The sequence below is a fragment of the Haloarchaeobius sp. HME9146 genome (assembly GCF_025399835.1).
In the GTDB taxonomy this organism is placed as follows: domain Archaea; phylum Halobacteriota; class Halobacteria; order Halobacteriales; family Natrialbaceae; genus Haloarchaeobius.
Genome location: NZ_JAODVR010000001.1, coordinates 443,949 through 662,842 on the forward strand (window position 1 = coordinate 443,949; position 218,894 = coordinate 662,842).

The 218,894-nt window shown below is 66.4% G+C and carries 238 protein-coding genes, 1 tRNA gene and 2 pseudogenes (2 of these 241 cut by a window edge); 111 read left to right on the plus strand and 130 right to left on the minus strand.

Translation table 11 applies throughout. The features are described 5' to 3' along the window. Nucleotides 1–840: the 5' portion of a PQQ-binding-like beta-propeller repeat protein gene (locus N6C22_RS02260; protein WP_261649098.1), read on the minus strand. It extends 333 nt beyond the left edge of the window; the window shows 840 of its 1,173 coding nt (coding positions 1–840); it begins with the start codon at nucleotides 838–840; its stop codon lies beyond the left edge, outside the window. A 54-nt stretch (nucleotides 841–894) separates the two neighbouring features. Then, nucleotides 895–2,022, minus strand: a complete 1,128-nt coding sequence (locus N6C22_RS02265; RefSeq protein ID WP_261649099.1) for a methyltransferase — start codon at nucleotides 2,020–2,022, stop codon at nucleotides 895–897. 495 nt (nucleotides 2,023–2,517) lie between these two features. On the opposite strand from N6C22_RS02265, the gene N6C22_RS02270 reads away from it, so the two are divergent. The 5 genes from N6C22_RS02270 to N6C22_RS02290 all read left to right on the plus strand — a co-directional run bounded on the left by N6C22_RS02270 (nucleotide 2,518) and on the right by N6C22_RS02290 (nucleotide 3,794). Next, nucleotides 2,518–2,724, plus strand: a complete 207-nt coding sequence (locus tag N6C22_RS02270) for a hypothetical protein (RefSeq protein ID WP_261649100.1) — start codon at nucleotides 2,518–2,520, stop codon at nucleotides 2,722–2,724. A 57-nt stretch (nucleotides 2,725–2,781) separates the two neighbouring features. After that, nucleotides 2,782–2,925 carry a hypothetical protein gene (locus tag N6C22_RS02275; protein ID WP_261649101.1) on the plus strand — a complete coding sequence of 48 codons (144 nt, stop codon included), beginning with the start codon at nucleotides 2,782–2,784 and terminating at the stop codon, nucleotides 2,923–2,925. 80 nt (nucleotides 2,926–3,005) lie between these two features. Then, entirely contained in the window at nucleotides 3,006–3,194 is a 189-nt protein-coding gene (locus tag N6C22_RS02280) for a hypothetical protein (protein ID WP_261649103.1), read from the plus strand. A gap of 38 nt (nucleotides 3,195–3,232) precedes the next feature. Next, the gene (locus tag N6C22_RS02285) at nucleotides 3,233–3,403 is read left to right on the plus strand and encodes a hypothetical protein (protein WP_261649105.1); all 171 of its coding nucleotides are present in this window, start codon (nucleotides 3,233–3,235) and stop codon (nucleotides 3,401–3,403) included. A gap of 16 nt (nucleotides 3,404–3,419) precedes the next feature. After that, entirely contained in the window at nucleotides 3,420–3,794 is a 375-nt protein-coding gene (locus tag N6C22_RS02290; protein ID WP_261649106.1) for a hypothetical protein, read from the plus strand. A 5-nt stretch (nucleotides 3,795–3,799) separates the two neighbouring features. On the opposite strand, the gene N6C22_RS02295 is transcribed toward N6C22_RS02290, so the two are convergent. After that, a complete protein-coding gene (locus N6C22_RS02295; RefSeq protein ID WP_261649107.1) occupies nucleotides 3,800–4,561 on the minus strand; it encodes a hypothetical protein in 762 nt (253 codons plus the stop codon). 152 nt (nucleotides 4,562–4,713) lie between these two features. Here N6C22_RS02295 and N6C22_RS02300 point away from each other — a divergent pair, with 152 nt between their 5' ends. Both N6C22_RS02300 and N6C22_RS02305 read left to right on the plus strand, forming a co-directional pair. Beyond that, nucleotides 4,714–5,388, plus strand: coding sequence for a DUF2306 domain-containing protein (locus N6C22_RS02300; RefSeq protein WP_261649109.1), 675 nt, complete (start codon nucleotides 4,714–4,716; stop codon nucleotides 5,386–5,388). Nucleotides 5,389–5,481: 93 nt separating this feature from the next. Continuing rightward, nucleotides 5,482–6,063 carry an IMP cyclohydrolase gene (locus tag N6C22_RS02305; RefSeq protein ID WP_261649110.1) on the plus strand — a complete coding sequence of 194 codons (582 nt, stop codon included), beginning with the start codon at nucleotides 5,482–5,484 and terminating at the stop codon, nucleotides 6,061–6,063. Between the two features lies 1 nt (nucleotide 6,064). Here the strand turns inward: N6C22_RS02305 and N6C22_RS02310 are convergent, their stop codons facing one another. Next, nucleotides 6,065–7,024 carry a patatin-like phospholipase family protein gene (locus tag N6C22_RS02310; RefSeq protein WP_261649111.1) on the minus strand — a complete coding sequence of 320 codons (960 nt, stop codon included), beginning with the start codon at nucleotides 7,022–7,024 and terminating at the stop codon, nucleotides 6,065–6,067. Further along, nucleotides 7,024–7,878, minus strand: coding sequence for an SDR family NAD(P)-dependent oxidoreductase (locus N6C22_RS02315; RefSeq protein WP_261649112.1), 855 nt, complete (start codon nucleotides 7,876–7,878; stop codon nucleotides 7,024–7,026). Before N6C22_RS02315 ends, N6C22_RS02310 begins: the two co-directional genes overlap by 1 nt. Before the next feature lie 86 nt (nucleotides 7,879–7,964). Between N6C22_RS02315 and N6C22_RS02320 the strand changes: the two genes are divergently transcribed. After that, on the plus strand, nucleotides 7,965–8,624 hold the full coding sequence (locus N6C22_RS02320) for a metallophosphoesterase (RefSeq protein ID WP_261649113.1): 660 nt from the start codon (nucleotides 7,965–7,967) through the stop codon (nucleotides 8,622–8,624). A 259-nt stretch (nucleotides 8,625–8,883) separates the two neighbouring features. Here the strand turns inward: N6C22_RS02320 and N6C22_RS02325 are convergent, their stop codons facing one another. From N6C22_RS02325 to N6C22_RS02335, 3 genes are all read right to left on the minus strand, one after another. After that, a complete protein-coding gene (locus N6C22_RS02325) occupies nucleotides 8,884–9,528 on the minus strand; it encodes a DUF2268 domain-containing protein (protein ID WP_261649114.1) in 645 nt (214 codons plus the stop codon). 89 nt (nucleotides 9,529–9,617) lie between these two features. After that, nucleotides 9,618–10,961 (minus strand): tryptophanase, encoded by a 1,344-nt coding sequence (locus N6C22_RS02330; RefSeq protein WP_261649116.1) that lies wholly within the window; start codon nucleotides 10,959–10,961, stop codon nucleotides 9,618–9,620. A gap of 144 nt (nucleotides 10,962–11,105) precedes the next feature. Beyond that, nucleotides 11,106–11,885, minus strand: coding sequence for a PHP domain-containing protein (locus N6C22_RS02335; RefSeq protein ID WP_261649117.1), 780 nt, complete (start codon nucleotides 11,883–11,885; stop codon nucleotides 11,106–11,108). Between the two features lie 166 nt (nucleotides 11,886–12,051). Here N6C22_RS02335 and N6C22_RS02340 point away from each other — a divergent pair, with 166 nt between their 5' ends. Next, complete coding sequence (locus N6C22_RS02340; protein WP_261649118.1) at nucleotides 12,052–13,071, plus strand: NADP-dependent oxidoreductase; 1,020 nt, start codon at nucleotides 12,052–12,054, stop codon at nucleotides 13,069–13,071. Between the two features lie 60 nt (nucleotides 13,072–13,131). On the opposite strand, the gene N6C22_RS02345 is transcribed toward N6C22_RS02340, so the two are convergent. Both N6C22_RS02345 and N6C22_RS02350 read right to left on the minus strand, forming a co-directional pair. Continuing rightward, a complete protein-coding gene (locus tag N6C22_RS02345; RefSeq protein WP_261649119.1) occupies nucleotides 13,132–14,160 on the minus strand; it encodes an LLM class flavin-dependent oxidoreductase in 1,029 nt (342 codons plus the stop codon). A gap of 114 nt (nucleotides 14,161–14,274) precedes the next feature. Further along, on the minus strand, nucleotides 14,275–15,453 hold the full coding sequence (locus N6C22_RS02350; protein ID WP_261649120.1) for an aspartate kinase: 1,179 nt from the start codon (nucleotides 15,451–15,453) through the stop codon (nucleotides 14,275–14,277). 163 nt (nucleotides 15,454–15,616) lie between these two features. Here N6C22_RS02350 and N6C22_RS02355 point away from each other — a divergent pair, with 163 nt between their 5' ends. Continuing rightward, nucleotides 15,617–16,054, plus strand: a complete 438-nt coding sequence (locus N6C22_RS02355; RefSeq protein ID WP_261649121.1) for a hypothetical protein — start codon at nucleotides 15,617–15,619, stop codon at nucleotides 16,052–16,054. Nucleotides 16,055–16,093: 39 nt separating this feature from the next. Here N6C22_RS02355 and N6C22_RS02360 read toward each other — a convergent pair whose 3' ends face one another. Beyond that, entirely contained in the window at nucleotides 16,094–17,659 is a 1,566-nt protein-coding gene (locus tag N6C22_RS02360) for a DNA-directed DNA polymerase II small subunit (protein WP_261649122.1), read from the minus strand. A gap of 120 nt (nucleotides 17,660–17,779) precedes the next feature. Between N6C22_RS02360 and N6C22_RS02365 the strand changes: the two genes are divergently transcribed. Then, nucleotides 17,780–18,784: a S26 family signal peptidase gene (locus N6C22_RS02365; protein ID WP_261649123.1), complete on the plus strand. Its 1,005-nt coding sequence runs from the start codon at nucleotides 17,780–17,782 to the stop codon at nucleotides 18,782–18,784. A 370-nt stretch (nucleotides 18,785–19,154) separates the two neighbouring features. On the opposite strand, the gene N6C22_RS02370 is transcribed toward N6C22_RS02365, so the two are convergent. After that, a complete protein-coding gene (locus tag N6C22_RS02370; protein ID WP_261649125.1) occupies nucleotides 19,155–20,711 on the minus strand; it encodes a Cdc6/Cdc18 family protein in 1,557 nt (518 codons plus the stop codon). Between the two features lie 1,696 nt (nucleotides 20,712–22,407). On the opposite strand from N6C22_RS02370, the gene N6C22_RS02375 reads away from it, so the two are divergent. The 4 genes from N6C22_RS02375 (at nucleotide 22,408) to N6C22_RS02390 (ending at nucleotide 25,809) form a co-directional block, all read left to right on the plus strand. After that, complete coding sequence (locus tag N6C22_RS02375) at nucleotides 22,408–23,055, plus strand: Era-like GTP-binding protein (protein WP_261649126.1); 648 nt, start codon at nucleotides 22,408–22,410, stop codon at nucleotides 23,053–23,055. Nucleotides 23,056–23,058: 3 nt separating this feature from the next. Next, the gene (locus N6C22_RS02380; protein WP_261649127.1) at nucleotides 23,059–23,445 is read left to right on the plus strand and encodes a DUF2073 domain-containing protein; all 387 of its coding nucleotides are present in this window, start codon (nucleotides 23,059–23,061) and stop codon (nucleotides 23,443–23,445) included. Then, nucleotides 23,445–24,455, plus strand: a complete 1,011-nt coding sequence (locus N6C22_RS02385; RefSeq protein WP_261649129.1) for a Zn-ribbon containing protein — start codon at nucleotides 23,445–23,447, stop codon at nucleotides 24,453–24,455. Before N6C22_RS02380 ends, N6C22_RS02385 begins: the two co-directional genes overlap by 1 nt. Before the next feature lie 574 nt (nucleotides 24,456–25,029). After that, complete coding sequence (locus N6C22_RS02390) at nucleotides 25,030–25,809, plus strand: hypothetical protein (protein ID WP_261649131.1); 780 nt, start codon at nucleotides 25,030–25,032, stop codon at nucleotides 25,807–25,809. An 18-nt stretch (nucleotides 25,810–25,827) separates the two neighbouring features. Here the strand turns inward: N6C22_RS02390 and N6C22_RS02395 are convergent, their stop codons facing one another. From N6C22_RS02395 to N6C22_RS02405, 3 genes are all read right to left on the minus strand, one after another. Then, nucleotides 25,828–26,157 carry a nucleoside triphosphate pyrophosphohydrolase gene (locus tag N6C22_RS02395; RefSeq protein WP_261649133.1) on the minus strand — a complete coding sequence of 110 codons (330 nt, stop codon included), beginning with the start codon at nucleotides 26,155–26,157 and terminating at the stop codon, nucleotides 25,828–25,830. 21 nt (nucleotides 26,158–26,178) lie between these two features. After that, nucleotides 26,179–26,757, minus strand: coding sequence for a hypothetical protein (locus N6C22_RS02400; RefSeq protein WP_261649134.1), 579 nt, complete (start codon nucleotides 26,755–26,757; stop codon nucleotides 26,179–26,181). Nucleotides 26,758–26,867: 110 nt separating this feature from the next. After that, a complete protein-coding gene (locus N6C22_RS02405; RefSeq protein ID WP_261649135.1) occupies nucleotides 26,868–27,332 on the minus strand; it encodes a DUF2391 family protein in 465 nt (154 codons plus the stop codon). Between the two features lie 103 nt (nucleotides 27,333–27,435). Here N6C22_RS02405 and N6C22_RS02410 point away from each other — a divergent pair, with 103 nt between their 5' ends. Continuing rightward, entirely contained in the window at nucleotides 27,436–28,116 is a 681-nt protein-coding gene (locus N6C22_RS02410) for a class I SAM-dependent methyltransferase (protein WP_261649136.1), read from the plus strand. Further along, a complete protein-coding gene (locus N6C22_RS02415) occupies nucleotides 28,113–28,334 on the plus strand; it encodes a hypothetical protein (RefSeq protein ID WP_261649137.1) in 222 nt (73 codons plus the stop codon). The genes N6C22_RS02410 and N6C22_RS02415 overlap by 4 nt, the downstream gene beginning before the upstream one ends. Before the next feature lie 76 nt (nucleotides 28,335–28,410). Here the strand turns inward: N6C22_RS02415 and N6C22_RS02420 are convergent, their stop codons facing one another. After that, the gene (locus N6C22_RS02420; protein ID WP_261649139.1) at nucleotides 28,411–28,965 is read right to left on the minus strand and encodes a DUF1684 domain-containing protein; all 555 of its coding nucleotides are present in this window, start codon (nucleotides 28,963–28,965) and stop codon (nucleotides 28,411–28,413) included. Between the two features lie 509 nt (nucleotides 28,966–29,474). Between N6C22_RS02420 and N6C22_RS02425 the strand changes: the two genes are divergently transcribed. Continuing rightward, the gene (locus N6C22_RS02425) at nucleotides 29,475–31,829 is read left to right on the plus strand and encodes an ATP-dependent DNA helicase (protein WP_369684429.1); all 2,355 of its coding nucleotides are present in this window, start codon (nucleotides 29,475–29,477) and stop codon (nucleotides 31,827–31,829) included. A 230-nt stretch (nucleotides 31,830–32,059) separates the two neighbouring features. On the opposite strand, the gene N6C22_RS02430 is transcribed toward N6C22_RS02425, so the two are convergent. From N6C22_RS02430 to N6C22_RS02445, 4 genes are all read right to left on the minus strand, one after another. Next, nucleotides 32,060–33,076, minus strand: a complete 1,017-nt coding sequence (locus N6C22_RS02430) for an ABC transporter ATP-binding protein (protein ID WP_261649143.1) — start codon at nucleotides 33,074–33,076, stop codon at nucleotides 32,060–32,062. Next, on the minus strand, nucleotides 33,073–34,968 hold the full coding sequence (locus N6C22_RS02435; RefSeq protein WP_261649144.1) for an iron ABC transporter permease: 1,896 nt from the start codon (nucleotides 34,966–34,968) through the stop codon (nucleotides 33,073–33,075). The genes N6C22_RS02430 and N6C22_RS02435 overlap by 4 nt, the downstream gene beginning before the upstream one ends. Further along, on the minus strand, nucleotides 34,969–36,117 hold the full coding sequence (locus N6C22_RS02440) for a thiamine ABC transporter substrate binding subunit (RefSeq protein WP_261649145.1): 1,149 nt from the start codon (nucleotides 36,115–36,117) through the stop codon (nucleotides 34,969–34,971). It lies immediately after the preceding gene. A gap of 85 nt (nucleotides 36,118–36,202) precedes the next feature. After that, nucleotides 36,203–36,751, minus strand: coding sequence for an NUDIX hydrolase (locus tag N6C22_RS02445; protein WP_261649146.1), 549 nt, complete (start codon nucleotides 36,749–36,751; stop codon nucleotides 36,203–36,205). 101 nt (nucleotides 36,752–36,852) lie between these two features. Between N6C22_RS02445 and N6C22_RS02450 the strand changes: the two genes are divergently transcribed. Next, nucleotides 36,853–38,001, plus strand: coding sequence for an AI-2E family transporter (locus N6C22_RS02450; RefSeq protein WP_261649147.1), 1,149 nt, complete (start codon nucleotides 36,853–36,855; stop codon nucleotides 37,999–38,001). Between the two features lie 37 nt (nucleotides 38,002–38,038). On the opposite strand, the gene N6C22_RS02455 is transcribed toward N6C22_RS02450, so the two are convergent. After that, entirely contained in the window at nucleotides 38,039–38,821 is a 783-nt protein-coding gene (locus N6C22_RS02455; RefSeq protein WP_261649148.1) for a sulfurtransferase, read from the minus strand. A 279-nt stretch (nucleotides 38,822–39,100) separates the two neighbouring features. Between N6C22_RS02455 and N6C22_RS02460 the strand changes: the two genes are divergently transcribed. Then, nucleotides 39,101–39,955 carry a sulfurtransferase gene (locus N6C22_RS02460; protein WP_261649150.1) on the plus strand — a complete coding sequence of 285 codons (855 nt, stop codon included), beginning with the start codon at nucleotides 39,101–39,103 and terminating at the stop codon, nucleotides 39,953–39,955. Between the two features lie 138 nt (nucleotides 39,956–40,093). Next, nucleotides 40,094–40,699, plus strand: a complete 606-nt coding sequence (locus tag N6C22_RS02465; protein WP_261649151.1) for a rubrerythrin family protein — start codon at nucleotides 40,094–40,096, stop codon at nucleotides 40,697–40,699. 12 nt (nucleotides 40,700–40,711) lie between these two features. Here the strand turns inward: N6C22_RS02465 and N6C22_RS02470 are convergent, their stop codons facing one another. The 4 genes from N6C22_RS02470 to N6C22_RS02485 all read right to left on the minus strand — a co-directional run bounded on the left by N6C22_RS02470 (nucleotide 40,712) and on the right by N6C22_RS02485 (nucleotide 44,493). Beyond that, on the minus strand, nucleotides 40,712–40,981 hold the full coding sequence (locus N6C22_RS02470; RefSeq protein WP_261649152.1) for a hypothetical protein: 270 nt from the start codon (nucleotides 40,979–40,981) through the stop codon (nucleotides 40,712–40,714). Nucleotides 40,982–41,368: 387 nt separating this feature from the next. Continuing rightward, a complete protein-coding gene (locus tag N6C22_RS02475) occupies nucleotides 41,369–42,721 on the minus strand; it encodes a twin-arginine translocation signal domain-containing protein (RefSeq protein WP_261649153.1) in 1,353 nt (450 codons plus the stop codon). A gap of 170 nt (nucleotides 42,722–42,891) precedes the next feature. Then, nucleotides 42,892–43,038 carry a hypothetical protein gene (locus N6C22_RS02480; protein WP_261649154.1) on the minus strand — a complete coding sequence of 49 codons (147 nt, stop codon included), beginning with the start codon at nucleotides 43,036–43,038 and terminating at the stop codon, nucleotides 42,892–42,894. A 78-nt stretch (nucleotides 43,039–43,116) separates the two neighbouring features. After that, complete coding sequence (locus tag N6C22_RS02485; protein ID WP_261649155.1) at nucleotides 43,117–44,493, minus strand: hypothetical protein; 1,377 nt, start codon at nucleotides 44,491–44,493, stop codon at nucleotides 43,117–43,119. A gap of 325 nt (nucleotides 44,494–44,818) precedes the next feature. On the opposite strand from N6C22_RS02485, the gene N6C22_RS02490 reads away from it, so the two are divergent. The 3 genes from N6C22_RS02490 (at nucleotide 44,819) to N6C22_RS02500 (ending at nucleotide 48,536) form a co-directional block, all read left to right on the plus strand. Beyond that, nucleotides 44,819–45,637, plus strand: a complete 819-nt coding sequence (locus N6C22_RS02490; RefSeq protein WP_261649157.1) for a winged helix-turn-helix domain-containing protein — start codon at nucleotides 44,819–44,821, stop codon at nucleotides 45,635–45,637. 79 nt (nucleotides 45,638–45,716) lie between these two features. Continuing rightward, entirely contained in the window at nucleotides 45,717–47,783 is a 2,067-nt protein-coding gene (uvrB, locus tag N6C22_RS02495; RefSeq protein ID WP_261649159.1) for an excinuclease ABC subunit UvrB, read from the plus strand. A 45-nt stretch (nucleotides 47,784–47,828) separates the two neighbouring features. Next, a complete protein-coding gene (locus tag N6C22_RS02500; RefSeq protein ID WP_261649160.1) occupies nucleotides 47,829–48,536 on the plus strand; it encodes a DUF4013 domain-containing protein in 708 nt (235 codons plus the stop codon). A gap of 35 nt (nucleotides 48,537–48,571) precedes the next feature. Here N6C22_RS02500 and N6C22_RS02505 read toward each other — a convergent pair whose 3' ends face one another. The 4 genes from N6C22_RS02505 to N6C22_RS02520 all read right to left on the minus strand — a co-directional run bounded on the left by N6C22_RS02505 (nucleotide 48,572) and on the right by N6C22_RS02520 (nucleotide 51,050). Further along, nucleotides 48,572–48,790: a hypothetical protein gene (locus tag N6C22_RS02505; RefSeq protein WP_261649161.1), complete on the minus strand. Its 219-nt coding sequence runs from the start codon at nucleotides 48,788–48,790 to the stop codon at nucleotides 48,572–48,574. 122 nt (nucleotides 48,791–48,912) lie between these two features. After that, nucleotides 48,913–49,128, minus strand: coding sequence for a hypothetical protein (locus N6C22_RS02510; protein ID WP_261649162.1), 216 nt, complete (start codon nucleotides 49,126–49,128; stop codon nucleotides 48,913–48,915). Between the two features lie 329 nt (nucleotides 49,129–49,457). Further along, a complete protein-coding gene (locus tag N6C22_RS02515; RefSeq protein WP_261649163.1) occupies nucleotides 49,458–49,895 on the minus strand; it encodes a universal stress protein in 438 nt (145 codons plus the stop codon). A gap of 39 nt (nucleotides 49,896–49,934) precedes the next feature. Then, nucleotides 49,935–51,050 carry a sulfite exporter TauE/SafE family protein gene (locus N6C22_RS02520; RefSeq protein WP_261649164.1) on the minus strand — a complete coding sequence of 372 codons (1,116 nt, stop codon included), beginning with the start codon at nucleotides 51,048–51,050 and terminating at the stop codon, nucleotides 49,935–49,937. A 290-nt stretch (nucleotides 51,051–51,340) separates the two neighbouring features. Between N6C22_RS02520 and N6C22_RS02525 the strand changes: the two genes are divergently transcribed. Next, nucleotides 51,341–51,472, plus strand: coding sequence for a hypothetical protein (locus tag N6C22_RS02525; RefSeq protein WP_261649165.1), 132 nt, complete (start codon nucleotides 51,341–51,343; stop codon nucleotides 51,470–51,472). Nucleotides 51,473–51,482: 10 nt separating this feature from the next. Here N6C22_RS02525 and N6C22_RS02530 read toward each other — a convergent pair whose 3' ends face one another. After that, nucleotides 51,483–51,965 carry an acyl-CoA thioesterase gene (locus tag N6C22_RS02530; protein WP_261649166.1) on the minus strand — a complete coding sequence of 161 codons (483 nt, stop codon included), beginning with the start codon at nucleotides 51,963–51,965 and terminating at the stop codon, nucleotides 51,483–51,485. Between the two features lie 201 nt (nucleotides 51,966–52,166). Here N6C22_RS02530 and nhaC point away from each other — a divergent pair, with 201 nt between their 5' ends. Beyond that, nucleotides 52,167–53,627: a Na+/H+ antiporter NhaC gene (gene nhaC, locus N6C22_RS02535; protein WP_261649168.1), complete on the plus strand. Its 1,461-nt coding sequence runs from the start codon at nucleotides 52,167–52,169 to the stop codon at nucleotides 53,625–53,627. Nucleotides 53,628–53,650: 23 nt separating this feature from the next. Here the strand turns inward: nhaC and N6C22_RS02540 are convergent, their stop codons facing one another. Together N6C22_RS02540 and N6C22_RS02545 are read right to left on the minus strand one after the other, a co-directional pair. Continuing rightward, nucleotides 53,651–54,883, minus strand: coding sequence for a putative manganese transporter (locus tag N6C22_RS02540; protein WP_261649169.1), 1,233 nt, complete (start codon nucleotides 54,881–54,883; stop codon nucleotides 53,651–53,653). Nucleotides 54,884–55,040: 157 nt separating this feature from the next. Then, complete coding sequence (locus tag N6C22_RS02545; RefSeq protein ID WP_261649171.1) at nucleotides 55,041–56,810, minus strand: excinuclease ABC subunit C; 1,770 nt, start codon at nucleotides 56,808–56,810, stop codon at nucleotides 55,041–55,043. A 117-nt stretch (nucleotides 56,811–56,927) separates the two neighbouring features. On the opposite strand from N6C22_RS02545, the gene N6C22_RS02550 reads away from it, so the two are divergent. From N6C22_RS02550 to N6C22_RS02585, 8 genes are all read left to right on the plus strand, one after another. After that, on the plus strand, nucleotides 56,928–57,233 hold the full coding sequence (locus N6C22_RS02550) for a hypothetical protein (protein WP_261649172.1): 306 nt from the start codon (nucleotides 56,928–56,930) through the stop codon (nucleotides 57,231–57,233). A 54-nt stretch (nucleotides 57,234–57,287) separates the two neighbouring features. After that, nucleotides 57,288–57,551, plus strand: coding sequence for a hypothetical protein (locus tag N6C22_RS02555; protein ID WP_261649173.1), 264 nt, complete (start codon nucleotides 57,288–57,290; stop codon nucleotides 57,549–57,551). 104 nt (nucleotides 57,552–57,655) lie between these two features. After that, entirely contained in the window at nucleotides 57,656–58,621 is a 966-nt protein-coding gene (locus tag N6C22_RS02560; RefSeq protein ID WP_261649174.1) for an ABC transporter ATP-binding protein, read from the plus strand. After that, entirely contained in the window at nucleotides 58,618–59,451 is an 834-nt protein-coding gene (locus N6C22_RS02565; RefSeq protein ID WP_261649175.1) for an ABC transporter permease, read from the plus strand. Before N6C22_RS02560 ends, N6C22_RS02565 begins: the two co-directional genes overlap by 4 nt. Nucleotides 59,452–59,529: 78 nt before the next feature. Next, nucleotides 59,530–60,444 carry an ABC transporter ATP-binding protein gene (locus N6C22_RS02570; protein WP_261649176.1) on the plus strand — a complete coding sequence of 305 codons (915 nt, stop codon included), beginning with the start codon at nucleotides 59,530–59,532 and terminating at the stop codon, nucleotides 60,442–60,444. Beyond that, complete coding sequence (locus N6C22_RS02575) at nucleotides 60,441–61,307, plus strand: ABC transporter permease (protein ID WP_261649177.1); 867 nt, start codon at nucleotides 60,441–60,443, stop codon at nucleotides 61,305–61,307. Before N6C22_RS02570 ends, N6C22_RS02575 begins: the two co-directional genes overlap by 4 nt. A 66-nt stretch (nucleotides 61,308–61,373) precedes the next feature. Further along, nucleotides 61,374–62,324, plus strand: a complete 951-nt coding sequence (locus N6C22_RS02580; protein ID WP_261649178.1) for an ABC transporter ATP-binding protein — start codon at nucleotides 61,374–61,376, stop codon at nucleotides 62,322–62,324. Further along, nucleotides 62,321–63,157 carry an ABC transporter permease gene (locus N6C22_RS02585; RefSeq protein ID WP_261649179.1) on the plus strand — a complete coding sequence of 279 codons (837 nt, stop codon included), beginning with the start codon at nucleotides 62,321–62,323 and terminating at the stop codon, nucleotides 63,155–63,157. The genes N6C22_RS02580 and N6C22_RS02585 overlap by 4 nt, the downstream gene beginning before the upstream one ends. A 75-nt stretch (nucleotides 63,158–63,232) precedes the next feature. Here N6C22_RS02585 and N6C22_RS02590 read toward each other — a convergent pair whose 3' ends face one another. Beyond that, on the minus strand, nucleotides 63,233–63,895 hold the full coding sequence (locus N6C22_RS02590) for an HAD-IA family hydrolase (RefSeq protein ID WP_261649182.1): 663 nt from the start codon (nucleotides 63,893–63,895) through the stop codon (nucleotides 63,233–63,235). A gap of 95 nt (nucleotides 63,896–63,990) precedes the next feature. On the opposite strand from N6C22_RS02590, the gene N6C22_RS02595 reads away from it, so the two are divergent. Both N6C22_RS02595 and N6C22_RS02600 read left to right on the plus strand, forming a co-directional pair. After that, entirely contained in the window at nucleotides 63,991–64,668 is a 678-nt protein-coding gene (locus N6C22_RS02595; protein WP_261649183.1) for a helix-turn-helix domain-containing protein, read from the plus strand. Between the two features lie 38 nt (nucleotides 64,669–64,706). Continuing rightward, entirely contained in the window at nucleotides 64,707–65,477 is a 771-nt protein-coding gene (locus N6C22_RS02600) for an SDR family oxidoreductase (protein WP_261649185.1), read from the plus strand. 68 nt (nucleotides 65,478–65,545) lie between these two features. On the opposite strand, the gene ligA is transcribed toward N6C22_RS02600, so the two are convergent. Together ligA and N6C22_RS02610 are read right to left on the minus strand one after the other, a co-directional pair. After that, nucleotides 65,546–67,633 carry an NAD-dependent DNA ligase LigA gene (gene ligA, locus N6C22_RS02605; protein WP_261649187.1) on the minus strand — a complete coding sequence of 696 codons (2,088 nt, stop codon included), beginning with the start codon at nucleotides 67,631–67,633 and terminating at the stop codon, nucleotides 65,546–65,548. 52 nt (nucleotides 67,634–67,685) lie between these two features. Next, nucleotides 67,686–68,237 carry a hypothetical protein gene (locus tag N6C22_RS02610; protein ID WP_261649188.1) on the minus strand — a complete coding sequence of 184 codons (552 nt, stop codon included), beginning with the start codon at nucleotides 68,235–68,237 and terminating at the stop codon, nucleotides 67,686–67,688. Between the two features lie 313 nt (nucleotides 68,238–68,550). Here N6C22_RS02610 and N6C22_RS02615 point away from each other — a divergent pair, with 313 nt between their 5' ends. Further along, on the plus strand, nucleotides 68,551–70,002 hold the full coding sequence (locus N6C22_RS02615) for an aldehyde dehydrogenase (protein WP_261649189.1): 1,452 nt from the start codon (nucleotides 68,551–68,553) through the stop codon (nucleotides 70,000–70,002). 1 nt (nucleotide 70,003) lies between these two features. On the opposite strand, the gene N6C22_RS02620 is transcribed toward N6C22_RS02615, so the two are convergent. Further along, nucleotides 70,004–70,441 carry an SRPBCC domain-containing protein gene (locus N6C22_RS02620; RefSeq protein WP_261649190.1) on the minus strand — a complete coding sequence of 146 codons (438 nt, stop codon included), beginning with the start codon at nucleotides 70,439–70,441 and terminating at the stop codon, nucleotides 70,004–70,006. A 368-nt stretch (nucleotides 70,442–70,809) separates the two neighbouring features. On the opposite strand from N6C22_RS02620, the gene N6C22_RS02625 reads away from it, so the two are divergent. Further along, on the plus strand, nucleotides 70,810–72,096 hold the full coding sequence (locus tag N6C22_RS02625; protein ID WP_261649191.1) for an O-acetylhomoserine aminocarboxypropyltransferase/cysteine synthase family protein: 1,287 nt from the start codon (nucleotides 70,810–70,812) through the stop codon (nucleotides 72,094–72,096). Continuing rightward, a complete protein-coding gene (gene metX, locus N6C22_RS02630; protein WP_261649192.1) occupies nucleotides 72,093–73,298 on the plus strand; it encodes a homoserine O-acetyltransferase in 1,206 nt (401 codons plus the stop codon). Before N6C22_RS02625 ends, metX begins: the two co-directional genes overlap by 4 nt. Here metX and serB read toward each other — a convergent pair whose 3' ends face one another. Both serB and N6C22_RS02640 read right to left on the minus strand, forming a co-directional pair. Further along, a complete protein-coding gene (serB, locus tag N6C22_RS02635) occupies nucleotides 73,299–73,934 on the minus strand; it encodes a phosphoserine phosphatase SerB (protein ID WP_261652528.1) in 636 nt (211 codons plus the stop codon). It lies immediately after the preceding gene. Between the two features lie 60 nt (nucleotides 73,935–73,994). Next, a complete protein-coding gene (locus N6C22_RS02640) occupies nucleotides 73,995–74,639 on the minus strand; it encodes a recombinase RecA (protein ID WP_261649193.1) in 645 nt (214 codons plus the stop codon). 149 nt (nucleotides 74,640–74,788) lie between these two features. On the opposite strand from N6C22_RS02640, the gene N6C22_RS02645 reads away from it, so the two are divergent. Further along, complete coding sequence (locus N6C22_RS02645) at nucleotides 74,789–75,877, plus strand: PrsW family intramembrane metalloprotease (protein WP_261649194.1); 1,089 nt, start codon at nucleotides 74,789–74,791, stop codon at nucleotides 75,875–75,877. Here N6C22_RS02645 and N6C22_RS02650 read toward each other — a convergent pair. Beyond that, nucleotides 75,874–76,536 carry a hypothetical protein gene (locus N6C22_RS02650; protein WP_261649195.1) on the minus strand — a complete coding sequence of 221 codons (663 nt, stop codon included), beginning with the start codon at nucleotides 76,534–76,536 and terminating at the stop codon, nucleotides 75,874–75,876. The genes N6C22_RS02645 and N6C22_RS02650 overlap by 4 nt on opposite strands. 193 nt (nucleotides 76,537–76,729) lie before the next feature. Here N6C22_RS02650 and serA point away from each other — a divergent pair, with 193 nt between their 5' ends. Continuing rightward, nucleotides 76,730–78,316, plus strand: coding sequence for a phosphoglycerate dehydrogenase (gene serA, locus N6C22_RS02655; RefSeq protein ID WP_261649196.1), 1,587 nt, complete (start codon nucleotides 76,730–76,732; stop codon nucleotides 78,314–78,316). Between the two features lie 42 nt (nucleotides 78,317–78,358). Here serA and N6C22_RS02660 read toward each other — a convergent pair whose 3' ends face one another. The 4 genes from N6C22_RS02660 to N6C22_RS02675 all read right to left on the minus strand — a co-directional run bounded on the left by N6C22_RS02660 (nucleotide 78,359) and on the right by N6C22_RS02675 (nucleotide 80,683). Then, nucleotides 78,359–78,616 carry a hypothetical protein gene (locus tag N6C22_RS02660; RefSeq protein ID WP_261649197.1) on the minus strand — a complete coding sequence of 86 codons (258 nt, stop codon included), beginning with the start codon at nucleotides 78,614–78,616 and terminating at the stop codon, nucleotides 78,359–78,361. A gap of 72 nt (nucleotides 78,617–78,688) precedes the next feature. Further along, a complete protein-coding gene (thrC, locus tag N6C22_RS02665) occupies nucleotides 78,689–79,948 on the minus strand; it encodes a threonine synthase (protein ID WP_261649198.1) in 1,260 nt (419 codons plus the stop codon). Nucleotides 79,949–80,016: 68 nt separating this feature from the next. Beyond that, on the minus strand, nucleotides 80,017–80,403 hold the full coding sequence (locus tag N6C22_RS02670) for a helix-turn-helix domain-containing protein (RefSeq protein WP_261649199.1): 387 nt from the start codon (nucleotides 80,401–80,403) through the stop codon (nucleotides 80,017–80,019). Between the two features lie 31 nt (nucleotides 80,404–80,434). Then, a complete protein-coding gene (locus N6C22_RS02675) occupies nucleotides 80,435–80,683 on the minus strand; it encodes a hypothetical protein (protein WP_261649200.1) in 249 nt (82 codons plus the stop codon). Between the two features lie 191 nt (nucleotides 80,684–80,874). Between N6C22_RS02675 and N6C22_RS02680 the strand changes: the two genes are divergently transcribed. Together N6C22_RS02680 and N6C22_RS02685 are read left to right on the plus strand one after the other, a co-directional pair. Next, on the plus strand, nucleotides 80,875–81,339 hold the full coding sequence (locus tag N6C22_RS02680) for a DUF6789 family protein (protein WP_261649201.1): 465 nt from the start codon (nucleotides 80,875–80,877) through the stop codon (nucleotides 81,337–81,339). An 82-nt stretch (nucleotides 81,340–81,421) separates the two neighbouring features. After that, nucleotides 81,422–81,907 (plus strand): hypothetical protein, encoded by a 486-nt coding sequence (locus N6C22_RS02685; RefSeq protein WP_261649202.1) that lies wholly within the window; start codon nucleotides 81,422–81,424, stop codon nucleotides 81,905–81,907. On the opposite strand, the gene argF is transcribed toward N6C22_RS02685, so the two are convergent. The 9 genes from argF to N6C22_RS02730 all read right to left on the minus strand — a co-directional run bounded on the left by argF (nucleotide 81,885) and on the right by N6C22_RS02730 (nucleotide 90,929). Further along, nucleotides 81,885–82,835: an ornithine carbamoyltransferase gene (gene argF, locus N6C22_RS02690; protein ID WP_261649203.1), complete on the minus strand. Its 951-nt coding sequence runs from the start codon at nucleotides 82,833–82,835 to the stop codon at nucleotides 81,885–81,887. The two genes, N6C22_RS02685 and argF, sit on opposite strands and share 23 nt — an antisense overlap. Further along, a complete protein-coding gene (locus N6C22_RS02695) occupies nucleotides 82,832–83,887 on the minus strand; it encodes a [LysW]-lysine hydrolase (protein WP_369684384.1) in 1,056 nt (351 codons plus the stop codon). The genes argF and N6C22_RS02695 overlap by 4 nt, the downstream gene beginning before the upstream one ends. Next, complete coding sequence (locus N6C22_RS02700; RefSeq protein ID WP_261649205.1) at nucleotides 83,884–85,020, minus strand: aspartate aminotransferase family protein; 1,137 nt, start codon at nucleotides 85,018–85,020, stop codon at nucleotides 83,884–83,886. Before N6C22_RS02700 ends, N6C22_RS02695 begins: the two co-directional genes overlap by 4 nt. Continuing rightward, nucleotides 85,021–85,899 carry an acetylglutamate/acetylaminoadipate kinase gene (locus N6C22_RS02705; RefSeq protein WP_261649206.1) on the minus strand — a complete coding sequence of 293 codons (879 nt, stop codon included), beginning with the start codon at nucleotides 85,897–85,899 and terminating at the stop codon, nucleotides 85,021–85,023. A 1-nt stretch (nucleotide 85,900) separates the two neighbouring features. Beyond that, on the minus strand, nucleotides 85,901–86,968 hold the full coding sequence (gene argC / locus N6C22_RS02710; RefSeq protein ID WP_261649207.1) for an N-acetyl-gamma-glutamyl-phosphate reductase: 1,068 nt from the start codon (nucleotides 86,966–86,968) through the stop codon (nucleotides 85,901–85,903). Continuing rightward, the gene (gene lysX, locus N6C22_RS02715; RefSeq protein ID WP_261649208.1) at nucleotides 86,968–87,852 is read right to left on the minus strand and encodes a lysine biosynthesis protein LysX; all 885 of its coding nucleotides are present in this window, start codon (nucleotides 87,850–87,852) and stop codon (nucleotides 86,968–86,970) included. The genes argC and lysX overlap by 1 nt, the downstream gene beginning before the upstream one ends. A gap of 4 nt (nucleotides 87,853–87,856) precedes the next feature. Then, nucleotides 87,857–88,021, minus strand: coding sequence for a lysine biosynthesis protein LysW (gene lysW / locus N6C22_RS02720; protein ID WP_261649209.1), 165 nt, complete (start codon nucleotides 88,019–88,021; stop codon nucleotides 87,857–87,859). 197 nt (nucleotides 88,022–88,218) lie between these two features. Continuing rightward, nucleotides 88,219–89,676 carry an argininosuccinate lyase gene (gene argH, locus N6C22_RS02725; protein WP_261649210.1) on the minus strand — a complete coding sequence of 486 codons (1,458 nt, stop codon included), beginning with the start codon at nucleotides 89,674–89,676 and terminating at the stop codon, nucleotides 88,219–88,221. 5 nt (nucleotides 89,677–89,681) lie between these two features. After that, nucleotides 89,682–90,929: an argininosuccinate synthase gene (locus tag N6C22_RS02730; protein ID WP_261649212.1), complete on the minus strand. Its 1,248-nt coding sequence runs from the start codon at nucleotides 90,927–90,929 to the stop codon at nucleotides 89,682–89,684. A 302-nt stretch (nucleotides 90,930–91,231) separates the two neighbouring features. Between N6C22_RS02730 and N6C22_RS02735 the strand changes: the two genes are divergently transcribed. Beyond that, entirely contained in the window at nucleotides 91,232–91,426 is a 195-nt protein-coding gene (locus tag N6C22_RS02735; RefSeq protein ID WP_261649213.1) for a hypothetical protein, read from the plus strand. Between the two features lie 43 nt (nucleotides 91,427–91,469). Then, nucleotides 91,470–91,970, plus strand: a complete 501-nt coding sequence (locus N6C22_RS02740) for a 2'-5' RNA ligase family protein (RefSeq protein WP_261649214.1) — start codon at nucleotides 91,470–91,472, stop codon at nucleotides 91,968–91,970. A 271-nt stretch (nucleotides 91,971–92,241) separates the two neighbouring features. On the opposite strand, the gene N6C22_RS02745 is transcribed toward N6C22_RS02740, so the two are convergent. Continuing rightward, nucleotides 92,242–94,428 carry an ATP-dependent DNA helicase gene (locus N6C22_RS02745; protein WP_369684385.1) on the minus strand — a complete coding sequence of 729 codons (2,187 nt, stop codon included), beginning with the start codon at nucleotides 94,426–94,428 and terminating at the stop codon, nucleotides 92,242–92,244. 118 nt (nucleotides 94,429–94,546) lie between these two features. Here N6C22_RS02745 and N6C22_RS02750 point away from each other — a divergent pair, with 118 nt between their 5' ends. Next, nucleotides 94,547–94,726, plus strand: a complete 180-nt coding sequence (locus tag N6C22_RS02750; protein ID WP_261649215.1) for a hypothetical protein — start codon at nucleotides 94,547–94,549, stop codon at nucleotides 94,724–94,726. 19 nt (nucleotides 94,727–94,745) lie between these two features. On the opposite strand, the gene N6C22_RS02755 is transcribed toward N6C22_RS02750, so the two are convergent. The 3 genes and pseudogenes from N6C22_RS02755 to N6C22_RS02765 form a co-directional block, all read right to left on the minus strand. Further along, entirely contained in the window at nucleotides 94,746–96,026 is a 1,281-nt protein-coding gene (locus N6C22_RS02755; protein WP_261649216.1) for a S8 family serine peptidase, read from the minus strand. A gap of 174 nt (nucleotides 96,027–96,200) precedes the next feature. Continuing rightward, nucleotides 96,201–97,159 (minus strand): annotated as a pseudogene (locus N6C22_RS02760) (cation diffusion facilitator family transporter). Nucleotides 97,160–97,202: 43 nt separating this feature from the next. Beyond that, entirely contained in the window at nucleotides 97,203–97,760 is a 558-nt protein-coding gene (locus N6C22_RS02765; protein WP_261649217.1) for a hypothetical protein, read from the minus strand. An 80-nt stretch (nucleotides 97,761–97,840) separates the two neighbouring features. Between N6C22_RS02765 and N6C22_RS02770 the strand changes: the two genes are divergently transcribed. Next, nucleotides 97,841–98,374, plus strand: coding sequence for a metallophosphoesterase (locus tag N6C22_RS02770; RefSeq protein WP_261649218.1), 534 nt, complete (start codon nucleotides 97,841–97,843; stop codon nucleotides 98,372–98,374). Between the two features lie 184 nt (nucleotides 98,375–98,558). Here the strand turns inward: N6C22_RS02770 and N6C22_RS02775 are convergent, their stop codons facing one another. After that, complete coding sequence (locus N6C22_RS02775; RefSeq protein WP_261649219.1) at nucleotides 98,559–99,251, minus strand: helix-turn-helix domain-containing protein; 693 nt, start codon at nucleotides 99,249–99,251, stop codon at nucleotides 98,559–98,561. Between the two features lie 97 nt (nucleotides 99,252–99,348). Here N6C22_RS02775 and N6C22_RS02780 point away from each other — a divergent pair, with 97 nt between their 5' ends. Next, on the plus strand, nucleotides 99,349–99,516 hold the full coding sequence (locus N6C22_RS02780) for a hypothetical protein (protein WP_261649220.1): 168 nt from the start codon (nucleotides 99,349–99,351) through the stop codon (nucleotides 99,514–99,516). Between the two features lie 23 nt (nucleotides 99,517–99,539). Here the strand turns inward: N6C22_RS02780 and N6C22_RS02785 are convergent, their stop codons facing one another. From N6C22_RS02785 to N6C22_RS02795, 3 genes are all read right to left on the minus strand, one after another. Further along, a complete protein-coding gene (locus N6C22_RS02785) occupies nucleotides 99,540–100,415 on the minus strand; it encodes a VOC family protein (protein WP_261649221.1) in 876 nt (291 codons plus the stop codon). 87 nt (nucleotides 100,416–100,502) lie between these two features. Beyond that, nucleotides 100,503–101,519 (minus strand): low specificity L-threonine aldolase, encoded by a 1,017-nt coding sequence (locus N6C22_RS02790; protein WP_261649222.1) that lies wholly within the window; start codon nucleotides 101,517–101,519, stop codon nucleotides 100,503–100,505. 59 nt (nucleotides 101,520–101,578) lie between these two features. Continuing rightward, nucleotides 101,579–101,989 (minus strand): GNAT family N-acetyltransferase, encoded by a 411-nt coding sequence (locus tag N6C22_RS02795; protein WP_261649223.1) that lies wholly within the window; start codon nucleotides 101,987–101,989, stop codon nucleotides 101,579–101,581. A 392-nt stretch (nucleotides 101,990–102,381) separates the two neighbouring features. On the opposite strand from N6C22_RS02795, the gene N6C22_RS02800 reads away from it, so the two are divergent. Next, nucleotides 102,382–103,479, plus strand: coding sequence for an aminopeptidase (locus N6C22_RS02800; RefSeq protein ID WP_261649224.1), 1,098 nt, complete (start codon nucleotides 102,382–102,384; stop codon nucleotides 103,477–103,479). A gap of 30 nt (nucleotides 103,480–103,509) precedes the next feature. Here N6C22_RS02800 and N6C22_RS02805 read toward each other — a convergent pair whose 3' ends face one another. The 5 genes from N6C22_RS02805 to N6C22_RS02825 form a co-directional block, all read right to left on the minus strand. Then, nucleotides 103,510–103,992, minus strand: coding sequence for a DUF6069 family protein (locus tag N6C22_RS02805; RefSeq protein ID WP_261649225.1), 483 nt, complete (start codon nucleotides 103,990–103,992; stop codon nucleotides 103,510–103,512). 144 nt (nucleotides 103,993–104,136) lie between these two features. Next, nucleotides 104,137–104,574, minus strand: coding sequence for a MaoC family dehydratase (locus N6C22_RS02810; RefSeq protein ID WP_261649226.1), 438 nt, complete (start codon nucleotides 104,572–104,574; stop codon nucleotides 104,137–104,139). A 52-nt stretch (nucleotides 104,575–104,626) separates the two neighbouring features. Beyond that, nucleotides 104,627–105,052: an EamA family transporter gene (locus N6C22_RS02815; RefSeq protein ID WP_261649227.1), complete on the minus strand. Its 426-nt coding sequence runs from the start codon at nucleotides 105,050–105,052 to the stop codon at nucleotides 104,627–104,629. Between the two features lie 195 nt (nucleotides 105,053–105,247). After that, nucleotides 105,248–105,353: transfer RNA gene (locus tag N6C22_RS02820), tRNA-Arg, on the minus strand. A gap of 115 nt (nucleotides 105,354–105,468) precedes the next feature. Continuing rightward, nucleotides 105,469–105,846 (minus strand): YccF domain-containing protein, encoded by a 378-nt coding sequence (locus N6C22_RS02825; RefSeq protein WP_261649228.1) that lies wholly within the window; start codon nucleotides 105,844–105,846, stop codon nucleotides 105,469–105,471. A gap of 114 nt (nucleotides 105,847–105,960) precedes the next feature. Here N6C22_RS02825 and N6C22_RS02830 point away from each other — a divergent pair, with 114 nt between their 5' ends. The 3 genes from N6C22_RS02830 to N6C22_RS02840 all read left to right on the plus strand — a co-directional run bounded on the left by N6C22_RS02830 (nucleotide 105,961) and on the right by N6C22_RS02840 (nucleotide 107,957). Next, nucleotides 105,961–106,533, plus strand: coding sequence for an AAA family ATPase (locus tag N6C22_RS02830; protein WP_261649229.1), 573 nt, complete (start codon nucleotides 105,961–105,963; stop codon nucleotides 106,531–106,533). Next, a complete protein-coding gene (locus N6C22_RS02835; protein ID WP_261649230.1) occupies nucleotides 106,530–106,952 on the plus strand; it encodes an RNA-binding domain-containing protein in 423 nt (140 codons plus the stop codon). The genes N6C22_RS02830 and N6C22_RS02835 overlap by 4 nt, the downstream gene beginning before the upstream one ends. Before the next feature lie 360 nt (nucleotides 106,953–107,312). Beyond that, entirely contained in the window at nucleotides 107,313–107,957 is a 645-nt protein-coding gene (locus tag N6C22_RS02840; protein WP_261649231.1) for an HAD family hydrolase, read from the plus strand. A gap of 10 nt (nucleotides 107,958–107,967) precedes the next feature. Here the strand turns inward: N6C22_RS02840 and N6C22_RS02845 are convergent, their stop codons facing one another. From N6C22_RS02845 to N6C22_RS02865, 5 genes are all read right to left on the minus strand, one after another. Beyond that, nucleotides 107,968–109,026 carry a molybdopterin-dependent oxidoreductase gene (locus tag N6C22_RS02845; protein WP_261649232.1) on the minus strand — a complete coding sequence of 353 codons (1,059 nt, stop codon included), beginning with the start codon at nucleotides 109,024–109,026 and terminating at the stop codon, nucleotides 107,968–107,970. Nucleotides 109,027–109,299: 273 nt separating this feature from the next. Beyond that, complete coding sequence (locus N6C22_RS02850; RefSeq protein ID WP_261649233.1) at nucleotides 109,300–110,268, minus strand: hypothetical protein; 969 nt, start codon at nucleotides 110,266–110,268, stop codon at nucleotides 109,300–109,302. A gap of 50 nt (nucleotides 110,269–110,318) precedes the next feature. Further along, complete coding sequence (locus N6C22_RS02855; RefSeq protein WP_261649234.1) at nucleotides 110,319–111,371, minus strand: hypothetical protein; 1,053 nt, start codon at nucleotides 111,369–111,371, stop codon at nucleotides 110,319–110,321. Nucleotides 111,372–111,415: 44 nt separating this feature from the next. Continuing rightward, complete coding sequence (locus N6C22_RS02860; protein ID WP_261649235.1) at nucleotides 111,416–111,973, minus strand: magnesium transporter; 558 nt, start codon at nucleotides 111,971–111,973, stop codon at nucleotides 111,416–111,418. Continuing rightward, nucleotides 111,974–112,552, minus strand: coding sequence for a magnesium transporter (locus N6C22_RS02865; protein WP_261649236.1), 579 nt, complete (start codon nucleotides 112,550–112,552; stop codon nucleotides 111,974–111,976). Between the two features lie 126 nt (nucleotides 112,553–112,678). On the opposite strand from N6C22_RS02865, the gene N6C22_RS02870 reads away from it, so the two are divergent. Further along, nucleotides 112,679–113,260 (plus strand): NUDIX domain-containing protein, encoded by a 582-nt coding sequence (locus N6C22_RS02870; protein WP_261649237.1) that lies wholly within the window; start codon nucleotides 112,679–112,681, stop codon nucleotides 113,258–113,260. 30 nt (nucleotides 113,261–113,290) lie between these two features. Here N6C22_RS02870 and N6C22_RS02875 read toward each other — a convergent pair whose 3' ends face one another. Further along, nucleotides 113,291–113,518 (minus strand): hypothetical protein, encoded by a 228-nt coding sequence (locus tag N6C22_RS02875; protein WP_261649238.1) that lies wholly within the window; start codon nucleotides 113,516–113,518, stop codon nucleotides 113,291–113,293. Nucleotides 113,519–113,630: 112 nt separating this feature from the next. On the opposite strand from N6C22_RS02875, the gene surE reads away from it, so the two are divergent. From surE to N6C22_RS02905, 6 genes are all read left to right on the plus strand, one after another. Continuing rightward, nucleotides 113,631–114,482 (plus strand): 5'/3'-nucleotidase SurE, encoded by an 852-nt coding sequence (surE, locus tag N6C22_RS02880; RefSeq protein WP_261649239.1) that lies wholly within the window; start codon nucleotides 113,631–113,633, stop codon nucleotides 114,480–114,482. A gap of 142 nt (nucleotides 114,483–114,624) precedes the next feature. Further along, entirely contained in the window at nucleotides 114,625–115,896 is a 1,272-nt protein-coding gene (locus N6C22_RS02885) for an ABC transporter substrate-binding protein (protein WP_261649240.1), read from the plus strand. Between the two features lie 3 nt (nucleotides 115,897–115,899). Next, nucleotides 115,900–116,814 carry a branched-chain amino acid ABC transporter permease gene (locus tag N6C22_RS02890; protein ID WP_261649241.1) on the plus strand — a complete coding sequence of 305 codons (915 nt, stop codon included), beginning with the start codon at nucleotides 115,900–115,902 and terminating at the stop codon, nucleotides 116,812–116,814. After that, nucleotides 116,811–117,854 (plus strand): branched-chain amino acid ABC transporter permease, encoded by a 1,044-nt coding sequence (locus tag N6C22_RS02895; RefSeq protein ID WP_261649242.1) that lies wholly within the window; start codon nucleotides 116,811–116,813, stop codon nucleotides 117,852–117,854. Before N6C22_RS02890 ends, N6C22_RS02895 begins: the two co-directional genes overlap by 4 nt. Continuing rightward, nucleotides 117,851–118,606, plus strand: a complete 756-nt coding sequence (locus N6C22_RS02900; RefSeq protein WP_261649243.1) for an ABC transporter ATP-binding protein — start codon at nucleotides 117,851–117,853, stop codon at nucleotides 118,604–118,606. The genes N6C22_RS02895 and N6C22_RS02900 overlap by 4 nt, the downstream gene beginning before the upstream one ends. 2 nt (nucleotides 118,607–118,608) lie before the next feature. Then, nucleotides 118,609–119,370, plus strand: a complete 762-nt coding sequence (locus tag N6C22_RS02905; RefSeq protein WP_261649244.1) for an ABC transporter ATP-binding protein — start codon at nucleotides 118,609–118,611, stop codon at nucleotides 119,368–119,370. Between the two features lie 63 nt (nucleotides 119,371–119,433). Here N6C22_RS02905 and N6C22_RS02910 read toward each other — a convergent pair whose 3' ends face one another. From N6C22_RS02910 to N6C22_RS02955, 10 genes are all read right to left on the minus strand, one after another. Then, nucleotides 119,434–120,408, minus strand: coding sequence for an ornithine cyclodeaminase family protein (locus N6C22_RS02910; RefSeq protein ID WP_261649245.1), 975 nt, complete (start codon nucleotides 120,406–120,408; stop codon nucleotides 119,434–119,436). Nucleotides 120,409–120,452: 44 nt separating this feature from the next. Further along, nucleotides 120,453–121,172, minus strand: coding sequence for a class I SAM-dependent methyltransferase (locus tag N6C22_RS02915; RefSeq protein WP_261649246.1), 720 nt, complete (start codon nucleotides 121,170–121,172; stop codon nucleotides 120,453–120,455). 101 nt (nucleotides 121,173–121,273) lie between these two features. Further along, nucleotides 121,274–122,467: an MFS transporter gene (locus tag N6C22_RS02920; RefSeq protein ID WP_261649247.1), complete on the minus strand. Its 1,194-nt coding sequence runs from the start codon at nucleotides 122,465–122,467 to the stop codon at nucleotides 121,274–121,276. A 1-nt stretch (nucleotide 122,468) separates the two neighbouring features. Further along, nucleotides 122,469–123,875 (minus strand): signal recognition particle protein Srp54, encoded by a 1,407-nt coding sequence (locus N6C22_RS02925; RefSeq protein WP_261649248.1) that lies wholly within the window; start codon nucleotides 123,873–123,875, stop codon nucleotides 122,469–122,471. A gap of 326 nt (nucleotides 123,876–124,201) precedes the next feature. Next, nucleotides 124,202–125,410 carry a signal recognition particle-docking protein FtsY gene (ftsY, locus tag N6C22_RS02930; RefSeq protein ID WP_261649249.1) on the minus strand — a complete coding sequence of 403 codons (1,209 nt, stop codon included), beginning with the start codon at nucleotides 125,408–125,410 and terminating at the stop codon, nucleotides 124,202–124,204. 9 nt (nucleotides 125,411–125,419) lie between these two features. Beyond that, nucleotides 125,420–125,887: a prefoldin subunit alpha gene (gene pfdA, locus N6C22_RS02935; protein ID WP_261649250.1), complete on the minus strand. Its 468-nt coding sequence runs from the start codon at nucleotides 125,885–125,887 to the stop codon at nucleotides 125,420–125,422. Further along, on the minus strand, nucleotides 125,884–126,060 hold the full coding sequence (gene rpl18a, locus N6C22_RS02940) for a 50S ribosomal protein L18Ae (protein ID WP_261649251.1): 177 nt from the start codon (nucleotides 126,058–126,060) through the stop codon (nucleotides 125,884–125,886). Before rpl18a ends, pfdA begins: the two co-directional genes overlap by 4 nt. Before the next feature lie 132 nt (nucleotides 126,061–126,192). Further along, nucleotides 126,193–126,858: a translation initiation factor IF-6 gene (locus tag N6C22_RS02945; RefSeq protein ID WP_261649252.1), complete on the minus strand. Its 666-nt coding sequence runs from the start codon at nucleotides 126,856–126,858 to the stop codon at nucleotides 126,193–126,195. Nucleotides 126,859–126,860: 2 nt separating this feature from the next. Continuing rightward, nucleotides 126,861–127,139 carry a 50S ribosomal protein L31e gene (locus tag N6C22_RS02950; RefSeq protein ID WP_261649253.1) on the minus strand — a complete coding sequence of 93 codons (279 nt, stop codon included), beginning with the start codon at nucleotides 127,137–127,139 and terminating at the stop codon, nucleotides 126,861–126,863. After that, nucleotides 127,139–127,291: a 50S ribosomal protein L39e gene (locus N6C22_RS02955; RefSeq protein WP_261649254.1), complete on the minus strand. Its 153-nt coding sequence runs from the start codon at nucleotides 127,289–127,291 to the stop codon at nucleotides 127,139–127,141. The genes N6C22_RS02950 and N6C22_RS02955 overlap by 1 nt, the downstream gene beginning before the upstream one ends. Before the next feature lie 120 nt (nucleotides 127,292–127,411). Here N6C22_RS02955 and N6C22_RS02960 point away from each other — a divergent pair, with 120 nt between their 5' ends. Then, nucleotides 127,412–128,056 carry a hypothetical protein gene (locus N6C22_RS02960; protein WP_261649255.1) on the plus strand — a complete coding sequence of 215 codons (645 nt, stop codon included), beginning with the start codon at nucleotides 127,412–127,414 and terminating at the stop codon, nucleotides 128,054–128,056. Here N6C22_RS02960 and thpR read toward each other — a convergent pair. Next, nucleotides 128,053–128,607: an RNA 2',3'-cyclic phosphodiesterase gene (gene thpR, locus N6C22_RS02965; RefSeq protein ID WP_261649256.1), complete on the minus strand. Its 555-nt coding sequence runs from the start codon at nucleotides 128,605–128,607 to the stop codon at nucleotides 128,053–128,055. The genes N6C22_RS02960 and thpR overlap by 4 nt on opposite strands. 181 nt (nucleotides 128,608–128,788) lie before the next feature. Here thpR and N6C22_RS02970 point away from each other — a divergent pair. Next, a pseudogene (locus tag N6C22_RS02970) lies at nucleotides 128,789–129,520 on the plus strand (tetratricopeptide repeat protein); the annotation flags it as partial. Then, nucleotides 129,513–129,806 carry a DUF424 domain-containing protein gene (locus N6C22_RS02975; RefSeq protein WP_261649258.1) on the plus strand — a complete coding sequence of 98 codons (294 nt, stop codon included), beginning with the start codon at nucleotides 129,513–129,515 and terminating at the stop codon, nucleotides 129,804–129,806. The pseudogene N6C22_RS02970 and the gene N6C22_RS02975, both read left to right, overlap by 8 nt. A 21-nt stretch (nucleotides 129,807–129,827) precedes the next feature. Here N6C22_RS02975 and N6C22_RS02980 read toward each other — a convergent pair whose 3' ends face one another. Then, nucleotides 129,828–130,028: a hypothetical protein gene (locus tag N6C22_RS02980; RefSeq protein WP_261649259.1), complete on the minus strand. Its 201-nt coding sequence runs from the start codon at nucleotides 130,026–130,028 to the stop codon at nucleotides 129,828–129,830. 135 nt (nucleotides 130,029–130,163) lie between these two features. Here N6C22_RS02980 and N6C22_RS02985 point away from each other — a divergent pair, with 135 nt between their 5' ends. The 5 genes from N6C22_RS02985 to sufU all read left to right on the plus strand — a co-directional run bounded on the left by N6C22_RS02985 (nucleotide 130,164) and on the right by sufU (nucleotide 133,856). After that, on the plus strand, nucleotides 130,164–131,411 hold the full coding sequence (locus tag N6C22_RS02985; RefSeq protein WP_261649260.1) for an aminotransferase class V-fold PLP-dependent enzyme: 1,248 nt from the start codon (nucleotides 130,164–130,166) through the stop codon (nucleotides 131,409–131,411). Between the two features lie 43 nt (nucleotides 131,412–131,454). After that, nucleotides 131,455–132,090 (plus strand): HD domain-containing protein, encoded by a 636-nt coding sequence (locus N6C22_RS02990; RefSeq protein ID WP_261649261.1) that lies wholly within the window; start codon nucleotides 131,455–131,457, stop codon nucleotides 132,088–132,090. 49 nt (nucleotides 132,091–132,139) lie between these two features. Next, entirely contained in the window at nucleotides 132,140–132,748 is a 609-nt protein-coding gene (locus N6C22_RS02995; protein WP_261649262.1) for a hypothetical protein, read from the plus strand. 71 nt (nucleotides 132,749–132,819) lie between these two features. Then, nucleotides 132,820–133,302 (plus strand): hypothetical protein, encoded by a 483-nt coding sequence (locus tag N6C22_RS03000; protein ID WP_261649263.1) that lies wholly within the window; start codon nucleotides 132,820–132,822, stop codon nucleotides 133,300–133,302. Between the two features lie 125 nt (nucleotides 133,303–133,427). Further along, the gene (sufU, locus tag N6C22_RS03005; RefSeq protein WP_261649264.1) at nucleotides 133,428–133,856 is read left to right on the plus strand and encodes a Fe-S cluster assembly sulfur transfer protein SufU; all 429 of its coding nucleotides are present in this window, start codon (nucleotides 133,428–133,430) and stop codon (nucleotides 133,854–133,856) included. Between the two features lie 256 nt (nucleotides 133,857–134,112). Here the strand turns inward: sufU and N6C22_RS03010 are convergent, their stop codons facing one another. The 9 genes from N6C22_RS03010 to htpX all read right to left on the minus strand — a co-directional run bounded on the left by N6C22_RS03010 (nucleotide 134,113) and on the right by htpX (nucleotide 140,420). Further along, nucleotides 134,113–134,721, minus strand: coding sequence for a DUF1641 domain-containing protein (locus N6C22_RS03010; protein WP_261649265.1), 609 nt, complete (start codon nucleotides 134,719–134,721; stop codon nucleotides 134,113–134,115). Nucleotides 134,722–134,731: 10 nt separating this feature from the next. Then, nucleotides 134,732–135,874, minus strand: coding sequence for an NAD(P)/FAD-dependent oxidoreductase (locus N6C22_RS03015; protein ID WP_261649267.1), 1,143 nt, complete (start codon nucleotides 135,872–135,874; stop codon nucleotides 134,732–134,734). Between the two features lie 3 nt (nucleotides 135,875–135,877). Then, the gene (locus N6C22_RS03020; protein WP_261649269.1) at nucleotides 135,878–136,117 is read right to left on the minus strand and encodes a sulfurtransferase TusA family protein; all 240 of its coding nucleotides are present in this window, start codon (nucleotides 136,115–136,117) and stop codon (nucleotides 135,878–135,880) included. 70 nt (nucleotides 136,118–136,187) lie between these two features. Further along, entirely contained in the window at nucleotides 136,188–136,586 is a 399-nt protein-coding gene (locus N6C22_RS03025; protein WP_261649271.1) for a DsrE family protein, read from the minus strand. 210 nt (nucleotides 136,587–136,796) lie between these two features. Next, nucleotides 136,797–137,174: a hypothetical protein gene (locus tag N6C22_RS03030; RefSeq protein WP_261649273.1), complete on the minus strand. Its 378-nt coding sequence runs from the start codon at nucleotides 137,172–137,174 to the stop codon at nucleotides 136,797–136,799. A 124-nt stretch (nucleotides 137,175–137,298) separates the two neighbouring features. Further along, nucleotides 137,299–138,330 carry a DNA repair and recombination protein RadA gene (radA, locus tag N6C22_RS03035; protein WP_261649275.1) on the minus strand — a complete coding sequence of 344 codons (1,032 nt, stop codon included), beginning with the start codon at nucleotides 138,328–138,330 and terminating at the stop codon, nucleotides 137,299–137,301. Nucleotides 138,331–138,453: 123 nt separating this feature from the next. Continuing rightward, entirely contained in the window at nucleotides 138,454–139,062 is a 609-nt protein-coding gene (locus tag N6C22_RS03040; protein ID WP_261649276.1) for a hypothetical protein, read from the minus strand. Nucleotides 139,063–139,087: 25 nt separating this feature from the next. After that, nucleotides 139,088–139,525, minus strand: a complete 438-nt coding sequence (locus tag N6C22_RS03045; RefSeq protein ID WP_261649277.1) for a hypothetical protein — start codon at nucleotides 139,523–139,525, stop codon at nucleotides 139,088–139,090. 22 nt (nucleotides 139,526–139,547) lie between these two features. Continuing rightward, nucleotides 139,548–140,420, minus strand: coding sequence for a zinc metalloprotease HtpX (htpX, locus tag N6C22_RS03050; protein ID WP_261649278.1), 873 nt, complete (start codon nucleotides 140,418–140,420; stop codon nucleotides 139,548–139,550). A gap of 95 nt (nucleotides 140,421–140,515) precedes the next feature. Here htpX and N6C22_RS03055 point away from each other — a divergent pair, with 95 nt between their 5' ends. The 4 genes from N6C22_RS03055 (at nucleotide 140,516) to N6C22_RS03070 (ending at nucleotide 143,833) form a co-directional block, all read left to right on the plus strand. Continuing rightward, a complete protein-coding gene (locus N6C22_RS03055; protein ID WP_261649280.1) occupies nucleotides 140,516–141,028 on the plus strand; it encodes a hypothetical protein in 513 nt (170 codons plus the stop codon). Between the two features lie 279 nt (nucleotides 141,029–141,307). Next, nucleotides 141,308–142,417, plus strand: a complete 1,110-nt coding sequence (locus N6C22_RS03060) for a 60S ribosomal export protein NMD3 (protein WP_261649282.1) — start codon at nucleotides 141,308–141,310, stop codon at nucleotides 142,415–142,417. Next, nucleotides 142,410–143,453, plus strand: coding sequence for a class I SAM-dependent methyltransferase family protein (locus N6C22_RS03065; RefSeq protein WP_261649283.1), 1,044 nt, complete (start codon nucleotides 142,410–142,412; stop codon nucleotides 143,451–143,453). The genes N6C22_RS03060 and N6C22_RS03065 overlap by 8 nt, the downstream gene beginning before the upstream one ends. 83 nt (nucleotides 143,454–143,536) lie before the next feature. Beyond that, the gene (locus tag N6C22_RS03070) at nucleotides 143,537–143,833 is read left to right on the plus strand and encodes a hypothetical protein (protein WP_261649284.1); all 297 of its coding nucleotides are present in this window, start codon (nucleotides 143,537–143,539) and stop codon (nucleotides 143,831–143,833) included. 7 nt (nucleotides 143,834–143,840) lie between these two features. On the opposite strand, the gene N6C22_RS03075 is transcribed toward N6C22_RS03070, so the two are convergent. The 4 genes from N6C22_RS03075 to N6C22_RS03090 form a co-directional block, all read right to left on the minus strand. Then, entirely contained in the window at nucleotides 143,841–144,104 is a 264-nt protein-coding gene (locus N6C22_RS03075) for a hypothetical protein (protein WP_261649285.1), read from the minus strand. A 192-nt stretch (nucleotides 144,105–144,296) separates the two neighbouring features. Continuing rightward, entirely contained in the window at nucleotides 144,297–146,168 is a 1,872-nt protein-coding gene (locus N6C22_RS03080; RefSeq protein ID WP_261649286.1) for an ATP-dependent DNA helicase, read from the minus strand. Nucleotides 146,169–146,532: 364 nt separating this feature from the next. Then, on the minus strand, nucleotides 146,533–146,760 hold the full coding sequence (locus N6C22_RS03085) for a hypothetical protein (protein WP_261649287.1): 228 nt from the start codon (nucleotides 146,758–146,760) through the stop codon (nucleotides 146,533–146,535). A gap of 25 nt (nucleotides 146,761–146,785) precedes the next feature. Continuing rightward, nucleotides 146,786–147,067, minus strand: a complete 282-nt coding sequence (locus N6C22_RS03090) for a hypothetical protein (RefSeq protein ID WP_261649288.1) — start codon at nucleotides 147,065–147,067, stop codon at nucleotides 146,786–146,788. A gap of 195 nt (nucleotides 147,068–147,262) precedes the next feature. Between N6C22_RS03090 and N6C22_RS03095 the strand changes: the two genes are divergently transcribed. The 3 genes from N6C22_RS03095 to N6C22_RS03105 all read left to right on the plus strand — a co-directional run bounded on the left by N6C22_RS03095 (nucleotide 147,263) and on the right by N6C22_RS03105 (nucleotide 149,837). Next, entirely contained in the window at nucleotides 147,263–148,147 is an 885-nt protein-coding gene (locus N6C22_RS03095; RefSeq protein WP_261649289.1) for a YkgJ family cysteine cluster protein, read from the plus strand. A 68-nt stretch (nucleotides 148,148–148,215) separates the two neighbouring features. Continuing rightward, nucleotides 148,216–149,136 carry an NAD(P)H-binding protein gene (locus tag N6C22_RS03100; protein WP_261649291.1) on the plus strand — a complete coding sequence of 307 codons (921 nt, stop codon included), beginning with the start codon at nucleotides 148,216–148,218 and terminating at the stop codon, nucleotides 149,134–149,136. Continuing rightward, complete coding sequence (locus N6C22_RS03105) at nucleotides 149,136–149,837, plus strand: hypothetical protein (RefSeq protein WP_261649293.1); 702 nt, start codon at nucleotides 149,136–149,138, stop codon at nucleotides 149,835–149,837. The genes N6C22_RS03100 and N6C22_RS03105 overlap by 1 nt, the downstream gene beginning before the upstream one ends. On the opposite strand, the gene N6C22_RS03110 is transcribed toward N6C22_RS03105, so the two are convergent. After that, a complete protein-coding gene (locus N6C22_RS03110) occupies nucleotides 149,834–150,010 on the minus strand; it encodes a DUF5786 family protein (protein WP_261649294.1) in 177 nt (58 codons plus the stop codon). The genes N6C22_RS03105 and N6C22_RS03110 overlap by 4 nt on opposite strands. A 287-nt stretch (nucleotides 150,011–150,297) precedes the next feature. Here N6C22_RS03110 and N6C22_RS03115 point away from each other — a divergent pair, with 287 nt between their 5' ends. Beyond that, nucleotides 150,298–151,305, plus strand: a complete 1,008-nt coding sequence (locus N6C22_RS03115) for a DUF5784 family protein (protein ID WP_261649295.1) — start codon at nucleotides 150,298–150,300, stop codon at nucleotides 151,303–151,305. Here N6C22_RS03115 and N6C22_RS03120 read toward each other — a convergent pair. Then, the gene (locus tag N6C22_RS03120; protein WP_261649296.1) at nucleotides 151,302–151,592 is read right to left on the minus strand and encodes a DUF2795 domain-containing protein; all 291 of its coding nucleotides are present in this window, start codon (nucleotides 151,590–151,592) and stop codon (nucleotides 151,302–151,304) included. The two genes, N6C22_RS03115 and N6C22_RS03120, sit on opposite strands and share 4 nt — an antisense overlap. A 136-nt stretch (nucleotides 151,593–151,728) precedes the next feature. Between N6C22_RS03120 and N6C22_RS03125 the strand changes: the two genes are divergently transcribed. Both N6C22_RS03125 and N6C22_RS03130 read left to right on the plus strand, forming a co-directional pair. Continuing rightward, entirely contained in the window at nucleotides 151,729–152,508 is a 780-nt protein-coding gene (locus N6C22_RS03125) for a PHP domain-containing protein (RefSeq protein WP_261649298.1), read from the plus strand. A 67-nt stretch (nucleotides 152,509–152,575) separates the two neighbouring features. Next, on the plus strand, nucleotides 152,576–152,737 hold the full coding sequence (locus N6C22_RS03130) for a DUF6757 family protein (protein ID WP_261649299.1): 162 nt from the start codon (nucleotides 152,576–152,578) through the stop codon (nucleotides 152,735–152,737). 33 nt (nucleotides 152,738–152,770) lie between these two features. Here the strand turns inward: N6C22_RS03130 and N6C22_RS03135 are convergent, their stop codons facing one another. From N6C22_RS03135 to N6C22_RS03145, 3 genes are read right to left on the minus strand one after another with little or no spacing between them, the layout of a single operon-like run. Beyond that, nucleotides 152,771–153,412, minus strand: coding sequence for a PGF-CTERM sorting domain-containing protein (locus N6C22_RS03135; protein ID WP_261649300.1), 642 nt, complete (start codon nucleotides 153,410–153,412; stop codon nucleotides 152,771–152,773). Nucleotides 153,413–153,469: 57 nt separating this feature from the next. Continuing rightward, a complete protein-coding gene (locus N6C22_RS03140) occupies nucleotides 153,470–153,793 on the minus strand; it encodes a ferredoxin family protein (RefSeq protein WP_261649302.1) in 324 nt (107 codons plus the stop codon). 39 nt (nucleotides 153,794–153,832) lie between these two features. Then, nucleotides 153,833–154,153, minus strand: coding sequence for a tRNA-binding protein (locus tag N6C22_RS03145; protein WP_261649304.1), 321 nt, complete (start codon nucleotides 154,151–154,153; stop codon nucleotides 153,833–153,835). A 95-nt stretch (nucleotides 154,154–154,248) separates the two neighbouring features. Here N6C22_RS03145 and N6C22_RS03150 point away from each other — a divergent pair, with 95 nt between their 5' ends. The 3 genes from N6C22_RS03150 (at nucleotide 154,249) to N6C22_RS03160 (ending at nucleotide 156,071) form a co-directional block, all read left to right on the plus strand. Then, complete coding sequence (locus N6C22_RS03150; RefSeq protein WP_261649306.1) at nucleotides 154,249–154,716, plus strand: cupin domain-containing protein; 468 nt, start codon at nucleotides 154,249–154,251, stop codon at nucleotides 154,714–154,716. 87 nt (nucleotides 154,717–154,803) lie between these two features. After that, the gene (locus N6C22_RS03155; protein ID WP_261649309.1) at nucleotides 154,804–155,565 is read left to right on the plus strand and encodes a GNAT family N-acetyltransferase; all 762 of its coding nucleotides are present in this window, start codon (nucleotides 154,804–154,806) and stop codon (nucleotides 155,563–155,565) included. Between the two features lie 92 nt (nucleotides 155,566–155,657). Further along, nucleotides 155,658–156,071 carry a universal stress protein gene (locus tag N6C22_RS03160; protein ID WP_261649311.1) on the plus strand — a complete coding sequence of 138 codons (414 nt, stop codon included), beginning with the start codon at nucleotides 155,658–155,660 and terminating at the stop codon, nucleotides 156,069–156,071. Between the two features lie 16 nt (nucleotides 156,072–156,087). On the opposite strand, the gene N6C22_RS03165 is transcribed toward N6C22_RS03160, so the two are convergent. Continuing rightward, nucleotides 156,088–157,266: an MFS transporter gene (locus N6C22_RS03165; RefSeq protein ID WP_261649313.1), complete on the minus strand. Its 1,179-nt coding sequence runs from the start codon at nucleotides 157,264–157,266 to the stop codon at nucleotides 156,088–156,090. Between the two features lie 184 nt (nucleotides 157,267–157,450). On the opposite strand from N6C22_RS03165, the gene N6C22_RS03170 reads away from it, so the two are divergent. Next, nucleotides 157,451–157,939: a universal stress protein gene (locus N6C22_RS03170; protein ID WP_261649315.1), complete on the plus strand. Its 489-nt coding sequence runs from the start codon at nucleotides 157,451–157,453 to the stop codon at nucleotides 157,937–157,939. Nucleotides 157,940–158,170: 231 nt separating this feature from the next. Here the strand turns inward: N6C22_RS03170 and N6C22_RS03175 are convergent, their stop codons facing one another. The 4 genes from N6C22_RS03175 to N6C22_RS03190 all read right to left on the minus strand — a co-directional run bounded on the left by N6C22_RS03175 (nucleotide 158,171) and on the right by N6C22_RS03190 (nucleotide 162,044). Further along, nucleotides 158,171–159,334 (minus strand): acyl-CoA dehydrogenase family protein, encoded by a 1,164-nt coding sequence (locus tag N6C22_RS03175; protein ID WP_261649317.1) that lies wholly within the window; start codon nucleotides 159,332–159,334, stop codon nucleotides 158,171–158,173. Nucleotides 159,335–159,417: 83 nt separating this feature from the next. Next, nucleotides 159,418–160,254 carry a hypothetical protein gene (locus N6C22_RS03180; protein WP_261649320.1) on the minus strand — a complete coding sequence of 279 codons (837 nt, stop codon included), beginning with the start codon at nucleotides 160,252–160,254 and terminating at the stop codon, nucleotides 159,418–159,420. 72 nt (nucleotides 160,255–160,326) lie between these two features. Next, a complete protein-coding gene (locus tag N6C22_RS03185; RefSeq protein WP_261649321.1) occupies nucleotides 160,327–161,046 on the minus strand; it encodes a type 1 glutamine amidotransferase in 720 nt (239 codons plus the stop codon). Nucleotides 161,047–161,267: 221 nt separating this feature from the next. Beyond that, nucleotides 161,268–162,044 (minus strand): alpha/beta fold hydrolase, encoded by a 777-nt coding sequence (locus N6C22_RS03190; protein ID WP_261649324.1) that lies wholly within the window; start codon nucleotides 162,042–162,044, stop codon nucleotides 161,268–161,270. Between the two features lie 192 nt (nucleotides 162,045–162,236). Here N6C22_RS03190 and N6C22_RS03195 point away from each other — a divergent pair, with 192 nt between their 5' ends. Further along, entirely contained in the window at nucleotides 162,237–163,439 is a 1,203-nt protein-coding gene (locus N6C22_RS03195; protein WP_261649326.1) for an HD domain-containing protein, read from the plus strand. 282 nt (nucleotides 163,440–163,721) lie between these two features. On the opposite strand, the gene N6C22_RS03200 is transcribed toward N6C22_RS03195, so the two are convergent. Then, nucleotides 163,722–164,342 carry a DUF4013 domain-containing protein gene (locus N6C22_RS03200; protein ID WP_261649328.1) on the minus strand — a complete coding sequence of 207 codons (621 nt, stop codon included), beginning with the start codon at nucleotides 164,340–164,342 and terminating at the stop codon, nucleotides 163,722–163,724. A gap of 135 nt (nucleotides 164,343–164,477) precedes the next feature. Next, nucleotides 164,478–167,249, minus strand: a complete 2,772-nt coding sequence (gene alaS / locus N6C22_RS03205; RefSeq protein WP_261649330.1) for an alanine--tRNA ligase — start codon at nucleotides 167,247–167,249, stop codon at nucleotides 164,478–164,480. 216 nt (nucleotides 167,250–167,465) lie between these two features. Here alaS and N6C22_RS03210 point away from each other — a divergent pair, with 216 nt between their 5' ends. Then, complete coding sequence (locus N6C22_RS03210) at nucleotides 167,466–167,975, plus strand: TspO/MBR family protein (protein ID WP_261649332.1); 510 nt, start codon at nucleotides 167,466–167,468, stop codon at nucleotides 167,973–167,975. 110 nt (nucleotides 167,976–168,085) lie between these two features. Next, a complete protein-coding gene (locus N6C22_RS03215) occupies nucleotides 168,086–170,008 on the plus strand; it encodes a GAF domain-containing protein (RefSeq protein ID WP_261649334.1) in 1,923 nt (640 codons plus the stop codon). Between the two features lie 12 nt (nucleotides 170,009–170,020). Here N6C22_RS03215 and N6C22_RS03220 read toward each other — a convergent pair whose 3' ends face one another. Then, nucleotides 170,021–170,617 (minus strand): response regulator, encoded by a 597-nt coding sequence (locus N6C22_RS03220; RefSeq protein WP_261649336.1) that lies wholly within the window; start codon nucleotides 170,615–170,617, stop codon nucleotides 170,021–170,023. Between the two features lie 141 nt (nucleotides 170,618–170,758). Beyond that, nucleotides 170,759–171,739 (minus strand): replication factor C small subunit, encoded by a 981-nt coding sequence (locus N6C22_RS03225; RefSeq protein WP_261649338.1) that lies wholly within the window; start codon nucleotides 171,737–171,739, stop codon nucleotides 170,759–170,761. A gap of 124 nt (nucleotides 171,740–171,863) precedes the next feature. Between N6C22_RS03225 and N6C22_RS03230 the strand changes: the two genes are divergently transcribed. Genes N6C22_RS03230 through N6C22_RS03245 form a run of 4 tightly spaced genes read left to right on the plus strand, consistent with a single transcriptional unit; the run spans nucleotide 171,864 to nucleotide 174,081 of the window. Continuing rightward, nucleotides 171,864–172,988: a polymer-forming cytoskeletal protein gene (locus N6C22_RS03230; RefSeq protein ID WP_261649339.1), complete on the plus strand. Its 1,125-nt coding sequence runs from the start codon at nucleotides 171,864–171,866 to the stop codon at nucleotides 172,986–172,988. Nucleotides 172,989–173,036: 48 nt separating this feature from the next. Continuing rightward, entirely contained in the window at nucleotides 173,037–173,234 is a 198-nt protein-coding gene (locus tag N6C22_RS03235) for a ubiquitin-like small modifier protein 2 (RefSeq protein ID WP_261649341.1), read from the plus strand. Beyond that, on the plus strand, nucleotides 173,235–173,729 hold the full coding sequence (locus tag N6C22_RS03240; RefSeq protein ID WP_261649343.1) for a peroxiredoxin: 495 nt from the start codon (nucleotides 173,235–173,237) through the stop codon (nucleotides 173,727–173,729). Next, nucleotides 173,716–174,081: a GNAT family N-acetyltransferase gene (locus N6C22_RS03245; RefSeq protein ID WP_261649345.1), complete on the plus strand. Its 366-nt coding sequence runs from the start codon at nucleotides 173,716–173,718 to the stop codon at nucleotides 174,079–174,081. The genes N6C22_RS03240 and N6C22_RS03245 overlap by 14 nt, the downstream gene beginning before the upstream one ends. Nucleotides 174,082–174,087: 6 nt before the next feature. Here N6C22_RS03245 and N6C22_RS03250 read toward each other — a convergent pair whose 3' ends face one another. Genes N6C22_RS03250 through N6C22_RS03260 form a run of 3 tightly spaced genes read right to left on the minus strand, consistent with a single transcriptional unit; the run spans nucleotide 174,088 to nucleotide 175,997 of the window. Then, nucleotides 174,088–174,249 (minus strand): hypothetical protein, encoded by a 162-nt coding sequence (locus tag N6C22_RS03250; RefSeq protein ID WP_261649346.1) that lies wholly within the window; start codon nucleotides 174,247–174,249, stop codon nucleotides 174,088–174,090. Nucleotides 174,250–174,294: 45 nt separating this feature from the next. Next, nucleotides 174,295–174,576 carry a hypothetical protein gene (locus N6C22_RS03255; RefSeq protein WP_261649348.1) on the minus strand — a complete coding sequence of 94 codons (282 nt, stop codon included), beginning with the start codon at nucleotides 174,574–174,576 and terminating at the stop codon, nucleotides 174,295–174,297. A gap of 44 nt (nucleotides 174,577–174,620) precedes the next feature. Next, entirely contained in the window at nucleotides 174,621–175,997 is a 1,377-nt protein-coding gene (locus N6C22_RS03260; RefSeq protein WP_261649350.1) for a phosphoglucomutase/phosphomannomutase family protein, read from the minus strand. A 507-nt stretch (nucleotides 175,998–176,504) separates the two neighbouring features. On the opposite strand from N6C22_RS03260, the gene N6C22_RS03265 reads away from it, so the two are divergent. The 3 genes from N6C22_RS03265 to N6C22_RS03275 all read left to right on the plus strand — a co-directional run bounded on the left by N6C22_RS03265 (nucleotide 176,505) and on the right by N6C22_RS03275 (nucleotide 178,555). Next, nucleotides 176,505–177,101 (plus strand): OsmC family protein, encoded by a 597-nt coding sequence (locus N6C22_RS03265; RefSeq protein WP_261649351.1) that lies wholly within the window; start codon nucleotides 176,505–176,507, stop codon nucleotides 177,099–177,101. Nucleotides 177,102–177,188: 87 nt separating this feature from the next. Continuing rightward, nucleotides 177,189–177,776, plus strand: coding sequence for an NADPH-dependent FMN reductase (locus N6C22_RS03270; protein WP_261649352.1), 588 nt, complete (start codon nucleotides 177,189–177,191; stop codon nucleotides 177,774–177,776). A 56-nt stretch (nucleotides 177,777–177,832) separates the two neighbouring features. Next, on the plus strand, nucleotides 177,833–178,555 hold the full coding sequence (locus N6C22_RS03275; protein ID WP_261649353.1) for a hypothetical protein: 723 nt from the start codon (nucleotides 177,833–177,835) through the stop codon (nucleotides 178,553–178,555). Here the strand turns inward: N6C22_RS03275 and N6C22_RS03280 are convergent. Next, nucleotides 178,533–178,787, minus strand: a complete 255-nt coding sequence (locus N6C22_RS03280; RefSeq protein ID WP_261649354.1) for a GIY-YIG nuclease family protein — start codon at nucleotides 178,785–178,787, stop codon at nucleotides 178,533–178,535. The genes N6C22_RS03275 and N6C22_RS03280 overlap by 23 nt on opposite strands. Nucleotides 178,788–179,529: 742 nt before the next feature. Between N6C22_RS03280 and N6C22_RS03285 the strand changes: the two genes are divergently transcribed. Next, the gene (locus N6C22_RS03285) at nucleotides 179,530–179,697 is read left to right on the plus strand and encodes a DUF1931 family protein (protein ID WP_261649355.1); all 168 of its coding nucleotides are present in this window, start codon (nucleotides 179,530–179,532) and stop codon (nucleotides 179,695–179,697) included. Between the two features lie 58 nt (nucleotides 179,698–179,755). Here the strand turns inward: N6C22_RS03285 and rpiA are convergent, their stop codons facing one another. Next, on the minus strand, nucleotides 179,756–180,442 hold the full coding sequence (gene rpiA / locus N6C22_RS03290) for a ribose-5-phosphate isomerase RpiA (protein ID WP_261649356.1): 687 nt from the start codon (nucleotides 180,440–180,442) through the stop codon (nucleotides 179,756–179,758). Between the two features lie 123 nt (nucleotides 180,443–180,565). Between rpiA and N6C22_RS03295 the strand changes: the two genes are divergently transcribed. The 3 genes from N6C22_RS03295 to N6C22_RS03305 all read left to right on the plus strand — a co-directional run bounded on the left by N6C22_RS03295 (nucleotide 180,566) and on the right by N6C22_RS03305 (nucleotide 183,427). Then, the gene (locus N6C22_RS03295) at nucleotides 180,566–181,279 is read left to right on the plus strand and encodes an ABC transporter ATP-binding protein (protein ID WP_261649357.1); all 714 of its coding nucleotides are present in this window, start codon (nucleotides 180,566–180,568) and stop codon (nucleotides 181,277–181,279) included. Beyond that, nucleotides 181,276–182,517, plus strand: a complete 1,242-nt coding sequence (locus tag N6C22_RS03300; RefSeq protein ID WP_261649358.1) for an ABC transporter permease — start codon at nucleotides 181,276–181,278, stop codon at nucleotides 182,515–182,517. The genes N6C22_RS03295 and N6C22_RS03300 overlap by 4 nt, the downstream gene beginning before the upstream one ends. A gap of 208 nt (nucleotides 182,518–182,725) precedes the next feature. Next, nucleotides 182,726–183,427 carry an SDR family NAD(P)-dependent oxidoreductase gene (locus N6C22_RS03305; protein ID WP_261649359.1) on the plus strand — a complete coding sequence of 234 codons (702 nt, stop codon included), beginning with the start codon at nucleotides 182,726–182,728 and terminating at the stop codon, nucleotides 183,425–183,427. A 319-nt stretch (nucleotides 183,428–183,746) separates the two neighbouring features. On the opposite strand, the gene N6C22_RS03310 is transcribed toward N6C22_RS03305, so the two are convergent. The 7 genes from N6C22_RS03310 to N6C22_RS03340 form a co-directional block, all read right to left on the minus strand. Beyond that, complete coding sequence (locus N6C22_RS03310) at nucleotides 183,747–184,478, minus strand: CPBP family intramembrane glutamic endopeptidase (RefSeq protein ID WP_261649360.1); 732 nt, start codon at nucleotides 184,476–184,478, stop codon at nucleotides 183,747–183,749. Nucleotides 184,479–184,568: 90 nt separating this feature from the next. Further along, nucleotides 184,569–185,699: an ORC1-type DNA replication protein gene (locus tag N6C22_RS03315; protein WP_261649361.1), complete on the minus strand. Its 1,131-nt coding sequence runs from the start codon at nucleotides 185,697–185,699 to the stop codon at nucleotides 184,569–184,571. Between the two features lie 105 nt (nucleotides 185,700–185,804). Next, nucleotides 185,805–185,969 carry a DUF1059 domain-containing protein gene (locus N6C22_RS03320; protein ID WP_261649363.1) on the minus strand — a complete coding sequence of 55 codons (165 nt, stop codon included), beginning with the start codon at nucleotides 185,967–185,969 and terminating at the stop codon, nucleotides 185,805–185,807. A gap of 143 nt (nucleotides 185,970–186,112) precedes the next feature. Beyond that, nucleotides 186,113–186,271: a DUF1059 domain-containing protein gene (locus N6C22_RS03325; RefSeq protein ID WP_261649366.1), complete on the minus strand. Its 159-nt coding sequence runs from the start codon at nucleotides 186,269–186,271 to the stop codon at nucleotides 186,113–186,115. A gap of 85 nt (nucleotides 186,272–186,356) precedes the next feature. Then, nucleotides 186,357–188,327, minus strand: coding sequence for a helix-hairpin-helix domain-containing protein (locus N6C22_RS03330; RefSeq protein ID WP_261649367.1), 1,971 nt, complete (start codon nucleotides 188,325–188,327; stop codon nucleotides 186,357–186,359). Nucleotides 188,328–188,543: 216 nt separating this feature from the next. Continuing rightward, on the minus strand, nucleotides 188,544–189,170 hold the full coding sequence (locus N6C22_RS03335; RefSeq protein ID WP_261649368.1) for a histidine phosphatase family protein: 627 nt from the start codon (nucleotides 189,168–189,170) through the stop codon (nucleotides 188,544–188,546). A 65-nt stretch (nucleotides 189,171–189,235) separates the two neighbouring features. Continuing rightward, entirely contained in the window at nucleotides 189,236–190,855 is a 1,620-nt protein-coding gene (locus N6C22_RS03340; RefSeq protein ID WP_261649370.1) for a twin-arginine translocase subunit TatC, read from the minus strand. Nucleotides 190,856–190,988: 133 nt separating this feature from the next. Between N6C22_RS03340 and N6C22_RS03345 the strand changes: the two genes are divergently transcribed. Further along, nucleotides 190,989–193,439: a twin-arginine translocase subunit TatC gene (locus tag N6C22_RS03345; protein ID WP_261649371.1), complete on the plus strand. Its 2,451-nt coding sequence runs from the start codon at nucleotides 190,989–190,991 to the stop codon at nucleotides 193,437–193,439. Nucleotides 193,440–193,471: 32 nt separating this feature from the next. Here the strand turns inward: N6C22_RS03345 and N6C22_RS03350 are convergent, their stop codons facing one another. Next, complete coding sequence (locus N6C22_RS03350; RefSeq protein ID WP_261649372.1) at nucleotides 193,472–193,957, minus strand: Lrp/AsnC family transcriptional regulator; 486 nt, start codon at nucleotides 193,955–193,957, stop codon at nucleotides 193,472–193,474. Between the two features lie 45 nt (nucleotides 193,958–194,002). Continuing rightward, nucleotides 194,003–195,073: an ABC transporter ATP-binding protein gene (locus N6C22_RS03355; RefSeq protein WP_261649373.1), complete on the minus strand. Its 1,071-nt coding sequence runs from the start codon at nucleotides 195,071–195,073 to the stop codon at nucleotides 194,003–194,005. Between the two features lie 143 nt (nucleotides 195,074–195,216). On the opposite strand from N6C22_RS03355, the gene N6C22_RS03360 reads away from it, so the two are divergent. From N6C22_RS03360 to N6C22_RS03385, 6 genes are all read left to right on the plus strand, one after another. Next, nucleotides 195,217–196,359, plus strand: coding sequence for a PotD/PotF family extracellular solute-binding protein (locus tag N6C22_RS03360; RefSeq protein WP_261649374.1), 1,143 nt, complete (start codon nucleotides 195,217–195,219; stop codon nucleotides 196,357–196,359). 21 nt (nucleotides 196,360–196,380) lie between these two features. Next, nucleotides 196,381–197,298, plus strand: a complete 918-nt coding sequence (locus tag N6C22_RS03365) for an ABC transporter permease (protein ID WP_261649376.1) — start codon at nucleotides 196,381–196,383, stop codon at nucleotides 197,296–197,298. Nucleotide 197,299: 1 nt separating this feature from the next. Next, on the plus strand, nucleotides 197,300–198,169 hold the full coding sequence (locus N6C22_RS03370) for an ABC transporter permease (protein WP_261649377.1): 870 nt from the start codon (nucleotides 197,300–197,302) through the stop codon (nucleotides 198,167–198,169). 128 nt (nucleotides 198,170–198,297) lie between these two features. Beyond that, nucleotides 198,298–199,098, plus strand: a complete 801-nt coding sequence (locus N6C22_RS03375) for an enoyl-CoA hydratase/isomerase family protein (RefSeq protein WP_261649379.1) — start codon at nucleotides 198,298–198,300, stop codon at nucleotides 199,096–199,098. After that, the gene (locus N6C22_RS03380) at nucleotides 199,091–201,286 is read left to right on the plus strand and encodes an acetate--CoA ligase family protein (protein WP_261649381.1); all 2,196 of its coding nucleotides are present in this window, start codon (nucleotides 199,091–199,093) and stop codon (nucleotides 201,284–201,286) included. Before N6C22_RS03375 ends, N6C22_RS03380 begins: the two co-directional genes overlap by 8 nt. After that, the gene (locus N6C22_RS03385; protein WP_261649382.1) at nucleotides 201,279–202,067 is read left to right on the plus strand and encodes an enoyl-CoA hydratase/isomerase family protein; all 789 of its coding nucleotides are present in this window, start codon (nucleotides 201,279–201,281) and stop codon (nucleotides 202,065–202,067) included. Before N6C22_RS03380 ends, N6C22_RS03385 begins: the two co-directional genes overlap by 8 nt. On the opposite strand, the gene N6C22_RS03390 is transcribed toward N6C22_RS03385, so the two are convergent. Further along, entirely contained in the window at nucleotides 202,064–202,819 is a 756-nt protein-coding gene (locus N6C22_RS03390) for an HpcH/HpaI aldolase/citrate lyase family protein (RefSeq protein WP_261649383.1), read from the minus strand. The two genes, N6C22_RS03385 and N6C22_RS03390, sit on opposite strands and share 4 nt — an antisense overlap. A gap of 120 nt (nucleotides 202,820–202,939) precedes the next feature. On the opposite strand from N6C22_RS03390, the gene N6C22_RS03395 reads away from it, so the two are divergent. After that, on the plus strand, nucleotides 202,940–203,116 hold the full coding sequence (locus tag N6C22_RS03395; protein ID WP_261649384.1) for a CopG family transcriptional regulator: 177 nt from the start codon (nucleotides 202,940–202,942) through the stop codon (nucleotides 203,114–203,116). A gap of 15 nt (nucleotides 203,117–203,131) precedes the next feature. Here N6C22_RS03395 and N6C22_RS03400 read toward each other — a convergent pair whose 3' ends face one another. Then, nucleotides 203,132–204,667 (minus strand): ATP-binding protein, encoded by a 1,536-nt coding sequence (locus tag N6C22_RS03400; protein WP_261649385.1) that lies wholly within the window; start codon nucleotides 204,665–204,667, stop codon nucleotides 203,132–203,134. Nucleotides 204,668–204,743: 76 nt separating this feature from the next. On the opposite strand from N6C22_RS03400, the gene N6C22_RS03405 reads away from it, so the two are divergent. After that, complete coding sequence (locus tag N6C22_RS03405) at nucleotides 204,744–205,484, plus strand: TrmB family transcriptional regulator sugar-binding domain-containing protein (RefSeq protein WP_261649387.1); 741 nt, start codon at nucleotides 204,744–204,746, stop codon at nucleotides 205,482–205,484. Between the two features lie 66 nt (nucleotides 205,485–205,550). Here the strand turns inward: N6C22_RS03405 and N6C22_RS03410 are convergent, their stop codons facing one another. Both N6C22_RS03410 and N6C22_RS21130 read right to left on the minus strand, forming a co-directional pair. Next, complete coding sequence (locus tag N6C22_RS03410; RefSeq protein ID WP_261649389.1) at nucleotides 205,551–206,333, minus strand: 23S rRNA (uridine(2552)-2'-O)-methyltransferase; 783 nt, start codon at nucleotides 206,331–206,333, stop codon at nucleotides 205,551–205,553. A 140-nt stretch (nucleotides 206,334–206,473) separates the two neighbouring features. Further along, the gene (locus tag N6C22_RS21130) at nucleotides 206,474–207,721 is read right to left on the minus strand and encodes a PGF-CTERM sorting domain-containing protein (RefSeq protein ID WP_261649391.1); all 1,248 of its coding nucleotides are present in this window, start codon (nucleotides 207,719–207,721) and stop codon (nucleotides 206,474–206,476) included. 213 nt (nucleotides 207,722–207,934) lie between these two features. Between N6C22_RS21130 and N6C22_RS03420 the strand changes: the two genes are divergently transcribed. The 5 genes from N6C22_RS03420 (at nucleotide 207,935) to N6C22_RS03440 (ending at nucleotide 217,042) form a co-directional block, all read left to right on the plus strand. Then, the gene (locus N6C22_RS03420) at nucleotides 207,935–208,525 is read left to right on the plus strand and encodes a hypothetical protein (protein ID WP_261649392.1); all 591 of its coding nucleotides are present in this window, start codon (nucleotides 207,935–207,937) and stop codon (nucleotides 208,523–208,525) included. 443 nt (nucleotides 208,526–208,968) lie between these two features. Then, a complete protein-coding gene (locus N6C22_RS03425) occupies nucleotides 208,969–213,732 on the plus strand; it encodes a PKD domain-containing protein (protein WP_261649393.1) in 4,764 nt (1,587 codons plus the stop codon). Continuing rightward, a complete protein-coding gene (locus N6C22_RS03430) occupies nucleotides 213,729–215,018 on the plus strand; it encodes a dockerin type I domain-containing protein (RefSeq protein ID WP_261649394.1) in 1,290 nt (429 codons plus the stop codon). The genes N6C22_RS03425 and N6C22_RS03430 overlap by 4 nt, the downstream gene beginning before the upstream one ends. Further along, nucleotides 215,018–216,112: a CARDB domain-containing protein gene (locus N6C22_RS03435; protein WP_261649395.1), complete on the plus strand. Its 1,095-nt coding sequence runs from the start codon at nucleotides 215,018–215,020 to the stop codon at nucleotides 216,110–216,112. The genes N6C22_RS03430 and N6C22_RS03435 overlap by 1 nt, the downstream gene beginning before the upstream one ends. 186 nt (nucleotides 216,113–216,298) lie before the next feature. Continuing rightward, a complete protein-coding gene (locus tag N6C22_RS03440) occupies nucleotides 216,299–217,042 on the plus strand; it encodes a DNA polymerase sliding clamp (RefSeq protein WP_261649396.1) in 744 nt (247 codons plus the stop codon). A 12-nt stretch (nucleotides 217,043–217,054) separates the two neighbouring features. On the opposite strand, the gene N6C22_RS03445 is transcribed toward N6C22_RS03440, so the two are convergent. Continuing rightward, complete coding sequence (locus N6C22_RS03445) at nucleotides 217,055–217,429, minus strand: hypothetical protein (protein WP_261649397.1); 375 nt, start codon at nucleotides 217,427–217,429, stop codon at nucleotides 217,055–217,057. Nucleotides 217,430–217,486: 57 nt separating this feature from the next. Beyond that, complete coding sequence (locus N6C22_RS03450; protein ID WP_261649398.1) at nucleotides 217,487–218,083, minus strand: hypothetical protein; 597 nt, start codon at nucleotides 218,081–218,083, stop codon at nucleotides 217,487–217,489. 85 nt (nucleotides 218,084–218,168) lie between these two features. Between N6C22_RS03450 and N6C22_RS03455 the strand changes: the two genes are divergently transcribed. Beyond that, a complete protein-coding gene (locus N6C22_RS03455) occupies nucleotides 218,169–218,546 on the plus strand; it encodes a hypothetical protein (protein ID WP_261649399.1) in 378 nt (125 codons plus the stop codon). An 85-nt stretch (nucleotides 218,547–218,631) separates the two neighbouring features. Next, nucleotides 218,632–218,894: the 5' portion of a hypothetical protein gene (locus N6C22_RS03460; protein WP_261649400.1), read on the plus strand. 109 nt of this gene lie beyond the right edge of the window; only the first 263 of its 372 coding nucleotides appear in the window; its start codon is at nucleotides 218,632–218,634; its stop codon lies beyond the right edge, outside the window.

Consider the following 218,894-nt stretch of genomic DNA (forward strand, 5'->3'; position numbering starts at 1 on the left):
GTAGTCGGCTGCGGCGACGTACACCCGGTCGCCGGCGACCAGCGGGCGGGTGAAGACGGTGTTCTCGAGTGGGGACCGCCACTGTACTTCGCCGGTTCCGGCATCGACGGCGAGCAGTTCCTCGGTCGCGCTCCCGACGTAGACAGTTCCATCGGCGACCGCCACGTCGGACATCGCTGCGCCCAATTCGAGCCGCCAGTCCTCGGCCCCGTCGGGGGTGATTCGGCGGAGCGTCCCGTCCAACAGGGGTACGACGAGGCCGGTGCGGTCGCGGGCCGGTGCCGCGGCGAGCGACGCCGAGAGGTCGTGGGCGAACCGGGTGTCGCCGTTCGCTTTCGCCAGGCCTTCGACGCGGTCGGGCACGTCGTCCTCGGTGCCGGAGATGGGGACGAACACCTGCTCGCCGGCGGGGACCGGGGCGAACTCGACGACGCCGGGGTCGGCCTCGTCGACCGGTCCCACGTTCGTTTTCCAGGCGATATCGCCGGTCGCGTGGTCGACGGCGAGGGCCTGCTCGGCCTTCGAGAAGACGTAGGCGAAGCGATCGTCGGCGGTCACGGGGGACCCGCGGCCCTTCCCGCCAGGGACCGACCACCGGTCCTCGCCGGTCTCGGGGTCGAAGGCGGCGAGCAGCGGGTCGTCGCGGAAGGGGCTCCGGGACCCGACGAGCAGTGGGCCGCCGTCGGGCTGCGCGCCTGGAGCCGGGTCGAACCGTTTCGTCTGCCACGCGGTCGGTACTGGGCTGTCGTGGTCCTCCTCGGCGAGGGCGCTACAGCCGGCGAGGCCGACCGCGAGCGCGGGGAGGCTCTTCAGGGCGTCGCGTCGCGTGAGGGAGGGCATCTGTTCGGGCTTCCGATTCGAGCGATATCAGTCTTGTCACGATACCCGACCAGTCTACGGGACCGCCGCCAGCACGACGTGTTCCGCGCCGGTGGCCCGTCGCTCGACCCGGTCGAACCTGGTGAGGGAGGGCCGCAGGTCGAGTTCCCGGTGGTGGACGAGCAGCAGGCTGCCACCGGGTGCGAGCACATCGTGCGCCCCGGCGAACAGGTCGCGAAGGACCCCGTCCCCGGCGTGGGTCGGGGGGTTGCACAGCACCCGGTCGAAGGTCCGGTCGGCGACACCGGCGGTGCAGTCCGCGGTGACCACCGTTGCGTCGACCCCCGACGCGTCGAGACTCGCCTCGGCGCAGGCCGTCGCCACCGCGTCGTCGTCGGTGAGCCAGACCTCGCAATCGGCGGCGAGGCCGGCGTACGTCCCGACCGGCCCGTAGCCACAGCAGAGGTCGAGCACGCGCTCGCCGTCCTCGACTGCCGCGGTCTCGACGAGGAGCCGGGTGCCGTGGTCGACCGACGAGGCCGAGAACAGGCCCGGACGGGTGACGAACGTGCAGTCGTGGCCGTCGAGCGTCGCATCGATACGGCCGAGTGGGGCGTACTCGGGCGGGTCGATGGTGGATGGACGGGTGGACCGGATGAGCCGATAGTCGCCCTCCGAACCGACCGTCTCGACCGTCCCGGCCAGCTCGCGCAGGCAGTCCTCGTAGCGCGAGAGGCCGGTCCGAGTCGCCGCCGCGAGGTAGAACGAGCCACCGGGGCGGAGCAGGGAGAGCCCGGCGGCGAGACGGCGCTTCCCCATCGCGATGGCGGTGTAGGGTTTCGGCGCGTAGGTGACCGTGTCGAAGCAATCCGGGAGCGTGGCGGGGTCGGCCAGGCAGTCGACCGCGGCGTCGACCCCGTTCTCCTGGCAGTTTCGCTCGCAGAGGGCGGCTGCCCGGGCACTCGATTCAGTCGCCTGAACGGTGTCGGCCTGGTTGGCAAGCACGACGGGTGGAACGCCGTAGGTGGCTTCGAGACAGCAGAGGGCTCCGAGATCTGCGTCCCAGAGGTGTTCGAGCAGGAGCAAATCTGGCTCGCGGAAGGCATCGCCGGAGTGGACGCCGTCGGCGGTCCGGAAGCGGTAGCGGTCCGGACCCTCGGCGACCTGTGCCTCGAGGGCGAGGTCGGCGGTGGACCGGCTCATGGGTTGCACCCCCATGTCGGTCGGGCCAGGAGTTGTGGGCGGTGTCGGCAGTTCGTCGTTCGTGGGCGGTGCTGCTGGTCGGACGTCGAGCGAGTCGACGGTGTGTTCGGCATTGACGTGGGTTCGGCGGCTGCTGGCGGTCGGAGAACGAGACGACCCACGCCTGGCTAGCGGTGTGACGAGAGCGAGAGAAACGGCTCACGCGCACCGCAGCGCAGGCGTGAACCGGGTGCCGAACAGCGTGACCGCACGGTGGGTGGCGACCGAGCGCGATTCCGGTCGGGCCACCGGACAGCCCACAGTCGGCAAGCCGGCCGAACCACGTCCCGGGTTACCGAAGGGACGCCGAGTCCGACCTCGGGCTCGTGTTCAATCTGGTCGGTGTTTCGCCGCCGTGTCATAAAATCGTATCGCCGACGCCCGGGTCGGTGTCCACGTCGATGGCCGGGTCGCAAAACCGTTTTGTCGACCGAAGTACAACGAACTGACACGGTGGTGGGCTCCCTGCTGGACGACCACGACCCGAGCGAGGTGTACACGGCAGTCCTGCCGGTCGCGATGGGCCTGTTCACCACGGTGCTGGTGCTGGCCGACGACCAGACCGCGCTGGTGTTCGGGGTCGGCTTCGGCATCTCGCTGGTCCTGTTCGCCACGGTCCTCGGCGTGCTGTACGCGCGACGGGACGACGACGCCCCTGCATAGCGACCCTTGCTATCTTGGCCCCACAGCCAACGGTCTCGAAATCGAACCAGTTCCCGTATGCTCGAATCAGAATTCGAGGTGTGTACCGACTGCGGGAACCTCCACATGGAAGGCGGTGCCGCCCCGAAGCACGTCGACGAGTGCGCGGCCTGCGGCGGCCGCGTGACCGAGGTGGAACTCGACGACCTGGTCGGGCTGTAGTCGGCACCGTCGCCGCCAGCCAGCATCGCCCCGGAACCGACCCCCCAAACTGTTTGTTCCTGTATACGAAACGGTCGGGTATGGTCCACTGCCCCGCCTGCGAGACGGCCCTCGCGGACGCATCGGACGTCGAGTTCACCGAGACCGACGCGACGACCGGCTTCCTCGAAGCCTCCAAGCGATTCTACGTCGCGAGCTGTGCCGAGTGCGGCGAGACGCTCGGGAGCGGCGTCGCCGGTGCGAAGGCCGGTGGCGGCGGTGCCGTCTGAGAAAAAGACATTTATCATACCCGTCAGAAGGGAGGAATATGGCACACTGCCCTGAATGCGAGACAGCGCTCTCCGAGAAGACGGACGTCGAGTTCGTCGAGATGGACGCCACGACCGGCTTCTTCAAAGCCTCCAAGCGGTTCTACCTCGTGGCCTGCAACCACTGCGGCGCGGCAATCGGGAGCGGCGTCGCCGGCGCGAAGGCGTGAGGAAGTCGTCTCACGCATGGACGAGATAGCGAAGCGCATCGTCGCTGTCGACCTCTTCGTCGCGCTGACGAACGTCGGCACCGGCCTCGTGGTCGCCGGCTCGGTCGCGGACCCTGCCGCGTACGCATGGGTCGGTGTCGCGGTCGTCGCGATGGCGTTGCCCCTCGCCGTCGCCTCCGACCGAAGCGAGGCCGGCATGTGGGTACTCATCGGCGTCGGCAGCCTCGGCATTCTCGGCCTCCTCGTGGGATGGGCGACCGACACGGTGCCGATCAGCGTCGTGCCCGCGCTGCTGGTCGGGCTGGGCATCGCGCTCGGGATGCACCGACTGGTCTTCGGGGTCCTGCGACCGGTCCCCGACGCCCGGCGGGCCCGCCTGCAGTCCGGCTGACCCTCTCAGGTCCGGACGAACCGCGGCGCGACCATGTTCTGTACCGTGAGTCCGTCGCGCTCGAACGCGAAGAACGCCGGTTTCTCCTCGCCCAATCGGATGGTGACCTCGCCAGCCATCTCCGAGACGATCCTGTCCGTGTAGTCCAGCGAGAGGATGGTCTCCGTCTCGGCGGTCGCGTCGAGGGCGACCAGTCTGTCCGTCCCGTAGGTGAACTCCAGGTCGTCCACGTCGGCTTCGGCACGGAAGCTGACCGTCTCGGCGTCGGGGTCGACCGTGACGCGAACCGTGTTCGCCAGCCGGTCGCAGGCGCTGATGGCGCGCTGGAGGTCGCTCGCCTCGATGGTGAGTTCGTTCGGGAGGTCGGCCTGAGGCACGTCGGGCACGTTCCGGACGCTATCGGGGTGCAATGGCGCGATGGCGTAGGAGAAGTCCGCGCCGTCGATGGTGAGCTTGCGGGCCTCGGGGTCGAGCGCGAGCGAGATGACGGGGTCGTCGGCGTCGGCGAGCGCGACGGCCTCGGCCAGTTTCGCGATGTCGATTCCGAGCATTCCCCCGCCGCTTTCGTACTGCTCGAACGCGCTGGCGGGAAGGTCGCTCTCGACCATCGCCACCTCGGCGGCGTCGATGACCCGGACGAACAGCCCGTCCTCGCGGAGCTGGAACAGTGCTTCGTCAGCGATGGCGTCGAGTACCTGCAGTTTCGCGTCGAGGACTGTCGCGTCGACGGTGGCGGTGAACCGGGAGACCTGCTCGGTGTCGTGCATGGGAAAACCGACAGCCGTCGGCCGGGTAAACCCGAGCCATGGGCGGCGTGAAAGTGAAAGTGGACGTGGCAGCGAGCGTGGTTTGCTCGCCCGTCAGAACTCCCGGAAACCCTTTCCGATATAATTATGATTCCAACAATTGTGAGAGTGATATGAACACCATCGAATCCGCCGTTCTCGGCGTCCACATCTTCGCCGGCTTCGTCGCACTGGTCACCGGGGCCGGGGCCATCGTCACCGAGAAAGGCGGTCGTCGTCACCGCCGGCTCGGCCGGACCTACGTCTACGGGATGGCCGTCGTCTCCACGACGGCGCTGGTGCTGTTGGCTATCGAGCAGTCGGTCGGCCGCATCTTCCTCGGCCTCGTCGCCATCTTCAGCTTCTACTTCGCGTACTCGGGCTACCGGGTGCTGTCGCGCAAGCGACCCGCCGACCGGGCCGAGACCGAAGACTGGATCGCGGTGGCCCTGCTCGGCCTCGCGGGTATCGGCCTCGTCGCCATGGGTGGCTGGTTCTACCTCGAAGGAGAAGCGTTCGCCATCGTCATGTTCGTCTTCGGTGCCATCGCGTCCGTCGTCGCCGCCCAGGACGTCCAGCGCTTCCGGTCGGAGACCGCCGAACCCCGTGAGTGGTTCTTCGAGCACCTCCAGCGCATGGGCGCGGCCTACATCGCGACCGTGACCGCCTTCGGCACGGTCAACTTCACGTTCCTGCCGACCATCGCACGCTGGCTGGCCCCGACGCTCGTCGGTGGCATCGCCATCTGGTACACCGCCCGGCAGTACAGACAGCAGTTCGGCACCGAGCGCCCCGTCAGCGCGGACTGAGTTCAGTCACCAGTCGTCGGTGCAGACGCCGGAAAATAGCCCCACCGTGCATACATCGACACCTTCTTACCCCGAATGTGTGCACACTCGTGTATGTACATCGGACGATTCATCGTCGTCGGCCCGAACGTCAGCGCGTATCGAGTCTCCTCCCGGTCCTTCCCGAACCGGCAGGTCTCGGCCCGCGGGGAGGATACCCTCACGGTCGGCCCGACCGAAGACGCCCCCGAGACGGACAACCCCTACATCGCGTACAACTGCGTTCGGGTCACCGAGAACGGTGCCGTCCTGGGCAATGGCTCGCACGTCGACCCCGCCGCCGAGAAACTCGCCATGGGCTACCCCGCCCGCGACGCCCTGGCGCAGTCCCTGCTGGCGCTCGACTACGAGAAGGACGACTACAACACGCCCCGCATCGCCGGCATCATGACCGACGATGGGCAGGCATTCATCGGCATCGTCCGCAAGGACGCTCTGCTCGTCGAGCAGGTCGAGGAGCCGACGCTGGTCGCGACCTACGAGGAGGACGCGCCGACCACGTACACGCTGGACTCGGACACGGCCGCCGAGGCCGCCGCCGAAGTGTACGACGCGGACTACGAGCACGCCGTGTGTGCGGCCGGTATCGGCCGCGACGGCGACGGCTTCGAACTGGCCGTCGAGAACGGCGAGTAACTCAGTCCTCGCGACGGGCCTCGCAGAACTCGCTGGCCCTGTCGTGCCCCCGTCGCTCCAGTTCTTCGAGGAACTCCGGTGACCGGTCGAGCTTCGAGGAGGCGTAGAACTGCTCGTCGATGGCGATGCGGTGTATCTCCGTCTTCTGGAAGTCCGTCTCGGGCAGGTGGCCCTCGTCGATCCAGGCGTTCACCTTCTCGATGAAGTGCAGCTGCTCGTTCAGCGAGATGTTCCCCGAGAGCTCGTTGCGCCGGTCGTATATCTCGCGCAGGCTCTTCGGTTCCTCCTCGATGCGCTGGGGATTTATCTGGATGATCCACAGCTCCTCGGGCTTGCGCTCGGCGGGAAGGTGAAACAGGTCGCGGATGGGTGGGTTGTGGGAGAACAGCCCGTCCCAGTGGGTGTGGCCCTGGATCTCGACCGCCGGGTAGAGGTCCGGGATGGCCGCGGAGGCGAGGATGGCCGTCGAATCAACCTCGCCGTCACAGAAGGTCTCGAACTCCCCCGCAGTGACGTTGACCGTCCCGACCGCGAGCCGGGGGGCATCGCCGGTGGCGAGCGCGGGAAAGCGGTCGAAGTCGATGTGGCGGTCGAGCAGGCGCTGGAACTGTCGCTGGCCGGCCCGCGCCATCGGGTTCTGGTAGGGGCTGACCTTCACCGTCGGAAAGCCGCTGGACTCGACGGCCGAACTCATGACGACCCAGTCGTTGAGGAAGCGGTCGGTCGGGGACTCGGCGGTGAGGTCGGCCCAGATGTCGTCGAGCAACCCCTGTGGCGTGTGCTCCTCGGAGAGTAGTCCGTACCAGGCTCCCGCGGCACAGACTGCACCGCCCGAGGTCCCCGAGAGGCCGACGACCTCGTACTCGTCCTCGCACTCCGTGAGCAGGCACTTCAGCGCCCCCGCGGTGAACGCGGTGTGGCTCCCACCGCCCTGGCAGGCGATGGCGACGCGGGTCCCCATCAGTAGGTGGTGAGGTGCCCGCCGTCCCAGGTGAGGTCGCCGCCGTCTAAGTGGCGGCCGTGCTTCGAGAAGCCGAGGACGAACAGGTTCGCGACCTCGACCGGCTCCATCATCTCCTTGACCCGCGCGTCGCCGAGCATCACGTCCTCGACGACCTCGCGCTCCGTGATGCCGCGCTCCTCGGCGGTGTCGGGGATCTGGTCGGTGACGAGGGGCGTCTTCACGTAGCCCGTCGAGATGGTGAACGCCCGCAGGGTGCCCTCGCCCTCGGCCGCGATGGACTGGGTGAGCCCCCGCAGGCCGAACTTCGAGGTGATGTAGCCCGCCTTGTCCTGGGTGGCGATGTGGCCGTGAATCGAGGCCATGTTCCCGATGGCCCCGACCTGGTCGTCGGTGTCGCGGATGTGGGGCATCACCAGTTTGGAGAGGTAGAACGGGGCACGGAGCATGATGTCGTGCATCAGGTCGTACTTCTCCATCGGGAACTCCGGAAGCGGGTCGATGTGCTGGAGGCCGGCGATGTTCGCCAGGTAGCGAACCTGGCCGTACTCGGCCGACTCCGCGACGATGCGCTCGATGTCGTCGTCGTTCGTGAGGTTCCCCACGACCGTCTCGACGGTCCCCTCGACCTCGCACCGTTCGGCCTCCTCGACGGTCTCTGCGAGGCCCTCCTCGTCGATATCGGTCGCGGCGACGGTGAGTCCGTTTGCCGCGAGCGCGACCGCTGTCGCCCGGCCGATACCGGACCCCGCACCCGTCACGATAGCGACGGAATCCGCCGTGAAGTGGTCGTCGTCGACTGTCAGGACGTCCTCGCGACGCAACTCTGCCGGTTGAATGGAATCGTCCGCCATCGCCCGGAAGTGCGTTCCGGGTTACCAAGAAACTAGGTCCGCCCGCCACGGTGAGAACTATACTGCTGGAGCTTCTGTCATAATACATGAAGTTCGGCGTCATCTCGGACATCCACGGGAACAAGGTGGCCCTCGACGCGGTCCTGGGGGACATGCCGCCGGTCGACGGCCTGCTCTGTGCCGGCGACGTCGTCGGCTACGGCCCCTCCCCCGCCGAGTGCGTCGACGTCCTGCTGGAGCGCGACGTGCCGACCGTGATGGGCAACCACGACCGGGCGGTCGCCCGCGACACCGGCTTCAACTTCAACGAGATGGCACAGGCCGGGGTCGCCTACAGCCGCGACCACCTCGAGAACCGCCACATCGAGTGGCTCGGCCACCTGCCCGACGAACGCCGCGAGTGCGACGGCTACGTGAAGATCGTCCACGGCCACCCCGGCGACCCCGACCACTACACCCGCCCCCACGAGTTCGCCCCGAACCTCCTGCGGGGCGAGGCCGTCCTCATCCTGGGCCACACCCACGTCCAGCACACCGCCGAGTTCCCCGAGGGCGTCGTGATGAACCCCGGCAGCGTCGGCCAGCCCCGCGACGGCGACCCGCGGGCGGCCTACTCGGTGCTCGACATGGAGACCGGGGAGGTCGAGGAGCGCCGAGTCGAGTACGACATCGAGCAGGTACAGCAGGCGATTCGTGAAGCCGGCCTGCCGGAACGCCTGGCGACCCGGCTGGCCGTGGGGGAGTAGACTCGATATTTCCCGGAGGCGCGCGCTATGGGCAGTCCCGAACGGGAGTGAGGGCTGCCGAATAGTCGCGCGAGGGCTGACCGGAGCGAACGGAACGCAGTGAAGTGATGCGAAGGGAGGCGGCTGGGGAGGGCGTGGAGCGGGGCGGGTGCGGTGCTGGGCGGTCATGGACGCCAGCACGAGTGAACTGCCTGTCGGCATACCGACCGACGATGCGACTAGCCGAATCGTCAGCAGGCGACGAAACGTCTCGCATCGCCTACTCTCCGAACAACCGGTCACCGACCGCGACCAGCTCCTCCCGGTCGACCGCGACGAACTCCTGCAGGCCGTAGCTCTCCTCGTTCAGCAGTTCCTCCCCGAGTCGATACGCCAGCGAGTAGCCGTACCCGTGCGGGTAGCCACCGGGTTCGGGGTCGATGAACAGCGGCCCGCCGTCCTCGTTCTCGGCGTCGAACTCGTCGTCACGGACTGCGGGCCAGTACTCGGCGAGGACGGGTTCGCCGTGTCGCGTCCACCACGGCGAGTCGTACTCGGGGACCAGCCGAGCCGCGACGTGCTGGGTGAACGCCTCCTCGAGGACGTACTCCCACTTCCGGTCGGCCTCCCGTCCGCGCTGCTCGAAGCACCAGAGGTGGGCGTGCTCGTGGGCCGCGGTGGAGGCCAGCGACGCCTGCCACTCCTCGGCGTGGGTGTTGAAGGAAATCTCGATGGTGTCCGGGTAGTCGGCGTACCCGGCCGCTCCGTCGACCTCGCGGGTGACGAAGTCGCTGCCGTCCCAGCCGAGTTCGACCGACACGTCGGTCTCCAGTGGAAACGAGACGTTCGCGCTGGTCAGGGCGTCCTTGACTGTCTCTCTGGCTGCGCGCAACTCGCTGACGGTCGGGTGAATCTCGCGGGACATGGGCTGGCGGGGACGGCCGAAGCTACACGACCACGCGACAAAATGTCACACCCTTAGCAACCGTGGACAGCGATGGCTGGCGTGCGATTTCAGGCCCGCGGTTCGAGTTCGGCCGTGAAGTGCCGAATCTCTTTCATCTCGGGTTCCTTCGTGATTTCGAGGCCGTCGACCTCCTCGCGGTGGGCCCAGACCTCCTTCGCGGTGTCCACGATGTGCTCGATGTGCTCCTTGTGGTAGGTCCGGCGCGGGACGGCCATTCTAACCAGTTCGGGGCGGTCGCTGTCGGGGAACGCGAAACTACCCAGCTCGACACAGCGGACGCCACCCTCGCGGTAGAGTTCGCAGACGAGCGCCTGGCCGGGGAACTCCTCGGCCGGGATGTGCGGGAAGAACTCGCCCGCGTCGAGGTAGACCGCATGTCCGCCGATGGGCTGGAAGACGGGGAGGCCCTCTTCGGCCATGAGCTGGCCGAGGTACTGGACCTGCCCGACGCGGTCCGAGATGTACGCCTCCTCGACGGCCTCGCGGAGGCCGACGGCGAGCGCCTCGATGTCGCGCCCGGACATCCCGCCGTAGGTGGCGAAGCCCTCGTAGAGGATTCCGCGCTGTTTCACCTGCTCGTACAGGGTCTCGTCGTGGCAGGCGACGAAGCCGCCGATGTTCGAGAGGCCGTCCTTCTTGCCCGACATGACCGCGGCGTCGGCGTAGGAAAGCTGCTCGCGGGCGACCTCGGCGACCGACGAGTCGGTGAACTCCGCCTCGCGCTGGGTGACGAAGTAGGCGTTCTCGGCGAACCGGCAGGCGTCGAGGACGAACGTCGCGTTAATCTCGTCACAGAACTCGCGGACCTTCCGGGTGTTCTCGACCGAGACTGGCTGGCCCGCCGCGGAGTTGTTCGTGATGGTGAGGACCACGGCAGGAACGTTCTCCGCGCCGACCTGTTCGACGACCTTGCGTCCCTCCTCGATGGAGAAGTTCCCCTTGAAGTCGCCCTCGGCGTCGAGGTCGCGGGCCTCCGGAACCGGGCAGTCGACCGGGTCTGCGCCCTGGTTGGCGATGTGGGCGCGGGTCGTGTCGAAGTGCGTGTTGTTCAGGACCGTGTCCCCTTCCTCGACCAGCGCGCCGTAGAGGATGTTCTCCGCGCCGCGGCCCTGGTGGGCCGGGACGACGTACGGGAAGCCCATCACGTCCTCGACGGCCGATTCGAGGTTGTGGAAGCTGCGCGCCCCGGCGTAGGACTCGTCGCCGCGAATGAGTGCGGCCCACTGCTGGTCGGACATGGTCCCCGTCCCGGAGTCGGTGAGGAGGTCGATGAACACCGATTCGGAGTCGAGGTTGAACACGTTGTAGCCGGCCGCTTCCAGGTTGGCCTCGCGCTCCTCCCGGGCGGGGAGGTGGATGCGCTCGACCATCTTCGATTTGTACGCTGTCATTGACCCAGTATTGGGGCGAAAATGTGAAAGTCCTAATTGGCGCTGTCTGGCCCCGAATCGACAGAATCACCGATGGATGTACGAAGATGGTGAGCCGAGAACAGGAGTCGACACCAGCGGGCTGAGTGGAAGACGAACACGGCCTCAGTCGACCAGTTTCGGCGGTCCGACCGGCTCGATTCCCCGCTCGTCGAGGAACGACTCGAGGAAGTCTGCGCGCTCGCCGATCTCGTTCGGGCGGTGCGAGTCCGTCCCAATCGTGACAGCCACGTCGTACTCGCGGAGGATGTCGAGGAATTCCGGGTCGGGATGGACGAAGCCGGGGTCGCCCAGGGCGCGCCCCGCATTGATTTCGGGGACCGTTCTGGAGTCGGCGAAGGCCTGTGCTGCCTGCTCGTAGTGCTCGGTCGTGGCGCGCCCCCGAAGGTGCTCGGTACGTTCGATGAGGTCCGGATGGGCGGCGATGTCGAACAACTCCGAGTCGGCGAGCGCGACCAGCGCGTCGAAGTAGTCGTCGACGAAGGCATCGAGTTCGTCATCGGAGAGGTCCTCGAACTGCGGCGGGGCCTGCACGTTGTACTCGCCGACCGAATGGACGCTCCCGATGACGTAGTCGAAGCCTGCCTCGTCGAGGAACGCGCGAATCTCGGCCTCGTCACGCGGGTCGTAGTCCATCTCGACCGCGTCGTAGATGTCGATGTCAGCCCGTTCGCGCACCGTCTCGATGCCGTGCCGGCGGCGCTCGTACGTCATGTCGAGGTTGAAGCCGTACGCCGCCCGGAACGTCCGGGGGTCCTCTCGCTGCGAGACGTTGCAGTGGTCCGCGAAGCCGATTCCCTCGAGACCGGCCTGTGTCGCGGCGTAGACCATCTGCGTGAGGAAGCGGCCGTCGGAGTAGGTCGAATGGACGTGGAAATCTCTCACACAGTGTCTTCGGCCCCGATGTGATTTTAGCTTGCGGGGCCGTCGCCGGGTCGAGTGTCGCGGCGTCGAGCCTCGCCGCTCCGAAGGCGAGACACTGCAGGTCTGGGCAAGGCAGACCGACTTCCGGGGACGGAAGGCCCATCCGTCCGACACACCGAGCAAGGCCATGGACGAATCCAACAGAGCGTGGTATCTGGCGGAGCGGCCCGAAGGCGAGCCGGACGCCGACAGCTTCGAACTGCGAGAGGACGACGTTCCGGAGCCAGCGCCGGGGGAACTCCTCGTGCGCGTCCGCTATCTCTCGGTGGACCCGTACATGCGCGGTCGGATGCGAGACAGGGAATCGTACGCGGAGCCGTGGGACGTCGGCGACGTACTGAAAGGCGGCATCGTCGGTGAAGTCGTCACGAGCGAGAGCGACCAGTACGACGCCGGTGACCTCGTGACCGGCGAGGGAACCTGGGCCGACTACAGTCTCCTGGATGCGGACGACGTCGCGCCAGTGGACACGGACGTGGCGGACCTCCCGGCGTATCTCGGGGTTCTCGGGATGCCCGGACGGACGGCCTACTTCGGCTTACTCGAGGTCGGCGAGCCGAAGCCCGGCGAGACGGTCGTCGTCTCCGGGGCTGCCGGGGCCGTCGGGTCCGTCGTCGGCCAGATCGCGAAGCTGAACGGCTGTCGAGTGGTCGGCTTCGCGGGCTCCGACGAGAAGACCGAGTGGCTCACCGAGGACCTCGGCTTCGACGCCGCCATCAACTACAAAGCAACCGAGGACTACGGCGCGGCACTGGACGACGCGGCCCCCGGCGGGGTCGACGTCTACTTCGACAACGTCGGCGGCCCCATCACGGACGCGGTCTTCACGAAGCTCAACCTTGATGCGCGGGTCGCCGTCTGCGGGCAGATCGCCCACTACAACGACGAGAGCGTCCCGATGGGACCGCGAAAACTCCCCATGCTCATCGCGCCCCGGGCCAGAGTGCAGGGACTCCTTATCAGCGATTACGTCACGCGGTTCGGTGAGGCAAGCGAGCAACTGGCGACGTGGGTCGCCAGCGGTGAGCTCGCCCACCGGGAGACGGTCGTGGAGGGGCTCGAACAGGCGCCGGACGCGTTCCTCGGCCTCTTCTCCGGCGACAACATCGGGAAGCAGGTGGTGCAGGTGTCGGCGGGCTCAGAGTAGGACTAACCGGTCGGCACCGTTTCTGAGAGGGGACTGGCCGTATCTGGGCGAGAACTCCCCTCAGCGAGGCGTAAGTCCGACGCCGTCGGCCAGGAGTTCGTGCGACCGGAGTGCGTCGTCGTGGTCTGCGACGACGTGTTGAATCATCGCTTCGTCGACGCCGACGCGCTCGGTGAGCTGTTCGAGCAGGCCGGAGAGCGTTTCGGGGCTCCCGGATATCGCCCGCGGCCACTCGTCGGCATCCAGCGTGGCAGGGGTCGGCTCGGGCACACCGCCGAGTTCGTCGATGGCCTCCTCGATGGACGGCGTGGTGCCGATGACGCCACGTTGCATCCGTTTGTACGATGCCTCTGCCATCGCCCGGAGCCGCGCCGCCTCCTCGTCGGTCTCCGCACAGACCGCGTTCACCGCGACCATCCCCTGTGGTTCGTCGATACCGCTGGACAGCTCCGACTGCTGGAAGTGCTCGCGGTACTGCTCGAACGCGTGCGTCGCGAACTGGGGCCGGATGAACGCCGCAAAGCAGTATCGTAAGCCGAGTTCGCCGGCGAGCGCTGCGCTCGATGGGCTCGACCCGAGTACCCAGGGCACGGGTTCGTCGGCACCCGACCGGGGAATCTGGATGTCGCTGTAGGCGTGTTCTGCAGGGTAGTCGTCGTAGAGATGGTTGACGACGGCCGTTATCTTCTCGGCGTGGTCCTCGTCGGGATTCTGGACGTGCCGTTCGGTGCCGAGGGCGCGGTCGACAGCCGGCGAGCCGTTCGCCCGGCCCAGGCCCGCGTCGATACGGCCGGGAGCCAGTGCGTCCAGCGCCCCGAACTGCTCTGCGACCTTGAACGGACTGTAGTGATTGAGCAACACCGCACCAGAGCCGAGTCGTATCGAGTCGGTCTCGGCGGCGAGATGGCCGAGCAAGACTTCGGGTGTCGTGCCCGCAAGGACGTCTGCCATACCGTGGTGTTCGGCGACCCAGAGCCGCGAGTAGCCGAGTCGCTCTGCCTGCTGTGCGATCTCGACGGTGTTCGCGTAGGCGTCGGTCGCGGAGCCACCGTCCGGGACCGGAGACAGGTCGACGAGGGAGAGGTCCATACCCGGGTTCTGCGACTGCGAGTGAAAACGGTTTGGCTAGCAGTGGATTCACCCGGCGGTAGTCGTCCGTGAGAGAACAGTCCCGTCGGGGGCCGGAAAACGACTGCCTTCGGTTCAGTACAGGTTCTGGAGGATCTCCAGCGTCTGCTCGCGGTCCTCCCAGGTGACGAAGATGGCGACGCTGGTCGCACTCGTGATGATGTCGTGGACGTTGATGCCCGCGTCGGCGAGCGGGTTGACGATACCCGCGATGACGCCGGGCTGGTTCGGGAGTTCGCCGCCCGTGATGCGGACGACGGCGATGTTGTCCTCGACGGTCACCGAGGAAAGCATCTCGTCCTCGACGACCTCGCGGTGGAGGATGTTCTCGGAGCGCTCGGCCTCGCTCTCGTCGACGTAGAAGGTGATGGAGTCCATGCCGCTGGCGACCGCGTCGATGTTGATGTCGGACTCGGCCAGGGCTTCGGAGAGGCGGTGGAACACACCGGACTGGTTGCGGATGGCCCGGCCCGCGATGGTGAGACAGGCGAGGGGCTCTTCGAGCATGTCGACGAGGTGCTTGAACTCGCCGGTGATCTGGGTCCCGCCCGAGAGCAGGTCGCCGTGCTGGTAGTGGACGACGCGAACGTCGAGGTTGTCGTCCTTGTAGGAGAGCGCAGACGGGGCGACGACCTCGGCCCCGCGGAAGGAGAGGTTACGGAGTTCGTCGACCGAGATCTGGCCGACGTTCCGGGCACCCTCGACGACGTGGGGGTCGCCGGTCATGACGCCCTCGACGTCGGTCACGATGACGACCTCGTCGGCGTCGAAGTACTTCCCGAGCATGACGGCCGTGGTGTCCGAGCCACCGCGACCCAGCGTCGTGATGTGGCCATCCATGGTCTCGGCGAGGAAGCCGGTGATGACCGGGACGACGCCGTCGAGCTCTGCGGCGATCTTCGCGGCGCGCTTCTTCGTCTCCTCGACGTTCACCTCGCCGTTCTCGTTGGCGACGACCGGCCAGTCAGGGTGGCCGGGTTCGAGGAACACGGCGTCGATACCGCGGGCGGTGAGGGCGGCCTTGAGCATCCGGACCGAGGTCCGCTCGCCCATGCTGACGATCTCGGCGCGGTCGGACTCGTCGGCCTCGAAGGTAATCTCGTCGAGCAGGTCGTCGGTCGTGTTCCCCATCGCGCTGGCGACCACGGCGATCTCGTGGCCCTCGCGGACGGCGGCGGCGACGGAGTCCGCGGCGCGGTTGATACGGTCACCGCTGCCGAGACTCGTCCCACCGAACTTCGCGACTACTCGCATACGTTCACCTCGTCGGTGCGAAATCGGTTCATACCACCACCTTTCCTCGTCGGCGGCATAACTATGTCCCTCGTGGGAAAAACCTGCCGCCGAGTGGAAGGTGCCACGAGCGACCGGGTACCGTTGTCATGTTTTATACCGAATCGGGTCCAACGTGTGACCGATGCACGTACGGGACGCGGTGGAGGCCGATGCCCCCGCACTGGCCGCCATCGCCGATGCACCGACGGACGTGATGCGTAATCTCGTCCACGACCGAACCGTGAGAGTCGCCGAAGACGAAGGAATCGAGGTGAACGACCCGAACGCCGACGTCGAGGAGACCGACACACCGGAACTGCTCGGGTTCGTGAGCTTCGACGCCGCGACGGACACCGTCCACATCACCCAGCTGGGCGGCACCGAGGCTGCATGCGAACGATTGCTGGAGGAGCCGATGCGGTTCGCCCGGACCGAGGGCATGGCCGTCGAGTTGCTCGTCACCGACGAGGGGTCGCCGGCAGCCGTCGCGGCCGAACAGGCCGGCTTCGAGCAGCAGGGGACGGGGCCGCGCTTCGAGCACAAACAGACGCTCCGGTACCGGTTCGGAAGCGGCGACTGACGGTGGACGAAGAGCGCCGCGAAAAGAGTGTGGCGAGGCTCAGGAGAACTTTCTGACGGTCACGTCGAGCGTGTCGAGGTCGACGATGGGCGCGTAGCCGGAGTCGGGATTGATGTTGACGGACTTCTGGAAGTCGGTCTGTTCCTGCCAGCAGCCGGAGTTGATGGCGAGGACGTTGTGGTACTTCCCGAAGCCGAGCTTGTGGACGTGGCCGGTGTGGAAGATGTCCGGCACGTCCTCGATGACGAGGTAGTCCTTCTCCTCGGGGGCGAGGCGGGTGTGACCACCGTACTGCGGCGCGACGTGGCGCTTCTTCAGGAGCTGGTACATCGCCTTGTGTGGCTCCTCGTAGCTCGCCTTGTCCTCGGGGAGCTCCGCGATGACCTCGTCCAGGGAGACGCCGTGGTACATGAGAACGGAAACGCCCTCGATAGTCACCGTCGAGGGGTTGCCCGTAATTCGGGCGTCGTGGGCCGACATGATGCTCCGGAGCTCGTCGTCGAACCCGGGCTGGGGTTCGGCGAGGCGAACCGCGTCGTGGTTCCCCGGAATCATGACGATCTCGAGGTCGCCGGGCACCTGCTTGAGCTTCTCGTTGAACGTCTCGTACTGCTCGTAGATGTCGACGACGTCGAGTTCCTCGTCCTGGTTCGGGTACACCCCGACGCCCTCGACCATGTCGCCCGCGATGAGCAGGTACTCGACGTGTTCGGCCTCCTCGGTGTAGAGCCAGTCACAGAAGGCGTCCCACTCGTCGTGCATGAACTCCTGGCTGCCGACGTGGACGTCCGAGATGAGCGCGGCCTGGACGTGGCGGTCGGCGTAGGACGGTTCGTAGGTGCGGGGCACGTCGGGGAAGTGCATCGCGTCGACGAACACGATGCCCGCGTCGTCAGAGAGCGTCCCCTCGATGGCGATGACCTCGTCACAGAGGAGCTCGTCGACCAGTTCCGCGATGTCGCGGTCCTTCATCACGAGGCAGGGGAACGTCCCCTTGGTGTCCTCCAGTTCGACCAGCCAGTGGCCCGAAGCGGTCGACCGGATGTCGTTCACCATCCCGACGATGGCGACCTCGCTCCCCGGCGCCATCGACTCGATGGCGGTCGTGGGGCGGTGGTTGACGCGACCCCGCAGCTTGCTGGAGAGCTTGTCGTAGCGGTCGCGGAACACCTTCACGAAGTCCTTGTACTCGCCAGTTCCGGTGCTCTGGCCGGTGATGTCGCCGGCGATGTCGAGCGAGCGGTGGGAGCGGTCGCCGGAGCGTTCGAACGACCCCCCTGTTTCGACTGGAGCAGTGGCCCCATTCGTTGGTTCGTCGGTGGAATCTCCACCCGAAACGGAGGGGTCGGTGTCTGCAGTCTCGGCGTCCGTGGTCGCGGTCCCCTTCGGGTCCGGAACCGGCGCAGAGGAGGGCGCTGCGTCGCGGACCGTCTGGACGTCTTCCGCGGTGATGACGATGGTGTCCGGGCCGGCCGCATCGACGACTGCGCGGAGGGTTCCAGTCGGGTCGTCGGCCGTCGCGATGAGCGTCACAGCCTCGCGTTCTGCGTTGTAGCCGTGGCTCGCGAGCTCGCCGACGATGCGTGCGGACCCCTCCAGTGGCACATCACTCTCGAACTAGCCGGGCGGGCAAAAGGGTGCCGAAAATCCCGACCGATCGAACGAAGGCACGGCCAGAATCCGCAACAGAAGGTTGATTGGCCGCGGGTGACAACCCCCGAGCAGATGACCGGACCCGGCAACGCCGACGACCCTGACGACGCCGACCGGCCCGACGGTCGCGACGGCGACCCGGCCGCCCCCGGCGACGACCAGGGTCCGACAGACGAGTGGGAGTGGGTCAGTGACGAATCGAGTCCCGACGACGCCGACGGGTCCGAACCGCTCGGAACCACCCCCGAACAAGACCGGGTCGTCGACGCCGACGCGGACGCCGCCACTCCGCCGCCACAGCCGAACGGGAACGGCGACGACTCGGAAGAGTTCGACGGCCCCATCGACTGGTTCTTCAACACGAGCGACCCGTGGGTCCAGACGATTCGCGACATCGGCAGCAGTGTCCTGACCGTCGCTCTCATCGGGCTCGTCCTGTTCGCCGTCAGCGGGGTCTGGCCGCCACTCGTCGCGGTCGAGAGCGGGAGCATGGAGCCGCACATGCACAAGAACGACCTGGTCTTCATCGTCGACCAGGACCGGTACGCACCCGACGGGGGCATCGAAGGCACCGGGGTAGTGACGTACCAACACGCCAGGACCAACGGCGGCTACTGGAGTTTCGGTGACTACGGGAACGTCATCGTCTACCAGCCCTACGGGGACGTCCGGCGCACACCCATCATCCATCGCGCCATGTTCTACGTCGAGCGTGGCGAGAACTGGTACGACCGGGCGAACGAGAGCTACCTCGACGGCGCGGACTCGTGTGCCGAGATCGCCAATAACGCCTGTCCGGCCCCCCACGCCGGGTTCATCACCAAGGGCGACAACCAGGTGACCAACGACCACTACGACCAGGTCGGCGGCCAGTCCAACATCGTCCGACCCGAGTGGGTTCAGGGGAAAGCGAAGGTCCGCATCCCCTTCCTCGGCTGGGTGCGTCTCCAGTTCGCCAATCTCGCGAGCGCGACCGCCAGCACCGGGCCTGCGACGCTAGCCGGGCTTCGCCTGCAACTCGGGCTGTTCGCGGCCGGGCTGGGGACCGTCGTTTCGCGTCGACGCGGCTGGTTGTAGGGCGGGGTTTCGGGTTCGGTTTTTCGCGGTTTCATCGATTTCTGCCCAGCTGGCAGGCGCGTGCTCGTGAGCGTACCGAGTGAAACGAGGCCGCGAATCTGAGCCGCGCGAGGGATGAGTACCGCAGGGGAGTGACGTGAAACGGAACGTACCGAGGAACGGAATCGGCTGGGGAGGGTGTGGTCGCAGTACTGTGCCGTGGCGGTCTCCAGTGCCATCGGCGCGAGTCAGCTACTCCCGAGACAGCCACCCTTCGGTTCGACTCGAAACGGTGACCACCGGCGCGAAATGGCAACCACCAGCGCATCAAAAACAGCAACCGGAATAAGAACAGCAACCGCAATTAGAACAGCAACGAGAAGGAACGCTTTCAGTTGTTGAACCGGGCCTGCACGAACGGCTGGATGTTCTCGATGTCGCCCAGCCGCGAGTCGCTCATGAGTACGGCCTCGGTCTCGTCGATGGGCACGGACAGACTGATCTCCTTGGTGCGGCCGTACCGGCCTTTCGAGACGACGACCGCGTTCACGATGCCGAGCATGTCGAGTTCGGAGATGAGGTCGGTGACGCGGCGCTGGGTGAGCACGTCGGCGTCGATCTCCTCGCAGAGGCGCTTGTAGATGTTGAACACCTCACCCGTGTTGATGTTGTGGACGCCGTTCTTCTCCAAGAGGATGATGGCGAACAGGACGAGTTTGCTCTGCGTGGGGAGGGTGCGTACCACCTCGACCACGCGGTCGAGCTCGATCTTGTCCTGGGCCTGCCGGACGTGCTCCTCGTCGACGACCTCGGACTGCGAGCGCTCGGCGAGTTCGCCGGCAGTCCGGAGCAGGTCGAGTGCCCGACGGGCGTCACCGTGTTCCTGTGCGGCGAAGGCGGCACACAGCGGGATGACGTCACCCGTCAGCGCACCCTCTTTGAACGCCACGTCGGAACGGTGCTGGAGGATGTCCCGGAGCTGGTTCGCGTCGTAGGGTGGGAAGACGATCTCCTCCTCGCCGAGGCTGGACTTGACGCGGGGGTCGAGGAAGTCGGTGAACTTCAGGTCGTTCGAGATACCCATGATGCTCACACGGGAGTTCTCGAGTTCGGAGTTCATCCGCGAGAGGTTGTACAGGGTGTCGTCGCCCGATTTCTCGACCAGCTTGTCGATCTCGTCGAGCATGATGACGACCACGCGTTCCTCGTAGTCGACCGCGTCGAAGAACACGCTGTAGACGCGGTCGGTCGGCCACCCCGTCATCGGGACGCTCTCGAACTCGTCCTGGTCCTCGCGGAGGGACTCGATGCGGTCGCGAACCGCCTCCCTGGACTCGAACTCCGTCCCGGTCAGTGGGTGTGACTGCCCGGCGCTGCCGTGGCGGTCGTCGGCCGAGTCAGCGACCGACCCCTGCTCGTCGAGGGCGTCCAGCAGCTCTTCGAGCTCGTCGATTCGACGGTCGATTATCTCCTCGTTCTCGTCGATGAACTTGTTCGCGAGCTGGGCCAGCACGCGGTACTGGGTGTCCGTCACCTCGCAGTTGATGTACTCGACGGAACACGGCACCTCGTACTTCTTCGACGTGCTCTCGAGTTCGTTCGAGACGAACTTCGCGCTGGCGGTCTTCCCGGTCCCCGTCTTCCCGTAGATGAGGATGTTGGAGGGGGTCTCGCCACGGAGCGCGGCGACGAGGATGGTCGCCATCTTGTTGATCTGCTCCTTCCGATGAGGGAGCTCGTGTGGCGTGTAGGAGGGGCGAAGCACCTCCTTGTTCTCGAAGATGGGTTCCCCGCTGAGGAGGTCGTCGAACAGCCCCTGTGATTCCTCCTCTTCCTCCTCGTCGAGGACGACGTCGTCGAGGTCGACGCTGAAGTCTCGTGAGGTCTCTATCTTCCCGGGTCGCTCCCGGTCTGGCTCGTCATCGCCCGCCTCTTCTTTATCGGTCATCTGTTACTTAACCCCCTTGTTTCAGCTGGAGATTATCTGCTCATGTCGCGCGAGAGGACGTGACACCGCAAATCAGTAGGTCTACAGCGTAGAACGCGATGTCGGTTCGTCCAGTTGATGCAAACGAACCAGATGAACAGGAGGGTAATAATAGTTGTCCTTCACCGACCAATTCAGGGGGTGTTCCACCCGAAGAAACCGGGGTCGATGTCGGTGTAAATCGGTTACACGGGCGGTAGCGGGCTCGAAAAAGGATTTTAGATGCGCTCCGTGAAACATGGTCCCCGTCGGTTTCAGGTCGAACGGTAAATCACGGTGGGTGTAGGCCGGTCGGAGCTGTTCTTGCCTCGACGACGGGTCCCGTCGTGGTGGGGATGGGTATGACACTGGGACTGGCTGTGGCCGGTGGATCACTTGTGGGAGTAGTCTCGAGGGTGAAAGCCGGGTGGACGGGAAGCGAAGGGGTTCGCCGGCGAGGGAGTCGAGGAATCCGCCCAGTGTTTCCGGTCGAACAGGGGTGAGCACAGAATCCGCTGAAATCGCTGGCGGGGCTGTGTGGTTCTTACTCGGTGATCCTTACTGCGCTTTTACTATCTCATTATTCTAGTTAGAATGCGCGTGATTGCGTGTGTAGACGGGAACTGAGAAACTGAGCACTGAGAAACTGAGCACTGAGAAACTCGTGGAAGAGAACGTTCTCGGAGGATGACCGGGCTCTGCTCGTTGTTCCAGACCGCGATACGAGCCTAGCATCTCGACCCTCTCGTGTTCTGGTCTGACTCCCCTGTGCGGTCGAGTCCGATGAGGACCTCGTATCTGACCTAGCTCGGGGGCGCAGATTCAGGTGGGCTTCGGTTCGTGACCAGCAATCGGAGCTGCCCACCCATGGCGGTAGCCGCCCGACAGTTGTCGTCAGGGTTGGACCGACGATAAGATCGAGATGTGTCTCCACGGGAGGTCGGGTTTCCACGGCAGTCTGGGGGCGAGTCAGGGCGATGGACCGGAAACGAAGGGGTGCTAGCACGTGTCTAGGAACCCCCCCACCCCTTTGTTTCGGGTGGAACGGGAGAAAGGTGGGTGGGGGGTCGAGAGGGACTTCTAGTCCCGGAATGTTTAAGACATTACTCTACAAACAATATCCGTAATGCCGCATTAATCCAAATGCTACTAGAACTAGTTATATTGTAGACTAGAGGTTGGACGGAACGTGTTTTCTAGCTAGAACGAAATCGCCCAGCTTCCGCCCTCCCACCCCACCACCTCGACAGTTTCCACTCGAAACGAAGGGGTGGGGGGCTCTCACTGGTTCGTGCTACCATACCCCACAACCACTCTCTCCGAGTTACTTCGAGTCGCTTCGAGTCGAGTCGCTACGAGTTGCTACGAGTCGCTCTGGAATCCGCTCCGAGTCGGACCGAGGTTCTCCCGTATCGACCCAGGTCGTCTTCTCGACTCCGCCCTGAACCACGGCAGCTGGGACCAGCCACCTCCTGGGGCCTGTTTCGGGTCTGGTCCAGGAGGACCGCCAGTCTCTCATATCGCGATTCCGTCTTTCGGTTTCCGACTCCAGCACTCCATAAAAGTCACTCTCATTATATGTCTGACGTAGGCTTAAGTGAGTCGAGTCCGCTACTATGGTCAGACGCACGTGAATCACGGGCCCACAGGCCCGTCGCGTGTGGGAGGATAGAACAGGATGGGACTCATTTCAGGACTGAAAGACAGCCTCACTCGCGTGAGGGAAAGTCTGTTTGCAGAAGAGGAGCAGCAGAAGCGAATCGGCATCTACGGACCGCCGAACGCTGGAAAAACAACACTGGCGAACCGTATCGCTCGCGACTGGACGGGTGACGCCGTCGGGCCGGAGAGCCACGTTCCACACGAAACGCGCCGCGCACGGCGCAAGGAGAACGTCGAGATCGAGCGCAACGGGAGCTCCGTCAACATCGACATCGTCGACACGCCCGGTGTGACGACGAAGGTCGACTACGAGGAGTTCATGGAGTTCGACGACTTCGACAAGGACGAGGCCGTCCGTCGGTCCCGCGAAGCGACCGAGGGCGTCGCCGAGGCGATGCACTGGCTCCGCGAGGACGTCGACGGTGTCATCTACGTGCTCGACAGCTCCGAGGACCCCTTCACGCAGGTGAACACGATGCTCATCGGCATCATCGAATCGCGCGATCTGCCGGTGCTCATCTTCGCGAACAAGATCGACCTCGACGAGTCGAGCGTCAAGCGCATCGAAGACGCGTTCCCACAGCACGAGACCGTCCCGTTGTCGGCACTCGAAGGCGAGAACATGGACGAGGTCTACGACAAGATTGCGGACTACTTCGGGTGAACAATGCCAGAAGCAAAAACCTCAGACGGCGGCGGGGTCCAGATCGACCTCATCAGTGGCGAGCGGATGGCTAACCTGGCGAGCATGGAGAAGATTCGGATGATTCTCGATGGGGTCCGCGATGGGAACATCGTCATTCTCGAAGAAGGGCTCTCGCCCGACGAAGAGTCCAAGCTCATCGAGGTCACGATGACCGAGATCAGCCCGGACGAGTTCAACGGCATCGAGATCGAGACGTATCCTCGCTCGAAGACCAACGACTCGAGCATCCTCGACCGCATCATGGGTCGCGAGGAGACGTCGAAGCTCACGGTCATCGGACCGGCGAACCAGATAGAGACGCTGCACAAGGACGAGAACCTCATCAGCGCGCTCGTCTCCCGGAAATAATGCCGCACCAGTGTACCGAATGCGGGCGAACGTTCGAGGACGGCTCCAAGGAGATGCTGTCGGGCTGTCCCGAGTGTGACGGGAACAAGTTCCAGTTCATCCCGAAGGGAGCTGTGAACGACGCGAACGCGTCCGCCAGTCCACCGGAACCGCCGGCTCGCGGGTCCGAATCGAGCGCCGTGAGTAAGGCGGCGACGACGGTCCGCGACTGGGTGAACCGGAACTCCCAGGACGAAGACAAGGCCTGGCCCAAATCCGCGACCGAGGACTACGATACGCCCGCGGAGAAGGCGGCGGCTCGGTCGAACGATTCACCGGCCCCGGCGGACCCGGCTCCACAGGAAACACCGGCGTCGACCACCGGGGACACCAGCTCGCCGAGTGCAGCACAGCCCGACGCACCGAGTGCAGGTGAACCGGAGGCTCGGAGTGCAGGCGAACCGGAGGCGCGGAGAGCTGGCGAACCCGAAGCGCGGAGTGCTGGCGAATCCGAAGCGCGGAGTGCAGGCGAACCAGAGGTGCGGAGTGCAGGAGACGCGGATGGACTCGAAGCAGGCGAGGTCGGACCGGCCCAATCGCCGGAGGAACAGGAAACCACCGGCGGGATTTCGGCGCGAACGATGTCCACCGAGGACAACGCGCAGGCGAGCGCCCGGTCGGACGTCGTTTCGCCGGACGAACTCCCCGACCCGAGTGAACGGTCGCACCCGGCGACCAGTGGTGACTCCACGCGACGGACAGCCCAGGCGACCGAGCGAAGCCAACAGCCACAGCCGACCGACGGCCACGTGGTAGCCGAGCCGAGCGACACCGAGGTCGACGACCGCCCGGACCTGGACGAACTCCGCGAGGAGCTCAACCAGCAGTTCGAGAGCATCAAGATCCTCAACCCCGGCCAGTACGAGCTGAACCTGATGGAGCTGTACGACCGCGAGGAGTACATCATCTCCCTGCGCGAGGACGGTCGGTACGTCATCGACGTGCCGGACAGCTGGCGCGGGAGCGAGTGAGCAGCGCTTCCACCTGAACCCATCCGTCACCTCTCACCGACGACTCGCTGTCGACTCCTCGTTGCTGACCGTTCTCCCGGTTTGTCTCGTTTCGTTTCGTCACGCCACGTCTCGTCACGTTTCGTTTCGGCACGCCTCGCCACGCCACGTCTCGTCACGTTTCGTTTCGGCACGTCTCGTCTGCTTCTCGTATCGTCTGCTCCTCGAGCCTGAGCACTCCGACCACCCCTCTATTTCTTGTCGAGAATCTCGATAGAAGGTTCGAAAACACGATTCATAGTTTTATCCGATTCCACTCGAAACGGTACTGTAATCACTCACTCTCCCTGAAACGGTGCTGTCCTCGCTCGGGGGTCACCTGCGCACTCACGCGAGTGGTCGAGACGAAATCGATACCGGCGAGACGAAATCGCGGCGGTTCCACGCTCGCGGCCGGAACTGGTGGTTTTAAGCGTTCCCGCTCGTACCTCCCGCACATGAGTGACGCCACGAAGATCGTCCTGACCACTGTCGGAGTCTCTGGAGTGCTCGCTATCGCCCTCGTGCTCGTCTCCCTCGGCGCTGGCGGCGTGTGATGTTCAGCGAACGCGACCTCTCTCCTTCGGTCGAAGCAGTCCGCGACGAGCACGCCCCGGAGGCGCTCGTCCTGGATGCGGGCACCGACTTCGAGACGATTCCGCCAGCACAGGCTGAAGACCTCGGTCTGCTCGTCGACTCGCTCGCACCGACCGAGTACGACCCCGCGTGGGTGCCCGAAGCGGGCCCGGAGCTCTTGCGACGGCTCGCGGGGAACGAGTTCACCATCGGTGCCCCCGGCGACGGCAGCGTCGCGTGGACTCACCAGACGAAGCCACCGGTCGTCATCGTGAAACCGCGCGTCGAGGGCTCACCATCGGCGTTCATCGATTTCCTCGTCGCGGAGGCACTGGTCGAGGTCGGTCTCGACGTCCCCGAGCACTTCCTCGGGTTCTTCGGCGAGCACTACCGCGAGCTCGCCGCGGCCACACCGCTCGACCCGAACGCGACCTACCAGGTCGCCGCGGCGCTGTACGACGGCTGGCTCGGCCTGCAGACGCGGGACGTGTTCGCGGAGTGGCTGACGAGCCACCCCGACCTCGGTGACGCCTGGCAGGACGCCGGCTCGCGACTCGAAGGCAGACTGGACGGGCTCGCCCGGGAAGTCGCGCTCGGCCAGACCGACTTCGCGGACGCGACCGAACTCGCCTGTAGCGGCCTCAAGCACGCGGTCGAACTCCCGGCTCCGTTCGGGGCACTCGACACCGATGCCTACCGGGACCGGGGTGCGCCCTACGCGGTCAAGTGGGCCGAGAAGACGTTCGACACGCTGCAGTAGCGGAAGTAGCGGTTTCAGCTACGACTCGTTCTCGCCGTCGCCCAACACACGCTCCAGGACGATGCCGTCCTCGAACCCGCCACGAGCCGTCCGTTTCTCCCGTCGTTCGGTCGCGACGGTTTCGGCAGAAAAGCCCTCGGCAGCCCGTATCGCGTCCACGAGGGTCAACACGTCGGCCAACTCCTCGGCGCTCGGGTCCTCTCGGAACTCCTTCGCCTCCTCGACGAGTTTCTCGCGGAGTCGCGCCCGGTACTCGTCGCCCTCGGCGACGTGGGTGACTGGGGTCTGACCGTTCGCGCGGATTACGGCTGGAATATCGTCACGGACGAGTTTGTCGTAGTCGGGCATCGAATCGTCCCAGCGGGAGAATCAGTCGTCGAACTCGACGTTGCCCTCGACGTCCAGGTCGATGACGCGGTCGAACAGCTCGCGGTAGCCCTCCTCGACGTCGTCGTCGTGGACCTCGTCGGAGAGGTGGAACAGGCCGACTGCGTCGTGTTCGTCGATGAGTTCGAGGATGCGTTCGACGGCCTCGCGGGCTTCGTCCTCGCCGGCGTAGTAGGCGAGCTCGGTGACGGAGTCGAAGCTGACCCGGAGCTTGCCGTCGTATTCGTCGAAGAAGCGCTCGGTCTGTTCGATGATGCCGTCGAGATCGTCCGGGGCGGAGACGTAGTGGACGTTCTTGCTGGAGCGACGGGAGTAGCCTCGCTCGACGCTCAGGGTGTCGAGGATGACGGCTTTCGTCTCGTCGACGTCGTAGTACTCGAGTTTCTGGCTGACCTCACGTGCTGTCGTGCGTGTGGAGATGACGAAGAAGTGGTCGGTGTCGGTCTTGAGGAACTCCGTGTCGATTCGGTCGGTTTCGCCTGTCGAGGGGTGGACCAGCAAGATGTTGGTACCACCTGGAATCGTCTCGTCGAGTCCGTCTACCGTGAGCTGATAGTCCATATCTTCGGAAACCGGCGGGACGAACTTAATCTTGCGGGTGGAAACTTGAGATACGGTAGCGGGGCGCATTCGGGCCGCTACGTCCGGTCGCCGCGCCGACCACGATGCCGTCACAGCAGGGAGTCGGCGGTCGCCGCGCCGACCACGCTGAAGATGGCACCGACGCTGATCGCCTTCAGGGTCGTGACCGCGATCTCGGTGTCCGTCGGGGGGGTGCCCGCCGCGGTCGTCAGGATACCGTCGCCGTCACCCACGAGGAACGTGTCGGGTGCGGTGAACGCGAGTGCCAGTATCGCGACCGAGCCGAACGAGACGAGCATCAGGGAGACGAACCGGAGCGGGATGCCACCGACCTCGAGCTCGCGGTCTGGGTTGCGGCCGTCGTCGGCCTTGTAGAGAGCCCCGTAGCCGATGGCGAACACGATGGCGACGGTGATGAGGCCATGTATCGTGCTCATGTTCGCTGCGAGGACCCACACCTCCTCGGTGACGACGAACGGTCCGGCGAGCAGGAACCCGCCGACGACCTGCTGAGCGCTGTCGGCGAGTTTGTACCGCTTTCTGGGACCAACCATGGGAATAGATGATACCCGACTCCGGATAAGCGGTACGTTCTCGTGGCTCATGAGTGGCTATCTCCCGAACGGGTTTTGTCCTCTCGCGTCTGAGGGGTTACCCATGAGTGTCCGTGAAGAGTTCGACGCGTGGGCTCAGGACGGCCGCGACAAGGGCATGGAGGACCGCCACTGGCACACCGCGAAGCACGCGCTGGCGCGGGTGCCGGTCGAGGCAGGCGACACGGTCGTCGACCTCGGCTGCGGCTCCGGCTACGCCGGCCGTGCGCTCCGCGAGACCAAAGACGCCGGGCGGGTGTACGGGCTCGACGGCTCCCCGGAGATGGCACAGAACGCCAGGTCGTACACCGAGGACGGCTCGCTCGGCTACCTCGTCGGGGACTTCGACGAGCTCCCCTTCGCGACCGATAGTGTCGACCACGTCTGGACGATGGAGGCGTTCTACTACGCACAGGACCCCGAGCACACCCTCGAAGAGGTCGCACGCATCCTCCGCCCGGGCGGGACGTTCACCTGTGCGGTGAACTACTACGAGGAGAACGTCCACTCCCACGAGTGGCAGGAGTTCATCGAGGTGGACATGACGTTGTGGAGCGCGGCCGACTACCGCGAAGCGTTCCGCGACGCGGGGCTCCACGTGGCATCCCAGGACAACGTTCCCGACCGGGACATCGACATCCCGCCGGCCGGCGAGTTCCCGACGGACGACTGGGACAGCCGTGAGGACATGGTCGAGCGCTACCGGACCTTCGGCACGCTGGTGACTGTCGGGGTGAGTCCGTGAACGTCCTGGAACTCCTGCTCGGTCTGTTCGGGATGGTCGCCATCCTCGGTGTCGGGCTCGCGTTCGTCGCGTTCCCCGAGGAGATGCTGAAGCTCCGGTTCGCCCACCTCCGCTCGACGCGACGGTACGTCACGAGCACCAGGGTCACGTTCTACCGGCTCGTCGGCCTCGGCGTGGTTGTGATGGGGCTGCTCGCGCTGTTCGGCTACCTGTTCTGAACCGTTCTGGTCATCTCTCTCCTGTCGATACGCTGCTTCTTCACCCGGCCGCCGGACCCCGGTTTCTGTGGTGGCCTCAGTAGCGCTCGCCAGCCTTGACCATCACATCCAGCCAGTTCTCCTCGGGCGGCAGCGGACAGGAGAACGTCTCCGAGAAGGCACAGAACGGTGAGTACGCCAGGTTGAAATCGAGCGTCACGGTGTCCACGTCCTCGAGGTCGCCGTCGACGTGCAGCTCCATGTACCGGCCCTTCTCGTAGGTCTGTTGGCCCGTGGTCTTGTCGCGGAAGGGGACGAACAGCGGCTCGGGCTGGCCCTCGCCGAGGCGCTGCTTGTAGCCGTGGAGTTCGTACGATTCGCCCTCGAGTTCGAAGCTGAGCGTCGCGACCCGGACGTAGCGCACCTCGGGGCCGCTCGTGGTCTCCATCGGCACGGGTTCGGGCTCCGCGTGGTGTGTTAGCTCGGCCTCGACCCGAAACGAGGGGTCGGGGTCGAAGTAGGCGACGCCGTCGAAGTCGTCGCGCTCTTCGGGCGGAATCGGGGACTGCGGGTGCTCGGCGAAGAACTCGTCTTTCTCCTCGCGCTTCTGTTCGAGTTCGGTCCGCCAGGTAGCGGCGTCGAAGTCGCTCATACCCGTCGTTTCGGGTCGAGTCGGGTAGTCGTTGTGCTCTGTGGTTGTGGGTTCGTTCAGGTGTGGGCCGATGGCTGGTGGCGACGAGCATATGGCTCGCGCCGATGGCAATGGAGACCGCCCCGCACAGCACCGCAGCCACATCCTCCCCAGCCGATTTCGGTACTCCTGTCACTCCACTGCGTTCCGTTCCAGTCAGTTCCTCATCCCTCGCACGATGCCGACTCGCAGCTTCGCTGGCGCGAAGCACGCTCGCCAGCGCGCGCCACTAGTGGATTGTGCTCCTGGAATCTTTCTGGAGCCATTCTGGGGCCCTCTGGCGGTCCTCCACGGCCGGTCCGGTCGGCGGCGTCGCTGTCGGCGGTGACACCGACCACGTCGACCCCTCCGGTTCCACTGGAGATGGGTCTCGTCGATCGACTGTTCGGACAGCCCGTCCCGGGATTTATCACCGATACCGCGGCCACCAACGACAGGCCTATGGACGGAGGACGATGAAGCAGAGACAGATGAGCGCGCCGTGGCGAGCCGTCTTCGGACACGCGGAACCGTACGACGACCAGGTCGACGGGATAGAGACCGCCATCGAGACGGCCCGAAACGACGGCTTCACCGTCGTCGAGGGTGCCTGCGGGACTGGCAAGACCATGTTGGCGCTGACCGCCGGCATCAACCTCGTGCGCGACCCCGATTCGGACTACGAGCGCGTCCTCGTACTGACGAGCGTGAAACAGCAGCTCCGCCAGTTCGAGGAGGACTTAGAGACCATCAACGCGAACCTCCCGGCGGACTGGGACCCCGTCTCGGGGCTTACCCTGGTCGGGAAATCGGATGTCTGCCCCTACAACCGGGAGAACGCGGGCGGCATCGACGACGGGAACGTGTACGACCGGTGTGACACGCTCCGGGAGAAGACCCGGGACCTCACGGGAGAAGGCGGGGACACCACGGCGGAGGCGCTGACCGCAGTCGCCAGAAGCCAGCAGATAGACCTCGCGAGTTCGGGTGCGGGCGGGGGAGCCGCGTCGTACCTCGAGAGCGCGGGCGAACCGTCGCCCTACCCCCGCACGATGCCCGAGTACGACACCGGGACCACGGACATCGAGTTCTGTCCGTTCTACGCCCGCTTCCTCGCCGATATGCCCGACGACGGCGACCCGGCCGAGGCGGTCCCCTTCGACTTCTCCGATGCCGGTTTGCTCCGCCCCGACGACCTCGTCGGGAAGGGGATGGAGTACGGCACCTGCCCCCACTCGCTGATGGGTGTCCTCCTCGCGCACGCCGAGGTCGTCGTCGGGAACTACTACCACGCGTTCGACCCGACCACGACCTCGTCGTTCACCGGTCCCCTACTCGACGACTCGACCTTCCTCGTCTGCGACGAGGCACACATGCTCGAACCGCGAGTCCGGGACCTCGTCAGCGACGGTGTGGCCGACCGGACCCTCAGAGACGCGGAGGCGGAACTCACCCGCGTCATCCAGCCCGTCGCCTTCTCGGAAGGGCGAGGCACCACGAGCCGGCAGACCACCGCCGACGCCGATTTGGTCCGTGGCGAACTGCACGATACGGATATCGAGGTATCCGACCTCGAACACGCCCGGGACTTCGTCGTCGACCTCCGGGAGGAACTGGACCGGCGCGTCACGGCCCATCTCGACCGCGAGCATCGCGGCTGGAAGTCGGACCTGAACGACCTGCCGGACGCCGAGATTCCGCTCCGGGACCCCGAGCATCCTGCGCCCGACGAGATAACCGAGTGGGCCGAGGCGGCGGGGTACGACGGCCGCACCTGGACCGATCTGCCGGACATCGCGGCCGTCACCGCCAGGGTGCTCAACGAGGCCGAGGACGAGGAGAAGTCGAGAGCAGTGGAGAGCATGGCCCGCGCGCTCTCTGCGTGGTTCCACCGCGACCACACCGAGTACTTCCGCGAGATCGAACTCGAACGAACCTGGGACGACATGGAGCCCGTCGACTCCTGGCGTCGGGCCTACAACGCCCGGCTGGCCATCCAGAACTGCGTCCCCTCGAGTGTCATCGCCGACCACCTCGCGGAGTTCGGCGGCGGCGTGCTGATGAGCGCGACGCTCGCGCCCATCGACATCTTCGCGGAGGTCACCGGTCTGAACCACCTCGAGAAGGAGGGCCGGCCGGTCGAGCAGCGGACCTACGGACTGCACTTCCCCGAGGAGAACCGCGAATCCTTCGCGGTGGCCGCCCCGAAGTATACCTACGACAACCGGGGCGACGCGGGCGAGGAAAATAGAGTACGGCAGACCTACATCGAAGCCATCTGTTCGGTGGCGTCCTCGCCGGGGAACGTCCTCGTCGGGATGCCGAACTACTACGAGGCGGAGTGGGCAGCCGAACAGTGCCGTAAGCGGCTGGACAAGGAGGTGCTGCTCGACGAATCCAGTGCCGACAGCACGACCGAGGACCTCAAGGACGAGTTCTTCGCGGGCGAGGGGAAGGTGCTCGTGACGAGTCTTCGTGGAACCCTGACGGAGGGCGTGGACTACAAGGGCGATAGGCTGTCGGCCGCCGTGGTCTGCGGCGTTCCACTCATCAACACCGCGAGTCCTCGAACCCGGGCGGTTCGGAAAGCCTACGACGAGAAGTTCGGCGACGGCTTCGAGTACGCGCTGACGGTGCCTGCCGTTCGAAAAGCGCGGCAGGCCATCGGGCGCGTGATTCGCGGTCCGGAAGAAGTGGGCGTTCGGGTGTTCGTCGACGAGCGCTACGCCCGGGAGTCGTGGGATTCGGTCCGCGAGTACCTCCCCGAGCCAGAGCGCGAGGAGTTCCAGCCGGTGAGTCCGGACATGCTGGACTTCGGGTTGGAGCGGTTCTGGTCTCAACAGTGAGTTCTGGGTCGGTCCGGGGAGCCTTTGATGGAGACGGTTCGGCGAGAAACACGACCACTATCGCTAGCGTCCATGACCGCCACCGCACAGCACCGCAACCACACCCTCCCCAGCCGACTTCCTCCACTCCGCGTTGCTCCGTTCCGGTCGTCCCTCGCGCGGCAATGACTCGCGGGCTTCGCCACACTCGTCAGCACGCGCCACCCGGGTGAATCGAAACAGTCGAACCCTCACACCACGGTCGCATCCGCGGGGTCGAACCCGAGCTCGATACGCTCGGCTTCGGGCACCGAATCGGTCCGCCAGACGACCTGTCGCCCACCCCAGTCGCAGTACACGCGAACCGACTCGCCGAGGAACTCGGTCTGTGCGACGGTCACGGAGAACTGGTTCTCGGGGTGGTTCTCGCGCAGGTGTTCGGGCCGGACACAGAACGTCACCGAGTCACCCTGGACCTCCTCTCCAAGCACGAATTCACCCTCGCCAACGCGCACGCGAACCCCCTTCGTTTCGACTGGAGATGTGGCACCAGAGAAGACGTTGTTCTCCCCCACGAATTCCGCGACGAACCGGCTCTCTGGGGCGCGGTAGACCTCCTGTGGCGTCCCGACCTGTTCGACCTGGCCGTCGTGCATGACGGCCACGCGATCCGAGACGGCGAGGGCTTCCTCCTGGTCGTGGGTGACGTAGACGGTCGTGACGCCGAGTTCGGACTGGATGCGGGCGACCTCGCGGCGCAGGGTCTCGCGGAGCCGGGCGTCGAGCGCGCTCATCGGTTCGTCGAGCAGCAACACGTCTGGTTCGGGGGCGAGGGCGCGGGCGAGGGAGACGCGCTGTTGCTGCCCACCGGAGAGTTCGTCGGGAGCGCGGTCCTCCATCCCGGCGAGGTCCACGAGGTCGAGCAGTTCCGCGACCCGGGCGTCGTGGTCCGAGTGGTCGGTAAACCGCAGGCCGTAGCCGACGTTCTCCGCGACGCTCATGTGCGGGAACAGCGCGTAGTTCTGGAAGACGACGCCCACGTCGCGGTCTTCGGGTGGGACCCCGGCCATGGACTCGTCGCCGAATCGAACCACGCCGGCACTCGGCTCCTCGAACCCGGCGATGGTCCGCAGGGTCGTGGTCTTCCCACAGCCGGAGGGGCCAACGAGGGTAAAGAACTCGCCGTCGTCGACGTGGAGACTCACGTCCTCGAGGGCGGTCGCGTCACCGTATTCGACCGACACGGAATCGAGGTGGAGGTCGCTCACCGGCTCTCACCTCCACGGCGGTCGACCTGCCCACCTAGTCGCCCGACGACGACGAAGCTCGCGGCAGTCACGGCGAGTAGCACCGTGCCCATGGCCATGGCGGGCCCGAACCGCCTTCCGAGGTAGCGTTCGACGGCGACCGGCATCGTGTAGCTGGCCGCGTCGCTGGCCAAAATCACCGTCGAATCGAACTCGCCGATGCTGATGGCGAACGCGAAGGCGGCACCGGCGACGAGCCCGGTCGCCACGAGGGGGAGTTCCACGTCGAGCAGCGCCCGGGTCCGGGTCGCGCCCAGACTCCGGGCGGACTCGACGAGCCGGCGGTCCACCCCGTCGAGCTGGGGCGCGACGTTCCGGACCACGAAGGGGTAGGCGGCGACCGCGTGGGCCGCGACGATGGCGATGGTGCCGGTCACCTGGATCCGCCAGCCGCCCCACAGCGGGATGCCGAAGACGAGCCCGCGGAGCAGGCCGACCCCGAAGACGACCCCCGAGACTGCGAAGGGGAGCATCGTCAGCGTCTCCACCACGGAGCGTCCCCGGCCGCGATTCTCACCGGTCGTCACCACCGAGACGACGATACCCATCGGGACCGCCACGAGGACGGTCGCGGCGGCGAAGAACAGCGAGTTCACGATGGCGGGCAGCGGTTTCGTCTGGAAGCTCGCGCCCGTCGCCTGGCGTTCCAGCAGGAACGCGTAGTGTTTCAGGGTCAGGCCGCCGCCGTCGGTCAGGCCTTCGAGTACCATCGCGGCCAGGGGACCGACGAACAGCACGACCACGAATATTCCATAGAGCACGATGGCCGCCCGTTTCAGGTCGAGCCCGCCGAACAGCGGCTCACGGCTCGTGCCGGCACCACCACCCATGGCGCGCTGGGCCGCCTCGTACCGCAGGTAGGCGTAGGTCAGCACGAGGGAGATGGCCGTCTCGAGGACCGCGAGCGTCGCGGCCTCCTCGAACTTGAGGTTCGACACCCGGTCGTACACCCACACCTCGACGGTCGCGAGTTCGAGGCCCCCCAATGCGAGCACGATGGGGAAGGTGAGGAACGTGAAGATGAAGGTGAGAAGCGCCCCGGTCATGATGGCGGGCTTGAGCTGGGGAAGCACCACGTCGCGGAAGGCCCGGCGGCGACTCGCCCCCAGACTCCGGGCGGTCTCGACCGCGCTCTCGTCGACGGACTCCCACGCTGCCGTGGTCACCCGGGTCACGAGCGGCGCGTTGTAGAACGCGTGGGCGAGGATGACGACCGCGAGGGGGTGGTTGCCCAGGAAGTTCAGCGGCCCCACACCCACCAGCCCGAGCAGCCAGTTCGCGAGGCCATCACGGCCGAAGGCGGCGTAGAAGCCGCTCGCGACCATGATTCCGGGGAGCACGAACGGGAGGATGGTCAGCGAGCGCAGCGTCCGCCGGCCGGGGAACTCGAACCGGGCGAGGACATAGGCTCCAGGAAGGCCGATGGCGACGCTCGCGAGCGTCGAGAGGAACGCCTGCCAGGCGGTGAAGCCGAACAGGCCCTTTCGGAGGGGCGGCAGCGAGAGATTCCAGAGACCGACCTCGATGGCGAGAACCCAGTCCACGACGTTCTCGACGTGGGTCCCGACCGCGAGGGGCCGGGCGAAAATGCTGGCGAGCACGCCGGTGTAGAACGGGTCGGTGAGAACCGCCGCGAAGGAGTCGAACGGGGCCGCGCCGCCGAAGGCCTCCTCGAAGACGAGGGCGACGGGGAGAAAGAGCATCACGACCAGCACGAGGGCAGTCCCGACCGTGAGGCCGGGGAGGCCGTACTGGTCAAGGACGCCTCGAAGGCGGTCGCTGGCAGTCTGCGTGGAATCGTCCGCGGTCGCCGACCGGCCGAGAACCTGCTGGAGCCGGTCGGATTCGGACATCTAGTTGCTGGCGATGGTCTTCGCCCACTCCTCGGTCCACGTCGAGAGGTTGCCCTTCAGTTCCTCGTACGTGTACGCGACCGTCTCGGGCGGGCGGAAGGCGTAGTCGTCGAACGACGCGGGGAGCGAGACGTGGTCGTCGCTGACCGCGGGGAACTGGACGTTCCGGACCGCGAGTTCGGCCTGGGTCTCGCTCGCGAGCATGAAGTTCAGGAACTCGGTTGCGAGGCGCGGCTTATCGGTGTTCTGGAACACGGCCATGCCTTCGGGGTTGGCGTAGCCCTGGTCGTTGAGGAAGCCGACCTGGTGTTTGCTCATGTCGAGGTCGTCGCGGTTGGCGTACACCTGGTCGGTCGAGTACGAGACGACGATGGGGCGCTCGCCGTCGAGGTACGCCGAGTACGCGCTCCACCACGAGCCCAGAATCTTCACGTCGTTGTTCTGGAGTTCCTTCCAGTAGTCGATGTAGCTGTCCTCGCCCATGGTGGCGACGGTCCACAGCATGAACGCCTGCCCGGAGTCGGTGTTCTGGGCGTTCTGGGCGAGCAGCGTTCCCGAATACGGGTCGGTCGTGAGGTCCTCGAAGGTCTGGGGCGCGTCGACCCGGCCCTTGTCGTAGACGAGGCTGATGTAGCCGGTGTCGTACGGGAGGACGCGGCCCTTGGGGTCGTCGAACTCCAGTTCGGATCGGACGCGGGCAGCGTTCGACACGTCCGAGCGCGGCAGTTCACCGAACAGGCGCTTTTCGCCGAGCGTGTCGTCGATGGTGACGAGGTCGTCGACGTTGAGGCCGACGTACACGTCCGCATCCACCGAGACGCCCTCGCTCCGGCGCTGGACGTACTCGGTGACGCCGTTCTTCGGCGTCTTCCACTCGATGGTCACGTCGTCGTACTGCGCCTCGAACTGCTCTTTGATCCACGCGCCGGGGCTGCTGGACGGCGATTCGACGAACGACTCGTAGGTCGCCACCGTCAGCGTCCCCGACGGTTCGCCGGTCGTGGTGGTCTTCTGTGCTGCCTGGCTGGTCGTCGTCGCGGTTCCGCCACCGTTTCCATCCGTGCCCCCGCTGCCGTCGTTGGTCAGGCACCCGGCGAGGCCGAGTCCCCCGGCAGCAGCGACTGCAGATACGAAGTCCCTCCGTCTCATTATCCGGTGGTTCCACCTTGTGGTAGTTAAAAGAACTGGATTGTATTGCCGGGTGATTTGTAGAGAAGAAGTACGTGGGGCCCGGTCAGCACGCCGACAGCGCCAGTTCGATGCGCTCCCGGTCGGAGTCTCGGATCCGCTCCGGCGAGTGTAGTACCTCCTCGATGGGGACGAACGCGGCCTCGAACCCCTCGGCTTCGGGTGTGAGTTCGCCCGCGGTCTTCGCCCGGTCCAGGCGGTACGTGATGAAGTAGAAGCCGCGGTCCGGCAGTTCGACGTGGAGGATGGTCAGGAACTCCAGGTCGTCGGGGTCCGCACGTAGCCCGGTCTCCTCGTCGAGTTCACGCAGGAGCGACGCTTTCGGACTCTCGTCGTACTTCGTGTAGCCGCCGGGGAGGCTCCACAGTCCGTCGTGCTGGGGGACCGGCTCGTCTAGCAAGAGGACCTCCTCGTCGTCGTGGACGATGACGTGGACGGCCGGTGAGGGGAGCTGTGAGAAGACCACGTCGCACTCGGGACACCATGGAACCTCACGGCCTTCCCACTCCTCGGTGCCGAGTTCGGTCCCGCAGCGATGGCAGTACGTCGGCACGACGGTGACGGAGTCGATCTCGCTGGGTTCACGCTCGACCATGACTGATGCTACCACGCAACGTGTCGAAAACCTTGCTACATCACGAACGACCGGGTGGGACTGGTCCCTACCTTTTTACCTGTCCACGAAGTGAATAAACTGTGCAACTGAATCGTCGCGTCGTCCTCGTCGCCCTCGTGCTCGTCGCCGGGGTCGTGACGTGGATCACCCTCTCGGCCGTGTTCGCGACGGTCTTCTTCGCGCTCACCGTCGCGAGCGTGGTCACGCCGGTCCACCGCTGGCTGGTCGGTCGTGGGCTCCCCAACTACTGGGCGGGTGTCGTGACGACGATACTCACCTTCGTCGGCGGATTCGCGGTGTTCGCGCCCATCTTCATCATCGCCTACGTGCGCCGCGACGGGCTGTTCGCCCTGGTCCGCCAGCTCCCCGAAGAGCTCGTCATCGACGCGTTCGGCTTCTACTACGCCGAGAACGTCGCCGACATCCAGGACGCCGTCATCGACTACCTTTCCGACCTCGCGGTCGTCGTCGCACGTGCCAGCCCGGACCTCGCGTTCAAGGCGACGCTGTTCGTCATGGTGCTGTTCTCCTTCCTCGTCGCCCAGGACAAGGTCTATCGGGCGGGTATCGCGGTCGTCCCGCCGAAGTACCACGACATCGCCCACGCCCTGCAGGAGCGGACCAACGATACGCTGCTGGCCATCTACGTGCTCCAGCTCGCGACCGCGCTGGGCACCTTCCTCGTCGCGGTCCCGGTGTTCTGGGTGCTCGGCTACGACTACTGGGTGTCGATGGCGGTCATCGCGGGCATCCTCCAGTTCGTCCCCATCATCGGGCCGAGCGTCCTCATCGGTGCGACCGCCCTCTGGCACCTGAGCCTCGGCGAGATCCAGAGTGCCGTGATAATCGTCGTGGTCGGTGGCCTCGTCATCGGCTACCTCCCCGACGCGGTCATCCGGCCACGGCTGGCCAGCGTCACCGCGGACATGCCGGGGAGCCTCTACTTCATCGGCTTCATCGGCGGTCTCCTGAGCGTCGGCCCCATCGGGGTCATCGCGGGACCGCTCGTCGTGGCGCTGTTCTCGGAGACGATGACGCTGCTCGCGAACGAGGTGAACGGGGCGGCAGAGCTCGGAGAGGGCGAGGACGAGACTGGCGAGGCAGCCGCGGCTGCAGACGCCGAGACTGTGCCAAACGACAGCCCGGCTGCCGACGAACCGGTCGAATCAGGCGAGACCACCGACGGACTCGGCGAAGGGTCGCCCGACGGGACCGCTGGCGACGACTGACTGCCCTGGCACGGACTCAGGCGGTCGGGACCGGCAGTTACGCAGTCTCGACCGGGCCGTCTATCTTCTCCCACTCGGTGAGGCTGCCCTCGTAGAAGTCGACGTGGTCGTAGCCGAGGTGGCGGAGGACGACGTAGGTGTGGCTGATACGGCGGGCGGTGTTGCAGTAGAGGATGACGCGCTTCTCGGGCGTGACGCCCATCGATTCGAGGAGGGTACGGAGTTCCGCTTCCGACTTCACGCCACGGCTCTCCTCGTCGACGAGGTCGCGCCAGTCGAGCACCTGCGCGCCGGGGATGTGGCCCTCCTCGTACTCCCAGTCCTCGCGGGTATCGAGGATGACGGTGTCCGGCTCGTCGAGCGCGTCGAGGACGGCCTCGGCCGAGATGAGCGGGCGGTCGTCGGGAATCGTCGCTTCGTACTCGGTCGGCTCGACCTCGGGAGCCGCGTTCGTCGTCTCGTGCTCGCGATTCCAGGCGCTGTAGTCGCCGTCCATCAGGTGGACGTCGTCGTGGCCGTAGTTGAGCGCGGTCACGACGAACCGGGCGGCGAACACGCCATGGGTGTCGTCGTAGGCGACGAGGGTGTCCTCTGGCTCGATGCCGGCCTCGGACATGAGCCGGTTCCACGTCTCGACGCCGGGGAGTTTCCCCTCGTCCTCGTCGCCGTCGCTTCGGTACTCGTCGAACGGGATGCTCACGGCGTCGGGGATGTGGCCGATGCCGTCGTACTCCCACGCGTCGCGGACGTCGACGAGTCGGACCTCGTCGCGGTTGGCGGCGAGCCACTCGCGCGAGACGACCCACGGAAGGTTCGTCATAGCCTCGATTTCGTCGGCCCACCTGTAAGGTGTCTCGGTCCCGGCGGATTGGGCGGCCTCATAGATACGAGAAAATTTTGCTGGTTCTCGCCGGTCCGGCAAATATATCTGGTAACTGCCCGGTTAGCGCCGACCTGCCGCACGGTACCCGTCCGTGTGAGCCGAGCACACGGGCGTGACCGTACCAACTCCCGGCGATTCTGTCCGGTTCGACCGACGACCGGCGGCACCTGCCGGGTTGCCATACTGATATACCCCTAGGGTGAGAAGTAGAGGTGTATGACGGAATACGCTAAAGACGTACTCGTTTCCGCGGACTGGGTCGAGAGCAATCTCGACGAATTCCAGAGCGACGACCCCGCCCACCGACTGGTCGAGGTCGACGTGGACACAGAGGCGTACGACGAGAGTCACGCGCCGGGCGCTATCGGCTTCAACTGGGAGACGCAGCTCCAGGACCAGACGACCCGTGACATCCTGACGAAGGACGAGTTCGAGGACCTCCTCGGCTCTCACGGCATCACCGAGGACTCCACGGTCGTCCTCTACGGTGACAACTCGAACTGGTTCGCGGCCTACACCTACTGGCAGTTCAAGTACTACGGCCACGACGACGTCCGTCTCATGGACGGTGGCCGCGACTACTGGCTCGAGAACGACTACCCGCTCACGGACGAGGTCCCCTCGTTCAGCGAGCAGGAGTACAACGCCAGCGGCCCGCGCGAGTCCATCCGCGCCTACCGCGAGGACGTCGAGAACGCAATCGAGCGCGGCGTTCCGCTCGTCGACGTTCGCTCGCCCGAGGAGTTCTCTGGTGAGATTCTCGCGCCCCCGGGCCTGCAGGAGACCGCCCAGCGTGGCGGCCACATCCCCGGCGCACAGAACATCTCGTGGGCGGCCGTGACCAACGACGACGGCACGTTCAAGACCTACGACGAGCTGCAGGAGCTCTACGGCGAGCACGGCATCGAGGGCGACTCGACGACCGTCGCCTACTGCCGCATCGGCGAGCGCTCCTCGGTCGCCTGGTTCGCGCTCCACGAGCTGCTCGGCTACGAGGACGCCATCAACTACGACGGCTCCTGGACAGAGTGGGGCAACCTCGTCGGCGCGCCCATCGAGAAGGGCAACTAACGCCGCGAATCCATAGCGAATCTTTCTCTTCGACGTCGCCCCGCGAGCGGCGGCACCGTCTCGCATCCCGCGTCACAGCCCCCGGCTGATTCCGCCAGCGGCGGTGGTTACAAGCACCGCGACGGCGAACCATCTCGCATGGATTCAGACGACTTCCTCGACACCGTCCGCGACGAGAACCAGACCGCACTCTCCCGGGTCGGCTCCTCGAAATCGCTGTACGCCTTCACCGGCGGCGAGATGAACAGCGACGACGTGGTCGGGGTGGCCGCGACGATGGCGACACAGGGCGCGGCCCGCTTCGGCGACTGGGCCGGCGACGGCCCGGCCGGCGAGTTCTTCGCGGCGGTCGCCGACGCCGAGACCGAGTGGGCGGACTCCCTCGACGCTGAAGCCGCAGACGAACCGTACGCGCTCCACGAGGTGCTCGACGACTACGACAACCCGGTCGAGCGCATCGGTGCCTTCGCCGGATACTCGCTGATCGCCCGGAAACTCGCCGACCAGTTCACGGGCTTCTTCGTCGGGAACGCCGATCCGCAGACGGCCCAGACGTTCCGCGGGCGCAAGGGCGACCTGCAGGAGCGCCTCGACGACCTGGGCGACCAGCTCGCGGCGGTCTGTGAGACCGACGACGACTGGGAGGCTGCAGCAGGCGCAGCGGGCGCTGTGATTCAGGCAGCATACGAAGAATACACCGACCGGCTCGAAGCGATGGGCGTGAACCCGAAGCCGGTCTGTTGAGGCGGCAGTCGTTCAGACGCCCGCGAGCGTGCTGCGGTACTCGTGAATCTTCTCGATTGCCTCGTCGATTTTCGCCTCGACCTCGCCACCTTCCGCGTCGGCGACATCCTTGAGGATGCGCTCGTGCTTCGCGAGACGGCCGTGGTCCGGGCCGCGGTCGGACTCGGCGTGCTTGGCGAACTGGTCGGCCTGTGTCTGGAGTCGTTCTTTCGACTCTCCGGAGGCGGCGTCGGCGGCTTCTCGCAGCAGGGCACTGGCGGACTGGAGTGCGTCTCGTACCATGTTCCCTGATACGTCGGCGAGTGGATAATCGTTTGTGGTGGTGGTACGGTTCGCCGTGGTCGGTGACGGGGATTTGGCTGATGGTCTGTGGTTCGGGTGACGTGCGTGGAATCAGTAGTCGACTCCGGTGACCGAGCAACAGCTTCGGAACCGCCCCGGCATCTTCGAGTACACCCACGCCGGCGACGGCAGGACAGGGACTGGCTCACTTTCGCGTAGCGGGATGCTACAGTGCGATGGGAATGCTCGGAACAGGCAGGCTGCGCCTTGGTGACCGTTTATTCCTCCCACCTGATAAAAAGGGCCGGCCGGGGCGACTCACACGCCGTTCAGGTCAGACCAGCCGTTACGATGGCGGAGTGTGGGAACACCGAACTTCACGAATTCTCACTGACACCATGCAGCGAGATACCAATTCATATAGATTGAGTTTCTATCATTATTAGTGTCAGTACCATAACCATAGTCATCATCAGATGGATCTTCTATGAAGGCAGCCTCGTTTCTCGTTAGCATCATGTATTCGTAGGGCTTGCTACAGTCTAGGGCTTCTTGACTGGCGCCACTAGCGACGTGGCACTCATAATCATCCCGCCTGAGGTCCTCGTGTACAAAGTCGGATATCCATTTCACCCAACCACCATCATCTAACCTGCTCCTTCGGATGTCGACGTCAACGCCATCCGAAATGTATTTGGTTTTTGACGTTGTATACGTTATATCACTTAAGCTGACGGAAACCTCCTCGCTCGTAGTAACGGTTTCTCCGTCATTCTTTGGGTCAACTTCCCCCAACTCGTGTATGGTGAGATTATCCTCACCCGAGAGCTCCTTGTTCCAAAGGTGATCTACTTTCGAATAGTTGTTTTTCCAGTCCTCATCATAGCCGGCCCCAGGGTTGTCTCGATCTTGTGCATGTCCACATTTCTGCCACAACCTCGTTTGAATCTGGTATGGATCGTACTTCCCCCCGCTGTCCACATGGTACCTCCAAATATACAACGTTGCAGCGCCCCAGTCAGGGTCTTCTTCATCAACTTCGCTGTGATAGAACGGAGAGCCCATGTCCTGGGAGTAAACTCCTCCCATGGAACGTGAGGCATCATACCCTCGCCGGGATGGCGAGACCTCCAACTCTGCTGCGTATCTCTGAAGGCTCTCGTTGCTGATAGGCGTCACGCGCCCGGCCTTTCCTACGCCGTTCGGACGCATCGTGTCCACGCGGCCGTTCGGCTTGTGGACTTCGATCTCCGAGCCGTTCTTCTCTGCAAGCAGCTTTGCTCGCGCCATTGCACTGCCGTGAGCGGAGCTCGGATCGTTCTCTGCCAGTCCATAATACTGTCGCGGAACCCCGTCGTCGGTGACGGTGCTGACGTACGCAACGGTTGGGTTGGTTTTTTGATCTGCCCGTTTGATTCCACCCTTTACTCTCGGTGGCTCGCGTCCCCGGTCGATTGCCTCCTCGTGAACCCGGTCGGTAATATTCCGACGCCGTTGGGCTCCCACGGGGTTGTTAGGCGTCCCCTGGACGACGACGACCGGCGCACCGTTGTTGTTGAGTCCCAGGGGTGAATTGGCCTTCGTGGTGAGACCTTCGAAGGGGATGACCGTGGCCGCGGCGGCCCCGCCAGAGCCTTTCAGGAGGTCGCGTCTCGATACTCTCGACTCGCTGGTCGTGTTCGCCCGATTCTGCTGCGTCTCTTGCCCATGTCTACAGTGTGGGTCGTTCTCATCCGTCATGAGTATAGTTCACACATCTGGGCCTACAGTCATCTATGTATCTAGTTACCTGATAATTACTCGTCCTCGGTGGGTTGTAACTCTATTAGCAGGGGGACAGGTATGTTGTCCCTCTCGTAACGGATCTGATGCTGAACAGAGTGAACGGAGGGCAACCGATTCGGAACGGGCTACGAACCCCCGTCTCCTGCCGTGGTCGCCGTCGGGGCGTCGGTGGCGGGTATCGTCGTCTCCGGTGCGTCCGAGGTGCCCGAGCAGCCCGCCAGCCCGACGCTGACGGCGCCGAGAACCACGAGGAGGGCTGTGGCTCTGTGCATCGTCGACCGGGACTGAAGGAAAAAGATTGTAAATAATATTTTATTTCCGACATTCGGCGCGACCGCGGGACGGGCGAGCTAACAGCTGTTGTAGTACCAGTGGTACCAGTTCTCGCTGATGGACTCCTCGACGCCGAACCCGTTCTGGAACACGCCCTGGTACCAGGCGCGGAAGATGGTCGTGTCCTGGTTGCAGTACGGAGCGTTCTGCTTGGCGAGGCTCGAGGGCTTGAACGAGATGGTGTTCTCACGGACGTCCGAATTCTGTCCGCCGTCGACTTCCATCAGCAACCGTGCTTCCTCCTGGTCGTCGCTGGTCCGTGTGTCGTCGATGACCTTGAGGTTGGGCTGGGAGTACGAGTAACTCAGACCGACACTTCCCCCAAAGGAGTCAGACGAGATGTTCCCCGAGATGCTCACACTGCCCCCGTGGCTGCCTTCCTGGGTGCCGTGCGGTTCCCAGTCCAGGACTTGACACGTATGCGCTTCGGGGAAGTCACTGTAGCTGTGCTGATCGAGGCCCCAGTCGTGATGCACGATACCCGTCTCGTTGGCCCACCAGTTGTCGTGAAGTTGCGCGCCGGGGTTCATGGTGAACCGTTCGAGCAGTGCGTACCCCCACTCGTCAGAATAGGGGTCGTCTTCCTCGTACCGGTTCTGCGAGACGTACCACCGTGTCCAGGTCTCCCACCGTCCCCAGTCGTCGTGTTCTTTCTCGCGGATGTCGTCGTAGATCGGGTCCGACTCCATCCCCTCGGTGCTGACGGTCTCCGCCGTCTTCGCCCGGATGTCCTGGATGTTCTGGACGGTGGTCTGGTCGATGGTGGCGGTGGTGGTGCCATCGGCCACGAGAGACATCGGTTTGGCGCTCTTCCCAGCGCCAGCGTCCTTGCCGACGTCGTCGGGGCGGTGGGTGACGACCTCGCCGTTCGGCGTGTGGATTTCGAGAGTCGAGTCGTTCACCTTCGCGTACTCACGGCCGTACGCCATGGCCCGGCCGTGGATAGCCTGGGCGCTCTGGACTCCCGGCGCTCCATCCGTGGACGAGGTCTCGGCGGTGGACGCGATACCCTGGTAGCCCTGGACGGTGCCGTCAGGGGCGACCGCCGTGACGAACCCGACGAGCGGGTCGTCCGAGCCGTGTGCCGAGGCCGGATATCCATCGAGGGGGTCGTTACCCTTGTCGACGCGGTCCTGCCGGGTGACCGTCCGCGCTTGCGCTTGCTGCTGTGGCGTCACTGGATTCTGTGGCGTTCCCTGGAGGACGATGACGCGACTGCCCTTCCCGGGTGACCGACCCAGGGTCGGGCTGTCGGTCAGCTGGTTGAACGGTATCGCGCTGACCGCGCCGACTTTCCCCGCGCCTTCGAGGACGCTCCGACGCGAAACGCCGTCGGACTGGTCGTTCGAGTGCTGTTCGCCAGGCGACCTGTGTGGGTCAGTATCTCCTGACATTGCACTCGTCGGTTCGGTACAGGGGTGCATGATTGAACCGAGCAACCTGGGAAGTACGACGGTAAAATCTGGCCTAAAGTCCTTCTCTGTTTACTGCAAATGGCAATAACCGTTAGCTACTTTTTAGGTTCTCTGGTGGGTGCACAACGGTCTTGTGTCCCAAGCAACCTAGCTGAACGAACTCATTATTTTTACCTATCACCATCCATTATGGCCAAAAGTTTAATCACCATTGGTTATATTTTGCCGGTAGGGGGTGCATTGATTATTCTACCCTTGGTCGGCCCTCGAAACAGAGGTACTCGACTACCACACGGTACCACTCATGACTCAGTCCAACAACCGGACGCCGGATGACCAGACGGGTTCACCACACCCACCGTTCGAAGACATCGTCGTCTCGCTCTCCAAGACGGTGGACTTGCTCACGTCGCTTCGAGACGGTCCAGCCGGGAAGGCCGAACTCGCCAGTGAACTCGACGTCTCGAAGTCGACCGTGTACAACTGGACCACCGAGCTGGAAGACCTCGGCATCTGCGAACGGACTGCCGATGGCTACGCCATCACCCGGGTCGGCCGGGCACACCTGCGGCTGTACCGTGACTTCGCTGACCTCTCGCGGCGTGTCTACCGGGACGACGAGCTGCTCGACGAACTCCCCGAGGACTGTGTCCCACCCACGCCTGTCCTGATGGACACGACGGTGACCACGACCGAGCACGACCCCTACGCGCTCGCGGAGCAGTTCACGGCCGCCGTCCGTGATGCCGGCCATGTCTCGTGTCTCCTCCCGGCGGCGTGCTCGCCCATCCTCTCCGCGTTCTCCCGTCGACTCGACGCGGGTGGGTTCGACCTCGAACTCGTCGTCGAACCGCCCGTCTGTGAGTACGTCGAAACGACCCATCCCGAGTTCTGCCGGGCACTCGCCGACGCGGAGGGTTCGACCCTCGTCGAGACCACGGCCACGGTAGCGGTCGCACTCTGTGTCTACGACGGCGAGCCCTCGGGCTTCGTCCTCGCCACGTGCAACGACCACGGCTACCTGACCGGCGTCATCACGGCCGAATCCTCCGCCGCCCACGCCTGGGCGAGCGACTTCTACGACCGACACCGGGACGCCGGTGACCCGGTCGACCTGGTGTAGGGTCCTCACCAGCCCGCCGGTTCGACCCCGTCCGCCGAGCGCACCACTGATACTCCTCGCCCCCATAGCGAAGTCACGAATGAGCGACGCCAACTCCGGCCCCCTCTCACCGGACCGACCGGACGCCCAGAAACCGTTCCGGGTGGACGCCCCCTTCGAGCCGGCGGGCGACCAGCCCGAGGCCATCGCGGAACTGGTCGACGGCTACCAGTCCGGAATGCAGGAACAGACGCTGCTCGGGGTCACCGGGTCGGGTAAGACGAACACCGTCTCGTGGGTCGTCGAGGAGGTCCAGGAACCGACGCTGGTCATCGCGCACAACAAGACGCTGGCTGCCCAGCTCTACGAGGAGTTCAGGAACCTGTTCCCGGACAACGCGGTCGAGTACTTCGTGTCATATTATGATTACTACCAACCCGAGGCCTACGTCGAGCAGACTGACACCTACATCGACAAGGACGCCTCCATCAACGACGAGATCGACCGACTTCGCCACTCCGCGACCCGGTCGCTCCTGACGCGGGACGACGTCATCGTGGTCGCCTCCGTCTCGGCCATCTACGGGCTCGGTGACCCGCGGAACTACGTCGAGATGGCGATGCGCCTCGAGGTCGGCGACGAGATCGGTCGCGACGAGCTCCTCGGGCGGCTCGTCGACCTGAACTACGAGCGCAACGACGTGGACTTCACGCAGGGGACGTTCCGGGTGCGCGGCGACACCGTCGAGATATTCCCGATGTACGGTCGGTACGCGGTCCGCGTGGAACTCTGGGGCGACGAGATAGACCGGATGATGAAGATAGACACGATGCAGGGCGAGGTCAAGAGCGAGGAACCCGCCGTGCTGGTCCACCCGGCTGAGCACTACTCCATCCCGGAGGAGCGCCTCCAGAACGCGATGGACCAGATCCGCGACGACATGGCCGACCGGGTCCGCTACTTCGAGCGCCAGGGTGACGCCATCGCCGCCCAGCGCATCGAGGAGCGTACCACCTTCGACCTGGAGATGATGCAGGAGACGGGCTACTGTTCCGGTATCGAGAACTACTCGCTCTATCTGTCGGACCGCGAGGCAGGAGAAGCGCCCTACACCCTGCTCGACTACTTCCCCGACGACTTCCTCTGCGTCGTCGACGAGTCACACCAGACTCTGCCCCAGATAAAGGGCCAGTTCGCCGGCGACAAGTCCCGGAAGGACTCGCTCGTGGAGAACGGCTTCCGGCTTCCGACGGCGTACGACAACCGCCCGCTGACCTACGAGGAGTTCTTCGAGAAGACGGACAAACGTCTCTACGTCTCCGCGACGCCCGGCGACTACGAGCAGGAGAACTCGGAACGCATCGCCGAGCAGATCGTCCGGCCCACCCACCTCGTCGACCCGAAGGTCGAGGTCGCGCCCGCGACCGGGCAGGTCGACGACCTGATGGACCGCATCGACGAGCGCGTGGAACGCGACGAGCGCGTGCTGGTGACGACGCTCACCAAACGCATGGCCGAGGACCTCACAGAGTACCTGGAGGAGTCGGGCGTCAATGTCGCGTACATGCACGACGAGACGGACACGCTGGAGCGCCACGAACTCGTTCGGTCCCTTCGTCTGGGGGAAATCGACGTGCTCGTCGGCATCAACCTGCTGCGTGAGGGGCTGGACATCCCCGAGGTGAGCCTGGTGGCCATCCTCGACGCCGACCAGGAGGGCTTCCTGCGCTCGGAGACGATGCTCGTCCAGACGATGGGGCGGGCGGCCCGCAACGTCAACGGCGAGGTCGTCCTCTACGCCGACGACCCCTCGGACGCGATGGAGTCGGCCATCTCCGAGACCCAGCGCCGCCGGCGCATCCAGCAGGAGTACAACGAGGAGCACGGCTTCACGCCGACGACCATCGAGAAGGAGGTCGGCGAGACGAACCTGCCCGGCTCGAAGACAGACACCGGCGGCATCAGCAGTTCGGGCGAGCCAGAGGACGCCGAGGCCGCCGCCGCCCAGATTCAGCGCCTCGAAGAGCGCATGCAGGAGGCCGCCAACAACCTGGAATTCGAGCTCGCGGCGGACATCCGCGACCGCATTCGTGACCTCCGACAGGAGTTCGACGAACTCGAAGCGCAAGACGACGGCATCGAACCCGAGCCAGACCCCGACTTCTGACCGCAGGACCCAAAATGTTTTTTGTCGATACGTCGAGTGCGAAACGTGCTTGGTGAATCACTGAAGTTCCCCCTGCAAGGAGAAGAGTCGACGAAGACGGTCGCCATCGGTGGGCTGTTGAACCTCGTGGCGCTGTTCATCCCCATCATCCCGCAGCTGTTCATCTACGGCTACGCGCTGCGAGCGATGCGAGCCGGGCTGAACGGTGACCGGACAGCGCCCACGTTCAGCGACTGGGAAGGGTTGCTCAAAGAGGGCGCGCTCGTCTTCGGCGTGATGCTCATCTACGTCGGCATCCCCATCTTCCTGTTCGCCATCGTCGTCCCGATATTCGGTGGCTTCGCCATCGGCCTCGGGGGCGAGGCCGGCGGGAGTGCCGGCGCGGGTGCCGGCTCGATGGTCCTGTTCGCCCTCCTCGGCGTCGGGTTCCTCGTCACGTTCCTCGCGTACTACATGGTGCCGGCGGCGCTGGTCGGCCTCGCCGCCCGCGGTGAGTTCGGTGCCGCGTTCGACCTGCAGTCGGTCAAGCGCCTGGCGTTCAACAGCACCTACTTCGTCGGCATCGTCGTCTCGTTCTTCGTGTTGCTGTTCGGGAGCCTCCTGTCGATTCCGCTGTACATCATCCTGGTCGGCTTCGCGGTCCAGTTCATCCTCATCGCGGGCATCTTCAACTATCTCGGTCGGATTGCCCGCAAGGCCGCACCCGGGACCGACAGCCGGCAGCCCGAGGGCCGCCCGCAGACGAGCCTCTGAGGACAGGCGCGAGCGGAGAACAGACTGACGACCCCTCAGGGGTCGAGCTTCTTCTGGAGACGGCGGACACCGACGACCACGAAGCCGACGCTGCTGAGCGCGGCCACGACGAGCAACGGGAGCAGCCGCGACGAGTAGGCTGTGCCCTCGAGCGTCGACACGGCGGCGAAAAGCAGGGCCGCCCAGATAACCGCGTTCGCCACGATGAGGTCGTCGCCCTGGGTCCGGAACAGGCTGCTACGTTTGAATCCCATACACCTCTGACACCTGTCGCGACGATAATGGTATCGTGGCGACGCGGGGTGGTATCGTGGGGATGCGGGGTGGTATCGTGGGGTCGCGGGGTGGTATCGTGGGGATGCGGGGGAATCTGGGGTCAGTTCAGCACGTCGACCTCGTCCGTGAGGTCCTGCGGGTCGTCGATGGGGCCCCTGACGAACAGGCCGTGGCCGATGATGGCCGCGGCGACGAGGCCGGTGCTGACGATGGCCAGGGACATCGAGACCGTGGTGAGCGTCCCGATGCCGACGCCGGCGAGCATGCTGGACGCGACAGCCAGCAATACGAGGTCGTAGTACTGCCAGGTGTACATGTCTGGGCGTTGTGGACGTGGGTAGAAAGTGATTGGGCCTGATTCTATTCGGTTTTCTGTGTGTTTCGGTGGGAGGGTGATTTGGTGAGAGATGATTCAGTGGGAGGTGCTTCGGTGGCAAGTTCCGACGAGCAGTTCACTCGCGCTGGTGGCAGTGGAGACCGCACCCGCCCCGCACAGCACCACGCCCTCCCCAGCCGATTCCGATGCTCGGCCAGAGGCCTGCGCTTCTCATCCCTCGCGCGCTTTCGTCTGCAGTCTTCGCTGACGCTCAGACTGCCGACTGCACGCGCCACTCGGAGATACAGAAAACAGCTGCCAGCCAGCCCTTACTCCTGGTCCTCGCGCACCGTCATCACGGGCGCGGGGCACTGGCGGACGACCTTCTCGGCGACGCTCCCGATGAGGTAGTGGTCCAGCCCGGTCCGGCCGTGGGTCGCCATCACGACGAGGTCGATGGGGTTCTCGTCGACGTACTCGAGGATGGCGGTCTTGGGCACGCCTTCCCTGATGACCGTCTCGGTCCGCACGTCGTCGGGGAGGGCCGCTATCGTGGACTTGACGGCGGCCTCGGCGCGCTCGCGTTCGGTCTCCTCCCAGACGGCTGCCGAGATGCCGGCGCTGGGGCTCTCGAACCGGTTGCGGGTGTCGACCACGGAGAGGACGTGGACGGTGGCGTCGTAGTTCGAGGCGAGTTCGGCGGCGTGTTTCGCGGCCGCGCTGGTCCCGTCACTCCCGTCGGTCGGCAAGAGGATGTGCTCGTACATACTTAGGAATCGTCGGTGAATCCCTGAAAAAGCCCGGGATTAGAGCAGGCCGCTGAGAATGTCCAGCATCCCACTGCGGGCGATGATGAACAGTGCGAGCGCGATGATGCCGAACAGGATGCCGACGCCGTGTTTGATGGTCTCGGTGTCGAGGGCGGACGCGACGTAGGGCGCGATCTGGCCGCCGGTCACCGTCGCCGGAACCGTCCAGACGACCATGTTCCACGGCGTGCTCGCGATGTCGATGGAGTGTGCGCCGGGGACGAACGAGCCGCCGAAGACGTGGACGAGCGAGGCCAGGATGGCCGTCGAGGCGACGACGATGTGGTTGGTGCCGATGGCGACGCGGACCGGGATGGACGAGCGCAGCATCGAGATGATGCCGAGCTCACCGATACCGAAGCCGGCGAGGCCCTGGAAGACGCCACCGATGCTGTAGTTCGCGAAGCGCTCGGTGTACCCGGAGCGGTCGTAGGTGTAGTCCTCGCCGTCGCGGTCGACGCGGGTGACGATACCGTCGTCGTCGGTCTCGACGCCGGCCGGCCCGAGCTTGTCGTCGTCGTTCGGGAGCGCCGACCCGCCGTCGGCGGCGGTGGCGTGGTCATCGTCGTCGTCGGCCGCGCCGGGCTCTTCGTGGGCCAGGTCGGCCTTGAACAGCAAGAACGCGGCTGCCAGCAGGGCGATGCCCAGCAGCGTCTGGAACACCGCCTCGGGGATGAAGAAGGAGAGCACCGCGCCACCGACGACGAACGGGACTGCCCCGCCGACGAGGGTGAGCGCGAGTTTCCGGTCGACCAGCCCGTACTGGACGAACGCGAGCGCGGAGCTCGACAGGCCGAAGGACTCGCTGATGAGACCGACGGCGACGAGCGTCTGCGGTGTCAGCGTGGACCCGTCGATGAGCGGGAAGATGAAGATGAAGAAGGGCACGAACAGTGCCGAGCCGCTGATGCCGACCGTGTTCACGGTGGTCGCCCCAAGCACGAAGAACGGCAGGAGCCACCAGTATTCGAGCCAGTAGCTCGTGCCGCTCCCTTCCGTGGGAGCGAAGAAGAACACGCCGAGGATGAAGACCACGGGTGCCAGGAACACGAATACGTGCTGGTACTTTAGAAACGTCTTCTGGATGTTACTGTACGATGAGGACGAGCTCATGTGGTGGTTGAAGCCACGGTTTGGGAGTCAAGTATAAGAGCGTTACCTTCTCCCGAAAACCGGGTGTTTTCACCTGATTCTGTCCAGATTTCCGGTAGTTCGGTGTCGAATACTCGGCCGATATGTCGGGCGCGCATACGTCGTTGTCGTCTCGTGAAGGTCGAAACCACCCCGTAGCTGTATCCCTAATGTTTATTGGGTATGCACTGGTATGCGTATACGTAATGAGTTTTCGAGAGCGACCTCCCGAGAGAGAGCCAGGTCGATCCGTGCGCGAAGATGCCGATTCGATGGAGCCTCTCGAAGACCCACCCGAGCCCGTGCCCACAGGACTCGTCGGTCGGCTTCGGCACCACGTCCGGACCTGGCCACAGCGGTACATCGACATGCAAGTAGACGCGCTCAGCGGCTGGGCGCGCTGAGTCGGTCCTGTCAGGCGACGAGTGTGGTCCGCCGTTTCTCACGCCGTTCCAGTGCTGCCTCGTGGAGCGCCTGCTCCATCTCCGTCTCGCACGCGAGGTCGGGGACCGAGGTCGGGTCACCGTCTTCGCCGAGTGCGACCATCGTGAAGTAGGAGGTGGCGGTCTGTTCGTACTCGCCCTGTTCGGGGCGTTCGGAGCGTACCTCGACCTTGACGTCCATGCTCGAGTCGCCGGTCTCGAAGACGTAGGCGGTGACGACGACCACGTCACCGAGGTCTATCGCGCCCGTGAAATCCACGTGGTCCATCGCGGCCGTGACGACCTGCCGGCGGGCGAAGCGACGCGCAGCGATGGCGGCACAGATGTCCATCCAGTGCAGGATAGCGCCGCCCAGCGCGCGGCCCAGGTTGTTCGTGTCGTCGGGCATCAATATCTCGCTCATCTCGGTGTAGGACTCTGCGAGTGAGGCGGTGTCGGAGTCGTGTTTGTACATGTCCGAACCGCCGCTCCGGCGAACGATAAATCCAGTGGATTTTCCTTATCTCAAGTTGGGTTGTTCTACGGTCTGTGGTGCGGTATATCGCCCCGTGGGTGGGTCTCTCTTGCTGTTTCACTCTGGGAGACCTGTCTTTGTTCGATATCTTGTGGTAATACAACAACGGACTTTAATGCATACTGGGAATACACCCGGCCGATGACAGACCTCTCGTTCGAACCAATCACGTACGACGACATCCCGGCGGATCGACGCCCGTCGCTCGGTCAGGCGCTCGTCCCGCTGCTCGGGATGGTCGTGTTCCTGAGCATCGGCGCAATCGTCCTCGGCCTCGACCCCCACCTCCCGATCATCTGGGGCGCGGTTCTCACGGCGGCCGTCGGGCGCTACTGGCTCGGCATCTCCTGGGAGGAGCTGTTCGAGGGTATCGTCGACGGCATCCGGATGGGCATGCAGGCCATCCTCATCCTGTTCACCATCTACATGCTCATCGCCACCTGGACCTCGGCGGGGACCATCCCCGGGCTCATCTACTATGGGCTGGAGATACTGACGCCGACCGTGTTCCTGCCGGCGACGGCCGCGCTCGCGACCATCGTCGCGTTCTCCATCGGCTCCTCGTGGACCACCGCCGGCACCCTCGGCGTCGCGTTCATGGGCATCGGGGCGGGCCTCGGCGTCCCCGCGCCGATGACCGCCGGTGCCATCCTGACGGGTGCCTACACCGGCGACAAGATCTCGCCCCTCTCCGACACCACCAACCTCGCGGCCGCTGTCACGAACACGGACCTGATGGAGCACGTCCGGACGATGCGAGTCGGGACGGGCCTCGCGTTCGCCATCTCGCTCGTCCTCTACGCGGCACTCGGGCTCTCCGCGACGGGTGACATCCCGGCGGGCCGCATCGAGACCATCCAGTCGGCCATCGGTGGGAGCTACGCTATCTCGCCCCTCGTCTTCGTCCCGCTGCTGGTGACGTTCGCGCTCGCTCTCTACGGCTTCCCGGCGCTCCCGTCCCTCCTGTCGGGTGTGTTCGCGGGCGTGGGCACGACCATCGCGGTCCAGGGCGTCGGCTTCACCGCCGCCTGGGACATCGCCCAGAACGGAACCGACCCGGCGACCGGCTCCGAACTCGTCAACGGCCTGCTGGGCTCCAGCGGCCTGATGGGCTCGACGTGGACCATCACCATCGTCGTCGCAGCGCTCGCCCTCGGTGGCCTGCTCGAACGCACGGGCGTCATCGCGACCATCGCCCACCACATCGCAGGGTTCGTCAACAGCGTCACCAGCCTCACCCTGGGCACCGGCGTCGCGGCCATCTCGATGAACGTCCTCGCCGCCGAGCAGTACATGAGCATCGTCGTCCCCGGCATGACCCTGCGCGGGCTGTACGACGACTTCGACCTCGAATCCCGGAACCTCTCGCGCGCGGTCGAGGCCTCCGGGACGGTCACCTCGGCGCTCATCCCGTGGAACGCGGGCGGCGCGTACATGTGGAGCGTGCTGGGCGTCCACCCGTTCGAGTACGCCCCGTACTACTTCCTCGGCTTCCTCGCGCCGAGCATCCTGGCCATCATGGCCGTCACCGGCTGGCAGATAACGACGAAGGACGAGGCTCCTGCGGCCACGAAGGGCCGCGGCTCGCCGGCGGACGACTGACCCAAAAATTCTTTTTCGCCGCCTCAGAGCACGCCGAAGCCGAACTCCGGCAGCCCAAGCACCGGCCCCCAGACGAGGTGCAGGGCCACCCCGACCACGATGGCCGGGACGGTCGTGTAGATACTGGCGACGATGGCGGCCTTCTTGTCGATGGCGATGAGCGGGAACAGCGCGTCGCCGTCCTGGCTGATGGCGTTCGCCGTCAGCGCCGAGAACGGGATGCCGCCGTTGGCGTACACGCCCGCGAGCACGATCTGGGGCCCACAGCCCGGAATCAAACCGACCGCGGCACCCGCGATGGGTGCGATGACCCCGGCGGCCTGTGCCGCCGCTGCGATGTCGGCACCCGTCACGAGCAGGAAGTACTCGTACAGCAGGTACGCGGCGATGACCCAGACCGTGACGAAGCTGGTCTCCATCGCGGCGTGCTGGAACGTGTCGTATGCGTTCTCGAACGATTCCTTGGCACGGCCAACGTGGCCTTCGCCGATGTAGTGCCGGCCGACGAAGTACAGGTAGAACGACAGCGTCGTCCCGAGCAGACCGACCACGGTGAACAGGCCGTCGAAGCCGAGCCCAAGCGTCAACGACACGTCGGGTGCGCCGCGGACCAGGTAGGTGACGCCGAGGACGACCGCGGCCAGCGCGGCGACCCACCAGACGATGTGGGCAACGTGCGACAGCGGCGTCAGGACGGGCGAGTGCCGGTCCGGTCCGAGTTCGTGGGCGTGGGTCGGGCAGTCACAGCCGTAGTCGTGCGCCGGGTTGGGCGTGACGGTGCTGCGGCGGCCGACCACCGCGGTCCCACCGTCGGTCGTCGCCGGGTTCAGCCGGGCGACCGCGGCGTCGACCCGACTCACGCCGAACCCGACCGTGTCGACGAGGTAGCCGAAGACGACCGCCACGGCGAAGGCGATTCCGTAGGCCCACAACGCAGCCTCGGGTGCCAGCACGAGGATGACGAAGGCGGCGTCGCCCGCGGTCGCGATGAGCGTCGCGACGACGGTCCCGAACGAGACCGTCCCCCGGATGTACAGCGGCATCATGACGATGGCACCGCCACAGCCGGGCGTGAGGCCCATGAGCGCGCCGAACAGCGGCTGGAGGCGCTCGTTCTCTTCTATCTTCGTGAGCAGCGCGCCGCCGGTCCGGTACTGGATGAGCCCGAACAGGACGACGGTGATGGCGACGAACGCCGACACCTGCACGTAGCCGTCGCGCAGGGACGCGAGCGTCACGTCGAGGTACTCGTTCATGGCCGATTTCTCCTGTTTTCAAAACCCGCAGAACCGAATTTAGACGCATCTAACAATTTCATTGCTCCTTACCAGAACTACGCTGAGCGAGTTCTAATAGATGCCGGTGAGCGTGCAAGCCGGCCGTGGCGAGCCGGGTGTCACCGACCGTGACTGGTCACTCCCCGCCGAGTGCCCGGTGGATGGACTCGGCGGTCTTCGCGCCGACGCCCTCTACCGACTGCAGTTCGTCGAGGCTCGCCTCGCGGACGTTCTCGACGCTGCCGAACCGACGCAGGAGTCGCTTTCGGGTCTCCGGCCCGACCCCGTCGACCCCATCCAGGACCGTCTCGACCGAGTCCCGCAGGGTCTGGTGGTACTGCACCGCGAACCGGTGGGACTCGTCGCGCACGCGCTGGAGCAGGTGGAGGTGCGGGGCTTCGTCGGCCCAGTCGTAGCTGCGGTCGGGCGTGACGACCTGCTCCTCTTGCTTGGCGAGCGCGATGGCTGGCACGTCCCAGCCGACTTCTTCAAGAGCGTCCAGTGCGGCGTCGAGCTGGCCTTGTCCGCCGTCGATGAGCAGGAGATCCGGGTCGGGCCGGTCGTCCCGCCCCTCGACTGCTCTGGTGGCGCGCCACCGCAGCAGGGCGCGCATGTTGGCGTAGTCGTCGTTCTCCTCGGTGAGCTTCTTGCGGCGGTAGTCAGATTTCTGGGGCGAGCCGTCGACGAAGGTGACGTTCGAGCCGACGACCGCCTTCCCCTGGGCGTGGCTCACGTCGAAGCCCTCGATTCGGGAGACACGGTCGAGCCCGAGGGCGTCCGCGAGTGCCGCCGATTCGTCCCGGCGGCCGACGTTCCGGCGGGCGTTCTTCAGCGCGAGTTCGACCAGCTTGGCCTCGCGGCCCGCGCCGGGAACCCGGACTGCGACCCCTTCGGCGTCGAGCCACGCCGCGACCTCCTCGTCGCCGTGGTGTTCGGGGAGGAGCACCGCGTCGGGGAGCCGGCGCTCGGCGTAGAACTGCACGAGGAACGCCGCGAGGACGGCCGGGATGGTGTCGCGCTCGTCGGCCGTCTCCTCGTCGCTCGCGACCTCGGGCGCGTCCAGCGTGTGGCGGTCGCGCTCGACCAGTTGCCCACCCTCGGCGTGGAGCCGGGCGACCGTCGCGTCCGTCCCCTGGATGGCTACCCCGAGCACGTCGACGCTGCGCTCGTCGCTCTGCCCGCTGACGGCCTCGCCGCCGCCCCCGTGGAAGGAGTCGACCACGCTGAGGCGGTCCCGGAGGTTCGCGGCGCGCTCGAAGTTCTGGTCGGCGGCGGCGGCTTCCATCTCGGTTCGGAGAGGGTCAGCCAGCACGCCCGTCTCGCCGGCGAAGAACCGTTTCACGGACTCCACGTCGCCGAGGTAGTCCGGCTCCGATATCTCGGCGGTGCAGGGGGCGGTACACAGCCCCATCTCGAAGTCGAGACAGGGGCGGTCCCGGTTGGCGAACTTGTGGTCCGAGCAGCCCCGTACCCCGAACGTCTCCCGGAGCGCCTTGACCACGGTCTCGACCCGGCCCTTGTCGGTGTAGGGGCCGTAGACCGTCGCCTCCTCGCCGGGGTCGCGGGTCACCTCGATGCGGGGGAACTCGTGGTTCGTGAGTTGTACGAGGGGGTAGGACTTGTCGTCCTTCAGCCGGACGTTGTACCGCGGCTGGTGTCGCTTGATGAGGTTCGCTTCGAGGAGCAGCGCCTGCGTCTCGGTGTCCGTGACGGCCACGTCGAGGTCGTCGGCGCGGTCGACCATCCGCCGGATGCGGGCCGAGCGCGGGTCGGCGTACGACCGGACCCTCGCCCTGAGGTCGACTGCCTTCCCGACGTACAGGGTGGTGTCGCCCTCCAGGAACTGGTAGACGCCCGGCTCGGTCGGGAGGTCGGCGGCACGGTCTCGGAGCCTCGCCGGGTCCATGCTGGTCGCGCTAGGGCGCGGGCCCAAATGGGGGTTTCGTTGGTGGCTCGACTCCGTCCCCGGCTTGGTCCATAAGGGCTACTCGCTATCCCCGTCGCAGATTTATAATGATTCGTCATGCAACTCGGGAACCTCGAAGCGTACCTCGAAACAGAACTGCAGTACCCCGTCGACCTCGATTCGGTCCTCGACCACATCGGTTCGACCGAGGTCGAAGCGCCCGACACGACCGGGTCCGAGACCATCGAGACCATCCTCCGCCCACTCGGCACGGACACCTACAACTCGGCGACGGAACTGCTGGAGACCATCCTCGGGAACCTGAGCGACGAGTACATCGGCCGGAAGTTCTACGACGACCGCGGCGGGAACCAGCTGGAGGTCAAGATGGGCCCGACCGACGAAGCGGACGTCTCCTTCTGAGGGTTTCCGTCGGGTGCGGCAGATACAAACCCGCGCCGGCACAACTCGCCAGCTATGACCGACACGGTCCAGTGCTGGCTGGTCGAGCGGACCTTCGACGACCGGAACCTCGTGACAATCGTGTACGCGACGCCCGACGGCGAGCGCTATCTCCAACAGGAGCGCTCGGCGAACTCACTCACCCGGAACCCCGTCACAGCCGGCAAGGATGTCCCGGCAGAGAATCTCGAAGCGACGGAAGACGAGGCGACCCGCGAACGCTACGAGAAGGAGGCGACGCGGACCGCGGAGCAGTACGACGAAGACGAAGCTATCTGATATTTGGCTGTTCTCGGAACTGGCTGAAACCTCTATTCGAGCACTGAGTCGCGTGCTACGACACATCAGTGTATCTCTAAATACTTGTCGGCTGTAGTATGCGTATGGTTCCTGCGATTGAACTTTCTGGAGTCACGAAGCGATTCGGCGAGGACGTCGTCGCGCTCAGTGACCTCGACCTCCGGGTCGAGGAGGGGGAGATATTCGGTTTCCTCGGCCCGAACGGGGCCGGGAAGTCGACGACCATCGACATGCTGCTCGACTACATCCGTCCCACAGAAGGGACCGTCACCGTCCTCGGGATGGACGCCCAGGTCGACAGCATGTCGGTCCGCCAGCGCGTGGGCGTCCTGCCCGACGCCTACCACGTGTACGACCGGCTCACCGGCCGCCAGCACGTCCAGTTCGCCATCGACTCGAAGGGCGCGTCGGACGACCCGATGGCGCTCCTGGAACGGGTCGGCATCGCCGAGGCCGCCGACCGGAAGGCCGGCGGCTACTCGAAGGGGATGAAGCAGCGGCTCGTCCTCGCGATGGCCCTCGTCGGTGAGCCCGACCTGCTCATCCTCGACGAGCCCACCACCGGGCTGGACCCCAATGGCGCTCGCGAGATGCGCGAGATCATCCGCGCCGAGTCCGCCCGGGGTGCGACCGTGTTCTTCTCCAGCCACATCCTGGAGCAGGTCGAGGCCGTCTGTGACCGCGTCGCCATCCTCAACAAGGGCGAACTCGTCGCGGTCGACACCATCGAGAACCTCCGCGCCAGCATGGGCGGCGGGTCCACGCTCACCGTCACGGTCGAGGGCGAACTCTCCGACCGGGCGCTCGACACCGTCGAGCACCTCCCGGGCGTGACTTCGGTCACCGCGTCGGGCTCGACGCTCACCGTCGCCTGTGACACCGGCGCGAAGACGGCCGTCCTCGACGCCATCGAGTCGACCGGCCTCGCCGTCACCGACTTCGCCACCGACCAGACCTCGCTGGAGGACCTGTTCATGAGCTTCACCGCCGACGCCCCGGCGACCGAAGCCGAACTTCGGACCGACGGCGACGGGGAGGTGCGCGCATGAGCTTCACCGTCGTCGCCCGGAAGGACTTCGCGGACGCCCGCCGCTCACGGGCGCTCTGGTTCCTGACGGCACTGTTCGTGCTGTTCGCGGGCGTCATGGCGTACGCCTACGCCACGCTCGACATCCCGATTACCGTGGGTACGGAGACCTACGAGGGCTCGACGCTCGGACTGGTGTTCTTCCTCGTCGCCCCGGCCTCGCTGTTCATCTCGATAACCGCCGTGGTCATCGCGAACAAGGCAATCGCCGGCGAGCGCGAGTCCGGCCAGATGAAGCTCGCCCTCGGCCTGCCGAACTCCCGGTTCGACTTCGTCCTCGGGAAGGTCGTCGGCCGCGCCGCGGTCCTGCTGGCCGCGGTCGTCATCGGCTTCGTCGTCTCGCTCGGCGTGGTCGTCGCGACGCTCGGTGAACTCGCGCTCGTCCCGTTCGCGACGTTCCTCGGCGTGACCGTCGTGTACGCGCTGGTGTACGTCTCGCTGGTCGTCGCGCTCTCGTCGATGTTCGCGTCGGCCGGCCAGGCGACCTCGGCCGCGGTCGGTCTCTGGTTCCTCCTGGAGGTCCTCTGGGACGTCGTGCCGCTGGGTCTGTACTGGGTCGTCAACGGCTTCTCACTGGACGGGCAGCCCCCGCAATGGATCGGCGGTATCGCCGGCCTCTCGCCGTCGACGGCGTACAACACCGCGCTCACCGCGGTGATGCCCAACGTCAGCCCGATCGCACAGGGCGACGCGTTCTACCTCCAGCCCTGGTTCGGGCTCGTGGTGCTCGCGTTCTGGCTGGTCGTCCCGCTCGCGCTCGGTGCGTGGCGGTTCAACAGCGTCGACCTCTGAGCCGGTTCCCGTTTCCAGTTCAGTGTTCGGGCCTGCGGTCGAATTTTATTACGCCGGTTTTCGTATTTCACGCTAGCAATGCCCGCCATCGAACTCGACAGCGTCACCAAGCGCTTCGACGAGGTCCTCGCGCTCGACTCGCTCTCCATGACCGTCGAGGAGGGGGAGGTGTTCGGCTTCCTTGGGCCCAACGGGGCCGGGAAGTCGACCACCATCGACATCCTCCTCGACTTCATCCGCCCGACAGCCGGTGGCTGCCGGGTCCTCGGCATCGACCCACAGCAGGATTCGGAAGCGGTTCGCCAGCGCGTCGGCGTCCTCCCCGACGGCTACCACGTCTACGACCGGCTCACGGGCCGCCAGCACGTCCAGTTCGCAATCGACTCGAAGAACGCGAGTGACGACCCGCTCGACCTGCTGGAGCGTGTCGGCATCGCCGAGGCCGCCGACCGCAAAGCCGGCGGCTACTCGAAGGGGATGACCCAGCGCCTCGTCCTCGCGATGGCCCTCGTCGGTGAGCCGGACCTGCTCGTCCTCGACGAACCCACCACAGGGCTGGACCCCAATGGCGCTCGCCAGATGCGCGAGATAATCCGGGAGGAGTCGGCCCGCGGCGCGACCGTGTTCTTCTCCAGCCACATCCTGGAGCAGGTCGAGGCCGTCTGTGACCGCGTCGCCATCCTCCGGTCGGGACAACTGGTCGCCGTCGACAGCATCGACAACCTCCGCGAGGGGATGACCGGAACCGCCGAGACGCTGACGGTGACGACCGCCGAGCCGGTCGACGAGACGGCCCAGGACGCCGTTCGAGAGATAGAGGGCGTCGCCTCGCTCTCGGCGGCCGGCCGGGAACTCATCGTCTCGCTCTCGGCCAACGTGAAGATGGAGGTGCTCGGGACGCTGGAGGAGTGGAACGTCGACGTGCAGGACTTCTCGACCGAGGAGACCTCGCTCGAAGAGCTGTTCGTGCGGTACACGGAGGCCGAAGCATGAGCTGGCTGGTCGTCGCGAAGAAGGACTTCCAGGACGCGGTCCGGTCGAAGGTGCTCTGGGGTATCTCGGCGCTGTTCATCCTGCTCATGGCGGGGACGGTGGCGGTGTTCTCGCTCACGGAGGGGCTGTTCGAGGCGGGCGGCCCGGGCGGCGGTCCTGCCGGGCCGGGTGCCGCCGGCGTCAACTTCGGCCCGTTCCTCTTCCTCGCCAGTGCGACCACGCTGTTCGTCACCATCACGGCGCTCGTGACGTGTCACAAGTCGGTCGCGGGCGAGCGTGACTCGGGAAGTCTGAAGCTCCTGCTCGGGCTGCCACACTCCCGGCTCGACGTCCTGCTCGGGAAGACGGTCGGCAGAACCGCGGTGCTCGCACTGCCCATCCTGCTCGGGTTCGTGTTCTCGTACCTCGTCGCGCTGGGCTACGGCGTCGACTTCCCGCTCGGGGAGTACGTCCTGTTCGCCCTCCTGACCGTGTTGTTCGCGTTCGTCTACGTGAGCATCGTCGTCGGCGTATCGGCCACGACCGGCTCCAGCTCGCGGGCGACCACGCTCGCGATTGGCATCTTCTTCGTGTTCGAGATTATGTGGGACGTGGTGCCGACTGGCATTCTCTTCCTCGTCAGCGGCTTCTCGCTCCCCGTCAACCCCGCGAACTACCCGGCGTGGTACTACCTCGTGACGTGGCTCGCCCCCAGCGGCGCGTACAACGCGGCCCGCGAGGCCGTTCTGCCGGAATCCGCGGCGGTGTCGCTCCCGGCCGAGGCGTGGTTCCTCGAACCCGGTCTCGGCTTCGCATTCCTGGGGTTCTGGGTCGTCGTCTCGCTCGGGCTTGGCTACCTCCGGTTCGAGCGCGCCGACCTCTGACGGTGCCCGACGCCGGCACCGCGACCCGGAAGAAGACCTATACAACCGGCGAGAGATGACTGGCGCATGGCCGCCATCGACTGCCGGGGCGTCACCAAGCGCTACGGCGCAGTCACCGCCCTCTGCGACCTCGACCTCACGGTCGAATCCGGCGAGGTGTTCGGCTTCCTGGGCCCCAACGGGGCCGGGAAGTCGACCACCATCGACATCCTGTTGAACTACACCTACCCGACCGCAGGCGAGGTGGAAGTCCTCGGGATGGACGCCGAGGCGGAGACTGTCGCGGTGCGCGAACGGACCGGCGTCCTCCCCGACGGCTACGGCCCGCTCGGGGAGATGACAGGACGAGAGCACGTCGAGTTCGCCATCGAGGCGAAACAGGGGTACGAGGAGCCGATGGCCCTGCTGGAGCGCGTCGGCATCCCCGACGCCGCCGACCGGCCCGCCACGGGCTACTCGAAGGGGATGCGCCAGCGCCTCATGCTCGCGATGGCGCTGGCCGGCGAACCCGACCTCCTCATCCTCGACGAACCGTCGACCGGGCTGGACCCGGCCGGCGCACGGGAGATGCGCCAGATCGTCCTCGAAGAGGCAGACCGCGGCGCGACCGTGTTCTTCTCCAGCCACATCCTCGAACAGGTCGAGGCGGTGTGCGACCGGGTCGGCATCCTGAGCGAGGGCCGCCTCGTCGCCATCGACACCATCGACGGACTGCGAGATGCGGCCGGCGCGACCGGGCAGGTGACGGTCCACCTCGATTCGGTACCCGACAGCCTGCCGGGGAGCATCCGGGCGCTCGACGGCGTCTCTTCGGTCGAGGCGTCGGACCGGACCCTCACCGTGGGCTGTGAGAACCGGGCGAAGGGGATGGTCGTCCAGGCCTGCTACAACGCCGGTGCGACCGTCGAGAACCTCGAGACGAGCCAGGCCTCGCTGGAGGACCTGTTCGTCGCCTACACCCAGGACGGCGGCGGTCGGCGCACCCGCGAGACCGCCACCCCGGAGGCAGAGCGATGAGGTGGCGACTGGTCGCCGAGAAGGACTTTCACGACAGCCGGCGCTCGCGGAGCCTCTACGTCGGTGGGGTGCTGTTCGCGCTGCTCGGCCTCGCCATCGGCTACGCCTACGGGAGCAACCTGACACCCGCCTCGACCGGCGCACAGCTCGTCTCGATACTGCTGGCGGGGTTCGTCTACATCACGCCCCTGCTCGGGCTGACGTTCGCCCAGGGCGACATCGTCACGAAACGCGCCGACGGCGAGCTCAAGGTGCTCCTCGGGCTGCCGTTCTCCCGCGGCGACTTCCTCCTCGGGACGTTCGTCGGCCGTCTCGCCGTGGTGCTCACGCTCACGCTGACCCCGTTCGTGCTGTCACATCTCGTCGCTGCGCTGTTCCTCGCCCCGTTCGACCTCCCCTACACCGTGCTGTCGCTGCTGACGCTCTCCGTGCTGGCGGTCATCTTCGTCGGCCTCGCGACGGCCTTCTCGGCCGCGTTCAGCGGTCGCGCACTGACGGTCACGGCCGCCTTCGGCGTCTTCTTGCTCTTCTTCCTCCGCATCTGGCGGTTCATCCCGGTCGTCGCCCTCTACCTGGCGAACGGGTTCTCGTTCCCGACGACGACGCCCACCTGGGCCCGGGTGTTCGTCGAGTTCGGCCCCCTCGTATCGCTCCGGAATCTCGTCGTCGCGCTCGACCCGAAGCTCGGGTTCGGCTTCGGCTTCGTCGGGACCACCGTCCCACCGAACCCACCCTGGTACCAGCAGCCGGCCGTCGCAGCCGTGGTTCTCGGCCTCTGGGCCACTGTCCCGCTCGGACTCGCGTACGTTCGGTTCCGGAATGCCGACCTCTGAGTGTCCGGCCGAACCCCTCTATTTCCACTGGAGGTTGAGAGCTCTTGTCACGGGCCCTGAAAGAAAGTAGTGGGGTCAGCCACCGACGATGTCGGCCACCCCGTGGAGGTCCGTCACCTCGTAGGTCGCCGCCTCGGTGAGTTCCGTGTCCCGGCTGTGTTCGCGCCGGACGAACACCGAATCCATGCCGGCGCGGTGGGCCGCGAGTACGTCGGTATCGCTATCGCCCACGTAGAGCGCCGAGTCGCCGCCAATGTCGGCCATCGCCCGGTCGAGGTAGTGCGTGTTCGGCTTCTTCCTGGTCAGGCTGTCGATGGTCATCTCGCGGCCGTAGTAGGTGTCGAAGACGTCGTGGAGGCCGAAGTGGTCGAGGATGAATTCGATGGTGCTGTGGTGGTTGCTGCTCACGACCCCCATGGGCTGGTCGAGGTCGGTGATGGCCGTCACGTCGTCGTAGGTGTCCCGGGTGCCGTCGCGGAACTTCGCGAACTGCGAGCGCTCGTCGTACTCCTCGCGGGCCGTCCACAGCTCCGCCGGGTCGAGGTCGTATTCTGTGGCGATATCGCGGAGGCCATCGGGAAACACGCCGCCGCAGAGGTACTCGACGTGGGCCTGTTCCGGGGAGTCGACGCCGACCGCCGCGAAGGCGTCCCGGATGGCCGCGGCCTGCGTTTCCGCGGCCGGCGGGTCGACGAGGACGCCGTCGTTGTCGAAGAGGACCGTATCGTACGCTGTCACGTGTCGAGGGTACCGGGGGGTGGCAGTTGGGTGTTTCGGGGGTGTCCGTGGTTCTCGACGACGAGGACTATGTAGCCCGACGCCGAGTTCCCACCATGGCAATCGTCGCAGAGATACTCCTCCGGTCGCAGGACCTCCCCCTGGTCCGCCTCGCAGGCTCGCTGCCGAACGGCGAGATATCGCTCTCGAACGCCATCCCGATGGAAGACGACACGTACCTGTTCATGGTCAGCGTGGAGGAGACCTCACACGAGGCGTTCCAGTCGGGACTGCATCGGCAACCCGAAATCGACGACTGGACGGAGATCGGCCGGACTGCGGAGGGCTGGTTCTACCAGGTGTTCGTCGACGCCGACCCGTCCCTGTTCGACGCGCACGACCCGGCCGAATTCGCGGGCGTCATGCTGGAGGCGACCATCACCGGTGAGGGCGTGGTCGAACGGAAGGTGTTCTCGGACTTCGACTCGTTCACTACGTTCCAGGACTGGTGTGCCATGGCCGACCTCTCGCTCGACCTGCTGAACATCGCCACGGACCCCGAGAATCCCGAGGAACGCGCCCGGTTCGGCCTCACCGACAGACAGTACAGAGCGGTGTCGCTCGCGTTCGCTGGCGGGTACTACGACTCGCCGCGGGGAATGTCGACGCAGGAACTCGCCGACGAACTCGGTATCTCGGCGGCGTCCGCCTCCGACCTCCTTCGCCGGGCCGAACACCAGTTGCTGAGCCAGACGCTCGGACCGAAGCAGCACTTAAACACGCTTACTGCCTAGCAGATGACTCTCCCGTCCGACGCCGGTAGCGATACGTGATGTCAGACGAGACAACTTCGACAGGACTGGCCCAGCGCTCACTCGACGACGACGTGGCAATCGTGACCGGTGCGTCCTCCGGAATCGGTGAGGCGACCGCCGAGGCGCTTGCTGCGGCGGGCGCGACGGTCGTTCTCGCGGCCCGCCGCCTCGACGAACTGGAGACCCTCGCGGACCGTATCGAATCCGATGGCGGCGACGCGCTCGTCGTCCAGACCGACGTGACCGAGGAGGACGACATCGACGAACTCGTCGAGACGACCACCGACGAGTTCGGGCGTATCGACATCCTGGTCAACAACGCGGGTGTGATGCTCCTCGAACCGCTCGAACGCGCCGAGCGCTCGAACCTCCGCCAGATGGTCGAGGTCAACCTCCTCGGGCTGATGAACCTCACCCACGCCGTGTTGCCGACCATGCAGGAGCAGGGGACGGGCCACGTCGTGAACGTCTCCTCCGTCGCGGGCCGCCGCGCCCGGGCCAACGTGAGCGGGTACAACGCGACGAAGTTCGGCGTCAACGCCTTCACGGAGGCGGTCCGGCAGGAGGTCACGACCGAGAACATCCGGACGACCATCATCGAACCGGGCGCGGTCGAGACGGAACTGCCGACCCACATCACCGACGAACAGGTGCTGGAACAGCTCGCGGAGATGGAGATGCCGACGCTCGCGCCCGACGACATCGCCCGCTCCATCGTGTACGCGACGACGCAGCCAGAACACGTGAACGTGGCCGAGCTGATGGTCATGCCGACCGGACAGGAGTAGACTCGATACCTACCAGACGACCACTCTTCTTCGGGTCGCCAGTAGCACCGGGAGCGAGGTCGTTCCCGCTACGCTTCGACCCACTCTGTCACGCCGTGGTCTTCCAGCACCTCCCTGAACCCATCCTCGTCGATGGTCGGCACGTCGTTCGCGTCGGCGTCGTCGCGCTTGGACTGCCCCGGATTGTCGCCGATGACGAGGTAGTCGGTGTTGCCCGACACCGAGGAGGTGGCGCTGCCGCCGTGGCGCTCCACGAGGTCCTGGAATTCGCTCCTGGATTCCGAGAGCGACCCGGTGAACACGAACGTCAGCCCCTCCAGTTCGTCGGCTCCCGCGACTTCGTAGGGCTGTGGGTCGACACCCGCCGCGTGCAGGTCGTCGAGGACGCGCTGGTTCGCCTCGCTCTGGAAGAAGTCGACGATGGTCTCGGCGACGATGGGGCCGATGTCCTCGATACCCCGAAGACGCTCCTCGTCGCCGGCTTCGGCGGCCTCGCGCAGCGCCTCGAACGTCTCGAACTCGCCGGCGAGGGCGCGGGCGGTCTCCGGGCCGACCTTCTGGATGCCCAGTGCGGCGAGGAAGTCCGGTAACTCGGGTTCCTTCGTCCGCTCTATCTCCGCCAGTAGCTTCTCGGCGCTGCGCTCGCCCCAGCCTTCGAGTTCGACGAGTTCCGACTCGGTCAGGCGGTAGAGGTCCGCGATGCCGTCGGTGACCAGCCCGGCTTCGGCGAACTGCTCGACGGTCTCCTCGCCGAGTCCTTCGATGTCGAGACCGGTGTCGCTCCCGTAGTGCTCCACGGAGCGTTTCAACTGCGCCGGGCAGCCGAGGCCGCCCGAGCAGAACGCCATCGGCCCGTCGCGCTCGATGACGCTGTCACAGACCGGGCACGTCTCGGGCAGCTCGAAGTGGCCCTCGCTGTGTTTCTCGACGACCTCGGCGACGTAGGGAATCACGTCCCCGGCGCGTTCGAGGCGAATCTCGTCGCCGACGTTCAGGTTCATCTCCTCGATCTCGCTCGGGTTGTGCAGGCTGGCCCGCGAGACCGTCACGCCGCCCACGTCGACCGGCTCGAGCAGGGCGACCGGGGTGATGCGCCCGGTCCGGCCGACCTGCACCGCGATGTTCGCCAGCGTCGTGACCTCGGTCCGGGCGGGGAACTTGTAGGCGTAGGCCCACCGGGAGGCCCGGGCGGTCGCACCCAGTTCGTCCTGTTTGGCCACGTCGTCGACCTTGATGACCACGCCGTCTATCTCGTAGTCGAGGTCGTCGCGTTCCTCGAGCAGCCGGTCGCGGTAGGCGATGGCGTCCTCGACGTCGCAGTCGGTCTCGACCCGGTCGTTCAGGGGCAGGCCCATGTCGGGGAACGCCGCCAGCGCCTCGGAGTGGGTCTCCCACCCGTCGGAGGCGTCCAGCACGTCGAAGAAGAAGATGGAGAGGGGGCGTTCCGCGACCACGCTCGGGTCCTGCTGGCGGATGGTGCCCGCGGTCGCGTTTCGGGGGTTCGCGAAGGGGTCGTCGCCGCGTTCGACGCGCTCCTTGTTGTACGCCTGGAACGCTTCCTTCGGCATGTATACCTCGCCCCGGACCGCCAGATAGTCGGGATAGTCCCCGCGCAGGCGCTGGGGGAGCGCGCCGATGGTTCTCGCATTCCTCGTCACGTCGTCGCCCTCGTAGCCGTCGCCGCGGGTCGCGGCCCGGGTGAGCGTCCCGTCCTCGTAGATGACCTCGAGGGAGACCCCGTCGAACTTCGGCTCGCAGACGTAGGTCACGTCGCCGACGGCCCGGCGAACCCGTTTGTCGAACTCCCGTACGTCCTGTTCCTCTCCCGACGAATCGATGGAGAGCATCGGCGCGACGTGTTCGACCGTCTCGAAGCGGTCGACCGGTTCGCCGCCGACCCGTCGAGTCGGGGAGTCCTCGGTCTGGAGGTCGAATTCGTCCTCGAGTTCTTGCAGGCGCGAGAACAGCGCGTCGTAGACGCGGTCCGGAATCAGGGGGTCTGCCTGGACGTAGTAGCGCTGGTCGTGGTAGTGAAGCGCCGCACGAAGCTGGGCGGCCTGCTCGCGCGCTGTCTCTTCGTCGACCGCCGAAACCGGCTCGAAGTCTGTCGGTGGGTCCGAAACGTAGGGATTGTCCGCGAGTTCGGCCTCGTTCATTGGTCTCGCCTTCGCTTTGGTCGAATGTAAATGACCCTTCTCGTCCCGACCGTCAGCGGTGCAGCCACCGCCCCAGCACCAGCAGTGGCACCCACACCACGCCGAAGAACAGCGCCGCGACGCCGGCCCCGAGGACGTTGTCGATTGCCCTGTCGAACGACCCCGACAGCAGCTGCTCGGGGAGCGTCGGGAGCGCGAGACTCACCGGGAAGAACATGACCGGGAGCGCCAGCAGCTGCAGGGCGAGGCCGACCGCGTCCCGCAGGGAGTCCTCGCGGGCGACGAGGAAGGTCCCGACGACCCACGCCACGAACCCGACCGGAAGCGCGACCCAGCCGAGCGTGATGGTCGCGAGGAACGTGGCGGGCCCGAGGACCAGACCGGCGAGGACGCCGACCGCGCTGGTCCCGAGTTCGGTGCCGAGGCGCTCGTCACCCGGCGAGTGCGACGGCCGTTCTCGGGTCAGCGCGGCTTTCAGGCGTTCCGCGTCGTCGCGCGGGCCGAAGTCGACCTCGCAGTGCATGCAGTGGCGGCTCGTCGTCCCGACACGACCGCCACACTCCGAGCACCGGTAGTCCGCAGTCACGTGGGGTCCCCCCGCCATAGTTACCGACAGTTCGTGTGCCAGGGTCTTGAGCGTGAAGGGGAGTCTCGCACCCCTCTACAGGCGTGCTACCGTCGCAGCAACCAGCCCGCGACCAGCAAGGGGACCCACACCACGGCGAGGAAGAGTTCCAGGAACACCAGTGCGGTGAGCCCGCCGACCAGCCCGGCGATGACGCCGACCACGAGGGATTCGGTGTTCCAGGCTGAGGCTGTGCGCCGGACGCCCGGTACAGGGTAATCGGAACTGGTTACTGCTGTGGCATTAATTGCCATCCAGTAAACCTAATTGGCTTGCTTTCGAACCGCCGGACATGTCCTACGACGGCCCGACACAGCTGTACATCGACGGCGAGTGGACCGACGCCGCGTCCGGCGAGACCATCGAGACGTTCGACCCGGCCACGGAGGAGCAGTACGCGGAGGTTTCCTGCGCCGGCCGCGAGGACGTCGACCGCGCCGTAGACGCTGCAGAGCGCGCCGCTTCGCGCGACTCCGAGTGGCGGCGCATGGGTCCGGGCGAGCGCGGCCGGAAGCTCGACGCGATGGCCGACGCCATCGAGGAGATGAAAGACGAGATCGTCCTCGTCGAGTCCCACGACAACGGGAAGACGCCGTTCGAGGCCTCTATCGACGTGGGGATGGTCGTCAAGACGTTCCGGTACTACGCCGGCTGGACCGACAAGGTGACCGGCTCGACGGTCCCCGTCGACGGCCCGCGCCTGAACTACACCCGCCGCGAACCCCTCGGGGTCACCGCCCACGTCTCGCCGTGGAATTACCCGTTCCAGCTCGCGGGGCGCTCGCTCGCCCCGGCGCTGGCCTGCGGGAACACCTGCATCCTGAAACCCTCCAGCCAGACGCCGCTGTCGGCGCTGTACTACGCGAAGGCCGCCGAGGAGGCCGGCCTGCCCGATGGCGTGATGAACGTCCTGCCTGGCGAGGGTAGCGAGGCGGGCGACGCCCTGACGACCCACGAGGGCGTCGAACACGTCGCGTTCACGGGCTCGACCGAGATCGGCAAGCGGGTCATGGAGTCCGCCGCCGAGAACGTCACCGGAGTCACGCTCGAACTCGGTGGGAAGGGTCCACAGCTCGTCTTCCCCGACGCCGACCTCGACGACGCGGCCGGCGGCGTCCGCAACGGCATCTTCATGAACTGCGGACAGATGTGCTGGGCCGGCTCGCGCCTGGTCGTCCACGAGGACGTCCACGACGAGGTGGTCGACCGGGTGGTCGAGATGGCCGAGTCCACGCCGCTGGGCTCCGGCATCGACGACGACGGCCGGATGGGCCCGCTCGTGTCCGCCGACCAGTTCGAGACGGTCGCCGAGTACGTGAACGAGGCGAAAGCACAGGGTGCGACCATCGCCACCGGCGGCGGTCGCCCCGCCGACAAGGAGGACGGCTACTTCTTCGAGCCGACGGTCCTCACCGACGTCACGAACGACATGACCGTCGCCCGTGAGGAGATATTCGGGCCGGTCCTCTCGGTCATCGAGGTCGAGAGCGAGGAGGAGGCACTCGAAATCGCCAACGACTCGCCGTTCGGGCTGATGGCCGGCATCTGGACGAACGACATCACCCGCGGGCACCGCCTCGCGGAGAACCTGGACTACGGGATGGTCTCCATCAACGAGTACCCGGTCACGTTCCCCCAGACGCCCTTCGGCGGCTACAAGCAGTCCGGCAACGGCCGCGAGCAGGGCGAAGAGGCCATCCGCGAGTACACGCAGGTCAAGAACGTGAACGTCAACCTCGGCTGAGCTAGAGCACGACCAGTGATTCGGTGCGCTCCTTCAGCGCCTGGTTCATCGCCTCTATCCCGTCACGAATCGACGCCTCGCTGAACATCTGGTCGGCCGAGATGCCGGTGAAGGAGACGCGCTGGACGACGCGAGTCTCTGCGTCGTCACTCGGCTCCAGTTCGATGGTGTGACGCTCGTGGAACAGCCTCGGTGCGAGGTACTGGGCGCTCCACTCGAGCACCTCGTTCTCGATGACCGTGTCGAGCTGTGGTGCGAGTCGAATCGTCCGTCCACCCTGTGCAGTGAGTCGGATCTCGACTCGGCTTCCCTCCGTGGCGGCCCCGCTCGCGGCCGTGATGTACGGGTTCCACTCCGAGTACTGCTCGAAGTCGGTCAGAACCGTCCAGACGACATCGACAGGGGCATCGATTTCGATAGCCGCCTCGACTTCGTTCATACCTGAGAGAGGTGCCGGGAGATGATGACGATACCGAACCGGGCGTGGAACGACCGGAGATGTATACGATTCCTGTCGTTCCAAGGGACTGGGAATCGGCGTGTCACTCTTTGTCCCTGGCCGGTCGTTTCCTAGCTGGGCCGCGACGAACCGTTCGGTGCTCACACCCACCCCGAACTGCCACCGTCGCCCCACCGAAGCCACGCGATACCGGGGCCCTGCCCGATGTCGCGCTGCGAACCCACCGAGCTACCACATCTCTCTCACCTTTTGGCTCTTCCATCGCTTGCCGAGCCACGGCCGTCGGTCCCATCCAATATTGCCGTAACTGTGGGTTATACGAGCATAGAGAAATATGCACCACGTACATGAGCAAGGACGAGGACTCTCGCTTCGACACCCGCGCAGTCCACGCGGGGCAAGAGCCAGATTCGGACACAGGGGCCCGAGCCCCGCCACTGTACCAGACCACGTCGTACGTGTTCCCCGACGCCGACGACGCCGCGGCCCGCTACGCGCTCGACCGGGAGGACTTCATCTACTCGCGTATCTCCAACCCGACCGTCGAGACGCTCGAGGACCGTCTGGCCGCGCTCCACGACGCCCCCGGCGCGGTCGCCACCGCCAGCGGGATGGCCGCCCTTGACGCCATCACGTTCGTGCTCGCCGAGGCGGGCGACAACGTCGTCTGCTCCACCGACACCTACGGCGGCACGACCTCCTACCTCTCGAAGGCGGCCTCTCGCCGTGGCATCGAGGCGCGCTTCGTCGACACGCTCGACCTCGACGCCTTCGAAGAAGCGGTCGACGAGAACACCGCCTACGTCCACCTCGAGAGCATCGGGAATCCGTCGCTGGTGACGCCAGACTTCGAAGCAGTCGCCGACATCGCCCACGAGGTCGGCGCGCCCCTCGTCGTCGACAACACGTTCGCCACCCCCGCGCTCTGTCACCCCGTCGAGCACGGCGCGGACGTCGTCTGGGAGTCCACGACGAAGTGGCTCCACGGGTCGGGCACGACCGTCGGCGGCGTCGTCGTCGACGGCGGCACCTTCGACTGGAACGCCCACGACTACCCCGAAATCGGCGGCAAGAACCCGGCCTACCACGATATCGACTTCTCCGACTTCGACGCGCCGCTCGCCGCCGCGGTCCGCTATCGCTCCGTGCGGACCCTCGGCAACCAGCAGTCGCCGTTCGACGCCTGGCAGACCCTGCAGGGCCTGGAGACGCTGGGCCTGCGGATGCAGCGCCACTGCGAGAACGCCACGATTCTGGCCGAGCACCTCTCGGACCACGACGAGGTGGCGTGGGTCACCTACCCCGGTCTCGAAGACCATCCCACCTACGACAACGCCAGCGAGTACCTCTCCGGCTACGGCGGGATGATCGCGTTCGGGCTCGAGGACGGGTTCGAAGCCGGGAAACGGTTCTGCGAGAACGTCGAGATAACCTCGTTCCTCGCGAACATCGGCGATGCGAAGTCCCTCGTCATCCACCCCGCCAGCACCACCCACGCACAGCTCGCCGAGGAGGAACAGCTCGCCGCCGGTGTCAGGCCCGACATGTTGCGGTTCTCGGTCGGCATCGAGGACCCGGCTGACATCCTGCGTGACGTCGAGGCGGCCATCGACGCGGCGACGGAGGAAGCATGAGCAACGAACAGGACACGACCTCGCTGGGCGAGTTCACCTTCCAGTGCGGCGAGTCCATCGAGGACCTCGAGATCGCCTACGAGACCTACGGCGAGTTCAACGGCTCGAACGCCGTCCTGGTCTGTCACGCCCTCACCGGCAGCCAGCACGTCGCCCGCCGTCCGGGTGCCGACGAGGGAACCGCCGGCCAGGCCCGCGCCTGGTGGGCGGACGTGGTCGGGCCGGGCAAAGCCATCGACACGACCGAGTACTACGTCGTCTGCGCCAACGTTCCGGGGTCGTGCTACGGCTCCTCCGGCCCGGCCAGCGAAGGCCCCGAGGGCGAACCTTACGGGACCGACTTCCCGCCGGTCACGGTCGGCGACTGGACCCGCGCCCAGCGCCGCCTGCTCGACGATTTAGGGGTTGGCCGCCTGCTCGCGGTCGTCGGCGGCTCCGTGGGGGGCATGAACGCCCTCGACTGGGCGGTCCGGTACCCCGACGACGTGCACCGAATCGCCGCGGTCGCGACCGCGCCCAGACTCGACGCCCAGTGCCTCGCGCTCGACACCATCGCCCAGCGCGCCATCACCTCCGACCCCAACTGGAACGGCGGCCACTACTACGGCGAGGACCAGCCGAAGCCGGACCACGGGCTCGAACAGGCGCGCCGTATCGGCCACGTCATGTACCTCTCGAAGGCCTCCATGGAGCAGAAGTTCGGCCGCCGGGCCGCCGGCCGCGGGCAGTCCCGTGACTCGCCCGACCCGGCCGGGGCGTTCTTCCCCTACCGCGACGTGGAGTCCTACCTCGACTACAACGCCGAGAACTTCGTCGAGCGCTTCGACGCCAACAGCTACCTCTACCTGACCCGCGCCATGGACGACTACGACATGTCGGCGGGCTACGAGTCCGACGCCACCGCCCTGGGCGCGTTCGAGGGCGAACTGCTCACGCTCTCGTTTACCGGCGACTGGCACTTCACGACCGAGCAGGCCGAGGCGCTGGCCGAATCGGCCCGCGAGGTCGGTGTCGAATGTGCCCACCACGTCGTCGAATCCGACCACGGCCACGACGCCTTCCTCGTCGAACCCGGCAAGGTCGGCCCGCCGCTCGCGGACTTCCTCGACGATGGCGTCGACGGTAAGTCGGTCACCGATACCGTGGAATCAGACGACGAGGGTGACGTGCACGCGCCGGTGCACACGAGCCTGTTCTCGTAGTCAGAAGACGCCCTTCTCCGAAAACAGCTCCTGCAGTTCCGCCATCGTCTTCACCGTCTCGTCACACGACGGGGCGACGGCGGGCTTGGGTTCGAAGCCGACTGCGAGCCCCGCGACTTCGAGCATCGGCAGGTCGTTCGCGCCGTCGCCGACCGCGACGGTGTCCTCGATGGCGACCTCCATCTCGGCGGCGTAGTTCCGCAGCGCGGTGTCCTTGGTGCCCTCGATGAGCGGCCCCTCGACCCCACCCGTGAGGACGCCGTCCTCGACCGGCAGGCGGTTCGAGACGATGGCGTCGACGCTGACGCCCTCGCGCTCGAGGGCGGCCTTCACGCCGCGCTGGAAGCCGCCGGTGAAGATGGCGACGACCACGTCGTGGTCGTTCAGTTCGCGGATGAGGTCGGCCGCGCCCTCGCGCAGTTCCACCTCGTCGAAGGCGGCCTGTGCCTCCTCGTCCGCGAGGTCGGCCAGCAGGCCCGCGCGCTGGCGCAGGCTCTCGGCGTAGCCGATCTCGTCGTTCATCGCCCGCTGGGTGATCTCCGTCATCTGGTCGGCGACGCCCATGCGGTTGCCGAGCAGGACCGTCATCTCCGAGTCCGAGAGGGTGCCGTCGAAGTCGAACGCGACGAGTGTCATGTGCGCCAGTGTGTCGCGGGGGTGCATGAAAACCTCGGTCCCGGCGACGTTTCGCGACGCTCAGAACGCGGTCCAGTGCCGGGGACCGGCGTCGATGCCCCGGACCCGGAGCTGGCGGCCGTCCTCGCCGTCTCTGACCTCGACCAGCCCGTCGAACACCTGCTTCAGCACGTCGAGCGCGTTGTCGGCCGTCGGCGTGTCGAGGACGAAGACGCCGGTGTAGCCCGCGGACTCGACGCGGCCGGTCATGACGTGGAAGAACTGGAACACGCGCCGGAGTTCGGTGTACATGAGGACCGTCGAGGAGGTGTGTAGGCCGACACCCGCGGTGTCGACCGCGTCGTCCTCGTGGAACCGGCGCATGAACTCGCTCGCGCGGATGCCGATGCCGGTCAGGTCGCCCGCGTTGGTCACGTAGCGGCGGTCGGTCGAGTCCCGCGTCCCGTCGAACCCGCGCTGGCGGCTCACGCAATCGACCAGCCCGAGCTGGGTCACGTCGGGGTCGACGCTCCGGTACTCGCGCTCGATGGTCTCCGCGGCCTTGCGGGTCGTGACGATGGCGGTCGCGCTGGCCGCGTCGTCGTCACGGCTGAGTAGCTCGTACATCAGCTGTCGCTTGCCGGTCATCGCGGGACCGGCAATGAGCAGGTTCGTCCCGGGCGAGAGCGACTCGGCGGAAAGCGACAGGTCGGCGCGTTGGCTCACTGCTGCGTGTTCGTGCAGGCCCCCTTTCAAACCTGCTCCTACGTCGGTCCCCTCGGCAGCGTGAGTGCTGCGAGGCGTTATCGGTCACCGTCGCCTACCGTCCCCCAGTGTCCGCGCTGGCAGGAGACCTGCGACCGGACGGGGGGAACATGGCTATCCGACGACTCACGCAACAGCTCTATCGAATCGTCCACTGGTCGGCCCACGACGCACGGGCCGGCCGGGAACCGACGCGGGCGCTCGACGGCGAGCGCGACCTGTACGAGGTATCCACCTGGGAGCCACGAACCGCCGTCGACCGGTTCGCACTCAGTGCAGAGCGGCTCGCCGGCGGGTACTGGAAGGTGCTGTTCCTCGGCATCCTCTTCCTGCTCGCCGCGCTCTCCGTCGTGGCGGCCCTGCTCGTGCTCTGGCTCGTGCCCGGCCTCGGGCGCTACACGCTGCTGTCGGTCCTGCTCGCGTTCGCCATCACGGCCTATCTCTGGTACGCCTTCGCCAGCCCGCAGTTACCGGTGCAGCCGCTGGTGGTCACCTTCGCGCTCGCCCTCCCGCTCACCATCCTGGCGGGGTCCTGGAACACGGCGTTCGCGGGCGTCGAGACCTTGCCGCTGCTGGGCGTCGTCCTGTACGCGTTCCTGATCGTCGCGCCCGCCGAGGAGGTCGCGAAACTGCTGGCGGTTCGGCTGTACGCCTACGCCGACGACCGCCAGTTCTCGCGGGTCGTCGACGGGGCCGTCTACGGGGCAGTCGCGGGCCTGGCGTTTGCGACCGTCGAGAACTTCAGCTACATCTTCCAGGAGGCGGTGTACGTGGTGCAGCAACAGCCCTACGCCCCGCTGCAGTTCGTGCTGGGTGACGTGGCTGCAACCCGGCTGCTCAGCGCGCCGGGCCACGTCCTCTACAGCGCCTTCGCGGGCTACTACCTCGGGCTCGCCCGGTTCAACCGCGAACACGCCGGCGCTATCGTGGTGAAGGGTCTGCTGGTCGTCATCCTCGTCCACGCGACGTTCAACGTCGTCATCGCCGAGGCCCTCCCGGACCTGCTCGGGCTCGGTGACGTGGGCTGGTCGCTGCTGGTACTCACCTACGACGGGGCGTTCGGGTACGTGCTGTACCGGAAACTGTCGCGGTACCGGGACGCCTACGAGGCCGCGTCCGACCACGGCCGCACCCCGCCGGGCGCGCCAGGGGAACCGCCCGAACCCGGCGTACCGGGTGTCCAGACCGACAGCAGCTAGACGACCGGGTACTCGAGCCGGAACGATAGCTCGACTTCGTCGTCCGATTCCGGGAACCCCACAGCCTCCGTGAACACGTACTCTCCGTCGGGTGCGCACCCGTCACGCGACGACAGGACCTCGTACTGCTGTTCGACCGACTCGTCTGGCTCCAGGCGCTCCTGCTGGAGTATCGCAACCGGGGAGAAAGTGTCTTCGACGACCCAGCAGGTCCCGTCGTACCGTTTGACCTCTATCTCGTCGTCGCCGTTCGTATTCGAGATTCCGACACGCCCCTGCGAGTCGAGCGGAAAGAGCTGGATGCTCCCCGTCCCATCGACCTGCGCTCCCCTGTAGTTCGTCAACGGTGGCGTGGCCCCGAACAGCAGGGCGACCGGTTCGGGTCCCGCGTTCGTGAGCGAGAGTTCGACGACCGCCGGCGTCTCCGCGCTGGCCGTCCGTATCGTCTGGCTCTCCGTTTCGAGCGAAACCGGACTCGCGGCCGACTGCGTGGTCTGGGTCGTGGTGCCGGTGTCCGTCTCTGAGGACGGAGGGGGCGACGACGTTGTTGCGCTGGGTCTCGTCGCGGTGGTCTGGGCTGGTCCACCACGGTCGCCCTGACTGAGACAGCCCGAGAGGACGAGGACCGACGCGTGTGCCAGCAGGGACCGCCGATTCATACGAGTCCGTTCTGCCATCGTGGGTGAATGCTTTCCGGTCATCTCGAACGCCAGACAGGATCGTCAGTCGGTCCCTTCTGTCTGCCAATCAACCCCCAGAGAACCGTTCACATCTATCGTGACACAACCTCTCATTCTACGAAATTCAACCGTTACAGGAAGCGTTAACACTGCCGAGGTGGTTGCCACGCGCATGAAGGTACTCGTGACGGACCCCATCGCGGACGCCGGCCTGGCCGTGCTCAGCGATGCGGGCCACGAGGTCGAGACAGCGTACGACGTGGAGGGCGACGCCCTCCTCGAAGCAGTGGCCGACGCCAACGGGCTCATCGTCCGCTCCGGGACGGACGTCTCCCGCGAGGTGTTCGAGGCCGCCGAGGACCTCGTCATCGTCGGGCGCGCCGGCATCGGTGTGGACAACATCGACATCGAGGCCGCGACCGACCACGGCGTCATCGTGGCGAACGCGCCCGAGGGCAACGTCCGTGCCGCGTCCGAGCACACGGTCGCGATGGCGTTCGCCGCCGCGCGCTCCATCCCGCAGGCGCACATCCGTCTCAAGGACGGCGAGTGGGCCAAGAGCGACTACCTCGGCACCGAGGTCAACGGGAAGACCCTCGGCGTCGTGGGCCTCGGCCGCGTCGGCCAGGAGGTCGCCAAGAAGTTCCATAGTTTAGGAATGGACCTCGTCGCGTTCGACCCGTACATCTCCGAGGAGCGCGCCGAACAGCTCGGGGCCGAACTCGTCGACCTCGAGGAGTGTCTCGAGCGCGCCGACTTCCTCACCGTCCACGTCCCGCTCACGGACGAGACGGAGAACATGATCTCCGACGACGAACTCGCCAAGCTCGAGGGCGGCTACGTCGTCAACTGCGCCCGCGGTGGCGTCGTCGACGAGGACGCGCTCGCCCGCGCCGTCGAGGACGACGTGCTCGCCGGGGCCGCGGTCGACGTGTTCGCGGAGGAGCCGGTCCCCCAGGACAACCCGCTGCTCGACATCGACGACGTCGTCGTCACGCCCCACCTCGGCGCGTCCACCGAGGCCGCCCAGGAGAACGTGGCCGTCTCGACCGCCGAACAGGTCGTCGCCGCCTTTGCGGGCGAGCCAGTCATGAACGCGCTCAACGCCCCGTCCATCGACGAGACGGCGTTCCCGCGTCTCAAGCCGTACGTCGAACTCGCCGAGACCGCCGGCAAGGTCGCCGCCCAGCTGCTCGACGACCGCATCGAGAACATCTCGGTCGTCTACCAGGGCGACATCGCCGACGAGGACGTCGACTTCGTCACCGCCAGCGCGCTCAAGGGCGTCTTCGAGCCCCTGGAGTGGCAGGTCAACGCGGTCAACGCCCCGCGCATCGCGGAGGAGCGCGGCGTCGAGGTCACCGAGTCCAAGACCCGCTCGGCCGAGGACTTCCAGAGCCTCATCACGGTGAAGGTCTCCGACGGCGACGAGGAGGTCTCGGTGTGTGGAACCCTGTTCGCGGGTGACGACCCGCGTATCGTCCGCGTGGACGGCTACCGCGTCGACGCCATCCCGCACGGCCGCATGGTCGTCGCGCGCAACGCCGACGAGCCCGGCGTCATCGGTCTCATCGGTAGCGTCATGGGCGACTACGGCGTCAACATCGCCGGGATGTTCAACGCCCGCGAGACCATCGGCGGCGAGGCGCTCACCGTCTACAACGTCGACAGCGAGGTTCCCGACGATGCGATCCAGGCGCTCCACGACGACGACCGCATCATCGAGGTCCGCCAGATCGTCCTGAACGGCGGGGAGTAAGGGTCCGAAACCGCTGTTCTCGTCTCTGTTCTACCGGCCGACTCAGGTGAGTAGCGACCGGAGTCGGGAGAGGACGCCCGGTCCGGGGGTCGGGTCGGACCGGGCTTCGCTCCCGTCGGTCCCGTCGAGAATCGTCTCGTAGCGCTGTCTGAGTGCCTGTACCTGCGACTCGCGGGCTTCGAGGTCGCGTTCGAGTTCGTCGATGCGGGCTCTGAGGGCGGCGGCGTCGTGGTCGTCTCCGGCTGGCGACTGCTCGGCTGGGTCCGCGCCACTGGGAGCTGGGGTGGCGTGCTGTGACACGTATGTGACGAAGTACCACGGGTACAAGAAACGGTGGCAGACCGGCGACGGACGGGCGTCAGACGGCGGCGGTCACTCGCCGAGGTGTTCCAGCACGCCCGCGGTGTCGCCCGGGACCGGTTCGGGGTCGGCTCCGGCCTCGGCGGCCGCGTCGGGGTCCTTGAGCAGGTGGCCGGTCGTGAGGCAGACGACGCGCTCGTCGGCGTCGACGTCGCCCTGCTCGCGGAGCTTGCGCAGGCCGGCGACGCTGGCGGCCGAGGCGGGTTCGACACCCACACCTTCGCCGGCGAGGTCGCGCTGTGCCGCGGTGATCTCCTCGTCGCTGACGGCGACGGCGGTGCCGCCGGTCTCGCGAATTCCGGGCAGGGCCTTCGGGGCGTTCACGGGGTTGCCGATGCGGATGGCGGTCGCGATGGTCTCGACCTCGTCCCAGCGACGGGTCTCCTCGGCACCGTTCTCGATGGCCTCGACCATCGGGGCCGCGCCCTCGGCCTGCACGCCGGTGAGCTTCGGGACCTCGTCGGGCTCGATGGCCCCTGCCTGCACGAGTTCGCGGAAGCACTTGTATAGCGCCGAGGTGTTGCCCGCGTTGCCGACGGGGAGGACGATGCGGTCCGGGTACTCGCCGTAATCCTCCTTGTGCGCTTCGAGAATCTCCAGCCCGATGGTCTTCTGGCCCTCCAGCCGGAAGGGGTTGAGCGAGTTCAGCAGGTACGCCTCGCCGCGCTGGGCGAGGTCCTGGACGATGTCGAGGCAGGTGTCGAAGTTCCCGTCCACTTCGAGGATGCGCGCACCGTGGAGGGAGGCCTGCGCGACCTTCCCGGCGGCGACCTTGCCCGCGGGCAGGAGCACGAGCGTCTCGAGGTCGGCCCGTGCCCCGTAGGCGGCGAGCGCGGCCGAGGTGTTCCCGGTCGAGGCGCAGGCGAGGCGGTCGACGCCGAGCTCCTGGGCGACGCGGACGCCCATCGTCATGCCGCGGTCCTTGAACGAGCCGGTGGGGTTCATCCCCTCGTGCTTGATTCGGAGGCTCTCGACGCCGAGGTCCTCCTCCAGCCGGGGCACCCGGTGGAGCGGGGTGTCGCCCTCGGGGAGCGTGACACCGACCTCGAACGGGAGCGCGGCCGAGTACCGCCAGACGCCGCGACCCTCGAACTCGTCCCAGGTGGGGAGGTCCGCGTAGCGGACTTCGAGCAGCGCGTCGCAGTCACAGGTGTATCGGATCTCGTCGAACGGTGCGTAGGTGTCGCCGCACTCGATGCATTCGAGCCAGACGCCGTCGTCGGCGTCGGCGGGGGCGGCGGGTGCCTCCGCGGTCAGCGAGAGAGAACTCATTATCGGCGGATTGCGCTACGCGGGCAAAAAGGCGCAGGTTTCCGCGAAACGCTGCCGACTGGTTGACGTTACTCTGCCAGTTCGCCGTCGAAGTCCTCGATGACGTCGTGGACGTTCTCGACCCACTGGTCGAGCGCGGTGTGGAGCATCTCCTTGGCCTCGGGCAGGGGTTCTGCGGTGTACTGGTAGACGTACCCGCCGGAGTCGAGCAGGCGGCGTTCCCGGGTGACGAGGCCGCGTTCGAGCAGGGTCGACAGCGACCGGTTCACGTTGCTGCGGTCGCGTTCGAGTTGCGTGGCGAGTTCCTCGACGGTGCTGCCCGGCTGGTCGATGAGCGAAAGGTACGTCCGAGTCTCGTGCTGGTGGATGCCGAAGACGCAGCTCATGACCTCGCGGAACCCGGGGTCGGGCTGTTCCATGAGGTCGCCGAGGTCGTCCGGCGTCGCATCTGCCATGGCGGAAAGAAGGAGTCGCGCAGTCTAAAGATTACTCCCCGCGGTCGATATCGATGTACCCCTGCTTCTCGATGCACATGCGCATCTCGTCCTCGGATTCGTGTTTGTGCAGGGTCGTCGGGGTGTCGCAGTAGAATATCCGGCCGTCGTGGCGCAGGGTCACCTCGTGTTCGACCCCCAGCATCTCCGTCGTGATGAGGACACGTCGCCCCTCCTTCATCGCGTCCAGTATCTCGTCCGCGCTGAGTTCCCCGGCGCGTGCACGCAGTGGCTCCGCCATTGGTGTTCGATTCGTACTCCGGCGGGGCCCTACCTGATTCTTTCGACCCGACCTGTCCCGGTAACCTCATGCGCATCTGGGGAGTGCATGTGTCATGCCAACAAGCACCAGTGCTTTCCCGTATCCGACGCATATCTTATACTATGGGACCGCAAACCACAACTCCTACGAGCGTTGAAAAGACCACGAAAATGAAACAATGGCAGGGGGGTGTCGTCGCGGGGCTCCTCGGCGGTGCAGTGTTCGGTATCCTCATGACGATGCAGGTGCCGGGCGTCATCGAGCGGGGAATCCCGGCGCTGCTCGGGCTCTCGGGTGGCCTGGCGGGCTGGATAATCCACATGTCCATCTCCGCCACGCTGGGGGTCGCCTTCGCGGCCATCCACCAGCAACTGCCACAGCTCGGCGCTGACGTCCAGAAGAACGTCGCCGCGGGGCTCGCCTTCGGGGCCGTCCTCTGGCTGGTACTCGCCGTCACCGTGATGCCGTTCTGGCTGCAGGCGGTGGGCTTCGCCGGCGCACCGGCGTTCCCCAACATCAGCATGACGAGCCTCATCGGGCACCTGGCCTACGGTGGCGTCCTCGGCGCGGCGTACCCGCTCGCGACGTTCACCACCGGGAGCATGGAGTCGGAGACCGGCACGCAACCGCAGTAAACGGCGGTAATCGCCGATAACGCGTGCATCTCCGACACACGACCGGGTCACGTCTTTTCATACCCACCCAGTTGTTCACGGTATGTCCATATCGACTGACGGTATCGATTCGATAGAGAGTCGCAACGCGATGGTACTGGGGGGCGGAATCGCGGGGCTGGTCGCCGGGGTCGCGTTCGGCCTGCTCATCCAGTTCCAGCTCGGCCGGATGACCGCAATCGGCGCGATGTACACGCTGGGCGAGCCGAGCCTGAGCCTCGGCTGGGTGGCCCACCTGGCTCACAGCGCCCTCTTCGGTGCGCTGTTCGGCGTCGTCGTCGACCGCGAACCCCTCCGGGAGAAGATCGGCGCGTATCACGTCGGTGCCGGCACGGCCGTCGCCTTCGGTGTCGCGCTGTGGGCACTCAACATCGTGTTCCTCTGGCCGCTCTGGCTGAACAACGTCGGCTTCGGTCAGGGGCTGCCCATCCCGAATATCGCCATCATGCCCCTCGTCGGGCACGTCGTCTACGGGCTGTTGCTCGGAATCGCGCTGGCGATCCTCGTCAGAACCCGCGCACTACACTAGTCAACAGTGCCTTCTGGGCGTGCATGCGGTTCTCCGCCTGCTGCCAGATGAGTGAGCGCTCGCCCTCGATGGTGTCGTCGTCGACCTCCTCGCCGCGGTGGGCGGGCAGGCAGTGCATGACCTTCGTGTCGGAGCCCGAGAGGAGGTCCTCGTTGAGCTGGAAGCCGTCGAAGGCGGCGACCTTCTCCTCGCGTTCGTCCTCCTCGCCCATGCTGACCCAGACGTCGGTGTAGACCACGTCGGCGTCGGCGACGGCCTCGGCCGGGTCGTGGGTGACCGTGGGCTCGTCGCCGAGGTCGGCACACGCCTCCAGCGTCTCGTCGCTGAGGCCGTAGCCCTCGGGCGTCGCCACGGTCAGGTCGATGCCGGTCATGGCACAGCCCTTCGCGAACGACTGGGCGACGTTGTTGCCGTCGCCGACCCAGGCCGCCGTTACCTCGGAGAGGTCGCCGAACTGCTCCTGGATGGTCTGCAGGTCCGCGAGCGTCTGGCACGGGTGGGCGTCGTCGGTGAGGCCGTTGACGACCGGTACGTCGGCGTAGGCCGCGAGTTCCGACAGGTCCTCGTGGTCGAACAGGCGCGCCATGATGACGTCCACGTAGCCCGAGAGGGCGCGCGCCGTGTCCTTGATGGGTTCGCCGCGGTCGAGTTGCGTGTCGTCCGGGCCCAGGAAGACGGCGTGGCCGCCGAGCTGGGTCATCCCGGTCTCGAAGGAGACGCGGGTGCGCGTCGAGGGCTTCTCGAACACCATCGCCAGCGTCTTGCCGGCGAGGTCGGCGTGGGACTCGCCCGACGCGAGCTGTTGCTTGTAGGTGGCCGCCTTCTCGAGGACGGCGTGCAGTTCGTCTGCGGTCAGGTCGTCGACGGTCAGGAAGTGCTTCGTGTTCGGTGCTGGCATCGGTGTGGTGGAATCGGTGTGGGTACTCATTGCAGTTCGTCGGAGACGGTCTCGAGGACCGCGATGGCGTTGTCGTAGTCGGACAGTGCGAGGCGTTCGTCCGGCGCGTGGTCCAGTGCCGAATCGCCCGGGCCGTAGGTGGCCATCGGGCAGTCCCACGCGGCGGCGTACAGGTTCACGTCGGCGGTGCCGGTCTTGCGGAGGAGGCGGGGGTCGCCCCCTCGTCGGCGGATGGCGACGCGGAACGCTCGTGCGACCTCGCTACGCGGGCTGGCCATCACGGGCGGGATGTGGTCGTCCCACTCGATGGTGCCCGTCTCGAGCGCGTCTTCGACCGTCTCCTGGATGCCTTCGGCGTCCGCGCCGGGGGGAATCCGGAACTGTGCGTCTATCGTCGACTCGTAGGCGAGCCCGTCGTCGGTGACGCCCCCGTCGATACTGACGGGCTTCGCGGTCACTGAGTCGAACACTTCGCCGTCTGCGGCGGGCGGGAAGGCCGCCTCGATGCGGCCCCACCAGGCCATCGCGTCCTGGATAGCATTGGGCTCGGGGCGCGAGGTGTGTGCGGAATCGGTGTGTGCGGTGTATTTTGCAGTGAGGAAGCCGCGGTAGCCCAGCGTCACGCCGTCCCAGCCCGAGGGCTCGCCGTTGATGACGGCCTCGGGTTCCTCGCGGTCTTCGACGAGGAAGCGTGCGCCGCGGGAGTCGGACTCCTCACCGACGACGCCGACGAAGGAGACGCCGGTGCGGACGGCCGCGACGGCCATCGCACACAGCGGCCCGGTCGCGTCGACGGTCCCGCGGCCCCAGAGCACGTCCTCGCCGTCCTCCTGCTCGATACGGACCGGGATGTCTCCGGGCACCGTGTCGATGTGCGAGGTCAGCAGGACCGAGTCGTCGGCGGGTGCGCGGACGTTCCCGACCTCGTCGATGTACGCGTCCCGGTCGTGAGCCTGGAAGAAGTTCCGCAGGCGCTCGGCGGCCGCCATCTCCTCACCCGAGGGCGAGGGGATGGAGACCATGGATTCGAGCAGTTCGCGGGCGACCCCGTCGCTGATCTGGGTTGCCATGCTCGTGCTCATTCCTCCGTCCCCAGGATGTCGCAAAGCGCCTCGACGACCTCGTCGGCGTGGGCTTTCGTCATCGTCAGCGGCGGGAGCAGTCTGACGACCGTTCTCCCGGCCGGGAGCGCCAGAATCTGGTGCTCGATGGCGAGGTCGCGCAGGACCTTGTTCGCCTTGCGCCCGACCTCGATACCGACGAGCAGGCCCGAGTTACGGATGTCGCGGACCGGCAGGTCTGCAGCCTCGAGTTCGGACACGAGGTAGTCGCCCACTGCCTGGGCATTGCCCGGCAGGTCCTCGTCCACGATGACGTCGAGGGTCGCGGACGCGGCGGCGGAGACGACCGGGCCGCCGGAGAACGTCGAGCCGTGCGGGCCCGCGTCCTCGGCGATCCAGTCGGCACACAGCGTCGCGCCAAGCGGCAGGCCATTCGCCAGCCCCTTCGCGCTCGTCACGATGTCCGGGGTGACGCCCGCGGCCTCGCAGGCCCAGAACGAGCCAGTGCGGCCGAGGCCGGTCTGGACCTCGTCGAAGACCAGGGCTGCGCCGTGGTTCTCGGTCGCCTCGCGGGCCGCTTCGAGGAACTCCGTCGTACTGGGATTCACGCCACCCTCGCCCTGCACGGGCTCGAGGATGACGGCCGCGGTGTCGTCGTCCACGGCTTCAGCGAGTTCCTCCGCGTCGCCGTAGCTCACGAACTCCACGTCCGAAAGGAGCGGCTCGAACGGCTTGCGGTACTTCGGTTTCCAGGTTGCCGAGAGCGCGCCCATGGTGCGGCCGTGGAAGCCACGCTTGGTGGCGACGATTTTCGTACTCTCGGTCGCACTGCGTGCGAACTTGAGAGCCGCCTCGTTGGCTTCGGTCCCCGAGTTACAGAGCCAGACGTTGCTGATTCCCTCGGGCCCGAGCGCGCCGAGTTTCTCGTAGAGCTCGTCGCGCGAACTGGTCGGGTACGAGCCCTGGACGAAGGTGAGGTCTGCGACCTGCTCTTGCACCGCGCCGACCACGTCCGGGTGGGAGTGGCCGGCGGGCGTGCAGGCGTAGCTCGCGCCCATGTCCAGGTACTCGGTACCGTCGTCGGCGTAGAGGAACACGTCCTCGCCGCGTTCGATGCTGATGGGTTTGCGTGAGAAGACGAAGTCGTTGGGCATCTACTGGGTCACCTCCTGCTCGTCGTCGGCTGTGTCGGCGTCGGTCAGTCCGAGGGCACTCGGCAGAATTGTCGTGCCGTCGCCCGCGAGTGCGGACTGGATGGGTTCGTCGTTGTTCGCGGTGGCGACCACGACGGAGGACGCTCCCGTCTCGAGGGCTTCCTTCGTCGCCATCACCTTCTTCGTCATGAAGCCTTCCGCGGCGGCTTCGAGGCCGTCCCAGTCCTCGGCCGTCTCGACCGTGTCGATGCGGGTCGACTCGTCCTCGGGGTCGGCGTAGACGCCGGAGACGTCGGTGAGGACCACGAGGTCCGCGCCGAGTGCGCCCGCGACGTGAGCTGCGGCACGGTCCGCGTCGGCGTTCACCGCGGTGAGCGTTCCGTCACGCTCCTCGCCCAGCATCGGGACGGTCACGACCGGTGTGTAGCCGCCCGAGAGCAGAGTGTCGAGGAGGTCGGTGTTCACGGACTCCAGCTTCCCGGAGTGGTCACCGCGCTTGATCTTCTTCTTGCCGTCCTCGAGGACGCGAACCGCGGACTTGCGCTTCCCCTTCAGGAGGCCGCCGTCGACCCCGGAGAGGCCGACCGCGTTCACACCCTGGTTCTGGAGCCCTTCGACCAGCTGCGTGTTGAGCTTGCCCGGCATGACCATCTGGAACACCTCCATGGTCTCTTCGTCGGTGAAGCGCCCGACGACGCCGCCGGGGGTCTCGACGTAGGTCGGCTCCTTGCCGAGGGCTTCGAGCGTCTCGTCGACCGCGGTCGAGCCGCCGTGGACGACCACGACCTCCTCGCCGGCGGCGACGAGGTCCTTCACGTCGGCGAGTGCCCCTTCCGGGTTGACGGCGCGGGCACCGCCGATCTTGACGACCGTCGTCATTTCAGGGACTCCCCACGGGGTGCAGCCCCGTGAACTCTAGTCCGGCAGTCTCCTCGAATCCCAAAGCGACGTTCGCGCCGTGGATGGCCTGGCCGGCCGAGCCTTTCATCATGTTGTCGATGGCCGAGAACACGACGATGCGCTTGTTCGCGGCGTCGAGCTCGAAGCCGACGTCGCCGTAGTTCGTCCCGGCGACGGCCTTCGGTTCGGGGTAGCGATACGAGCCGGAGCCGCCCGCGACGAGGCGCATGAAGGGTTCGTCCTCGTAGGCCCCGCGGTAGGCGGTCCAGAGGTCGCGCTTCGACACCGGCCCGTCGGGGAAGACGTGGCAGGTCGCGCTCGCGCCGCGGACCATGTCCACGGCGTGGCAGGTGAACGAGACCGAGAGGCCGAGCCACTGCTCGATTTCCGCCTCGTGGCGGTGGCCCGTCGGCGCGTAGGGACGGACGACGCCGGAGCGCTCGGCGTGGCTGGAGGCCTCGCCGCCGCCCGCGCCGCCTTCGCTACTGCCCACCTTCACGTCCACGACGACGTGTGCACCGTCGAGGACACCAGCATCGGCGAGCGGTTTCAGGCCGAGGATGGTGGCCGTCGCGTTGCACCCACCGGAGGCGATGATGTCCGCCCCGGGCAGGTTCTCGCGGTTCACCTCGGGGAGCGCGTATTCGGCCTTCTCCAGTTTCTCCGGGCACGCGTGCCCGTCGTACCAGTCGTCGTACTGTCCCTCGGTGGCGAGACGGAAGTCCGCCGAGAGGTCGACGACCGTGTCTGCCGCGTCCTCGAACTCGTCGATGTGCTCCATCGTGACGCCGTGGGGCGTCGCCGCGAACAGCACGTCGACCGATTCGAGGTCGTCAGGTTCGGTGAAACGGAGTTCCGAGCCGCGGAAATTCGGGTGGATGCTCCCGATGGATTTACCAGAGTACTGGCGGCTCGTCGCCTGCGTCAGTTCGAAATTGGGGTGGCCGGCGAGCAGGCGGAGGAGTTCCCCGCCCGTGAAGCCGGAGCCGCCGACGACGCTGGCGGAGACGGTCTCACTTTCCTCGTCCGTGGCCGTCGTCACGCCCATCAGGCTGTCACCTCGGCCACGTCGTCTGTCTCGGCGTCCGTCTCGACGACCGATTCGAGCCAGTCGACCACCTTCGCGGGCACGTCGACCTTCGAGGCGTCGTTCAGCGACTTGAACTCGACCGTGTGGTTGACCTCGTGGACGGTGTAGCCCTCGTCGGTCTCCATCAGGTCGATGCCGAGCAGGCCCCCGCCGACCGCCTCGGAGGCGCGCTTGACCAGCGCCTTGGCCTCGTCGTCGAGTTCGAACTCTTCAGTCTCGGCGCCCTTGGCCGCGTTCGTGAGCCAGTGCTCCGAGGAGCGCGCCATCGCCGCGACCGGCTCGCCGTCGGTGGCGAGGACGCGGATGTCGCGGTCCGGCTTGGCGACGAACTCCTGGATGTAGAACACCTTGTGCTCGTAGTGCCCGAGCGTGGCCTTGTGCTCCAGGATGGCCTCGGCGGCCGAGCGCGAGTCGATCTTCGCCATCAGGCGGCCCCACGAGCCCACGACGGGCTTGAGAACGCAGGGGTAGCCGAACTCCTCGATGGCTTCGAGGGCCGCGTCCGTGGTGAACGCGACCTTGGTCTCGGGCGTCGGGACGCCCGCACCAGCCAGTGCGAGGCTGTTCTTCGCCTTGTCGGCACAGACCTCGGCTGTCTCGGCCGAGTTCACGACCGGGATGCCGTAGGCCTCACAGAACGTGGTGATGTAGAGGCTGCGCGAGGTCGCGACACAGCGGTCGAGCACCACGTCCAGGCCCTCGAAGATGGCTGGCGGTTCGGTGAGGCCGAACTGCTGGGTCCGGACGTCGATCTTGACGACCTCGTGGCCACGCTCGCGCAGTTCCGAGAGGAGCAGCTTCTCGTCCCTGCGAATCCGGGAGTAGAGCAGTCCGACCTTCATCGGCTTATTCCCCCCAGTCCTCTTCGAGCTCGGGTGCCACGTCGAGTTCGACGGGGTCTGTGGCGAGCACTTCCAGCTCGGCACCGCAGGTGGTACAGTCGAGAATCTCTCCGGCTTCCAGGTCGTCGTGCAGGGTCACGTCGGCCCCGCACTCGATGCATTCTGTCATCACGTGTCCATGGGCGATACACTATATTAAAACTTCCGAACTTACCAAAACTTTTACACAAACTCTGATGGCTCTAATCGGTGGAGGGGAGCATCCAAAGTCGAACATCCGAAATAAATTATCGGATTTAGTTCATTTTGTCCCGTCGTGGGACTCGTGGGAGAAGTCGGGGTCGTGGTGGTCGCATGTGGGCCGTCTCAGACATACTCGTTCACCTCTGCCATCAGGGCGGTGTGGGCGTCGTCGAGCGCCCCACGTTTCGCCTCGAGCTCGTCGGTGTCCGCGGTGAGGGTCGCCTCGGCCTCGTCGAGTGCGGCTGCCACCGCGTCGGGAGCCGGGCCGCCGGCCGAGTCGCGCATCGCCACGCTCTCGGCCGGGTCGAGGGCTGCCTCGACCGCGTCCTTGTCGACGTAGGTGTCGAGCGATTCGCCCAGCACGTCTTCCGCCGCGGCGTCGAGGGCCGCGTAGTCGGCACCGGTCTCACCCGCCTTGGCGACGAGTTCGTGCGCGGTACGGAACGGGACGCCCTCCATCGCGAGCAGGTCCGCAACGCCTGTCGCCGTCGAGAAGTTCGAGCCGGCCGCGTCGGCCAGGTCGTCCTCGTTCCAGGTCGCGGTCGCGATGCCACCGGCGGCCACGCCGACCGCCTGGGTCACGGTGTCGACCGAATCCCAGACGTGCGGGGTCGCGTTCTGCAGGTCGCGGTTGTACGCACGCGGGAGTCCTTTCAGTGTCGTCAGGATGCCCATCAGCCCGCTGTTCGCCTCGCCCGCGACCGAGCGGACGAGTTCGAACGTGTCGGGGTTCTTCTTCTGGGGCATGATCGAGGAGGTCGAGGAGTAGTCGTCCGAGAGGTCCAGGTAGCCCTGGTTCGCGAAGATGACCACGTCCTCCGAGAGCCCCGACAGGGTCGTCGCGAGGTTCGCCATCGCCGACGCGACCTCCACGAGGAAGTCACGCGCCGAGGAGGCGTCCATCGAGTTCGTCAGGACGCTGTCGAACCCCAGCAGTTCGGCGGTCCGGTCGCGGTCCACGTCGAAGGGGGTGCCGGCGAACGCCGCCGCCCCGAGCGGGTTCTGGTTGATGCGCCCGAACGCGTCGAACAGGCGGGCCGTATCCCTGGCAAGCGCCTGCTCGTACGAGAGCAGGTAGTGCCCGACCGTCGTCGGCTGGGCGTGCTGCAGGTGTGTGAAGCCGGGCATCACCGTGTCGGCGTGTTCGGTCGCGCCCGCGACGAGTGCGGCGCGCAGGTCACACACCGCCTCGATGGCCTCGAGCACGTCCTCGCGCAGGCGCAGGCGGATGCAGGTCGCGACCTCGTCGTTGCGCGAGCGGGCGGTGTGCATCTTGCCGCCCTCGGGGCCGACCTGCTCGATGACCGCGCTCTCGATCGCCTCGTGGACGTCCTCGCCGTCGGGGAGCGCCGTGTGCCCCTCGACCTCGACGACGTTCAGCGCCTGCAGGATGGTGCCGGCGGTCTCGTCGTCGATGATACCCTGTTCGGCCAGCATGACCACGTGGGCGCGGTCGACGGCCACGTCGGCCGCGAAGATGCGCTCGTCGGCGTCGAGCGAGGAGAGGAAGCCGCGGGCGGGGCCGCCGCTGAAGCGGTCGCCACGGACAGCCGTCCCCTCGTCGCTCTCGAAGTCCGTCATCTATCTCAGTCGTCGGCCGGGAGTTCAGGTTCGGTTTCGGCCTGCTTCGCGACCGAGTTCGCGAGGCGCGACTGGAAGCCGTGGTACTTCGCCACGCCCGTCGCGTCCTCCTGCTCGATGCCGTCGACCGTCTCGGTGTTGAACGAGGCCGCGGACTCGGAGTAGACCGCGAAGTCGGACTCGCGGGAGACCACGCGGACCATCCCGCCCTGGAGCTTCACGGTGACGGTGCCCGTCACCTTCGTCTGGCTCTGGTCGATGTAGGCGTCGAGCGATTTCATGAGGGGTGCGTCGACGAGGCCCTCGTAGGCCTTCTGTGCCCACTGGTTCTCGACCTGGGGCTTGAAGTCGCGCTCCTCCTTCGTGAACACGAGCTGTTCGAGGCCCTCGTGGGCTTCGAGCAGGACCGTCGCGGCCGGGTGCTCGTAGTTCTCGCGCACCTTCAGGCCGAGCATGCGGTCTTCCATCATGTCGGTGCGGCCGACGCCGTACGCGCCCGCGAACTCGTTCAGGTACTCGATGAGTTCGACCGGCTCGTAGGACTCGCCGTCGACGGCGACCGGGTAGCCGTTCTCGAACGTGATTTCGATGGTGGTCGTCTCGCCCGTCGGGGCGTCGGTCCACTCGTAGATGTCTTCCGGCGGGATGTAGCTCGGGTCCTCGAGGTTCTTGCCCTCGACCGAACGGCTCCAGAGGTTCGTGTCGATGGACCAGTCGCCCTCGTTGCCGCCCTCGACGGGCAGGCCCTTCTCGTCGGCGTACTCCTTCTCCCACTTGCGGGTCAGGCCGAGTTCGCGGACCGGCGCGATGACCTCCAGCGAGGAGTCACGCCAGACAGCCTCGAAACGCAGCTGGTCGTTGCCCTTGCCCGTGCAGCCGTGGGCGATGCCGGTGCAGCCCTGCTCCTCGGCGACCGAGAGGATGGCCTTCGCGATGACCGGGCGGGCCATCGCCGTCCCCAGGGGGTAGCCCTGGTAGGTCGCGTTCGCCTTCACCGAGTCCAGGCAGAGTTCCGCGAACTCCTCCTTGGCGTCGACGACGTAGTGTTCGAGGCCGAGCGCCTCGGCGGTCTCCTCCGCCTCGGCGAACTCGGCTTTCGGCTGGCCGACGTCGACGGTGACGCCGATGACCTCGTCGTACCCGTACTCCTCCTTGAGGAGCGGGACGCAGACGGTGGTGTCGAGGCCGCCCGAGAACGCGAGTGCTACTTTCTGGTTCGATGCTGTCGTGGAGTCCGATGTGTGTTGTGTCATGCCGTGTCCGTGTTACTGGCGGACTGGCGTCCGCCGACCGATTGTAGTTTGAAACTGTGCGCCGCGATGGTGAGAATGTAGTAGGCCCTAACGGGCCGGTCGTCGTCGCGGTCGTCGGACAGCAACACCGCTCGCGGAGAACGAAGGCGCGAGGTGACTGCGGTGTTGCTTCATCGTACCCAGAGTTAGATTCACCTTGGTATTAAAACCTTGTGGGGCAGCAAAAGTTACACGTGTGTGAGTGCCACGCACATTCTCGGTTTGGAACTGGTTTTATGTCCAGCCGACCCCCACGTTTTCGTATGTTCGACAACCGTGCGGACCTCGAAGTCGAGTCGTTGCTCCGTATCGTCCTGGTCCTGGTCGTCCTCTGGATCGCACTGGAGGTCGTGGGGGAGATAGTTGGCATCTTCGGCGCACTGCTCGGGCCGTTCCGGCCGCTGCTCGGGCTGGCCATCATCGTCCTCATCGTGCTGTGGCTGACCGACCGGCTCTGAGCCGGACCGTCACGCTCTTTTCGCTCGCTGGCAGAATACGACCGTGTACAGCGTCAACGTCCCGGTCCCCGGGTCGGTCGCCCGCCTCGCCAGCGACCTCCATCCCTTCTTACTCGATTTCGACCGGGTGCGAGAGGACTACACGCTCCTCGCCAAGCGCATCGGCGACCCCGAGCACTTCTCCGTGCGCGAGCACGAGGTCCGGCGGGCCCTGCACGGCCAGCCAGCCTTCGAGGTGCAGGTGACCGGCCTCGGTTGCTTCGAGCAGCCCACGAAAGGCACTGCCCCGGTCGTCTACTTCGAGGTCGAGAGTCCCGGCCTGCTGGACCTGCACGAGCGCCTCGTCGACGAGTTCGGGGCCATCGGTGGGCTGGAGGGCGAAGACTACGTCCCGCACGTCACCATCGCCCGCGACGCCCCGCAGTCGGCCGCCGATAGGCTGCTGGAGCAAGACATCGAGCCGGTGACGTGGACGGTCAATCAGTTAGAAATCTTCGACTCGCGGTACCGGGAGGTGGCGGCGAGGATCAGTCTCCCAGCCTGAATCGCGGGTTTTTCTCGAACCACCCGGCGCGCGCTGAAGAGCGTGCCGAACGCTAGTGAGGCCGCGAGTTGAGGGCGTGCGAGGGATGAGGACCGCAGTGGAGCAGCGCGGAACGAGGACCGCAATTGGCTGGGGAGGCTGTGGTGTGGTGCTGTGCGGGGCGGTAGCGGTTTCCATTTCCGCCAGCGCGAGTGAACTGCTCGTCGTCACAGCTGCTCTCGGTTCACGCAGCGTCACTCATCACGAACGACCCAACGCTCGGAACTGATTCTCATGGCGTCGGCGGCGGCCCGTCGTACGCCTCCATGTCCTGGTAGAAGTTCATCATCGCGAACTTCAGCTTCTCGGGCTTGATGTCCAGCATCTCGTCGCGCTCCTCGGCCGGGAACGTATCTCGAACACTGTACTTGCCCATTTCGCCCTTGCTTCGTGCCGTGTATCGCTCGTCCAGCAGCACCCGGACCCCGAAGTCGTCCGGCGAGCGAATCACCCGTCCGAGCGCCTGTCGCGTCTTGCGAACCGTGGGAATCTCGACCGCGTACTTCCAGCCGGGGTCCTTGTCGGTCGGCCGGCCGAACGCCTTGCCATACGCTTGCTGGACCGCCTCGGCCCGGTCATCCAGATGCGGATACGGCACACCCAGCACCGCCACGGTCCGGGCGTCGTCGCCGTCGAAGCTCACCCCCTCTGCCAACGTTCCCCACAGAGATGTGAGCAAGACTGCATCGTCGTCGCTGGTGAAGTCCTCGCGCAGGTCCTCGGCGCTGACGCCGGCCTTGTCGAGGTACACCGTCGTATCGCCGTGTTTGCGCAGGTGGGCGGCGTAGCGCGCTGCTTCCGAGTAGTTCGGCGTGAACACGAGCGTGTTGCCGGGGGTGAACCGGACCACGTCGTGCAGGGTGTCGCCGACCTCCTTCTGGACCGTGGGGTCGTCCCTGGCGCTGGCGAACAGCGCGGGCGTCGAGACGGCGTAGGTCCGGCGTTTCTCCGGCGGGAACTGCAGGCCGTAGGCCATGTTCACCGGGTTGGTGAGGCCGAGCACGTCCTCGGTGACGTGGAACGGCCTGAGCGTGGCGCTCATCAGCACGGTCGCGTGGACCTCCTCGAACAGTTCCTTCGTGACCTCCTGTGGGATGCAGGTGTAGAGTTCGGCTCTCCCGTACACCTCGTCGGTTCCCTGGTCCCGGCGGACCGAGGCCACCGGATGCAGGCCCTCCTGGGTGCCCTCGCGCATCCACGCGCCGACGAAGGTGGCGGCCTGCAGCGTCTGGCACTCCTGCCGGGTGGTCGCCTCGCCGTTCTTGTACGCCTCCTCGTACCGGTCGTCGAGTTCCTTCCCGAGCATCACCGCAGCCTCCAGGTCGGCCTTGTAGTCCAGCCCGTCGTACTGCTGCTGGAGGAACTCCATCGTCAGGTCGTCCCGCCCCGATTCGTTCGCGACCGCGACGTCCTCCCAGTCGTCGCCGACCTGCTCGCGCTCGCCGAAGGAGAACGAGTCCTCGTACACCTCGACCAGGGCGTCGCGGTAGGCCCGCAGGACCGTCTCGGCGCGCGTTGCCCGTGAGTCCTCGCTCTCGTCGAGTTCCTCTAATGCCTGGTCGAGCGTCTGCTCGGTGAGGGTGCGAGTCGCGTGGTCCCGGGCCGCCCCCTCGACGTTGTGCGCCTCGTCGAACACCGTGATGACGTCCTCGGGGTCCCGCCCGAGCCACCGGAAGAACTGCTCGCGGATCATCGGGTCGAGCAGGTGGTGGTAGTTCGCGACCACGAGGTCGACGCCCTCCATCCCGTCCTTCAGCAGCTCGTACCCGCACATCGTCTGCTGGTGGGCGTACTCGTACACGTCGTCGGGCGTGCGCACGTCGTCGAACAGCCACTGGTAGAACTCCTCGGTATTGCCAGTGAGGTTGTTCCGGTAGTGGTCACAGACGTTCTTCTCCTCGCTGATGGACTCGGCGCGCTGGCTCACCGCGTCGAGTTCGTCGACCACGGCCTCGCGCGCCTCGGCGGCCTTCTCCTCGCCCTCCTGGGCCGCCGACAGCAGTTCGCGCTCGCGGTCGCGCAGCTGGGCCGCCTCCATGCGCGCGTCGACCAGTTCGCGGGTGTTGTCCCGCAGCACCTGGCACTCCTCGTAACCCACGTCGATGTGGCACATCGAGGCCTTGCCCTTGAACACCACGGCGCGAATCGGCTCGTGTTTCGTGATGGCGCGGGCCTCCTGCACGAACTGGCGCATCTGCTGGTGGACGTCGGTCGTGATGACGACCGTCTTCCCCGTCTCGCGTGCGTACTCCAGCGCTGGGACGAGCGCCGACAGCGTCTTCCCCGTCCCACAGGCCCCCTCAAACAGCACGTCTTGGCCCCGTTCGAGCGAGGTGTGGATGCGGTCCATCGCCTCGCCCTGGTTCTCGTAGGGCTCGTCGTAGGGGAAGAAGCGGAGATACGCGTTGACCTCGGACACACCGTGTGATTGCCCGTTCTCGGTCAAAAGGGTTCGGCTGCTCGCTCCGGGTGGGGTGGTCCACCTTGATGAATTCGGGTGTAGTGATAAGGTAACAAGTAACATAGTTGTCCCTGTCATGCCGATTCCGGGATACGACATCGACGACCTCGACGACGACCTCCGCGAGCGCATCGAGGAGAAGAAACTGGACGACCTCCTGACGGACGAGGACCGACAGCGGTTGAAAGACGGCGAGAGCCTGCTCGACATCCTCTCGGAAGAGGACATCCAGCGGCTCCTGACTGACGACGACTGAAACAGCTGTTTTCGCGGGCTCAGAGGCCGATTTCCTTGAGCGCGCCGTACGGGTTCAGGAACCCTGCGCCGTAGTACGCCTTGTCGTAGTCTTCGGGCATCCACGCGGTCCGCGTGAGGATGCTCTCGACCTGGTTCGCGTTGAGCGACGAATCCTCGCCCTTCAGCAGGGCGACTGCGCCCGCGACCTGCGGGGCGGCCATGGAGGTGCCCGCAGCCCAGCCGTACCCGCCCGGAACGGTACTGAGAACGAGGTCGTACCACCAGCCGGGGACCTCGTTCGCTGCTGCTGCCAGGTCCGCGTCCCCACCGGGTGCAGCGAGGGTGATTGCGTTGGTCCCGTAGTTGGTATAGAACGACGGCGAGTGCGCGGGCTGTTCCATCCCGGTGTCGCCCCACCCGAACCCGATGGGGCCGGTCGCCGCCACGGAGAGCGCCTGTGCGCCCTCGTTCGGGAGGCTGATAGCCGAGAAGCAGTCGACGGAACCGTCCTCGTTCTCGAAACAGATGCGGCCGTCGTGCTGGAGGTCCGACGTGTCGTTCCCTGCCGAGATGACGAGGAGCGTGCCCATGCTGTTCGCCCACGTCATCACTCGGTTGAGCGTCTGCCCGTAGAACGGACCAAGACCTTCTCGCGGAACGGGATACGCACCGAGGCTGAGGTTCGCCACGTCGCTTCCGATGTCCGCGGCGTAGACGATGGCCGCGAGGATGTCCGCGAAGGACGCGCCAGGGCCGGTCGAGAAGACGCGACAGTCGACGAGTTCAGCCTCGGGTGCCACGCCGACGACACCCATCTCGTTGTTGGCTGTCGCGGCCGCGATTCCAGCGACGTGGGTGCCGTGGTAGCCGCCTGCAGGTACTCCTTTCCCCAGCTCGTCGCCGGTGAAGTTCTTTGATTCTTCAACGTTCACGGTCAGGTCCTCGTGACTGGCGTCGATACCCGAGTCGATGATGGCGATCCGTGCGCCCTCACCCTTGCACATGTCGTGGACCTCGGGCATGTCCATCGCCTGCTTGTCCCACTGGAGACCGTACAATGGGTCGTCGTAGCCCGCCACCGCCGTCGTATCGATGTGCTCGACCGCCGGCAGGTCGAGCTGCATCTCGATATCGGGCGCGTACGTCCCGAGCCGTCGTACGTCTCGCTCCTGTCCTTCAACCACGGCGAGTCCAACCTGCGAAAGGTCGTGGACGACGTCCACCTTCCCGAGTCGCGCGTTCGGTTTGAGGTCGACGATGTAGCGTGTCGCTGATTCGCGTGCGGTGACGGTCCCGGATGCAGCGATGCCGCCGAGCACTGCCCCACTGACTGTTAGAAATTCACGTCGGTTGAAACGAGTCATCACTTCGCATCGAGGGTGGGAACCATCTAAGCTAATGACTCGTTCTCTGAGAGTAGACCCTGCCTAGCCGTCGAGTAGGGTGACGATACCTATGGTGATGTAGAAAGCTAGTAACCGATTGCTAGCACGTCACACTGCTGCCGTGTCCTTCAGTTCCGGCTCGATGTACACCTTCTTGATGCGGTCGTCGGAGGCCTGTATCTCCTCTTCGATGGCGGTGATGGTGTCGTCGATGGCTTCGGTGTCCATGTCCGCATCGAAGGCCACGTCGGCGGTGACGATGGCGCGGCCGGGGCCGAAGTAGACCGTCCGGAAGTCCTCGACCTTCGTGACGCCGGTGGACCGGCGGACGATGTCACGGAGCGGGTTCTCGGCCTCGTCGGAGAGTGACTCACCGAGCAGGAGGCGCTTGTTCTCCCACGCCAGCGCGATGGCGAAGCCCATCAGCATGAGGCCGATGAGAAACGCGGAGATGGCGTCGTAGATGCCGTTGCCGGTGATTCGCGAGAGGTAGATACCGACCAGTGCGATGGCGGCCCCGCCCAGGGCGATGGCGTCCTCGGTCAGGGCCGTCAGCGTCGTCACGTCGCTGGTCTTCCGGAACGCCTCGCGGAACCCCGACCAGTTGTGCTTCTCTATCTGGAGCTTCATCGCCTTGTACGCCTTCGCGAACGCGTAGGTCTCGAAGACGATGGCACCGATGAGGACCGCGTAGCTCACCCAGATGCCGGGGAACTCGTAGCCTGCGACGTTGACCAGCCCGAGTTCGGGGGTTTCGGGTGGAGGATCGCGTGGTAGCCGTGCTTGGCGGACTCCCAGCCCGCGATACCGAACAGGAGCACGCTGACGAGGAACGCGTAGAAGAACTGTGCCTTCCCGTAGCCGAAGGGGTGGCTCCGGGTCGCTTCCTTGCCGGAGTAGCGGATGCCGAAGAGGAGGAAGACCTGGTTCCCGGTGTCGGAGATGGAGTGATACGTCTCGGACAGCATCGCCGGACTCCCGGTGATGCTGAACCCGATGAACTTCAGAATCGCGATCGCGCCGTTAGCGATGAGCGCCGCGATAACGACAGACTTGCTTGAGGCCATCAAATAGGTGCGCGAGGGCCAGTAAAAAAGCGTTTCCGCTCTCCTACGCTGATACGTACTCCCAGGTGCTGCCGTCCTCGCCGGGGCCGGTCACGCCGGGCAGACGGGGGAGCCGCGGGCGCAGGAACGACCACCAGGCCTCGGCGTCGTCGTAGCCGGCCCGGTACTTCGGGAACACCTCCATCTTGAACTCGCGGTCGGTGACGGTGCCCTCCTCGGCGAGGTGGTCCCACGCGGCGCGGACCGCGTCCCGACGCCAGTCGATCATCATCTCGCTCACACCGGGCACGTCCATCTCGGCGACGGCCTCGTCGACGGCCTCCTCGCGGGCCGTCTCCGGGTCGACGTTCGCCGGTGTCCCGTGCAGCGATGCGGGGGCGAAGTAGGCGGTCAGCGTCGCGTCTCCGTCGGTCAGTTCCTTCGCCCGTAGGTCACCCCCCTCGACGAGGCCGTCGAGGATATCGACGACGACCTCGGACGAGACGTCCGTCTCGGCGGCGACCTCGGTCGCGGTCCGGGGCGCAGCGTCGTCGAACGTGGCGAGGACGACCGCGTCCGCGACGGCCCGGTGATTCTCTTGGCGCTCGCGCTCTTTCGACATATGTGCACATACTGGGGGGACCCCCAAATCCGTTTTTGTCCGTCGAAAATCACGTCACCCCTCGCGTCGTAGTGCTGGCCATGCTCGTTATCTGCTCTGATTCGCATGCCAGGACGGGGCACGCCCTCGCTGGCCGGTCTCTCGAGGCGGTCCGAGAGGCCGACCTCGTGGTCCACGCCGGAGATTTCACTACGCCAACAGTTCTCGACGCCTTTCGCGAGGAGGCCGACCGGCTGCTCGCGGTCCACGGCAACGCGGACGGGCAAGCCGTGCGAGACCGACTCCCGACAGCGCGGGTGTTCGAGCACGCGGGGTTCACCATCGCGGTCACGCACCGGCGCAACGGCGGGGACCTCGGCCTGCGGATGTTCGGCCGCGAGAAGGGCGCGGACCTCGTCGTCTCCGGGCACACACATCGCCCGCGATTCGTCGAGACTCAGGACATCTGTCTGTTGAATCCGGGGAGTCACGCCCAGCCGCGAGGGAACCGGCCGGCACACGCCGAACTCGAAGCGACGGCCGACGGGCTCTCGGGAGAACTGGTTCAGCCCGACGGGACCGTCATCGAACGATTCGTGGTCCCGTCGGATGGCGCGCGTGAGAGTCAGCAGTGAAAGCGGGGACAGGGCGACGGGTGCCGCTGTCGGGACGACCCGACCCCGGGCGGCTGTGTCATGACGGGTGGAGGGCCGAAGTCCCGGGGTGCACCTCTACCTACAGACTACCTTTCAAAATAGATACCGTATACTCAAACGTGTATTTTACTTACGAGACCGGTGAAACCGTGGGTTCGTCGGATTACTGGTTCTCGGTGTACCAGTAGGCGAACCCGGCGGCGAGGACGATGGCCCCGCCGAGGAAGAACGCGAGGCCCGGTGAGACGGCGGCTGCGGCGGTGTCCGCGGCGGCACCGGCGGCCTGTGTGGTCGTCTCGACGGCGGTCGTCGTCGTCCCGGTCGTGTTGTTCGCGTTGCCGGCGACCGGCTGCGTGCTCGGGCCCGGTGCGGGTGCCCCGGTGGGGGCGCTCTCGCCACCGAAGAAGTTGGCGAGACCGTCGCCGAGGAACTCCTGTACGGCGACGGCACCGAGTGCGAGCAGTCCGAACGCACCGAGCAGGCGCGAGAGGGCGGTCTTCAGCCCGGTCGACTCCTTTGTGCCACCAGCGAAGACGACCAGTGGCTGGTTCGAGGGGGCGTACACCTTCATCTCGCGCCCCTTCGCGGAGTAGGCCGTATCGACGACCTCGATGATGTCCGCGTCTTCGAGCTTCTCCAGGTGGTACTGTGTGTTCTGGAGCGAGGTGTCGACGGCGTCGGCGAGCTTCGACGGGGTCGCAGGCTCGTCGTGGAGGGCCGTCAGTAGTTGGCGGGCGGTCGAGGAGGACAACGCCCCGATGAGGTCGTCGGCGTCGTCACTGTCGAGGCCGATGACACGTGGTTCTGCGTCGTCAGCCGCCGACGTGTCCGGAGTGGAGGGCAACAGGTCGGCCATACAGTACGCCTAGTCATCGTTTGGCATGAAGGTTTGTATCTGCTCCAGGTGTCATACTGGCGAAACGCATAAACGTCGTGCTCAAGAACCATCGCGTATGCAGACACCGCTTCCAGCCCAGCTCGGTGGGCTCCTCGAGGACCCGTTCACGCTCATCGTCGTGGGGTTCCTGCTCGCGCTCATCTTCTTCTTCTACCTGATGTTCCGCAAGACCATGCTCAGTTTCCGGGAGGGTATGGACAAGGGGTCCGGGAAGAAACGCTGACGAGACGACGTTCCTGCGACTGGCTACTCGACGCGAATCCGTACCTCGATGCCGGCGGGGTCGGTGACCGAGAGCCCGTGCTCCGTCTCCTCGACCGGCTCTCCTGCGGCAGTCAGCCGGTCGGAGAGCGCCGACAGTGAACCTTCGTCAGGCACCACGAGTTCGTACCACGCCAGCCCGCGGTGGTCGCCGCGCTGGGCGGTCCGCCGGTTCCAGGTGTTCAGCCCGAGATGGTGGTGGTATCCACCGGCAGCGACGAACGCTGCGCCGTCGTACTCGTCGTTCTCCAGGGTGAACCCGAGGTCGTCGACGTAGAAGTCGAGTGCCCGGTCGAGGTCGGTGACCTCGAGATGGACGTGCCCGATGTCGGTTCCGGGGGGAGCGCGGTCGGCGTCTCTCGTGTCGGATTCGGCGGCCGCGGCGAGGTCGTCCAGGTCGAGCGGCAGCGTCCGGATGTCGAGTTGCCCGGCGGCCGTCTCGCGCCACTCTTCCCGGGGTCTGTCGCGGTATATCTCGACACCGTTTCCCTCCGGGTCGCGGAGATACAGTGCCTCGCTGACGACGTGGTCCGACGCGCCAGTCAGGTTCCCGTGGGTACGGATACGGGTCAGCGCGTCGGCCAGTGCTGCCCGGTCCGGAACCCGCACCGCGAGGTGGAACAATCCCGCCGCATCGCGGGGACGTTCGGGTGTGTCCGGGTCTTCCACTAACACGACCAGCTCCTCGCCGTCGGCCAGCAGTCGCGCCTCACCGGAATCGTCGTCTCGCACCACGTCGAGGCCGACCACGTCGCGGTAGAACGGGACGGTCGCGTCGAGGGAGCCGACGCGCAACGCGACCCGGCCGACGTGGGTCGAGTCGGGGAGCGTCCCGGCGGCGTCCGCAGAGTCTGTTGTCACGAGTGATGGAACGTAGCCACGGCAAAAGGGGGTTGTGGGTGCTGGCACGGCGGGTGCACAGCCCCAGCCGTGAGTGAACGCTCCCGACTACAGCACCGACGCGACGCGTTCGATGGTCGTCTCCATGTCCGCCGAATCGACGTCCCAGTGCGTGCAGAAGCGGACCGTCTGCTCGCCGAACTTCGAGCCGATGACGTCGACCTCCTCACACGCGGCGAGGAACTCGTCGGCGTCCAGTTCGGAGTCGCTGGTGTCGACGAGGACGATGTTGGTCTCCGGTTCCGCCACGGAGAGCCCCGGCAGCTCGTCCAGTCCCGCAGCGAGCGCCGTCGCGTTGGCGTGGTCGTCGGCCAGTCGCTCGACGTTCCCGAGCGCTTCCAGCCCGGGACCGGCGATGATGCCGGCCTGGCGCATGCCGCCGCCGAACAGTTTGCGGTTCCGGCGTGCCTTCGCGATGAACTCCTCGGGGCCGGCGAGCATCGACCCGACCGGCGCGCCCAGCCCCTTCGACAGGCAGAACATCACGGTGTCGACCGACTCCGTGACCTCGTGGACTGGCACGTCGAGGGCGACGGCGGCGTTGCACACCCGCGCCCCGTCGAGATGGACTGGAAGCCCGAGGTCGTGGGCCGCCGCTGCTGCGGCTTCTATCTTCTCGGGCTCGATTGCGACCCCGCCCTTCGAGTTGTGCGTGTTCTCCAGGCTCAGTAATCCCGTGCCGGGTCGGTGGGCGTTCTCCTCGACGTAGCCCTCGCGGACCTGCTCCGGTGTGGGAATCCCGCGCTCGCCGCCGTCGAGGGTCCGGACCTGCAGCGAGGAGAGCTGGGCCAGCCCGCCGAGCTCCCACTTGTAGATGTGGCTCTCGCGCTCGACCAGGATCTCCTGGCCGCGCTCGGTGTGGGTCCGGGCCGCGAGCTGGTTGCCCATCGTCCCCGTCGGGACGTAGAGGGCGGCTTCCTTCCCCACCAACTTGGCGGCCTGGGCTTCGAGTTCGTTCACTGTCGGGTCCTCGCCGTACACGTCGTCGCCGACGTCGGCTGTCATCGCGGCCTCGCGCATGGCATCGTCGGGCTTCGTCACCGTGTCGCTCCGGAGGTCTATCATGTGTCGCGGGTTCGATTCCGGGGGAGAAATAGGCGGTGGTCCCGCTCCCAGCCGGCGGTTCAGAGTTCCTTCTCGACGACGTAGCCCCACTTCTCGTAGTCCAGGTCCTCGTAGTACTCGTGGACGCCTTCTTTGGCCAGTGGCGAGGCCAGCGCGACGTGTTCGCAGTCCTGCTCACGCGCCCAGTCCTCGACGAACTCCACGAGGGCGGTACCGTGCCCTGCGCCCCGGTGGGCCTCGTCGACGACCAGGTCGTACAGCCAGGCGTGCCGGTCGTGGTGGAGGACCTGCCGGACGAGCACCCCGGCGACCCCGACGAGTTCGCCGTCGACGAACTGCCCGAACAGGTGGTAATCGTCCTCGCCGGTCCAGTCGAGTATCTCGGGTCGGGTGGCGTCGCCCCACAGTTGCTGGAGGATGGGGACCGCCTCGCGTCGCTCGGATTCGGCGGTCAGTTCGCGGATGTCCATGGAGTTGCTTGCTGGAGCGGTCTGATGAAGCTTGGCGGTGGTGTGGGAACGAATCTGGGTCGGTCTGGGTCGTGTTCGGCTGTTGCGTCTGGGTGTCTCTCTCGGGTATCGCGGATGGATGCCGTCTCTGTTCCGGAGCAGCCGACTCGGCCGATTCAACTGGAAACCGCAACCGCCCCGCCCCGCCCTGCACCTCGCCCTCCCCAGCCGACTCGATGCTCGGCGACGCCTGCGCGTCTCGTCCCTCGCGCGCTTTCGACTCGTGACGTCGCTGACGCGACGAACACTCGTCCGCGCGCGCCACCCCTTCGTTTCGTCTCCACCCACCACCCCTCGAACCGCCGTATTTCGCATCGAAAACCGTTTACAACCACTCGGCCGAATACTGGAATATGGACCCACGAGTTCGTGAACATGCCCAGATCGTCGCCAGTCACTCCGCCGACCTGGCCGAGGGTGACAACGTCGTCATCGACGCCCATCCGGTCGCCGAGGACCTCGTCACGGCCCTGTTCGAGGAGTGCGCCGACGTGGGCGCGAACCCGCTGGCAATCAGCCAGCGGACGGGCACCCGCTTCCGCCGTGCCTACCTGCGAAACAGTGACGACAGCGAGTTCGACCTGCCGAGCCACGAGATGGCCCTGTTCGAGGAGATGGACGTCTACATCGCCATCCGGGCCGGCGCGAACATGACAGAGACTGCGGACGTGAACCCCGAGGTCACCGCCGAGTACGAGAAGGCCCGTCGCCCGCTGCTCGACGAGCGCCTCTCGAAGCGCTGGGTGCTCACGCAGTACCCGGCCGACGCGAACGCCCAGCTCGCCGAGATGAGCACCGAGGGCTACGAGAACTTCGTCTGGGACGCCGTCAACAAGGACTGGGACGAGCAGGGCGAGTTCCAGCAGCAGATGGTCGAGATACTCGACCCGGCCGACGAGGTCCGAATCGTCTCCGGCGAGACGACCGACGTGACGATGTCCGTGAAGGGCAACACCACCCTGAACGACACGGGCAAGCACAACCTGCCCGGCGGCGAGGTGTTCACCGCACCGGTCCCCGATTCGGTCGAGGGCGAGGTGCTGTTCGACAAGCCGCTGTACCACCAGGGCCGTGAGGTCACCGGTGTCCGGCTCGTCTTCGAGGGCGGCGAGGTCGTCGAGTACGAGGCCGAGAAGAACGAGGACGTACTGAAGAACGTCCTCGAGGCCGACGAGGGCGCGAAGCGCCTTGGCGAACTCGGCATCGGCATGAACCGCGACATCGACGTCTTCACCTACAACATGCTGTTCGACGAGAAGATGGGCGATACCGTCCACATGGCCGTCGGCCGCGCCTACGAGGCGACCGTCGGCGAGGACAACGAGCAGAACGAGTCCGCGGTCCACGTGGACATGATTGTCGACATGAGCGAGGATTCGTACATCGAGGTCGACGGCGAGGTCGTCCAGCGCAACGGGACCTTCAGGTTCGAAGACGGCTTCCAAGAATAACTGTCCCTGCGGAAGCACGCTTTTCCCCGCTCAGGTCTGTTCCTGCTCGGGATTCTCCTGGTCGGGAGCCTCCCGGTACCGCTCGAACACTTCACTGTGCGTGAGGGCACCGACGCTCGCGACGGCGACGACGGCGTGCATCAGCACCAGTAGCACCAGTATCCCCGGTCCGACGCCCTCGGCCAGTGTCGGCGCGACGACGAACACCGGGACGACGGAGAGGATGAGCACGAACGAGGCGATGCCTGTCATGAGCTTGTCCGTCTCGGTGACGATTCGGTCGAGGAGGATGTAGACCAGGGTGGCGGCGACCGCGCCGGCAGCGGACGCGGTGACGACAGAGCCGATGCTCAGGGGGTCGAAGCCGGCGGGAATGTCGATGAATCGCTGCCCGACGACGAGCAGCAGGGTGTTGACGATGACGGCGATGCCGGCACCTGTCCCCCCGCGCTCCGCGATGGCGCGGATCGGCTGGACCGACCGCGTCGGCGCGTGAACGGTGGTTGTTCCCATGGCACACTGTACGGCGGCTGGCACGATAACGCTGTTCTGAACCTCTGTATAGCGAGAATATCCAGTCAGCTGGGGAACGGAACCGGCCGTTCGGGCTGTCGGGAACCGTGAACGACCAAGGGATTCGCGGTTTCCCGACCCCCACTACTCGCGTTGCTGGTACAGCACCCGCCCCACGAACGACTGTTTCACCTCGTCGTCCTGATTCTTCGTCTCGACGCGGCTCAGGACGAGGCCGACGCCCGGCCGGTAGTCGGCCTGTTTCTCCAGCACCTCGGTCTCGACGTGCAGTTCGTCGCCGGGTCGAACCGGGTTGGGCCACCGGAGCTCGTCGACTCCCACCGCCCCCAGCGCGGCCGTGCCGGGGAAGATGCCCTCGACGAGCAGCCGCATCGTCATCGAACCGGTGTGCCAGCCGCTGGCGACCAGCCCGCCGAACAGTGACTCCTCGGCCGCCTCGGGGTCGGTATGGAAGGGCTGCGGGTCGTACTGCTGTCCGAAGTCGGTTATCTCCGCCTCGTCGACGACGTAGCTGCCGTGCTCGCGGGTCTCGCCGACATCGAGGTCCTCGAAATACTCCATGCGATGGGGGTCGCCGCGGTGCGACAAAAGTGTCTGGCTTGCGGGGGTGTGCTCAGCCGGTCGAGACGAGGTAGACCGACACGCCGGCGAGCGCGATACCGGCCAGCTTCCGGGCCGACGCCGGCTCGTCCAGCACGAGGATGCCGACGATGGAACTCGTCACGAGGAACATCGCGAAGATGGGCGAGACGACGCTCACCGGTCCCTGCGAGAGCGCCTTGTAGTACGCGAGGATGCCGATGCCGAGACACGCCCCCGCCGCGTAGACGAACCCCGCCTTCGGGTGCGTGAGGTACTGCGTCGGGTTCTCGCCGGTGTAGCTTACCACGCCCAGCGTGATGGCGACGAGAATCCCGTTGCCGAGCAGGGTGGCTACGTTGCTCGGGATGGAGGCGTCCCCGTTCGTCGCGATGCTCATGAGGGGGGCGACCAGCGTGTAGGCGACCAGCGCCAGGACCGCCCAGAGGAGATAGTTCATTGGCGGTGTTCGGGGATGGGTGTGACTAACGGTTTCGAAGTTGGAAGCGGGGCGTGAGACGATGACACGCTGGGGTTGAGAGAGCACGATGGGATTCGAACCACGGTCGGACATGCTCGCTTCGCTGCGCGTGCCCTCCCTGATTCGAATCCCACGGCTGCTCGCTCTGCTCGTCACATTCGTTCCTCGCAGAAGCGAGCACGATGGGATTCGAACCCACGACCATCGGATGTCTTCCCCCACCACCAGAGATGCGTGGGGATAGAAGTCCGACGCTCTATCCTGGCTGAGCTACGTGCCCTCGGACCCCGCTACGCCTCCCTCGTAAAAAAGCAGTCGGGATTCGGTTTCACTGTCAGGACGACTATCGATAGCGTGGCACACGAAGGTGGAACGAGAACTGGACCGAAGCGGCGTCACCCGTCGAAGCGGTACAGCGACGTGACGTAGGGCAGGTAGTTGAACATGATGATGCCGATGGGCAGGCCGATGATGGAGGCCGAGAAGGCCCACGCGACGTTGGCCCAGAGGAGGCTGAGCCACCAGCCGATGAACAGGAAGTACACTGCCCGGACCAGCAGGCCGGTCTGACTGCGTCCCTCAGCGTCGGGGTCGACGATTTCCCGGCGCTCTTTCAGCGTGAGGATGGTCGGGACGCGGTTGATGAGTTTGATACCCAGCGGGAGGCCAATGACCGTGACGTTCAGGAACCACGCGACGTTGATGGCGAGGAAGGTGAGCCACCAGCCGACGAGGAGGAACCAGAGCGCACGGACGGCGAACGAGCGAGCCATGTCAGAGGTGACGTACGCGAGGTGCAAAACGCTAGCGGGAGCGGGCGTCGTCTCGGACACCCGTGACGGGCGAGAGCGGTGGGGTTAAGCCGCAGTCACGAATAGGCTCCCCCGATGACCGTCATCGGCACCGTCGGCCTGCCCGGCAGCGGCAAAGGTGAGGCGGCCAACGTCGCCCGCGAGCACGACATCCCGGTCGTGACGATGGGCGACGTCATCCGCCAGGAGTGTCGCGACCGCGGGCTCGACCCGGCCACGCACCACGGCGAGATCGCCACCGCGCTCCGCGAGGAGAACGGCCCGGCGGCCATCGCGGAGCGCTCGCTCCCGATGATCCGCGAGGAACTGGAGACGAGCGACACCGTGCTCGTCGACGGCCTGCGCTCCGGCGTCGAACTCGACGCCTTCCGGGACGCGTTCGGTGACGACTTCGTCCTCGTCAGCATCGAGGCTCCCTTCGAGGTCCGCAAGGAACGTCTGGCCGAGCGCGGCCGGGACAAGAGCGAGGACGAAGGCGGCGAGAGCCTCGAAGCCCGCGACGAGCGCGAGCGCGGCTTCGGCATGGACGACGCGATGGACCGGGCGGACGTCGTCATCGACAACACCGATACGCTGGAGGCCTTCCGCACCAAGATAGAGACCCTGTTCGAGGACGGACCTGAAGCCGTCCAGGAGCTCCAATCATGATATACAGCGTCGACGTCCAGATCACGGCACCAGTCAACGACACCGAGGTCACCGACCGCGTGGCCGACGCCATCACGAACCTGTTCCCCGAGGCCGAGGTCGAGGAACACCCCGGCGAACTCATGGCGACGACCCACCAGCTCGAACACTTCTCCGAGCGCCTGCACGAGCAGGAGATCCTCGACACCGCCCGCGGGCAGTTCTTCAGCAACCAGGAGGGAGACACCTTCTCGTTCGATCTGAAGAAACAGGCGGCGTTCGAGGGCCGCGTCAACTTCGCGGTCGGCAACCCCGACGAACTGGGCGACATCCACGTCCGGGTGCGGGTGACCGACCCCAGCGTGGAGGAGTTCGTCGACTACGTCGCCCCGCCGACCCAAGACGGGAAACCGATCGAATCCGGCGACGACGGGCAGTAATTTCGGGGCTGTTTCTCGCGATTTGTCTTTCCGGGTGGCGCGTGCTTTCGAGTATGTCGAGCGAGGCGACGGAGTCGCCTCGACAGCGAACGGGGAGGGACGACCCGTGAGCCCGCGAGACTGCGAGACAAGCCGCGCGAGGGATGAGCACCGCAGCGAAACGTAGTGAAGCGAGGAGCACAATCGGTTGGGGAGGGTGTGGTGCGGTTTCCATTACTATCGGCGCTAGTCGCGTTGCTCTCGCAACGAGCAATCTCAGCGACATCGGACGAAGTGCTGGAACTACCAGCGACACTCTGTGACAATTACTCTCATTGCACCGATACCGACTTCCATCGAACCCTCCAATTCACAGACAACATGCCCACAGCAGTCTTCTTCGACCTCGACGGGACCGTCGTCGAGTTCACCCGCGACTACACCGCGGTCATCGAGGACACCCTCACCGACCACTTCGGCAGTGCACCTGAAGAACTCGTAGAAACGTACAACGAGGCCTTCTACGAGCGGTTCATGGCGGTCGAGCCGGAGCCGGTCCTCGGGGCGATGAAGGTGGTCTGCGAGCACGCGGAAGAGCCGGCCGACCCCGAGGCCCTCCGTGAGACCCTCCACGGGTACGAACTCGCGATGACCCATGTCTCCGACGATGCCAGAGCCCTGTTCGAGACGCTCGGGGACCGCCACCACCTCGGCGTGCTCACGAACGGGGTACCAGAGTGGCAGCGCAGCAAGCTCGAACACCACGAGCTCCTCCCCCTGTTCGACACCGTCGTGACCTCCTACGAGGCCGAGGCGCACAAGCCCGACCCGGCGGTGTTCGAGTTGGCGAGAGAACGCGCCCCCGACGATATCGACCAGTTCGTCATGGTCGGCGACGACTACGAACCGGACGTGCAGGGCGCTCGTGAGGCGGGATTCCGGGCAGTCCACCTCGACCGCGGGAGCGAGGGTGCGCGCGTGGCGAACCTGGGCGAACTGGGGTCGTTGCTGTCGCTGCTGGGCTGAGTTTTCGTGGTCAATCGAACCCCGAAACCAGTGTCGCGAGCCACTGCGCCGGGTCGTTTCTGTCCCTGACCTCGACCGCCTCGACCCACTTCACCCACTGGAACCCTCTCCTGTCGGGAGCGACCAGCCGGACCGGGAAGCCGTGGCCGTGGCTCAGGCGCTCGCCGTCGACGTGGGTCGCCAGCAGGGCGTCACGGGCCTCCTCTCTGGGCAAACTCCACCGGTAGCCAGTGACGGACCGGAAACGAACCCAGCCGGCATCGGGGTCCGCCCCGGCAGCGTCGAGGAGGTCCCCGACCCGAACCCCCTGCCAGTCGTGCTCGGAGTACCAGCCGCTGGTGCAGTCGAGCAGGGCGCGTGTTTCTGCGTCGCCACCGTCACCCGGTTCGGGGAGGTCCACATACCGGAACTCCTGGGGCGTGTCGACCGCCCCGCGGACCGCCAGCCGCCAGTCCTCGACTGAAACAGGGTCGGGGTCGTCCGCGACCCAGCTCGTCACCGGGAAGGCGTTGCCCTCCCCGGTTCCCTCCTCCCGCGACCCGGTGAACCGTCGGCTCGGAACGAGGTCTTTCGCGATTCCCTGCTGGAGCCGCCAGACCGCGGCTCCGCCCACCAGCAGGCCGCCCATCTTCAGGGCGTTCCGGCGCTCCGTGACGGTCTCGCGGTCCGGCAGCCGGAACCTCGCGAGCAGGTGGACGAGGAGGACTGGCAGCAGGAGTGCCCCGAGGTAGCCGTGGATGACCAGCAGTGTGAGCCCCGGAACCGGCGAGGTCCCGCCGAGGGTCCACGCAACCCCCGTGACGAGAGCCGCCACGGCCAGCACCGAGAGCAGGATGGAGACAGCGATTGTCCGGTTCACCTTGCCAGTGACGCGCCGCCACACCCGCCAGAACTTCAGCCCCAGTAGCACCACGAGTGCCAGCCCCACGACCCCGTGGACGACGAATAGCCAGCCGTCGTCGGGGCGGGCGGTCAGGCTCCAGAGGCCGGTGACGGCCTCCGCGAGGACCGCGACGAGGATGCCCGCATCGACCACGCTGGGCGAGGGCGCGAGGGACTGGCGCGACATTGGCGGTGGCTAGGGAGTGCAGGAAGATGAGCGTGGGGGCGTCGGAATTCCGGCCGTGGCGCGCGCTGGTGAGTGTGCTGAAAGCCGCGAACCAGTGCCGCGCGAGGGATGAGTACCGCAGGCCTCTGGCCGAGGAACGGAATCGGCTGGGGAGGGTGTGGTGCTGTTTCCATTGCCATCGGCGCGAGCTAGCTGCTCGCTGCCACTAGCAAACGGAACACGCCCGACCCAACCACCACGACACGACCGACAGGGTGGACACCTCCGGAGTACTCACGGCACCAGCAGGAACACGAGCGCAACCGCGATGAACACCACCTTCAGCACCGTGTTCACGACCACGACCTTCGTCCCGAACTCCGCGCCCCAGATGCCGAACTGGAAGGGAATCGAGCGCTTGAACGTCGACACCGCGAAGGAGACGATACCGCCGACCAGCATGGTCGCCACCGCGGTCTGGGGCGTGAACACGTCGTCCAGCATGGGCGCGATGACCAGCGCGCCACTCGTCGTATCGACCGCGAACACCGCGATGACCGCGGCGGCCGCACCCGGCAGCCCGATGAGCGAGGTGACCGGCTCCGCCACGCCGGTCACGGCGGTCAGGTCGGTCGTCTCCGTCACGACCGCCACGAGCGTGTAGACGACGAGCAGGCGCGGGAGGATGTCCAGAACCTTGCTCTTTGTGCTCGCGAGCGCGTCCGTGACCTTTTCCTGGCGGGTCTTCGGCTCCTCTTCGCCGCCGTCGCTCGCCACGTCGCTGGGCATCACGTCGGGGTCGACGTTGTCGGGCGAGAGCAAGAGTGCGCCCGCCACGACGCCGGTCAGCGTGATCGCCAGCGAGATGGCCGCCCGGGACCCGACGTAGAGCAGCCCCACTTCGAGTCCTAGAATCGGAATCAGCACCGGGGCGTAGAACGTGAAGATGTGCTGGGCGAAGCCGAAGAAGGTGTTCACCGTCACGGCGACGAGCGTCGCGCGGTCGTCGAGGGTCCCGGCCTCGCGGAACTCCGCGAGCATGCCGTACCCGGCGGTCGGGGAGGCGGTGGTCGCCAGGATGGCCGTCCCGACCTCGTCCGGGAGGTTCGCCGGGCGGGTCAGGGGCCGGGCGAAGCGGGCGATGGCGTCGACCGCGCCGAACTCGACGGCGAGGTTCGCCAGCGTCACGCCGAGGCCGAGGAAGGCCGCGATGTAGAGGACGCGGCGCAGGACCGTCACCAGCAGGTCGACCGGGAGGTTCACGTCGCGGCGTTCGTGCCCGAGCAAAAAAGCCCCGTCGGGTCGCGACCCGTTCAGCAGTCGTTGACCTTCTCCAGCTCCGCCTCGGCGGCGTCGCGCTCTTGCTGTGCCGTGACCGGGTCGCCGTTCTCGTACGCTTCGGCAGCCTTCTCCAGATGTTCGGTGGCCTTCACGAGGTGGTCGGCCTGGCAGCGAGCCCGTTCGAGGTGGGTGCTGATGTCGACCGTGGCGTCACTGGAGACGCCGTCGAACGTCGTCTTCGCGTCGGTGAAGTGGGTGTTCGCCTTCTGGATGTCCTCCTTGGCGGCACTGACCTCCTGGTTGTCGAGGTGCGTCTGTGCCTCGGCGAGGTCCTCGCGGCCGAGCAGCATCTCCTCGAAGCCGGTCGCGAGCGTGGAGAAGCCCTCGACGACCGTGTGCATCGCCTCCAGCGGGGGCCGGACCTGGCTGAGTTCGGCCGCGTTGAGTGCTTGCAACCGCTCCGGGTCGACGGCGTCGGCCGCCGACAGGCCCGCTTCGAGCTCCGTGGCGGTCTGTTGCATGGTCGACCTGGACTCGCGCAGCATCTCCAGTGCCTGCTCGTAGTTCTCGTTCGCGATGACGGTCTGTATCTCCTCGAGACGGGCGTTCGGGTTGGTTCCCCGTATCGTCTCGATCGCGTTCGCCATCGACGCCACGATGGTCGCGAGGTGGCGCAGTGCCTGGATGTCCTGCTCCTGTTCGGCGGTCGCGGTCTCGGCGGCCGCGTCGAGTTCGCTCCGGGCGGACTCCAGCACGCCCCGGGTCGCCTCGATGTCGAACTCGACGTTCGCGGGGTCCTCCTCTATCTGGGTCTCCAGCTCCTGGAGCTTGAACCCGACCTTGTTCAGGGAACCGACTGCCTCCTTGATGTGCCCCTCTGCGAGCTCCTCGGGGGTCGCGGTCGCCGTCTCGGTCGCTTTCTCGTTCCCGCTGCCGTCGCCGTCGTCGCTGCTGTCGCCGCCTCCGTCGCCACTGCCGCCACCGTTGTCCCCACCGGTGGTGTCGGTCTCGTTACACCCTGCGAGGACGGGCGATATCGCTGTCGCGGTCACCGCGAGCGACTGGAGGTACGAACGTCGGTTCATGTTCGGTACTTCCGGTCACCGAACTTGACCTTTTGGGCCCGGTTCTAGAGGAGGAGACTGACCACGGCAAACAGGACGAGGACGCCGAGCACGTCACAGGTGTTCGTGACGACCGGGATGACCACGTCGTCGGGGTCCAGCCCGAGCCGGTAGGCCGCGTAGGTCGCCGTCAGCGTGACGACGATGGCCAGGACTGCCAGCACCGCCCCGGAGCTGAACGCGACGAACACCACGTCGAGCGGCCCGAGGACCGCCCCGACCGTGAGCTCCGTGAGGACCCAGGCACCCAGCCCGACGCCCGGGAACACCGACAGCGCGAGGGCGACGGTGGCGATGGCGTTGCCCGCGAGGGTGTCGTCGGTCGGGTCGAACTCGACGGTCCCGAGGTGGACCGCCGTCGAGAGCCGGGCCGCGAGGATGGAGCCCAGGTTCCCGGCGGTCCCGATGGTCACGGGCACCAGCACCAGTAACGAGGGTTTCGCCAGCAGTGTGTCCTCGATGCTCCCCAGCACGAGTCCGGAGGCGATCTCCACCGTCGAGAGCGCGAGCAACAGCGGGAGCATCGCCCGCGAGATGTCCCGGACGGTCCATTGCTCCGGCATCTATCCCCCTCCCAATCCGAGCACGATGCGGACCGCGAGCAGGAGGAAGGCGACGCCGAAGACGTCACCCGTGGTCGTCACGAGCGGGCCGACGAGCGTGTCCGGGTTGTGGCCCCGGCGGAAGCCGAGGAAGACGACGCCGACGACCGCCACGGTCAGTGCGATACCGGAGAACAGCCCCGCGAGCACGGCGATGGCCAATAGCGTGGGAAGTGGCGCGACCGGTGCAGAGAGCAGGTTCAGGACGACGAACACCGCGGTCGCGGCGAACAGGCTGACGAAGATACCGTTCGAGAGCGCGGCCGCGATGGCCCCGCGAAGCCGGTCGTTCGAGAGGTCGACGTAGGGTTCGAGCAACCCCTGGTGGAGCCCGGTCGAGAGGCGCGCCCCGAGCGAGCCGAACACGTTCCCGCGGGTCGCCAGCAGCGCCGGGACGAGCACGAGCAGCCCCTTCACGGCTTCGAGTTCGCCGCGCATCCCGCCCAGCACGACGCCCGCGAACAGCCCACCGACCACGCTGGCGGCGAGTGCGGGCACCGCCTCGCGGTAGGCTTCCAGCGCGACCTCGCGGACACTCATGTCTGTCCGGTTGCAGGCCGGCGCCATAAAAACAGGCCACGCGGCGAGGGTCTCGGGGCGGGCTGGCACGCCGACACCGTGACACACCGGCGCATGATTTTTGCCACGGCCCGCGAACTCTCGACTATGGACGCTGCCGACCGCCGCGCCATCGCGGACACCCTCCGAGAACGCGCGCTGGGCATGCGCGAGGACGCCTGTAAGCGGTTCGACGACGCGCCCGAACTGGAGCCCCTCGTGACGGAACCGGCGTACTACCAGCCCGACTCCTTTCCCGAATCCGTCGAGGAGCAACTGGACCGGCTCGCGGGCTCTGCAGGTATCGTCGTCGTCGACGACGGACGTGTGCTCTGCACCGAAATCGGCTACAAGGATGGCTGGATGACCCCCGGCGGGGCGCAGGACCCCGGCGAGACGCTGGCCGAGACCGCAGTTCGAGAGACGTACGAGGAGACGAACATCGAGGCCGAGATTACCGGGGTGTTCTACCACCGCGACTTCGCCATCGACTACGGCCACGACGAGTTGATTCGGATTCCGCTGGTGGTCTACACCGGCCGGAAGGTCGGCGGGCGGCGGGCTGCCCCGGCGCACAAGGTGCCCAGTGGCGAACCCGAGATTACGGACGTGGACTGGTTCGGCCCCGAGGAGTTGCCCGAGAATCTGACGGACAGGGAGCGGATTCGGGAGCTGCTGGACGGGTCGTAGCCGTACTCTCTACCTGTCTCCACGCGACTACTATCCCCAGAACTGGGCCGCGGTGTACACGAGGTAGATGACCATCGCCCTCGAGAGCCAGAATCTGCGGTCGTTCTCAGTCAGCGCGTACGCGACGAGACACACTGGAAATGCGACCAGCCCGAGCCCGAACGAATCTGGAACCGGGACGACGGTCTGTTCGAGTGCGACGTACCACAGCGGGAACCCGGCGATACCCGCGATGGCCGCACGCGACTCTTCGGACATATTTCAATATCTTCCAGCGTGAGGAAAAAAGGCTGCTGGTGCAGACCTCACCATCCCTCCGAACCCCACATTCCCGAAGATTTACTCCCCACCGACCGAACCTGCCATCAACGTGCGCGACCTCGACATCCTCCTGACGAACGACGACGGCATCACGGGCGAGGGGCTGGCCGCCATCCGCCGCGAACTGACCGAACTCGGCGACGTGACCGTCGTCGCCCCGGCTGACAACCAGTCCGGCGTCGGCCGGAAGCGGACGACCTACACCACCCGGACCGAGCACGAGTGGGGCTACGCCATCGCGGGCACCCCGGCGGACTGCGTGGCCTACGGCCTGCGCGGCCTGGACAGAGAGTTCGACCTCGTCGTCTCCGGCATCAACCACGGCCCGAACATGGGCGCGTACGTCCTCGGGCGCTCGGGGACCGTCGGCGCGGCGATGGAGGCCGCCTTCCTCGGGACCCCCGCGGTGGCCACCTCGGCCTACCACAACGTCGAGTTCTACACGCACCCGCCCGAGGAGTACGACTTCTCCACGCCGGCGCGCATCACCCGCGCCCTCATCGAGGACTGCCTCGACGCCGACGTGTTCGAGGCGGTCGACATCCTCAACGTGAACGGGCCGGTCGACGCGACCGACCCTCGTCTCCGGGTCACGCATCCCCACGGCGACTTCGACGTTCGGGTCGAACACAACTCGGTGGACCCCGAGGACGAGGATTTGCCCGTGGAAGTGGGTGAAGACGGCGAACTCATCGCCCTGCGCGATAAGTTCTGGCCCCACGTCGAGGGCTACGAGAACCCGTTCCCGGACATGGACGAGGTGCGCGAGCGCTACCCGGTCGGAAGCGACCGCCGGGCCGTCGCGGACGGCGAGGTGAGCGTCTCGCCCCTGACCGCACCCCGGGAGGCGACGCACCACGAGAAACTGGACGCCATCGTCGAGCGACTGAACCTCACCTGATACCGGTAAACCCCGCCGGCGTATAACTGGCCGCGATACCCGCTGAGGTGCCGAAAATGAAAGATATCGTGGGAAAAACGCGGGTTAACTATTTGAACGACCAGTGTAAGGTTGCCCCATGGTTAGAAATAGCAAGCGATCGGTGGACCGGAGAACCTTCCTGAAGATCGGCGGTGCGGGCAGTCTCGCGGCGACTGCTGGATGTCTCGGACTCGGTGGCGGCGGTGGAGGTGGGCCGATCACCTTTGGACAGCCAGCGGCCCAGACCGGCCAGTGGGACTTCCTGCAGCCCGGCGTCTCGAAGGCGACCGACGTCGCAGTACAGCTCATCAACGACGCGGGCGGCCCACTCGGCCGTGAACTCGTCCTCGAACGCTCGGACACCTCGGTGAACCCACAGCAGGCACGCACCGTCGTCACGCAGCTCACGGAGAACGAGGACGCCATCGCGTTGCTCGGGCTGTTCTCCAGCGAACTCGAACCGCTGTTCGACTTCCTGCAGGAGCAGCAGACGCCGGTCGTCACGCCGTGGCCGGGCTCGAACTTCCTCGACACCCGTGGCGGCGACCACGGCACGCCCGAGGACGTGAGCGACGACGGGTGGATCTGGCGGACGGTCATCAGTGACACCGTCCACACGGCCGGTGCAGCACTGCGCGCCCTCGACCAGGGCCACGACACGGTCGGCGTCATCAACGGCACGACCTCCGGCGCACGGAGCTGGGCGAACGGGTTCATCAGCGCCTACGAGGGCAACGGCGGCACCATCGCCGAGCAGGTCGAGGTGGCCCAGGGCGAATCGAACTACCAGTCCGCGCTCGAACGGCTGTTCCAGGCCGACTTCAGCGCGTTCGCGGTGAGCCTCCCGCTCGAGGACGCCATCACGCTCCTGAGCGACTGGTCCGACGGCGGCTACGGCCGCCAGCCCATCCTCTCGGACCCGCTGGCCCAGAACGACCTCCCTGACCAGGTCGGGAGCGCGCTGAACGGTGCGTGGGCAGCCAGCCCCGGCGAATCTGGCCCGAACTACGGTGCCTTCGAGAGCGCTTACAACAGCGGCGAGGGCAACGCCGAGATCAACGCCTGGACGCCGCCGGCGTGGGACGCCACCATGGTCACCGCGCTCGCCGTCGAGCGCGCCGGCGAGGCCACCGCGGAGGCCATCGAACAGAACATCGGGCCGGTGTCGCGTGGCCCCGGGACGGAGGTGGCGACCTTCGCCGAGGGGAAGGAGGCGCTCGACAACGGCGACGAGATCACGTACATGGGTGCGGCGACGCCGGTGACGTTCACCCAGTTCGGCAACGTCGTCGGCTCGGTCGTCATCAACGAGGTCCAGAACGGCCAGTTCACGCAGGTCGAGACCATCCCGGCGGACGACCTCCGGGAGTTCGTGCCGGAGGGCGAGTACTAAGCGATGGGACTCGCACAGAACCTCATCTTCGGGCTGGTTACGGGCTCGTACATCGCCATCGCGGCCATCGGGTTCACGCTCATCTACGGCATCGTGGACATGATCAACTTCGCGTACGGCGAGTACATCACGGCCGGGGCGTTCATCGGCCTGCTCGTGGCCGGGTCGCTCCCGCTGCCACTGCCGGTGGCCGTGCTCGTCGCGATGGTCGGCGGCGGTATCGTCAGCCTGCTGCTCGCGAAGGTGTTCTTCACGCCCATCAACCACACCGGCCCGATTCCGATGCTGCTGACGTCCATCGGACTCGGACTCATCCTCCGCAACGTGATCCGGCTTCTCGCGGGGCGGAGCGCCCGGTACTACGACACGCAGACGACGACGTGGCAGTTCCAGGACGTCCCGGCGCTGAGTGTCGGATCCGTCGACCTGCTCGGGAGCTTCTTCGTGACCTCCCAGCAACTCGTCGTCGTCGGCTGTGCAATCGGTGTGTTCCTCGTCCTGCACGGGCTGTTGACCCGGACGGACGTGGGCATCGCCATGCGTGCGATGAGCGACGACGAGGCGCTCGCTCGCGTCCGGGGCATCGACACCCAGCTCATCCGCAACAGCGTCTGGGTGCTCGCCGGCATGCTCGCCGGACTGTCGGGGGTGCTCCTCGGTATCCAGACGAACGTGAGCGTCACGACGGGGTTCAGTCAGATACTCATGGTACTGTCGGCCGCCATCCTCGGCGGGGCCGGGAGCCCGTACGGGGCAATCGCCGGCGCGTACGTCATCGGCGTCGTGCTGGCGCTCTCGACGGCGTTCCTCCCCTCGGGGATGACGGGCATCTCGTCCGCGGTCGCGTTCATGATACTCGTCGTCGTCCTGCTCGTCAAGCCGAGCGGTATCGCCGGCAAGGAGGTGCGTGAGGCATGAGCGTACGCGACTCGCTCCCGGACCGCGACTCGGACCTCGCGCTGGTGATCGGCACTGTCGCCGTCGTACTGGGGCTCGTCATCGCGTTCTCGCCGGTGACGGCGACGATTCCGGGCGACCTCTACGTGTTCTTCGAGGTCGGCATCCTGTTCGTCATCTACGGCATCCTCGTGCTGGGGCTCGACCTCCAGTACGGGCACACCGGCCTCGTGAACTTCGGGCACGTCGTGTTCTTCGCGGCCGGCGCGTACACGATGGCGATGCTCTCGGCCGTGGATTCCTTCGAGGGTATCGCGCTCGGGCTCCCGTGGCCGGTCGGCCTCGTCGCCGGCGTCCTCGTGGCGGCGGCCCTCGGTGCGTTCGTCGGTGCCACGTCGCTGCGCCTGCGCGGGGACTTCCTCGCCATCGTGACGCTCGCAACCGCCGAGATATTCCACACGCTGTTCATCAACTTCACGGACATCTTCGGCGGGACGACCGGCATCTTCGGCATCCCGACGCCACTCGGCGACCTCGCCGGCAGTCGCGACGTGACGCTGGTGGCGACGCTGCTGGTGTTCGGTGGGCTCACCGCGCTGACGTTCGCCATCGTCGCGCGGCTCACGGAAGCCCCCTACGGCCGCGTGTTGCGCGCCATCCGGGCCGACGAACTGGTGGCGCGGTCGGTCGGCAAGTCCACCTTCCGCTACAAGATGCAGTCGTTCGTCTACGGGGCCGCACTCGCCGGCTTCGCGGGTGCCCTCTTCGCGATGTACAACGGCGCCATCTCGCCTGACTTCTTCGAGTTGCAGGTGACGGTGACCGTCTGGATCGGCATGCTGCTCGGCGGCGCGTCGAACCACCGCGCGGTGCTCGGTGGCCTCGGCATCATCATGGGGCTCCGGCTGTTCTCGCGGTTCGCACAGGACGCCGCACCCGTCTCCGCCGGCGAGTTCGCGTCCATCCGGCTCATCGTCGTCGGCCTCATCCTCGTGCTCGTCATCAGGTACCGGCCCGCCGGTATCTGGGGCGACGAGCGCGACCTGGAGGTGGATTCGTGACGCTGCTCGACGTCGACGGCCTCGGCAAGCAGTTCGGCGGCCTCGTCGCCATCGACGACCTCTCGGTCTCGTTCGACGAGGGCGAGCTGGTCGGGGTGATGGGCCCCAACGGGGCCGGCAAGTCGACGTTCTTCAACTGCGTGAGCGGCGTCGTCGAACCCGACGACGGGTCGGTCGTCTTCGACGGCGAGGACGTCACCGGCGCGGACACCGCCGTACTCGCACGCGAGGGGCTGGTCCGGACGTTCCAGCACACCCGCCAGCTCGACACGATGACCGTCCGGGAGAACGTCAGGCTCGCCGCACCCGGCCAGCCCGGCGAACAGACGGTTTCGGCGCTGCTCCGCACCGACGGCATGCAGGAGACCGAGGCCGCGGTGGCCGAGCGCGCCGACGAACTCATCGAGACGTTCGAACTCACCCGGCTCGCCGACGAGTACGCGAGCAGCCTCTCGGGCGGCCAGCGCAAACTGCTCGAACTCGCACGCGTGCTCATGCTGGAGCCCGACCTGCTCCTGCTCGACGAGCCGTTCGCGGGGGTGAACCCCACGCTCACGAACGAGATCGCGGCCCACATCCGCGACCTGAACGACGACGGGATGACCGTGGTCGTCATCGAGCACGAACTCGAGACGCTGACCGAGCTCGTCGACCGGCTGGTCGTGCTCCAGCAGGGCAGCCTGCTCGTCGAGGGCGACCCCGAGACCGTACTGAACGACGAGCGCGTTATCGACGCCTACCTGGGTAGCTGACCATGAACGACGCAACGACACTCGACGACACGCCGGACGACACCCGCAGCACGCGGGGAGACCACCTGCTCGAGGTCACGGACCTCGATGCGGGCTACGGCGACCTCCAGGTGCTCACCGACGTCGACCTGCACGTCGACGAGGGCGAGTACGTCACCATCGTCGGCCCGAACGGGGCCGGGAAATCGACGGCCATGAAGTCGATCTTCGGTCTCGCGGACCGGATGGGCGGCAGTATCACGTTCGGCGGCACGGACATCACCGACTACCCGCCGGAGGAGGTCATCACGGTCGGGATGAGCTACGTCCCCCAGACGGAGAACGTCTTCCCGTCGCTCACCGTCGGGGAGAACCTCCGAATCGGGGCGTACATCCTCGACGACGTGCCCGAGGAGCGGCGGCAGGCGGTGTTCGACCGCTTCCCCGTCCTCGAAGAGCGCATCGACCAGGACGCCGGCACGCTCTCGGGCGGCCAGCAGCAGATGCTCGCCATGGGCTGTGCGCTCATGCTCGACCCGGACCTGCTGTTGCTCGACGAGCCCTCGGCCGGGCTCGCGCCCGACCTCGTCGACGTCATGTTCGACCGCATCGACGAGGTGAACGACGCCGGCACCTCCATCCTGATGGTCGAACAGAACGCGAAAGAGGCGCTCCGGCGCTGTGACCGTGGCTACGTCCTCGCACAGGGCGAGAACCGCTACGAGGGCCCGGGCGACGCACTTCTCGACGACGACGAGGTGCGCCGGCAGTTCCTCGGCGGCTAAGTCGGGGCCACTGCCGACCCAGTTCAGGGCGACTGCCGACGTTCTCAGAACGACTCTTTCCGCTCAGAACGACTGTTCCGTCCCGATTCCAGCCTCGGTCGCCGACTCGTACACGTCTGCCGCGGTTGCCGCGTCGAGGACCGCCGTGCCGACGCTCTCGACCACCAGAATCTCATCATCAGATTCTCGGCCAGCATCGCCCTCGAACACCGCCGACAGCGGAATCAGGTCGTCTTCGGTCAGGTCGGTCGCCAGCAGGTCACCGATCTCTGCGACCTCCTCGGGCACGTCCGCGAAGACGCGCGCGGCCCGGTCGAACACCGCGGACTCCAGTTCCTGCATCTCCCCGGTGTACGCGCCGACCGCGACGACGAGCGTGCCCGGCGCGAGCGTGTCTGCGGGGAACACGGGCTCCGTGCTGGTCGTCGCCGTCACCACGACGGTCGCGTCCTGCACCGCTGCCTCGGCCGAGTCGACGGCTTCGGCCGGGATGTCGTGGTCGCGGAGGTCGGCCGCGCAGTCCTCGCGCGAGTCGCTCGGCGAGTAGATTTTGACCGAGTCGACGTCGCACAGCGCTGCGATGGCGCGGGTCTGCCAGCGCGCCTGCGTGCCAGCGCCGAGCACACCGACCCGGACGGGGCCGCTCGGGGCGAGGTCGCGCGCCGCCAGGCCGCCGATGCAGCCGGTCCGGGCGTTCGTGATGCGTCCGCCGTTCATGAACGAGACGGGCTGGCCGGTTCGCGCGTCGGCGAGGACGACCTGCGCGTGGATGGTCGGCAGCCCACGGTCGGCGTTGCCCTCGTTGACCCCGACCAGCTTCGTCGCGAAGTGAGGCTCGCCGTGGATGTACGCGGGCATGGCGAGGCCCATCCCCAGCGGCTCCGGCCCGTCGAGGCCGGTCCCGATATCGTAGTGCGGGCGGTCCGGGCGCTCGACCTCGCCACGGCCCTGACTCACGAGTGCGTCCTCGACCACGGGCGCGAGCGACGGGAGGTCGATGAGCGACGCGACCTCCTCGTCGGAGAGTACGAGTACCATGTCCGGGGAGTGGCCGGCGGCCGTGTTAACTGTTTCCGGCCGGCTCACTTCGCCAGCCGCGCCCGGTAGTACACCCCGCGGTGGTCCACCTTGACTACTGTCCACGGCGTGCCGACGCAGGCGTCGCGCAGCCGGTCGGGAGACACGAGCAGGAAGTGCAGCGTCTCCCCGACGAGGCGCTCCCCGTCGCGGTCGTACTCGAAGTGGAAGGCGCGGTGGGCGACGCCCTCGCGGGGGTCCGGGCGATATCCCAGCATCTCGCCGGGGTCGTCGAGCGCGGCAGGGTCGTACTCGTCGACGAAGGCGGTCGCGTCGCTGGTCGTCACGCGGGCGAACTCACAGAGCAATGCCCGGATTCCGGCGATGGAGCCGCCGAGGCCGAGCTGGGTCCCGTTCGCGAGCAGGTTCGGGAACCGGGTCGCGGGGTAGGGCATGTCGAACATGTCCGCGACGTGGGCGTCGGCGACGCCCCGGGCGCGAGCCGCCGCGACTGCACCGGGGCTCACGTCGAAGGGGACGACCTCGGTCCCATGCGCCTGCAGGAACAGGGCGTGCTTTCCAGCCCCGCAGCCCACGTCGAGCAGTGGGCCGTCCAGCGCGAGGAGTCGGTCGGAGAAGTCGTCGTCGCCCTCGCCGACCGCGGTGAAGTAGTTCTCGTGGATGTGGCCGTCGGCGGTCTCGGTCCCGTCGACGTACCGACAGTCGCCGCGGAGACCGCCGCGCTGGTAGTCCAGCATGGCAGTCCCCAGTGGGTCGCTGGCCATACTCTAGTTAACACGCCCCACATTACAAAAATCTGTAATGAAACGTGGTAACATCTAGCGTCGGCGGTGCCGGTTCCGGGTGACGTACCGGACCCGATTGCTCAGGCCCGAGCCCCACCGACCGCCAGCACCCCGACCAGCGCCAGTCCCGCTGCCAGCGACACCAGCAGGACGGCGAACGCGGCCTGGAAGCTCGCGACGTCGGAGACGATACCGACGACCGCGGGTGCGACCGCCCCGACGCCCATGAGGAGGGTTCGGACCACCCCGAGGCCCCCGCCGGCCACGGAATCCGGAATCAACTCGACGAGGTACGCTCCTCGCACTGGGCGGAAGCCGTGGCTCCCGAGCCCGAAGGCGATGACTGCGCCCGCGAGCACCGGCAGCGGACTCCGGGGGACCGCGACGACCAGCGCCAGCCCCGCCGTCGCCAGCGCCAGCGTCCCGCCGATGACCGTCAGCCGGCCGAGGCGGTCGCTCACGTCGCCGGTGACGACCTGCACGAGGCTCACGAGAAACAGCCCCGAGTAGAGCGTTCCGGCGGTCGCGGGCGACAGTCCCGCGGCGTCTTCGAGGTACAGGGGCAGGAACGCGACCGCGCCGTTGTAGGTGAACGAGAACAGGATGGTCACGGCGACGAAGACGAGGAACCAGGTATCGGAGAAGAGGTTGCGGTAGGCGCTCGAACCGCCGTCTTCGTCCTCGGACTCGGGCTCCGGCGGCAGTCGGCTCGGTACCCGCCACTGGAACAGTCCCGCCAGTACCAGCCCCGCCACCCCGCCACCGAGGAAGACGACGTGCCAGTCCGCGCCCCCGGCAGCCAGCGCCCAGACCACGGCCGCGGGCGCGACCACGCCGCCGAAGGCTCCGAACGTGTCCATCACGCCCAGTGCCCGTCCCGTTCTGGCGGGATACACCCGCGAGAGCAGCCGGACCGCGACCGTCTTGTGCGCGCCCGTTCCGACCCCGACGAGCACCATCACCGCCACGAGCACACCGAACGGGAGCGAGATGGTGAGCGCGAGTGACGCCACCGCAGCGACGATGGCCCCGGCAGTCACGACGCGGACGCCGCCGACCCGGTCCGCAAGCAGGCCCGAGGGGAACTGCATCGCGGCGTAGGCCAGCATCAGGGCCGTGAAGGCCGTCCCGACGACCGAATTCGAGACACCGTAGGTACTCTGGAACGTCCCGAACAGGGGTGGGAACGCGTACCGGAGGAACTTCGCGAGGAACCAGATGAGCGCCGTCAGGACGAGCGCGTCGTAGCTGGCGAGGCCGCGGATTCGGGCCACTCTATCCGAACGGCCCACCGCCGCCGCCACCGAGACCGCCCATACCGCCGCCACCGCCGCCCTGCTTCTGCATCTTCTTCATCATCCGCTGCATGTCGCCGTCCATCCCACCCTGGAACTGCTTCAGGGTGCGCTCCATCATCTTGTGCTGCTGGAGCAGTTCACGCACCTTCTCCTCGGGCTGGCCCGCGCCGCGGGCGATGCGCTCGACCTGTTTCTGGCCGATGCCACGCGGGTTCTCCATCTCCTTCTCGGTCATGGAGTCCATGATGACCTCGAAGCTGCGCATGCGCTCCTGGGTCACGTCCATGGCGTCGTCGGGCAGCTGGTCCTTGATGCCCCCGCCGAAGCCCGGAATCATGTCCATGATCTGGTCGAGCGGGCCCATCTTGTTCATCGCGTCCATCTGCTTCTTCATGTCCTTCAGGGTGAAGTTCCCCTTCAGCATGTCCTCGGGGTCCCAGTCCTCGTCGTCCTCGGCCTGGGTCTCCTCCATCGCGCGCTCGACGCGCTCGGTGAGCTGCTTGAGGTCGCCCATGCCGAGCAGGCGGGAGATGAAGCCGTCGGGCTCGAAGCGCTCGACGTCCTTGACCTCCTCACCGGTCCCGAGGAAGGCGATGGACGAGCCGGTCTCGTTGACGGCCGCGAGTGCGCCACCACCCTTCGCGGTCCCGTCGAGCTTCGTGATGACGACGCCGTCGATACCGATGGACTCCTCGAACTTCTGGGCCTGCTCCTTCGCGGACTGGCCCATCGCGGCGTCGATGACGAGCAGGTTCTTGTCGGGGGTGGCGACGTCCTCGATGCGCTCGATCTGGTCGATGAGCTCCTGGTTCAGGCCGTCACGACCCGCCGTGTCGACGATGCGGATGTCGGCGTCCTTCGTGGCCTCCATCCCGTCGCGGACGATCTCGAGGGGGTCCTCGGCGTCGTCGTCGCCGTAGAAGTCGACCTCGGCGCGGCGCGCCATCTCCTTGGACTGGTCGTACGCACCGGGACGGTCGGTGTCGGTCTGGATGATGGCCGGGCGCATGCCCTTCTTCGAGAACCACCAGGCGATCTTCGCCGCACTCGTGGTCTTCCCGGACCCGTACAGCCCGGCGAGGAGGATGGTCTGGTTCTCCAGGGGGAGGTCGGTGGAGTCACCGACGAGCCCGACCAGCTCCTCGTAGACGATGCGGAGCACGAAGTCCCGGGCCGGCGTTCCCTTCGGCGGCTCCTCCTCCAGGGCGCGCGTCTTGATGCTGTCCGAGAGGTCCATCACGAGGGAGACGTCGACGTCGGCCTGCAGGAGCGAGCGCTGGATCTCCTTGACGATCTCCTCGACGTCTTCTTCAGAGAGACGGGACTTCCCGCGGAGCTTATCGAGCGTGCCCCGCAGCGAACTCCCGAGGTCGTCGAGTACCATTTACTGTCCGCTAGTCGCGTCGCGCGTTAAAGCCTTTTTCTCGCCGCTGCCCTGTGGGAACCCCGTCGTGTCGGCCCAGAGGGGGTAACTGGTTCCTGCAGAGCTTTATGGTGTGGTGCGGTGTATCACACCTCGTGACTGCGTAACCACACCTGTACTGTCATCCCACTTTCCGCAGTCACCTTCCACCTGGCGGCGAGCCGGAGCTCGGGCAGCCGTCCCGCATCTCCACCCGAAACGGTACCCTTCGAGAATCTGGGTAGCTACCACTGGAGCGTCCCGGAGAACGACACCGAAGAAGAAACGCGGCCGGCTTCGACTGCAGCCTACTCCTCGTCTTCCTCGAGCAGCCGTTCGACCATCCGGTCGGGGTCGAACCGCTCGAGGTCGCCGTAGTCCTGCCCCACGCCGAGGAACAGGATGGGCTTGCCCGTGACGTGGGCGATGGAGATGGCCGCGCCGCCGTTGGAGTCGGCGTCGGCCTTCGTGAGGATGGCACCGTCGATGGCGGCCGCCTCGTTGAACTTCTTCGCGCGCTGGACCGCGTCCTGGCCGGCGACGGCCTCGTCGACGAAGATGGTCATGTCCGGACCGACCACGCGGTCGATCTTCTCGAGCTGGTCCATCAGGCCCTCGTTCGTGTGCAGGCGACCGGCCGTGTCGCCCAGCACCACGTCGATGTCGTGGGCCTCGGCGTACTCGACGGCGTCGTAGATGACGGCCGCCGGGTCACCGCCCTGCTCGTGGGCGATGAGCTTCGTGTCGAGGTTGTCCGCGTGCTCGCGGATCTGCTCGTTCGCGCCGGCGCGGTAGGTGTCGCCGTTCGCCATCACGGACGACAGCCCGCGCTCCTCGAAGTAGCGCGAGAGCTTCGCGATGCTCGTCGTCTTCCCGACGCCGTTGACGCCGGTGAAGATGATGACGACGGGCTTGTCGGCCTCGGCGACGCGCGCATCGAAGTCGAACTGGCCGACCGAGATGACGTCGTAGAGGGCATCGGCGAGCGCCTCCTCGACGATGTTCCCCGTCGACTCGGTGAACTTCCGGCGCTCACCGACGAGCTCGCGCTTGATGTTCTCGAGGATCTCGTTGGCGACGCTCATCTCCACGTCGGACTGGATGAGCGCCATCTCGAGCTCCCAGAGCGGGTCCTCGAGGTCCTCCTCCTCGATGACGAACTTGCCCGTGGCGGCCGCCTTCAGCTTGGAACCGAAGCCGGTCGAGTTCCCGTTCGACTCCTCGACATCGTCCTCCTCGCGAGGATCGGCCGCCGGGGCCGACTCGACCGACGCTGCCTCGTCGGGTTCGTCGGGTTCGTCGCCGGTCGCCTCGACGGTGTCGGCGGAATCGACGGGCTCGTCGTCCGCCGTGGACTCGGTTGACGCCTCGGCGTCGGCCGCAGCCACGTCCTCCTCGGCTGCTGGCTCCGCCTCGGCTTCGGGTGCTTCCGCTTCGGCCGCTTCGGCCTTCTCGTCGGCCGTCTCCTCGACGTCCTTGCGGAAGCTACCCAGCTTCTCCTTCAGGTTGTCGAACATCGCTATCGATTATTCGCCGTCGCCTTCCTCTTCCGCCTGCTGTTGCATCTGCTGCATCTGCTGCTGCATCTGCTGCTGTTGCATCTGCTGCATCTGCGCCTCGATCTCGCTGTTCTCCTCTTCGAGCTCTGCGATCTCCGCTTCGAGCTCGTCGATGTAGTCGTCCAGCGAGTCCTGCTTGTTCTCCAGGGTCTCGATGGCACCGTCGCGGTCGCGCTCTGCGGCGTAGCCGCCGCCGAGGCCGACGATGATCTCGTCGATGTCTTGCACTTCGGCGCGGATGTACGCGTCGCCGCCGAGCGGGACCTGCACGATGGACTCGGATTCGAGCGTGTTCAGGGCCTCGACGGCCTCGTCGATCTCGCTCTTCTCGTTCCGGACCTCGGTGATCTCCTCTTCGATCTCCTCGATCTCGGCCTGAATCGCCTGCATCTCCTGCTGGAGCTGCTGGGCCTGACCGCCGCCACCGCCCATCATTGTTCCTCGACCTCCGAGATCTCGACCTGGGTACGCTTCAGGTTGTGCTTGCTGCCGAAGTTCGCGTACGTGTGCTCGCGTGCGACGTTCTCGTTCTCTGCGTCGATCGTCGTCTCGAACGGGCTGGGCCCGTGACGTGTCTCGAACGTCCCGCGGATAGTAAACTGACTCATGCCCGAGAGTGCGTGAGCGAGATGGAAGAATCTTCCCTTCTCACCTGCCGTGGCTCGTGGCTCGTTCTCATGCGTGGCGCGACCCGTGGCTCGCGAGGGTGGGAGAAACGGTGAAAACGTCGACGGGGTCGCTCAGTCGATGAGGCCGAGCGCGTCCTCGATGCGGCCCAGTTCGGGCCCGGTCGTGTCCTCGCCGGCGACGTAGCCGGTGTCGTTGACGACCAGCCCGGAGCCGACGAGCGGGGCACCGTAGTTGATGGTGCCGACGTCGGCGGGAACGCCGAGGAGGTCTTCGAGGTAGTCCAGTTCGGCGTCGGTGGACTTGGGGTGACAGAGCACGCCCTTGTTCGTAGTGACAGCGGCGGTACCGACCGTGCGGACCCCCGCGAGGTCGCCTCGTTCGACGGGCACCTCGAGGGTGTCCTCGACGACGGCGACGGCCTCGTCGGAGAGGTCCGGGTGGACGTACGCACCGGTGTCGTTGGCGAGCACGATGTTCCCGGCGGCGTTGCGCCGACCGGGGAGCTCGCCGATGGTGAGGTCGACGGTCTCTGCGATTCGGTCGCGCTCGCGCTGGGTGACGCGGCTCGACACGACGAGACCGTTCGAGTTACCGGCGGCTAGCGCGCCGACAGTGGACGAGCCGGCGATGGTCGTCGGGATAGCGGGCACCTCGAGTTCGTCGGTCATGGCTTCACGGACGGACGACTCGATGTCTGGACGGCAGAGGAGACAGTCGTTCGTCGCCCGCGCGAAGACGCCGACGTACGGTGACCCGGCGAACGCGGTACGGAGCAACGTTACTCCGCGTGTTCGGCTTCCACGACGGCCTCGCCTTCCTCGTCGAAGCGGGCGGCACGGACGCGGAGCTTGCTCGGGGGCTTCTTCCGGCCGCGCGACCAGACCGCTTCGTTGATCGAGGGGTCGAGACGGACCGAATCCTCGTCGACCTTGAAGTGCTGGGCGAGGTGCTCGCGGATGAGCGTCATCGCTTTGTCTGCACGCTTGTGCTTCGCTTCTGCGTTCACGTCTCGGAGCGGGACGGTGACGACGCGCTCCTCGAAATCACTGGAACTCATTATTCGTCGGTGTCGTTACGTCGCCAGTTGCGGCGCTTGTAGTTACGCTGGACTTCCATGTCGGTCTTGAGCATGACCCACGCCGGCACGCGACTGTTCTGTCGCTCGAGCTTGGCGAGGCGCTTTTTCTTGGCCTTCGATTTCTTACCCATAGTGGCCGGAAGTACCTCTGCCGAGTTTAAAATGTTGTTCTTTTCTGTGCGCCAAACCGAGCCACTAGGTGTCTTGGCACGGTGGTTTCCCGTTCGGGCGGCGTACCCGTAGGCGAGACCATGCCTGATGGCAGTACGCACGACGAGCGAACGCGTCGCGCGGTCCTCAAGCGCGTGGTAACGACAGCGGGCTCGGTCGCCGTCGTCGGGGCCGCCGGGGCGACGGAGACGACGAGCGAGACGACCAGCCAGTCCACCTCCACCGACTCTCCCGCCACCGGTGGGTCGGGTATCCGCCGCCAGATGGCGTTCGAGGCTCCCTACGACGACGAGGGCGACTACGTCGGGGACTTCCTCGTGGCCGCCGACGAGGTCACCGGCGAGGTCGACACGAGCGCGGTCGACCAGTGCGGGCTCACAGACTGGGACCCGTCGAACACCGTCGTCTACGAGGCGGTCCTCACGACGGAACTCGCCACGGACCCGCAGGGTGCGGAGGTCCAGATTCTCACGAACGGCGAGAAGGACCACATCGAGTCGGGGGCGGTGTTCATCGTCAGCGACGCCGAGACCTGCGGGAACGGCTACGTCGGGGTCGACACCGAGGCCGTCTCGGACGCCCGAATCCCCGAAGGGTCGGGAACGACAGCCGCACCGACGGCCGACGACGGTCAGGAATCGATTCCAGGCTTCGAACTCGCGGGGACGGTGGCGGGCATCGCGAGCCTGCTCGGCCTAGCCCGGTGGCGTGACGGGGACGCCTAGAGCCGGAACCGTTCGACGGTCCGGTACTGCGGGCCGTCCGGCGTGAGGACGCTCTCGGTCAGGCGGACCTCCTCGACGTGCATCGACCCCGCGTCGGGGTCGTTGTCCCGGACACACGCCTGCACGGTCTCCTTCCCGCCGGCGTGTTCCATCCGGGCGAGCGTGACGTGTGGGGTGAACTCGTGGGATTCGGGGGAGAACCCGATGGCGGTGGTCTCAGCCTCGATACCCTCGTGGAGCGCGGTCAGCGCGGCCGCGCCCTCGCGGACGCCGAGCCAGAGCACGTTGATGTAGTCCAGCGAGGGGAAGACCCCGAGCCCGCCGAAGGCGGCGTCGAACGGGTCGACCTCGGACTCCCTGACGCCCGTCTCGACAGCGTCTTTCACGGCGGGCAGGCGGGCCTTGCTCACCTCCCCGAGGAACTTCAGCGTGATGTGCGCCTGTGTGGGGTCGACGAACTTCAGCCCGGTCGCCGCGTCGAAGCAGTCCTGGAGGGCCGCCACGTCCTCGGCGATGTCGTCCGGGAGGTCGACACTGACAAAGAGTCGCATGGAGGATGTGACGGCGGTCTGTACCTTGAATGTATCTTCCGTTCAAACCGCCCGACTGAACGGCCTTCTTTGCCAGTCCAAGGTCTGGAACGTCGCCGCCCAGCGGGCCCCTTGACGGGTGCAGTATATGCCGGTTTCGGGTGTCGCAACCCTTACCCGTGTTCACGGCCAACCGCGACTTATGACTGACCGCGAGCGAGACCACAAGTTCTCGGAGGGACAGGGCTTCTCGGACCCGTACGACGAGTTCGACCTCGACCCACCCGAACTCGGTGTGGACCCGACGAAGGTGGACCCCGTCGACTCGCGCGTCCTGACGGACATGCTGGACCAGCGTAACGTCGACGCGGACTCGGTCGACGCGGACGAACTCATCGACGTCGGCCTGAACTACATGGGCATCAATCGCCACGAGCAGGCCGCGGACACGTTCGAGCGCGCCGCCCGGTTCGCCGAGGACGACGCCGTCAAGCAGGAGGGCTGGGTGAACAAGGGCGTCGCTCACGCCGAGATGGAGGAGTGGGACGAATCCATCAGCTCCTACCAGGAGGCCCTCCACATCGACGACGAGGGCCGGTTCGCCGCCGACGCGGAGACGAACCTCGCCTACGCGCTCTGGGAGTCCGGCGACGTCTCCCGGGCGCTCGAACACGCCGAGCGTGCCGTCGAGCTCGACCCGCGCTCGTCCCAGGCGTGGTACAACCGCGGGTTCTTCCTGCTCGAACGCGGGCTGGCCGAGGACGCGCTCAATGCGCTCGACAACGCCATCCGCCTCGGGATGCGCACCGCCGACGTGCTCGGCGAGAAGGCCCGCGCACTCGAAGAACTCGGCCGCGACGAGGAGGCCGAGGAGGTCGCCGAGGAGGCCGAGGAGCTTCGCAAACGAAAGGAAGAGGAACTGGTGGATGATCGTTAACGAGCGACAGACCGAAGAAGGACTGTTCGTCTCCGTCTGTGACCCGGACGTCATGGGCGAGACGTTCGAGGAGGGGCCGGTGTCGCTCACGGTCTCCGAGGAGTTCTACGGCGGCGAACACCGCGAGGAGGACGAGGTACTGGACAGTCTGCGTCGGGCGACCGTCGCGAACATCGTCGGAAAGCGCTCCGTCGACGTGGCCGTCGAAGCCGGGTTCATCGACGAGGACGCGGTGCTCGACATCGAGGGAACGCTCCACGCACAGTTGCTCCGGTTGGGCTGAGTCGGTCGTTTCTGCGGTCGGTCACCGACGACGGAAGCTGTTTACGAACACGTCTGTTGCGCCGTGGAACACCACGAGGTAGCCCACGACGAGGCTCAGGAGGAACTCGGACTCGACGAGCAGCGAGTCGGCAGACTGCGCGGTGGTGAATAGCACGGTCGGGGCCACGATAAGCGTGAACACGACGACCGTGACGAGCCACACGTCGAAGAGTCGGCGCATGGCTGTCCGGACTCGGGCGGTCGATAAAAAACCGCCGTCTCGTTTCTTGCAGGTTGAAACGACTGTCTGTGGGGCCGATAGCAATCCGGTCCTGTACCGAAGGACAATTGGGTCTCTGGCCCCCAGGGAACAGCAATGAGCACCCAGACGACCGACCCCCTCGACGTCGAACGCATCCGGCAGGACTTCCCCATCCTCCAGCGGCAGTTCGACGGGACGGACCTCGTCTACCTCGACAACGCGGCGACGACGCAGACCCCCGAGCCGGTCGTCGACTGCATCGTCGACTACTACCACGGCTACAACGCGAACGTCCACCGTGGTATCCACACGTTGAGCCAGGAGGCCTCCATCGCCTACGAGGACGCCCACGACCGCGTCGCCGAGTTCATCGGGGCCTCCGGCGGCCGCGAGGAGGTCGTCTTCACGAAGAACACGACAGAGAGCATGAACCTCGTCGCCTACGCCTGGGGCCTGAACGAACTCGGCCCCGGCGACGAGGTCGTCACGACCGAGATGGAGCACCACGCCTCGCTGGTCACCTGGCAGCAGGTCGCAAAGCGGACCGGGGCGGACATCAAGTTCATCCCCATCGACGAGTCCGGCCAGCTCGACATGGCGGCCGCGAAGGAACTCATCACGGACGACACGAAGATGCTCTCGGTCGTCCACGTCTCGAACACCCTCGGGACCGTCAACCCGGTCTCGGAACTCGCCGACATCGCCCACGACCACGGTGCCCTCGCGTTCGTCGACGGCGCACAGGCCGTCCCGACGCGCCCGGTCGACGTCGAGGCCATCGACGCCGACTTCTACGCCTTCTCCGGCCACAAGATGTGCGGCCCGACCGGTGTCGGCGTCCTCTACGGGAAGCGCCACATCCTCGACGAGATGGAGCCGTACCTCTACGGCGGCGGCATGATCAAGAAGGTCACCTTCGAGGAGTCGAAGTGGAACGACCTCCCCTGGAAGTTCGAGCCCGGAACGCCCAACATCTCGCAGGGCATCGCCCTCGAAGCCGCCATCGACTACCTCGACGACATCGGGATGGAGCGTGTCCAGGCCCACGAGGAGATGCTGGCGGAATACGCCTACGACCGCCTCTCCGAGCACGACGACATCGAGATATACGGCCCGACGCCCGAGCAGGGCCGCGGCGGCCTCGTCTCGTTCAACATCGACTCGGTCCACGCCCACGACCTCTCGTCCATCGTCAACGACTTCGGCGTGGCAATCCGGGCGGGCGACCACTGCACCCAGCCCCTGCACGACAAGCTCGGTGTCGCCGCCAGCGCCCGCGCCTCGTTCTACATCTACAACACCCGCGAGGAGATCGACGCGCTCGTCGAGGCGGTCGACGAGGCGCGCCAGCTGTTCGCGTAGAACAACACAACTGTTTTTCCGGTCGGTCGAGACTCGACGCCACATGGACCAGACCGCCCTCCGCGACCGCGCCCGCACCTACTTCGGCGGGCTCTCACCGTGTCACGACTGGCACCACGTCGAGCGCGTCGTCGCCAACGCCGAGCGACTCGTCACAGACACCGACCGCGAGGTAGACGAGGACGTCCTCCTGGCTGCGGCGTGGCTCCACGACATCGGCCGGAAGCGCGAGGCCGACGGCGAAATCGACTGTCACGCCGAGTGGGGTGCCGAGGAAGCCCGCGACATCCTCGCCGAGTTCGATGTCGACGCAGAGACGCGAGCCGCCGTCGCCCACTGCACCCGCGCCCACCGGTTCTCGAACGACGTGGAACCCGAGAGTTTCGAGGCGAAGCTCCTCTCCGACGCCGACAACCTCGACGCCATCGGTGCGGTCGGCCTTGCCAGGATGTTCGCCCACACCGGCGAAATCGCCCAGCCAATCCACGACCCGGAGTTGCCGCCCGAGGACGACGACTCCACAGCAGGCGAGACCGCCTTCAACCACCTCCACAAGAAGCTCCTCGAACTCGATTCGCGGATGTACACCGACGTCGGCAGAGAGGTGGCAGCTGACCGTCACGACTTCCTCGAGACCTTCGTCAGCCGCTTCGAGGCCGAAGTCACTGGCGAACGCTGATACCTCAGTTCTGCGAAAGCAATACCCGCTCTCGTCACCTCTGTAGGGTATGGACGACACGCTCGAACGACACCTCATGGCGCTGCAGTTCCTGCTGCTGGGGCTGCTCGTCATCACGTTCGCCCGGTTCGTCGAGGGCCTGTCGACCGCAGGGTTCGGGGCGGTCGACGCGCTCGCGTTCATCGGGGCGGTCGTCGGGGTGGCCGGCATGCTGGGGGCGCACTGGACAGGGGAAGACGAGGAGGACGGCACGGAGCCTTCGGAGGGGGTCATGCAAGGCGACGGGGGGTCCGACGTGGACACAGACGCGGGAGACGACGTGGGAGAACTGGACGATACCGTGGAAGAGTCGGACGACCCGGTGGCCGTGACCGAGTCAGCAGAGCCGCGACCGGAGCCGGCGGAAGACCGTCTGAAGCAGGCTGCCGAGCCGACGACTGCAACCCCGTCGAGTCCTGCCCTGGCGGCCACGCCCCGGCAGGAACCGGTGTCTGAACCTGGAATCCGGGCCCGCCAGCGACGTGCCGACGTGGACAGAGAGACCAAATCCGACCTGATTCCGACGACCGAGGTCGACCCGGTGTCGACCTCGCGATACGACCCGGTCGGCCGGGCCACCATCGACCCGGCGACGCGGCCCGACGACGACCCGGTCTGAGCCGGCGTCGTCTGATTCTTTCACACGCCGAGCCCACCAGATTGATAATTTCGGAATGTCCATTGGAAATTATGGCGGAGATGCCCCGAAGACGTGCGATTGCCCTCCCCATCGTGGTCGCACTATCCGGCTGTGCGTCGCTGACCGCGGACACCGATCGCACGGCGAACGGTGTCGTGGACCGGAAGCTCGTCGTCGGTGACGAACGACCAGCCACCGACGACGACCAGCCACCGACGACCGAACTTCTCGTCGTCAACAACGACGGCAGCGTCGAAACCACGAACGAGAGCTACCGCGAGCGTGCAACCGAGGGGGACGTGGTGTCCGTCTCCGAGTCCCTGGCCGCGGAGTTCGAGGACGCCTACAGTTCCATCCAGTATCTCGTCACCGTGAAGCTCGAATCGACCGACCACGTGAACGGTATCGGTCCCGGTGACGGCGTCACGTATCGAACGGACCGGCCGGCGTTCAACGATGCGACCGTCGCCGCCCCGATATCGTACAAAACGTCGGAAAGCGGTGACCGAATCGTACAGGTAGTCGGTGGGTAGGCTAGCGGTCGGCGTGCAGTTCTGATAGCTTCCGACCCGGTCTGGGGGCAGACGAGCCACCCGAGAATCGGTCACACACCGCTGCGGAACGTTTTTCCGGAGGACTACCCTACCAGCCCACAACAATGGGAATGGGCTCGGACATGTACCGACAGCAGATCCTCGACCACTACAAGAACCCGCGCAACTACGGGGAGATCGAGGATGCGACGTTCACCCACGTCGGGGAGAACCCGATGTGCGGTGACGAGATTCGGATGGACGTGAAACTCGACGACGACGGCGAAACCATCGCCGCCGTGGCGTTTCGCGGCGACGGCTGTGCCATCTCGCAGGCCTCCGCGAGCATGCTCTCTGGGAAGCTCCGCGGGAAGACGCTCGACGAACTCGCCGAGATGGACCGCGACGACGTCGTCGACATGCTCGGCGTCGAAATCTCGCCGATGCGCATCAAGTGCGCCGTCCTCGCGGAGAAGGTCGCACAGGACGGGGCGGAGATCTATCTGGGTGAAAAGGACCTGGACAAGACGACGACGGAAGAAGACGACGACTGAGCCTCTCCACCCACTTTTTGGTCCAGCTTTTGGGAGCGAGGCGGAGGCGAGCGAGACAAAAGGTGGTAGCAGAAGGACCTGGACAAGACGACGACGGAAGAAGACGACGACTGAGCCTCTTCACCCACTTTTTGGTCCAGCTTTTGGGAGCGAGGCGGAGGCGAGCGAGACAAAAGGTGGTAGCAGAAGGACCTGGACAAGACGACGACGGAAGAAGACGACGACTGAGTTCTGACTCCCCTTCTGTCGCTCCGAGTTACCTTCTTCCGAGCGCCTTCGCCAGCGCGAGCAGGTAGCCAAGCCCCTCCTTGACCTCGGGGTCCCGGGTCGCCTTCGCGAGGCCGATGACCCCGACAGGCTCTGATTCCTCGACGCTGGCGTCACCGACCGCGTGCAGCATGCGCTCCAGCCCGCGGACCGTGTCGGGCTCGGCGGCGGTGTCGGCGAGTTCGCCGAGGCTGCTGCCGGTCCTGGCGAGGCGCATGACCATGTCGTCGTCGACCGCGCCGTTCATGAGCGCGAGCAGGTCGGCCAGCGCCGCGAGGTCGTCCAGGGTGCCGTTGCGCTGGAGTTCCGAGATGGTCTCGACCGCGGCGGCGAGGTCCTCTCCCTCGCGGCCGACGGCTTCTGCCAGCCGAACCGTCTCCGGCGTGGCGACCGCGTCGGCGGATTCGGCCAGCGTGGTGCCGGTCTTCGCGAGGCGCATGACCATGTCGTCGTCCATCGCGCTCGTGCCGAGTTCGAGCACGTCGAGCAGCTCGTTCACCGCGTCGAGGCGCGAGACGAACTCGGCGACGGCCTCGGGGTTCTGCTCGATGGCCTCGGCGAGTTCCTCGGCCTCTATCTGTTGGGGTGCTTCTGCCATCCGAATCACCTCAGAGGAGCCCCCTGGCGGTCAGCCAGTAGGACTCGTTGTACGCGAGCTTCGCCCAGTGGACGGGGCGTGACTCGTCGCGGAGTTCGGGCGGGTTCTCGAAGTCGAACTCGACGAACGTCGCCTCGTTCATGCCCGCCTCGATGAAGCAGACGGTCTTCCCGTCGAACGTCGCCGTCGGGAGCTGACCGCGGACCTTGCTGGCGATGCGGTCCGCGATGACGTCGGCTTCGTAGTGGGCGACGGAGCCGGCCTTGCTGGTCGGCACGTCGGCGGCGTCACCCATGGCGAACACGTCCTCGGCGTGTTCGGCTTCGAGGGTGTGCTTGTCGACCGCGACCCAGCCGTCGTCGCCGAGGCCGGAGTCCGCGATGAGGTCGTCGCCGCTGTGGGGCGGGATGGCCACGAGCAGGTCGTAGTCGAGTTCCTCACCCTCCATCGACCTGATGACCTTGTTCTCGGGGTCGACCTCCTCCGCGTTGAAGAAGGTCACCGTGTTGATGTCCCGGTCGGCGAAGCGCGGCTCCATCCAGTCCGAGACCGGCTGGAGGCCGTGCAGTCGCATGATGGGGTAGGTGTACGTGATCTCGACCTGGTCGCGGATGCCGCGCTCGCGGAACCACTCGTCCGCCATGAGCACGAACTCGACCGGCGCGGCCGGGCACATGTGCGGGACGCCGACGACGCTCAGCACGAGGTGGCCTTCCTCGAAGTCGGCGAGGGCGTCGCGGAGCTGTTCCGCCCCCTCGGCCCCGTAGAAGTGGTGCCCACCTTCCATGAGGCCGGGCACCTCCTCGGGGACCAGTTTCGCGCCGGTCGCGACGACGAGGTAGTCGTACGACAGCGTGTCGCCGCCGTCCTGCAGGTCGAGCGTCTTGTTCTCCGTATCGATGCCGACGACGCGGTTGATCTCCAGGTTCACCCGCCGGTCGACGAGGTCGGCCAGGGGCCGGACCGCGTCGTTGGCGGTCTTCTTCCCGAACGGGACGTACAGGAACGTCGGCTTGTAGACGTGGTCGGGGGAGTCGTTGATCAGCGTCACCTCGACCTCGCCGGCCGCGACCTCGCGCTCGAGGTCCTCGACGAGCCGGTTTGCGAGGACGGTGCCGCCGGTGCCGCCCCCGACGATGACGATGTCAGTCATGGTTCAGGCCTTCTGGACGTAAATGCTCCAGTAGTCGTCGTGCTCGACGGTCTCCAGCAGCTCGTGGCCGGCCTTCTCGACCCATTCGGGGACGTCGGAGACCGAGCCGCGGTCGGACGTCTGGAGTTCGAAGACGGTGCCGCTGTCGGCTTTCTTGACCTTCCCGATGAGGTCCATCAGGGGGCCGGGGCAGCCGGAGCCGCGTGCGTCGATCGTTACGTCAGCAGTGAGTTGTTCGGACATTGTTGGATTTCTCGTGGTTTGGGGTTGTGGTCGGCGGGCGGTACGGTGGTCGCTGGGCGAGCGAGCAGGCTCAGATGAAGATGACCTGCTTGTCGGCGGCCTTGCTCAGGAAGCCGGAGACCCCCAGCTCCCCGTCGAAGATGTCGACGTAGTCGGAGAGTTCGCGGCCCCACATCTCCATGGCCATCGTGCAGGCGTAGATGCGCATGGGGCCCATCTCCTTGGCGTCACGGAACTGCTCCGTGAACAGGGGAATCTCGGTCTCCTCGCTGGTCAGCATGGCCTCGCCGAGGGGCCCGACGTGGAAGTCGCGGGTCTCGACGACCTCGTGTTCGAACGGGCGGAGCCCGTTCATCGTCACGAAGATGTCGACCGGGATGTCGGAGGCTGCCGCGATGGAGCCGATGATGCTCGCCGCGGTGATCTTCTCGAATTCGTCCGTCGCGATGACGATTGCGTAGCCATTCATGATCTTCTCACAGATGGTAGTTGGCGTGAGACGGATATAGTCTTGTACTGTGTTTCCAAGATTGTGGGAAAATACACCCGTGATAACACATCACCGTGGCTCGTGATTTCCTGGGAAATATCTGTGGATAGTCGCGTACAAACTGTGAAAACGTGCTGGTATACTCAGCGAACCTACGGGACCATGATTGTGAACGTAGGACAATAAACCTCAGCTACTCGCGTCTCGTCGTTTCCCGGCCCAGTCGCCGACGGCGACCAGCACCGCGATTGCCACGCTGAGCACGACCTGGAGCGAGAAATCGACCGCAGACCGAAGCCCGGCGACGTGGGCGTACCGGAGGAACCAGATGCCGAGGAACGCGTAGCCGAACGCGGCGTACGCCAGCACGAGGCGGGAGACGGTGCTACTGGCGTCACCGAGGGCGAACCACACCGCGACGACCGCGAGGAGTCCCGCGAACAGCCCGCCGAAGAATCCGACGATGCCACCCGGGATGTCGGGAATCTGTGACGCGAGGAGCCCACCGACGAGCAGGAACGTGGTTGCCCCGGAACCGAGGGCCAGCAGGAGGCGTCGAAGGTCCATACCGGAGCTACACGCTCGGGAGCAGAAAACACGGTCCCTGACGGGTCCGGGACCGGAAACTGAAAAGACGAGGATGGAACGAGTGACCGCGACGAACCCGATCAGTCGGGTTTCAGCTGTCCGGTTACTCCGGCTTCAGGCCGCCGTCCTGCACGCGCATGACGGCCTCGCCATCGGCGAGGTTCGGTGCGTCCACGAGGCGGACGATACGCTTGTCGCCCTTGGACTTGCGGAGGTACATCCGGAAGGTGGACTTGTGGCCGAGGATGTTCCCACCGATGGGCTGGGTCGGGTCGCCGAAGAACGAGTCGGGGTTGGAGGCGACCTGGTTGGTCACGACGATGGCGCAGTTGTACAGGTTGCCGACCTTGTCGATGTCGTGCAGGTGCTTGTTGAGCTTCTGCTGCCGGTCGGCGAGCTGGCCACGGCCGACGTACTCGGCGCGGAAGTGGGCGGTGAGCGAGTCGACACAGAGCAGTCGGACGGGCCAGTCGGAGTCCTCGTGCTCGCCGGCGAGTTCCTGGGCCTTCTCGGCCAGGAGCATCTGGTGGTTGGAGTTGAACGCTTTCGCGACGTTGATCTTGTCGAGGAAGTCGTTGACCAGCGTCTCCATCGTCTCGTCGTCGTCGATGTCTCCCTCGATGTCGCGGTCCTCGAGGGTCGCCTCGAGCGCTTCGTCCGGGAGGCCGCGGACCATGTCGTCGATACGCTCCGGGCGGAAGGTGTCCTCGGAGTCGATGAAGATGACGGAGCCGTGGAGCCCGCCAACCTCCTGGGGGAGCTGGACGTTGACCGCGAGCTGGTGGGTGACCTGGGACTTACCGGCCCCGAACTCACCGTACACCTCCGTGATGGACTGTGTCTCGACACCGCCGCCGAGGAGTTCGTCCACCTCGTCGACCTGCCAGCTGAGCTTGCCGATCTCGTTGCGCCGTTCGAGCACCTGCGAGCCGGTCTCGAAGCCGCCGATGTCGGCGTGCTCACGAGCGGCCTGGACGATGTCTGCCGCGCTGGACTCGCCGACGTCTGCCGTGTTGGAGAGTTCCGAGGGAGAGGCCACGGCGATGCCTTCGAACGAGTCGAAGCCTGCGTCTTTGAGCTTGTCTGCGGTTGCGGGGCCGACACCGGGGAGCTTCTCGAGGTCTACGTCTGCCATATCTATCCCTGGGGCGGGTTTCCCCATAAACCCTCGTTAACAGGAGAGTGAAAGTGAAAGTGATGGGCGTGAGGCCGGTGCAGTCGCTCGGTTTGCGAGGGTTCAAAGGGGAAAACGGGCCGGTTACTCCCAGGGATGCGTCCCGGAACTGCTCGGATACATCGGGTACCAGTACTCCTTCTCTTTCTCCAGGTCGAGTTCGCCGTCGAGGTTGCTTTCCAGTTTGAATTCGGTGCCACTATCGCGGTCTTTCTCGCCGCGTTTCGGGGCGAACGGGTAGTACGCGCCGCGGCGGAAGGAGTACACCCAGTACGCGAGACGGTCGTCCTTCTCGAACGCGAAGAGGGCGTTGAGCAGGCGCGAGCCGTAGTCGCGCTCGATGAACGTGTCCGCGGCGAAGTGCAGGCTCGTGATGAGGTCCTCCGGGTCGTCGTCGTGGAGCACGACCCAGTGGTAGCCGTGGTCGTCCTCGCGCACCTCGAAGGCGGTCCCGGTCTCTGACTCGCCCGCGGTGAGGATGTCCTCGACCTCGCGGACGGTGTCCTCGAAGTCGGTGCTGTCGACGCTGGAGAAACAGAGCGCCCCGTCGCCGGTGCTCGCGAAACCGAGTTCGGCCTCCATCGTGATGTAGGCCGTACTCATCCCGAAGAGGTCGTCGGGGTCGGCGTCGCGGGCAGCGTCGGCCTCGGCCCGGAGGCCGAGCACTTCGCGTATCGAATCCAGCAGGCCCATGAGAAGAACGTGGGACGGGGGTGTCTTAATCGCGGCCCTTCACTTCGACGTCCCAGAGCGTCCGCCCGCCGATGATGGCGAGCAGGACGCCGACCAGCGCGACCAGCGGCGAGACGATGGTGTCGACCCGGTCGAACAGCCCCTCGCGCGGGAGGACCCGCACCCGGTAGAGTTCGCCCTCCCACCGGAGGTAGTCGTGCGTCGCGAGCGGTTCGATAGCGTCGGCCTCGCTCCCGATCCAGAGGCCCGCCTCGCCGTCGACGCCGGCGGTCTCGACGGCCGCTTGCGCCCGCGGCGGCAGGTCGGTGAAGTTCACAACCTCGTCCTCGGCGACCTCGCGCTCGGTCCGGTCCACGTCGACGAACACCTTCGATTCGCCGGGGTGAACGTCGAGGTAGAGCGGATGCGAGGCAGCGAGCAGTCCGATAAGCAGCGCGACGAGGGCGGCGGTGCGCCGGTTCATCGCCCCCTGAAACACCCGAACATCAGATCGATTCCATCTCGCGTTCGAGCTGCTGGAGGCGCTCGATGCGGCGCTCGGTCGAGGGGTGCGTGCTGAACAGCCGGGTGATGGCGCTGCCCGAGATGGGGATGATGAAGAACGCGTTCATCTCCGCCTGCTCGCGGATGTCCTCCTTGGGCACCCGGTGCATGTCACCCGAGATGGTCTGCAGCGCGGACGCCAGCGCCCGGGGTTTGCCCGTGATGATGGCGGCCCCGCGGTCCGCGGCGAACTCGCGGTAGCGTGAGAGCGCCCGGATGAGCAGGTACGAGAATATCCACACCACGAGCGAGACGGCGATGGCGACCAGGACGCCCCCGTTGTTGCGGTTGCGGCCGCCGCCGAAGAACGCGCCCCAGCGGACGATGAGGAACGCGATGGTCGAGAGGAACGACGCGATGGTCATGACCATCACGTCGCGGTTCTTGACGTGGGCGAGTTCGTGGGCCATGACGCCCTCCAGTTCGTCGTCGTCGAGGATGCGCATCAGCTCGGTCGTCACCGCGACGGCGGCGTGTTTCTGCGAGCGCCCGGTCGCGAACGCGTTCGGGTTGCGCGAGTCGACGACGGCCACCTTCGGTTTGGGCACGTCGGCCTGCTGGGAGAGGCGCTGGACCATGGCGTGGAGCTTCGGATATTCCTCTTCGCTGACCTCTCTTGCGCCCATACTCCACAGCGTGAGCTTGTCGCTGAAGTACCACTGCCCGAGGCTGAAGATAGCGAAGAAGCCCGCTATCAGCAGGAGGCTCCCGGTGTAGAGGGTGAGTGCGGCGATGAACACGATGTACAATCCTGCGAGGAGGAACATCGTGAGGAACATCCGGAACTGGAGGCCCCTGTCCGCTTTCCATTGCATGGTATCAGTGAGGGAACGAGTCGTCTAAAGCCCGTCGCCGTGTGGCGACCGAACAGCCAACACGCTTAGATACGTGTCGTGTGAGTTATGGACGAATGTCCGCCGGGGAATCGCCGCTGGTCGCGACCGGGTTCACGGTCGTGACCGCCTGTATCGTCGGGACAGTGAGCGGTATCACGGTCGTCCTCGGCCCGCCGGTCCTCACGATGCTCATCGTCGCCGTCAGCGACGTGGCCGGGAACTTCTACGCCGGCGTCTTCCTCGGCGTGTTCATCGGCGTCCTCATCAGCGCCTTCACGGCGTTCCTGGTGTACCGGGTGTACCGGCTCCAGCAGACCCACCGCCCGCAGGCACAGGACGGCGTGCTGTACGCCTCGTCACAGCAGGGGTATCAACAGCAGGGGTATCAGCAACAGGGGTACCAGCAGGGCGGCTACCAGCAGACCTACCAGCAGCAGGTTACCGGCGGTGACCCACCCCTGTTCGACATGTACCTCGTCGGGACCGTCTCGGCGCTGCTGGTGTCGCTGGTGCTGGGGCCGGTCGTGACGGTGGCGGCGGGTATCGGTGGGGCGCTGGTGAGTGCCAGACTGTTTGCGGGGGTATGAACCGTTCTGTGACTGTGGTCTCCTCGGTTCGAGTAGTCCGCAACTGCTGGTGTCCATGACCGCCACCGCACAGCACAACCCGCACCACGCCCTCCCCAGCCGACTGTGCTCCTCGCTTCGTTTCACTTCGCTGCGGTGCTCGTCCCTCGCGCGGCTTCGGACCGGGGGCTCCGTCTCCGTCGCCCCCGGTCCAGCGCGCGCCACGGCGGTTGACGAACCACAGTTCCCCCGAACCCAGACCCGCGTTCCTTTTACGGGAGAACGGCCAAATACCGTCAAATGAGCGACCAGCGAACGTTCTGTCCGCGCTGTGGCGACCCCATGTCAGACGTCGCCGCGAGCGACCCGCTGGGCAAGTCCGACGTGGGCGTCTGCGACGACTGCTACTTCGAGCAGTTCGAGCTCGTCGACGCGCCCGACCGCATCGAGGTGATGGTCTGTGCGACCTGCGGGGCGGTCCACCGGGGCCGCCGGTGGGTCGACGTGGGCGCGAAGGATTACACCGACGTGGCCATCGACGAGGTGGCCGAGGCGCTGTCGGTCCACGTCGACGCCGAGGACGTGTCCTGGCAGGTCGACCCCGAGCAGGTAGACCAGAACAACATCCGGATGCACTGTTTCTTCTCCGGCATCGTCCGCGGGCAGTTCCGCGAGGCGCAGGTGACGGTCCCCGTCCTCATCTCCCGGCAGACCTGCACCCGCTGTGGGCGCATCTCGGGCGACTACTACGCCTCCATCGTGCAGGTGCGCGCGGCGGACCGCCAGCCCACGAAGGAGGAGATCGAGCGCTCGAAGGAGATCGCGAACAAGATCGTCGCGGACATGGAGGCGACGGGCGACCGGAACGCCTTCATCACGGAGATGGGCGAGGAGAAGGACGGCCTCGACATCAAGGTCTCGACGAACAACATCGGGAAGAAGATCTCGAACAAGGTGACCGAAGAGTTCGGCGGCTCGTGGGAGGACCACGAGACCCTCGTCACCGAGGACGAGGACGGGAACGAGGTCTATCGGGTGACCTACGCGGTCCGACTGCCGCCGTTCATCCCCGGCGACATCATCGAGTTACGGGACGATGACGACTCCGAGGGGCCCATCCTCGTCCGGAGCGCCCACGGGAACCTGAAGGGTGTGCGGCTCACCACCGGCGAGCGCTACGAGGCGAGCTACTCGGAGGGCGACGCCCCCGAGGCCCGCAAGCTCGGAAGTCTGGACGACGGCGTCGAGACGCCCCTCGTGACGGTCGAGGACGAACACGCCGTGCAGGTGCTCGACCCGGAGACGTACGAGGCGAAGACCATCTCGCGGCCGGACTACTTCGAGCCTGACGGCGACACGGTCCGGGTGTTCAAGAGCCGCGCCGGCCTGCACGTCCTCCCCGATGAGTGACGACCTGCCGGTGGGAGACGGCTCGGAGAACAGCGACGACCTCGCCGCGGTCGTCCCCAAGCCCAGCACCGAGGTTGCTATTGCGAGCCTGCGCGACGAGGGTGTCTACGACGACGAGCGCCGCGTGCAGGAGTACAGCACGGAGACCGTCGCGCTCCCGGTGACCGACCCCCCGAACGCGACCGACGTGCTGGACGTGGTCCGCCAGACCGACCCCGAACCGCGCGCACCCGACCTCGAAACCCTGCTCCGAGAGCGCGGCTGGGACGACGAGGCGGTCGCGGATGCACCCGCGTCGTGGGCCGTCGTCGGCTCCGTCATCCTGGTCTCGCTCGACGGCTGGACCGACGAGCAGGAACGGGACATCGGCGAGTCCCTGCTCGAACTCCACGGCGAGGCCGACACGGTCTGTGCCCACGGCGGGGTCTCGGGCGAACTTCGCCAGCCCGACACCCGGGTCGTGGCGGGTCTGGGCGACACCGAGACGGTCCACACCGAACACGGCACCCGGTACTCGCTGGACCTCGCGAAAGTCATGTTCTCGCCCGGTAACCAGGCCGAGCGCGCCCGGATGGGCGAGGTCGTCGATGAGGACGAGGAAGTGCTGGACATGTTCGCCGGCATCGGCTACTTCACGCTCCCGATGGCCCGCGCCGGCGCGCAGGTCACGGCCGTCGAGAAGAACCCCGAATCCTTCCGGTTCCTCGGTGAGAACGCGAATCTCAATGGGGTGCTCGACCGCGTCTCGCTCGTCCTCGGGGACTGCCGGGAGGTCGAGGCGACCGCGGACCGGGTGGTGATGGGCTACTACGACGCCCACGAGTACCTCGACGCGGCCCTCGACGCACTGGAACCCGGTGGTATCCTCCACCTGCACGAGGCGACCCCCGAAGACCGGCTCTGGGACCGCCCCGTCTCGCGCATCCGCGAGGCCGCGGCCGCCCGCGGGCGCACGGTCGAGATACTCGATAGGCGGCGCGTAAAGAGCCACAGCGAGGGCGTCTGGCACGTCGTCGTGGACGCCAGAATCGACTGAACACTACTGAACGGTCCTGAAGCGTCGGAAACCAAGCTGAACGAGGGCTGGGGTTTTTGCAGTCATCGGACTCAGTGGTCGGTATGTCCCTCCCACAAGACGACATCGACTGGGTCTACGCCGAGCTGCCTCGCATGCTCGTGGGCGTCATACTGGTCCTGTTCGCGTCGTGGCTGGTCCACTTCGCGCTGGACCTCGTGTTCGTCGACCTGTTCCTCCGGCCACTGGCACAGACACTCAACGGTCGGTCCATCTTCGCGCTGGCCGAGGAGGTCGCCGAGTTCGCCGACTTCCTCGGGACGGTCGTGAAGTGGACCGGCCTCCTCGCAGTGCTTGGCTACGTGGTCCGCCGGGCGGCCCGGTCGGCCGCGCAGGCCTGACGACGGCTCAGTCCCGCTTCGGCAACACGCCGCCGTAGTACAGCAGGTGCGCACCCGCCGCGATGAAGAACAGGCCGAGCAGCCGAACACGATTCCTGGCCCCGTCCCGGGGCTCGAACTCCACGTCGAGCAGCAGGTCGTAGCTCCGGCTGGCGAGCGAGAGCAGGCTGTCAGCTTTCACCAGATGGGTGACGCCGGCCAGCGTGAGCACCGCCCCGAGCGGGCGGGCCAGCTTCGACCAGACGGCGAGCGGTGACGAACGGTCGGTCATGCCCCGGGCTTCGATTCGCCCGCGCAAAAACGGTCGGTTCCCGGGTGGCCAAGCCACGACGAGCCGAGGGCTTTACGCTCCCGGAGGTGGTAGAGAGAATCGAATGTTCGGACTCAACCGTCAGCAGATCATCGCCATCATCTTCGTCGGCCTGATGGTCCTCTCCTCGGCCGTGGGCGTCATCGGCGCGTTCTAACCGTCGGTGTCCCACACGTCGGCCATCGGCGACCGCCGCGAGCGTCGCCGCCGGGAGCGACGCGAGGAGCCGCCACTGTCGTCGTCGCTGCTCCCACCGTCACTGCCACCGCTCGCGCTGGTACCGCTGCTGCTCGTGGTTCCGCTGCTACTGCCGCTACCCCCACCAGAACCGCCCTCGCGCCACGTCTCCTGCCGCCGACTCCCGCGAATCGAGCCGCCGTCGAACGCCGTGAGCGCCTCCTGCGGTCGGAACTCGGGCAGGTCTGGCTTCGAGAGCCGGTCGACCTGCTCGGCGAACCACGGCGGCGTGTCGGTCTTCGCGCGCTCGAACAGGTCGAGCAGGCTGGTGTCGGCGAGGTAGGTGTCGCCGTAGTCGTCGGGGGCGCGGATGACCCGCCCGCAGGCCTGGATGACGGTCCGGAGCGCGGAGCGGTAGTACCACGCCCACTGTCCCTGCTCCAGTCGATGCGCGACCCGGGAGTCGCCGGTGTTGAGGAACGGGGCCTTGCACAGCACCTGCCAGCGACAGAGGTCGCCCTCGAGGTCCAGCGCCTCCTCCATCTTGACAGACAAGAAGACCTCCGGGTCGTCACAGGCCTTCCACGACTCCAGTTCGGCGTCGCGGTTCTCCCGGCCGTGGATGCGCAGGCGCTCACCGACGCCGAAGTCACGGAGGAGGTCCGCGAGCCGCTCCTGAATCCCGTACGAATGGCAGTGGATGAGGCCCTTCTCGTCCGGATGCTGCTGCATGATGCGCGTCGTCACCCGGGCAATCTTGGGCAGTGTCTCGTCGCGGTGCTCGTAGGTCATCTTCCCCTGGGTCACGTCGTACAGCGGCCGGTTCTCGACGGGGAAGGTGTGTTCGACGTCCACCAGCGCGGTCTGTTCGGGTGGAAGACCGACCTGCCGGCAGAAGGCGTCCTTGTTGAGGATGGTCGCCGACAGCAGGACGAACTTGTTCCCGCGGTCGTAGACGGTGTGCTGGAGGTACTTCTCGGGATTCATCGGCTTGATGGTGACCTGGCCACCCTCGCCGTCGGGCTGGTCGACCAGCCACTCCGTCGCCGACTCGGGGTCCCGGTAGTCGGTGACGAACCAGTCGAGCTCGCCGATGCGCTCTTGCAGGCGGTCCCGAACGTGCACCTCCTCGGCCGTCAGCGCCTTCTTCGAGAGGAGGTCGTCCTTCCGGCGCACGAGCGTCTGCACCACGTTCTCGGCGTACTTCGCCGCGCGCTCGACCGACTCCAGGTTCGGCACCTTGAGGTCGTCCCACATCGGGACGGTTCTCGGCCCGAGTTCGATGGTCGCGTACATCTCCGCCCATTCGGCCAGCCCGTGGGCTTCGTCGATGACGACCACGTCCCGCTTCCTGAACACCTCGCTCCCGGCGGTCTGCATGAAGTACGCGAGCGTCATCGCCGCGATGTTCCGATTGGAGGCGATGGCCCGGTCGGAGAAATAGGGGCAGCGGTGTTGCACCGAGCACTCGTACCCCTTCTCGCGCACACAGGGCGCGCGGTTCACCGGTGTGTCGCGCTCCCCGGGCAGGATGCACTTGTAGTTCGACTTCCCGCGGATGATGTTCAGGTCGTCGAGCAGCGCGTCGCCCGCCACGTCGTCGAGCTGTGAGACCTGCGGCGTCGTATAGTAGGCACCGCTGGCCTCGCTCGGGGCGACCGCGTCCGCCTTCGCGGCACAACCGGCCACCGCCCGCGCGAGCAGGGACTTGCCGCTCCCGGTCGGCGCGCGCACGAGCACCACGTCGTTCCCCGCGTCGAAGGCGTCACGAATGTCCCTGAGCGCCTGTTCCTGGTTGCCGCGGTAGGAGGGGGCGGGGAACTCCTCGAAGATACGGGACGGGTCCACTGTCGTGTGGAAGCCGTGGGACGGGTGTAAAATCATCGGTCGCTAGTCGCATCTGGTAGAGAGGTTTCGTCTGTCGACGCAGGTTCGGTTGGTCCTGCGTCTGGTGGGTTTCGGGATTCGTGGTTGGTTGGTCCTGCGTCTGCCGACTCCGTGGTCTGTTGCGACGAGCAGTTCACTCGCGCCGATGGCAATGGAGACCGCAACCGCCCCCGTACAGCACCACAGCCTCCCCAGCCGATTCCCTCCACTACGCTACGCTTCGTTCCGGTCATCCCTCGCGCGCCTCAGCCTCGTGGCCTCGCATAGCGAGGCGACTGCGTCGCCTCGTGCTCGGCACACTCGCCAGCACGCGCCAGGTGGAAAATCAGTCGCTGTCGCGGGAGTCGGCCTCTTCGAGCGCCGCCACGTCTGCCGCGGTCGGGTCGTCGGGGAGGCGCTCGATGCAGTCGAAACAGAGGAAGTGTTCGGAGCCGTCGCTGTCGAACTCGAGTGTCATGCCGCCGGCTTCGTCGCCGGAGAAACTCCAGAGGTTGGCGATACCGCCGCTTATCGGAACGGGCTTGCCACACCCGTCACAGGGGTCTCTGCTCACGCCCGGTTCGAGGTGCCCGAGTCGGTTAGGCCTTCTGTCCTGCCCGGCGGACGCACCAGGCGAGTCCGACGGCGAGGGCGTACAGGTAGCAGACGAACAGCACCGCGAACGTGATCGTCGTGTACTCGAACGCCGGTAGCACCTGCTCCAGCAGCGCCCAGCCACTCAGGAGCAGGGATGCGGGAATCTGGAGCACAGCCACCGTCGTGAGCTGTGCCAGCGCGATGAGCGACGCGAGTAACGCGAAGCTCACCACCGCTTCCCGGTTGAACAGGGGGTCCACCGTCCGTGGTCGTGCCGCCACCATATCATCTCCTTATTGGAAATCTATGTTATGTCTTTGGGTGGAAAACGTAGGCCTATTGAGATTTATTTATATACGACTAACTCCGGTCAGACGACCGTCTGACGAACCAGGACGGCGAAATATCCGAAGATTATTCGAATCGGTGAGTCGGGGGGAGGTCGAGGTTTTTGCCCCGGCGGCACGAACTACCGAGAGATGGAGGTGAACTGCGAGGGGTGCGCCGGTTGCTGTCTCGACTGGCGACCGCTCTCTGGGGACTCGGCGGGCACCGACCACGAGCGACGCGGGCCACGCCGGCCGCTCGACGACACGTACAACCTCGTCCCGCTGACGCGGGAGACGGTGCGACGCTACTGCGAGGCGGGACTGGCCGACGTGCTCGTCCCGCGCCTGTGGCACGCGTCGGACGACCACGCGGTGACCATCGACGGACACCGAATCGCGGCCATCGGCGGGAAACCGGCGTTCTTCGTCGGACTGCGCAAGACACCGAAACCGGTCGCGCCCTTCGGCATCGACGGCGAGCGCTGGCTCCGGACCTGCGTCTTCCTCGACCCCGCGACCCTGCAGTGTCGCATCCACGGCTCCGAGCTCTATCCGACCGAGTGTGCTGACTACCCGGGCCACAACCTCGTCCTTGAGCAAGAGACCGAGTGCGAGCGTGTCGAGACCGCCTTCGGGGGGACCCGACTCGTCGACGACGACCCGCCGGAGTCGGCCGGCAACCTGCTCCTCGGGCCACAGGCACTCGGGGAGAAGGTGTTCGTCCATCCCTACCCAGAAGACCTCGAGGGCGTCGTCGAGCGGGCGGTCACGCGCGGGCTGACCCGAACGGACCGGGCCAAGTTCGTGGCGACCGCGGCGGCCTCGGCACCGGGGACCACCGAGCGAAGCGAGTCGCACTACGAGCGCTACCGTGAGCAGGCACTCGATGCGGACTCGTGGGCGGGGCGGGCACTGGCCGACTGGGAGGCGCTGTCGAGTGGTATCGGGTCGCGGGTCTCCGCGAGCGTTCTCGGCACGGCTATCGAGGAAGCACACGGTGCGCCGACGACACCGGGCTGGGACGGCCGTGACTGAGCGGTCGACCCCGCGACGCGGCCGGGTTGGGGGTGACTGTTATGACAGAGCGTGAACTTTGCTAACACATGCGTGTGCTCGTCACCGGTGCGACCGGGTTCGTCGGGAGCCGGCTCGTCCCCCAACTCGTCGCCGCCGGCCACGACGTTGTCGTCCTCGTGCGTGAGCCGTCCCGCTACGACGGTCCAGCCGACGCCGAGGTCGTCGTCGGCGACCTGCTCGAGTACGAGTCGCTCCCGCCCGCGTTCGAGGGCGTCGAGGCGGCGTACTACCTCGTCCACTCGATGCACTCGGGGCCGGATTTCGAGGAACGCGACCGCCGGGCGGCCCGGAACTTCGTCGACGCGGCCAGCGGGTCGAGCGTCGAGCGCGTCATCTACCTCGGCGGCCTCGGCGAGGAGCGTGACCACCTCTCGAAGCACCTGCGGTCGCGTCGCGAGGTCGAACACGTCCTCGAGAGCGGGTCGTACGCCCTGACGACGCTGCGGGCGGCTATCATCGTCGGGGCCGGCAGCGCGAGCTTCGACATGATCCGCCAGCTCGTGAGCCGGCTCCCCGTGATGATAACGCCGCGCTGGGTTCGAACCCCGTGCCAGCCGATCGCCATCGACGACGTGGTCGCCTACCTCGTCGGCGTGCTCGAGTCCGAGGAGACGAAGGGCCGCACCTTCGAGATCGGGGGCACGGACATCCTCACCTACCAGGAGATGCTCGAACGCACCGCCAGGGTGATGGGGCGACGACTCCGCGTGATTCCCATCCCGGTGCTCTCGCCGGAGCTGTCGGCGTACTGGGTCAACTTCGTGACGGACGTCCCGAAGAGCGTGGCACGCCCGCTCATCACGGGACTGCGCAACCCGGTCGTCTGCTCGGAGAACCGAATCAACGAGTTCGTCGACGTGGACCTGACCCCGTTCGACGCGGCGGTCGAGCAGGCACTGACCGAGGATGCGGCGTCGCGTGAACGCGCAGCGCCAGAGGCGAACTGATGGCGGAGGAGTTCGGCGAGACCTGGGTGTACGAGAGCATCGTCGGGGCCTTACCCGGGGTCGACATCACCGAGCGGACGGCGGTCGCCATCCAGATCGCGGTGTTCGAGGCGTCCATCCTCATCGTCGCCTGGCTCTACGGCCTCTGGCAGGCGGTGTTGCCGGGGACCGCGGCGGTCATCGTCGCCGCCATCGGGAGCGTCCTGATGCTCCGGCTCGGGGACTCGATTCGGCGGTTGCCGACGCCCCCGCACTACCAGCGCCTGCTCTTTGGCTCCAGCGTCGAGGTCGTTCTCGGTGTCCTCGCGTTCATCGCGCTCGTCACGCACCTGTTCGTGTTCGACCCGGCCCGGTCGGAGGACCCCATCGTCACCGCGCTGTTCGGCCCGGACCCGCCGGTGCTGGCGGTGTACCTGATGTTGCTCATCCTGTGGGACGTGGCCTACCGCATCGGGACGGGCTGGTGGGCCGCCGTCACGGCCATCTGGCGGGCGTACGTCTACGACTTCCCGCACGCGACGGCCTGGGCCTTTGCCAGAACCGACCTGCTCAACCTCGGGTTCGCGGTCGCACAGCTGGTGCTCGTGCCGTTCGTCTGGGACCGGCCGGTGCTGGCCGCGGTGCTGGTCGGGCACGTCTGTGCCGTCACGGCCGCCACATCGCTCTCGGTAGGACTGAGTCTGCGCGGAAGGTTCGCTTAATCGCCGCCTTTTATCTCCTTGAACTGCGCGAGCAGGTCGTCGGTGGAGTCACCGGAGTCGTACTCTACCTTGCCGTGGTACACTGTCCGCTCGTCGTCGAAGTCGGTGTCCACCTGGGTGGATTTCTGCTCGCGGCGCTCGTGTTCGTCGTCGTCATAGGCACCCATTGACATGGTACTCGAAACCATGATTTGTGATTGATGTATATCAAGGTGTCGCTGATTATCATAATTGATTCTATGCGTCAGGTTCACCCCCCGAACCGGCACACGACCGTGCAAAAAATACGGCCAGAGGTCGGTGTTATCTCGGATACTGTCGCCGTCGAGACGATATCTGCACACTGGAGCGGTCAGGGCGACACGGTGTCGTCGGGGGTTGACTCGCCGGCGCGCTCCCGTGGCCCGGTGGGGTCTGGCAACCCGAACGAGGTTTAAGACGGGACCCCGTAGCCGACTTCGTGGCACGACCCCTCCGCTTTCGCCGGTCGACCGAACGATGGCACCTCGACCGCGTCCGTCAGCAGTTGCTCTCGTCGCTCGACCAGAACATCGGTGCCGAGATGGGCACACCGCACTACAGGCCCCCGAACGGCTGGGAGGGCGTCAGATTCGACATGGACAACGACGACATCGCGCTGTTCGTCTGGAACGACGAGGAGGCGTACTGGCTCGGCAACACCGAGACGCCGAGCGCGCTCTGGCGGACGAACAAGTTCGAGTGGGAGCAGGTCCCCTACCCCATCGCCCGCTGGGCCCAGCGCGAACTGCTGGCCGACCTCCAGGTGCAAGAGCCGTGGCTCGCGAAGTACCCCCACGTCTCGTGGTTCTTCCTGCCCGTCCTCATGTCCAAGGACGGCCGCGAGAGCACCCGGAAGTTCTTCCGGGACTACGCCTGCGGCTTCCCCGACGCGGACCGCGACGACGCGCTCTCGTACCTCGAATCGGTCCTCCACCCGGGCACGCTCGACGACTACCGCCACGAGATGGCGGGCAAGCTCGGCACGAGCCACCAGGTCGACCGGACCCGGATGGCCTCGGCCATCTCGGAGTTCGCCGCGGCGAAGATACTCACCGACGCCGGCTACGACGTGACCCCCGAGATCGAGGTGACGACCGGGCACTTCCTCGACTACCGGGCGAAAGCGCCCGACGGCACGAACGTGCTCGTCGAGGTGACCCGCCCGCGGTCACCCTCGCGCCGGAGTGCGAACACGCCGGTCGCGGCGGTCAGGGACACGGCACAGGTGAAGACCAGCGGCCAGCTCGCGAACCACGGCGGTGGCGTCGTCATGTTCGTGGACTGCTCGAACTTCCTCGACGACCAGTGGGCGGCCGTCCGCGGCGAGCAGCCGAACGTCCGGCACAAGCCCGCGGTCGTCTATCGCGTCAGACCTGACGGTCACGTCGAAGGATATCAGAAAGGAGACGTACCGCTCGACCTCGACGGCGTCGTCGAGTGGGTTTAGAACGAGACCGTGTCGGGCGCGTGCGGGCTGCCCGTCGGTGTCGGGTCGCGGTCCGAGTAGCCCTTGCGGCCGATGGCGCGCTCGGAGACGCCGCCGTACAGGGTGAAGCGAACGTCTTCTGGCGTTTCGAACGTCTCGTCGCACTGCAGTCGGTCGAGGACCTGCTCGACCGTCTCGGTGCCCTCACACAGCTCCAGTTCTTCGGTGCCCAGTCGCTCGCGGAGTTCGCCGGCTGTCATCGGGTACGTCTGTGCGTCGATGCGGTCGTCGGTTCCGTTGCGGAACATACCCAAAACAGGATGAACGATAATTATAAACATTGTCCATAACCAACCTTGGTCTCTCGGAGGGTCCTTTTACTCATTAATCGTGATAAAACATCGTGCCGAAGGGGTTTCCATCCCCCCTCTCGAACCCTCGCACATGGTGTATGCGGACCTCCACGTCCATACGACGAACTCGGACGGCCAGATGGAACTCGACGAGGTGCCGGTCGCGGCCCGCGAGGCCGGCGTCTCGGTCGTCGCCATCACGGACCACGACCGGACGAACCCGGTCCTCGACGCGCCCGTCACGGAGCGCGACGGCGTCACGGTCATCCACGGCATCGAACTCCGCGTCGACGCGGGTGACCAGCGCGTCGACCTGCTCGGGTACGGGGTCCGCGAGACCGACGCTCTGATCGACGTGGTCGAACACATCCAGACCAATCGAATCGAGCGCGGGCAGGCAATCATCGACTGTGTGGAGGACCGTCTCGGCGTCTCGCTCGGCATCGAGGGTCGCGAGGGCCTCGGCCGCCCCCACATCGCTCGGGCCGTCGCGGCCCACCCGGACACCGACTACGACTACAACGGAACCTTCGACCACCTCATCGGGAACGACTGCCCCTGTTACGTCCCCCGGGACGTGCCGAGCTTCGAGCACGGGCGCGAGGCGCTGCTCGATGCCTGCGGGCTCGTCTCGCTCGCCCACCCGTTCCGCTATCCCGACCCCGAGGCCGCGCTCTCACTGTGCGACGACCTCCCCGCGGTCGAGCGCTACTACGACTACGGGCACGAGGTCGACACCGCGCCGGTCGAGCGAGCCGTCGAGAAGTACGACCTGCTCGTGACGGGTGGCAGCGACGCCCACGACCACGAACTCGGACTCGCCGGGCTCTCCGAGGCGGAGTTCGCCGACGTGTCGGCGCTCGTCGGCTGACCTGGGGACGTGTCAATTCAGGTCCGGGAACGCAGGGTTCAACTCCCTTGACCACCAAGGTAAGGGTATGAAGTGCCACTACTGCGACCAGGTTGCCGCCTTCGCCGCCGAGACCGACGGCATCAAGGTCGGGCTCTGTGAGGAGCACTTCCGCGAACGGCTGGAGGAACTCGCGGAAGCAGACGAGCTGAAGCAGCTGAAAGAACAGGTCGACGTGGACCGGACCTGAGTCGCTGGTCGCAGTCGTCTCCGATTCTTGTTGTTACCGTCGCCGAGCCAGGAGCGCCACGCTCGCGAGTGCGACGACTGTCACGCCGAGTCCGAAGCCGGGGATGGCGCTCGATGACCCGTCGTCCTCGTCGGTAGCGTCGGCAGCGGTGGTCGTCGTGGCGGCGGTCGTCGTCGATGACCGGGTCGTGGTGGCCGGCGTGTCCGAGGTGGTGGGCGTCGTGGTCGTCGGTTCGGTGACCGAAAGCGTCGCCACGTCGGTCTGGGTCCCGTTCACGGACGCCACGAGCTCGTAGTCGCCGGCGTCGATGGCCCCGCCGAGGGTGTCACCGCTCGCTGAGACAATGCTGTCGTTGCCGGCGACCGAGACGGCCTTCGCGGGCGCTCGGATGCCGAGTCGCTGCGTGTAGATGGTGAGCCGGACCTGGCCGTCACTGGTGTTGTCGTGGACGGTCACGTTCATCTGGAACCCGGCGTCCTCGCTCCCGAGGCTGACCGTCGCGTTCTCCGCGTCGGTCAGCGTGAGGGTGAGCGTCACCGCCTCGTCGCGGGGCGTCTCGTAGACAGACTTGTCGAACGTTGCGTCTGGTTCGGCTGCTGTGACCGCGGGCGCGCCGGCCGCCGCGACGGCGAGCAGGGCGATACAGCAGATGCTCTGGAGGGCTGTTCGATGCATGGAACCGTTCGGAAGGATGGTGCCCGCGATTATATCTTCACTGCCTGATGTGACATGTCAGGCGGTCCGACTGGCGTCGACGTCGATGGCGTCGACCGGGCAGACGTCGACACAGAGCATGCAGTCGATGCACTGGGCCTCGCGTGCCGGGTCGGCCTTGATCTCCGATTCGGGGTGCCCGGGGGTGTCGACCCACGAGAACACGTCGACCGGACAGTCTTCGAGGCATGCGCCGTCGGCCAGGCAGATGTCGAAGTCGACGGCGACGTGGGTCCCGTGGATGCCCAACTTGTCGGGTTCCTCGACGGGCCCCCACACGTTGTGTCCCTCGTGTTCGTCGACGACCTCGCGGTTCTCGTGGAAGTTCGGGTCGATAGCCATGGACACACCTTCGCCAGCATCCGGCATAAACCGCCCGACTCAGTACAGTTCGCCGCCGAGCGGAACCTGCTTGTCGGGTGTCACGAGAACCGGGTTGCCGTCGTCGCCGGGCACGCCGACCGTCAGGGCCTGGGACTCGAACCCTGCGATGTTCACGGTCCCGAGGTCGGTCACGCACAGCACCTGTCGGCCCACCAGGTCGTCCACGTCGTGGTGGTAGCCCAGTTGTGCGGCCGACTGGAGCTCGCGGTCGCCGCAGTCGAGCGTGAGCTTGACGAGTTCGGGCTTTCTGGCCTCGGGGAACGGTTCCGCCGACAGGACCTCTGCGACCTCGATGGTCACGTCGAAGGGGCTGGTCATGTGCGGGCAGACGCGAGCAGCCCACGTAAATCGTCTCCCGCCCCCGCGCCACCCCGCCGCCCGGGTTTTTGTCCCTGCCCGCCGTCGCCTCCCGCATGGAGAAGGTCACCATCGAGGACGTGAACTCGCGCATGGGTCCCGCGGCCGTCAAGCGCCGGCTGACCGACGCACTGGGTGCGACCGACATGGCACTGAACTACTACGAACTCGCCCCCGGCGACAGCCTGGGCTTCGGCTACCACCGCCACAGTGCCCAGGAGGAGGTGTTCTACGTCCAGTCGGGAACGGTCACCTTCGAGACCGACGCCGGAGACGTGGCGGTCGCCGCCGGTGAGGTCATCCGGTTCGGGCCCGGCGAGTCCCAGCTGGGGACCAACGAGGGCGACGAGCGCGCCATCGTCCTCGCCATGGGCGCGCCACAGGAGTCCGGCGAGTTGCACATGGTCCGCGAGTGTGCTGCCTGCGGCGAGCGCACCGAACAGGACATCGAGTTGACCGAGGACCGCGACGCCATCGTCACGCTGTGCGTCGACTGCGGCGCGGAGACGGGCCGGTTCGACTGACGCGGACGGGCGCTGCCGGGCCCTGCGCCACACCACGTCGCGGCCCTGGTGCATAGAGTTATCTCGGTAGAACGTCATTAATTCTGGATGACTAGCGACGCCGTCGCTGCCGCCAACGCCAACATGGTGGCCGCGTTCGCCCGACTCTCGGACCACACCCCGACAGGGTCGTCCCGAACAGTCGGCGAGCTGACGGCCATCACGACCGGCGTCCCGGTCCCCTTCTTCAACCCGGTGTTCGTCTTCGAGCCGCCGGCCCGGGACGACCTCTCGCGGGCCGTCTCGTGGATGGCCGAGCAGGCTGTTCCGTTCCGGGTGACCGTGGCCGAGCCAGCAGTCGACGCGACGGCCTCGCTGGCGGCCGACCTCGGACTGGAGCGGACCGGCGACCCCCAGCCGGGGATGGTCCTCGGCTCGCTCGACGAGATTCCCCGGTCCGACGACCGGGTCGACATCGAGGTGGTGACCGACGCTACGGGCCTCGACGCGTTCGTGGCGGTCACGTCGGCGGCGTTCGGGATGCCGGAACCCGTGGCACGTCAGGTCGCACCGGAGTCGCTACTCGACGACGAGACGGTCCAGATACTGGTGGGCCGTGTGGAGGGCGAACCCGCCGCTAGCGGCCTCCTGGTCCGCAGTGGTGACGTGGCCGGGGTCTACAACATCGGCGTGACCGAGGCGTTCAGACGCCGGGGTGTCGGCGAGGCGATGACCTGGGCCGTGCTCCGCGCGGGCCGTGAGGCGGGCGGGACGGTCGGCGCGTTGCAGTCCTCGGAGATGGGGTACTCCGTCTACGAGGGGATGGGGTTCGAGACCGTCGTGACCTACCACTCGTTCTCTCCCGTCTGAGGTACGTTGGTCGACCCGCCCGTACGCCTGTCGGCAGACCGAACTATGATACAGAACCGCATGGTTATTCTCCCTCCCGTCCTAGCTTACACATGTACCAGCGTATCCTCGTCCCGACCGACGGAAGTGCCGGCGCCGAGCGCGCAGCCGACTACGCGCTCGACCTCGCGAAACGGTACGACTCCGACCTCCACGCCCTGTTCGTCGTCGACACCAGCGTGTACGACGAGCCCGCGCTCTCCAGTACCGAACTCGTCATCGACGACCTCGAAGACTGGGGGGCGGACCTGATGAACGAGATGGCCAGCAAGGCCGAGGAACACGACCTCTGCTTCGAGTGCAAGCTCTGTCACGGCCTCCCTCACCAGGAGATCCTCTCCTACGCCGACGCGGTCGACGCCGACCTCATCGTCATGGGGTACCAGGGCCAGAGCCACACCAAGCACATCGGTAGCGTCGCCGACCGCGTCGTCAACCAGGGCGACCGGCCGGTGCTGACGGTCTGAGGCTTCTTCTCCTGTTTCAGTAGCCGAGGTCGAACGCCCAGTTCGCCGCGAGGGCGACGACGACCAGCGAGAGCAGCGCCACGAGCACGCCCATGGCGACCGCCCAGCCGAACAGGTCGGCGAGGGTTCCGGTGGCGACGGACCCGACCGAGCCGAGGACGCCGTAGACGGTCCGGACGAGGCCGAAGCCAGCGCCCTGTTCTGCATCGCCGAGTTCGTCCATGAAGCGCGGGAGGAGCGCGCCACCCCAGCCGAGGCCGGTTCCGACGAGGACGAGCGCGGCCACGAGCGACACGACGCCGGGGACGGCGACCAGCAGGGCCAGGCCGGCGGCCGCCGAGAGCATACAGCCTGCCGTGGAGACCTCGCGGCCGAACCGGTCCGAGGCCGCGCCGACCCCGACCTGGGTCACCGCCTGGACGACGAAGTACGCCGAGAAGACCGCGCCCGCCGTGGTCTCGGATTGCCCGCGGTACTCGACGAGGAACGTCGGGAGGAACGAGGCGGTCGCCTGCCAGACGAACGCGCCGGCGACGGCGAGCGCGACGGTGAAGGCGATCTTACGCCGGGAGAGCATCTCGACCAGCGGGCCGAGTTCGAAGCGGTCACGCATCGGCTGGTCGGGCCGACGCGGCTCCGTCGGGCGGACGCGCCACGCGAACAGCACGAAGATGGGGAGCGCGATGGCTGCGCCGAGCGCCACCGCGGGCCGCCAGCCGTAGCGGACGCCCACCCAGGCGGCCGCCACCGGCGCGACCAGCCCCGCCGCCGGGCCGCCCGCGTTGTGGAAGCCGATGGCGAACCCAGTGTTGTCGTAGGTGCGCGTCAACAGCGTCGCGGCGACGCTGTAGTGTAATCCCGCGACCGCGCCGAGGGCGACCGTCGCGAGGACGAACACGGCGAACAGCGGCGAGAGTGCGAGCAACAGGCTCGCGACGGCCGTTCCGCCGACCGCGAGGAGGATGATCGGACGTTCCCCGAAGCGGTCGGCGAACACGCCGCTCGGGAACTGGGCAGCGAAGTAGGCCATCCACAGGCCGGTGAGTCCGAGGCCGACGACCCCGTTCGACACGCCGAACTCGTCGGTGATGGCCGGGACGACCGGGCTGATGACCAGTCGGCCAGCCATCGTCGCGAAGAACGCGAGCGTACTGAGGACGAGGACGGTCCGTCGGTAGCGCCACGTGAAGGTCATCCTGTGGAGTCGGTAGCTACTCGTCGCGGTCGTCGATTCAAGAGACCGTCGGTTCCGTACGTGTGAGCCATGCATGCGCACGCTGCGGTGGACGAGACGGACATGAACTTTCGATACAAATTTTTACTCGAATCTGAGTAAAGAATTCGAAATCTTTATCGCGCTGCGGGAAGAACGGAGAGGTATGAAGACGAGCACAGCCCACAAGCAGGCACAGACAGGCTTCGAGACCATCTTCGTCGCGCTCGGGCCGAGCGACCACGACCGCAGCGAGCGACTCGCCGAGAAGGTCATCGACCTCGCCGGTCCCTCCGGTGCCCAGGTCGTCCTCGGGCACGTGTTCACGAAGGAGGAGTACGAGGAGCGCCGCGAGATGCTCAACTACGACCCCGACGCCGAGGTCACGCCCGACGTCGTCGCCCAGCGCTTCGACGTCATCCGCGACATCGGCGAGCACCTCGACGCCGCCGGCATCGACCACACGGTTCGCGGCGGCCTCGGCGAGTACAGCCAGGGCATCGCCGACCTGGCCGAGGAGGAGGACGCAGACCTCGTCGTCGTCGGCGGTCGCAAGCGCTCGCCGACCGGTAAAGCGGTGTTCGGTTCGACTGCGCAGGAGGTCATGCTGACCGCGCACTGCCCGGTGACCTTCGTCCGCGCCGACGCCGAGTAAAAACCGGAGACTTCGTTCTTTTCTACTTTACTCGAACGCTGCAATCCCGGTTGCTGACTGCGATTGCAGGTCCTTCTCGTACTTACTCGAACGCTGCTATCCCAGTCGGCTCACCGCCATCGCCACATTTCTCGTAATTTGGAGGTTTCTCCCTCCGGTCGAAACCTCCCTACTCGCGGCTACGCCGCTCGCAACCGTGATTCTCGCTCGCTTCGCTCGCTCCGAATCACGCTACTCGAACGCTGCAATCCCGGTCAGGTCCTGCCCGAGAATCAGCGTATGGATGTCGTGGGTGCCCTCGTAGGTGTACACCGTCTCCATGTTCGCCATGTGGCGCATCGGCGAGTAGTCCGACGTGATGCCGTTGCCGCCGAGCATCTCTCTCGCAACCCTCGCCTGGTCACGGGCCATGCGGACGTTGTTGCGCTTGGCCATCGAGACGTGCTGCGGCCGGAGGTCGCCGCGCTCTTTGAGGTCGGCGAGGCGGTGGGCCAGCAGCTGGGCCGTCGTGATCTGGGTGGCCATCTCGGCCAGCTTCTCCTGCTGGAGCTGGAACCGGGCGATGGGGCCGCCGAACTGCTCGCGGTCGACGGCGTAGTCGCGGGCCGTCTCGAAGCAGTCGCGGGCCGCACCGATGGCACCCCAGGCGATGCCGAAGCGGGCCTGGGTGAGACACGAGAGCGGTCCCTTCATGCCCTCGACACCGGGGAGGACGTTCTCCTCGGGCACGAACACGTCGTTCAGGCCGAACTCGCCCGTGATAGAGGCGCGCAGCGAGAGTTTTTCAGTTATCTTGTTGACGGAGAAGCCGTCGCGGTCGGTCTCGACGAGGAACCCGCGCACCGGGTTCCCGTCCGAGGTCTTGTCGCGCGCCCAGACGACCGCCACGTCGGCGATGGGCGCGTTGGTGATCCACGTCTTCGAGCCGTTGAGGACGTAGCCGCCGTCGGCTTCTTCGGCGCGGGTCTCCATACCTGAGGGGTTCGAGCCGTGCTGGGGCTCGGTGAGGCCGAAGCAGCCGATCTTCTCGCCGAGGCCCATCTCGGGGAGCCACTCGTCTTTCTGCTCCTCGCTGCCGAACGCGTGGATGGGGTACATGACGAGTGCGCCCTGCACGCTGGCCATCGAGCGCAGGCCGGAGTCACACGCCTCGAGCTCCTGCATGAGCAGGCCGTAGGCGGTCTCGGAGACGTTCGGGAGGTCGTACCCGTCGAGGTTCGGGGCGTAGAAGCCCATCTCGCCCATCTCGGTGATGATGTCTGTCGGGAACGTCCCCTCTTCGAAGTGCTGTGCGATGTCGGGTTGTACGCGGTTCTCGACGAACTCACGGGCCGAGTCGCGGATCATCCGCTCCTCCTCGCCGAGGTCCGCCTCCAGGCCGACGTAATCGAGCATACGTCGGCTGGGTAGTCCGCGCAGAAAAGTACTCCTAAATCGGCGCAAGTGTTGCCGGAGGCACCCCGGCTCGGCTCACGGGGTCAGCTCACGCGCTGTTCGAGCACGCGGTCACCCGAATCCGCACAGATGAGGGCGACGACCTCGTAGGAGTTACAGCAGGACTCGACGGTCTCCTCTTTCATCTCGACGGGCCCGCCGCCGGGGCACTCTTCGAGGAAGATGCGAAGCCCGTTCAGCACCGCGCCGCGGGCGACGGGGTCGAGTTCGGCCCACGACTCCGTCGCGGTCTCGGCGATGACGCGCGCCCCGGCCACGTCGACGCGCAGCGCGGTCTGGGAGGGCCACTCGCCGACGCGCTGGGCCCCGCGCTGGAGGACGACACCCTGGCCGTACTCCATGACCTCGTACTCGCCGTCGCCGTCGAGGCCGAAGACGGTCCGGACCTCCTCGGGGTCGACCTCGTCGGGCGTGTCGGCGAGAATCTCGTCCCAGCGCTCGGCGAACGCGGCGTTCAGACAGAGGTCGTCGATGTCCTCGCAGGGTTCGATGGCACCCGCCTCCGAGAGGAACGTCTCGGGTTCGACGTCGCGGACGTCACCTGCCTTCGGGAGTGGGTGTTCGGGTTCCTTGCCGAACCACGCGAGCAGCCAGTCGGGCATGTAGCGTTTCGTCAACTCGGGTGTGCCCGGGACGAGGTAGCCCCGGAGCCAGATGGCGGCCAGACTCACCAGGAAGACGACGAAGCCGAGCCCTGCCGCGGTCCCGGTGGCGGCCGCGGTGCTCGCGACGAGCGCGACGACGACGCTCAGGACGACCGCGATGAGCGTGTTGACCGTCGTACAGGGCCAACAGCGGTTCTCACCCGTGTACTCGGGTTGGCGAAGGGCAGCGAGCCCGGAGGAATGTGAATCAGCCATACCCGAGAAAGCGTCCCGAACCGAAATAGGTCTTATTTTCAACAGGCCGAGATGTCGAAGGAGCGCCGCGGGTCAGTCCGACGCGGCGGTGGAGGTGGCGCTGTCCCCGACCTGGTCGACCCGGCGGACGTACGAGGTGAAGTTCTCGAACAGGCGCTTGGCCTCGCAGGCCTTCGCGTAGTTCCGCTCGGTGATACCGTCGACGACCGCCTGCTTGCGCTCGTCGGGCAGTTCGTCCTTGCCCATGGTGACCTCGCGGGCGGTCCGGGTGTCGTACTCGGGGTGGAACTGCACACCGAAGACGTGGCCCTTGCGGAAGCCGTGGTTCCCGTAGTCGTTGCGGGCGATCTCGGTCGCGCCGGGCGGCAGCTCGACGACCGAATCCGAGTGGGTGGTGAAGACAGTGTACTCGCCGTCGAGTCCGTCGAACAGCGGGTTGTTCCCGGAGAGCTGGACGGTACGGTAGCCGATCTCGTACTCGCCCATGTCCTCGACCCGGCCACCGAGCGCGTCCGCGAGGAGCTGGTGCCCCCAACAGACGCCCAGACAGGGCAGCCCTTCGTCCGCGGCGTCGCGGACCCACTGCTTGGTGGGCTGAATCCATGCTTCGTCCCAGTAGACGGACGAGCGCGACCCTGTGACGACGACGCCGTCCCAGTCGTGGTGGTCCGGCAGGTGGCCATCGGTTGCGCTGAACTCCACGAGGTCGGCGTCGAGCTCCCGCCGGAAGTTGCGGCGGGTGTTCTCGTCACCATGTGCGGCGTTCAGCAGTGCGATACGAACTCGACTCATCGTGTATAGAAGGGTCACTTACCAATTAGTCAGTTACGCCTCGGCGAGTGTTTGCCGACATCTCAGAGCCAAGTCGTGTAGGCCGGACACGTAGGTGTCTCGCGCCGGTAGGAACGGATGCCGTCGAGCAGACGGTAGAAGGCAATCCCCCATCTGACTGCGTGTGGACTCACCACGGGTGTCTCTCCCCACCCACGCCCGTGGTGTTGGGTGCAGCCGTTTCAGGTATCGCCCACGCCGTCGAGGAATCCCACGAGTGCATCGTTCACCGGTCTGGACCGTTCGATGTGAACGAAGTGGCCCGCGTCGGGGAAGTGCTCCCGTTCCCCTCGCGGGAGCCCCTCGGCGAGGGCCTGGGCGGTGCCAGCCGACACGAGGCCGTCGGACCCACCATCGACGACGAGGGCCGGGACGGTGAGCTCGTACAGCGGGGCCGCGTCGTAGCCCATGAGCGCGGCCCGCTGGCGCTGCCAATCCGTTTCACCCGCGTCCTCGTCGGTTCGCCACCCCGCGATACCGTCGCAGACGTCGGGCATCTCCTCACAGAACTCGGCAGAAAGCACCGCAGACAACGTCTCCCGACAGGCCGATTCGTCGGTCGGGTCGGCGAAGAAGGGGTCGGGGTCGTACTCGTCACCCGTCGTCGCCCCGCCGACGAGCGTGAGGCTCCGCGCTCGACCGTGCTTGCGGGCGTATTCGAGCGCGACCATCGCGCCGAGCCCACACCCCACGAGGTGGACCGACTTCGCGCCGTGGGCCGAGAGAACGGCGTCGAGGTCGTTGACGAACGTCGCCATCGTCAGGTCACCGCTGGGCGGGTCCGACCGGCCGGTCCCGCGGGTGTTCCACACCAGCGTCTCGTAGGGACCGGCGAGGCTCGCGTACTGCCAGCCCCACAGCCACGCCCCGCACCCGATGTCGGGCACGAACGCGACCGTCTCCCCCTCGCCGTCGGTCTCGTAGTACAGCGTCGTCCCGTTCCTGTCTACCGTGGGCATGGTCGAGATGACCCGGGCCAGTGGCTTACGCGTCACGGAACCGTCGTCGTCGCGGCCACTCCCCGCGTCGCCCGTCGACCCCCCCGTTTCGGGTAGAACAACGGCACGCGAGTTCTCCGTTCTCTGGCGTCGTCGGCGACACGCACCGACGCTTCGCGGTCCTTTTGAGCCGCCGACGTGTTCACCCGTCTAATGCACGCCATCAAGGACAGCGTCCACGACTACATCGAGGTGTCGGGCGTCGTCGCCGACCTGCTCGATACACCGGCGATGCAACGGCTCCGACACGTCAAGCAGCTCTCGTCGGTGCGGCTCGTCTATCCCTCCGCGAACCACACCCGCTTCGAGCACTCGCTGGGCGTCTACCACCTCGCCCGCCGGGCGTGTCGCCACCTGGACATCGACGGCTCGCGCGCCGAGGCGGTCCAGGCCGCCGCGCTGCTGCACGACGTGGGTCACGGCCCTTACGGCCACCAGACCGAGGGCATCATCCTCCGCCGGCTCGGCCGGCACCACGACGAGGTCCACGACCTGCTCGGGCAGGGCGACCTCGCCCGCGTCCTCGAATCCCACGGGCTCGACACCGGTGCCATCGCCGACCTCATCGACGGGCAGGGCAAGTACGGCCAGCTCGTCTCCGGCGAACTCGACGTGGACCGGATGGACTACCTGGTTCGTGACGCCCACCACTCCGGGGTACCGTACGGGACCATCGACCAGGGCCGCCTGCTCCGTGCGCTCACCTTCATCGACGACGACCTCGCGCTCTCGGAGGGCAACCTCGCCACGGCCGAATCGATGCTGGTCGCCCGGGCGCTGATGAACGCGACCGTCTACCGCCACCACGTCTCCCGCATCGCGGGCTCGATGCTCGAACGCGTCTGCGAGCGCCTGCTCGACGAGACGCCCGTGTCGGTCGAGGAGTTCGCCCGGATGAGCGACGACGAACTGCTCGCGGCCCTGCGCCGGCACGACGAGACCAGCGACGTGGCGGCCCGCCTCGCCACCCGGGACCTCTACAAGCGAACCGTCTGGGCGGAACTCGACGACGTGCCCGACCGGGTCGTCGACGCGGACCACGAGACCCGCCGGGAGCTGGAGGCCGAGATCGCCGAGGACGCCGGTGTTCCAGCCGAAACCGTGCTTCTGGACGTACCGGGCCGCCCCTCGATGCCGGAGTCCTCGACCCGCGTCGTCGTCAACGGCGAGGTGCGCCGTCTCCACGAGGAGTCCCCGCTGGTCCAGGGCCTGCAGGCCGCCCAGTCGGTCCAGTGGCGGCTCGGGGTCTACACGCCCGAAGAATCGGTCGAGACGGTCCGCGACGTGGCACTCGACGTGCTCGACGTCCCCGCCGATGGCACCCGCCCGTCGGGGTCGCGGTCTTGGCCAGCGTAAGTCACTGGCCCGGTTCCTTGTGATAACCGGCAGTCCCGACGGCGGAGATTTCCTGTTAGCGGGGTTACACAGCCGATACGTTTACAATACTGCATCTCACACTACTCGATGGGGTACGACACCCTAATCGGATCAGTCGTTGCCTCCTGACCGATGTCCTGCTCGGCCGGGACCGAGTGGGAACTGGGATACGCCACTATCATTTCCTTTCCCTTTCACCACCCGAGAGCCGACGGCTCGTGGCTCGTCGGTTCGAGATACAGATGCAGAGAAGACCCCGTTTCAGGCGGGTTCGACGATGCCCGCGGCGGCTGCCCGCTCGTACACGCGACCCCAGTACGAGGCCTGTGCGAAGGTCGCGAAGGCGCTCCCGAACAGGATACCGACGCCGAGCGCCAGCGCCGAGAGCATGGTGACGACCCCGAGCAGGATGGCCAGCGGAATATACATCGCGGCGTGCTTGGCGTAGAACACGGTGAACGCGAAGTCGGGTACCCGAGACGAGGTGTACGTCTCGCCGATGTCGCCGGTCACCGCGTAGACGGTGATGACGGCAGGCCCGACGTATACCGCGGCCAGCACCACCAGCACGTACACCGCCGGGTGGATGTACTCGATGCTGATGAAACCCAGAATCCCCACCACCGCGACGAACGGGAGCTGGGCGACGAACAGCCAGACCCCCTCCTTCAGCAGTTCAACGTAGTCAGTGTACGCGGGCTGTGGCTCGTCACGGGCGGCGCTCCGGTACAGCCGGAACACGTAGCCGAAGAGGACGAAATAGGGGACGATGAGGAAGCTGAGCAGCAGCGTCAGTCCGCCCTTCAGTATCGCGCCCCAGCCGTCTTCGCGGGGATACGAGAGCGCGAACTCGAAGGGACTCTTCTTGGCGTCGAGACTCATGCGCCGACCACCACTCGCCGGTCCGATACGGCCATCGTCGTGTCGTCAGTCAGAAGCATCAGCCCGAGAATCTTCGAGCACCGACATAAACGTTGACGCCCGTTCGGGCGCGAGGCGTCGAAAAGCGGGCCCTGTTCAGGCGTTCAGCACGGTCCGGAGCACGTCGGGGGCGTCCGCCAGTGCCTCGTCGAGCTTGTCCGTCTCCGGGCCGCCACCCTGGGCGAAGTCCGGCGGGCCGCCGCCGCCGCCGCCGACCTTCGAAGCCAGCTGGCTGACGACCTGCCCGGCGTTCACGTCGGAGCCGTCGGGGACGGCGACGACGAACTGGGCACCGTCCGCGGCAGAGCCGATGACGGCTATCTTGCCCTCCTCGACCAGCGCGTTCGCGGTCGCGCGGAGTTCGTCCGAGTCGGCGTCGATGCGCTGGACGATGGCGGGCGTGCCGCCGATGTCGACCTCCTCGGCGTCGCCGGCACCCGAGGCGCGGACCTCGGCGAGCTGTTCTTTGAGGTCTTCGATGGTCTTGCCCCGGGCCTTCCACTCCTCGAAGAAGCGCTCGGCGGTCTCGGGGACCTCCTGCGGGGAGACGTCGAGCACGTCGGCCGCCCCGTACAGGGCGTCCTCGGTCTCCTGCGTCGCCACGATGGCGGCGTCACCAGCGGCGAACGTGATGCGCTCGACCCCGTCCTGCACGCGCTCGGTGTTGCGGATCTTGATGGCACCGATGTCGCCGGTGCGGGCGACGTGGGTTCCACCGCAGGCCTGCACGTCCTCGGCCACGTGGATGAGCCGGATGTTCGTGCCCGGCGGAATCCCACCCTGGTAGAGGTCGAAGCCGTGTTCCTCCTCGGCCTCGTGACGGTGGGGCCACTCCTGCTTCACCGGCGAGTTCTCCATCACCAGCTCGTTCGCGAAGCGCTCTATCTCCTTGATCTCCTCGCGGGAGATGCGCTCGTAGTGGTGGACGTCGATGCGGGAGGAGTCGACCCCTTTCTGGGCACCGGCCTGCCGGATGTGCTCACCGAGCACCTGCCGCGCCGCGTGGATGACGACGTGGGTTGCGGTGTGGTTGCGCATCAGCTGGCGGCGGCGGTACGTGTCGAGCTGGCCGCGGACGAACTCGCCCTTGCCGGGCGACTCGTCGGTCCGGTGCAGGATGACGCCGTCGCGAATCTGGACGTTGGTGACCTCGACGGTCACGTCGTCGGTGCTCAGCGAGCCCGTGTCGGATGGCTGGCCACCGCCCTCGGGGTAGAACATCGTCTGGTCGAGCACCACGTCGTAGCCGTCCTCGCGCTCGAACACGTCGAGGACGACGGCCTCGAACTCGGTGCGCTGCTGGTCCTCGTAGTAGAGGCGGTCGGTCTCGGGCAGGTCAGAGAGGCGCTCGTCCTGGTCGTCGCCCTCCTCCTCGAACGCCTGGCCACCGTCGTGGCGCTCGGCGACGAGCGAGAAGAAGTCGTCCGGGACGTTCACCCGGGCACCCTCCTCGTTGGCGATCTCCTCGACCATGTCCGGCTGGAGGCCGTGACTGTCGTACAGCTCGATGAGTTCGCTCGTCGGGATGGGCTCGGACTTGCGGGCGTACTCCTCGGCGAGGGTGCGAACCTTCCGGCTGCCGCGGTCGAGCGTCTCGTGGTACTTCTCGACCTCGTTGCGGACGATCTCGCGGATGGTGTCGCGGTTCTTGTAGCCCAGTCGCTTGGCCTGCATGTCGACGAGTTCGTCGAGCGGGGCGTCGACGCCGACGTTGTCACAGAGCCGTTTCGTGCGCCGGAGGACCATCCGGGAGAGGTAGCCCGTCGAGACGTTGCTCGGGACGATACCGTCGCCGAACATGTACGCCATCGTGCGGCAGTGGTCCGTGATGGCGTAGATGTCCTCGAGGGGCTCGACGAGCTCCTCCAGTTCGGCCCGGGAGACGCCGAGCTTGTCGGCGATGGTGCCACGGGCGGTCTCCATGTCCTCGGCCTCGTCGATGTCCATGTGACCGGCGAGCTTGGCCGAGCGGTGGATGAGCTGCTCCTCGTCCTCGGTGTGCTCGATGCCGGCGTTCTCCTTCAGGAACTGTATCATGTCGGGGTAGACCGCCTCGTAGACGGTCGGGGTCCCCTGGGACATCCACGTCCACCGCTCCAGCCCGTAGCCGGTGTCGACGATGTACGTGTCCATCGGCGAGTAGCGGTTCCCGTCCTTCAGCTCGTACTCGCCCTCGGGGTCCTGCTCCATCGACATGAAGACGAGCGTCGCGAGTTCGGCCCCGCGGTAGATGACCTCGATAGCGGGCCCGGCGTTGCCGCCGCCGACCCACGGGTCTTCGATGTAGACGATCTCGTCGAGGTTCGCGCCCATCGACTCGAACAGCTCGTCGCAGTAGCGGACGGTGTCGTCCTTCCAGTACACCTCGCCCTCGTAGGCGTACTCCTCCTCGGCGTCCTCGCGGACGTTGAAGGCGTGGTGGGCCATCATCTCGAAGGCCATCGTGTGTCGTCCCGTCTTGCCGACGTTGTCGATGTCCTGCATCCGGATGCAGGGCTGGCTGATGGTCAGCGGGTTCGCCGGCGGCGGCGTCTGGCCCGAGGTGACGAGCGGCTGGAAGTCGTAGATAGACGCCTGCGTGAGCAGGACGTCGTCACGCCAGCGGTTCGCGGCCACCGGGTACGGGTCGATGCGTGTGTGGCCGTTCTCCTCGAAGAAGGAGAGGAACGCCTCGCGCATCTCCTCGAGGGTGTACGCCTCGTCGAACCCGGGGTTGTCGATGAAACTGTAGTCCTCGCAGGGCGGCTCCCCGCACGTCTCCCGGTCGTGGTCGCGCGTCCAGAAGTGGGCACCGCAGTCCACACACTCCCGTCGCACGAAGTCTTCCTCCTCGAAATACTCGAGGCGGTACTCCTCCTCTAGAGTCATTCTTGTGCCACAGTGGCCTTTCGGTGAGTAAAACAGTTCCGCAACGGGGCAGGGGGCCGCAGTCGCCCCGTTCAGTCCGTTCCCGCTCGTTCGGGGCGTCTCTGGTGGTCCGGTGGACTGGGCGGCCCGCATATCGGTCCACGATTCGATGATTCACGCAGTGAACCAAACTGGTTCGACCACACCGCTATCCGGGTTGGTCGCGTATCCGTCCCCATGGCAACCTCCGGTAGCACACGCTCGGGAATCGACCTCCCCTCACGGGACGAACTGCTCCGCATCCTCGGCTTCGTCGTCCTCGTCAACCTCGTCGGGGGTGCGGCCGCGGTCATCGGCGGCCCCGGCAGCGAGTGGTTCGCCGCGCTCGAAAAGCCGTGGTTCTACCCGCCAAGCTGGGCGTTCGGCGTGGTCTGGACGCTCCTGTTCTCGCTGCTCGGCGTCGCACTATACCGTGTCTGGCGCGCGGACGAATCGCGTGACCGTACCATCGCCCTCGGTGCGTTCGTCCTCCAGATGGTGTTCAACGTCGCCTGGACGCCCGCGTTCTTCGGGCTGGAGAGCCCCGGCATCGCGCTGGGCGTCATCGCCGCCCTCTGGGTGCTCGTGGTCGGGACCATCTGGGCGTTCCGCCGGGTCGACCGCACCGCCGCCGCGCTGCTGGTCCCCTACCTGCTGTGGGTCAGCTTCGCGACGGTGCTGAACTACGACATCTGGCGGCTGAACTGACCGCTGAAGACTGCCGTCCGACGAACGGGCGGCAAGATTAACCGTCTCCTCTGATTAGTGGCCGGGTATCGAAGCGAACGCCACGGTCCGCTCACGGATGTGATGGCCGAATGAGTGAGAAGTCGCACGTCGTCGTGACCGCCAGAGCGACCGACAGACGGTCGGACGTAGCGGCTGCACTCGATGAGTGGGAGACGGCCGTCGTCGCGCCCTGCTCGGTACGCGAGTGGCTCGCGAGCCACGAGGTGGCCTGTCTCGTCGTCGCGGACGACCCGACCACCCCCGAGATTCGTGGGGTGTGCGAGGACGCCGTCGGCGTGCCGAGCGTCGTCTTCACGGCCGTCGACCCCACCGAGGTCCCCTGTCACGCGGACGGGTTCGTCCGTGACGATGGCGACTTCGGTCGCCTCCGGGACGAGATACGCTGGCGACTGCACACCGGCCCCCACGCGGCGGCGGCTGCCGAGGACGCGTTGCGGGAGAGTCACGCGAAGATAGAGCGACTGCACGCGGTCGTCGCAGAGATGGTCGCCTGTGACACCGAGGACGAGGTGTACGAGGTTGCGATCCGCGCCGCCGAGGAGATACTCGACCTCGACATCGTGGGCATCGACACGGTCGAGGACGGCTACTTCGTCCCGCGGGCGGTCTCCGAGGAGCTGAAATCTTCGGGGTACGGCACGCTCCCGGCCGACGAGGGCGTCGCCGGCCGGAGCTACCAGCACGGCGAGTCCATCCTGGTCCACGACGCCGAGACCCACCCGGACGCCTCGCCTACGGGGCCGTACCGCTCCGTGCTCTCGGTCCCGGTCGGCCATATCGGCATCCTGCAGGCCGGCTCGCGAGAGACCGGTGCGTTCGACGAGCGCGACCGGGAACTCGCCGAACTCCTGGTGAGCCACGTCGCGGAGACGATCGAACGCCTGCAGGCCGAAGAGCGCCTGCGTCGGGAGCGCGACCGCCTCTCGTCCCTGTTCGAGAACGTCCCCGACCCGGTCGTCCGGTTCGCCTACGACGACGGGGCGTTGCGGGTCCAGGACGTGAACGCGACGTTCGAGGACGTGTTCGGCTGGTCGGCCGACGAGATTCGCGGGGCGGACATCGACGAGTACATCGTCCCCGAGGGGCGCGAAGACGAGGCGAAGCGCCTGAACGAGAAGCTCATGGCCGGCGAGAGCCTCCACGTGACGACCCAGCGCCGGACCGACGACGAGGTCCGGGACATCCTGCTCCACGTCGTCCCGTTCGAGCGCGGGGAGCGCAGCCTGCAGGGGTTCGCTATCTACACCGACATCACGGAGGAGAAGGCACGCCAGCGCGAACTCGAACGCCAGAACGAGCGGCTCGACGCCTTCGCGAGCATCGTCAGCCACGACCTGCGGAATCCGCTCTCCATCGCCCAGGGCTACCTGACCCTCGCCCAGGAGGTCGGCGCGCCCCAGCACTTCGAAGAGATTCGTCACGCGCACGAGCGCATGGGGAACCTCATCGACGACCTGCTCAGTCTCTCACGGCAGGGGGACGTGGTCGGCTCGCTCGAACCGGTCCAGCTCGCGGCGGTTGCCACGCAGGCCTGGGCCGGCGTCCAGACTGGAGCGGCGACGCTCGAATCGGTCGGCGACGTGACGTTCCTCGCGGACCGCGACCGACTCCTCGAACTGCTCGAGAACCTGTTCCGGAACGCCATCGTCCACGGCTGTCCGACCGACGGCGACCTGGGCTGTCGCGAGGATGGGTCGCCCCTCACCGTGACCGTCGGGACCGTCGAGCCGTCGGCTGGGGACGACGGCGAGCCTGCGGAGCGGGGATTCTTCGTCGCGGACTCGGGCTGTGGCATCCCGGTTGGCGAACGTGAGACGGTGCTCGAAACGGGGTACACCACCAGCGACGAGGGAACCGGCTTCGGGCTCACCATCGTCCAGGAGATCGCCGCGGCGCACGACTGGGCGGTCGCGGTCGAGGAGAGCGAGGCTGGTGGCGTCCAGTTCACGTTCACGGGCGTGACGGAGCCGCCGCTCGAGGCTGAGAACTGACGGAAGGCGGTCTCAGTTCGAGGCCGTCTCGGAGTGCGAGCCGAGCAGGCCGTGGAAGAGGTAGGTGTGGTCGGTCGTGTCCGAGAGCAGGTCGTCGAGCAGGTCGTCTGCCCGGTTGGCCTGCTGTTCGACGCGCTCGGTCAGCGAGACGTACTCGTCGCTGTTCTCGAGTTCGGCCTGTGGCTTGCGTGCTTCGAGGACGGCCTTCTTCGTCACCTGCGAGTAGTAGGCCCGGAGCTCGTCGTCGTAGGCGGACCGCCGGTCGAGCCGGGTGACACACCGGTTCAGCGTCGGCCTGTCGACGGGTTTGACGAGGTAGTCGTCGAAGCCCATCTCGACGATATCGAAGTCGGGTTCGACCGCGGTGACGATGACGACCTGGCAGTCGTGCCCGGCCGCCCGGAGCTGTTCGAGCACCTCGTCGCCGGAGATGCCCGGTAACCGACGGTCGAGGACGACGATGTCCGTCGTCGCTGTGACGGCCTCGATGGCGGACGCACCGTCTGTTACACTACGTACGCTCCATCGGTCGCCCAACCAGGAGACGTAGAGGCTCGCCAGCTCCGTGTTGTCCTCGACGATGAGGACCTCTGTGGTGTCGTCGGTCATGCTGTCCTCCCGAAACCATCCACATCGATGCTGTTCTTTCGTATAAATGTCGTGGCCGCTGACACGCTTGGCTGGTTGATATATGGGGGTAGCAGGCTCGAAAATACGTTCTGCCGGTCGTACCAGTCGGGACTGATGGGCTCAGTCGAGCGCCAGCGATGCCAGCAGCGCCTCGAGCTGGACCCGTTCGCTCGCACCCTGGGTGATGCGGAAGTCGGCCTCGCCGACGCGGTCCATCAGACGGACGGCGGCCTCCTCGGAGAGGTCGAACTCCCACGCCGACCGGTGGAGCTGGTCGATGATGTCGCCGCCGGCCAGACCGCGCTCGGTCAGGAGTTCGTCGAGTTTCGCCCGGGCCGCGATGAAGTCGCCCGCGATGGCGTCGGTGACCATCGCCTCGACCTCCTCCGGCCGCGCCGTGGCGGTGATGGCGTAGACGGTCTCCTCTGACACCTCGTCGCCCATGACGGAGGCGGCCTGGAGCGCGTTGATGGCCTTGCGCATGTCGCCGTCGGCGGCGTAGACGAGCGCGTCGACGCCCTCGTCGGTGAGTGGGATGTCCTCCTCACCGGCGATGTAGCGGATCTGCGTGGCGACCGCCTCGTCCGACAGTTGCGTGAACCGGAACACCGCACACCGCGACTGGATGGGGTCGATGATCTGGCTGGAGTAGTTACACGAGAGGATGAACCGCGTGTTGTTCGAGAACTGCTCCATCGTCCGGCGCAGGGCGGACTGGGCGTCGGAGGTCAGCGCGTCGGCCTCGTCGAGGAAGATGATGCGGTAGTCGTAGCCGCCGAAGGAGGTCCGCGCGAAGTTCTTGATGCGGTCGCGGACCACGTCGATACCGCGCTGGTCCGAGGCGTTCAGTTCGAGGAAGTTCTCCCGCCACTCGTCGCCGTAGATCTCCTTCGCGATGGAGACGGCCGAAGCCGTCTTGCCGACGCCGGCCGGCCCCGCGAACATGAGATGGGGTAGTTCGTCCTTCGAGATGTAGCTCTGCAGGCGTCCGATGATGTCCTCGTGCCCGACCACGTCGTCCAGGGAGTCCGGCCGGTACTTCTCGATCCAGACCTCGTTGCGGCCCCCGGGTCGTGCGCCGGTCTCGTCGGCCTCGCTCATGGGCGAACGGAAGGCTGGCCAGTTCATAAAGCCCCCGAGACTCTCCGTGCGCCCCCGTGACGTGCTTCTCAGTTTTTGTAAATCAGCGTATGTGTATTTCTCCTCAATCGGCGAAGGAGTACACATGAGATTCACCGTCGCCAGAAAGAGATTTGTCGTACTACTTGTCACGATGCTGGTCGTCCTCGCGTCGATGCCGGCCGTCGTCGCGGCAGAGCAGGTCGTCGCCGGCACCTTCGTCGTCGAGGAGGGCGAGACAGTTCGCGGGCTCGACGTGGTCGGGGCCACCGTCATCGTCCGCGGGACCGTGCAAGGTGACCTGAACGGGGCGGCCGCCGACGTCCGCATCGAGGACACCGGTGTCGTCACGGGTGACGTGAACGTCGCCGCCGCGAGCATCCACATCGCCGGGCGCGTCGACGGGAACGTGAACGCCGGGACCGCCACCCTCCGGGTGCTCGAGGGTGCGGTCATCGCCGGGAACCTCGCCGCTGGCGCGGCTGACGCGACCATCGCGGGCGAGATCCAGGGGAACGTCGAACTCGGCGCGGACGTCATCCGCCTGACCGACACGGCCGTCGTCGGCGGTGAGTTCCGCTACGACGCCGAGGAACTGGTCGGGGTCGAGGGGGCCAGCATCGCCGGCGCGGTCGTCCGTGACGAGTCCATCGGGAGCTCCGACTTCAGCATCGATGTCGCCGAGGAGTTCTTCGAGGGCGTCTTCGCCGTCTACGGGTTCCTCGTGAATCTGGTGGTGGGTGCCATCCTCCTGCTCGTCCTGCCCGGGTTCTCCCGGCGGGTGTCCGAGACGGCCCTCGGCGAGCCGGCCAAGAGCGGTGGCGTCGGCCTGCTGGCACTGATCGCCATCCCGGTCGCGCTCGTGCTCGTCGCGCTGACCATCATCGGCATCCCCCTCACGCTGGTCGGGGCGGGCCTGTTCGCCCTCTTCGCGTGGGTGGCGGTCATCTACGGCCGCTTCGCGGTCGGGACCTGGCTGGTCGCGAAGGCCGGTGGCGACAACCGCTGGCTGGCGCTGGTCGTCGGGCTCCTGCTCGGTGCCCTGTTCAACCTGCTGAGCTGGGTCGGTGACCTCGCGAACTTCGCCGTGTTCCTGCTCGGGCTCGGCGCGCTCGCGCTGGTACTCTACGAGGAGTTCGGCCGCGGCCGGGACCGTGAAGCCCCGGCGGCCGACGAAGAGCCGACCGAGGCGAGTGACGATTCAGGTATCGGTGGCGTCCCGCCGGCCTGAGGTCCCGGCAACGACACGCTTAGGCCCGCGGCCCGGCAAGTGCCGGCCATGCAGGTCACCGTGGACGTCAAGGGCGAGGGGACCCACGAACTGGACCTCCCCGACCCGACCTACGCCGACCTCCTGCGCGAGCTCGACCTGAGTCCGCACGAGGTGAGCGTCCTCGTGGACGGCCGGCCCGTCCCGGAGGACCAGCCCGTCGCATCGCCCGAGGTAACCGTGTTGCGGCTCATCAAGGGCGGGTAGATGCCCGAGGAGTTCTCGCTCCCGAACGTCGGCCCGGGGCCGGACCCCTGCTCACTTGCTTCCCTCGCGGCCGACCACGACTTCGTCCTCTTGCTGTTCCAGCGCGACTACCACTGCATCAACTGCCGCAAGCAGGTCCAGCAGGTGAAATCACGGTACGACGAGTTCACGGCCCGGAACACCGAGGTCGCCTCCATCGTCCCCGAACCCCGCGAGAAAGTGCAGGACTGGCAGGACAGCTACGACCTGCCCTACCCCCTGTTCGCGGACGCCGACGCGGCCACGGGCGACGCCTACGACCAGCCGGTCCGCTACGGGATTTTAGGCAGGTTCAGCGACTTCTTCGGCCGGATGCCCGAGGCCGTGCTGCTCGACGCCCGCGGCGAGGAGCCCGAAATCGTCTGGTCGCATGCCGGCAAGTCCACCTTCGACCGACCCGACATCGACGAGATACTGGCCGAAATCGACGCACACCGAGCCGATGCGAGTCCGTGAGGCACGCCCCGGGGAACGCGAGACCGTCGAGGGCATCCTCGACGCCGCGATGCTCCAGACCGGCGAGGTGGAAGTGGCCATCGAGCGGGGCGACGCGCTGGTCGCGGTCGAAGACGGGCGGCTCCTCGGCGCGGTGATTCTCGACCCGAAACCAGGGGGGTTTCACGTCGACGCCATCGCGGTCCGGCGGCGGCGACGGGGACAGGGAATCGGCTCGGTGCTGGTGGAAAAAGCGAGCCAGCGTGGCGACCGGCTCACGGCCGCGTTCGACTCCGATGTCCGGCCGTTCTACGAGGCGCTCGGGTTCGAGATTCGTGCGAAGGAGGGGCGACTCTGGGGCGTGCTGGAGTAGGCGAGGTCAGTCTCGCAGGTGCGTCTCGATGCGTTCGGCGACCAGCAGGAACCGCAACGCGAGGGCGAACACCAGCGCGAAGACGATAGCGTCCTCGACCAGTCCGACGAAGATGGCGATGGCGATGACGACCAGGTAGGCCGCGTCGACGACGTTCTGACTGGGCATGGCTGTCGGTGCTGCCGCCGGCCGGATAAGCTTTCAGCCGGCTGGTCAGTCGAACAGTTCCGAGACCTCGCGGTCCTCGTCGTGGTCCTCTCGCTCGCTCCCGTCGGTCCGGAACCGGTCTGTGTCGTTCGTCTCGACGCTGTCGGCGATTCGCTCGAGGGCGACGACGAAGCGGCGGAACAGTTGTAGGGTCAGGTAGGTGAGGTAGAACCCGAACGGGATCGTGGCGAGGAGGAGGCCAAGCAGGATGTTCCGGGTGATGATGGCGTAGCCGAGCACGAGAATGGCGAACGCACCGTACGCGATTTTCAGGGCTCTGGAAGGCATACTCGGAATTTCTGTCGGAAACCCGAAAAAGGTTCAGTTCTGGCTCAGACCAGCGCGTCGACCAGTTCTTTTCCGTCGGCCAGCAGCGCCTCGACACGTTCCTGACTGCTCGCCTCGGCGTAGACTCGCATCTTCGGCTCGGTGCCGCTCGGGCGAACCAGCACCCAGGACCCGTCTTCGAGCAGGAGCTTGAACCCGTCCTTGGTGACCACGTCAGCGACCGCGGTGCCAGCCACGGACTCGGGAATCTCGTCGCTCAGGTCGTCGACCACCCGTGCTTTCTCGCTGTCGGGGCAGTCCACGCTCACCTTGCTCTGGACGATTTCGCCGTGCTCCGCGAGCAGGGCGTCGACACGCTCGTCGTACGGTTGCTCGTGGGCGACCGCGGCGGCGAGTAGCGCCATGAACACGCCGTCCTTCTCGGGGATGTGGCCGCGGACGGTGAACCCGCCCGACTCCTCGCCGGCCATCAGCGAGTCGTGCTCCTGCATGGCCTGGGCGACCCACTTGAAACCGACCGGGGTCTCGACGACTTCTTCCCCATGGGCCTCGGCGATGCGGTCGAGCAGGAACGTGGTCGAGACGGTTCTGACCACGGGCCCTTCCTTCGATTCGAGGAGGTAGTCGTAGGTCGCGGCGAAGAAGAGGTTCTCGTCGAGGAAGCCTCGTTCTGGGGTGACCACGGCGATGCGGTCGGCGTCGCCGTCGTTGGCGATACCGAGGTCGGCGTTCGTCTCCCGGACGGTCTCCACGAGTGCTTCGAGGTTCTCCGCGCTCGGTTCCGGCGGGGTGCCGCCGAACTCGGGGTCGGTCTCACAGCGGATTCGCTCGACGGTCGCCCCGGCTTCTTCGAGCAGGCGGTCGGTCGTGTCCCGGCCGGAGCCGTGCATCGCGTCGTAGACGACCGTGAGCCCGGAGAGGTCGTCGGGGACGAGGTCGCGCGCGTGGTCGAAGTGCGGGGGCACGAAGTCGACCTTCTTCACCGAGCCGTGCTGGTCCTCGGGGAGCGGGTCGGGCTCAGCGAGGCGTTCCTCGATGGCGTCGGTGACCTCCGGAAGGGCGGGGGCGGCGTCGTCGGGGATGAACTTCACGCCGTTGTACTCCGGCGGGTTGTGGCTCGCGGTGAGCATCAGGGCCCCGGCGAGGTCGCGGTGGCGGATCTGCCACGCGGTCAGGGGGGTCGGGCGGTCGCGGTCCGGGAGGACCACGTCGAACCCGTTCGCACACAGCACCCGGGCGAGTTCCTCGGCGAACCCGGGGGAGGACTCCCGGGCGTCGTAGCCGACCGCGACCGTCTCGCCGCCGCGGCCCTCGTCGCGGAGGTACGTCGCAACTGCCTGTCCGACCATCCGGACGCGCGGCGCGGTGAACTCGTCGAGTGTCGCTCGCCAGCCGTCGGTCCCGAATGAGATGGCGTCCATGTGCGGTCCATGACATGCCCACGCGATAAATCCCACCGACGGCGTTCACTTTCACTCCGGTACGAACAGGACTTTAACCCGCCCGTTCGATATTACCATTAGCGCCTGATAGTGGCGCGAGTCCCGTCTCGGGGCGACGACGCACACCGCTCTGCGTCGCTAAACAACGAACCGGCGGAGGTGAGTAAGAATCGGAAAGGGCCTCCGCGTAACACTCGCATCGGGCGGTGTCTCCCTGCTGGCACAGGGGCTGGAATCCGGCTGGATTCTGATCGCCGTTGCGGTGTTCGCATCGTCTGACGAGCAGTCCGAGTGATACCGTCGGTCGCTGGCACGACCGTCGGCCCTTCGTTTTGCGTTTTTCGCACAGACTACCCGTCTCTGTATCCTACACGTGTCAGTTACGCGTACACGCTCAAATAACTTTACTTCCACCCGGATATCCCAACTCCCCGCGAGACGGCTTATCGATTCGCGCGTCCTACATCCCGTACGGACCCTCCAACCATGCCAGTCGAGAAGACACAGCACGTACAGGGAATCGACCAGGCGACCCACGACGCGTTCGTCGACTGGGTCGAAGCGAACCCCGCCGCCGCGACCATCGAGTTCAGCGCGACGGGCACGACCGAGGACGTGGCGGTCCACACCGAGGCGACCATCGGCGAGTTCGTCATGGGTGACGAGACCAAGGGCGCAGACCGCGAGCACACCATCGAGGTCGGCCTGCCGGCCGAGATGGAAGACGCGATGGGCTACACCGACCCCACGGACCGTTGCGAGGCCGTCGAACTCGCGCTCGCGGGCCTCACCGCCTGCATCAACGGGACCGTCCAGCTCAACGCCATGCGCGAGGGCATCGCCGTCGAGGACGTGACGACCAGCGTCTCCGTCCCGTTCGACCCCCGGGTCCTGCTCGGTATCCACGACGAGGACCGGGCCAGCGAGATGCTCGGCGACCTCGACATCGAGGTCCAGGTGACCGGGACCGACCTCAGCGAGGCCGACATCGAGCGCATCAAGACGTTCCCGAAGCGCTCGCCCGTGTTCAACCTCCTGACCGGGGCGCACCCGGCGAAACCGACGGTCCACGTCGCGACCTGACCGGGCCGTCCCCAGTTCTGTTGGGCAGACGAACGTATCATCGCCTAAACTGACGAATTTTTACGCACCCAGGGCTGAGAACCGACGATGAGTGGCACGCCGACGGTCCTCGCGGTCAGCGGGAGTCTCCGCGAGACGAGTTACACGAGAACCGCCCTGTTGCACGCGCTCGACGCGGCCGAGACCGCGGGCGCCGAGACCGCCCTCCTCGACCTGCGGGAGGCCGCCCTGCCGATGTTCGACCCGGACGAGGACGACCAGGGTGCAGGCGAGTACGTCCGGCAGGTCCGGGAGGCGGACGCCGTCATCCTCGGCTCGCCGGTCTACCACGGCTCGTACTCGGGTGCGCTGAAGAACTTCCACGACTACTGCAGCTTCGACGACTACGAGGACACCGTGGTCGGCCTGCTGGCGACCGCCGGTGGCGGCTCCTACGGGCCGACGCTGGAGCACATGCGGAGCACGGTCCGCGGGGTCCACGGGCACGTGGTACCCGAGCAGGTCGGCATCCGGTCGGCCTACGACAAGTTCGAGTCGGCCCCCGACGCACCGGGCGGGCGGGCCTTCACCGACGAGGACATCGCCGAGCGCGTCGCGTCGCTGGGGGCCGCCGTCGTCGCGGCTGCCCGGCGGTTCGAGACGACCTGCGAGGAGCCGGCCACGGCCGACGACTGAGCCGCCGGCCGCGACGACCTGCCCTCCTTTTGTCGCGTGCGGCCGTAGCGTCCGATATGACCGACCAGCAACGGGTGGGAGTCCTCTGTGCCCCCGACCACACGGTGTTCGCGGCGGTCGCGGACAGCCTGCGCGACCGCGGGGTGGGCGTCACCTTCTACGACCCCGAGATTCCCCTCGACGGAGCGACGGTGGCCGAGCTGGACGCCGTGGTGTCGAAGAAGACCCGACCGGCGACGTTCACCACGCTCCGGCGGGCCGCCGACCGCGGCATCCCCGCCTGGAACGACTTCGTCGCCTACTGCGTCTTCGGCCTCCGGCTCGTCGGCCTGCACGCGCTCGACGCCGTCGGGTTCCGGACACCGCCGGTCTCGTTCACGCCACCCGAGGGCGAGTACGTCGCGAAGACCCTGCGGAGCTGGGAGGGGACGCCGGTGGTGAACGAGGAAGGTGACTTCTACCAGCCCCTGCTGCCGGCGGCACCCATCGACCACAAGTACTACTGCGTCGACGACGGCGAGCAGTATCACGTCCGCGTGCTCGAAGCGTCGTCGAAGCTCGAAGGTGAAAAGCGAATCCTCGGCCACCTGGAGCCCGACCCCGAACTCGCGGCCAAGCTCGAGACGCTGGCGGCCCGGACGGGAGCCCACGGCGTCGGCGTCGATATCATCCACGTCGAGGGGGAGCCCTACGCGGTCGACGTGAACCCGGCACCGAGTTTCCGTGAGACGGGCCTCGAAGCGCCCATCGTCGACTCTATCGCGAGTCTCCTCGAATGAGCGCCTCCTTCTGCCGGCGCGAGAGCTGTTTTATCTCGTACTCGCGGGACATCGCGGCCGACTTCGACTCGAACGACTCCTCGTAGCGGAGTTCGACCGGCGTCCGGCCACGGGTGTACTTCGCGCCCTCGCCCGCGTCGTGTTCCGCCACGCGTCGCTCGACGTCCGTGGTGTAGCCGGTGTACAGCGTCCCGTCGGCACACTCCAGGACGTAGACGTAGTGGTCACTCACTGGGCGAGACGTGGGTCGGCGAGTACAGAAAGGCTTCGCGTGGTAGTTGAGGTGCGGCTTCGTCGCGTCGTCACGTCCTCATCACGTTGTTCGCGCGCGTCGCCGTGCTTCTTCCGCGATTCCTGCGTTCGCCGAGCAGCTCACACAGGCGAGTATCCGTCCGTGTTCGTCGGCGAAGACGCGGGCGAACTGTTCAGAGACGTGCGCACCGCAATTATCACACGTTGGCATGGTTGTCTCCGGCGGTCGCGGCCGGTAGTCGGTGGTTGGCAACACATCACCATATACCTGTTCCAGATTCTCACCCAAATTCGGGACAGAGAAAGCAATTTTTTCCTCTTTCTGCTTTCCCTGGTGCCACAACCGTCTCTCTTTTGCGAAACCCGAACAGTTGTTCCTCTATCGGAAAACCGACGGAATTGCCCGGTGAGGGGCGAGTGCCCCGAAAATCAGATGCGCTGACAGGTGCGCGTGAGCCGCTGTGGGGCGCGCGCGACCGGTCGAACGCCGTCCAGAACCCGCGGGCGAGAGGCAGATGGCTCCACGAGACACCATCCGCCAGCGCTGGTGGTGAGTCACGCCGACCAGCGAAACGGGCGGGAAAGCCCCGCTGTCTAGCGATTTTCGGGTGAAACGTCGCTGGAACCAACACGACGGTCACCCCCGCTACACACCGGTCTCAGGGCCTATCACCGCAACATACAGCAAGTATTATAAAGGGGGCGTGGGTAGCACCGCTCGTATGGCAGACCTCATCGTCAAGGCAGCCGTGAAGGAAGCGCTCAAGGACAAGAACGTCGCATCGGACTTCTACGACGCACTCGACGAGGAAGTCGCTGAGCTCCTCGAGGACGCAGCCCGACGCGCCGAGGCGAACGACCGGAAGACGGTCCAGCCGCGCGACCTGTAAACTCGGTCGCTTTCACTTCTAACCATTCTCTCAGGACAGGGAGCGACAGCGCCGTTCGCTACCGTGTCCGTCGTTCGACACCGTCGTCGAGTCCGACGTGTACCTCGTCGGCCAGGTCGACGAAGAGGCCGTGTTCGACCACGCCGGGGAGTGCCGACAGGTCGCTCGCGAGCGTGGCGGGGTCGGTGACCGCTCCGAAGTCACAGTCGAAGACGAGGTTCCCGTTGTCGGTGACGACCGGGCCGTCCTTGCGTTCGGCCGCCCGGAGCGTCGGGTCGCCGCCGAGGTCGGTGATGCTGTCGGCGACGGTCGGGCGTGCGTCCGGGAGCACCTCGACGGGAACCGGGTAGTCCAGCTCGTCGGCGAGCTTCGAGGGGTCCGCGACGACGACGAAGCGGTCCGCGGCCGCGTCGACGATCTTCTCGCGAGCGTGGGCCGCCCCGCCGCCCTTGACCAGCGTGAACCCCGCGACCTGGTCGGCTCCATCGATGGCGATGTCGACGGCGTCGACCGCATCGAGCGTGGTCAGGGGAATCCCGTGCTCCAGTGCGAGCTGGCGCGACTGGAAGGAGGTCGGGATACCCCGGATGTCGAGGCCGCTGTCGACCGCCTGCCCGAGCGCCGCGATGGCGTGGGCCGCCGTCGAGCCGGTCCCGAGGCCGACGACCATCCCGTCCGCGACGAGGTCGGCCGCACTCTCGCCGGCGCGGCGCTTCTGTTCGGTGGTGCCGCTCGTGTTCTTCATGTAGCCGGATGCACCCCGAATCGAGTAATCAGTTTCGTCGTCGCGAGCGCTGACAACCGGAGACATACGGAGACGATACCCGCCTGCGAAGTGTTTTTCTCAGTTCCCTGTGTCCCTACAAGTATGCATTCTGCCGCCACCGATGGGCCAGCCGTCCGTCTCACAGACGTGCGGAAGACCTACCAGGTCGGAGAGCCCGTCCACGCCCTCGACGGGGTGTCACTCGACATCCCGCGAGGGTCCTACACCGCCGTCATGGGTCCCAGCGGGTCGGGGAAGTCCACACTGATGAACGTCATCGGCTGCCTCGACACCCCGACCGAGGGTGAGGTGTTCGTCAACGGGGAGGAGGTCACCGCGATGGGGGACCGCGAACGCACCCGCATCCGGGGGGAGGAGGTCGGCTTCGTCTTCCAGACGTTCAACCTCATGCCCCGGATGACCGCCGTCGAGAACGTCGCCCTCCCGCTCGTCTTCCGCGGTATCGGCGGTGACGAACGCCGCGAGCAGGCTGCCGACATCCTCGAACGGGTCGGGCTGGGCGACCGCCTCGACCACGTCCCGAACGAACTCTCCGGGGGCCAGCGCCAGCGCGTCGCCATCGCCCGGGCACTGGTGTCGGACCCGGCCATCATCCTCGCCGACGAGCCGACCGGCAACCTCGACACCACGACCGGCGAGCAGATCATGAGCCTGTTCGAGGAGCTCCACGCCGAGGGGAACACGGTCATGATGGTGACGCACGAGCGCAACATCGCTGAGCACGCCGAGCGTGTCGTCAACATCGTCGACGGGAAGATAGAGTCCGTCGAGGAGCTGGCCGAGGTCGAGCAGTGAATCCCCTCACTGGCTTCCGGATGTCGTGGCGGGCCATCCGCTCGCACAAGCTCCGGTCGACCCTGACCACGCTCGGGGTCGTCATCGGTGTCGCCGCCGTCATCACCTTCGTCACGCTCGGGGCGTCCCTGCAGGCCGGTATCATCGGCGAGGTCAGCCCCGACGACCAGCGCAACGTGTACGCCTGGGCGGCCCCGGAGAACAGCTCCAACCAGGGCCCACTTTCGGGGGCCCAACCGGTGTTCACCGAGCGTGACACCGCCGAACTGGAGAAGCTAGAGGCGGTCTCTGCGGCCTACGGCTACACGCCCTTGCCGGCCCAGACCGTGAACCACGACGGGCAACGCATCCCCCGACAGGACGGGGTGGTCGCGACCGGAAAAGAGTACGTCGACGAGGACGAGATAGCCGAGGGCAGACGCTTCGAGATGGGTGCCCGCGAGGCCGTCCTCAACCCCGCGATGGCTGGCGCGTTCGAGGAGAACGTCACCGTCGGGGACAACATCACCGTGACCCTCCTCGGCGGCCAGCAGATAGAGGCGACCGTCGTCGGCATCACGAAGACCTCCGACTCGCGCTCGCCGTTCGAGGGCTTCAACCCGTCGCCGCGGGTGTACGTCCCCATCAACCCGTACTACACCGAACTCGTCTCGCAGGCGGTCGAGACGCCGCGGTTCTCGGCTGTCGTCGTCGAGGCCACGGGCGTCGGCCAGGTCGAGACAGCCAAGGAGCAGGCCCGCGGCTACCTCGACAGTGACCAGTCCGACGCCGAGGAGTTGGCGGGTGACGAGCTCACCTACCAGCTCCAGACCAGCACGGAACTGCTCGGTCAGCTCGAAGCCATCTTGGGCCAGCTCCAGGCGTTCGTCATCGGTATCGCCGCACTCTCGCTGCTCGTGGGGAGTATCGGCATCGCCAACATCATGCTCGTCTCCGTCACCGAGCGAACCCGCGAGATAGGCATCATGAAGGCCGTCGGTGCGCAGAAGCGCGACATCATCGCCCTGTTCATCACCGAGGCGGTGGTTATCGGCATCATCGGGTCGATACTGGGGACCCTGCTCGGCCTCGCCGCGGGGTACCTCGGCGCGCAGTACATCGACATCCCGCTCACGTACCCCGTCGAGTGGTTCGGCATCGCGGTCGGGGTCGGGATTCTGGTCGGGGTCCTTGCTGGACTCTACCCGGCGTGGAGTGCCGCCCGGACCGACCCCATCGACGCGCTGCGGTACGAGTGAGATAGCCGGTCCCGGGCGGGACGACGCCCTTTTGCGTGCGTGTGACCCACGGTCGAGTGAAGCAGGACGTTTTCGACGTAGGATACCGAGAACATCCTGCTTCACTCTTTCAATCGAGCGCATGCGGTCTCGCCGTCGACCTACGCACCAGCAACGCCGACCGCTTCACCCATACCTAACCCACCGCGCGACCAACCAGTGCTACCACATGCCACGCACTGCCGTCATCGCCGGCGTCGGCCCCGGCCTCGGCGCATCGCTCGCCCGGAAGTTCGCAAACGAGGGCTGCTCGGTCGGGCTATTCGCCCGCTCCGAGGAGTACATCGAGGACCTCGCGGCCGACCTCCGCGAGGAGACGCCCGGCGAAGCGCTCGCCGTCCCCACCGACCTCACCGACCCCGACCAGATTCGCGAGGGCTTCGCGGCCGTCAGAGACGAGTTCGGCCCGGTCGACGTCCTCGTCAACCACGCCAGCGCCGCGCCCTGGAAGGGCCTCTCCGAGGTCTCGCACGACGAGTTCCAGCAGGCCCTCGACGTGGGCGTGACGGCCGCGCTCCACTGCTCGAAGGAGGCCGTCGCGGACATGCGACAGGGCGACGGCGGCACCGTCATCTTCACCGGCGCGACCACCTCGATTCGCGGCCGGAAGGGGTCGGTCGCCTTCTCCGCGGCCAAGTTCGGGGCCCGCGGCCTCGCGGAGTCGATGGCCCGCGAACTCGTCCCCGAAGGCGTCCACGTCGCCCACGTCGTCATCGACGGCGGTATCCTGCACCCCGAGCGCGAGGTCGAGCACCCGGGCGAGTACCTCGACCCCGACGCCATCGCGGAGAGCTACTGGCACCTCGTCGAACAGGACCGGTCGGCGTGGACGCTGGAACTGGATCTGCGCCCGCACGTCGAGGAGTTCTGAATCAGCGCGTCTCCCCTCGACCTTTCGATTTTCACTCCGGCGTGCGCTGGCTCGCGTGCCGACGGCCGCGAGTCACAGCCGCGCGAGGGATGAGCACTGGACTGGAGCGAAGCGGAAGGAAGCGCGCAGTCGGCTGGGGAGGCTGTGGCTGCGGTGCTGTGCGGGACGGTCTCCAGTGCCATCGGCGCGAGTGACCTGCTCGCCCGTCATCTCCCCCGCAAGGACGACCCGCCCGTCACTCGTTCTGCCGGCGATGGTCACTTGCCGTAGCCACCAAGAAGGAAACCGAACACGGCCACTCACTCACCCGAACGCTCACTCACCCGAACGTCAACACCAGGTACAGCATGAATATCTGGACCGCGTTGAACAGCCCGTGCACCAGCGCCACGACGGTCAGGCTCTCGGTCTTGGCGTAGGCGGTCCCGAACACCAGCGAGCCGACGAAGATGACCGAGAGCGAGGTCGCCAGCGCGCCGTAGTTCGTCGTCCAGAACGCGGGGATGTGGACCAGCGCGAAGATGAGACTCGTGACGACGATGGCGGCGCGCCGGGAGAACACACGATACAGCGATTTCTGGATGACGTTGCGAAAGAGGAACTCCTCGGCGGGGCCGTTGACCAGCAGGGCGACGAGGACGAGCAGGAGCAGGTAGTCCGTGTTCCCCGCGAGCCCGGGTGCGAGGTTGACGTTCTCGCTGGTCTCCAGGCTGGTGACGGTGGTGAGGATGCCGACGACGACGACGAAGGACACCGCGAGGACGGTGAACCCGACGACGGCCTTGAGGCTCTCGCGGTCGAGCGGTTTCAGGTCGAGGAAGCGCCAGCCCCGGCCCGTGAGGGTCAGGTAGGCGACGCCGACCAGCGTCAGCCCGATGTACCCCACGACGAACAGGAGCGCGTAGATCGGCAGGGTCAGGTCGTCAGCGTCGAGGGCGAGGAAGACGACGACGGGAATGGTCGCCAGCGCGGAGGCCATGACGCCCGCGACGGCGAGGCCGGCCCCGGCGATGGTCGCACCCACCTGGCGACGTGTCCGGACAGTATCCATACCGAAATTACGTGTGCATCAGCGAAAAGGCGAAGCAGCCCCCAGGCTGCTGGGGAATCCGGAAGCAGTGACCGGTGAGAATCGCCCGCCTCAGAGCCGGTCGAGGACGGCGTCGGCGTCGTAGGCGAGGTTGAGTTCGCGCGAGCGCCCGCGGCCTTCCACGTCGGCGTAGGCGGTGTCGATGATGCCGAGGTCGTCGAGCTTGTTGACGATCTCCGAGTACCGGGTGTAGCCCAGCCCGGAGCGCTCGTGGAACGTCTCGTAGACGGTCCCGGCCTGTTCGCCCTCCAGCTCGGCGATGACCTCGACGAGGGTTCGCTCGGAGTCGCTCAGTCCGTCGAGCGAGCGCGAGAGGTGGACGAACTTCGACTTCTCGTAGGCCTTCTCGACGTCCTCGAGTTCGACGGTCTTCGAGGCGCGCATCTCGGCGTTCAGGCCGGCGCGCCGGAGCAGGTCGATGCCGACCCGCAGGTCACCGCTCTCTGCGGTCTTCGCGGCCACGTCGTCGAGGACCATCGTCGAGACGACGCCCTCCTGGAAGCCGCGCTCGATGCGTTCGCGCAGGATGTCGACGATCTCGTGCTGGTCGTACGGCGGGAAGTAGATGTCCTCGGGGCGGAACACCGACTGGACGCGGGTGTCGAGTTCGTCCATCACGTCGAGGTTCGGGTCCGAGGAGACGACGACGACGCCGATGCGGGCTCCCGAGTGCTCCTCGTGGGCGCGCAACAGCGAGTAGAGCGTGTCGGAGGCCTCGCCCTCGTAGAACAGGTAGTTCACGTCGTCGAGCGCGACGACGAGGACCTCCTCCTGTTCGACCAGCTTCTCGGTGACCTGGCCGAACAGCTTCTTGAACGAGATGCCCGACGCCGGGGGTTCGTAGTCGAACATCCCCTCGAACAGCCGCGAGAACACGGAATAGCGGGTCGCGTTCATCTGGCAGTTCACGCGCACCGTGCGCACGTCGCTGGTCTCGGCCTGGAGCTCGGAGAAGAGCTTCTGGACGCCGGTCGTCTTGCCGGTGCCGGGTGGGCCGCGGACGACGGCGTTGAGCGGCCGCGAGCCGCGGACGGCCGGACGCAGGACGTACTGTAAGCTCTGCATCTGGCTCTCGCGGTGTTCGAACGTCTCGGGGACGTAGTCGATCTCGAAGACGCGTTCGTTGCGGAAGACGGATTCGTCCCACGACAACATCCCCTCGTCCGGAGGGTCCCCAGCCATTACTTTCACCCAGCCTCGCAGACTACTTAGGTCTTCGGCAGACGTCAGTCAGACGCGTTCGTGTCTCGAAAAAACGAGTTCCCGTCGGCGGAATCTGCGGTCGGGTCAGGCCTGCAGTTTCTTGATGTTGCTCTTGATCTGCCCGGCGTTCATGCTCATGCCGTGGACGTCCTGGGCGTGCTTGCGGACCATCGAGACGATCTCGTCGTCGTTGTCCGAATGGATGGTGAAATGACAGTCCTCGACGCTGCAGCTGAACTCTTGTACCATGTCGCGTGTTGACGTGCTGCGCGGTATAACCGATTGTCCCGCTAGCGAGGAAGGTCACCGTCGAGATACCGTCCGGTTCGACGACAGCACCGGGCCGGTGGCTGGCCCCTGACTGAACCGGCACTCGGTCGAGAGCCGCGGTGTCAGAGCACGTCCAGCGCGTCCTCGACGACGCCGCGGTCGATGGCCATCCCGTGCGCCTCGGCCGTGTGCTGGGTCGCGATGGCGAGAATCTCCTCGTCGTCTGTTCGCCGGACGACGAACGGGCAGCCGTGTTTCTGGCAGCGGAACTCGTATGGCATGGGAATCACCTCAAACAGGGCGAGTAACCGGTGGGGTGGGAAAAGTAACGCGTGATTAGTGCCGGAAACCCTGAGATTCGCCCGCTCAGAACTTCTCCAGTAACCGGTCGTAGAAGTCGGTCTCGGCCTCGCCCGCGAGCTTCTCGACGATGAGTTCCGGGGTCGAACGCGCGAGGTGGTCCTTGACGGGCGAGCGGTTCACGACGAGTTCGCCGTCCTCCAGCCCGACCGCCTCGATGCCGTCGATGGTCACCGCGAAGTCGGCCATCTCCCGTATCTCCCCGGCGAGGTGGGAGACGAACACCGCGGTCGACCCGTTCTCGTGCAGGGCTTCGAGGATGCCCGCGATGATCTTCGCCGAGGCACCCGGCTCGGTGATGGATTCGAGTTCGTCCACCAGCACGAGCGAGTCCGCGCCGCCCTCGGCCAGCCCGGCGAACTCCCGAACCGTCGATTCGAACGCCCCGGCGTCGAGGGTGCCCTGGGTCTTCGCGTGGTAGTGCAGGTCGGCGAAACGCTGCAGGCGGACCTCGTCGGCCGGAACGGGCAGGCCCATGTGCGCGAGGACGACGACCGCGGCGACGAGGTCGAGCGTCGAAGTCTTCCCACCGGAGTTCACGCCCGAGAGGAGCGCGACGCCGGCCACGTCGTAGTCGACCGGGTCGACCGCGTCGATGGGGACGTCGAGCAGGGGCGACCGCCCGGCGTCGATGGCGAAGCCGTCGCCGCCGAACGCGGGCATCGTGCAGTCGAAGTCGCGGGCGAACCGCGCGATCGCGAGCTCCACGTCGAGTTCCAGCGCGTTCCTGACCAGGGCCTCGGCGTCCGGCCGCTGGTCGGCGAGGTCGGCCGCGAGTTCGCGCTTCAGCCGGGTCTCGCGGCGCTCCTTCGCCGCCTTCAGGTCCTCACGCAGCCGCGAGATGGCCTGTTCCTCGTGTTCGACGGGGTACGTCGGCTCGTCGCCGAAGGCACGCCGGGCGACCTCGGCCTCGCCCGCGTCGAGCGAGAGGGCATCCACGAGGTGGTCGCGGGCCGCGTCGACCGCGGCGGCGTACTCGTCGGCGAGTTCGCGCGACAGCAACGAGTCCACGCCGGCACCACGCTCGACCAGCGAGAGCAGGTCCGCGCCCTCGATGGTCACGTCCTTCTCCTGGATGGCCTCGCGCAACCGGTCGTTGGCGACGTTCTCGGACATGCTCACGGCCGAATCCAGGTCGTCGATGGCGGTGGCGAGTCGGTCGACCTCCGCGTCGCCCGTGATGCCACCCGCGTCGTCGAGTCGGTCCAGCGCGGACTCGAGCGTCTCGAGGTCGGCGGCCGGCTCCAGGCTCGATTCGCGGGTGACGGCGACGGCGGCCCGGAGCCGGTCGCGGTTCGTGGCGAAGAAGGCCAGCACGCGCTCGGGGACGATCTCGCTCGGGTTCTCCAGCGCATCCGGTTCGACCCGCACGTCGCCCTCCACGTCGATGCCGGCGAAGGTCTCGTCGAGCGCGATGACCGTCGAGTAGGCCCGCGCGAGTTCGGCCAGCCCGCGGGCGTCCTCGACCACCTCGACGGGCAGTTCGGGAATCTCGTCCCTGGCCTTCGAGTAGGTCTCGGCGTCGGTCGTCGCCAGACAGCGGTCCCGGACCGTCACGTCCCGCGGTGGGTCCAGCGGCTTCACCCCGGCGAGCGCGTCGAGCACGGCCTCGTCGGGGTCGCGCGCCATCGCCTCCTCGGTGAACGCTTGCACCTCCTCGATGCGGGACGCGGCGGCGCTCGGGTAGAAGGTCGCCACGCGCTTGGCCGCGTAGTCGGTGACGGTCCGCTCGCGCAGCCGGTCGAGCATCGCCTCGTACACCTCGCGGGCGCGGGTCGTCGCGAGGAACCCGCCGGGGTCGTCGTGTTCCTGCCGAATGGCCGCCCGGGCGATGCGGGCGGCGCGTCCCTCCGAGATGCCCGGTGCCTGTGCGAGTATCGCGACGTCACCCGTCTGCAGCGCCGTCTCCGGGTCGTCGAGTTGCGCCAGCGCGTCGGCTGTCTTCTCGCCCACGCCGGGAATCGCCGAGAGCTCCATTGGCCGTCTCTATTTGCGGGGCCAGCAAAAAGTTCCCGCCCGCCACGACGCTTTTTACCCCGAACCGACCTATATCAGGCATGAACCGGCGACGATACGGGCCGATACTCCGGCTCGTGGGACTCGGGCTCTTCCTGTTAGCCCTCGCCATCGTCTTCGGCGTCGCGATAGACGGCGCGCTCCTCGTCAGCCCGTGATTCTCGGTCCCCAGGTGCCTCAGCGGTACGCGGTGTCGCCTTCCCGGAGGACTGTTTGCTCCCCGCCGTCGACCCTGACCTCGGTGACCGCGCAGTTGCCCTGGCTGTGCTCGGTCAGGGCCTCGACCAGGTCCCGGTCCTGCAGGTACCCGAGCAGGACGTAGAGCGGCCCGCCGTGGGTCACGACGGCCACGGTTTCGCCCGGCGTGAGCGAGCCGACGACCGACCGCCAGCCTGCGAGAACGCGCTCTCGTGACTCCAGCAGCGTCTCACCACCCTCGGGTTCGGTCTCGAACGCAGCGACCCCCGTCTCCTGCACCGCGAACTCCGGGTAGCCCTCGAACAACTCCTCGTAGCCGAGGCCCTGGTACACCCCGAAGTTCCGCTCGCGCCAGCTCGGGTCGAATTCGACCGGCACCCCGAGTGCGTGGTTGACCAGCCGCGCCGTCTCCTTCGTCCGCCGGAGGTCAGAGGCGACCAGCCGGTCCACGTCGTAGCTGTCTGCGAGGTGGTCCCCGAGCACGCGGGCCTGCTCGCGGCCCGCGTCGTTCAGGGGCGCGGGTGCCCAGCCCTGGATTCGTCGCTCGCGGTTCCACTCCGTCTCACCGTGGCGGGCGAGGACGACCGTCGCGTCGTCGGCACTCATGCTGGCGACTCGGGACGGGCGCGAGAAGTGTCTACCGGGTTAGCGAACCGAAAACCGCGGCCGGCTTACGCCCGCCGCTTGGCGATGAACAGCGACGCCTCGAACAGCACCACGAGGCCGACCGTGAGCGCGATTGCCTCGGTCTGGGGCAGCGCCACCTCGGTCATGACCCGACCCAGTATCGAGTTCTGCGTGCCCAGGTAGCCCGCCAGGAGGGCGGTGAGCCAGACGACCGGCCGGCCCTTCCGCAGGGCGCGCCAGAGCTTCACGCTGCCGTAGTAGTTCTTGTTCGTGTACGCCACGAGTTCGTACACGAAGACGACGGCCGCACTGAGCAGGAACGGCGTGGCGTTACCGAGCCCGAGCAGTGCCAGATTGTCGGTCACGGCGGCCGGGAGCTGCTGGTAGTAGCCGTCCGGCACCGGGGCCGCGCTGGCGGCGTAGCCGAAGATACCGATGAGCAGCCAGATGTACGGGCGACGCTCGCCCATCTCCTCGGCGGTCGGAATCGGCGAGGAGCTGTCGGTCCACCGCAGGAGCAACAGCGTCCCCTCGAACAGCACGACCATCGACAGCGCGATGATGATGGGGGCCATCCCCGTCGGGTCCGGCGCGAACACGAACGCGATGGCGACGAACGCACCCCAGAAGAGGATGCGCTTGGACTCCAGCCAGCGCCGGCTCGTCACGCCCATCATGATGGCGAGCATGATGAACAGCGGAATCTGGAAGACGATGGCCTGGAACGCCATCAGCGTGATGATGAGGTTGAAGGTATCGGAAAGCGCGAACGCGATCTCCGCGGAGCCCTCGGTGTAGTACAGGAAGTACTCGAACAGCGCGGGCAGCACGAGGAAGTACGCGAAGGCCATCCCGGCGACCGCGAGGATGAGACTCGTCGGGACGGACGCGAGGTAGTACCGGCGCTCTTTCGGGTAGAGCCCGGGGCGCATGAACAGGTAGGATTCGTACACGAACAGCGGCAGCGCGACCACGATGCCGGAGAGGCTCGCGACCTTGATCTTCGTCAGGATGAATTCGAGGGGTGAGTACACGCGTGGGCGTGTCAGCTCGCCCGCCGAGGGCAGGAGGTCGAACCACATCGTCGTGATGATCGCCTCCGAGGCGAAGATGGAGAGCGCGGTGGCGGCGGCCGCCGCGATGATGACGATGCCGAGGCGGCTGACCATCTCCTCGATGTGGACCGCCAGCGGCATCTCCTCGTCGTCCGGGGGGCGTTCGAAGTCGTCTACGGTTTCGTCGTAGCCGAAGTCGGGTTCGGTGAACGAGTCGTCGTCGACGGTCGACTCAGCTGCCGGCCGGGCCGCACCGGTGGCGTGTCCGACGGGCACGTCCTCGCCACCGTCTGCGTCTGCCTGCGGCGGGTTCTCGGTCACGTCGGTCGGGTCGGTGACGCCGTACGGCGCGTCGTCCTCGACCGGGTGGTCCGTGCCGTCGGCTGGCGCGTCCGCGTCACCGCTGTCGGGGGCGTCGTCGACGTGCTGGAACTGGTCCGGCACCTCGGGTTCCCCGCCGATCGGGCCCTCCTTCTCGGGCGCGTCGGCGTCGTCGGCCGCGGGCGGCGCGCTCGGTTCGTGCTCCGCCGGCTCGGTCTCGGGCGGTTCCGGTCGGGACTCTTCGTCGTCGACCTTGGATAGCCCGGACTCTTCAGACTCGTCCGCCATCTACGGGAGAGTAGTCGGCCCGCGCGTTATAGACCTTTTTCTTACCGGGGCGTCGTCGGCGTAGTTTCGTTCCCTCCGGGCGTCCCCGTAGAAGAAGATTGATGTTCGCGAGGTTGGTACCTCTCGGCATCCAATGAGCTCCGTGGTCGGAGAGGACACTGCGCGCACCATCAACCAGGGGCGTGAGAGCCTCGGCGTGTTGTTGCGCACCGCGCAGAAGCACCTCCAGAAGGTATTCATCGTCTTCCTGATCGGGTTGCTCGGCACCATCTACGCGTTGCGGCTGTTCATCTGGGACTTCCTCAGGGCGAACACCCAACAGCGGATGTCGGCGAACGTCGCCGAGCAGGTCGACGTCATCGCGAGGACACCCTTCGACGTTATCCTGTTACAGGTGAAGATCGGTCTCGTCGTGGGTATCCTCTTCGCGCTGCCTGTGCTGTTGTACTACGCCCGCGACTCGCTGGCACAACGCGGCTTCCGCCCGAAGGTGCCACTGTCGCGCTTCCAGATAGTCGGGTTCATCTCGCTCGGTGTCTTCCTCTTCACGCTCGGGGTCATCTACGCGTACGCGGTCTTCTTCCCGTTCATGTTCCAGTTCCTGGCGACCAACGCCGTGAACGCGTCCATCAAACCGAGCTACGACATCACGATGTGGACGCAGTTCATCGTCCTGCTGACCTTCTCGTTCGGGCTGGCGGCCCAGCTCCCACTCGCCATGTCCGCGCTCTCGTACACGGAGATAATCCCGTACGAGCAGTGGCGCGACAAGTGGCGCTACGCGTTCGTCGCCATCTTCGTCTTCGGGGCGGTGTTCTCGCCGCCGGACCCGTTCACGCAGATCATGTGGGCGCTCCCGCTGGTCTCGCTGTACGTCCTGAGTCTCGGCTTCTCGAAGGTCGTCACCAACCTCCACCGGGCCGGTGAGAACTCGCCCTCGGGTGGCAGCAACCTGCTGCGGACGCGCATCTACCAGCTGCTCGGCATCGTCGGCCTGACCGCCGTCGCCTCGTTCTTCGCGGTCGGCGCGGGCGGGCTGGAGACGATAAACCGGCAGGTCATCTCGCAGTTCCCGGAGTGGGTCCCCATCGGGCCGCTGTCCATCGAGGGGCTGACGCCGCTCACCGGTACCGCGGGCCAGATTCTCGTCGCCATCGAAGCCGGGCTCATCGTCGGGACGATCATCCTCGTCGCCTACACAGTCGTCGTGCTCCGCCAGCCGACCGTGCCACGCGGTGGCCGTCGGACCGGTGACCCGGCGAGCATCGACCTCGACACCCTCGACGCCGCCGGCGTGCAGGCCGCCCCGATAGAGGCCTTCATGGAGCTCTCGGAGGACAAGGCGCTCAAGCACGCCCGAAAAGCGATGGACGAGGACGACTCCGAGAAGGCACAGGCGCTGCTGGACCGCTTCGACGAGGCCCAGGAGATAAAGGAGATGCAGGAGGCGGCCGAGGCCGGCGACCAGCCGAAGTCCCTGGCCGACCCGTCCTCGATGGGCGGCGACGTGGCTCCCGAGGACGCCGAGGAAGAGAGCAACGTCCTGTCCCGGACCGCGGCCGGCGTGCTCAACCCCTTCACCGAGGAGGAGACAACCGAAGACGACATCGGCGGGTACTACTACGACCTCGCGTTCATCCTGCAGTCACTGACCTCGAAGTTCTTCCGTCTCATCGCGCTGTTCATGGTCGTCCTGGTCGGCTCGTTCGGCTGGCTGTACGGCGGCGGGCTCGGTGAGATCAAGCGGAACTTCATCTCCCGCGTGCCGCCCGCCATCCGGGGCGACCCGGCCGCGGTCGGCTTCGAGGAGTTCTTCGTCGCCGGCCAGCCCCTCACGGACGCCATGACGGTCATGCCCGGCGTCCCCGAGGCAGCCACCGTCGGCCCGACGAACCCCGGTGCGGTCGTCGGTGCACACCCCTACGAGCAGATCGTCAACGCGATGGGCGGCCCCAGCGAGGTCGGTCTCATCGTCGCGCTCCACCCCGTCGAGGCGCTCATCTTCGAGGTGAAGGTGAGTACCCTGCTGGCGGCGGTGACGACGCTCCCGCTCTTGCTGTACTACGCCTGGCCCGCGATGAAAGAGCGCGGTCTCGTGAAGTCCGGCAACAACAACACGTTCCTCATCTGGGGCGTCGCCCTGTTCATCGGCTTCATCATCGGGAGTGTCCTCGGGTTCTTCGTCGTGGCCCCGACCATCATCTCCTACCTGGTCTCGGACGCCATCCAGGCGGACATCATCATCTCCTACCGCCTGCAGAGCTTCTTCTGGCTCATCTTCTTCACCACGGCGGGCATCGGGATATTCATCGATATCCCGGTCACGATGCTGTTGTTCCACCGCGGGCGCATCGTCCGGTACGAGGCGTTCCGTGAGTACTGGCGGCCCATCATCCTCGGCATCTTCGCCCTGGCGGCGATCTTCACGCCCTCGGGCGTCCTGACGATGCTCATCCTCGCCATCCCCATCTCGCTGGCGTACGGCATCGGGCTGGTGTTGCTCGGGCTGGTGACGTTCCCGTGGCGGCTCCGTGGCGGTGGCGGTGGCTCGAAGCCCGAGGAACCCGAGCCAGAATCAGTGTAAACGCGATTTCGTTCTCTTTTCGCTGACGGCCGTCAGTCGAGTAACGCCTGGAGTGCCTCGTCGTCGTAGTTGACGAGGAGGCGCGACTCCTGCTTGACCGTCCGGAGGACGACGTTGGTCGAGGAGTCGACGACGCCGTCCATGTCGATGATGCGGTCGATGAGTTGCTGGAGTTCCTCGTGGCCCCTGACCTGGGAGATGACGAGGAACGACACCTCACCCAGCATCTGGTGCACCTGCTGGACGCCCGAGATGTCCGCGAGCTTCTCGCCGACGTCGTCGTACGCATCGCCGTAGTCGCTCTGTATCTGGGTTACTGCGGTCAGTTCGAACCCGAGCACCTGGGGGTCGAGTTCTGCGACTCGTCCGTCGAAGAGACCGTTCTCGCGGTAGGTCTCGATACGGTAGTAGACGGTGGACGTGCTCACGCCGAGTTCCTCGGCGAGTTCGTTCGCGTCTACCTCTCCGTGTTCGTCGAGCTGGGTCAGAATCTCGATATCGGTTTCGTCAAGCTCCATTATGTCGTCTGTCACTGGTCGCGTCGCGTCTGTTTCCCGCTCGGTTCACTCGAACACCACCGGTCCGTCGTCGACGAGTTCGAAGTGGGCGGTGTCTCCACGGTCGACGGGGGTCTGACGGCCTTGCATGACCACCTGTACGTTCGAGAGGGCAGGCGAGGCCGGTTCGACCACGTAGTTGGTCTGGTCGCCCTGGAAGTATCGCTCGACGATATCACCTGTGAACGCGCTGTCCTCAGGAGTGGTCAAAGAAATATCCTCCGGCCGGACCGAGACCGTCACCTCGCCCTCGACGGACTCGTCCGTGGTGAAGTCGAAGCCGTCGTCACCACCGACCGAGACGACCGTCCCGTCACCGTTCTGCTCTGCCTGCGCGTCGAAGAGGTTCGTATCGCCGATGAAGTCTGCGACGAACGGCGTGGCTGGGTTGCGATAGATCTCTTCGGGTCGTCCGACCTGCTCGATCTGCCCTTCGTTCATCACCGCCATCCGGTCGGAGAGGGTCATCGCGACCTCCTGGTCGTGGGTGACGTAGAAGAACGCGCCCTGGGTCTTCTCGTGGAGCTTTCGCAGTTCGACCTGCATCTGTTTTCGGAGCTTCCGGTCCAGGCTGGACAGCGGTTCGTCCAGCAAGAGGACGGCGGGTTCGTTGATCAACGCCCGCGCGAGCGCGACACGCTGTTGCTGGCCGCCGGAGAGTTCGCCGGGGTCCCGTTCCTCGAAGCCGCCGAGGTCGACGAGTTCGAGGTACTCGCTGGCCTTTCGTTTGCGTTCGGCCTCGTCGACGCCGGCCTTCTGCAGGCCGTAGGTGACGTTCTTTCCGACGGACATGTGCGGGAACAGCGAGAGGTGCTGGAACACGAGGTTCGTGTCGCGGTCCTCGGGTGGGATGCTCCGCATCTCCATCCCGTCGAGCCGGAGGTTGCCGTCGGTCGGTGTTTCGAAGCCGCTTATCATCCGGAGGGTCGTCGTCTTGCCACACCCGGACGGTCCGACCAGCGAAAAGAACTCACCCTGTCGGATGGTGAGGTCGATGCCATCGACAGCGGTGACCGACCCGAACTCCTTTCGCACGTCGGCCAGTTCGATGAGCGCACGTTCGTCATGCGGTGACATACCGCTCGGTTTACTCCCGTCCCTAATAAATCTCGGGGAATTTGGAAACTTAGCTGATTTCAGAGCGTATTGTCCGTCCCAGTGCTGAAATAAACTGGTTCGGCTGGTGAAGTTTTAATAGCCTCCAGAATGTTCCCCAACATATGCCACGCGGTAACAAAGGTCAGCACGAGGGTGAAACGGAGTCGACACCGACCAGGCGGCGGACGTTCCTGAAAAGCGCAGGCGCGGCGAGCGCAGCGTCGATGCTGGGTCTCGCAGGGTGCCTCGGTGGTCTGACCGGCGGTGGTGGGACGACGACCATCAACATCTACACCTGGGAGGAGTACAAGGACTTCAAAGAGCAGATCGAGGACAAACTCGACATCACGGTGGAGTACACCATCGGGACGTCCTCGGCGAAGATGTTCTCGGCGTTCAACTCGGGACAGGACTCCCAGTACGACGTCGTCATCCCGAACAACAACTACATCCCCAAACTGCAGCAGGCGGGGCTGCTGGCACCGCTCCAGAAGGACGCCGTGCCGAACTTCGACAACCTGTACGGGAAGTTCAAGGAGTTCGCCAACACGCAGTTCGCCGCCGACGGAGACATCTACGGCGTCCCCATCCGGTTCGGCTGGTACGGTGTCTCCTACGACTCCCGCAAGATCGAGAACCCCGAGAAGTCCTACTCCGAGCTCTGGAACGAGGAGAACAAGGGGGACATCATCATGTACGACAACCACTTCAAGTCGATGAGCGCGGCGGCGCTCTCACTCGGGTACACGGAGGCGTTCGAGGGCTCGAAGGTGAGCCTCTCCGATTCGCAGATCGAGAAGGTCAAAGAGAAGCTCATCGAGCAGAAGTCCCTGCTCCAGGGGTACATCGCGGCGGACCCGACGTACATCAAGTCCTTCCGCCAGGGCAACCACACCATCGGCCTCTCGGGTCGTAACGAGATCGTCGAGATGTGGGCCAACGGTGACGACTGGCCCGAACTGTACGTCCCGAAGGAGGGGTCGCTCGCGTGGTTCGAGGGCGCGGGCGTCTCCGCGAAGTCTGACAACAAGGAGATGGCCTGGAAGGTCGTCAACGAGTACATCGGCGCGAAGACGGGTGCCGAACTGGCCAAGGTGGGCTACTCGCCCAGCTGTAACCCGAGCACCCAGGAGCACCTCTCCAGCGAACAGAACGAGATGTTCGGCAAGGTCGACCCGGGCCGCCTCGACGGGTTCATCCCGTTCAAGGCGGTCGAGAACGAGGAGAAGTGGGTGACCGCCTGGGAGGACGTGAAGACCGCCTAGGGTCGAACGAGGAACATATTTATGTCAAACGAGCAGACGAAGCGGAAGCGACTGGTGGCGGCGTTCAGCGGGCGAACCCGCCAGCTCCAGCTGGCGCTCCTCCCGAGCAGCCTCTGGCTGGTGTTGCTCCTGCTGGCCCCCATCACGTTCATGGTGACCGTCAGCTTCCTGCAGGTCAACGACGCCTACCAGATCGTCTGGGAACCGACGCTGCAAAACTACACCACGCTGTTCAGCGGCTCGGGCCCGTTCTGGGAGTCGTCGTTCTACAAGTCGCTGATCCTGTCGTACGAGATCGCGCTGGTGACGACCATCCTGTGTCTGGTGCTGGCGTTCCCGCTCGCGTACTTCCTGGCACAGGCCGACGGACGGACGTTCAAGATCGTCATCTTCCTCGTCCTGTTGCCGTTCTTCACGATGTACCTCGTCCGGGCGTACTCGTGGTTCCTGATGTTCGGGCCGAACGGGGTGATAAACGCGACGTTGCAGACGGTCGGCATCGTCGACGGCCCGGTGGAACTGTTCAACTTCGGGAAGCTCGCCATCATCGTCGGGCTGGTCCACGCGTACTTCCCGTACATGCTGCTGTCGCTGTACGCCAGCCTCGACGGCATCGACTTCACCCTGATAGAGGCCGCACGCGACCTCGGCGCGAGCCGGGCAACCGTGGTCAAGGACATCATCGTTCCGCTGACCCTGCCCGGCATCATCAGCGGGAGCCTGTTCGTGTTCGTGCCCGCGCTGGGCGCGTTCATCACGCCGCGCTTCCTGGGTCAGGGGAAGGTGCTCATGATCGGCCAGCTCATCGAGGAACGAATCAACTCGCTGTACGCTATCGACTACGGCAGTGCGGCGTCGATGTTCATCGTCGTCTCCATCGTCGTCGCGTTCGCCGTGGCGTTCCGGTACGTCAGCATCGAAGACATCGGAGGTGTGTGAGATGGCAACCGAGACACGAACCGACACCGGCACCGAGACGTCGTCCGAACTGGTCGGCCACGAACTGCGCGAGCGACTGTTGAGCGGCGGCTTCCGCGTCCTCGCGGGTGCGTTGCTCGTGTTCCTGTGGATTCCGCTCGGGGTGATGGTCATCCTCTCGTTCATGGAGAACTCGAGCACGTTCTTCCCGTTCCGCGGGGTCACGCTCGACCACTACGCGGCCACGTTCGCGGACGAGGCACTGATGAGTTCGCTGTTCACGAGCGTCCAGGTCGCGACGTTCTCGGCGGTCATCGCGACCGTCCTCGGCGTGCTCGCGAGCTTCGGTCTCGCCCGGTACGACTTCCCGTACAAGGAGATGTACCGGACGCTGGGCATCCTGCCGATGGTCATCCCGGGGGTCGTCCTGGGCATCGCGTTGCTCATCTACTTCCAGACGCTGCTGGGCATCTCGCCAGGGTTCCTGACGCTCGTGTTGACCCACTCGGTGTACGGCTTCCCGTTCGTCCTGCTCATCGTGACGGCACGGATGTATACCTTCGACGAGTCCCTCGAGGAGGCGGCCCGTGACCTCGGGGCGGACCCCCTGACGGTGTTCAGGGACGTGACGTTCCCGGTCATCGCACCGGCTATCGGTGCCGGGTTCCTGTTCGCGTGGATCCGGTCGTTCGAGGACTTCATCCGCGCACATTTCGTCAAGGGCGTGATGGACGTCCTGACGACGACCATGTTCGGGATGATAAAGTTCGGCGCGGCTCCGAAGATGAACGCCATCTCGTCGTTCATCGTCCTCATCATCGGCGTCGTCCTCGCGGTCGCGATGAACCTGGGGAACGTCACCGAGTACGTCGCCGGGACCGAGGGCGAGTAGCCGGCCCCTCGATTTTGGAGTTTCTCCAAACTCGGGGAGATATAGTACATAATATCTTATACGAAGTCCAAAAATTCGCAACTCTCCTTATCTTTTAGTGTCTTGTTCGTGTATTACACAATCGAGTAATGTCTGCTTCCGAATCACTGCAGAACACACCCGTCGACTACGAGTACGACGATGCGGCGGACGTCGCTCGTATCACGCTGTCGCGCCCCGACAGTCTGAACGCCGTCACCAGACCGCTGTACGACGGCGTCCGGGCCGGCCTCGACGCCGCTGCGGCCGACGACGCCAGGGTCGTCGTCCTGCAGGGCGAGGGTCGCGCCTTCTGCGTCGGTGCCGATATGAAGGGACACGACGAGGCCGAGCGCACGCCGGCCGAGAAGCGAGCGTACGTCGAGGCCGCACAGGAGACCTGTCTGGCGGTCCAGACGCATCCTGCACCCGTGGTCGTGAAGGTCCAGGGGTACGCCATCGGCGCGGGCGCGGAACTGGCGCTGAGTGCCGATTGCATCGTGATGGCCACGGACGCCGAGATGCGATTCCCCGAGGTGTCCATCGGTACCTACGTCGGCGGCGGCGTCACGTACACGCTCCCCGAGCGCGTCGGGCGGGCGAAGGCCCGCGAACTCGTCCTGACCGCGGCGACCGTCGAGGGGACCGAGGCCGGTGAGATGGGCCTCGCGACCGAGGTCGTCCCACCGGCGGCCCTCGACGAGGCGGTCGACGACCTCGCGGAGACCCTCGCCAGCCACGCCCCCATCCCGATGCAGCACGCGAAAGAACAGTTCCGGCGGGAACCCGACCGCGACCACCTGTTGACCGCGGAGGCCGACGCCCTGCTGGCCTGTATGGAGACGGACGACTGGCAGGAGGGCGTCGACGCGTTCGCCGAGGACCGAGAACCGGTGTTCAGGGGTGAGTGACGTGCACGACGACCAGCTCCAGCGCATCCTCGCCCCGGACTCCGTGGCGGTCGTCGGTGCCTCGACGGACCCGCAAAAGCGCGGGCACCAGGCCATCGCCACCCTCGAAGCGGGCGGCTACGAGGGTGACGTCTACCCCGTCAACCCCAGCGCGGACGAGATCCGCGGGCGGACCGTCTACGACAGCGTCTCCGACATCCCCGAGCCGGTGGACCTCGCGCTCGTCGTGGTGCCCGCACCCGTCGTCCCGAGCGTCCTGGAGGACTGCGCCGACACCGACCTCGCCGGGGCGGTCGTCGTCGCTGTCGGCTTCGGCGAGACCGGCGACGAGGGCGAGGCACTCGAACGGCGCATCGTCGACCTCGCGAACCAGCACGACATCCGGCTCATCGGGCCGAACACGTCCGGGATGATAAATGTCCACGAGGGGCTGAACCTCGTCGGCGCGGAGAACGTTCCGGCCGGTGACGTCGCCTTGCTCTGCCAGAGCGGGAACCTCGCCATCGCGCTGTTCATGGAGGCGATGGGCGTCCCCGGACTCGGCTTCAGCCACTACGTCGGCGTCGGCAACGAGTCCGACCTCCGGTTCGACGAGTACCTGCCGTTCTACGCCGAAGACGACGAGACAGCGGCCATCACGCTGTACGTCGAGGGGATGAGCGACGGCCGGGCGTTCCTCCAGCGCGCCCGCGAGGTCACCCCGGACACCCCCATCGTCGCGCTGAAGGGCGGCCGTTCGGAGGTCGGCAAGCAGTCGACCAGCTCGCACACCGGTTCGATGGCCGGCGACGCCGCGGTCGCGGACGCCGTCTTCGGGCAGGCCGGCGTGATCAGCGTCGAGCGCGCTGACGAACTGCTGCCGACGGCCGGGGCGCTGGGGTCGCTCCCACCAGCCGACGGTGAGAACGTCGCCATCCTCGCGGACGGGGGTGGACACGCGACCCTCGCCGCCGACGCGCTCGCCGAACAGGGGCTTTCGGTGCCTGACCTCACCGCCGAGACCCAGGACCGACTCCGGGAGGTCCTGCCCGATGCGGCGAGCGTCGTCAACCCGGTCGACGTGGCCGGCGGCACCGACGACGACCCGACCGTCTTCTACGACTGTGCCGCCGCCATCGCGGCCGACCCGAACGTCGACGCCCTGCTGCTCTCGGGGTTGTTCGGCGGCTACGGCATCCGGTTCTCGGATGCCCTCGCGGAACCGGAACTCGACGCGGCCCACGACATCGCGGGCCTCGTCGACGAGCAGGACATCCCCGTCGTGGTCCAGAGCGCCTACGAGAGCGCCGAGCCAGACGCTCACGCGGTCCTGCGCGAGCGGGGCATCCCGGTTCAGGAATCGCTGGAGGTGGCCACCCGGACCATCGCCGCGCTCGCGACCTACGGCGACCACTGCGCGCGGGCCGACCGGAAGTCGGATTTCCGGCTCACCCCCGACGCCGCGGACGACGCGACCCTCGCCGGGGCCGTCGACGACACCGGTGGCGACCTCTCGGAGTACGAGGCCCGCGAGGTGGTCTCGCAACACGACGTGCCGCTCTCGCCCTACGAACTGGCGACCGGGGCCGAGGATGCGGCCGCGGCGGCCGACCGGTTCGACGGGCCGGTCGCGATGAAGGTCGTCTCGCCCGACATCGTCCACAAGTCCGACGTCGGCGGGGTCGCCCTCGACGTGACCGACGACCCGGGCGACACCTACCGCGACCTCGTCGGGGCCGCACGGGACCACGACGCCGACGCGACCGTCGAGGGCGTGCTCGTCTCCCCGATGCGCGAGGACGGCGTCGAGCTCGTCGTCGGCGTCGTCGAGGACGAGCAGTTCGGCCACGTGGCCATGGTCGGCATCGGCGGTGTGTTCGTGGAGGTACTGGAGGACGTGGCGTTCAGGGCCCTGCCCCTGACACAGGCCGACGCCCGCGAGATGCTGGCCGACCTCGACGCCCAGGAACTCCTCGACGGGGCTCGCGGCGCGGAGCCGGTCGACCGCGCGGCGCTGGTCGACCTGCTCGTGGCGGTCTCGCGGTTCGTCGAGGCGAACCCGCGCGTCACGGAACTCGACCTCAACCCGGTGCTCGCGAGCGGGAGCGACGTGGAGGCGCTCGACGCCGCGATGACGGTCCGACCGGCGGGCCGGAACGGGTCCGGGGAGCCGGCCGAGCAGGCCAGCGAGGAGTCCGCCGATGACTGACGTGGTCCGGGTCGAGCGGCCGACCGAGCACGTCGCGACGGTCTGGCTCGACCGACCGGACGCGATGAACGCCTACAACGAGGCGTTGTTGACCGGGCTCGTGGCCGAACTCGAATCGCTGGACGATGACGACTCGGTCCGCGCCGTGGTCCTGACCGGTGCCGGCGAGGCGTTCTGTGCCGGCGTCGACCTGACCGATATGCCCCTGACCCCGGAGATGGACTTCGCGGACTACGAACACGGCCTCGGCCTGTTCCAGGACGTCGTTCGGACGATCCGGTCGCTGTCGGTCCCGGTCGTCGCCGCGGTGAACGGGTACGCCCTCGGCGCGGGCTGCGACACGGCGCTCGCGTGTGACTTCCGGATGGTCTCGACCGAGGCGACGATGGGTGAGACGTTCATCGACGTGGGGTTCGTGCCGGGAGACGGCGGGGCGTACCTCCTGCCCCGGCTGGTCGGCGAGGAGCGCGCGAAAGAACTCATCTTCACCGGGAAGAAGCTCTCCGGCGAGGAGCTCGTCGAGTGGGGACTGGCGCGGTCGTGCGAACCCGCGGGTGACCTGCGGGAGGCCGCCGAATCGTTCGCCGCGGCCCTCACCGAACAGCCCCCCATCGCGCTCGCACAGAGTAAACGGCTCGTCAACGAGAGCCACGAGGTCGACCTGGAGACCGCGTTCGACCACGCGACCCGGGCCCAGCGCATCTGCTCGCAGACGCGGGACCACGAGGAGGCGGTCGCGGCGTTCCGGGAGGACCGGGAGCCGGAGTTCGAGGGCCGCTAGTCCCCGAGTCTGGCGGCCAGCCCGTCTCGCGCGAGCGAGCAGTCGCCGCCGAGCAGGAAGAACCGGAATCCCCGTTCCGCCCGACGCTCTCGCGCCGCACGGTCACGGGCGGCGACCCCGGCGTGGATGCCGGCGTCGCTGGCGGCTCGGCGCACCGTCTCGACACCGTCTTGCACCGCGTCTCGTCCCTTCTCGCCGGGTGTCCCGTATGACGCCGACAGGTCGTTCTCGCCGACGAACGCCACGTCGACAGCCGGCACGGAGACGATGTCGTCGGCGTTCTCGACGCCCGCTGCGGTCTCTATCTGGACGACGACCAGCGTCTCGGCGTCCGCCGTCGCGACGTGCTCGTCGAACCCCTCGCCGAACCCGTTCGCCCGGACGCTGCCGGCGACGCCGCGGTCGCCATCGGGTGGGAACGTCGCGGCCCGGACCGCCGCCTCGGCGTCGGCCGCGGACTCGACGCGGGGGACGATGACCCCGCCAGCCCCGGCGTCGAGTGCGAGCTTGCAGCCCCTCGCCACGGCGTACTCGACGGACGGGAGTCGCACGATGGGCGTCGCCTCGGGTTCGATGGCGCGGACGAGCGATTCCACCTCGCGGGGTCCGACCGGTGTGTGTTCCATGTCGATGCCGAGCCAGTCGAGCCGGGTGGTCGAGAGCGCCTCGGCCAGCCGGGGACTCGCGGACTCGACCCAGGCACCGAGCGCCGACTCGCCGGCTGCCAGCGCGGCTGCCGTCGCGTTCGTCATGGCCCACCTGTCGGTCCGACTCGACAAAACGGTCGGGGGTGGTGGCGCCGCGCCGTCGTGACCGGTCGGGGACAGGTCGCAGGCATATCGCTTATACCCTTCTGTGGGTATTCTCCGAGTATGCCCAAGATAAGCGTCGAGATTCCGCAGGAACTCCTCGACGACCTGGACGACCACGTCGGCGACGACGGGAAGTTCGTGAACCGGAGCGACGCCATCCGGTCGTCGATCCGGAAGAATCTGGATATCCTCGACGAGATAGACGCACGTCACGACCGGCTGGACGACGATTCGTAGCGCCTCCCCGGAAATTCAGGGACGGTCGACGCCGGTGAACTCGAAGCGCGCGCCACCCGACTCGCTCTCCGTGATGGCGACCGACCAGCCGTGGCCCTCGGCGACCTGCGAGACGATGGCGAGACCGAGGCCGGTCCCGTCGGAACCGGAGTAGCCGGATTCGAGCACCTGCTCCCGGTCGGCTTCGGCGATGCCCGACCCGTCGTCGGCGACGTAGAATCCCTCGGTGTCGGGGCACTGGTCGACGGTCACGGTCACGCCCGACCCGCCGTGTTCAACTGAATTTCGGAAGAGGTTCTCGAGCACCTGCGCGAGGCGTGACTCGTCGGCGAGCAGGTAGCCACAGCCGTCGCCGACCCGGAGGGTCGCGTCCTGCGTGTCGACGCTGCTCCACGCACGGTCGACGGCGACGCCGAGGTCGACGACGGCCGCCTCGTAGGCGTCGCGGCCCTCGCGGGCGAGCTGGAGCACGTCGGCGACGAGTTCCTCCATCCGGTCCAGCGACTCGTCGATGGCCTCGACGGCGTCGTCGTCGACCGCCTCGTGGTCCGTATCGAGTTCGCCGAGATATGCCTGGGCGACCCCGAGCGGGTTACGCAAATCGTGGCTGACTATGCTCGCGAACGTGTCGAGGCGCTCGTTCTGCCGGCGCAGCGCGACGCGCGTCTCGGTCGCGTTGATGGCGTACGCGATGGTGTCGCCCAGCTCGGCGAGGACGGTGCGCTCGGTCTCGTCGAGGCCGTCGGAGGCCACCGACCCGAGTGCGACCACCCCGTAGGTCGTGCCCTGGTAGGCGATGGGGACCGCGGCGACCGCCTGCGGCGTCTCCTCGGTCATCTCGGCCCAGTCCTCGCAGGCCGCGATGCCGCTCGCGACGGCCACCTCCTCGCCGTCGAGTGCGGTCGGGAGCGGCGTGGCGTCGGCAGGCATCGCGTCCCGTTCCTCGCCGTCACAGACCACGGCTGCGGTCTCCAGCGTGTCGGAGCCGGGGGTGCCCCACCAGGCGAACGAGTAGCCGCGGTCGCCCGCGAGCTGGTCGCACACCGTCGTCTCGATCTCGCTCCGGTCGGCGGCCCGGACGAGCGACTGGTTCACGTCCCGGATGACCTCGTTGATACGCGCCTGTCGCTCGGCGCGGCGGTCGGCTCGCCGGAAGGCGACAGCGCGCTCGACGCGCCCGATGAGGCGCTGGTAGGACTGTTCGGCGGCGGTGCGAGGGACGTACTCGGTGACCCCGCGGGCGATGGCGGTCTCGGCGATGGCCTCGTTCCCCACGTCGGTGAAGAGGACGAACGGGAGGTCGCCGTCGACCTCGCGGACGGTCTCGAGGAGTTCGAACGCCCCGACGAACTCGATGCCGTCCGGGCGGGGTATCTCGAAGTTGCTCACGACGCAGTCGATGTCGCCGGTCTCGACGACCCCCCTGGCGTCGGAGACGTCGCTGGAGAGGCGGAGGCGCATCTCGTCCGTCTGGTCCTCGATGTGGCGGACGGTCTCGGCTGCGGACTCCAGTCGGTCTACCACCAGCACGTCGATGGTCTCCGACTTCATTACCCACCTCGATGCGAGGGGTCGGTAAAAGCGTTCGGCCCACGCGTTTTATCTGATTGCCCGCCCCTTCCGGGGTATGGATGGGATGGTCACCGTCGAGCACGGTCGCGAGGCGGCACTCGACAGACTTGCAGACCACGTCGACGCGGCCGACCGTGAGGTGATCTTGCTCACGTCGGCGGGCGTCGTCGAAGCGCTCGAAGCGGAACTCGTCGCCGCCCGCGAGCGTGGCGTGCTCGTGGCGGTGCTGTTCGCCGGCGGCGAGCAACTCGAACCGGCGGTGCTGGAGCAGATGACGAGCGTCGCCCGCCGCTGGGACACCGCCGAAGGCGGCCTGAACATCGCCGCCTTCGACGGCGAGGCGTCGATGGTCGCCGGCCCCGGCGCGCTCACGACCGACAAGGGGCTGCGAACCGTCTTCCTCGCCGACCAGTTCTTCGAGGGCCTCGCGTTCAGCGCGTGCTTCGGGAACTTCTGGCCCGTCGCCGAGGACCTGTACACCGCCGACCCGGAACCACTGCCGCGGACGTTCGTGAGCCTCCGCCACGCCGCCTGTACGGCGGCCCTGCACCTCCGGGCGGGGCGGACGCTCACGGCGACCGTCGAAGCTATCGAGACCGAGACCGGCGAACAGCGCACGCTCTCGGGGCAGGTCATCAACGCCAGACAGAGCATCGTCACCCCCATCACGGCCTCGTTCCCGCTGGAGAACAGCCTCATCCTCTCCTCGCCGTTCGGCCGGGTCAGCGTCGGCGGCGAGGGCGCGTTCTTCGAGGACTACGGCGCGAGCGAGGTCAAACTCACGCGCCGCGAGTGAGCTACTCCTCACGGGTCGCTTCGCTCCCCGTTCTGGATTGGAGATTCTCACTCCGTTCGAATCTCCCTACTCTTCGTCGACCGGCTTCGCGAAACCGAAGCGTGGCTTCAGCCCGGTCACCTCGATGTCGAGCTCGTCGCCCGTCTCGACGCCCTCGACGAACAGCGTGTAGCCCTCGACCTTCGCGATACCGTCGCCCTCGCTGCCCACGTCCTCGATGGTCACGGAGAGCACGTCGCCCTCGCGGACCGGCGCGGTCAGGCGGTGCTTGGCGATGAGGTACGTCTCGGAGGACTCGTCACGCGAGGCCTTCGGGGTCGTGGTGCGGACGTACTGGAACTCCTTCTCCATGTCCTTCCGGAGGTCGTCCACGTCGGGGCCCTGGAACACCTTCACGGCGAAGTCGCCGCCGGTGTCGAGCACGTCGAGTGCGGTCTCGAACGCCTGCCGGGCGAGGTACACCGACCGGGCGTGGTCGAGGTTGTACTCGCCGGTCATGTTCGGTGCCATGTCCGAGATGACCACGTCGACCTCGCCGCCGGCGAGTTCCTTGACGCGCTCTTTCGTGTCGTCCTCGGTCATGTCGCCCTTGATGGTCTCTATCTCGGCGTCGTACTCGTCGCCGAAGCCCTTGATACGCTGGAAGTCCACGCCGATGACCTTCCCACCCTCGCCGACCTCCTCGGCGGCGACCTGTATCCAGCCGCCGGGGGCCGCACCCAGGTCGACCACCGTGTTGCCGGGGCCGAACAGGCCCTCTCGCTGGTCGAGCTGCTTGAGCTTGAAGGACGCTCGTGTCCGGTAGCCCTGCTGTTTCGCCCTGTTGTACCATTGGTCCTTGCGCGCCATAGTCGATTGCTGGTAGATATCGGGCCGAGTCGGTTAGGGGTGTCGCATCGCGTTCGACAGGCTCTGTGAGAGGTTCACGCGGTGGGTCGGGCCGTCGTTCTCGACCGGAAGCGAAGGGGTCCGGATGGGTCGGAGAGGGGTCAGCGACGGCGGCCGAGCAGGGCGAGACAGGTCAGTGCGACGAGTGCGCCCAGGAGGGTGAAGCCGGGAACCTCGTCGGTCTGCGGGTTGTCGGAAGCGCTCGCCGTCTCCGGAAACGGGGTGGTCGGCCCGATAGGGGTCGGCGTGGTGTTGATGGCGGTCGTGGTGGTCGGCGTCGATGCTGTGCTGGTCGTCGCCGTCGTGGTCGTCTCGGAGCGTGTCGTGGTGGTCACTGCGGGAACGACGAACCGTTCCTCGTGGACGGGAACCCGCGTCCCGTTCCGCTGGACCACCTGTACCTTCGCGACGACCGTCGTGTTCGGCTCGATGTGGGAGATGTCGACCGGCAGCCGATACTGGTCGACGTACCGGCTCTCGTCGGACGCCTGGGAAGTGATCGCCTCGTGCCACGGGACGACCGTCGCGGGCCAGATGGTCGGGCCGGTCTCGTTCGTTCCCGTCCCCAGCAACCGCACTCGGAACCGTTCGCCGGGGGAGACCCCTGCCATCTGCACCGTCAACTGTGCGGTGGTTCGGGTGACTGTCGATGACACGGTCTGTACGGCGAGACAGTTCGTTCTGAAGAACTGGGCTGGGGTCTCTCCGCTCGACTCCTCGAACGCGAGAGTCACGCCCCACTGGTCGGAACAGTCGATGCCGTGACTGTTGCGGATATCAGTTCCCTCGTCGATGTCGACGGTTTCGAGGTCGACGACCTGGTAGTACGTCTCGTTCTCGGGTCCGGGAACCAGCACGGTTGCTGCCGGGTCGGTCACGACGATTCTGTCGTACATGTGGTCGGTATCCTGTGGGATGCTCTCGCCCCGGTAGAGACGCTGGACCGGGTTACTGTGGCTGGCGTAGAACGTCGCGTTGGTCTCGTTCACGAACCGGTGGAACCGGGTCGTGAGGTTCGACCCGTCGTAGCCTGCGAGGGTCGACCGGAGGCCGGGTGCCTCGAACCGGATTACGACGGTGTCGTCGACGCTCACCATGTTGTCCGTGACGAGCGTTCCGTTCTCCTCGGCACGCCGTATCGCGGCGTAGGAGTCCAGCGATTCCCGTTCGAGTGACGTCCGGAGGATGGTGACGTTGCTGGCAGTGAGCGTGCTGTTCTCCGGGTCGGCCGTCGCCGCTTCAGACCGGTCGAGCTCGACAGCAGGGGACGGCCCTGCCGACCCGACCACTGCGACCGGGATGGCGAGGACGAGGAGGGCAGTGACGAGGAGGGCGCGGGGGACGTTCACAGTCTGGGGTTATCGTCCACCTGTGAATTAACTGGGCATGAATGGTCTTGGGCAGGCGTCGAAACGGGCTGCACTCGTGCGGAGGTGACGGGGTCGGGCGAGCCGAACTGGTGTCAGCACTATGGAAGAGGTGCGTCGGCCTGGTCACCTGCTGGTGAAAATAATGTGCCTGAAACGTGCGATTTATGCATCTCTCACACGAGCGACCTAGCCATGGACCGGTCAAGGAGCCAACAACAACTACGGGAATCTGGTTCTCTCGGGGGAGTGGACCGGGTCTCACGACGCTCACTGTTGAGCGCCACCGTGGGTGCGGTCATCGCCACGGCAGGGTGCATGAACGGCTCGTCGACATCATCGACGACAGAATCACGCGACGAACCGACGGCGTCACTCACCACAGCGGCGCAGGGACGAACGCAGACGGAAACGGGCGCACCAACTGCCGCCTCGACAGCCGACGCGGTACGGATATTCCGGTCCAATCTCCGGTCTGCAGAGATCGATGTCGAGTCGCTCACCTACGACGATGCGACGAACCGCGTCGAATTATCGTACGTGAGTGCCGAGCCTGGCTCCCGGGAGACTGTCACGACCGAGGTCGGTATCATCACCGCCGAGTTCTACAATACCATCGCCGCTGGACTCCGAGCGCAACGACTCGATTCGACGATCATCGGACCGGAAGGGACGGACCAGCTCAGGTGGTATGCCGAGCGTGAATGGTTCACGGAGTTCCAGGATGGCAAGATATCGGAGGATGAACTGATATTGCGTGTCATCGAGACCGTCGAACAGGTTTGAGGTCCTTCCCGTATCGATTGAACCTGCTCCTGAGTCGCGCTGGAGATGCACACTGTTCCTGTTTCTGACTATTCGATTAGCACATCACCAATGGTGACACAATCGCGGTTGGTGGCCTGTTGGCGCGGGTTCACGGTGCCTACCGCTACGTAACCAGTACTTATAATCTCTGAAAAAAGAAGGTATATCTTGCCAATATGTTCAATGGGGCAACATTTAAGTGACAGTGGTTTAATCTGTCGGCCATGCGGACTGATGGGAAATGGGTAATTAAACTCACTGTGTCACTACTGCTTCTGGCCGTGGTGGCTGGGGCCCTGTCGGGTGGGGTTGCCGCCACGCCAGGTGACAACGTCACCACGGGTGGGGACACAGTGGACGATGAGAACAGTTCGGTCTACTCAGCGACGACAGCTGGGTCCGATACTGATGGAGCACAGCTTATGGATAGCGACGACTCGTGTTGCGACGACCCCGAAGTCGCGGTGACGGTCGTCCCGACCGGGTCGTCGTTTTCGAGTGACGAGACGATGACCATCTACGTGGGTGCGTACAACGACACGACGCCCGTACCCACGGCGGTCGCCAACGAGAACATCAACGTCACCGTCACGCGACCCGACGGGACGACGACGAACTACTCGGTGACGACCGATTCGGACGGGAAAGCACAGGTCGACTACGACCTCTCGGCCGACAGCCAGAACGGCACGTACTCGGTCACCGTCTCTCGCGACGGTAGCTCCGAAACTGCGACGGTGAACCCGGACGTCGGTCCGGCAGTCACCGCTGCAGAACGGGACTACGAGGACGTCCTGACCAACGAGACGACCGACGTGACGTTCCTCGTTCGGAACGGTGGGAACGGGAGTGCTGACACTCAGCTCAACGTCACCATCACGGACCCCACTGGGAGCGTCGTCGAGACACGGCAGGTCCGAACGGATTCGGATGGCTTCGTGAACGTCTCCGTGACGCCCTCGCAGCAGGGCCAGTACGAGGTGACCGCCAGTCTGGTCGATTCCGGGTCGAGTGCCAGCCAGACCTTCGATGCACACCAGGTCGTCCTTCGCACCACTTACGAACTCGGCCGGGGTGCCGAGAACGAGACGTTCGTCTACGGCGGATATCTCAAGGACCAGAACGGGCTCTTGCAGAACGAACCGGTCACCGTCGAGATATACAACAGCACCACGACCGTCGAGAACATCAGCACGACCACCGGGAGCAACGGGTTCTTCCTCGTCGAATCCGAGATCAACAGTTCCGACTGGTACGACGTCGATGTCACGGTCAACGGGACCACCATCCGGGACAGTATCGACGTCGAAGACCCGTACCCCGGTAGTAGCGGCGGTGGTGGCAGCGCCGATGTCACGATCACTGCATCGCCCCGGGACTACGACGTCGCACCGGGGTCGAACGCGACGTTCGACATCGAAGCCACGGAGAACGGCTCTGCCATCGCCAACGAGCAGGTGCCGGTGTTCGTCCGGCTCGACTACGACGGCGCACCGCTGCTGTCGACGACCGTTACGACCGACGAGAACGGTGCCGCAGTCGTCGACGTCCCGATTCCGGCAGGGATCGCCGGTGAGGCCGACATCGATGGCGAAGTCGCCATCACGCACAACAACACGACTGCGACCGACAGCCTGTACGGCGACATACAGAAGTACGACTTCAACTTCGACTTCGATTACAGTGCGCAGGTCGGGTCGACGGCGACCTTCGGCGTTGACGTGACTGCTATCGACGGCACCAGTAGTGTCGAGAACCTGCCGATCCAGTACAACGCACTCTACGACGGCAACGGGTTCGAGTCCTACGCCACGGGGCAACTGGTCACCAACCAGACCGGGAGTGCCACGGAGGCGGTGTACGTTCCCCGTACTCTGGAGCCGTACCGTGCCGTCGTCCCCTTCTCTCAGAACGAGAACGCGAGAGACGCGAGTCTCTACTACGTGAACATGTTCGAGTTCCCGGGGACGCTGGCGATCGAAGGCGTGTCCGAGGACCAATACGGCAATCCCGTCGTGAAGCCGGGCGAGCAGATGACGCTCAACTTCACGACGCCCAATGGGTCGGCTGCCTCGGGTATCGCGTTCACCGATATCGAACACAACAGCTCCGAGAGCTACGTCGACGTGTCGCTCGGGACCGACATCAGTACCGGCTCGGACGCGACCCTGACGATTCCGGAGTACGCGGCCGATGACTCCTACGTCAGTGTGACGGTCTGGACCGCGGATTCACAGGGCCGGTTCTACACCGACGAAGTCTACTTCGAGATCAACTCGTCGGCGGACGACGGGCCGATCGACGCCTCCCTCACGTCGTCGACGGACACCGTCGAAGCCGGGAACAGCTTCACCCTGGACGCGACAGCCAACCAGTCCGTCCAGGAGTACCGCTGGGACTTCGACAGCGATGGGGCGGTCGACCGGACCACGACGAGTTCGACGGTCTCCATCGTGGCCGATACCCTCGGTGACAACACGATCACGGTCACGGCGGTCGGCACCGACGGCGACACCGCCTCGGCGACGACGCAGGTCACCGTGACCGACACGACGGCACCGACCGTCGCCCTGACCGGGCCGGAGACGGTCGTCGTCGGCGAATCCGTGGCGTTCAACGCGAGCAACAGCACGGACAACAGCGACATCGACTCCTACGCCTGGGAGGTCACGAACGACACCGGGACGGTCACCACGCAGACGACCAACACGAGCACCACCTCGCTCTCGTTCCCCGCGACCGGGGACTACACGGTCTCGATGACGGCGACCGACCTGGCCGGGAACACGAACACGACGACCCAGCAGGTCACGGTCGTCGCCGGTGCGAACCTCGAGACGACGGTCACCGTCACCGATGCCCAGTACACGGAGAACGTGACGGCGACCATCACGGTGACCAACACCGGCAACGAACAGGTCACCGCTCCGTTCACGATCGCCTACGATTACACGGGTAGCCAGCACGCGAGCGGAACCACCGCCAGTGCGGCTGGCAACCTCTCCATCGACACGACCATCGCGGGTAACAGCTCGATTCAGCGGACGGTCAACATCACCGACTGGGTCCGGCAGAACCGCATCACCGGCGACGTCGTCGTCACTGCGAACGCAGACCCCGACGACAACGTCTCCGAAGCACGGACCGAAGACAACGTCGACACCGGCGAGTTGACCATCACCTACGCCGACCTGGAGACGTCGGTCAGCAGTCCCACGGCGGCGACCAACGCCTCCGAGACCCCGATTCGCGCGTACGTCGGGAACAACGGGACCGCGAACAGCACGGCGACGAGCGTGAACATCACGGTCACGGACAGTAGCGGGACGGTCGTGGTGACCCAGACCGCACCGGTCGAGGCACTCACGACGACCGAACAGAACCTGACCCGCCTCACGCCCACGCTGGAGGCCGGTACCTACACCGTGACCGCCGCGGTCGACGACGCCGACTTCCCGGCCGGGAACGTCTCCACGACGACGATAACCGTCGAGGAGTACAACCTGACCGCCGAGCGCGTGAACACGCCCTCGGAGCTCGAGGTCGGACAGGGAACGACCGTCGCGTTCGCCTTCCAGCCGAACGACGACGCCCCGGTGAACGCGACGCTCTCGCTCGACGGTTCGGGACTCGCGTTCCAGAACAGTCAGAACGACAGCGTCTCGACGGTCATCACGCCGGACCCGAACCAGCCGAACGTCGTCACCTACGACCTGGAGGCGGTCAACACGACCACCACGCCGACGACGCTGAACTTCGCGGTCACCGAGACCAACGGGTCCGATTCCGCGAGCCTGACCGCGTCGACGAACGTGACGGTCGTCACCAGGACGGTGACGAACTCCACGGCTATCGTCCACGATAGCGCGCAGGAGACCGCGACCTTCGACGTCCACGACAGCGGCGTGACCGAGTCGCACAACGTCAGTATCAGCGTCCAGGCCGGTGCCAACGGCCGGACGCTGCAGGGACTCGAGTACCTGGTCCAGTACCCGTACGGCTGCGTCGAGCAGACCACCTCGGCGTTCCTCGGTGCACTCAACACCGACCAGTACTACCGTGACCGGCCGGACTCGGAGATCGACCAGAGCCAGCAGGAAGAAATCAACGGCTCGATCGCCGAGGGCATCGCCCGACTCAACGAGAGTGGCATCCGTGCCCAGCAGGACGACGGGTCCTGGAACATGTGGGGCAACGAAGACGTCGAGGGTGACACGTTCTACAGCGTCTACGCGCTGTACGGCACCTCCGAGGTCGCCAACGACCCGATATACGGGCCGAAGAACGACGACTCGCTCGATGGGGTCGACTTCGACCAGGCGGTCGTCTGGCTGAACGACGAGGACCAGAACGCCGACGGCTCGTTCAGCGCCTACTCCTACATCGAGGACGAGGAGGCGATGACCGGGTTCACCATCGTCGCGGTGAACAAGACCGCACAGACCGAGCGCGTGGACGCCGGTACCCACGCCAACATCACCGAACTGCAGGGTGAAGGCGTGGACTACCTGCTCGACGCGCAGAACGAGACGTCCGGTGCGTGGAACAACGGGAACGCGCGCTCGACGGCGCTGGCCGTCCACGGGCTGCAGGTCGCCCTCGACGCGGGGGCTGCCGCGGACGCGGAGGCCAACGCCAGCGAGATCCAGGCTGCTATCGACGACGGTCGCGAGTGGCTGGTCGCGAACCAGAACGGCGACGGCTCGTGGGACCCGTACCACGACTCGAGCTACTGGAACGAAGCGGGCGACACCAGCGTGACGACCGCGTACGCGCTGCTGGCTCTCGACGAGACCGGCATGCAGGCGACCAACCAGACCATCGTCAACGGGACCGACTACCTGACGGCGGTCTACGAACGGGATGGCTCGTGGGGGTACCCCCGCGCGACCGCCATCTCCATCGAGGCGCTCGACCAGCTCACCGGAGCCAAGAGCAGCGGGACGATGACCGTCACCCTCGACGGTGCGAACGGCACCGTCACGAAGACGGTCACGGTCAACGAGACGACCCCGCGGGTGACGGTCTCCCTGACCGACTCCGAACTCCAGACGCTCCGGGCAGCCGGGAACGGAACGACCACGGTGACGGTGACGGTGTCCGACGACGGTGACTCCGGCACGATCATCGTCGGTATCGAGAGCACGCAGGAGATCGTCGACGAATCGGAGGGGGATGATTCATGAGTTCGCGTTCGATAGCAACAGTGACACTTGCGGTGCTGCTGGCTGTCAGCTTCGCCACCCCGATGGCCGGGACGGTAGCTGCCGACGACCACGCGGCACACGACGTTCGTATCGACACGACCACGCTGACTTCCGGCACGGAGCAGATGGTCGAGATAACGGTCACCAACAACCAGTCGAGCGACATGGTCTCGCCGGTTGTCGAGATTCCGCTTCGCAACGGGCTGTCCGTTACCGACGACCGTCGCTCGACGGACGGCGGCACCGAGTTCGTCGACGGCGTGACGGTCACGACGTCCAGCGGGACGGTGAGCCGAACGGCGTTCATCGACGACAGTTCCTTCCGCGGAACTGATGCACTCTACGTCGAGGGCGTCGTGGTGCCGGCCGGCGAGAGCCGGACCTACGCGGTTCCGCTGACGGTCAGCGGGTCCAACGAGATCACCCTCGAAACCGACGTCCGGCCGCTGAACAACGTGGACCAGAACGTCCGCGTCTCACGCTCCATCGAGCCGGCCGTCCCGGGCACCATCGACGCCTCGTACGCAAGCGGGAGCGGCGACATCACGGTCTCCGGGAGTGCGATAGACAGCCAGACCGGCAGCGACTCCGTCGAGACGGACGTTCCGAGTGGCCAGTCCTACGACGTGTCGACGACGCTGTCGGGACTCGACGAGACGGTCACCGTCAGCGGGCTGCAGGTCGGTGAGTTCGAGACGGAGACGGTCCGCTTCGTCGACCCGTCACAGCGTGACTCGCTCTCGCCGATGGTCGTTGGCCGCACCAGCAGTCAGGCCAGCGTCGTCGACGGGAGCGTCCTCCGCTCGACGTCCGACGGGACGGCCGAGACCAGGACGACCCAGACGGTGACGTTCGACCTGGTCGCCGGCGGTGGCCAGACGGTCGTGGCTGTCGGCACGGACGCCGACCTCCCGATGGCGTCGCTCTCGTCGACGACCGGTGTCGACGACGCTCGATTCGCGACGGACGCGGCACCCGGGGTTGCCATCCTGAACACTTCTGGCGCGGTCGACACGACCGTGACCGTCCAGTTACAGGGGCGCTACCTCGGTGACGTCGATGCCGACGACACGGTCGACGGCAACGACGCGTCGTCGATCGCGGCCGCCCTCGCGTCGAACTCGACCGATTCGCTCACCGAGTACGCCGACGTGAACGACGACGGCGAGGTCTCTGCCATCGACGCGATGCAGACCCAGCAGTACGCAGAAGGGAACAGAACGGCCGACTACTCCAACACGACTGACGAGGAGGAGGATAACTGATGACATCGAGAGAACTGCGTTCGTGGCTACAGGCCGCGCTCGTCGCCGCTGTCGTCTGTGGGATGTTCGCCGCCGCGGTAGCCGGTCCAGTCGGGGCACAGTCCTCGACAGTGGTCGCGTTCAGCTCCGACAGCACCAGCTTCGAGGACTCGACGACGATGAAGCTGATGGCGACCAACGCACCGACGGACGACGGTATCGGTGCGTACGAACTGACCCTGACGTACGACAGCGACGTGGTCGATGTCGACGTCTCGGGGACCGACCGCTTCGACGTGTCCACCGACACGGACGGGTCCAGTGGCGAGGTGACGATGACGGTCGTCGGGTACACCGGGGCCACGAACGCCTCGGGAGCGAACGTGACGCTCGCGACGGTGACCGTCACGTCGAAGGTCGATAGTGCCGATACGTCGCTGTCTGTCGGCAGCATCGAGACGTTCGCGGACACCAACGGTGACCCCATCAGCCACAGCAACGACGCCAGCGTCGACCTCGGCGTCGAGAGTAGCGGTGACGGTGACAGCGGTGGTGGCGGCGGTGGCGGTGGCGGTCAGAGCGATGGCCCCGCCGGCACGGTCAAGATCAGCGACTGGTCGGTCTCGGACGAGACGGTCGCACCTGGCGAGCAGGTGACGATGACGGTCACCGTCTCGAACACCGCCGACGAGACGAAGACCATCACGCCCGCGCTCTACGTCGACGGCGAACTCATCGAGGGCAAGCGGCTGTCGGTGCTGAAGGGCACGGAGCGGACCGTGAACTTCACCTATCGGTTCGAAGAGACCGGCACGCACAGCCTGAGCCCGGACGGAACGGATTTCAAATTCGTCACCGTCGAAGGTGCGGGCGAAACCTCGACGGCCCCGCCGTCGACGACAGAGACCCAGACGCCAACGCCGACTGAAACCGACGAGCAAGCCGAGACGACTGCCGGAACGGTGGCATCGGACGATGAATCGACGGGTTCACCAGAACCGACGGATACGACCGAATCAGGAGCGTCGAGCGGGGGTATCCCAGGGTTCACCACGACGGCCGCGATGGTGGCACTGTTGAGTGTCGCGTTCCTGGCCCGTTCACGGATGGAGTAACCTCCGTTCCCTCGGTTTCCTCGTTGTAACCAGCGTGGTAGCCGACACCTGTGCACGGCTCAGAGCCGGCTCGCCGGTGTCGTGCAACTGCGCACGAGTGCTCACCTGCGCGTCGCCTCGCACGCGGCGCACACACGCGCCTGAAAGGGTGTCTTTTTAGGGCCCGATTTCGTACCCTGACTCAACATGTTCAAGGCCATCGTGAGCGCGGAGACGCTCAAGACGACGCTCGATTCCGTGAGCGTCCTGGTGGACGAGTGTAAGATCCACCTGAACGACGACGGGCTGGAGATTCGTGCCGTGGACCCGGCGAACGTCGGGATGGTCGACCTGCGGCTCTCTGCCAGCGCGTTCGAGTCCTACGAGGCGGACGGCGGCATCATCGGCGTCAACCTCTCGCGACTCGAAGACATCGCCGGCATGGCGGACTCGGGCCAGCTGGTCGAACTCGAACTCGACGAGGAGACGCGCAAGCTCCACATCCAGATAGAGGGCCTGGAGTACACGCTCGCGCTCATCGACCCGGACTCCATCCGCAAGGAGCCGGACATCCCGGACCTCGACCTCCCGGCATCGGTGAAGATCGAGGGCAAGGACATCAACCGCGCCGTCAAGGCCGCGGACATGGTCTCCGACCACATCGCGCTGGGCGTCGATTCGGACGCCGGCCTGTTCTACGTCGACGCGGAGGGCGACACCGACGACGTCCACCTCGAACTCGACGAGACGGACCTCATCGACCTGCAGGCGGGCGAGGCACACTCCCTGTTCAGTCTGGACTACCTGAAGGACATGGACAAGGCCATCCCGAAGGACGCCGAGGTCACGCTCGAACTCGGCGAGGAGTTCCCGGTCAAGCTCTACTTCGACATCGCCGAGGGCCAGGGGACGGTCCTGTTCGTGCTCGCGCCGCGCATCCAGAGCGACTGAGACCGAGACCGCTCACTTCTCTCTCGTTTCCCACGCCGCGTAGCCGAGCGCGGCGGCGACCGGACACACCAGACTCCCGACGGCGAGCAGCAGCGCTGGCGAGAGCGACCACGTCGGGAGGATGGCCAGGCCGCCGACGATGGCGGCCGCGATGGCACCCGTCAGGAGGGCGATCTCGGTGTCGCCACCGCCGAGGGCGACCCCGGCGACGAACGCGTGGCCCGCGGCGAGGAGGGTCCCACCTATGGCGAGCAGCACGGGCCAGTCGCCAACGAGTGCGAAGTAGGCGAGTATCGGGACGATAGAGACGACGACCGGCCAGCCGTAGCGGCGGACGTTCGCGACGACGGGGGCGTACCGGTCGGTCGATGACTCGGTCGCGGTCATTGCCTCCAGTTGGGAAGGCGGTGTGAAAAACGTGCCGTGGTCGGGCGGTTCCGCGCGTCAGAGACTGCGGTCGATGACGGCCTTGGCCTCCCGCGCTGCCTGTTTCCAGCCGTAGCCGGCCTCGAATACGTGTCGCTTCGAGTCGACGAGGTCCTCGGGCGTCTCCTCGGCGAAGCCGCCGCGTCGCCAGGTGCCGGACTCGTCGAGCCACTCCAGCACCTGTTCGCGGGTCTCCTCCCACGTCAGGCCGACCATCTCGTAGTAGGCCACCATGGCGAACACGCTGTTGTCGTGACAGCCGGGCACCGAGCCCTTCTCGTAGATGGTCTTCACGGGTTCGTACTGCGGCTTCGTGAGTCTATCCCGGTACTCGTCGGGGTCCAGCAGTTCGAGGCGGTCACGACGCTCCTCGACGCGCTGGACGTTGCGCAGGTACCGCAGGGCACCGTGGTGCAGGCGGCCCCAGTCGGCGAACTCGTCGACGGCGTCACGGAGCTCCTCTTCGCCGGTGACGCCGCTGGAGAGGACGGCCAGAATGTCCGCGTAGGCCTTCTCGACGTCGTGCCACTCGACGCCGGCGAACTCGCAGTCCGGGTCGTGGAGGTCGTTCGTGCTCCGACAGTCCGGACAGGGGTACTCGAAGTGACGCGCCACTGGTCGCAAAAGCGGGAGGCGAAACAAAGAGCCTACTGGTTCGTCGATGGGTTTATTTCGCAGAGTGAGGTGACAGCTAGAATAGATGCACGTCCGCCACTTCCGCTACCTGGGTGTCTTCCTCCTGTTGATTCCGACGGTGTACCTGGCCGTCTTCGGGCTCGAACCAGTCATGCACCTCGAAACCGGGGTCTGGCTCGGGTTCAGTGTCCTGTCGGGGGTCGCGTTCGTCCTCGCCGGGCTCGACCGCGGGCCGTACTCGACCCGGACGCGACTCGCGGTCGCCTACCTGCTCGCCGGGGTCGGAGCCGGGTCGAATCTGGTGGCTGTCCTCGTCACGGGAGACTGGGGCGGTGCGGACGCCTTCGCGGTCACCATGGGTGTGACGGCGCTCTGTTTCCTGTACTTCGCGTACGCCATCGGGACCGACAACGGGGCCTTCGAGTTCGACTTCGAGGCGTGAGTCTCCCCGGCCGACTGGTCATATCGCCGAAACGTGTCAATCAATGTCCCACGTTACTTATCGTTCCCAATACTGTTCGGGACGTATGCGCCGACGTGTGTTCCTCCCCCTCGGGAGCATACTACTTCTGGCACCGCTCTGGCTGACGCTCGCGTTCGGGACCGACTGGAACGCGCACCCAGCGGTGGGTGTCCCGGTCGCCCTGCTCGTCGTCACGGCGGTGTCGCTCGGGCTCATCGGGGTCGACTCGCTGCGGGTCGACCCGACACAGCTCATACTCCTCGCACTGCTCAGTGCGGGTACTGCCCTGGTGGCGAACCCCTTCCTTGCGGTGGCCACGCAGACGCC

Coding starts and splice junctions, on each gene's coding strand:
- N6C22_RS02265 (WP_261649099.1), bottom strand. CDS start 2,022: ATGAGCCGGTCCACCGCCGACCTCGCCCTCGAGGCACAGGTCGCCGAG.
- N6C22_RS02275 (WP_261649101.1), top strand. CDS start 2,782: ATGCTCGAATCAGAATTCGAGGTGTGTACCGACTGCGGGAACCTCCAC.
- N6C22_RS02280 (WP_261649103.1), top strand. CDS start 3,006: ATGGTCCACTGCCCCGCCTGCGAGACGGCCCTCGCGGACGCATCGGAC.
- N6C22_RS02285 (WP_261649105.1), top strand. CDS start 3,233: ATGGCACACTGCCCTGAATGCGAGACAGCGCTCTCCGAGAAGACGGAC.
- N6C22_RS02290 (WP_261649106.1), top strand. CDS start 3,420: ATGGACGAGATAGCGAAGCGCATCGTCGCTGTCGACCTCTTCGTCGCG.
- N6C22_RS02295 (WP_261649107.1), bottom strand. CDS start 4,561: ATGCACGACACCGAGCAGGTCTCCCGGTTCACCGCCACCGTCGACGCG.
- N6C22_RS02300 (WP_261649109.1), top strand. CDS start 4,714: ATGAACACCATCGAATCCGCCGTTCTCGGCGTCCACATCTTCGCCGGC.
- N6C22_RS02305 (WP_261649110.1), top strand. CDS start 5,482: ATGTACATCGGACGATTCATCGTCGTCGGCCCGAACGTCAGCGCGTAT.
- N6C22_RS02310 (WP_261649111.1), bottom strand. CDS start 7,024: ATGGGGACCCGCGTCGCCATCGCCTGCCAGGGCGGTGGGAGCCACACC.
- N6C22_RS02315 (WP_261649112.1), bottom strand. CDS start 7,878: ATGGCGGACGATTCCATTCAACCGGCAGAGTTGCGTCGCGAGGACGTC.
- N6C22_RS02320 (WP_261649113.1), top strand. CDS start 7,965: ATGAAGTTCGGCGTCATCTCGGACATCCACGGGAACAAGGTGGCCCTC.
- N6C22_RS02325 (WP_261649114.1), bottom strand. CDS start 9,528: ATGTCCCGCGAGATTCACCCGACCGTCAGCGAGTTGCGCGCAGCCAGA.
- N6C22_RS02330 (WP_261649116.1), bottom strand. CDS start 10,961: ATGACAGCGTACAAATCGAAGATGGTCGAGCGCATCCACCTCCCCGCC.
- N6C22_RS02340 (WP_261649118.1), top strand. CDS start 12,052: ATGGACGAATCCAACAGAGCGTGGTATCTGGCGGAGCGGCCCGAAGGC.
- N6C22_RS02345 (WP_261649119.1), bottom strand. CDS start 14,160: ATGGACCTCTCCCTCGTCGACCTGTCTCCGGTCCCGGACGGTGGCTCC.
- N6C22_RS02350 (WP_261649120.1), bottom strand. CDS start 15,453: ATGCGAGTAGTCGCGAAGTTCGGTGGGACGAGTCTCGGCAGCGGTGAC.
- N6C22_RS02355 (WP_261649121.1), top strand. CDS start 15,617: ATGCACGTACGGGACGCGGTGGAGGCCGATGCCCCCGCACTGGCCGCC.
- N6C22_RS02365 (WP_261649123.1), top strand. CDS start 17,780: ATGACCGGACCCGGCAACGCCGACGACCCTGACGACGCCGACCGGCCC.
- N6C22_RS02370 (WP_261649125.1), bottom strand. CDS start 20,711: ATGACCGATAAAGAAGAGGCGGGCGATGACGAGCCAGACCGGGAGCGA.
- N6C22_RS02375 (WP_261649126.1), top strand. CDS start 22,408: ATGGGACTCATTTCAGGACTGAAAGACAGCCTCACTCGCGTGAGGGAA.
- N6C22_RS02380 (WP_261649127.1), top strand. CDS start 23,059: ATGCCAGAAGCAAAAACCTCAGACGGCGGCGGGGTCCAGATCGACCTC.
- N6C22_RS02385 (WP_261649129.1), top strand. CDS start 23,445: ATGCCGCACCAGTGTACCGAATGCGGGCGAACGTTCGAGGACGGCTCC.
- N6C22_RS02390 (WP_261649131.1), top strand. CDS start 25,030: ATGTTCAGCGAACGCGACCTCTCTCCTTCGGTCGAAGCAGTCCGCGAC.
- N6C22_RS02395 (WP_261649133.1), bottom strand. CDS start 26,157: ATGCCCGACTACGACAAACTCGTCCGTGACGATATTCCAGCCGTAATC.
- N6C22_RS02400 (WP_261649134.1), bottom strand. CDS start 26,757: ATGGACTATCAGCTCACGGTAGACGGACTCGACGAGACGATTCCAGGT.
- N6C22_RS02405 (WP_261649135.1), bottom strand. CDS start 27,332: ATGGTTGGTCCCAGAAAGCGGTACAAACTCGCCGACAGCGCTCAGCAG.
- N6C22_RS02410 (WP_261649136.1), top strand. CDS start 27,436: ATGAGTGTCCGTGAAGAGTTCGACGCGTGGGCTCAGGACGGCCGCGAC.
- N6C22_RS02420 (WP_261649139.1), bottom strand. CDS start 28,965: ATGAGCGACTTCGACGCCGCTACCTGGCGGACCGAACTCGAACAGAAG.
- N6C22_RS02425 (WP_369684429.1), top strand. CDS start 29,475: ATGAGCGCGCCGTGGCGAGCCGTCTTCGGACACGCGGAACCGTACGAC.
- N6C22_RS02435 (WP_261649144.1), bottom strand. CDS start 34,968: ATGTCCGAATCCGACCGGCTCCAGCAGGTTCTCGGCCGGTCGGCGACC.
- N6C22_RS02440 (WP_261649145.1), bottom strand. CDS start 36,117: ATGAGACGGAGGGACTTCGTATCTGCAGTCGCTGCTGCCGGGGGACTC.
- N6C22_RS02445 (WP_261649146.1), bottom strand. CDS start 36,751: ATGGTCGAGCGTGAACCCAGCGAGATCGACTCCGTCACCGTCGTGCCG.
- N6C22_RS02455 (WP_261649148.1), bottom strand. CDS start 38,821: ATGACGAACCTTCCGTGGGTCGTCTCGCGCGAGTGGCTCGCCGCCAAC.
- N6C22_RS02460 (WP_261649150.1), top strand. CDS start 39,101: ATGACGGAATACGCTAAAGACGTACTCGTTTCCGCGGACTGGGTCGAG.
- N6C22_RS02465 (WP_261649151.1), top strand. CDS start 40,094: ATGGATTCAGACGACTTCCTCGACACCGTCCGCGACGAGAACCAGACC.
- N6C22_RS02470 (WP_261649152.1), bottom strand. CDS start 40,981: ATGGTACGAGACGCACTCCAGTCCGCCAGTGCCCTGCTGCGAGAAGCC.
- N6C22_RS02475 (WP_261649153.1), bottom strand. CDS start 42,721: ATGACGGATGAGAACGACCCACACTGTAGACATGGGCAAGAGACGCAG.
- N6C22_RS02480 (WP_261649154.1), bottom strand. CDS start 43,038: ATGCACAGAGCCACAGCCCTCCTCGTGGTTCTCGGCGCCGTCAGCGTC.
- N6C22_RS02485 (WP_261649155.1), bottom strand. CDS start 44,493: ATGTCAGGAGATACTGACCCACACAGGTCGCCTGGCGAACAGCACTCG.
- N6C22_RS02490 (WP_261649157.1), top strand. CDS start 44,819: ATGACTCAGTCCAACAACCGGACGCCGGATGACCAGACGGGTTCACCA.
- uvrB (WP_261649159.1), top strand. CDS start 45,717: ATGAGCGACGCCAACTCCGGCCCCCTCTCACCGGACCGACCGGACGCC.
- N6C22_RS02505 (WP_261649161.1), bottom strand. CDS start 48,790: ATGGGATTCAAACGTAGCAGCCTGTTCCGGACCCAGGGCGACGACCTC.
- N6C22_RS02510 (WP_261649162.1), bottom strand. CDS start 49,128: ATGTACACCTGGCAGTACTACGACCTCGTATTGCTGGCTGTCGCGTCC.
- N6C22_RS02515 (WP_261649163.1), bottom strand. CDS start 49,895: ATGTACGAGCACATCCTCTTGCCGACCGACGGGAGTGACGGGACCAGC.
- N6C22_RS02520 (WP_261649164.1), bottom strand. CDS start 51,050: ATGAGCTCGTCCTCATCGTACAGTAACATCCAGAAGACGTTTCTAAAG.
- N6C22_RS02525 (WP_261649165.1), top strand. CDS start 51,341: ATGGAGCCTCTCGAAGACCCACCCGAGCCCGTGCCCACAGGACTCGTC.
- N6C22_RS02530 (WP_261649166.1), bottom strand. CDS start 51,965: ATGTACAAACACGACTCCGACACCGCCTCACTCGCAGAGTCCTACACC.
- nhaC (WP_261649168.1), top strand. CDS start 52,167: ATGACAGACCTCTCGTTCGAACCAATCACGTACGACGACATCCCGGCG.
- N6C22_RS02540 (WP_261649169.1), bottom strand. CDS start 54,883: ATGAACGAGTACCTCGACGTGACGCTCGCGTCCCTGCGCGACGGCTAC.
- N6C22_RS02545 (WP_261649171.1), bottom strand. CDS start 56,810: ATGGACCCGGCGAGGCTCCGAGACCGTGCCGCCGACCTCCCGACCGAG.
- N6C22_RS02550 (WP_261649172.1), top strand. CDS start 56,928: ATGCAACTCGGGAACCTCGAAGCGTACCTCGAAACAGAACTGCAGTAC.
- N6C22_RS02555 (WP_261649173.1), top strand. CDS start 57,288: ATGACCGACACGGTCCAGTGCTGGCTGGTCGAGCGGACCTTCGACGAC.
- N6C22_RS02560 (WP_261649174.1), top strand. CDS start 57,656: ATGGTTCCTGCGATTGAACTTTCTGGAGTCACGAAGCGATTCGGCGAG.
- N6C22_RS02565 (WP_261649175.1), top strand. CDS start 58,618: ATGAGCTTCACCGTCGTCGCCCGGAAGGACTTCGCGGACGCCCGCCGC.
- N6C22_RS02570 (WP_261649176.1), top strand. CDS start 59,530: ATGCCCGCCATCGAACTCGACAGCGTCACCAAGCGCTTCGACGAGGTC.
- N6C22_RS02575 (WP_261649177.1), top strand. CDS start 60,441: ATGAGCTGGCTGGTCGTCGCGAAGAAGGACTTCCAGGACGCGGTCCGG.
- N6C22_RS02580 (WP_261649178.1), top strand. CDS start 61,374: ATGGCCGCCATCGACTGCCGGGGCGTCACCAAGCGCTACGGCGCAGTC.
- N6C22_RS02585 (WP_261649179.1), top strand. CDS start 62,321: ATGAGGTGGCGACTGGTCGCCGAGAAGGACTTTCACGACAGCCGGCGC.
- N6C22_RS02595 (WP_261649183.1), top strand. CDS start 63,991: ATGGCAATCGTCGCAGAGATACTCCTCCGGTCGCAGGACCTCCCCCTG.
- N6C22_RS02600 (WP_261649185.1), top strand. CDS start 64,707: ATGTCAGACGAGACAACTTCGACAGGACTGGCCCAGCGCTCACTCGAC.
- ligA (WP_261649187.1), bottom strand. CDS start 67,633: ATGAACGAGGCCGAACTCGCGGACAATCCCTACGTTTCGGACCCACCG.
- N6C22_RS02610 (WP_261649188.1), bottom strand. CDS start 68,237: ATGGCGGGGGGACCCCACGTGACTGCGGACTACCGGTGCTCGGAGTGT.
- N6C22_RS02615 (WP_261649189.1), top strand. CDS start 68,551: ATGTCCTACGACGGCCCGACACAGCTGTACATCGACGGCGAGTGGACC.
- N6C22_RS02620 (WP_261649190.1), bottom strand. CDS start 70,441: ATGAACGAAGTCGAGGCGGCTATCGAAATCGATGCCCCTGTCGATGTC.
- N6C22_RS02625 (WP_261649191.1), top strand. CDS start 70,810: ATGAGCAAGGACGAGGACTCTCGCTTCGACACCCGCGCAGTCCACGCG.
- metX (WP_261649192.1), top strand. CDS start 72,093: ATGAGCAACGAACAGGACACGACCTCGCTGGGCGAGTTCACCTTCCAG.
- serB (WP_261652528.1), bottom strand. CDS start 73,934: ATGACACTCGTCGCGTTCGACTTCGACGGCACCCTCTCGGACTCGGAG.
- N6C22_RS02645 (WP_261649194.1), top strand. CDS start 74,789: ATGGCTATCCGACGACTCACGCAACAGCTCTATCGAATCGTCCACTGG.
- N6C22_RS02650 (WP_261649195.1), bottom strand. CDS start 76,536: ATGAATCGGCGGTCCCTGCTGGCACACGCGTCGGTCCTCGTCCTCTCG.
- serA (WP_261649196.1), top strand. CDS start 76,730: ATGAAGGTACTCGTGACGGACCCCATCGCGGACGCCGGCCTGGCCGTG.
- thrC (WP_261649198.1), bottom strand. CDS start 79,948: ATGAGTTCTCTCTCGCTGACCGCGGAGGCACCCGCCGCCCCCGCCGAC.
- N6C22_RS02670 (WP_261649199.1), bottom strand. CDS start 80,403: ATGGCAGATGCGACGCCGGACGACCTCGGCGACCTCATGGAACAGCCC.
- N6C22_RS02675 (WP_261649200.1), bottom strand. CDS start 80,683: ATGGCGGAGCCACTGCGTGCACGCGCCGGGGAACTCAGCGCGGACGAG.
- N6C22_RS02680 (WP_261649201.1), top strand. CDS start 80,875: ATGAAACAATGGCAGGGGGGTGTCGTCGCGGGGCTCCTCGGCGGTGCA.
- N6C22_RS02685 (WP_261649202.1), top strand. CDS start 81,422: ATGTCCATATCGACTGACGGTATCGATTCGATAGAGAGTCGCAACGCG.
- argF (WP_261649203.1), bottom strand. CDS start 82,835: ATGAGTACCCACACCGATTCCACCACACCGATGCCAGCACCGAACACG.
- N6C22_RS02695 (WP_369684384.1), bottom strand. CDS start 83,887: ATGAGCACGAGCATGGCAACCCAGATCAGCGACGGGGTCGCCCGCGAA.
- N6C22_RS02700 (WP_261649205.1), bottom strand. CDS start 85,020: ATGCCCAACGACTTCGTCTTCTCACGCAAACCCATCAGCATCGAACGC.
- N6C22_RS02705 (WP_261649206.1), bottom strand. CDS start 85,899: ATGACGACGGTCGTCAAGATCGGCGGTGCCCGCGCCGTCAACCCGGAA.
- argC (WP_261649207.1), bottom strand. CDS start 86,968: ATGGGCGTGACGACGGCCACGGACGAGGAAAGTGAGACCGTCTCCGCC.
- lysX (WP_261649208.1), bottom strand. CDS start 87,852: ATGAAGGTCGGACTGCTCTACTCCCGGATTCGCAGGGACGAGAAGCTG.
- lysW (WP_261649209.1), bottom strand. CDS start 88,021: ATGACAGAATGCATCGAGTGCGGGGCCGACGTGACCCTGCACGACGAC.
- argH (WP_261649210.1), bottom strand. CDS start 89,676: ATGACGGACTTCGAGAGCGACGAGGGGACGGCTGTCCGTGGCGACCGC.
- N6C22_RS02730 (WP_261649212.1), bottom strand. CDS start 90,929: ATGACACAACACACATCGGACTCCACGACAGCATCGAACCAGAAAGTA.
- N6C22_RS02735 (WP_261649213.1), top strand. CDS start 91,232: ATGTTCGACAACCGTGCGGACCTCGAAGTCGAGTCGTTGCTCCGTATC.
- N6C22_RS02750 (WP_261649215.1), top strand. CDS start 94,547: ATGCCGATTCCGGGATACGACATCGACGACCTCGACGACGACCTCCGC.
- N6C22_RS02765 (WP_261649217.1), bottom strand. CDS start 97,760: ATGTCGAAAGAGCGCGAGCGCCAAGAGAATCACCGGGCCGTCGCGGAC.
- N6C22_RS02770 (WP_261649218.1), top strand. CDS start 97,841: ATGCTCGTTATCTGCTCTGATTCGCATGCCAGGACGGGGCACGCCCTC.
- N6C22_RS02775 (WP_261649219.1), bottom strand. CDS start 99,251: ATGGCCGACCTGTTGCCCTCCACTCCGGACACGTCGGCGGCTGACGAC.
- N6C22_RS02780 (WP_261649220.1), top strand. CDS start 99,349: ATGCAGACACCGCTTCCAGCCCAGCTCGGTGGGCTCCTCGAGGACCCG.
- N6C22_RS02790 (WP_261649222.1), bottom strand. CDS start 101,519: ATGATAGACCTCCGGAGCGACACGGTGACGAAGCCCGACGATGCCATG.
- N6C22_RS02795 (WP_261649223.1), bottom strand. CDS start 101,989: ATGGACATCCGCGAACTGACCGCCGAATCCGAGCGACGCGAGGCGGTC.
- N6C22_RS02800 (WP_261649224.1), top strand. CDS start 102,382: ATGGACCCACGAGTTCGTGAACATGCCCAGATCGTCGCCAGTCACTCC.
- N6C22_RS02805 (WP_261649225.1), bottom strand. CDS start 103,992: ATGGGAACAACCACCGTTCACGCGCCGACGCGGTCGGTCCAGCCGATC.
- N6C22_RS02810 (WP_261649226.1), bottom strand. CDS start 104,574: ATGGAGTATTTCGAGGACCTCGATGTCGGCGAGACCCGCGAGCACGGC.
- N6C22_RS02815 (WP_261649227.1), bottom strand. CDS start 105,052: ATGAACTATCTCCTCTGGGCGGTCCTGGCGCTGGTCGCCTACACGCTG.
- N6C22_RS02825 (WP_261649228.1), bottom strand. CDS start 105,846: ATGGCTCGCTCGTTCGCCGTCCGTGCGCTCTGGTTCCTCCTCGTCGGC.
- N6C22_RS02830 (WP_261649229.1), top strand. CDS start 105,961: ATGACCGTCATCGGCACCGTCGGCCTGCCCGGCAGCGGCAAAGGTGAG.
- N6C22_RS02835 (WP_261649230.1), top strand. CDS start 106,530: ATGATATACAGCGTCGACGTCCAGATCACGGCACCAGTCAACGACACC.
- N6C22_RS02840 (WP_261649231.1), top strand. CDS start 107,313: ATGCCCACAGCAGTCTTCTTCGACCTCGACGGGACCGTCGTCGAGTTC.
- N6C22_RS02845 (WP_261649232.1), bottom strand. CDS start 109,026: ATGTCGCGCCAGTCCCTCGCGCCCTCGCCCAGCGTGGTCGATGCGGGC.
- N6C22_RS02855 (WP_261649234.1), bottom strand. CDS start 111,371: ATGAACCGACGTTCGTACCTCCAGTCGCTCGCGGTGACCGCGACAGCG.
- N6C22_RS02860 (WP_261649235.1), bottom strand. CDS start 111,973: ATGCCGGAGCAATGGACCGTCCGGGACATCTCGCGGGCGATGCTCCCG.
- N6C22_RS02865 (WP_261649236.1), bottom strand. CDS start 112,552: ATGAGTGTCCGCGAGGTCGCGCTGGAAGCCTACCGCGAGGCGGTGCCC.
- N6C22_RS02870 (WP_261649237.1), top strand. CDS start 112,679: ATGGACGCTGCCGACCGCCGCGCCATCGCGGACACCCTCCGAGAACGC.
- N6C22_RS02875 (WP_261649238.1), bottom strand. CDS start 113,518: ATGTCCGAAGAGTCGCGTGCGGCCATCGCGGGTATCGCCGGGTTCCCG.
- N6C22_RS02890 (WP_261649241.1), top strand. CDS start 115,900: ATGGGACTCGCACAGAACCTCATCTTCGGGCTGGTTACGGGCTCGTAC.
- N6C22_RS02895 (WP_261649242.1), top strand. CDS start 116,811: ATGAGCGTACGCGACTCGCTCCCGGACCGCGACTCGGACCTCGCGCTG.
- N6C22_RS02905 (WP_261649244.1), top strand. CDS start 118,609: ATGAACGACGCAACGACACTCGACGACACGCCGGACGACACCCGCAGC.
- N6C22_RS02910 (WP_261649245.1), bottom strand. CDS start 120,408: ATGGTACTCGTACTCTCCGACGAGGAGGTCGCGTCGCTCATCGACCTC.
- N6C22_RS02915 (WP_261649246.1), bottom strand. CDS start 121,172: ATGGCCAGCGACCCACTGGGGACTGCCATGCTGGACTACCAGCGCGGC.
- N6C22_RS02925 (WP_261649248.1), bottom strand. CDS start 123,875: ATGGTACTCGACGACCTCGGGAGTTCGCTGCGGGGCACGCTCGATAAG.
- ftsY (WP_261649249.1), bottom strand. CDS start 125,410: ATGTTCGACAACCTGAAGGAGAAGCTGGGTAGCTTCCGCAAGGACGTC.
- pfdA (WP_261649250.1), bottom strand. CDS start 125,887: ATGATGGGCGGTGGCGGCGGTCAGGCCCAGCAGCTCCAGCAGGAGATG.
- rpl18a (WP_261649251.1), bottom strand. CDS start 126,060: ATGAGTCAGTTTACTATCCGCGGGACGTTCGAGACACGTCACGGGCCC.
- N6C22_RS02950 (WP_261649253.1), bottom strand. CDS start 127,139: ATGAGTTCCAGTGATTTCGAGGAGCGCGTCGTCACCGTCCCGCTCCGA.
- N6C22_RS02955 (WP_261649254.1), bottom strand. CDS start 127,291: ATGGGTAAGAAATCGAAGGCCAAGAAAAAGCGCCTCGCCAAGCTCGAG.
- N6C22_RS02960 (WP_261649255.1), top strand. CDS start 127,412: ATGCCTGATGGCAGTACGCACGACGAGCGAACGCGTCGCGCGGTCCTC.
- thpR (WP_261649256.1), bottom strand. CDS start 128,607: ATGCGACTCTTTGTCAGTGTCGACCTCCCGGACGACATCGCCGAGGAC.
- N6C22_RS02975 (WP_261649258.1), top strand. CDS start 129,513: ATGATCGTTAACGAGCGACAGACCGAAGAAGGACTGTTCGTCTCCGTC.
- N6C22_RS02980 (WP_261649259.1), bottom strand. CDS start 130,028: ATGCGCCGACTCTTCGACGTGTGGCTCGTCACGGTCGTCGTGTTCACG.
- N6C22_RS02985 (WP_261649260.1), top strand. CDS start 130,164: ATGAGCACCCAGACGACCGACCCCCTCGACGTCGAACGCATCCGGCAG.
- N6C22_RS02990 (WP_261649261.1), top strand. CDS start 131,455: ATGGACCAGACCGCCCTCCGCGACCGCGCCCGCACCTACTTCGGCGGG.
- N6C22_RS02995 (WP_261649262.1), top strand. CDS start 132,140: ATGGACGACACGCTCGAACGACACCTCATGGCGCTGCAGTTCCTGCTG.
- N6C22_RS03000 (WP_261649263.1), top strand. CDS start 132,820: ATGGCGGAGATGCCCCGAAGACGTGCGATTGCCCTCCCCATCGTGGTC.
- sufU (WP_261649264.1), top strand. CDS start 133,428: ATGGGAATGGGCTCGGACATGTACCGACAGCAGATCCTCGACCACTAC.
- N6C22_RS03010 (WP_261649265.1), bottom strand. CDS start 134,721: ATGGCAGAAGCACCCCAACAGATAGAGGCCGAGGAACTCGCCGAGGCC.
- N6C22_RS03015 (WP_261649267.1), bottom strand. CDS start 135,874: ATGACTGACATCGTCATCGTCGGGGGCGGCACCGGCGGCACCGTCCTC.
- N6C22_RS03020 (WP_261649269.1), bottom strand. CDS start 136,117: ATGTCCGAACAACTCACTGCTGACGTAACGATCGACGCACGCGGCTCC.
- N6C22_RS03025 (WP_261649271.1), bottom strand. CDS start 136,586: ATGAATGGCTACGCAATCGTCATCGCGACGGACGAATTCGAGAAGATC.
- N6C22_RS03030 (WP_261649273.1), bottom strand. CDS start 137,174: ATGGACCTTCGACGCCTCCTGCTGGCCCTCGGTTCCGGGGCAACCACG.
- radA (WP_261649275.1), bottom strand. CDS start 138,330: ATGGCAGACGTAGACCTCGAGAAGCTCCCCGGTGTCGGCCCCGCAACC.
- N6C22_RS03040 (WP_261649276.1), bottom strand. CDS start 139,062: ATGGGCCTGCTGGATTCGATACGCGAAGTGCTCGGCCTCCGGGCCGAG.
- N6C22_RS03045 (WP_261649277.1), bottom strand. CDS start 139,525: ATGAACCGGCGCACCGCCGCCCTCGTCGCGCTGCTTATCGGACTGCTC.
- htpX (WP_261649278.1), bottom strand. CDS start 140,420: ATGCAATGGAAAGCGGACAGGGGCCTCCAGTTCCGGATGTTCCTCACG.
- N6C22_RS03055 (WP_261649280.1), top strand. CDS start 140,516: ATGTCCGCCGGGGAATCGCCGCTGGTCGCGACCGGGTTCACGGTCGTG.
- N6C22_RS03060 (WP_261649282.1), top strand. CDS start 141,308: ATGAGCGACCAGCGAACGTTCTGTCCGCGCTGTGGCGACCCCATGTCA.
- N6C22_RS03065 (WP_261649283.1), top strand. CDS start 142,410: ATGAGTGACGACCTGCCGGTGGGAGACGGCTCGGAGAACAGCGACGAC.
- N6C22_RS03070 (WP_261649284.1), top strand. CDS start 143,537: ATGTCCCTCCCACAAGACGACATCGACTGGGTCTACGCCGAGCTGCCT.
- N6C22_RS03075 (WP_261649285.1), bottom strand. CDS start 144,104: ATGACCGACCGTTCGTCACCGCTCGCCGTCTGGTCGAAGCTGGCCCGC.
- N6C22_RS03090 (WP_261649288.1), bottom strand. CDS start 147,067: ATGGTGGCGGCACGACCACGGACGGTGGACCCCCTGTTCAACCGGGAA.
- N6C22_RS03095 (WP_261649289.1), top strand. CDS start 147,263: ATGGAGGTGAACTGCGAGGGGTGCGCCGGTTGCTGTCTCGACTGGCGA.
- N6C22_RS03100 (WP_261649291.1), top strand. CDS start 148,216: ATGCGTGTGCTCGTCACCGGTGCGACCGGGTTCGTCGGGAGCCGGCTC.
- N6C22_RS03105 (WP_261649293.1), top strand. CDS start 149,136: ATGGCGGAGGAGTTCGGCGAGACCTGGGTGTACGAGAGCATCGTCGGG.
- N6C22_RS03110 (WP_261649294.1), bottom strand. CDS start 150,010: ATGTCAATGGGTGCCTATGACGACGACGAACACGAGCGCCGCGAGCAG.
- N6C22_RS03120 (WP_261649296.1), bottom strand. CDS start 151,592: ATGTTCCGCAACGGAACCGACGACCGCATCGACGCACAGACGTACCCG.
- N6C22_RS03125 (WP_261649298.1), top strand. CDS start 151,729: ATGGTGTATGCGGACCTCCACGTCCATACGACGAACTCGGACGGCCAG.
- N6C22_RS03130 (WP_261649299.1), top strand. CDS start 152,576: ATGAAGTGCCACTACTGCGACCAGGTTGCCGCCTTCGCCGCCGAGACC.
- N6C22_RS03135 (WP_261649300.1), bottom strand. CDS start 153,412: ATGCATCGAACAGCCCTCCAGAGCATCTGCTGTATCGCCCTGCTCGCC.
- N6C22_RS03140 (WP_261649302.1), bottom strand. CDS start 153,793: ATGGCTATCGACCCGAACTTCCACGAGAACCGCGAGGTCGTCGACGAA.
- N6C22_RS03145 (WP_261649304.1), bottom strand. CDS start 154,153: ATGACCAGCCCCTTCGACGTGACCATCGAGGTCGCAGAGGTCCTGTCG.
- N6C22_RS03150 (WP_261649306.1), top strand. CDS start 154,249: ATGGAGAAGGTCACCATCGAGGACGTGAACTCGCGCATGGGTCCCGCG.
- N6C22_RS03155 (WP_261649309.1), top strand. CDS start 154,804: ATGACTAGCGACGCCGTCGCTGCCGCCAACGCCAACATGGTGGCCGCG.
- N6C22_RS03160 (WP_261649311.1), top strand. CDS start 155,658: ATGTACCAGCGTATCCTCGTCCCGACCGACGGAAGTGCCGGCGCCGAG.
- N6C22_RS03165 (WP_261649313.1), bottom strand. CDS start 157,266: ATGACCTTCACGTGGCGCTACCGACGGACCGTCCTCGTCCTCAGTACG.
- N6C22_RS03170 (WP_261649315.1), top strand. CDS start 157,451: ATGAAGACGAGCACAGCCCACAAGCAGGCACAGACAGGCTTCGAGACC.
- N6C22_RS03175 (WP_261649317.1), bottom strand. CDS start 159,334: ATGCTCGATTACGTCGGCCTGGAGGCGGACCTCGGCGAGGAGGAGCGG.
- N6C22_RS03180 (WP_261649320.1), bottom strand. CDS start 160,254: ATGGCTGATTCACATTCCTCCGGGCTCGCTGCCCTTCGCCAACCCGAG.
- N6C22_RS03185 (WP_261649321.1), bottom strand. CDS start 161,046: ATGAGTCGAGTTCGTATCGCACTGCTGAACGCCGCACATGGTGACGAG.
- N6C22_RS03190 (WP_261649324.1), bottom strand. CDS start 162,044: ATGCCCACGGTAGACAGGAACGGGACGACGCTGTACTACGAGACCGAC.
- N6C22_RS03195 (WP_261649326.1), top strand. CDS start 162,237: ATGCACGCCATCAAGGACAGCGTCCACGACTACATCGAGGTGTCGGGC.
- N6C22_RS03200 (WP_261649328.1), bottom strand. CDS start 164,342: ATGAGTCTCGACGCCAAGAAGAGTCCCTTCGAGTTCGCGCTCTCGTAT.
- alaS (WP_261649330.1), bottom strand. CDS start 167,249: ATGACTCTAGAGGAGGAGTACCGCCTCGAGTATTTCGAGGAGGAAGAC.
- N6C22_RS03210 (WP_261649332.1), top strand. CDS start 167,466: ATGGCAACCTCCGGTAGCACACGCTCGGGAATCGACCTCCCCTCACGG.
- N6C22_RS03215 (WP_261649334.1), top strand. CDS start 168,086: ATGAGTGAGAAGTCGCACGTCGTCGTGACCGCCAGAGCGACCGACAGA.
- N6C22_RS03220 (WP_261649336.1), bottom strand. CDS start 170,617: ATGACCGACGACACCACAGAGGTCCTCATCGTCGAGGACAACACGGAG.
- N6C22_RS03225 (WP_261649338.1), bottom strand. CDS start 171,739: ATGAGCGAGGCCGACGAGACCGGCGCACGACCCGGGGGCCGCAACGAG.
- N6C22_RS03230 (WP_261649339.1), top strand. CDS start 171,864: ATGAGATTCACCGTCGCCAGAAAGAGATTTGTCGTACTACTTGTCACG.
- N6C22_RS03235 (WP_261649341.1), top strand. CDS start 173,037: ATGCAGGTCACCGTGGACGTCAAGGGCGAGGGGACCCACGAACTGGAC.
- N6C22_RS03240 (WP_261649343.1), top strand. CDS start 173,235: ATGCCCGAGGAGTTCTCGCTCCCGAACGTCGGCCCGGGGCCGGACCCC.
- N6C22_RS03245 (WP_261649345.1), top strand. CDS start 173,716: ATGCGAGTCCGTGAGGCACGCCCCGGGGAACGCGAGACCGTCGAGGGC.
- N6C22_RS03250 (WP_261649346.1), bottom strand. CDS start 174,249: ATGCCCAGTCAGAACGTCGTCGACGCGGCCTACCTGGTCGTCATCGCC.
- N6C22_RS03255 (WP_261649348.1), bottom strand. CDS start 174,576: ATGCCTTCCAGAGCCCTGAAAATCGCGTACGGTGCGTTCGCCATTCTC.
- N6C22_RS03260 (WP_261649350.1), bottom strand. CDS start 175,997: ATGGACGCCATCTCATTCGGGACCGACGGCTGGCGAGCGACACTCGAC.
- N6C22_RS03265 (WP_261649351.1), top strand. CDS start 176,505: ATGCCAGTCGAGAAGACACAGCACGTACAGGGAATCGACCAGGCGACC.
- N6C22_RS03270 (WP_261649352.1), top strand. CDS start 177,189: ATGAGTGGCACGCCGACGGTCCTCGCGGTCAGCGGGAGTCTCCGCGAG.
- N6C22_RS03275 (WP_261649353.1), top strand. CDS start 177,833: ATGACCGACCAGCAACGGGTGGGAGTCCTCTGTGCCCCCGACCACACG.
- N6C22_RS03285 (WP_261649355.1), top strand. CDS start 179,530: ATGGCAGACCTCATCGTCAAGGCAGCCGTGAAGGAAGCGCTCAAGGAC.
- rpiA (WP_261649356.1), bottom strand. CDS start 180,442: ATGAAGAACACGAGCGGCACCACCGAACAGAAGCGCCGCGCCGGCGAG.
- N6C22_RS03295 (WP_261649357.1), top strand. CDS start 180,566: ATGCATTCTGCCGCCACCGATGGGCCAGCCGTCCGTCTCACAGACGTG.
- N6C22_RS03305 (WP_261649359.1), top strand. CDS start 182,726: ATGCCACGCACTGCCGTCATCGCCGGCGTCGGCCCCGGCCTCGGCGCA.
- N6C22_RS03310 (WP_261649360.1), bottom strand. CDS start 184,478: ATGGATACTGTCCGGACACGTCGCCAGGTGGGTGCGACCATCGCCGGG.
- N6C22_RS03315 (WP_261649361.1), bottom strand. CDS start 185,699: ATGGCTGGGGACCCTCCGGACGAGGGGATGTTGTCGTGGGACGAATCC.
- N6C22_RS03320 (WP_261649363.1), bottom strand. CDS start 185,969: ATGGTACAAGAGTTCAGCTGCAGCGTCGAGGACTGTCATTTCACCATC.
- N6C22_RS03325 (WP_261649366.1), bottom strand. CDS start 186,271: ATGCCATACGAGTTCCGCTGCCAGAAACACGGCTGCCCGTTCGTCGTC.
- N6C22_RS03330 (WP_261649367.1), bottom strand. CDS start 188,327: ATGGAGCTCTCGGCGATTCCCGGCGTGGGCGAGAAGACAGCCGACGCG.
- N6C22_RS03335 (WP_261649368.1), bottom strand. CDS start 189,170: ATGAGTGCCGACGACGCGACGGTCGTCCTCGCCCGCCACGGTGAGACG.
- N6C22_RS03340 (WP_261649370.1), bottom strand. CDS start 190,855: ATGGCGGACGAGTCTGAAGAGTCCGGGCTATCCAAGGTCGACGACGAA.
- N6C22_RS03345 (WP_261649371.1), top strand. CDS start 190,989: ATGAGCTCCGTGGTCGGAGAGGACACTGCGCGCACCATCAACCAGGGG.
- N6C22_RS03350 (WP_261649372.1), bottom strand. CDS start 193,957: ATGGAGCTTGACGAAACCGATATCGAGATTCTGACCCAGCTCGACGAA.
- N6C22_RS03355 (WP_261649373.1), bottom strand. CDS start 195,073: ATGTCACCGCATGACGAACGTGCGCTCATCGAACTGGCCGACGTGCGA.
- N6C22_RS03360 (WP_261649374.1), top strand. CDS start 195,217: ATGCCACGCGGTAACAAAGGTCAGCACGAGGGTGAAACGGAGTCGACA.
- N6C22_RS03365 (WP_261649376.1), top strand. CDS start 196,381: ATGTCAAACGAGCAGACGAAGCGGAAGCGACTGGTGGCGGCGTTCAGC.
- N6C22_RS03370 (WP_261649377.1), top strand. CDS start 197,300: ATGGCAACCGAGACACGAACCGACACCGGCACCGAGACGTCGTCCGAA.
- N6C22_RS03375 (WP_261649379.1), top strand. CDS start 198,298: ATGTCTGCTTCCGAATCACTGCAGAACACACCCGTCGACTACGAGTAC.
- N6C22_RS03385 (WP_261649382.1), top strand. CDS start 201,279: ATGACTGACGTGGTCCGGGTCGAGCGGCCGACCGAGCACGTCGCGACG.
- N6C22_RS03390 (WP_261649383.1), bottom strand. CDS start 202,819: ATGACGAACGCGACGGCAGCCGCGCTGGCAGCCGGCGAGTCGGCGCTC.
- N6C22_RS03395 (WP_261649384.1), top strand. CDS start 202,940: ATGCCCAAGATAAGCGTCGAGATTCCGCAGGAACTCCTCGACGACCTG.
- N6C22_RS03400 (WP_261649385.1), bottom strand. CDS start 204,667: ATGAAGTCGGAGACCATCGACGTGCTGGTGGTAGACCGACTGGAGTCC.
- N6C22_RS03405 (WP_261649387.1), top strand. CDS start 204,744: ATGGATGGGATGGTCACCGTCGAGCACGGTCGCGAGGCGGCACTCGAC.
- N6C22_RS03410 (WP_261649389.1), bottom strand. CDS start 206,333: ATGGCGCGCAAGGACCAATGGTACAACAGGGCGAAACAGCAGGGCTAC.
- N6C22_RS03420 (WP_261649392.1), top strand. CDS start 207,935: ATGGACCGGTCAAGGAGCCAACAACAACTACGGGAATCTGGTTCTCTC.
- N6C22_RS03425 (WP_261649393.1), top strand. CDS start 208,969: ATGGATAGCGACGACTCGTGTTGCGACGACCCCGAAGTCGCGGTGACG.
- N6C22_RS03430 (WP_261649394.1), top strand. CDS start 213,729: ATGAGTTCGCGTTCGATAGCAACAGTGACACTTGCGGTGCTGCTGGCT.
- N6C22_RS03435 (WP_261649395.1), top strand. CDS start 215,018: ATGACATCGAGAGAACTGCGTTCGTGGCTACAGGCCGCGCTCGTCGCC.
- N6C22_RS03440 (WP_261649396.1), top strand. CDS start 216,299: ATGTTCAAGGCCATCGTGAGCGCGGAGACGCTCAAGACGACGCTCGAT.
- N6C22_RS03445 (WP_261649397.1), bottom strand. CDS start 217,429: ATGACCGCGACCGAGTCATCGACCGACCGGTACGCCCCCGTCGTCGCG.
- N6C22_RS03455 (WP_261649399.1), top strand. CDS start 218,169: ATGCACGTCCGCCACTTCCGCTACCTGGGTGTCTTCCTCCTGTTGATT.